The sequence below is a fragment of the Streptomyces sp. NPDC012510 genome (assembly GCF_042955065.1).
GTDB lineage: Bacteria > Actinomycetota > Actinomycetes > Streptomycetales > Streptomycetaceae > Streptomyces.
The window spans coordinates 160,512-391,197 of the sequence record NZ_JBIBEN010000002.1 but is presented as its reverse complement, the minus strand read 5'-3'; the positions used below and the strand labels follow the sequence as shown (position 1 = coordinate 391,197).

189 protein-coding genes, 2 tRNA genes and 8 pseudogenes (1 of these 199 running past the window's edge) are annotated in these 230,686 nt (G+C 70.5%); 91 read left to right on the top strand and 108 right to left on the bottom strand.

Going from position 1 to position 230,686, the window contains the following annotated elements; genetic code table 11:
• The first annotated feature begins 158 nt into the window (after positions 1-158).
• Genes ACFY9I_RS04545 through ACFY9I_RS04525 form a run of 5 tightly spaced genes read left to right on the top strand, consistent with a single transcriptional unit; the run spans position 159 to position 6,782 of the window.
• On the top strand, positions 159-1,466 hold the full coding sequence (locus tag ACFY9I_RS04545; RefSeq protein ID WP_390996562.1) for an extracellular solute-binding protein: 1,308 nt from the start codon (positions 159-161) through the stop codon (positions 1,464-1,466).
• Between the two features lie 56 nt (positions 1,467-1,522).
• On the top strand, positions 1,523-2,515 hold the full coding sequence (locus ACFY9I_RS04540; protein WP_390996559.1) for an ABC transporter permease subunit: 993 nt from the start codon (positions 1,523-1,525) through the stop codon (positions 2,513-2,515).
• Entirely contained in the window at positions 2,512-3,417 is a 906-nt protein-coding gene (locus ACFY9I_RS04535; RefSeq protein ID WP_390996557.1) for an ABC transporter permease subunit, read from the top strand. The genes ACFY9I_RS04540 and ACFY9I_RS04535 overlap by 4 nt, the downstream gene beginning before the upstream one ends.
• Before the next feature lie 27 nt (positions 3,418-3,444).
• The gene (locus ACFY9I_RS04530; RefSeq protein WP_390996555.1) at positions 3,445-4,767 is read left to right on the top strand and encodes an alpha-galactosidase; all 1,323 of its coding nucleotides are present in this window, start codon (positions 3,445-3,447) and stop codon (positions 4,765-4,767) included.
• Complete coding sequence (locus tag ACFY9I_RS04525) at positions 4,764-6,782, top strand: beta-galactosidase (RefSeq protein ID WP_390996553.1); 2,019 nt, start codon at positions 4,764-4,766, stop codon at positions 6,780-6,782. The genes ACFY9I_RS04530 and ACFY9I_RS04525 overlap by 4 nt, the downstream gene beginning before the upstream one ends.
• A 102-nt stretch (positions 6,783-6,884) precedes the next feature.
• Here ACFY9I_RS04525 and ACFY9I_RS04520 read toward each other — a convergent pair whose 3' ends face one another.
• A complete protein-coding gene (locus tag ACFY9I_RS04520) occupies positions 6,885-7,328 on the bottom strand; it encodes an NUDIX domain-containing protein (RefSeq protein WP_390996550.1) in 444 nt (147 codons plus the stop codon).
• A 154-nt stretch (positions 7,329-7,482) separates the two neighbouring features.
• On the opposite strand from ACFY9I_RS04520, the gene ACFY9I_RS04515 reads away from it, so the two are divergent.
• Positions 7,483-7,965 (top strand): GNAT family N-acetyltransferase, encoded by a 483-nt coding sequence (locus tag ACFY9I_RS04515; RefSeq protein ID WP_390996547.1) that lies wholly within the window; start codon positions 7,483-7,485, stop codon positions 7,963-7,965.
• Between the two features lie 530 nt (positions 7,966-8,495).
• Here ACFY9I_RS04515 and ACFY9I_RS04510 read toward each other — a convergent pair.
• The 4 genes from ACFY9I_RS04510 to ACFY9I_RS04495 form a co-directional block, all read right to left on the bottom strand.
• Positions 8,496-9,929, bottom strand: a complete 1,434-nt coding sequence (locus tag ACFY9I_RS04510; RefSeq protein ID WP_390996544.1) for a GH1 family beta-glucosidase — start codon at positions 9,927-9,929, stop codon at positions 8,496-8,498.
• Between the two features lie 157 nt (positions 9,930-10,086).
• Positions 10,087-11,001 carry an ABC transporter permease subunit gene (locus ACFY9I_RS04505; RefSeq protein ID WP_390996542.1) on the bottom strand — a complete coding sequence of 305 codons (915 nt, stop codon included), beginning with the start codon at positions 10,999-11,001 and terminating at the stop codon, positions 10,087-10,089.
• Between the two features lie 10 nt (positions 11,002-11,011).
• Positions 11,012-12,016 carry an ABC transporter permease subunit gene (locus ACFY9I_RS04500; RefSeq protein WP_390996539.1) on the bottom strand — a complete coding sequence of 335 codons (1,005 nt, stop codon included), beginning with the start codon at positions 12,014-12,016 and terminating at the stop codon, positions 11,012-11,014.
• A gap of 5 nt (positions 12,017-12,021) precedes the next feature.
• Positions 12,022-13,386 carry an extracellular solute-binding protein gene (locus ACFY9I_RS04495; protein ID WP_390996536.1) on the bottom strand — a complete coding sequence of 455 codons (1,365 nt, stop codon included), beginning with the start codon at positions 13,384-13,386 and terminating at the stop codon, positions 12,022-12,024.
• 649 nt (positions 13,387-14,035) lie between these two features.
• Here ACFY9I_RS04495 and ACFY9I_RS04490 point away from each other — a divergent pair.
• The 3 genes from ACFY9I_RS04490 to ACFY9I_RS04480 all read left to right on the top strand — a co-directional run bounded on the left by ACFY9I_RS04490 (position 14,036) and on the right by ACFY9I_RS04480 (position 16,339).
• Complete coding sequence (locus ACFY9I_RS04490) at positions 14,036-15,091, top strand: substrate-binding domain-containing protein (RefSeq protein ID WP_390997015.1); 1,056 nt, start codon at positions 14,036-14,038, stop codon at positions 15,089-15,091.
• Between the two features lie 742 nt (positions 15,092-15,833).
• Positions 15,834-16,055 (top strand): hypothetical protein, encoded by a 222-nt coding sequence (locus ACFY9I_RS04485; RefSeq protein WP_390996533.1) that lies wholly within the window; start codon positions 15,834-15,836, stop codon positions 16,053-16,055.
• 11 nt (positions 16,056-16,066) lie between these two features.
• Positions 16,067-16,339, top strand: coding sequence for a hypothetical protein (locus ACFY9I_RS04480; RefSeq protein ID WP_390996530.1), 273 nt, complete (start codon positions 16,067-16,069; stop codon positions 16,337-16,339).
• Between the two features lie 417 nt (positions 16,340-16,756).
• Here ACFY9I_RS04480 and ACFY9I_RS04475 read toward each other — a convergent pair.
• The 4 genes from ACFY9I_RS04475 to ACFY9I_RS04460 form a co-directional block, all read right to left on the bottom strand.
• Positions 16,757-16,829 (bottom strand) — tRNA-His (locus ACFY9I_RS04475).
• Positions 16,830-16,921: 92 nt separating this feature from the next.
• On the bottom strand, positions 16,922-17,524 hold the full coding sequence (orn, locus tag ACFY9I_RS04470) for an oligoribonuclease (protein WP_390996528.1): 603 nt from the start codon (positions 17,522-17,524) through the stop codon (positions 16,922-16,924).
• A 112-nt stretch (positions 17,525-17,636) separates the two neighbouring features.
• Positions 17,637-18,860, bottom strand: a complete 1,224-nt coding sequence (locus ACFY9I_RS04465) for a helix-turn-helix domain-containing protein (RefSeq protein ID WP_390996525.1) — start codon at positions 18,858-18,860, stop codon at positions 17,637-17,639.
• Positions 18,861-19,238: 378 nt separating this feature from the next.
• A complete protein-coding gene (locus ACFY9I_RS04460) occupies positions 19,239-19,565 on the bottom strand; it encodes a hypothetical protein (RefSeq protein WP_390996522.1) in 327 nt (108 codons plus the stop codon).
• Positions 19,566-20,294: 729 nt separating this feature from the next.
• Here ACFY9I_RS04460 and ACFY9I_RS04455 point away from each other — a divergent pair.
• Entirely contained in the window at positions 20,295-20,825 is a 531-nt protein-coding gene (locus ACFY9I_RS04455; protein WP_390996520.1) for a universal stress protein, read from the top strand.
• 180 nt (positions 20,826-21,005) lie between these two features.
• Positions 21,006-21,590: a GPR1/FUN34/YaaH family transporter gene (locus ACFY9I_RS04450; RefSeq protein ID WP_390996517.1), complete on the top strand. Its 585-nt coding sequence runs from the start codon at positions 21,006-21,008 to the stop codon at positions 21,588-21,590.
• A gap of 172 nt (positions 21,591-21,762) precedes the next feature.
• Here ACFY9I_RS04450 and glmS read toward each other — a convergent pair whose 3' ends face one another.
• The 3 genes from glmS to ACFY9I_RS04435 form a co-directional block, all read right to left on the bottom strand.
• Positions 21,763-23,580 (bottom strand): glutamine--fructose-6-phosphate transaminase (isomerizing), encoded by a 1,818-nt coding sequence (gene glmS, locus ACFY9I_RS04445; protein ID WP_390996514.1) that lies wholly within the window; start codon positions 23,578-23,580, stop codon positions 21,763-21,765.
• Between the two features lie 27 nt (positions 23,581-23,607).
• On the bottom strand, positions 23,608-23,865 hold the full coding sequence (locus ACFY9I_RS04440) for a hypothetical protein (protein WP_390996511.1): 258 nt from the start codon (positions 23,863-23,865) through the stop codon (positions 23,608-23,610).
• A gap of 305 nt (positions 23,866-24,170) precedes the next feature.
• Entirely contained in the window at positions 24,171-25,055 is an 885-nt protein-coding gene (locus ACFY9I_RS04435) for a DUF4429 domain-containing protein (protein WP_390996508.1), read from the bottom strand.
• Between the two features lie 103 nt (positions 25,056-25,158).
• Here ACFY9I_RS04435 and ACFY9I_RS04430 point away from each other — a divergent pair, with 103 nt between their 5' ends.
• The gene (locus ACFY9I_RS04430) at positions 25,159-26,805 is read left to right on the top strand and encodes a family 20 glycosylhydrolase (RefSeq protein ID WP_390996505.1); all 1,647 of its coding nucleotides are present in this window, start codon (positions 25,159-25,161) and stop codon (positions 26,803-26,805) included.
• A gap of 252 nt (positions 26,806-27,057) precedes the next feature.
• On the opposite strand, the gene ACFY9I_RS04425 is transcribed toward ACFY9I_RS04430, so the two are convergent.
• From ACFY9I_RS04425 to ACFY9I_RS04400, 6 genes are all read right to left on the bottom strand, one after another.
• Positions 27,058-28,830, bottom strand: coding sequence for an IucA/IucC family protein (locus ACFY9I_RS04425; RefSeq protein WP_390996502.1), 1,773 nt, complete (start codon positions 28,828-28,830; stop codon positions 27,058-27,060).
• Positions 28,827-29,402: a GNAT family N-acetyltransferase gene (locus tag ACFY9I_RS04420; RefSeq protein ID WP_390996499.1), complete on the bottom strand. Its 576-nt coding sequence runs from the start codon at positions 29,400-29,402 to the stop codon at positions 28,827-28,829. The genes ACFY9I_RS04425 and ACFY9I_RS04420 overlap by 4 nt, the downstream gene beginning before the upstream one ends.
• Before the next feature lie 41 nt (positions 29,403-29,443).
• Positions 29,444-30,760 carry a SidA/IucD/PvdA family monooxygenase gene (locus tag ACFY9I_RS04415; RefSeq protein WP_390996496.1) on the bottom strand — a complete coding sequence of 439 codons (1,317 nt, stop codon included), beginning with the start codon at positions 30,758-30,760 and terminating at the stop codon, positions 29,444-29,446.
• Entirely contained in the window at positions 30,714-32,159 is a 1,446-nt protein-coding gene (gene desA / locus ACFY9I_RS04410; protein WP_390996493.1) for a lysine decarboxylase DesA, read from the bottom strand. Before desA ends, ACFY9I_RS04415 begins: the two co-directional genes overlap by 47 nt.
• A gap of 251 nt (positions 32,160-32,410) precedes the next feature.
• Entirely contained in the window at positions 32,411-33,268 is an 858-nt protein-coding gene (locus tag ACFY9I_RS04405; RefSeq protein ID WP_390996491.1) for a siderophore-interacting protein, read from the bottom strand.
• Positions 33,269-33,393: 125 nt separating this feature from the next.
• Positions 33,394-34,443: an ABC transporter substrate-binding protein gene (locus tag ACFY9I_RS04400; protein WP_390996488.1), complete on the bottom strand. Its 1,050-nt coding sequence runs from the start codon at positions 34,441-34,443 to the stop codon at positions 33,394-33,396.
• Between the two features lie 496 nt (positions 34,444-34,939).
• On the opposite strand from ACFY9I_RS04400, the gene ACFY9I_RS04395 reads away from it, so the two are divergent.
• Entirely contained in the window at positions 34,940-36,244 is a 1,305-nt protein-coding gene (locus tag ACFY9I_RS04395; protein ID WP_390996486.1) for a hypothetical protein, read from the top strand.
• A 14-nt stretch (positions 36,245-36,258) separates the two neighbouring features.
• Positions 36,259-36,489: a hypothetical protein gene (locus tag ACFY9I_RS04390; protein WP_390996483.1), complete on the top strand. Its 231-nt coding sequence runs from the start codon at positions 36,259-36,261 to the stop codon at positions 36,487-36,489.
• Between the two features lie 10 nt (positions 36,490-36,499).
• Here ACFY9I_RS04390 and ACFY9I_RS04385 read toward each other — a convergent pair whose 3' ends face one another.
• Genes ACFY9I_RS04385 through ACFY9I_RS04370 form a run of 4 tightly spaced genes read right to left on the bottom strand, consistent with a single transcriptional unit; the run spans position 36,500 to position 42,343 of the window.
• Positions 36,500-37,660 (bottom strand): acyl-CoA dehydrogenase family protein, encoded by a 1,161-nt coding sequence (locus ACFY9I_RS04385; protein WP_390996480.1) that lies wholly within the window; start codon positions 37,658-37,660, stop codon positions 36,500-36,502.
• A gap of 6 nt (positions 37,661-37,666) precedes the next feature.
• Complete coding sequence (locus ACFY9I_RS04380) at positions 37,667-38,644, bottom strand: hydroxymethylglutaryl-CoA lyase (RefSeq protein WP_390996478.1); 978 nt, start codon at positions 38,642-38,644, stop codon at positions 37,667-37,669.
• The gene (locus ACFY9I_RS04375) at positions 38,641-40,707 is read right to left on the bottom strand and encodes an acetyl-CoA carboxylase biotin carboxylase subunit (RefSeq protein ID WP_390997013.1); all 2,067 of its coding nucleotides are present in this window, start codon (positions 40,705-40,707) and stop codon (positions 38,641-38,643) included. Before ACFY9I_RS04375 ends, ACFY9I_RS04380 begins: the two co-directional genes overlap by 4 nt.
• 19 nt (positions 40,708-40,726) lie before the next feature.
• Positions 40,727-42,343 carry a carboxyl transferase domain-containing protein gene (locus ACFY9I_RS04370; protein WP_390996475.1) on the bottom strand — a complete coding sequence of 539 codons (1,617 nt, stop codon included), beginning with the start codon at positions 42,341-42,343 and terminating at the stop codon, positions 40,727-40,729.
• A gap of 96 nt (positions 42,344-42,439) precedes the next feature.
• On the opposite strand from ACFY9I_RS04370, the gene ACFY9I_RS04365 reads away from it, so the two are divergent.
• The 5 genes from ACFY9I_RS04365 (at position 42,440) to ACFY9I_RS04345 (ending at position 50,563) form a co-directional block, all read left to right on the top strand.
• Positions 42,440-43,108 carry a TetR family transcriptional regulator gene (locus ACFY9I_RS04365; protein ID WP_390996472.1) on the top strand — a complete coding sequence of 223 codons (669 nt, stop codon included), beginning with the start codon at positions 42,440-42,442 and terminating at the stop codon, positions 43,106-43,108.
• A gap of 357 nt (positions 43,109-43,465) precedes the next feature.
• Entirely contained in the window at positions 43,466-44,959 is a 1,494-nt protein-coding gene (locus ACFY9I_RS04360) for an N-6 DNA methylase (RefSeq protein ID WP_390996469.1), read from the top strand.
• Positions 44,956-46,461 carry an N-6 DNA methylase gene (locus ACFY9I_RS04355; protein ID WP_390996467.1) on the top strand — a complete coding sequence of 502 codons (1,506 nt, stop codon included), beginning with the start codon at positions 44,956-44,958 and terminating at the stop codon, positions 46,459-46,461. The genes ACFY9I_RS04360 and ACFY9I_RS04355 overlap by 4 nt, the downstream gene beginning before the upstream one ends.
• Positions 46,458-47,627: a restriction endonuclease subunit S gene (locus ACFY9I_RS04350; RefSeq protein WP_390996465.1), complete on the top strand. Its 1,170-nt coding sequence runs from the start codon at positions 46,458-46,460 to the stop codon at positions 47,625-47,627. Before ACFY9I_RS04355 ends, ACFY9I_RS04350 begins: the two co-directional genes overlap by 4 nt.
• Positions 47,624-50,563: an HsdR family type I site-specific deoxyribonuclease gene (locus ACFY9I_RS04345; RefSeq protein ID WP_390996462.1), complete on the top strand. Its 2,940-nt coding sequence runs from the start codon at positions 47,624-47,626 to the stop codon at positions 50,561-50,563. Before ACFY9I_RS04350 ends, ACFY9I_RS04345 begins: the two co-directional genes overlap by 4 nt.
• Positions 50,564-50,683: 120 nt before the next feature.
• On the opposite strand, the gene ACFY9I_RS04340 is transcribed toward ACFY9I_RS04345, so the two are convergent.
• On the bottom strand, positions 50,684-50,878 hold the full coding sequence (locus ACFY9I_RS04340) for a hypothetical protein (protein ID WP_055539604.1): 195 nt from the start codon (positions 50,876-50,878) through the stop codon (positions 50,684-50,686).
• Positions 50,879-50,888: 10 nt separating this feature from the next.
• Positions 50,889-51,740: a Scr1 family TA system antitoxin-like transcriptional regulator gene (locus ACFY9I_RS04335; protein ID WP_390996459.1), complete on the bottom strand. Its 852-nt coding sequence runs from the start codon at positions 51,738-51,740 to the stop codon at positions 50,889-50,891.
• A 313-nt stretch (positions 51,741-52,053) separates the two neighbouring features.
• Between ACFY9I_RS04335 and ACFY9I_RS04330 the strand changes: the two genes are divergently transcribed.
• The 8 genes from ACFY9I_RS04330 (at position 52,054) to ACFY9I_RS04295 (ending at position 60,466) form a co-directional block, all read left to right on the top strand.
• On the top strand, positions 52,054-52,632 hold the full coding sequence (locus ACFY9I_RS04330) for an ATP-binding protein (RefSeq protein WP_390996457.1): 579 nt from the start codon (positions 52,054-52,056) through the stop codon (positions 52,630-52,632).
• Positions 52,633-52,916: 284 nt separating this feature from the next.
• Positions 52,917-53,696, top strand: a complete 780-nt coding sequence (locus ACFY9I_RS04325; protein WP_390996455.1) for a phytanoyl-CoA dioxygenase family protein — start codon at positions 52,917-52,919, stop codon at positions 53,694-53,696.
• The gene (locus ACFY9I_RS04320) at positions 53,693-54,613 is read left to right on the top strand and encodes a succinylglutamate desuccinylase/aspartoacylase family protein (RefSeq protein WP_390996453.1); all 921 of its coding nucleotides are present in this window, start codon (positions 53,693-53,695) and stop codon (positions 54,611-54,613) included. Before ACFY9I_RS04325 ends, ACFY9I_RS04320 begins: the two co-directional genes overlap by 4 nt.
• A 39-nt stretch (positions 54,614-54,652) precedes the next feature.
• Positions 54,653-55,564 carry an NAD(P)-dependent oxidoreductase gene (locus tag ACFY9I_RS04315; protein WP_390996451.1) on the top strand — a complete coding sequence of 304 codons (912 nt, stop codon included), beginning with the start codon at positions 54,653-54,655 and terminating at the stop codon, positions 55,562-55,564.
• Between the two features lie 2 nt (positions 55,565-55,566).
• The gene (locus tag ACFY9I_RS04310; protein WP_390996448.1) at positions 55,567-56,481 is read left to right on the top strand and encodes a hypothetical protein; all 915 of its coding nucleotides are present in this window, start codon (positions 55,567-55,569) and stop codon (positions 56,479-56,481) included.
• 21 nt (positions 56,482-56,502) lie between these two features.
• On the top strand, positions 56,503-58,215 hold the full coding sequence (locus tag ACFY9I_RS04305; protein WP_390996445.1) for a radical SAM protein: 1,713 nt from the start codon (positions 56,503-56,505) through the stop codon (positions 58,213-58,215).
• Between the two features lie 176 nt (positions 58,216-58,391).
• Positions 58,392-59,549 (top strand): acyl-CoA dehydrogenase family protein, encoded by a 1,158-nt coding sequence (locus ACFY9I_RS04300; protein ID WP_390996442.1) that lies wholly within the window; start codon positions 58,392-58,394, stop codon positions 59,547-59,549.
• A gap of 35 nt (positions 59,550-59,584) precedes the next feature.
• Positions 59,585-60,466, top strand: coding sequence for an acyl-CoA thioesterase domain-containing protein (locus ACFY9I_RS04295; RefSeq protein ID WP_390996439.1), 882 nt, complete (start codon positions 59,585-59,587; stop codon positions 60,464-60,466).
• On the opposite strand, the gene ACFY9I_RS04290 is transcribed toward ACFY9I_RS04295, so the two are convergent.
• Both ACFY9I_RS04290 and ACFY9I_RS04285 read right to left on the bottom strand, forming a co-directional pair.
• Positions 60,450-61,247 carry a phosphatase gene (locus tag ACFY9I_RS04290; RefSeq protein WP_390996436.1) on the bottom strand — a complete coding sequence of 266 codons (798 nt, stop codon included), beginning with the start codon at positions 61,245-61,247 and terminating at the stop codon, positions 60,450-60,452. The two genes, ACFY9I_RS04295 and ACFY9I_RS04290, sit on opposite strands and share 17 nt — an antisense overlap.
• 96 nt (positions 61,248-61,343) lie before the next feature.
• Positions 61,344-61,913 (bottom strand): AAA family ATPase, encoded by a 570-nt coding sequence (locus ACFY9I_RS04285; protein ID WP_390996433.1) that lies wholly within the window; start codon positions 61,911-61,913, stop codon positions 61,344-61,346.
• Positions 61,914-62,111: 198 nt separating this feature from the next.
• Between ACFY9I_RS04285 and speB the strand changes: the two genes are divergently transcribed.
• Both speB and ACFY9I_RS04275 read left to right on the top strand, forming a co-directional pair.
• Entirely contained in the window at positions 62,112-63,149 is a 1,038-nt protein-coding gene (speB, locus tag ACFY9I_RS04280; RefSeq protein WP_390996430.1) for an agmatinase, read from the top strand.
• A complete protein-coding gene (locus ACFY9I_RS04275; RefSeq protein WP_390996427.1) occupies positions 63,146-64,840 on the top strand; it encodes a thiamine pyrophosphate-dependent enzyme in 1,695 nt (564 codons plus the stop codon). Before speB ends, ACFY9I_RS04275 begins: the two co-directional genes overlap by 4 nt.
• A 353-nt stretch (positions 64,841-65,193) precedes the next feature.
• Here ACFY9I_RS04275 and ACFY9I_RS04270 read toward each other — a convergent pair whose 3' ends face one another.
• Positions 65,194-65,808, bottom strand: a complete 615-nt coding sequence (locus ACFY9I_RS04270) for a TetR family transcriptional regulator (protein ID WP_390996424.1) — start codon at positions 65,806-65,808, stop codon at positions 65,194-65,196.
• A gap of 105 nt (positions 65,809-65,913) precedes the next feature.
• Here ACFY9I_RS04270 and ACFY9I_RS04265 point away from each other — a divergent pair, with 105 nt between their 5' ends.
• Entirely contained in the window at positions 65,914-66,822 is a 909-nt protein-coding gene (locus ACFY9I_RS04265) for an alpha/beta fold hydrolase (protein WP_390996421.1), read from the top strand.
• Between the two features lie 206 nt (positions 66,823-67,028).
• On the opposite strand, the gene ACFY9I_RS04260 is transcribed toward ACFY9I_RS04265, so the two are convergent.
• Both ACFY9I_RS04260 and ACFY9I_RS04255 read right to left on the bottom strand, forming a co-directional pair.
• Entirely contained in the window at positions 67,029-68,519 is a 1,491-nt protein-coding gene (locus ACFY9I_RS04260; RefSeq protein ID WP_390996418.1) for an FG-GAP-like repeat-containing protein, read from the bottom strand.
• Positions 68,520-68,787: 268 nt separating this feature from the next.
• Complete coding sequence (locus ACFY9I_RS04255; RefSeq protein WP_390996415.1) at positions 68,788-69,591, bottom strand: endonuclease; 804 nt, start codon at positions 69,589-69,591, stop codon at positions 68,788-68,790.
• Positions 69,592-70,083: 492 nt separating this feature from the next.
• Between ACFY9I_RS04255 and ACFY9I_RS04250 the strand changes: the two genes are divergently transcribed.
• On the top strand, positions 70,084-71,385 hold the full coding sequence (locus ACFY9I_RS04250) for a DUF5933 domain-containing protein (protein ID WP_390996413.1): 1,302 nt from the start codon (positions 70,084-70,086) through the stop codon (positions 71,383-71,385).
• Positions 71,386-71,490: 105 nt separating this feature from the next.
• On the opposite strand, the gene ACFY9I_RS04245 is transcribed toward ACFY9I_RS04250, so the two are convergent.
• Positions 71,491-71,856, bottom strand: a complete 366-nt coding sequence (locus tag ACFY9I_RS04245; protein WP_390996411.1) for a DUF4180 domain-containing protein — start codon at positions 71,854-71,856, stop codon at positions 71,491-71,493.
• A 117-nt stretch (positions 71,857-71,973) separates the two neighbouring features.
• Entirely contained in the window at positions 71,974-72,123 is a 150-nt protein-coding gene (locus tag ACFY9I_RS04240; RefSeq protein ID WP_390996408.1) for a hypothetical protein, read from the bottom strand.
• Positions 72,124-72,204: 81 nt separating this feature from the next.
• On the opposite strand from ACFY9I_RS04240, the gene ACFY9I_RS04235 reads away from it, so the two are divergent.
• The 13 genes from ACFY9I_RS04235 to ACFY9I_RS04175 all read left to right on the top strand — a co-directional run bounded on the left by ACFY9I_RS04235 (position 72,205) and on the right by ACFY9I_RS04175 (position 87,923).
• The gene (locus ACFY9I_RS04235; RefSeq protein ID WP_390996405.1) at positions 72,205-73,182 is read left to right on the top strand and encodes a serine hydrolase; all 978 of its coding nucleotides are present in this window, start codon (positions 72,205-72,207) and stop codon (positions 73,180-73,182) included.
• Between the two features lie 60 nt (positions 73,183-73,242).
• On the top strand, positions 73,243-74,292 hold the full coding sequence (locus tag ACFY9I_RS04230; RefSeq protein ID WP_390996403.1) for an esterase-like activity of phytase family protein: 1,050 nt from the start codon (positions 73,243-73,245) through the stop codon (positions 74,290-74,292).
• A gap of 134 nt (positions 74,293-74,426) precedes the next feature.
• Positions 74,427-74,936, top strand: a complete 510-nt coding sequence (locus ACFY9I_RS04225) for a sigma-70 family RNA polymerase sigma factor (RefSeq protein WP_390997011.1) — start codon at positions 74,427-74,429, stop codon at positions 74,934-74,936.
• The gene (locus ACFY9I_RS04220) at positions 74,933-75,814 is read left to right on the top strand and encodes a zf-HC2 domain-containing protein (protein ID WP_390996400.1); all 882 of its coding nucleotides are present in this window, start codon (positions 74,933-74,935) and stop codon (positions 75,812-75,814) included. The genes ACFY9I_RS04225 and ACFY9I_RS04220 overlap by 4 nt, the downstream gene beginning before the upstream one ends.
• Positions 75,811-76,707: an ATP-binding cassette domain-containing protein gene (locus ACFY9I_RS04215; RefSeq protein ID WP_390996397.1), complete on the top strand. Its 897-nt coding sequence runs from the start codon at positions 75,811-75,813 to the stop codon at positions 76,705-76,707. The genes ACFY9I_RS04220 and ACFY9I_RS04215 overlap by 4 nt, the downstream gene beginning before the upstream one ends.
• The gene (locus ACFY9I_RS04210; protein ID WP_390996395.1) at positions 76,704-78,230 is read left to right on the top strand and encodes an ABC transporter permease; all 1,527 of its coding nucleotides are present in this window, start codon (positions 76,704-76,706) and stop codon (positions 78,228-78,230) included. Before ACFY9I_RS04215 ends, ACFY9I_RS04210 begins: the two co-directional genes overlap by 4 nt.
• A gap of 77 nt (positions 78,231-78,307) precedes the next feature.
• Positions 78,308-79,003 (top strand): ABC transporter, encoded by a 696-nt coding sequence (locus tag ACFY9I_RS04205; RefSeq protein WP_390996392.1) that lies wholly within the window; start codon positions 78,308-78,310, stop codon positions 79,001-79,003.
• 68 nt (positions 79,004-79,071) lie between these two features.
• Complete coding sequence (locus tag ACFY9I_RS04200) at positions 79,072-79,410, top strand: inner-membrane translocator (RefSeq protein ID WP_390996390.1); 339 nt, start codon at positions 79,072-79,074, stop codon at positions 79,408-79,410.
• Positions 79,411-79,610: 200 nt separating this feature from the next.
• Positions 79,611-81,251, top strand: coding sequence for a phosphoglucomutase (alpha-D-glucose-1,6-bisphosphate-dependent) (gene pgm, locus ACFY9I_RS04195; RefSeq protein ID WP_390996388.1), 1,641 nt, complete (start codon positions 79,611-79,613; stop codon positions 81,249-81,251).
• Between the two features lie 282 nt (positions 81,252-81,533).
• On the top strand, positions 81,534-81,797 hold the full coding sequence (locus ACFY9I_RS04190) for a hypothetical protein (RefSeq protein ID WP_390996385.1): 264 nt from the start codon (positions 81,534-81,536) through the stop codon (positions 81,795-81,797).
• Between the two features lie 140 nt (positions 81,798-81,937).
• A complete protein-coding gene (locus ACFY9I_RS04185; RefSeq protein ID WP_390996382.1) occupies positions 81,938-85,693 on the top strand; it encodes an ABC transporter transmembrane domain-containing protein in 3,756 nt (1,251 codons plus the stop codon).
• A 284-nt stretch (positions 85,694-85,977) separates the two neighbouring features.
• A complete protein-coding gene (locus ACFY9I_RS04180) occupies positions 85,978-86,370 on the top strand; it encodes a hypothetical protein (protein ID WP_390996379.1) in 393 nt (130 codons plus the stop codon).
• Positions 86,371-86,492: 122 nt separating this feature from the next.
• Positions 86,493-87,923 (top strand): S28 family serine protease, encoded by a 1,431-nt coding sequence (locus ACFY9I_RS04175; RefSeq protein ID WP_390996377.1) that lies wholly within the window; start codon positions 86,493-86,495, stop codon positions 87,921-87,923.
• A gap of 57 nt (positions 87,924-87,980) precedes the next feature.
• Here ACFY9I_RS04175 and ACFY9I_RS04170 read toward each other — a convergent pair whose 3' ends face one another.
• Both ACFY9I_RS04170 and ACFY9I_RS04165 read right to left on the bottom strand, forming a co-directional pair.
• Complete coding sequence (locus ACFY9I_RS04170) at positions 87,981-90,263, bottom strand: PQQ-binding-like beta-propeller repeat protein (protein ID WP_390996375.1); 2,283 nt, start codon at positions 90,261-90,263, stop codon at positions 87,981-87,983.
• Positions 90,264-90,411: 148 nt separating this feature from the next.
• Positions 90,412-91,086 (bottom strand): hypothetical protein, encoded by a 675-nt coding sequence (locus ACFY9I_RS04165; protein ID WP_390996372.1) that lies wholly within the window; start codon positions 91,084-91,086, stop codon positions 90,412-90,414.
• A gap of 689 nt (positions 91,087-91,775) precedes the next feature.
• Here ACFY9I_RS04165 and aroA point away from each other — a divergent pair.
• From aroA to ACFY9I_RS04150, 3 genes and pseudogenes are all read left to right on the top strand, one after another.
• Positions 91,776-93,038 (top strand): 3-phosphoshikimate 1-carboxyvinyltransferase, encoded by a 1,263-nt coding sequence (gene aroA / locus ACFY9I_RS04160; RefSeq protein WP_390996370.1) that lies wholly within the window; start codon positions 91,776-91,778, stop codon positions 93,036-93,038.
• Positions 93,039-93,048: 10 nt separating this feature from the next.
• Positions 93,049-93,789 carry a Type 1 glutamine amidotransferase-like domain-containing protein gene (locus tag ACFY9I_RS04155; RefSeq protein ID WP_390996367.1) on the top strand — a complete coding sequence of 247 codons (741 nt, stop codon included), beginning with the start codon at positions 93,049-93,051 and terminating at the stop codon, positions 93,787-93,789.
• Positions 93,790-94,163: 374 nt separating this feature from the next.
• Positions 94,164-94,262 (top strand): annotated as a pseudogene (locus tag ACFY9I_RS04150) (helix-turn-helix domain-containing protein); the annotation flags it as partial.
• A gap of 56 nt (positions 94,263-94,318) precedes the next feature.
• Here the strand turns inward: ACFY9I_RS04150 and ACFY9I_RS04145 are convergent.
• The 6 genes from ACFY9I_RS04145 to ACFY9I_RS04120 form a co-directional block, all read right to left on the bottom strand.
• The gene (locus ACFY9I_RS04145) at positions 94,319-94,486 is read right to left on the bottom strand and encodes a hypothetical protein (RefSeq protein WP_390997057.1); all 168 of its coding nucleotides are present in this window, start codon (positions 94,484-94,486) and stop codon (positions 94,319-94,321) included.
• A 244-nt stretch (positions 94,487-94,730) separates the two neighbouring features.
• A complete protein-coding gene (locus tag ACFY9I_RS04140; protein ID WP_390996364.1) occupies positions 94,731-95,690 on the bottom strand; it encodes an MHYT domain-containing protein in 960 nt (319 codons plus the stop codon).
• A 223-nt stretch (positions 95,691-95,913) separates the two neighbouring features.
• Complete coding sequence (locus tag ACFY9I_RS04135) at positions 95,914-96,720, bottom strand: TIM barrel protein (RefSeq protein WP_390996362.1); 807 nt, start codon at positions 96,718-96,720, stop codon at positions 95,914-95,916.
• 182 nt (positions 96,721-96,902) lie between these two features.
• Positions 96,903-97,388 carry a hypothetical protein gene (locus ACFY9I_RS04130; protein WP_390996359.1) on the bottom strand — a complete coding sequence of 162 codons (486 nt, stop codon included), beginning with the start codon at positions 97,386-97,388 and terminating at the stop codon, positions 96,903-96,905.
• Positions 97,389-97,407: 19 nt separating this feature from the next.
• On the bottom strand, positions 97,408-97,785 hold the full coding sequence (locus tag ACFY9I_RS04125; protein ID WP_390996357.1) for a hypothetical protein: 378 nt from the start codon (positions 97,783-97,785) through the stop codon (positions 97,408-97,410).
• A gap of 133 nt (positions 97,786-97,918) precedes the next feature.
• Positions 97,919-101,305: an ALF repeat-containing protein gene (locus ACFY9I_RS04120; protein WP_390996354.1), complete on the bottom strand. Its 3,387-nt coding sequence runs from the start codon at positions 101,303-101,305 to the stop codon at positions 97,919-97,921.
• A gap of 702 nt (positions 101,306-102,007) precedes the next feature.
• On the opposite strand from ACFY9I_RS04120, the gene ACFY9I_RS04115 reads away from it, so the two are divergent.
• Together ACFY9I_RS04115 and ACFY9I_RS04110 are read left to right on the top strand one after the other, a co-directional pair.
• Entirely contained in the window at positions 102,008-102,433 is a 426-nt protein-coding gene (locus ACFY9I_RS04115; RefSeq protein ID WP_390996351.1) for a hypothetical protein, read from the top strand.
• Between the two features lie 47 nt (positions 102,434-102,480).
• On the top strand, positions 102,481-104,697 hold the full coding sequence (locus tag ACFY9I_RS04110; RefSeq protein WP_390996348.1) for a trypsin-like serine protease: 2,217 nt from the start codon (positions 102,481-102,483) through the stop codon (positions 104,695-104,697).
• 149 nt (positions 104,698-104,846) lie between these two features.
• Here the strand turns inward: ACFY9I_RS04110 and ACFY9I_RS04105 are convergent, their stop codons facing one another.
• The 6 genes from ACFY9I_RS04105 to ACFY9I_RS04080 all read right to left on the bottom strand — a co-directional run bounded on the left by ACFY9I_RS04105 (position 104,847) and on the right by ACFY9I_RS04080 (position 110,153).
• Positions 104,847-106,370, bottom strand: coding sequence for an FAD-dependent oxidoreductase (locus ACFY9I_RS04105; RefSeq protein ID WP_390996345.1), 1,524 nt, complete (start codon positions 106,368-106,370; stop codon positions 104,847-104,849).
• A 15-nt stretch (positions 106,371-106,385) separates the two neighbouring features.
• A complete protein-coding gene (locus ACFY9I_RS04100) occupies positions 106,386-106,685 on the bottom strand; it encodes a CDGSH iron-sulfur domain-containing protein (RefSeq protein ID WP_390997009.1) in 300 nt (99 codons plus the stop codon).
• Positions 106,666-107,388, bottom strand: coding sequence for a HemK2/MTQ2 family protein methyltransferase (locus tag ACFY9I_RS04095; protein WP_390997007.1), 723 nt, complete (start codon positions 107,386-107,388; stop codon positions 106,666-106,668). Before ACFY9I_RS04095 ends, ACFY9I_RS04100 begins: the two co-directional genes overlap by 20 nt.
• 137 nt (positions 107,389-107,525) lie before the next feature.
• Positions 107,526-108,527, bottom strand: coding sequence for an iron-containing redox enzyme family protein (locus ACFY9I_RS04090; RefSeq protein WP_390997005.1), 1,002 nt, complete (start codon positions 108,525-108,527; stop codon positions 107,526-107,528).
• Positions 108,528-108,646: 119 nt separating this feature from the next.
• Positions 108,647-108,850 (bottom strand): CsbD family protein, encoded by a 204-nt coding sequence (locus ACFY9I_RS04085; protein WP_390996343.1) that lies wholly within the window; start codon positions 108,848-108,850, stop codon positions 108,647-108,649.
• A gap of 259 nt (positions 108,851-109,109) precedes the next feature.
• Positions 109,110-110,153, bottom strand: a complete 1,044-nt coding sequence (locus tag ACFY9I_RS04080) for a substrate-binding domain-containing protein (RefSeq protein ID WP_390996341.1) — start codon at positions 110,151-110,153, stop codon at positions 109,110-109,112.
• A 266-nt stretch (positions 110,154-110,419) separates the two neighbouring features.
• On the opposite strand from ACFY9I_RS04080, the gene ACFY9I_RS04075 reads away from it, so the two are divergent.
• Genes ACFY9I_RS04075 through ACFY9I_RS04065 form a run of 3 tightly spaced genes read left to right on the top strand, consistent with a single transcriptional unit; the run spans position 110,420 to position 113,573 of the window.
• Entirely contained in the window at positions 110,420-111,571 is a 1,152-nt protein-coding gene (locus ACFY9I_RS04075; protein WP_390996338.1) for a Gfo/Idh/MocA family oxidoreductase, read from the top strand.
• Positions 111,568-112,725 (top strand): DUF993 family protein, encoded by a 1,158-nt coding sequence (locus ACFY9I_RS04070; protein WP_390996336.1) that lies wholly within the window; start codon positions 111,568-111,570, stop codon positions 112,723-112,725. The genes ACFY9I_RS04075 and ACFY9I_RS04070 overlap by 4 nt, the downstream gene beginning before the upstream one ends.
• Positions 112,726-112,772: 47 nt before the next feature.
• On the top strand, positions 112,773-113,573 hold the full coding sequence (locus tag ACFY9I_RS04065; protein ID WP_390997003.1) for a TIM barrel protein: 801 nt from the start codon (positions 112,773-112,775) through the stop codon (positions 113,571-113,573).
• Between the two features lie 255 nt (positions 113,574-113,828).
• Here ACFY9I_RS04065 and ACFY9I_RS04060 read toward each other — a convergent pair whose 3' ends face one another.
• The 6 genes and pseudogenes from ACFY9I_RS04060 to ACFY9I_RS04035 form a co-directional block, all read right to left on the bottom strand.
• Positions 113,829-114,452, bottom strand: coding sequence for a TetR family transcriptional regulator (locus tag ACFY9I_RS04060; protein ID WP_390996333.1), 624 nt, complete (start codon positions 114,450-114,452; stop codon positions 113,829-113,831).
• Positions 114,453-114,843: 391 nt separating this feature from the next.
• Positions 114,844-115,998 (bottom strand): XdhC family protein, encoded by a 1,155-nt coding sequence (locus ACFY9I_RS04055; RefSeq protein ID WP_390996330.1) that lies wholly within the window; start codon positions 115,996-115,998, stop codon positions 114,844-114,846.
• Between the two features lie 138 nt (positions 115,999-116,136).
• Entirely contained in the window at positions 116,137-118,350 is a 2,214-nt protein-coding gene (locus tag ACFY9I_RS04050; protein ID WP_390996327.1) for a molybdopterin cofactor-binding domain-containing protein, read from the bottom strand.
• Positions 118,347-119,327 (bottom strand): FAD binding domain-containing protein, encoded by a 981-nt coding sequence (locus tag ACFY9I_RS04045; protein WP_390996325.1) that lies wholly within the window; start codon positions 119,325-119,327, stop codon positions 118,347-118,349. Before ACFY9I_RS04045 ends, ACFY9I_RS04050 begins: the two co-directional genes overlap by 4 nt.
• A 12-nt stretch (positions 119,328-119,339) precedes the next feature.
• Positions 119,340-120,005 carry a 2Fe-2S iron-sulfur cluster-binding protein gene (locus tag ACFY9I_RS04040; protein ID WP_390996323.1) on the bottom strand — a complete coding sequence of 222 codons (666 nt, stop codon included), beginning with the start codon at positions 120,003-120,005 and terminating at the stop codon, positions 119,340-119,342.
• Between the two features lie 57 nt (positions 120,006-120,062).
• Positions 120,063-120,680, bottom strand: a pseudogene (locus ACFY9I_RS04035) (flavodoxin family protein).
• A gap of 1,222 nt (positions 120,681-121,902) precedes the next feature.
• On the opposite strand from ACFY9I_RS04035, the gene ACFY9I_RS04030 reads away from it, so the two are divergent.
• Positions 121,903-123,078, top strand: coding sequence for a spore photoproduct lyase family protein (locus ACFY9I_RS04030; protein ID WP_390996320.1), 1,176 nt, complete (start codon positions 121,903-121,905; stop codon positions 123,076-123,078).
• Between the two features lie 73 nt (positions 123,079-123,151).
• Here the strand turns inward: ACFY9I_RS04030 and ACFY9I_RS04025 are convergent, their stop codons facing one another.
• The 3 genes from ACFY9I_RS04025 to ACFY9I_RS04015 form a co-directional block, all read right to left on the bottom strand.
• A complete protein-coding gene (locus ACFY9I_RS04025) occupies positions 123,152-124,534 on the bottom strand; it encodes a lipase family protein (protein ID WP_390996318.1) in 1,383 nt (460 codons plus the stop codon).
• 494 nt (positions 124,535-125,028) lie between these two features.
• Complete coding sequence (locus ACFY9I_RS04020; RefSeq protein WP_390996316.1) at positions 125,029-125,688, bottom strand: response regulator; 660 nt, start codon at positions 125,686-125,688, stop codon at positions 125,029-125,031.
• The gene (locus tag ACFY9I_RS04015; RefSeq protein ID WP_390996313.1) at positions 125,685-126,881 is read right to left on the bottom strand and encodes a histidine kinase; all 1,197 of its coding nucleotides are present in this window, start codon (positions 126,879-126,881) and stop codon (positions 125,685-125,687) included. The genes ACFY9I_RS04020 and ACFY9I_RS04015 overlap by 4 nt, the downstream gene beginning before the upstream one ends.
• Positions 126,882-127,043: 162 nt before the next feature.
• Here ACFY9I_RS04015 and ACFY9I_RS04010 point away from each other — a divergent pair, with 162 nt between their 5' ends.
• Entirely contained in the window at positions 127,044-127,784 is a 741-nt protein-coding gene (locus ACFY9I_RS04010) for an ATP-binding cassette domain-containing protein (RefSeq protein ID WP_390996310.1), read from the top strand.
• A complete protein-coding gene (locus ACFY9I_RS04005) occupies positions 127,781-129,790 on the top strand; it encodes an FtsX-like permease family protein (RefSeq protein WP_390996308.1) in 2,010 nt (669 codons plus the stop codon). Before ACFY9I_RS04010 ends, ACFY9I_RS04005 begins: the two co-directional genes overlap by 4 nt.
• 265 nt (positions 129,791-130,055) lie before the next feature.
• Here the strand turns inward: ACFY9I_RS04005 and ACFY9I_RS04000 are convergent, their stop codons facing one another.
• Complete coding sequence (locus ACFY9I_RS04000; RefSeq protein WP_390996306.1) at positions 130,056-130,274, bottom strand: hypothetical protein; 219 nt, start codon at positions 130,272-130,274, stop codon at positions 130,056-130,058.
• 136 nt (positions 130,275-130,410) lie between these two features.
• Between ACFY9I_RS04000 and ACFY9I_RS03995 the strand changes: the two genes are divergently transcribed.
• Positions 130,411-130,977 (top strand): DinB family protein, encoded by a 567-nt coding sequence (locus ACFY9I_RS03995; protein WP_390996303.1) that lies wholly within the window; start codon positions 130,411-130,413, stop codon positions 130,975-130,977.
• Positions 130,978-131,002: 25 nt separating this feature from the next.
• Here ACFY9I_RS03995 and ACFY9I_RS03990 read toward each other — a convergent pair whose 3' ends face one another.
• Together ACFY9I_RS03990 and ACFY9I_RS03985 are read right to left on the bottom strand one after the other, a co-directional pair.
• On the bottom strand, positions 131,003-131,242 hold the full coding sequence (locus ACFY9I_RS03990) for a DUF397 domain-containing protein (RefSeq protein WP_390996301.1): 240 nt from the start codon (positions 131,240-131,242) through the stop codon (positions 131,003-131,005).
• Positions 131,239-132,090, bottom strand: coding sequence for a Scr1 family TA system antitoxin-like transcriptional regulator (locus tag ACFY9I_RS03985; RefSeq protein ID WP_390996298.1), 852 nt, complete (start codon positions 132,088-132,090; stop codon positions 131,239-131,241). Before ACFY9I_RS03985 ends, ACFY9I_RS03990 begins: the two co-directional genes overlap by 4 nt.
• 158 nt (positions 132,091-132,248) lie before the next feature.
• Here ACFY9I_RS03985 and ACFY9I_RS03980 point away from each other — a divergent pair, with 158 nt between their 5' ends.
• The 3 genes from ACFY9I_RS03980 to ACFY9I_RS03970 all read left to right on the top strand — a co-directional run bounded on the left by ACFY9I_RS03980 (position 132,249) and on the right by ACFY9I_RS03970 (position 133,464).
• Positions 132,249-132,728, top strand: coding sequence for an ATP-binding protein (locus ACFY9I_RS03980; RefSeq protein WP_390996295.1), 480 nt, complete (start codon positions 132,249-132,251; stop codon positions 132,726-132,728).
• A 65-nt stretch (positions 132,729-132,793) separates the two neighbouring features.
• Complete coding sequence (locus tag ACFY9I_RS03975; protein ID WP_390996292.1) at positions 132,794-133,075, top strand: Arc family DNA-binding protein; 282 nt, start codon at positions 132,794-132,796, stop codon at positions 133,073-133,075.
• Positions 133,072-133,464, top strand: coding sequence for a hypothetical protein (locus ACFY9I_RS03970; protein ID WP_390996289.1), 393 nt, complete (start codon positions 133,072-133,074; stop codon positions 133,462-133,464). The genes ACFY9I_RS03975 and ACFY9I_RS03970 overlap by 4 nt, the downstream gene beginning before the upstream one ends.
• A gap of 100 nt (positions 133,465-133,564) precedes the next feature.
• On the opposite strand, the gene ACFY9I_RS03965 is transcribed toward ACFY9I_RS03970, so the two are convergent.
• From ACFY9I_RS03965 to ACFY9I_RS03890, 16 genes are all read right to left on the bottom strand, one after another.
• The gene (locus ACFY9I_RS03965; RefSeq protein ID WP_390996286.1) at positions 133,565-134,692 is read right to left on the bottom strand and encodes an ATP-binding cassette domain-containing protein; all 1,128 of its coding nucleotides are present in this window, start codon (positions 134,690-134,692) and stop codon (positions 133,565-133,567) included.
• The gene (locus ACFY9I_RS03960; protein WP_390996284.1) at positions 134,685-136,457 is read right to left on the bottom strand and encodes an ABC transporter permease subunit; all 1,773 of its coding nucleotides are present in this window, start codon (positions 136,455-136,457) and stop codon (positions 134,685-134,687) included. The genes ACFY9I_RS03965 and ACFY9I_RS03960 overlap by 8 nt, the downstream gene beginning before the upstream one ends.
• A gap of 46 nt (positions 136,458-136,503) precedes the next feature.
• On the bottom strand, positions 136,504-137,712 hold the full coding sequence (locus tag ACFY9I_RS03955) for an extracellular solute-binding protein (protein ID WP_390996282.1): 1,209 nt from the start codon (positions 137,710-137,712) through the stop codon (positions 136,504-136,506).
• Positions 137,713-137,840: 128 nt separating this feature from the next.
• Positions 137,841-139,262, bottom strand: coding sequence for a DUF6177 family protein (locus tag ACFY9I_RS03950; RefSeq protein ID WP_390996279.1), 1,422 nt, complete (start codon positions 139,260-139,262; stop codon positions 137,841-137,843).
• Positions 139,259-143,284, bottom strand: a complete 4,026-nt coding sequence (gene eccCa / locus ACFY9I_RS03945) for a type VII secretion protein EccCa (RefSeq protein ID WP_390996276.1) — start codon at positions 143,282-143,284, stop codon at positions 139,259-139,261. Before eccCa ends, ACFY9I_RS03950 begins: the two co-directional genes overlap by 4 nt.
• Positions 143,285-143,324: 40 nt before the next feature.
• Positions 143,325-144,248: a type VII secretion protein gene (locus ACFY9I_RS03940; RefSeq protein ID WP_390996274.1), complete on the bottom strand. Its 924-nt coding sequence runs from the start codon at positions 144,246-144,248 to the stop codon at positions 143,325-143,327.
• Between the two features lie 907 nt (positions 144,249-145,155).
• A complete protein-coding gene (gene eccD, locus ACFY9I_RS03935; protein WP_390996271.1) occupies positions 145,156-146,544 on the bottom strand; it encodes a type VII secretion integral membrane protein EccD in 1,389 nt (462 codons plus the stop codon).
• Positions 146,545-146,560: 16 nt separating this feature from the next.
• Positions 146,561-146,854, bottom strand: a complete 294-nt coding sequence (locus ACFY9I_RS03930) for a hypothetical protein (RefSeq protein ID WP_390996269.1) — start codon at positions 146,852-146,854, stop codon at positions 146,561-146,563.
• Positions 146,855-146,926: 72 nt separating this feature from the next.
• Positions 146,927-147,238 carry a pore-forming ESAT-6 family protein gene (locus ACFY9I_RS03925; RefSeq protein ID WP_390996266.1) on the bottom strand — a complete coding sequence of 104 codons (312 nt, stop codon included), beginning with the start codon at positions 147,236-147,238 and terminating at the stop codon, positions 146,927-146,929.
• A gap of 23 nt (positions 147,239-147,261) precedes the next feature.
• Positions 147,262-147,594: a hypothetical protein gene (locus ACFY9I_RS03920; protein ID WP_390996263.1), complete on the bottom strand. Its 333-nt coding sequence runs from the start codon at positions 147,592-147,594 to the stop codon at positions 147,262-147,264.
• 344 nt (positions 147,595-147,938) lie between these two features.
• Positions 147,939-148,328, bottom strand: coding sequence for a D-ribose pyranase (rbsD, locus tag ACFY9I_RS03915; RefSeq protein WP_390996260.1), 390 nt, complete (start codon positions 148,326-148,328; stop codon positions 147,939-147,941).
• The gene (locus ACFY9I_RS03910) at positions 148,325-149,224 is read right to left on the bottom strand and encodes a PfkB family carbohydrate kinase (RefSeq protein ID WP_390996257.1); all 900 of its coding nucleotides are present in this window, start codon (positions 149,222-149,224) and stop codon (positions 148,325-148,327) included. The genes rbsD and ACFY9I_RS03910 overlap by 4 nt, the downstream gene beginning before the upstream one ends.
• 35 nt (positions 149,225-149,259) lie before the next feature.
• The gene (locus tag ACFY9I_RS03905) at positions 149,260-151,221 is read right to left on the bottom strand and encodes a substrate-binding domain-containing protein (protein WP_390996254.1); all 1,962 of its coding nucleotides are present in this window, start codon (positions 151,219-151,221) and stop codon (positions 149,260-149,262) included.
• Positions 151,211-152,746 carry an ATP-binding cassette domain-containing protein gene (locus tag ACFY9I_RS03900; RefSeq protein ID WP_390996252.1) on the bottom strand — a complete coding sequence of 512 codons (1,536 nt, stop codon included), beginning with the start codon at positions 152,744-152,746 and terminating at the stop codon, positions 151,211-151,213. Before ACFY9I_RS03900 ends, ACFY9I_RS03905 begins: the two co-directional genes overlap by 11 nt.
• Positions 152,743-153,831: a substrate-binding domain-containing protein gene (locus tag ACFY9I_RS03895; RefSeq protein ID WP_390996249.1), complete on the bottom strand. Its 1,089-nt coding sequence runs from the start codon at positions 153,829-153,831 to the stop codon at positions 152,743-152,745. Before ACFY9I_RS03895 ends, ACFY9I_RS03900 begins: the two co-directional genes overlap by 4 nt.
• A gap of 273 nt (positions 153,832-154,104) precedes the next feature.
• Positions 154,105-155,199, bottom strand: a complete 1,095-nt coding sequence (locus tag ACFY9I_RS03890; RefSeq protein WP_390996246.1) for a DUF2332 family protein — start codon at positions 155,197-155,199, stop codon at positions 154,105-154,107.
• Between the two features lie 44 nt (positions 155,200-155,243).
• Here ACFY9I_RS03890 and ACFY9I_RS03885 point away from each other — a divergent pair.
• The 3 genes and pseudogenes from ACFY9I_RS03885 to ACFY9I_RS03875 form a co-directional block, all read left to right on the top strand.
• Positions 155,244-155,597 (top strand): annotated as a pseudogene (locus ACFY9I_RS03885) (helix-turn-helix domain-containing protein); the annotation flags it as partial.
• A complete protein-coding gene (locus ACFY9I_RS03880; RefSeq protein ID WP_390997000.1) occupies positions 155,589-155,792 on the top strand; it encodes a DUF397 domain-containing protein in 204 nt (67 codons plus the stop codon). The pseudogene ACFY9I_RS03885 and the gene ACFY9I_RS03880, both read left to right, overlap by 9 nt.
• An 84-nt stretch (positions 155,793-155,876) precedes the next feature.
• Complete coding sequence (locus ACFY9I_RS03875; protein WP_351414584.1) at positions 155,877-156,305, top strand: VOC family protein; 429 nt, start codon at positions 155,877-155,879, stop codon at positions 156,303-156,305.
• A 267-nt stretch (positions 156,306-156,572) separates the two neighbouring features.
• On the opposite strand, the gene ACFY9I_RS03870 is transcribed toward ACFY9I_RS03875, so the two are convergent.
• Entirely contained in the window at positions 156,573-157,211 is a 639-nt protein-coding gene (locus ACFY9I_RS03870; RefSeq protein ID WP_390996243.1) for a hypothetical protein, read from the bottom strand.
• A gap of 220 nt (positions 157,212-157,431) precedes the next feature.
• Between ACFY9I_RS03870 and ACFY9I_RS03865 the strand changes: the two genes are divergently transcribed.
• Together ACFY9I_RS03865 and ACFY9I_RS03860 are read left to right on the top strand one after the other, a co-directional pair.
• The gene (locus tag ACFY9I_RS03865; protein ID WP_390996241.1) at positions 157,432-159,696 is read left to right on the top strand and encodes an ATP-dependent RecD-like DNA helicase; all 2,265 of its coding nucleotides are present in this window, start codon (positions 157,432-157,434) and stop codon (positions 159,694-159,696) included.
• A 258-nt stretch (positions 159,697-159,954) separates the two neighbouring features.
• Complete coding sequence (locus ACFY9I_RS03860; protein ID WP_390996238.1) at positions 159,955-161,244, top strand: citrate synthase; 1,290 nt, start codon at positions 159,955-159,957, stop codon at positions 161,242-161,244.
• 643 nt (positions 161,245-161,887) lie between these two features.
• Here ACFY9I_RS03860 and ACFY9I_RS03855 read toward each other — a convergent pair.
• Together ACFY9I_RS03855 and ACFY9I_RS03850 are read right to left on the bottom strand one after the other, a co-directional pair.
• Positions 161,888-162,305 (bottom strand): annotated as a pseudogene (locus ACFY9I_RS03855) (HAD-IC family P-type ATPase); the annotation flags it as partial.
• Positions 162,306-162,618: 313 nt separating this feature from the next.
• Positions 162,619-162,858 carry a cation transporter gene (locus ACFY9I_RS03850; protein ID WP_390996235.1) on the bottom strand — a complete coding sequence of 80 codons (240 nt, stop codon included), beginning with the start codon at positions 162,856-162,858 and terminating at the stop codon, positions 162,619-162,621.
• A gap of 169 nt (positions 162,859-163,027) precedes the next feature.
• Here ACFY9I_RS03850 and ACFY9I_RS03845 point away from each other — a divergent pair, with 169 nt between their 5' ends.
• Positions 163,028-164,071, top strand: a complete 1,044-nt coding sequence (locus tag ACFY9I_RS03845) for an alcohol dehydrogenase catalytic domain-containing protein (RefSeq protein WP_390996233.1) — start codon at positions 163,028-163,030, stop codon at positions 164,069-164,071.
• Here the strand turns inward: ACFY9I_RS03845 and ACFY9I_RS03840 are convergent.
• The 3 genes from ACFY9I_RS03840 to ACFY9I_RS03830 form a co-directional block, all read right to left on the bottom strand.
• Positions 164,052-164,684 (bottom strand): GNAT family N-acetyltransferase, encoded by a 633-nt coding sequence (locus ACFY9I_RS03840; protein WP_390996230.1) that lies wholly within the window; start codon positions 164,682-164,684, stop codon positions 164,052-164,054. The two genes, ACFY9I_RS03845 and ACFY9I_RS03840, sit on opposite strands and share 20 nt — an antisense overlap.
• A 65-nt stretch (positions 164,685-164,749) precedes the next feature.
• Positions 164,750-164,950: a MerR family transcriptional regulator gene (locus ACFY9I_RS03835; RefSeq protein ID WP_390996228.1), complete on the bottom strand. Its 201-nt coding sequence runs from the start codon at positions 164,948-164,950 to the stop codon at positions 164,750-164,752.
• 316 nt (positions 164,951-165,266) lie between these two features.
• Positions 165,267-166,193: a TIM barrel protein gene (locus ACFY9I_RS03830; protein WP_390996226.1), complete on the bottom strand. Its 927-nt coding sequence runs from the start codon at positions 166,191-166,193 to the stop codon at positions 165,267-165,269.
• A 125-nt stretch (positions 166,194-166,318) separates the two neighbouring features.
• On the opposite strand from ACFY9I_RS03830, the gene iolC reads away from it, so the two are divergent.
• Genes iolC through mmsA form a run of 5 tightly spaced genes read left to right on the top strand, consistent with a single transcriptional unit; the run spans position 166,319 to position 172,465 of the window.
• A complete protein-coding gene (iolC, locus tag ACFY9I_RS03825; RefSeq protein WP_390996223.1) occupies positions 166,319-167,269 on the top strand; it encodes a 5-dehydro-2-deoxygluconokinase in 951 nt (316 codons plus the stop codon).
• Positions 167,270-167,310: 41 nt separating this feature from the next.
• Positions 167,311-168,207 (top strand): deoxyribose-phosphate aldolase, encoded by an 897-nt coding sequence (locus ACFY9I_RS03820; RefSeq protein ID WP_390996997.1) that lies wholly within the window; start codon positions 167,311-167,313, stop codon positions 168,205-168,207.
• Positions 168,208-168,214: 7 nt separating this feature from the next.
• Positions 168,215-169,063, top strand: a complete 849-nt coding sequence (gene iolB / locus ACFY9I_RS03815) for a 5-deoxy-glucuronate isomerase (protein WP_390996220.1) — start codon at positions 168,215-168,217, stop codon at positions 169,061-169,063.
• Positions 169,060-170,946, top strand: coding sequence for a 3D-(3,5/4)-trihydroxycyclohexane-1,2-dione acylhydrolase (decyclizing) (gene iolD, locus ACFY9I_RS03810; RefSeq protein WP_390996218.1), 1,887 nt, complete (start codon positions 169,060-169,062; stop codon positions 170,944-170,946). The genes iolB and iolD overlap by 4 nt, the downstream gene beginning before the upstream one ends.
• 16 nt (positions 170,947-170,962) lie before the next feature.
• Complete coding sequence (mmsA, locus tag ACFY9I_RS03805) at positions 170,963-172,465, top strand: CoA-acylating methylmalonate-semialdehyde dehydrogenase (RefSeq protein ID WP_390996215.1); 1,503 nt, start codon at positions 170,963-170,965, stop codon at positions 172,463-172,465.
• Between the two features lie 70 nt (positions 172,466-172,535).
• On the opposite strand, the gene ACFY9I_RS03800 is transcribed toward mmsA, so the two are convergent.
• A complete protein-coding gene (locus ACFY9I_RS03800) occupies positions 172,536-173,372 on the bottom strand; it encodes a hypothetical protein (protein WP_390996212.1) in 837 nt (278 codons plus the stop codon).
• Between the two features lie 273 nt (positions 173,373-173,645).
• On the opposite strand from ACFY9I_RS03800, the gene ACFY9I_RS03795 reads away from it, so the two are divergent.
• The 3 genes from ACFY9I_RS03795 (at position 173,646) to ACFY9I_RS03785 (ending at position 178,948) form a co-directional block, all read left to right on the top strand.
• Positions 173,646-176,303, top strand: coding sequence for an alpha/beta fold hydrolase (locus ACFY9I_RS03795; protein ID WP_390996209.1), 2,658 nt, complete (start codon positions 173,646-173,648; stop codon positions 176,301-176,303).
• Positions 176,300-177,205: an ABC transporter permease gene (locus ACFY9I_RS03790; RefSeq protein ID WP_390996206.1), complete on the top strand. Its 906-nt coding sequence runs from the start codon at positions 176,300-176,302 to the stop codon at positions 177,203-177,205. Before ACFY9I_RS03795 ends, ACFY9I_RS03790 begins: the two co-directional genes overlap by 4 nt.
• A 159-nt stretch (positions 177,206-177,364) precedes the next feature.
• Entirely contained in the window at positions 177,365-178,948 is a 1,584-nt protein-coding gene (locus ACFY9I_RS03785; RefSeq protein ID WP_390996203.1) for a von Willebrand factor type A domain-containing protein, read from the top strand.
• 55 nt (positions 178,949-179,003) lie between these two features.
• Here ACFY9I_RS03785 and ACFY9I_RS03780 read toward each other — a convergent pair whose 3' ends face one another.
• Positions 179,004-179,654 carry a chorismate mutase gene (locus ACFY9I_RS03780; protein ID WP_390996200.1) on the bottom strand — a complete coding sequence of 217 codons (651 nt, stop codon included), beginning with the start codon at positions 179,652-179,654 and terminating at the stop codon, positions 179,004-179,006.
• A 119-nt stretch (positions 179,655-179,773) separates the two neighbouring features.
• Here ACFY9I_RS03780 and ACFY9I_RS03775 point away from each other — a divergent pair, with 119 nt between their 5' ends.
• From ACFY9I_RS03775 to ACFY9I_RS03765, 3 genes are all read left to right on the top strand, one after another.
• The gene (locus ACFY9I_RS03775; RefSeq protein ID WP_390996198.1) at positions 179,774-181,726 is read left to right on the top strand and encodes an AMP-binding protein; all 1,953 of its coding nucleotides are present in this window, start codon (positions 179,774-179,776) and stop codon (positions 181,724-181,726) included.
• 169 nt (positions 181,727-181,895) lie between these two features.
• Complete coding sequence (locus ACFY9I_RS03770; protein WP_390996195.1) at positions 181,896-182,270, top strand: hypothetical protein; 375 nt, start codon at positions 181,896-181,898, stop codon at positions 182,268-182,270.
• Positions 182,271-182,507: 237 nt separating this feature from the next.
• Entirely contained in the window at positions 182,508-182,765 is a 258-nt protein-coding gene (locus ACFY9I_RS03765) for a hypothetical protein (protein WP_390996192.1), read from the top strand.
• 492 nt (positions 182,766-183,257) lie between these two features.
• Here ACFY9I_RS03765 and ACFY9I_RS03760 read toward each other — a convergent pair.
• Positions 183,258-184,226 (bottom strand): annotated as a pseudogene (locus ACFY9I_RS03760) (ISAzo13 family transposase); the annotation flags it as partial.
• A gap of 285 nt (positions 184,227-184,511) precedes the next feature.
• Here ACFY9I_RS03760 and ACFY9I_RS03755 point away from each other — a divergent pair.
• Positions 184,512-184,784 carry a hypothetical protein gene (locus tag ACFY9I_RS03755; protein ID WP_390996190.1) on the top strand — a complete coding sequence of 91 codons (273 nt, stop codon included), beginning with the start codon at positions 184,512-184,514 and terminating at the stop codon, positions 184,782-184,784.
• A gap of 232 nt (positions 184,785-185,016) precedes the next feature.
• Positions 185,017-185,283 (top strand): hypothetical protein, encoded by a 267-nt coding sequence (locus tag ACFY9I_RS03750; RefSeq protein WP_390996188.1) that lies wholly within the window; start codon positions 185,017-185,019, stop codon positions 185,281-185,283.
• 539 nt (positions 185,284-185,822) lie between these two features.
• Here ACFY9I_RS03750 and ACFY9I_RS03745 read toward each other — a convergent pair.
• A complete protein-coding gene (locus tag ACFY9I_RS03745) occupies positions 185,823-185,990 on the bottom strand; it encodes a hypothetical protein (protein ID WP_390997055.1) in 168 nt (55 codons plus the stop codon).
• On the opposite strand from ACFY9I_RS03745, the gene ACFY9I_RS03740 reads away from it, so the two are divergent.
• On the top strand, positions 185,953-186,570 hold the full coding sequence (locus tag ACFY9I_RS03740) for an LPXTG cell wall anchor domain-containing protein (RefSeq protein ID WP_390996185.1): 618 nt from the start codon (positions 185,953-185,955) through the stop codon (positions 186,568-186,570). The genes ACFY9I_RS03745 and ACFY9I_RS03740 overlap by 38 nt on opposite strands.
• Before the next feature lie 64 nt (positions 186,571-186,634).
• Here the strand turns inward: ACFY9I_RS03740 and ACFY9I_RS03735 are convergent, their stop codons facing one another.
• Positions 186,635-187,888: an NAD(P)-binding domain-containing protein gene (locus ACFY9I_RS03735; RefSeq protein WP_390996182.1), complete on the bottom strand. Its 1,254-nt coding sequence runs from the start codon at positions 187,886-187,888 to the stop codon at positions 186,635-186,637.
• A complete protein-coding gene (locus ACFY9I_RS03730) occupies positions 187,888-189,147 on the bottom strand; it encodes an ATP-grasp domain-containing protein (protein WP_390996179.1) in 1,260 nt (419 codons plus the stop codon). The genes ACFY9I_RS03735 and ACFY9I_RS03730 overlap by 1 nt, the downstream gene beginning before the upstream one ends.
• Positions 189,148-189,344: 197 nt before the next feature.
• Between ACFY9I_RS03730 and ACFY9I_RS03725 the strand changes: the two genes are divergently transcribed.
• The gene (locus ACFY9I_RS03725) at positions 189,345-190,667 is read left to right on the top strand and encodes a glycosyl hydrolase (RefSeq protein WP_390996176.1); all 1,323 of its coding nucleotides are present in this window, start codon (positions 189,345-189,347) and stop codon (positions 190,665-190,667) included.
• A 32-nt stretch (positions 190,668-190,699) separates the two neighbouring features.
• Here ACFY9I_RS03725 and ACFY9I_RS03720 read toward each other — a convergent pair.
• The 9 genes and pseudogenes from ACFY9I_RS03720 to ACFY9I_RS03680 form a co-directional block, all read right to left on the bottom strand.
• A pseudogene (locus ACFY9I_RS03720) lies at positions 190,700-191,797 on the bottom strand (GNAT family N-acetyltransferase); the annotation flags it as partial.
• On the bottom strand, positions 191,794-192,453 hold the full coding sequence (locus tag ACFY9I_RS03715; protein ID WP_390996174.1) for a lipopolysaccharide biosynthesis protein: 660 nt from the start codon (positions 192,451-192,453) through the stop codon (positions 191,794-191,796). The pseudogene ACFY9I_RS03720 and the gene ACFY9I_RS03715, both read right to left, overlap by 4 nt.
• Positions 192,450-193,601, bottom strand: coding sequence for a glycosyltransferase (locus tag ACFY9I_RS03710; RefSeq protein WP_390996171.1), 1,152 nt, complete (start codon positions 193,599-193,601; stop codon positions 192,450-192,452). Before ACFY9I_RS03710 ends, ACFY9I_RS03715 begins: the two co-directional genes overlap by 4 nt.
• Before the next feature lies 1 nt (position 193,602).
• Positions 193,603-194,367 carry a polysaccharide deacetylase family protein gene (locus ACFY9I_RS03705; protein ID WP_390996169.1) on the bottom strand — a complete coding sequence of 255 codons (765 nt, stop codon included), beginning with the start codon at positions 194,365-194,367 and terminating at the stop codon, positions 193,603-193,605.
• Entirely contained in the window at positions 194,351-196,144 is a 1,794-nt protein-coding gene (locus ACFY9I_RS03700) for a lipid II flippase MurJ (protein ID WP_390996167.1), read from the bottom strand. Before ACFY9I_RS03700 ends, ACFY9I_RS03705 begins: the two co-directional genes overlap by 17 nt.
• The gene (locus ACFY9I_RS03695) at positions 196,135-197,496 is read right to left on the bottom strand and encodes an O-antigen ligase family protein (protein WP_390996164.1); all 1,362 of its coding nucleotides are present in this window, start codon (positions 197,494-197,496) and stop codon (positions 196,135-196,137) included. The genes ACFY9I_RS03700 and ACFY9I_RS03695 overlap by 10 nt, the downstream gene beginning before the upstream one ends.
• 4 nt (positions 197,497-197,500) lie before the next feature.
• Positions 197,501-198,925: an exopolysaccharide biosynthesis polyprenyl glycosylphosphotransferase gene (locus ACFY9I_RS03690; protein ID WP_390996161.1), complete on the bottom strand. Its 1,425-nt coding sequence runs from the start codon at positions 198,923-198,925 to the stop codon at positions 197,501-197,503.
• Positions 198,922-200,103, bottom strand: a complete 1,182-nt coding sequence (locus ACFY9I_RS03685; RefSeq protein ID WP_390996158.1) for a glycosyltransferase — start codon at positions 200,101-200,103, stop codon at positions 198,922-198,924. Before ACFY9I_RS03685 ends, ACFY9I_RS03690 begins: the two co-directional genes overlap by 4 nt.
• A 46-nt stretch (positions 200,104-200,149) precedes the next feature.
• Positions 200,150-201,298 (bottom strand): DUF3344 domain-containing protein, encoded by a 1,149-nt coding sequence (locus ACFY9I_RS03680; RefSeq protein ID WP_390996156.1) that lies wholly within the window; start codon positions 201,296-201,298, stop codon positions 200,150-200,152.
• A 536-nt stretch (positions 201,299-201,834) separates the two neighbouring features.
• Between ACFY9I_RS03680 and ACFY9I_RS03675 the strand changes: the two genes are divergently transcribed.
• The 3 genes from ACFY9I_RS03675 to ACFY9I_RS03665 all read left to right on the top strand — a co-directional run bounded on the left by ACFY9I_RS03675 (position 201,835) and on the right by ACFY9I_RS03665 (position 203,724).
• Positions 201,835-202,110: a hypothetical protein gene (locus tag ACFY9I_RS03675; protein WP_390996153.1), complete on the top strand. Its 276-nt coding sequence runs from the start codon at positions 201,835-201,837 to the stop codon at positions 202,108-202,110.
• A gap of 266 nt (positions 202,111-202,376) precedes the next feature.
• Positions 202,377-202,874, top strand: coding sequence for a tyrosinase family oxidase copper chaperone (locus ACFY9I_RS03670; RefSeq protein ID WP_390996151.1), 498 nt, complete (start codon positions 202,377-202,379; stop codon positions 202,872-202,874).
• Positions 202,858-203,724: a tyrosinase family protein gene (locus tag ACFY9I_RS03665; protein WP_390996148.1), complete on the top strand. Its 867-nt coding sequence runs from the start codon at positions 202,858-202,860 to the stop codon at positions 203,722-203,724. The genes ACFY9I_RS03670 and ACFY9I_RS03665 overlap by 17 nt, the downstream gene beginning before the upstream one ends.
• A 39-nt stretch (positions 203,725-203,763) precedes the next feature.
• Here ACFY9I_RS03665 and ACFY9I_RS03660 read toward each other — a convergent pair.
• From ACFY9I_RS03660 to ACFY9I_RS03650, 3 genes and pseudogenes are all read right to left on the bottom strand, one after another.
• Positions 203,764-203,871: pseudogene (locus ACFY9I_RS03660) on the bottom strand (DUF3375 family protein); the annotation flags it as partial.
• Positions 203,872-204,252: 381 nt separating this feature from the next.
• Positions 204,253-204,417 carry a hypothetical protein gene (locus ACFY9I_RS03655; protein ID WP_390996145.1) on the bottom strand — a complete coding sequence of 55 codons (165 nt, stop codon included), beginning with the start codon at positions 204,415-204,417 and terminating at the stop codon, positions 204,253-204,255.
• Positions 204,418-204,851: 434 nt separating this feature from the next.
• Positions 204,852-204,924 (bottom strand) — tRNA-Arg (locus ACFY9I_RS03650).
• A 271-nt stretch (positions 204,925-205,195) separates the two neighbouring features.
• Between ACFY9I_RS03650 and ACFY9I_RS03645 the strand changes: the two genes are divergently transcribed.
• From ACFY9I_RS03645 to ACFY9I_RS03615, 7 genes are all read left to right on the top strand, one after another.
• Positions 205,196-206,866, top strand: a complete 1,671-nt coding sequence (locus tag ACFY9I_RS03645) for a dynamin family protein (protein ID WP_390996142.1) — start codon at positions 205,196-205,198, stop codon at positions 206,864-206,866.
• Between the two features lie 521 nt (positions 206,867-207,387).
• A complete protein-coding gene (locus tag ACFY9I_RS03640; protein WP_390996995.1) occupies positions 207,388-209,187 on the top strand; it encodes a GTPase in 1,800 nt (599 codons plus the stop codon).
• A gap of 213 nt (positions 209,188-209,400) precedes the next feature.
• Positions 209,401-209,874 (top strand): single-stranded DNA-binding protein, encoded by a 474-nt coding sequence (locus ACFY9I_RS03635; protein WP_390996139.1) that lies wholly within the window; start codon positions 209,401-209,403, stop codon positions 209,872-209,874.
• Positions 209,875-210,166: 292 nt separating this feature from the next.
• Complete coding sequence (locus tag ACFY9I_RS03630; RefSeq protein WP_390996136.1) at positions 210,167-211,597, top strand: Cys-Gln thioester bond-forming surface protein; 1,431 nt, start codon at positions 210,167-210,169, stop codon at positions 211,595-211,597.
• 217 nt (positions 211,598-211,814) lie between these two features.
• A complete protein-coding gene (gene ettA / locus ACFY9I_RS03625) occupies positions 211,815-213,479 on the top strand; it encodes an energy-dependent translational throttle protein EttA (RefSeq protein ID WP_390996133.1) in 1,665 nt (554 codons plus the stop codon).
• 2 nt (positions 213,480-213,481) lie between these two features.
• The gene (locus ACFY9I_RS03620) at positions 213,482-213,892 is read left to right on the top strand and encodes a thioesterase family protein (RefSeq protein ID WP_257564437.1); all 411 of its coding nucleotides are present in this window, start codon (positions 213,482-213,484) and stop codon (positions 213,890-213,892) included.
• Entirely contained in the window at positions 213,889-214,581 is a 693-nt protein-coding gene (locus ACFY9I_RS03615) for a hypothetical protein (protein ID WP_390996129.1), read from the top strand. The genes ACFY9I_RS03620 and ACFY9I_RS03615 overlap by 4 nt, the downstream gene beginning before the upstream one ends.
• Before the next feature lie 39 nt (positions 214,582-214,620).
• On the opposite strand, the gene ACFY9I_RS03610 is transcribed toward ACFY9I_RS03615, so the two are convergent.
• Positions 214,621-215,025, bottom strand: coding sequence for a globin (locus ACFY9I_RS03610; RefSeq protein ID WP_390996127.1), 405 nt, complete (start codon positions 215,023-215,025; stop codon positions 214,621-214,623).
• A 137-nt stretch (positions 215,026-215,162) separates the two neighbouring features.
• Here ACFY9I_RS03610 and ACFY9I_RS03605 point away from each other — a divergent pair, with 137 nt between their 5' ends.
• Positions 215,163-216,143, top strand: coding sequence for a methyltransferase domain-containing protein (locus tag ACFY9I_RS03605; RefSeq protein ID WP_390996124.1), 981 nt, complete (start codon positions 215,163-215,165; stop codon positions 216,141-216,143).
• 90 nt (positions 216,144-216,233) lie between these two features.
• On the opposite strand, the gene ACFY9I_RS03600 is transcribed toward ACFY9I_RS03605, so the two are convergent.
• The 10 genes and pseudogenes from ACFY9I_RS03600 to ACFY9I_RS03555 form a co-directional block, all read right to left on the bottom strand.
• The gene (locus tag ACFY9I_RS03600) at positions 216,234-218,000 is read right to left on the bottom strand and encodes an FHA domain-containing protein (protein WP_390996121.1); all 1,767 of its coding nucleotides are present in this window, start codon (positions 217,998-218,000) and stop codon (positions 216,234-216,236) included.
• A 115-nt stretch (positions 218,001-218,115) separates the two neighbouring features.
• Positions 218,116-219,462, bottom strand: a complete 1,347-nt coding sequence (locus ACFY9I_RS03595) for a VWA domain-containing protein (RefSeq protein ID WP_390996118.1) — start codon at positions 219,460-219,462, stop codon at positions 218,116-218,118.
• 141 nt (positions 219,463-219,603) lie between these two features.
• Positions 219,604-220,923, bottom strand: coding sequence for a protein phosphatase 2C domain-containing protein (locus tag ACFY9I_RS03590; RefSeq protein WP_390996115.1), 1,320 nt, complete (start codon positions 220,921-220,923; stop codon positions 219,604-219,606).
• Between the two features lie 3 nt (positions 220,924-220,926).
• Positions 220,927-223,635, bottom strand: coding sequence for a tetratricopeptide repeat protein (locus ACFY9I_RS03585; RefSeq protein WP_390996113.1), 2,709 nt, complete (start codon positions 223,633-223,635; stop codon positions 220,927-220,929).
• A complete protein-coding gene (locus tag ACFY9I_RS03580; protein ID WP_390996110.1) occupies positions 223,632-224,957 on the bottom strand; it encodes a hypothetical protein in 1,326 nt (441 codons plus the stop codon). Before ACFY9I_RS03580 ends, ACFY9I_RS03585 begins: the two co-directional genes overlap by 4 nt.
• A gap of 80 nt (positions 224,958-225,037) precedes the next feature.
• Positions 225,038-226,072 carry a transporter substrate-binding domain-containing protein gene (locus ACFY9I_RS03575; protein ID WP_390996107.1) on the bottom strand — a complete coding sequence of 345 codons (1,035 nt, stop codon included), beginning with the start codon at positions 226,070-226,072 and terminating at the stop codon, positions 225,038-225,040.
• A 35-nt stretch (positions 226,073-226,107) separates the two neighbouring features.
• Positions 226,108-227,589: a hypothetical protein gene (locus tag ACFY9I_RS03570; RefSeq protein WP_390996104.1), complete on the bottom strand. Its 1,482-nt coding sequence runs from the start codon at positions 227,587-227,589 to the stop codon at positions 226,108-226,110.
• Between the two features lie 350 nt (positions 227,590-227,939).
• Positions 227,940-228,965, bottom strand: coding sequence for a BadF/BadG/BcrA/BcrD ATPase family protein (locus ACFY9I_RS03565; protein ID WP_390996101.1), 1,026 nt, complete (start codon positions 228,963-228,965; stop codon positions 227,940-227,942).
• Positions 228,966-229,135: 170 nt separating this feature from the next.
• Positions 229,136-230,401, bottom strand: a complete 1,266-nt coding sequence (locus ACFY9I_RS03560) for a 6-phospho-beta-glucosidase (RefSeq protein WP_390996098.1) — start codon at positions 230,399-230,401, stop codon at positions 229,136-229,138.
• A 157-nt stretch (positions 230,402-230,558) separates the two neighbouring features.
• Positions 230,559-230,686, bottom strand: a pseudogene (locus ACFY9I_RS03555) (carbohydrate ABC transporter permease) (its annotated part continues 126 nt past the right edge of the window); the annotation flags it as partial.

The following is a 230,686-nucleotide window of genomic DNA, read 5'->3' as shown; positions in this document are numbered from 1 at the left end:
CGTTTCAACAAAGGGGGACATGAAGCCTTGACGGGTGACAGCGGGTGCGGCTGTTATTGCGGCCAGCCGTGTTCGGTCGAGTTGGTTTCTGATTGTTTTCGATCAGTGGCCGGCGAGGGCCAGTACGACCGAACCACCTGTCCCCCAGGGAGCCGTACATGCATCACACACCTTCCGGTCTCGCCGTCCCCGGTACGAGCCGTCGCACCCTGCTGCGCGGCGTTGGCGGGGCGGCGGCACTCGGCGCGGGAATCCCCCTGCTCAGCGCCTGCGGCGGCAGCGGTACGGCTGCCGACCCGAAGACCGTCACCGTCGGCTCCAACGCGTCCGACGCGGTGCCGAAGAAGGCGTTCGCCGAGATCTACGCGGCCTTCAAGAAGCAGTCCGGGGTCACGGTCGATGTGAACACCAAGGACCACAACACGTTCCAGGAGCAGATCAACTCCTACCTGCAGGGCACGCCGGACGACGTGTTCCACTGGTTCGCGGGCTACCGCATGCAGTTCTTCGCGGCCAAGGGTCTCGCCACCCCGATCGACGACGTGTGGGGCAAGATCGGCGGGAACTTCCCCGACGCGATGAAGAAGCTCAGCCAGGGCGAGGACGGCAAGTCCTACTTCGTGCCGCTGTACACCTACCCCTGGGCGCTCTTCTACCGCAAGAGCGTCTTCCAGGAGAAGGGCTACGAGGTTCCCACCACGTGGGACCAGCTGATCGCCCTGTGCAAGCAGATGCAGAAGGACAAGCTCGTCCCGATCGCCTTCGGTGACAAGGACGCGTGGCCGGCGATGGGCACCTTCGACCAGCTCAACTTCCGCGCCAACGGCTACGACTTCCACGTCGAGCTGATGGCGGGCAAGGCGTCCTGGACGGACGCCAAGGTCCGCAAGACGTTCGACCTGTGGGCCGAGCTGCTGCCGTACCACCAGGAGGGCGCGGTCGGCCGCACCTGGCAGGACGCGGCGCAGACGCTGGTGTCGAAGAAGGCGGGCATGTACCTGCTGGGCTCGTTCGTGGGCCAGCAGTTCACCAACAAGGCCGACCTGGACGACCTCGACTTCTTCGCCTTCCCGGAGATCGACCCGGCGTACGGCCAGGACACCGTCGAGGCCCCGACCGACGGCTTCATGATGAGCAAGAGCCCGAAGAACAAGGCCGGTGCCGTCAAGCTGATGGAGTTCCTCGGCACCCCGGAGGCCGAGCAGATCTACCTCAAGGCCGACCCGAACGTGGTGGCGGCCTCCACCAAGGCCGACACCTCCTCGTACACGCCGCTGCAGAAGAAGGCGTACGAGATGATCTCCGGTGCCAAGAGCCTCACCCAGTTCATGGACCGTGACAGCCGCCCGGACTTCACCTCCACGGTGATGCAGCCGGCGCTGCAGAAGTTCATCCGTGACCCCAAGGGCGTCGACAGCCTGCTCTCGTCGATCGAACGCCAGAAGAAGACGATCTTCGCGTCCTGACGACCGAACGACCGTCCTGACGATCGACCGTCCTCACGACTGGATGACCTCCTGACATGACGACCACCCCCACCGAGAGCCCGGAGGCGGCCACGCCGCCTCCGGGCTCCGGCCCTGCCGCCAAGTCCGCGCAGACGGACAAGAAGGTGCCCCAGGGGCACCGGCGTCTCCTCACGCGCCGCGACCGGCTCACGCTGGGTCTGATGGCGGGTCTGCCGACGATCCTGCACGTCGCCCTGGTCTGGGTGACGGCTCTCGCGTCGATCGCGCTGGCCTTCACCACCTGGGACGGCATCGGCTTCGACTCCATCAAGTGGGTCGGGCTGCACAACTTCGAGGAACTGTTCACCAACAACCCGCAGTTCTGGCCCGCCGTCGAGCACAACATCGTCTGGTTCGTGGCGCTGATTCTGATCCCCACACCGCTGGGCCTGTTCCTGGCCGTGCAGCTGGACAAGCAGATCCGGTTCTCCCGGGTCTACCAGACGGCGTTCTTCCTGCCCGTCGTGATGTCCCTCGCGGTCATCGGCTTCGTCTGGCAGCTGATCTACAACCCCGACACCGGCCTGATCAACAGCCTGATCGGCGCCAACGAACCGGGCCACTACATCGACTGGATCGGCGACCCCGACCTCAACCTCTGGGCCATCCTCGTTGCCGCGTCCTGGCGCCACACCGGCTACATGATGATCCTCTACCTGGCCGGTCTGAAGGGCGTCGACCCCTCGCTGCGGGAGGCCTCCGCCCTGGACGGGGCGAACGAGTGGCAGACGTTCAAGAACGTCATCTTCCCCACCCTGCGCCCCACCAACACGGTCGTCCTGGTCGTCACCATCATCGAGGCCCTGCGCGCCTTCGACCTCGTCTTCGTCTTCAACAAGGGCGCCGAGGGCACGGAACTGCTCTCCATCCTGGTCACCAACAACATCATCGGGGAGTCCAGCCGGATCGGATACGGCTCCGCGATCGCCGTCGTCCTGCTGGTGATCTCCCTCGCCGTGATCATCCCCTACCTGATCGCGACCTTCCGGAAGGAGCGGCGCGCATGAGCACCACCGTCGACACCACCGCCGCGAGTGCCACCGCCAAGGAGCGCACGCCCGTCCGCCCCGCCCGGATCCTGCTGCACGTCTTCCTCGCCGGCATGGCACTGGCCTGGCTGGCGCCCCTGCTGTGGGCGCTGTACGCGGCCATGCGCCCCTACGGCGAGACATCCGAGAAGGGCTACGTCTCGTGGCCCGACACACTCGGCTTCGACAACTTCACGAACGCGTTCACCCAGTCGGACATGACGCACTACTTCGTGAACACCCTGGTCATCGCCGTCCCGGCGGTGCTGCTGACGCTGTTCCTGTCGTCGATGGTCGCCTTCTACGTCAGCCGCTTCGACTTCCGGATCAACCTCTTCCTGCTGCTGGTCTTCACCGCCGGCAACCTGCTCCCGCAGCAGGTCATCATCACCCCGCTGTACCGCCTGTACCTGCTCATCGACCTGCCCGGCATCACCATGAGCGGCAAGCTGTACGACTCCGCCCTCGGGCTCGTGCTCATCCACGTGGCCTTCCAGGCCGGGTTCTGCGCCTTCGTGCTCAGCAACTACATGCGCTCCCTGCCGCACGAGCTCACCGAGGCCGCGCTCGTGGACGGCGCGTCCGTGTGGCGCCTGTACTGGCAGATCGTGCTGCCGCTGTGCAAGCCGGCGATGGCCGCCCTGGGGACCCTGCTCTCCATCTGGATCTACAACGACTTCTTCTGGGCCCTCGTCCTGATCTCCACCGGCGAGAACATGCCGATCACCTCGGCGCTGAACAACCTCTCCGGCCAGTACTTCACCGACCCCAACCTGGTCGCCGCCGGTGCCCTGCTCACCGCGATCCCCACCCTGATCGTGTACTTCGCGCTCCAGCGGCAGTTCGTCAGCGGCCTCACCCTCGGCGCCAACAAGGGCTGACCGGCCACTTCTGAGAGAGAACCCTTAGTGCACCACCCCTTCACCCACGTGGTCTCCGTGCCCGTGGACATCAGTACGGCGCGGGTCCACGAGGAGGGCTGGCAGTCCTGGAGCCCCAGCGGCTCCTACGCCCTCGACGCGACCCCGCACCGCCCGACCGACGACAACCGGGCGACGGTCTGTTACCGCCCCGGGGTCACGGTCCCCGTCGGCGCCTTCCAGGGAGAGGGCCTACTGGCCCTCGACCCGGGCGACGGCACAGCGGTCCGCCTCTGGGCCGCCCCCGACCCGGTACGCGCGGTCCCGTCCATCCGTCTGGTGGTGCGGGACGGGGCCGCCGACGTCAGCTCCGACGGCCCGGTGAAGGAGTGGACCGGCAAGGACATCCGGTCGGTGCTGGGCGACTGGGCCGCGAGCCTCGGCCTCGCGGCCCCCCGCCCGGCCCCCACCGTCTGGTGCTCCTGGTACGAGTACTTCACCTCCGTCACCGAGGACGACATCCACGAGAACCTCCGCGCGATGGACACCCTCGACCTCCCCGTCGACGTCGTCCAGATCGACGACGGCTACCAGAGCGCCCTCGGCGACTGGCTCACCCTCTCCGGCCGCTTCCGCTCCCGCGCGGGAATCGCCGACGCCATCCGCGCCCGGGGCCGCCGCGCCGGCATCTGGACGGCTCCCTTCCTCGTCGACCCGGCGAGCACGCTCGCCGCCGAGCACCCCGAGTGGCTGGTGCGCGACGAGAACGGCGGCTTCACCCACGCCGGCCACAACTGGGGCCACGACCTGTACGTCCTCGACACCACCCACCCCGAGGCGGCGGCGTACCTCACCGAGGTCTTCACCACCCTGCGCGCCGAGGGCTACGACTACTTCAAGGTCGACTTCCTGTACGCGGGCGCCCTGGACGGCGTACGCCACGCCTCCGTGGACGCCCTCACGGCGTACCGCCAGGGCATCGAGCTGATCCGCTCCGCCATCGGCCCCGACTCCTACCTCCTGGGCTGCGGCGCGCCGATCCTCCCCTCCGTCGGCCTGTTCGACGCGATGCGGGTCAGTCCCGACACGGCCCCGCACCGCCGGCCCGAGGCGGACGACTACAGCCAGCCCGGCCAGGACCCCGCCGAGTTCACCGGCGCCGGCCGCCAGTGGCAGCACGGCCGTCTCTGGGTCAACGACCCCGACTGTCTGATGGCCCGCCCCGCCGTGGAGACACGGGAGCGCTGGGCGGCGCACGTGGAGGCCACGGGCGGCCTGATGGCCTCCAGCGACCGTCTGCTGTCCCTGGACGCCTGGGGCGTGGAGACCACCCGCCGCCTCCTCACCGGAGCCGAAAGGGCTGCCGAATGAAACGCGAACTGAAGTTCCCCGGCATCGCCTACGGCGGCGACTACAACCCCGAGCAGTGGCCCGAGGACGTCTGGGCCGAGGACGTACGCCTCATGCGTGAGGCGGGCGTGAACATGGTGAGCGTCAACATCTTCGCGTGGGCGCTGCTGGAGCCGCGCGAGGGCGAGTACGACTTCACCCGCCTGGACAAGATCCTCGCCCTGCTCCACGAGAACGGCATCGCCGCCGACCTGGCGACCCCGACGGCGGCCCCGCCGGCCTGGTTCTTCGTCGAGCACCCGGAGGCGCTGCCCGTCGACAAGGACGGCCGCACCCTCTCGTACGGCAGCCGGCAGACCTTCTGCCCGTCCAGCCCCGCCTACCGCGAGGCGGCCCTGCGGATCGCCCGCGTGCTGGGCGAGCGGTACGCCGACCACCCGGCCGTCGTCATGTGGCACATCCACAACGAGTACGGCTGCCACAACGCCGAGTGCTACTGCGACACCAGCGCGGCGGCGTTCCGTGTATGGCTGCGGGACAAGTACGGCGACGACCTGGCGGCACTGAACCACGCCTGGGGCACGACGTTCTGGAGCCAGTGGTACTACGACTGGGACGAGATCGTCCCGTCCCGCCCGACCGGCGCGGTCCCCAACCCGACCCACCAGCTCGACTGGCGCCGCTTCTGCAGCGACGCGCTGCTGTCGCTGTGCACGGCGGAACGGGAGGTACTGCTGGCGGCGGCCCCCTCCACCCCCGCCACCACCAACTTCATGGTGATGTACAACTTCGACAAGCTGGACTACTGGCGCTGGGCCCCCGAGCTGGACATCGTCTCCAACGACCACTACCTCCAGTCGACGGACCCCGAGTCGCAGATCGACATCGCGCTCAGCGGTGACCTGGTCCGGTCCCTGGCGGGCGGCAGCCCGTGGCTGCTGATGGAACACTCCACCGGCGCGGTGAACTGGCAGCCCGTCAACCGCGCCAAGACGCCGGGCGAGATGCGCCGCAACGCCCTGGCCCATGTGGCCCGGGGCGCCGACGGCATCGCGTACTTCCAGTGGCGGGCCGCCAGGGCGGGCGCCGAGCAGTGGCACTCGGCGATGCTCCCGCACGCGGGCACGGACAGCCAGATCTGGCGGGACGTGGTCCGGCTGGGCGCGGACCTGCGGTCGTTGGCGGAGGTACGGGGCAGCACGGGCGTCGCCGAGGTGGCGATCGTGTGGGACTGGAACGCCTGGTGGGCGGTGGAACTCCCGTCCCAGCCGAGCGGTGAACTCCGCTTCCAGGAACTGGTCCGTGCCTGGTACGAGCCGTTGTGGCGCTCGGGCGTGGCGGTGGACTTCGTCCGCCCGGACGCCGACCTCTCCGCCTACAGACTGGTGCTGGCCCCCAGCCTGTACCTGGTGGACGACGAGGGCGCGGCGAACCTGACCGGCTTCGCGGCGGCCGGGGGCACCCTCGCGGTCGGCTTCCACAGCGGCGCGGTGGACGACAACTGCCATATCCGGCTGGGCGGTTACCCCGGCGCCTTCCGCGAGGCGCTGGGCGTACGCACGGACGAGCTGTTCCCGCTGCTGCCGGGGGAGACGGTGGGCTTGAGCGACGGCGGTACGGCCTCCCTCTGGTCGGAACGGGTCGCCCTGGCGGGCGCCGAGCCGGTCGCGACGTACACCTCCGGCCCGCTGGCCGGCGTCCCGGCCGTCACCCGCCACACCCACGGCTCGGGCACGACCTGGTACGTGGCCACCCAGCCGGACCCGACGCCCCTCGCGTCACTCCTGGACCGCATGTGCGGGGAGGCCGGCGTCGAGCCCGTACGCACGACCCCCGAGGGCGTGGAGCCGGTCCTGCGCCGGGGCCCGGACGCGGACTACCTCTTCCTGATCAACCACGGGGACTCGGCGGCCGAGGTCGAGGTCGCGGCCGACGCGACCGAACTGCTCACGGGCAAGGACATCGCCACGGGCGAGGGCCCGGCGACCGTGCTGGTGGAGGCCGGGGGCGTAGCGGTCGTACGCGAACCTCGCTGACGGCGGCCGATCCGGCAGGACCGGGCGGCCGCAGACGGACACGGCCGTAGCCCCTTTCCGGGGCTACGGCCGGACAGCCGTCCCGGGACTTGTCCGCGCAGGTCAGTCCCAGCCGTACAGGGACACTCCGGGGCCGTCGGCGAGATACCCGTGCAGCGCGGCGGCGGTGCCCTCCACGAAGTCCTCGGGGAGGGAGTTGGTGTCGGTCCAGCGGACCTGGGCGTGCTTGTGGGGCTCCCGGTTCTCCAGCTCCCCGGTCCACTCGCGAGTGGCGAAGACGACGGTGAGGAAGCCGTCCGGTGCGCCGACGCCCTGGGCGGCGTGGACGAGGTGCACGACCTCCAGGGCCTCGGGTTTCACGGTCAGCCCGGTCTCCTCGTACAGCTCGCGCACGGCGGTCCGGGTGATCGGCTCCCCTGGCTCCCTCTTGCCGACCGGCAGATCCCATCTCCCCCGCGCGAACCTGGCGTTCTCGCCCCGCTGGAGGAGTACGACCCGCCCCGCGTCCCGGTCGTGGACGATGACTGCGGCGACCAGAAAAGTCATGAGACCTGTCCCTTCGTAAGTCGCTAGCATGCCCCTATGGAGTGCTTCGCTTCCTGGCGTACTCGCCACTGAGGAACGGCCCACCGGCGCATCGCGGATGACCGGCGGGCCAGAGGTGTCCTTTTCCTCCCTCAGGTTCCGAGAGGTCCACTCCATGCTCATTCGCGCATGCGTCCAGGATGATCTGGCGCGACTGACCGAACTCACCATCGACACGTTCCGGCCGTTCTTCGAGGACTTCGTCGGACCGGTGCTCGACGGGCTCGTCCTCACCACGCTGCACGCCGACTGGCGTGGCGACTACCGCGAGCTCGTCCCCACCCTGCACGATCCGGACCGGCACAAGTACGTCGCGGTCGCCGAGACCGACGGCCTGATCGCCGGCTACGTCGCCTGGCAGGCCGACCTCGCCCGGCACCACGGCGAGATCACCCTGCTCGCCGTGGACGAGCGTCACCGCGGCGACGGCACCGGCACCGCCCTGTGCGAGCACGCCTTCGCCGACCTGCGCGGCCGCGGCACGGAACTCGTCGAGATCGGCACCGGCGGTGACCCCTTCCACGCTCCCGCCCGCGCCCTGTACGAGAGCCTCGGCTGCGTCCCGTTCCCGACGGTGTACTACTACCGGCAGCTCTGACCACCGCCGTCAGGGCCGCGCTATTCGTGGATGACCGCGCGGTAGGTGAGCGGTGCGTCGCTGGTGAGGACGCGCCGCGGGGCTAGGTGGAACTCGGTGTAGCGATACGCCGGGAAAGGCCCTCGTGCCCCACCGTAATGCACCCCTGACCGCATCCTCGTCCATGACGAGGCCCCGGGCCTGCCCGCCGCCCGCTCGGCCACCCCCGACGACGAGGGCGGCTGGGGGCTTGCGGCTGATCTCGGCCGGCGCCCACGCGTGGGGCGTCGATCCGGACGGCTCAGGTCACGGCAAGGCCACGTGGTTCGAACTGGGCACCACGCGAACCATCTGGGTCTGATCGCGCCGAGCCATCGCCCCGGTCACCGGTCAGCGCACACAGTGGCCGGCGCCACCGGGGGCCTCTGACGCGCCCGCAGGTGCCCGTCAACGCCCGGGGCGCGGCGCTCCCCTATATACGCGCCGCGCCCCGTACCCCCGCTCCCCCGTTTCCCCCTGGGGGCTTCCCCTTGCCCCCGGTCTCGTGGCTGTTACGCCGACGTCGGCACCAGCGGCGGCAGTGCACCCGTCTTCGCCGCCTGGCTGTACCAGTACGCGCTCGACTTCGGCGTACGGGTCAGGGTCGCGTAGTCCACGTACACCGCCCCGAAGCGCTTGCCGTACCCGTACGCCCACTCGAAGTTGTCCATGAGGGACCAGAGGTAGTAGCCGCGGACGTCCGCCCCCTCGGCGATCGCGCGGCGGACCGCGCGCAGGTGGCCGTGGAGGTAGGCGATGCGCTCGGGGTCGTGGACGCGGCCGTCGGAGTCCATCTTGTCGTCGTACGCGGCCCCGTTCTCCGTCACGTACATCGGCAGTCCCGGAGCCTCCCGCGCGTACCGCATGATCAGCTCGTGCAGGCCGGTCGGGTCGATGGTCCAGCCCATCTCCGTACGCTCGCCCGGAGTCTGGTGGAACAGGACGTCGTCCGCGCTCGGCCACGGCGAGTGGTCGCTCGCCCCGTGGCCGTCCGCCCGCGGGCCCTTCAGGTCGGCGTCCGCCGCGCCCACCAGCGTCGGCGTGTAGTAGTTCAACCCCAGCGCGTCCAAAGGCTGGTTGGCCGTGGCCACGTCACCGTCCAGCACGAACGACCAGTCCGTCAGCGACGACGTCGCCGCGAACAGCGACTCCGGGTACGCCCCGTGCAGCATCGGGCCGTGGAAGACGCCGTTCGCCAGGTCGTCGATCTTCTTCGCCGCCGCCACGTCCTCGGGCGAGCCCGTGATCGGCCGTACCACCGACGAGTTCAGGCTCACCGCGATCGAGTTGCGGGCGGGCATCGCCGAGCGGAGCGCCGCGACGCCCAGTCCGTGCGCCACGTTCAGGTGGTGGGCCGCGCGCAGCGACGCCACCGGGTCCGTACGGCCCGGCGCGTGCACCCCGGAGCCGTAGCCCAGGAAGGCCGTGCACCACGGTTCGTTGAGCGTGATCCACTGCTCGACGCGGTCGCCCAGCGCCTCGCCCACGATCCGCGCGTACTCGGCGAAGCGGTGCACGATGTCCCGCTCGGGCCAGCCACCCGCGTCCTCCAACTCCTGGGGCAGGTCCCAGTGGTAGAGGGTCACGGCCGGCTTGATGCCCTTCTCCAGCAGCTCGTCGACCAGCCGCCGGTAGAAGTCCAGGCCGCGCTGGATCGCCGGGCCCCGGCCCGTCGGCTGCACCCGCGACCAGGAGATGGAGAAGCGGTACGAGTTGAGGCCCAGGTCGGCCATCATCGCCACGTCGTCGCGGTAGCGGTGGTAGTGGTCGACAGCGATGTCACCGGTCTCGCCACCGGCGGTCTTTCCCGGGGTGTGGCTGAAGGTGTCCCAGATGGAGGGCGTACGGCCGTCCTCCCGCACCGCCCCCTCGATCTGGTACGCGGAGGTGGCCGCGCCCCAGAGGAAGGCGGGCGGAAAGGTCACCGGCGTGGTGGGCTCAGGCATGGAAGCGCTCCCATTGGTGGTCGTCGCAGACCGACGGAGATGAGTGGGGGGAAGGAGAACAGCGGGGAGAGGAACGGGGAGGAGACAGGAGGAGAAGGGGCCGGGGCGGCGGTGACCCGGCCCCTGGAGAACGTACGTGTACGGGCGGCGCGGGCCCTCAGCCCTTGACGGCGCCCTGCATGATGCCCCCCACGATCTGCTTGCCGAAGATCGCGAAGACCAGGAGCAGGGGCAGCGTGCTCAGCAGCGCGCCCGCCATGATGAGGGCCTGGTCGGGGGTGTAGCCGCGGCCCAGTCCGGCGACCGCGACCTGCACGGTCGGGCTGCCCAGCTGGGTCAGCACGAGGAACGGCCACAGGAAGTCGTTCCAGGTCTGGACGAACATCAGCATGCCCAGGACGGCCATCGCGGGCCGCGCGGCCGGGAACACCACATGCCAGATGACGCGCCAGCTGCTCGCACCGTCCACCCTCGCCGCCTCGATGATCTCGTCGGGGAGGGCCTGGAGCAGGTACTGCCGCATGAAGAACACGCCGAACGCGCTGACCAGCGACGGCAGGATCACCGCCTGGAGCTGGTCGGTCCAGCCGAGCTCGGCGACCATCATGTAGAGCGGGATCACCTGGAGCTGCGGCGGCACCATCATCGTGCCGATCACGATCAGCATCAGCGCGCCCCGGCCCCGGAAACGCAGCTTGGCGAAGGCGAAGCCGGCCAGCGTCGACAGGAAGACGATGGTCAGCGACGAAACACCGGCCACGATCGTAGTGTTGAGGAACGCCTCGCCCAGATTGGCGTCCTCCCAGGCCACTTCGATCTTGTCGAAGAGGTTCGCGCCGAACCAGAACGGTGGCGGGGTCTCCGCCAGCCGCGCGTTGTCCCGGGAGGCGGCGACCGCCGTCCAGAACAGCGGGAACACCGAGACCAGGGTGAACGCGATGAGGATGACGTAGGCGAGGGGGCCCGCGTGGTGCTGCCCGCCCGCGCGCGCCGCCTTCAGCCCGCGCTTGCGTTTGCCGTTCGGCGGCTCCGGAGCCGCGTCGGCCGGGGGTTTGGTGAGTGTCGTCGTCACGGCCGGTCTCCTAACTACTGGCGCGCAGCCGGCGCGAGATGACGTAGTTGATGATTCCGACCACGATGAGGATCAGGAACATCGTCCAGGCGATCGCTGAGGCGCGGCCCAGGTGGTGGAACACCCAGCCCTGCTCGTACAGGTACAGGCCCAGCGTCTGGAACTGGTGCTGAGGACCGCCGGACGCGCCCTTGTTGGCGTCGAACAGCAGCGGCTCGGCGAAGAGCTGCGAGGCACCGATGGTCGACACCACGACGGTGAACAGGATCGTCGGGCGCAGCGACGGCAGCGTCACATGGATGAACTGCTTCCAGCGGCTCGCGCCGTCGAGGGCCGCCGACTCGTACAGGTCCTGCGGGATCGCCTGCATCGCGGCGAGGTAGATCAGCGCGTTGTAGCCGGTCCAGCGCCAGATGACGATGGTCGACACGGCGATCTTCGAGAACCAGGTGTCGTTCTGCCAGTCGACGGCGTCGATCCCGACCAGACCCAGGAACCAGTTGATCATTCCGTAGTCACGGCCGAAGAGCAGGACGAAGACCAGCGTGGCCGCCGCGATCGACGTGGCGTACGGGGCGAGCATCACGACCCGGTAGAAGGTCGAGGCGCGGAGCTTGTAGTTGAGGATGTGCGCGATGCCCAGCGCCATCATCAGCTGCGGAACGGTCGAGATGATCCCGATGATCAGCGTGTTCTTCGCCGCGTTCCAGAAGAATTCGTCGTCGAAGATCCGGGTGTAGTTGCGCAGCCCCACCCAGCTCATGTCGGTGGGGGCGGTCAGCTCCACCGCGTGCAGCGATGCCCAGCCGGTGTAGAGCAGCGGGAACAGGCCGAACGCGAGGAAGAGCAGGAAGAAGGGGGAGACGAACGCGTACGGACTCCAGCGCACGTCCCGCTGCCAGCGGCGGGACAGCCGGGCCCGGCGGCGTTCCTCGGACGGGGAGTCGGCGGGCGGGCGGGCCGGGGCCGCGCCCCCCTTCACGGGGGGCGCGGCGGTGTCGTGCCGTGTGGCCATGCCGGTCACTTGTCCAGTGCGTTGTCGATGGTCTTCACGGCGTTCTTCCACGCTTCCTCGGCCGACTTGCCCTGGGTCACGAGGATCACGCCGTTGTCGGTCAGGCCCTGCTGGATGATCTGGTCCTTCGGACCGATCGTCTGGACCGGGATGTTCTCGGCGGCCTGCGCGAAGATCGGGCCGATCGGCGCGTCACCGGTCATGTCGTTCTTCGCGTCCTTCACCGCCGCCGAGTCGTACGCGGCCGGGGTGCTCGGGAAGCTGCCCTGCACGGCGAAGAGCTTGGCCTGCTGCTCCGGCGCGGTCAACCAGGCGGCCAGCTTCGCGGCCTCCTCGGCGTTCTTGCCGTTCTTGGGCACGGACAGGAAGGAGCCGCCCCAGTTGCCTGACTTCGGCGCCTGGGCGATGTCCCACTTGCCGGCCGCCTCGGGCTTCGACTTGCCCTTGATGTAGCCGAGCATCCACGGCGGGCAGGACATCGCGGCGAACTTGCTGTTGGCGATCGTCGTGTCCCAGGCGGGCTGGAACTGCGTCTGGTTGCCGATCAGCCCGTCCTTCGCGGCCTGCGCCGTGAGGTCGAAGGCGTCCTTGACGGCCGCGTTCGTCTTGTAGATGACCTCGCCGGAGGAGTCGTAGAACCGGTCCTTCTCACTGCTGAGGATCGCCTGCAGCAGACCGCCGGGGGAGTCCAGGAAGGTGGTGCCCTTGGGCGCCTTCGCCTTGAACTTCTTGCCGGTCTCGACGAACTTGTTCCAGTCGCCGGCCCACAGCTTGCCGACTTCCTCGCGGTCGGTCGGCAGACCGGCCGCCTGGAAAAGGTCCTTGCGGTAGCAGATGGCCATCGGGCCGACGTCGGTGCCGACCGCGATCGTCTGGCCGCCGGAGGTGGTGGCCTGCTGCCACTTCCACTCCAGGTAGTCGCTCTTCTTGCCGTACTTCGACAGGTCGAGCAGCTTGTCCGACTGGGTCTCGACGATCTCGGCGATGTTGCCGACCTCGATCATCTGGATGTCCTGCAGACCGCTGCCGGTGGTCAGGTGGTTGAGGAGAGCCGGGTAGTAGTTCTCGTTCCGCTCCGTCACGGTCTGCTGGATGTCGATGTTCGGGTGGAGCTTCTCGTACTCCTTGTACAGGCCGGACTCCTCGAAGCCCGCGGTGCCGAAGAGGCCGAGGGTGATCTTGGTCTTGCCGCCACCGCCGCCGTCCGACGACGTGTCGTCCTCGTCCTTGCCGTCATCGGCACAGCCGGCCAGCAGCCCGGCGCCCAGCGCGGCGACGGCCGCGATGGCCACCGTCCTGCGCGTCCTGCGGGCGATACGGGTGCCCCCGCCCGACCGGAGCCGGGAGTGGGGGAGGGTACGTGCTCGCATTGCGTCCTCCTGATGCCCTGACGTGCCGACCCCCCGGCCAACTGCGTTGTTGGGCCCGTGCTTTCAAGCTGCGGCTCGGGTGGGGAACGTGCGGGATGTGTAAGTGCCAGGTACCGTGGGAGCGCTCCCACGAGTGATGTGTTGAAGAGTCGTCGGTTCGTGCGAGGGTGTCAAGGGAGAGAGCGCGGAGATATGTCTTCGGTTATCGGGCTGTTAACTAACCCCGGGACCGAGAGGCTGTCCTGCCCGAAAATCGACGGGCGGGGCGCGGGTGGTTTCAGAGGTCGGCGGGAAGAGGGCCGGTGCCCGGCCCGTGTGTGGGCGAGCCGGTGGCCGGCCGGCGGTGGGGCCGGTGGCGCAGTCGACCACCGGGCGCACGGTCGGGTCGGCGGCGGTCGGACGGTGACCGAGGAAGCCGCGGGCCGCCGCCGGCCCGGAGAGGCTCACCGAGTTCATGGCCTCGACGGCCTCGACTGCCTCGACGGCCTCGGTGGCTTCGACGGCTTCGGCGGCGGTGAGGTGCGCCCGGTGCCGCCGGGATCGGTTCGCCGATCACCGTCGGAGCCCGAATGACCACTTCCTGGACCTCGTACGGGGATCAGGACTGTTAGATTCCACGCCAGCGCGGTGTGAACGGGAGGCGACCATGGTGGCAGGCCACGGAGCACGGGGCCGGAGCGGTGGGCGGCCGACGTTGGAAGAGGTCGCCGCTCGGGCCGGTGTGGGCCGGGGGACGGTGTCCCGGGTGATCAACGGCTCGCCCCGGGTCAGTGACGCGACCCGTGCGGCGGTCGAGGCGGCCGTCGCGGAGCTCGGCTACGTCCCGAACACGGCGGCCCGCGCCCTGGCGGCGAACCGCACGGACGCCATCGCGATGGTCGTGCCCGAGCCGGAGACCCGCTTCTTCTCCGAGCCGTACTTCTCCGACATCCTCAAGGGTGTGGGCGCCCAGCTGTCCGAAACGGAGATGCAGCTCCTGCTGATCTTCGCGGGCAGTGACCGGGAACGCCGCCGACTGGCCCAGTACCTGGCGGCCCACCGCGTGGACGGCGTGCTTCTGGTTTCTGTACACGCGGACGACCCGCTGCCCGATCTGCTTTCACAACTGGAAATCCCGGCGGTGATCAGCGGCCCCCGCTCGGAACACGAGACGCTGCCCTCCGTCGACTCCGACAACTACGGCGGCGGCCGCTCGGCGGTGGAGCACCTGATCGCACGGGGGTGCGCCCGCATCGCCACCATCACCGGCCGACTCGACGTCTACGGCGCCCAGCGCCGTATCGACGGCTACCGCGACGCTCTGGAGGACGCCGGCCGCGAGGTCGACGAGCGGCTGATCGTCCCCGGCGACTTCACGGAGGACGGCGGCCGCCGGGCCATGGCGGAACTGCTGGCCCGCTGCCCCGACCTGGACGCGGTCTTCGCCGGGTCCGATGTCATGGCCGCCGGTGCCCGCCAGGTCCTCCGCGAGGCCGGCCGCCGCATACCCGAGGACGTGGCGTTGGTCGGCTACGACGACTCGGCGATCGCCCGCCACATGGACCCGCCGCTGACGAGCGTCCGCCAGCCCATCGAGGAGATGGGCCGCGCCATGATCGACCTCCTCCTCGACGAGATCGCGGACCGTCGCCCGGCGGTGTCGCGGGGGTTGGAGCGGCGGCAGGTGGTGCTTCCTACGGATCTGGTGGCGCGGGACTCGTCATGAGGCCGGCCCCGGCCTGAGCGTCCACCGGGCGGGCCCGCGTCGGCCGACCGGCAGCCGTCGGTGCCGTTTTGGTAGACGCCGTTCACCTCGCGGCGTACACCGCACTCGCCGCCGCTCATGCCCTCCTCCGCCACGGGCCGGTGGTGGTCGCGCATCGCTATCGGATCCGACGGTCCGAGGGCGGGCGTCCGTCCGTTCCAAGCCGCGCTCGCGCCTGGTCGGCTGCGCCGCGGTACGCACTCCCGGCAGGCGTACAGAGGGCCTCGCTCTGCTCGCTCATGTCTCTCGCCGAAGCAGGTCACCTGGACCCGCCCTGAAGTCGCCTGCTTCAACCTGTGAATTTTCCGGCTCGCGAATTGCGCGAGAAGGTATTGACGCCGTTCACTGACTCCCTAATGATCCAGTTTGCTCGACACTTCGAGCCTTGTTCGGAATGGCGAACGTCTTGGACTCGCCCCGTTTGACAGTCGACAGGAAGCCTCAGACGAGCCGACAGAACCGCTTGCTCAAGGCCGCGACGGACGCGGACAGAGTGTGGCGGGGGCGTTGAGCCGGTCGGCCCACGCGTTCCGGTATGGCTGCCGCTTCCCCGGCGGCATCGGTTCCCCCGGTCATCGTGGGTGAGGGTCTCGCCGACGCCGAAGACCACAGTGCGCATCATGTGGGCCATGCGGGCAGCGTAGGCAGGGGCGCGGTGGCAAATTCCCATGGCTTTGTCAGCGGCTGCCCTTATGCTTCCCGCATGTCCCCCAACCACCTCTGCAGCCGTGGTTCCGTGCGGTCTGCGGCCGACATCAACAACCGGATACGCACCCTCTTCCACACCGCCGGCGGCTACCTCCGCCCCCACGAACGAGCCGAGTACGAGCAGCTCGTCACCGCCTGGGCCATCGCCGAGGCAGCCGAACGACGCCCCGCGCGGCGGACGGAAGCGATGCGCGAAGAGATGGCCCCGGCTGCATAAGATCCCTGCCCGTGGCACACACCTTCGAAGAACTCGTGGAGATGCAGCGCGCGGCCGACCAGGCACGCAACCGGGTCAACGAGTTGCGCGACACCTTCGGGCCACCCGCCGCTAGCCCCTGGACTCAGGCGCAGACCAGCATCTACGAGACCGCGTGGCGAGCCTGGCGTGACCTCGCTCGGGACGTCCAGGCTGCCGTGACCGTTTACGCCAGGGAGCAGGGCCGGTCGCGGCAGGAAGTCGAAGCGGACGTGAAGAGGATCGTGCGGCACCCCGACGACTGAGGGCAGCCGCATAGCCTCCCGTGGGGAGGAAACCGGGAGGCGCGGCGGGCCCCGTCAACACGCTCAGCGGGCCCAAGGGAGCCACTCCCGGGGGATGGAGCGGCTCCCGTGCGCACCACCATGCATCACATTCCAGCCACAGCGATAGACACCGGACACCCATATTTGCGGAACCGGTCACGCGCTCTCGCCACGGCCGGCACGGGCCTTCGCCACCGACTTCTCCAGCGCCACCGACTTCTCCAGCGCCGCCGACTTCTCCAGTGCCGCCGCAGATCCACCACCTGCCACGCCCCGTCCTGGCGCCATGTCACCGGACAGGTGGCGTCGCCGCTCTTCTGGGGCCGCTCACCGATGCTGATGCCGCGCATGACGAAGGGCTGACCTGTTTTCACAGATCAGCCCTTGATCATTAAGGGTGAGTGACGGGACTCGAACCCGCGACATCCTGGACCACAACCAGGTGCTCTACCAGCTGAGCTACACCCACCACGACCGGCGGTTCATCCGAAGGTTCACCGACCGGCCGAGAAAAAGTGTACAGGGTCTGCAGGGGTGCTCGCGCACGCCTTTGCGGGCGGGCTACCGCGCAGGCAGGACGTGCTTCGCGGCGATCGTGCGGGCCGTGTCCGAGTCGGGGCCGGGGTGCGGGACGAAGATCGCCTCGCGGTAGTAGCGGAGTTCGGCGATGGATTCGCGGATGTCCGCCAGGGCCCGGTGGTTGCCGTTCTTCTCGGGGCTGTTGAAGTACGCCCTCGGGTACCAGCGGCGGGCCAGCTCCTTGATGGAGGAGACGTCCACGATGCGGTAGTGGAGGTAGTCCTCCAGCGTCGGCATGTCACGGAGGAGGAAGCCCCGGTCCGTGCCCACCGAGTTTCCGCACAGGGGGGCCTTGCCCGGTTCCTTCACGTGCTCCCGGACGTACGCCATGACCTGCTCCTCGGCGTCGGCGAGGGTCGTGCCGCCGGGGAGCGCGTCCAGCAGGCCGGACGCGGTGTGCATCTGGCGCACCACCTCCGGCATGGTCTCCAGCGCCGAGTCCGGCGGGCGGATGACGATGTCGACACCTTCGCCGAGCACGTTCAGCTCGGAGTCGGTGACGAGGGCGGCCACCTCGATGAGCGCGTCGTCGGACAGCGAGAGGCCGGTCATCTCGCAGTCGATCCACACCATGCGATCGTTCATGTGTCTCACCTTACGGCCCGTGACGACCGTACGGCCCGGTCCTGCACCAGGGTGATCAGGTGCGGGACCGGGCCGTACGGTCGTCAGTAGCCGGTGCGTGCGTGCCGGACGGCTAGGGCGCGCTGCGCTGGCCCGGCAGCCGTCCCGTCGCGTACAGCTCCGGCTTGGCCCCCTCCGTGGACATGGACGCGGGAGCCAGGGCGCTCGCCGCAGCCGTACGCCGGGCCTGGAGCGGCACCGGGGCGTGCTCCGGCGACATCGGGGAGGGCCCCGGGACGCCGTGCGGGCCGTCGTGGTGGTCGACGGGCTTGTCGCCCTGCGGTCGCCGGGCCCGGTAGGCCGCCCGGTACGCCGCCGGGGACGAGCCCAACTGCCGGCGGAAGTGCCCGCGCAGCGCCACCGGCGAACGGAAGCCGCAGCGCCCCGCGACCTCGTCCACCGAGTAGTCCGATGTCTCCAGCAGCCGCTGTGCCTGCAGCACCCGCTGGGTGATCAGCCACTGCAGGGGAGCGCTCCCGGTGAGCGAGCGGAACCGGCGGTCGAACGTGCGGCGGCTCATGTACGCGCGCGCCGCGAGCGTCTCCACGTCGAACTGCTCGTGGAGGTGCTCCAGCGCCCAGGCGACGACCTCGGCGAGCGGGTCGGCGCCGATCTCCTCCGGTAAAGATCGATCGAGGTAGCGCTCCTGGCCGCCCGATCGACGGGGTGGCACGACGAGCCGCCGGGCCAGGGCCCCTGCCGCCTCGTTGCCGTGGTCGGTCCGCACTATGTGCAGACAGAGATCGATTCCGGCCGCGGTGCCGGCCGAGGTGAGTACGTCCCCGTCGTCCACGAAGAGTTCCCGTGGGTCGACGTGGACGGACGGATAGCGCTTGGCCAGCGTCGGCGCGTACATCCAGTGTGTCGTCGCGGGCCTGCCGTCCAGCAGGCCGGCGGCGGCCAGCACGAAGGCGCCGGTGCACAGCCCGACGATGCGGGCCCCCTCCTCGTGCGCTCGGCGCAGTGCGTCGAGCGCCTCCTCCGGCGGCGGTGAGGTGATCGAACGCCATGCGGGCACGACCACCGTGCCCGCCCGCGAGATCGCCTCAAGGCCGTTCGGTGCGGTGAGTTCCAGGCCCCCTGTGGTCCGCAGTGGGCCTTCCTCGCCCGCGCACACCAGTAGGCGGTAGCGCGGTACGCCGGCGTCCTGGCGGTCGATCCCGAACACCGACAGTGGTATGGAACTCTCGAAGATGGGACCGCCGCTGAACAGCAGCACCGCGACGATCTCCTTGCGGCGTCGCCCGGACAGCTTCCGGGCCGCTGCTTCCGGCGCGGCGGTGGAGTCGTGGCTCATACTGCTAAGCCCCCCTCGGTGGTCGCGGCTCCTCGGTTGTGTCGCTCCTGCACGTTTCCCCTTGGTCCTGCACGAGTCCCCCGCCGTAAGACAGTCATGATCGAATCTACTGTGTCCCGTGGTGCCGGCGTGACCAGATCGCCAACCGGCACATTGTCGACATGGCAACTTGGCGTGAAGCATTCGATCACGAAGCGTTGCACTCGTGGGCCGTGCAGGGAAGTGCGCCTCGCCCCCGTGGCCGGTCCACGTAGGGTGCGCGCGGCCCCTGGACCTCTTTCAGCGCAGGTCGAACGGGGGGTGGAGGGGTGTTCGACCAAGGGACGTGCAGGTGGCCGAAGTTGGCTGAAAAGATACGGTGGTGTGCGCGGAAACCGGTCAGTCGACCGGCGCACTCGGGCCTGAGTTCCGTCCGCCCCTGCGCGCCCCGGAAGCGGAACGTCCGCGTCGGCCGTTCCGGAGGGTGTGATCTTCGGCCATCGAACGGCCGGCCGTCGTCGGGGCCGCCGTCGTCGCAGCGGCCGTCGTCCGGGCGGCGCGGGCCGCGCGGGCCGCGCCGCGTTCGGACTGGCGCAGCAGGACGCGGCAGACGCCGGTGACCGCGGCGAGACCGAGGGCGGCACCCGTCGCGCCGGCGAACGAGGTGCCGTACCAGACGAGGACGACGGGAACGAGAACGCAGCTGAACGCCGCCCAGCGAACCACGTCCGTGGCGGTGTCGGTCGGGTGGGGCGCGGGTGACGGGGTGCTTCGCGGGGTGCTTCGCGGGGTGCTGCGCGGTGCGCTTCGCGGGGTCCTTCGCGCGAACGGGGGGAATTCGTCGGCTTCCGGGGCGTACTGGGGGGCGGGGCGGCGTGCGGACACTGCGGGCTCCCTCCTGGCTCCCTCGGGGGCGGCTTACCGGGGTTCAACGCGTGTTCGAGCCGTCGGTCACTGGTGCTGCACGATCTGGTGCTGCTCGATCGGTTGGCCGTCCGGGCCGTCCGGGCCGTCCGGGCCGTCCGGGGCGTTCGCGCTCGCCGCGCTCGGGGGGCGGTTCCGCCGCGTCCACCCGACCCGCCCGACCACCCGACCCCACCCTCGGCTTCGCTCCGGCGGGGATGCCTCCCGACCCGGCGGCACGACTTGCCGCTTACGGCCGCGGCGTACGGCCCGCGTACGGCCCGCGGCGAGCCGGATCGGCCGCACCCGAGCCGTCGGGCTCACGGATCCCGGAGAAACCGGCTGTACGTGGCAGCAACCATTGCGTTACGGGCCGGGGGTCGTGCATGCTCCCTGGAACCCCGCGCAGCCGGTGCGGGATCTGGGCGGAGGAGGCGTGCGGTCGTACCCTTGGGGGTATGGGGTCGGGAAGCACTCCCGGACACGGCTCCGCCGCACACTGACGTCCCCTACACGTCGTCCCATCACGAGGATCCGAACGCCGAGACACCCATGGCCGGTCACGAATTCTTCGACTCCGCGGACCGCAAGCGGCGGCCCGTCGCCGATCCCACGGCGGCCGACCCCCTGGCGGCGGAAGACGCCCGCTCCTCCTGCGATCCCGCCTTCAAGCACGGCGTCGTCGTCGGCTTCGACGGTTCGACGTCCAGTGAACGAGCCCTCGCGTACGCCATCGGCATGGCTTGTCGTTCCGGCTCGGGCCTGATCATCGTGCATGTCGCCAACCGGCTGCCCACGACCGTGTGGGCGGGCTGCGAGCCGCCGGTCTTCGTCGACGTCCCGGACCACCGGACCGAGGTCCTCGGCCTGGAACTCGCCTGCGCCGACTATCTCGCCGAGGTGCCGTGGATCCTCGTCGAGCGCGGCGGCGACATCTGCCACGAGCTCGAAGAGGTCGGCCGGGAGTACGAGGCCGACGCGATCGTGGTCGGGTCAACCCACGGCCTCGTCGGGCGGCTCTTCGGCTCGGTCGCCGGGCGCCTCGCCAAGCGGGCGCGGCGGCCCGTGATCGTCATTCCCTGAACTCCCGGCATCTCGCTTCGCTCCTGTAACTCCCTTACCAGCAGGTGAGACAGGTCCTCGGGTGTGCTGCGCCGTTTTCCGCGAACACGTGAACCTACTGGCGCGTAGAGGTGTTTGTGCCTTTGTGAAGGGCATAACCGGTTCGCCGTACAACTGCACACGCACGAAGGGAGCCCCGCCGTGGACAATGGCGTCTCTGCGGGCAGCAACACCTCCACTCTCGGCCAACTCGCGCTCGGCCTCACCCTGTTGGCGTTCGGTCTCGGTCACACCCGGGTGATCGACGGTCTGACGGAAGCCGACGCGGTCTCTCTCGCCACGTACGTCGGTGGCCTGGCGCTCTTCGTCGCGGGGCTCCTCGCCCTGCGCGACCGGGACACCCTCACGGGGACGGCGTACGCCGGACTCGGTGCCCTCTGGTTCACCTGGGGCTGGACGGCTGGACACCCGACGGGCGACCCGGCCTCCGCCAACGCGTCCGGGCTGTTCACGCTGTTGTTCGCGCTCGTGGCGCTCAGTCTCGCGCTGGGAACGTCCCAGACGCTCGCGAGGGTGACGTACGGGCTGCTGTCGGCGGCCATGCTGCTGCTCGCCGTCGCCTCGTTCGGCGACAGCTCCGCGCTCGCGAAGGTGGCCGGGTGGTTCGCGGCCGTGGGCGGGCTTGTGGCGTGGTACGCGGCGACTGCGGCGCTCGCGCACTGGCCCACGGCTGTGCCGAGGCGTGCGCGTGCTGCCGACCAGGGTGGTGTGACGGCCACGGGCTGATCGGCAGCGGTCGGGGTGTTGGGCGGCCCCGGCGTTGTGGACGGACCCCCCGTGAATGTGGCTTCACGCGGGGGTCCGTTCGGTTGTTCGGCCGTTGCGGGTTCGGTGGGGGCTGGTCGCGCGGTTCCCCGCGCCCCTGGAAAGCCCCCACCCCCTCATCGGGACAGGTGCCCTACTCCACCGTCACCGACTTCGCCAGGTTGCGCGGCTTGTCGATGTCGCGGCCCAGGGCCAGGGCCGTGTGGTAGGCGAGGAGTTGGAGGGGGATGCCCATGAGGATCGGGTCCAGCTCGTCCTCGTTCTTCGGGACGACGATCGTCTGGTCGGCCTTCTCCTGGTCACGGTGGGCCACGGCGAGGATCTTGCCGCTGCGGGCCTTGATCTCCTCCAGGGCGGCGCGGTTCTTCTCCAGGAGGTCGTCGTCGGGGACGATGGCGACCGTGGGGAGGGCCGGCTCGATGAGGGCCAGGGGGCCGTGCTTGAGCTCGGAGGCGGGGTAGGCCTCGGCGTGGATGTAGGAGACCTCCTTGAGCTTGAGGGAGGCCTCACGGGCGACCGGGTAGCCCCGGACGCGGCCGATGAAGAGCATCGAGCGGGCCTCGGCGTACTCCTGGGCCAGCTTCTTGATCTCGTCCTCCTGCTCCAGCATCTCGGCGATCTGGGCGGGGAGCTTGCGCAGGCCCTCGATGATCCGCTTGCCGTCGCGGACGGAGAGGTCGCGGGTGCGGCCGAGGTGCAACGCCAACAGGGCGAAGGCAACGGTGGTGTTGGTGAAGCACTTGGTCGAGACGACACAGACCTCGGGGCCCGCGTGGACGTAGATGCCGCCGTCCGCCTCGCGGGCGATCGCCGAACCGACCACGTTCACCACGCCGAGGACGCGGGCGCCCTTGCGCTTCAGTTCCTGCACGGCCGCCAGGACGTCGTAGGTCTCGCCGGACTGCGAGACGGCGACGTAGAGGGTGTCGGGGTCGACGACGGCGTTGCGGTAGCGGAACTCCGAGGCAGGCTCGGCGTCGGCGGGGATGCGGGCCAGCTCCTCGATCATCTGGGCGCCGATCATGCCCGCGTGGTACGAGGTGCCGCAGCCGAGGATCTTCACGCGGCGGATCTGCCGCGCCTCGCGGGCGTCCAGGTTGAGGCCGCCGAGGTGCACTGTGGAGAACCGGTCGTCGATGCGGCCGCGCAGCACACGGTCCACGGCGTCGGCCTGCTCGTGGATCTCCTTGTGCATGTAGGTGTCGTGGCCGCCCATGTCGTACGAGGCCGCCTCCCACTCCACGGTGGTGGGCTCCGCCGTGGTGCGGGTGCCCTCCGTGGTGTAGGTGCGGAAGTCGTCGGCCTTGAGGGTGGCCATCTCGCCGTCGTCGAGGGTGACGATCTGGCGGGTGTGGGCGACCAGGGCGGCTATGTCCGAGGCGACGAACATCTCCTTCTCGCCGATGCCGAGGACGACGGGGGAGCCGTTGCGGGCGACGACGATCCGGTCGTTGAAGTCGGCGTGCATGACGGCGATGCCGTAGGTGCCCTCGACGATGCGCAACGCCTGGCGGACCTTCTCCTCCAGGGTCTCCGCCTGGGAGCGGGCGATGAGGTGGGTCAGGACCTCGGTGTCCGTCTCGGAGAGGAACTCGACGCCGTCCGCCTCGAGCTTCTTCCGCAGGTCGGAGGCGTTGTCGACGATGCCGTTGTGGACGACGGCGACCTTGTTGTCGGCCGACATGTGCGGGTGGGCGTTGACGTCGGAGGGGGCGCCGTGGGTGGCCCAGCGGGTGTGGGCGATGCCGGTGGTGCCCTTGAAGCGCGCCGGGACCTTGGCCTCCAGGTCACGGACCCGGCCCTTGGCCTTGACCATCTTCAGTCCGGCCGTCTTGGGCGAGGTGACGACTATGCCCGCCGAGTCGTAGCCCCGGTACTCCAGCCGCTGCAGGCCCTCCAGGAGCAGCGGCGCCACGTCGCGTTTGCCGATGTAGCCGACAATCCCGCACATATATAGGTATCCCGTTTCTTGGTCGGTTCAGCCGTAGACGATGCGGCGCAGCTGCCGGAGCGTGAGCTCCGGCGGTGCGACCGCCCGGTACTTCAGGTCCGCCTCGATCCGTTCGAAGATCGTCGCGTTCACCAGGCCCTGGGCCTGGAGCTCGCGGTGGCGGCGACGGACGTAGTCCTCCGTCGTCTCGTCGAAGAAGGCGAGCACGTCCTGGATCACACGCAGCGCCTCGCCCCGGTTGAGGGGTGAGGAGCGGGTCAGATGATCGACAAGTTCGTCGTGCACTCGGTAGATCCTGGGGGACCGGCGTCGGTTTCGCAAGAATTCTGCCCGATATCGGGCAGCTCCCTGTTGCTGGCCCTTGGGTGAACGTTGAATGTGTGACGAGCGCCTGCTCGCGCGCTGTCCATCCGGTGGCCCGGATCCCGTCGCCTGAGGCGACGACTTTCCTGCGCGTGGACGTGAAGCCGGCACCGAAAGGGCACCACGCCACCCTGGCCGTGCGGGGCATCGCCGAGACGGTGGAGCGGGTCGACCACTTCACGGTGGCGCGCAGGGCGAAGCAGGCCTCCGTCCGTGGCTCAGGGACGTCACATCCGTTTGAGGACCGCCTGTTTGGCCAGGGTGAACTCCTCGTCCGTGAGGACGCCCGACTTGTGGAGTTCCCCCAGTTCGCGCAGCCGTCGCAGCAGGGCGTCGTGATCGTCCTCGCCGGGGGCGGGCGCGAGCTGGGGGACGGGCTCGGCCGGTGCGGGCCGTATCTCCGTCACGGCCGCCGCCGGATGCGGGAGGCGGGCCTGCACGGCTGCCGCGACCAGGGCCATCAGCGGGTCCTTCTTGAAACCCCACAGCTCCACGGAGTTGGGGTCGTACTTGGGCGGCGCCTTGGTCGGCGCGTTGCGCACGGTGAAGCGGAGGGAGCCGTTCTCCAGGCCGACCGACGGCAGCCACTCCACGGCCGCGATGTCCGCGAGCGCCAACTGCCGTGTCCCGGCGGCCACCTTCGACTCCTCCGTCTTCCAGTTCCACTCCAGGCGTACGTGCTCGCCGTCGAAGCTCGCGGTGCCGTCCCCGGCGGAGACGGAGAGCGGAACGGCGGGGCCGGGCAGCAGATAGCTGTCCACCGCGTCGGTCGGCACCTGGTCCAGCAGCAGCGCGTTGCGGATCTCGTCCACGAAGTACTCGGCGACGCCGTACCGGTCCGAGTCCACGCTCAGCTGGTACGGGTCGTTGGAGTCGGTGAGCCGGCCCCCGGTCGTCTGGAGCAGCGGGTCGGAGCCGTCGCGCAGCCTGAGGCGCAGCCGCCCCGACTTCTTGCCCTGCTCGAAGGAGATCCCCGCCAACGCGCCCAGCGGGATTGAGAGTTCACCCAGGGTCTTGCGGAGCAGGCTCACGCTCTTGTCGCGGCCGGGGGTCAGCCGCAGGGTGTCGCCGTCGAAGGTCCACGTGCCGTCCCGCTGGAGGATTTCCGCCATGGGAAGGATTGTTCCATCGGCCGGGGAATGAGATGGTCTAGACCTGCACGTGTGGTCGGGGGATGGTGGTGGGGTCCGTTCGGCCGGTGGAAGGGAGCACTCGGTGGGACCGCGCCACAGATCGACTCGTCTGCTCGGTTCGCTGCTGCTCGTGGCGACCGGGATCCTCGCCGTGGGAGCCGCACCCTTGTCCGAGAACACCGACACCGCCACCGTCCCGCTCGGCCGGGTGATCCCGGCCCCCGCCTCGGTCGACGCGGGCGGATCGCCGTACCGGATGACGAGTGGGGCGCACATCGTCGTGGACGGTGGTCCCGCGGCCCGCCGGGTGGGGGAGTACCTGGCGGGGATCCTGCGGCCGTCCACCGGCTTCCGGCTGCCCGTGGCCGAACGTCGGGCCGCGCCCCGTGCCGAGGGCCGGGCCGAGCCGCGGGACGAGTCCCAGACGGCTGGAATCAGCCTGCGGCTCGCCCCACGGGAGGCGGCTCTCGGCCAGGAGGGGTACCGGCTGCGGAGCGGCCGTTCCGGCGTCGTCCTCACCGCCCGCGCGCCCGCCGGGCTCTTCCACGGCGTCCAGACCCTGCGCCAACTGCTGCCCGCCGCCGTCGAGAAGGACTCGGTGCAGCCCGGACCGTGGCTGGTCGCGGGCGGCACCGTCGAGGACGTCCCGCGCTACGGCTGGCGCGGCGCGATGCTCGACGTCTCCCGGCACTTCTTCACCGTGGACCAGGTCAAGCGGTACGTCGACCAGCTCGCCCTCTACAAGTTCAACAAGCTGCACCTGCACCTCTCCGACGACCAGGGCTGGCGCATCGCCATCGGCTCCTGGCCGCGCCTCGCCACGTACGGCGGCTCCACCCAGGTCGGCGGCGGCCCCGGCGGGTACTACACGAAGGCCGACTACCAGGAGATCGTCCGGTACGCCGCCTCCCGCCATCTGGAGGTCGTCCCCGAGATCGACCTGCCCGGCCACACCAACGCGGCGCTCGCCTCCTACGCCGAGCTGAACTGCGACGGGGCCGCGCCCCCGCTCTACACCGGCACCGAGGTCGGCTTCAGCTCGCTCTGCGTCGACAAGGAGAAGACGTACGACTTCGTGGACGACGTCGTACGGGAGTTGGCCGCGCTCACTCCCGGCCGCTACCTCCACATCGGCGGGGACGAGGCGCACTCCACCGGTCACGAGGACTACGTCACGTTCATGGACCGGGTGCAGCCGGTCGTCGAGCGGTACGGGAAGACCGTGATCGGCTGGCACCAGCTGACCGGGGCCACCCCGGCGCGGGGCGCTCTCGCGCAGTACTGGGGGCTGGACAGCACGGGTGCGGAGGAGAGGGAGCGGGTTGTCGCGGCGGCGCGGAACGGGACGGGGGTCGTCCTCTCGCCCGCCGACCGGATCTACCTCGACATGAAGTACGACAAGGACACACCGCTGGGGCTGGACTGGGCCGGGTACGTGGATGTGCGGCGGTCGTACGAGTGGGACCCGGGCGACTATCTGGAAGGGGTCCCGGCGGCGGCGGTGAGGGGCGTCGAGGCGCCGTTGTGGACGGAGACGATCGCGACGTCGGCGGATGTTGAGTACATGGCGTTTCCCAGGCTGCCGGGGGTGGCGGAGCTGGGGTGGTCGCCGGCGGGCGCGCTCGGCTGGGAGGAGTACCGGGTGCGGCTCGCCGCGCAGGCGGACAGGTGGGAGGCGCTCGGGGTGGGGTACTTCCGGGCGTCTGAGGTGCCCTGGCCCACGCGGTAGCGGGTGGGGGGCGGCTGGTTGGCGGGTGCGGGTCCGGTGGGGCTTCTCGCGCAGTTCCCCGCGCCCCTTGACGGCATGGGGCGCGCGGGGCTGGCAGGGGCGTGGGGACTGCGCGACCAGCCCCCACTCGCCGGCAGTCGAACGCCGACCGGCACCATGCGACGGGCACCTCGGAGGACCGTACTCCGAGGTGCCCGTCAGTCCGTGGGGTCCGTCAGTCCGTCGGGTCCGTCAGTCCGTGGGGTCCGGTGCCTACAGGCCGGCGATGGGGTTCCGCAGGTTGCCGACGAGCTGGAGCGCGCCCGCGGGGTCCGTCAGATCCACCATCTGCTTGTTGTCGCGGAGCTGGAGGCGGTTGAGGCAGGAGAGGGCGAACTCGGGGGCGAACATGTCGTACCGGGCGAACTTGTCGGCGAGTTCGGGCATCCCGTCCTGGTAGTCGCGGACGGTCTCGGCGACCGCGCGCCAGAACCCCTCCTCGTCCAGGACGCCCTCCTCGGCGAGGTTCGCGGCGAGGAAGCGGAAGAAGCAGTCGAAGACGTCCGTGAAGAGGGACAGGAGTTTCTTGTCCTCGGGGACGTCGACGCGGAGGCGTTCGACCGCCGGCGGGAGGACCGCGTCGGGATCCATGACCGCGATCTCCTCGGCGATGTCCTTGTAGATGGCCCGCTCGACGACGCCGTCCTTCAGGACGAGGATGACGTTCTCGCCGTGCGGCATGAAGACGAGGTCGTAGGCGTAGAAGCTGTGGAGGAGGGGAGTGAGGTACGCCCGCAGATAGCGGCGCAGCCACTCCTTCGGGGTCATCCCCGAGCGTGTGATCAGGGCCGCCGCGAAGCCGTGGCCCTCGTGGTCGACGTGGACCAGGGAGGCCATGGTCGCCAGGGACTCGCCCTCCCGGAGGGACGGCACCGGGCTCTCGCGCCACAGCGCCGCCAGCATCTTGCGGTACGGGGAGTACTTGTCGGTGGCGGCCTCGTACTCCAGGTGGCGATAGCCGACGGCGGCGCGCTCGCGGATGATCGACAGGCCCGTCGACTTCAGGACCGGGTCGTTCTCGATGAGCCCGGCCAGCCAGTCGTTGATCGCCGGGGTCGCCTCCATGTACGCCGCCGAGAGGCCGCGCATGAAGCCCATGTTGAGGACGGAGAGCGCCGTCTTGACGTAGTGCTTCTCGGGGGCGGAGCTGTTGAAGAACGTCCGGATCGACTGCTGGGCCAGGTACTCGTCGTGGCCCTCGCCGAGCAGCACCAGGTTCCGCTGGGCGACCTCGGCGGCGAAGGTGACGCTGAGCTTGTTCCACCACTGCCAGGGGTGGACCGGGATGAAGAGGTAGTCGGCGGGGTCCAGCTCCAGGTCGGTGAGGACGGAGTGGAAGCGGGCGACCGTCTCCGCGCCCAGTTCGTCCCGCAGGAAGGCCTCGTACTCGATACCCGCACCCGCCGTGAACGCCGCCCGTGAGCGGTGCGCGGCCAGCCAGAGCAGGTGGACGGGGCTCGCCGTCTCGGGCGCGTACGACAGGTACTCGTGGACGCCGAAGCCGAGGCGGCCGTTGTTGGCGACGAAGCAGGGGTGGCCCTCGGTCATCCCGGTCTCGATGGCTTGGAAACCGGCGTCCACCAGCTCGGCGACCGGCGTCTGCGGCTTGGTGAGCTTGTAGCAGGTGCCGGCCAGGGTGGAGGAGATCTCCTCCAGGTAGACCGGCAGGATCTCGTCGCTCAGGCCCAGGGACCGCTTCAGCTCGACGAAGAAGTCCAGGGCGGCCAGAGGGAGGTCGACGCCGTCCCGTTGGCGGGTGATCGAGTCGGCGTCGACCTGCCAGTGGTCGAGGGCGCGCCGGACGGCGGTGAACCCGTAGCGGGTCGCACCGTCGTCGCCGCGGACCTCGAAGCGGCCGTCGGCGGTGGCCTCCGGCGTGATGAGCCGCTCGTGGGCGAACTCGGCGAGGGCCTTGCGGATGAGCAGGCGGTTGGCCCGTGCCCAGCGGTGGGGGGACAGATGTGCCACGGCATCGGACAGGGTCATACGGTTACTCCTCGGGCAGCCGGGCTCCGGCTGCTCTGGCTCGTGAAGAACTGCTCTCGTGTGCAGAAGCTCAGCAGCGCGCGCTTCTCCGGCTTGTCGATCTCGCGGTCGGGGACGAAACCGACGACTTCGTTGAGGGCGTGGACGGCCTTGTTGGACACGTCCGGCTCGACGACGACCCGGTGGGTGGCCGGGTCCTCGAAGAGGTGCCCCATCACGGCGGTGATCACGGCCCTGGTGAAGCCGTGCACGGGTGTGTCGGTCGGCGGCACCAGGAAGTGCATGCCGACGTCCCCGGGCTCGGGGTCGTACAGGCCGACGAGCTCACGGTGGGCGGGGTCGTACTTCTCCATGAGGAAGGCGGGTTCGCCGTCGCGCAGGCCCAGCAGGGCGTGGTGGTGCGGGTCGGCCGCGATCTCCATGTACGCGCGCTCGACCTCCTCCAGCCTGGCGCCCTGCATCATCCAGTACGCCGCCTTGGGGTGGGTGACCCAGCCGTGGAGCAGCTCGGCGTCCGAGAGCGGATCGAGGGGCCGGATCGTGAAAGTGCCGGCTCGAAGGGCGGCGCTCATCGGGAACTCCTTGTACGGGTGTCAAACGGTCATGATGTCGGTCAGACCGCGAACTCCTGGAAGGCGATCGTCTTCTCCACCGGGTAGTACTCCGTGCCGAGCAGCTCGCGGATGATGTACGAGTTCCGGTAGGCGCCCATGCCCAGGTCGGGTGAGGTGATGCTGTGGGTGTGGGCCCCCGCGTTCTGGAGGAAGACGCCCCGGCCGGTGGTGTCGATGGCGTAGTTGCGGGCCACGTCGAAGCGGCCGTGGCCGTCGAAGACGAGCCGGTCGTTGATCGAGGAGAGGAAGGCCGGTGGCCGGTAGTGGTAGCCGGTGGCCAGGATCAGGCCCTCGGTCTCGATCTCGTAGTCCTTGCCCTGCTCGTCCTGGCGGAGCCCGAGGGTGTACCGGCCGTCCTCGTAACTCGCGGCGTTGAGTGTGGAGTTGGTGCGCAGCCGGGTCGGGACCGGGCGGCCGCCGGCGGTGACGTTCTTCTGGTAGAGCAGGTCGAAGATCGAGTCGATCAGATCCCCGTTGATGCCCTTGAACAGGCCCTTCTGCTGCTTCTCCAGCCGGTAGCGGGTCTCCTCGGGGAGCGCGCGGAAGTAGTCGATGTAGTCCGGGGACGTCATCTCCAGCGTCAGCTTGGTGTATTCGAGGGGGAAGAAGCGCGGGGAGCGCGTGACCCAGTTGAGCTGGTAGCCGTGGACGTCGATCTCGGAGAGGAGTTCGTAGTAGATCTCGGCGGCGCTCTGGCCGCTGCCGACGATCGTGATCGATTTCTTCGACCGCAGCTCCGCCTTGCGGTGGACGTACTGCGCGTTGTGGAAGAAGTCGCCGCCCAGGTCCTGGCAGGCCTCGGGGATGTACGGGACGGTGCCGGTGCCGAGGACGAGGCGACGGGCGCGCAGGACATCGCCGCCGGTCGTCCTCACGACGTACAGGTCGTCCTCGTACGTCACCTCCGCCACCGTCGTGTTGAAGCGGACGTTGCTCAGCCGGTTCGCGGCCCAGCGGCAGTAGTCGTCGTACTCGACCCGCAGGGGATAGAAGTTCTCGCGGATGTAGAACGAGTACAGACGGCCGGAGTCCTTCAGATAGTTGAGGAAGGAGTACGGCGAGGTCGGGTCGGCGAGGGTGACCAGATCCGACATGAAAGGGGTCTGGAGGTGGGCGCCGTCGAGGAACATCCCCGAGTGCCACTCGAAGTTCGGCTTCGAGTCCAGGAAGATCCCGTCGAGTTCGGTGATGGGCTCGGTGAGGCAGGCCAGGCCGAGGTTGAAGGGTCCCAGTCCGATGCCGATGAAGTCGTAGGCCTTCTCGGCGGGTTCAGGAAGCGACGCGGTCAAGGGATTCTCCCAGGTACTGCTCGGCATGGCCGGCGATCAGATCGAGCACGGCGGCGATGTCCTCGGCCGTGGTCTCGGGGTTGAGCAGGGTGAACTTCAGGTAGTGGCGACCGCCGACCTTGGTGCCCGCGACCACGGCGTCTCCGGAGGCGAACAGGGCCTTGCGGGCGTAGAGGTTGGCGCGGTCGATCTCGGCCGGGTCGGTGACGGCCTCGGGGATGTAGCGGTAGACCAGCGTGGAGAGCCGGGGCTCCACGACGACGTCGTAGCGCGGGTCGGCGGCGAGCAGCTTCCAGCCCTCCTCCGCGAGGTCGCAGACCTCGTCGAAGAGCTGGCCGATACCGTCGGCGCCCATCGTGCGCAGCGTCATCCACAGCTTGAGCGCATCGAAGCGGCGGGTGGTCTGCAGTGACTTGTCGACCTGGTTGGGGATGCGCTCGGTGACCATGCGGCGCGGGTTGAGGTACTCCGCGTGGTAGGTGGCGTGGCGCAGGGTGTGCCCGTCGCGGACCAGGACGGCGGACGAACTCACCGGCTGGAAGAATGACTTGTGATAGTCCACCGTGACGGAGTCGGCGCGCTCGATGCCGTTCAGCAGGTCGCGGCGCTTGTGGGAGACGAGCAGGCCGCAGCCGTAGGCGGCGTCGACGTGCATCCAGGTGTCGTACTGGGCGCACAGCTCGGCTGTCTCGGGCAGCGGGTCCATGGAACCGAAGTCGGTGGTGCCGGAGGTGGCGACGACTGCCATGGGGACGAGGCCGTCGTTCCTGCAGCGCTCCAGCTCACGGGCGAGCGCCATGGTCTGCATGCGCTTCTCGCCGTCCACCGGGATGGAGACGACCGAGTCCTGCTCCAGGCCCAGCAGTTTCGCCGACTTCTTCACGCTGAAGTGGCTGACCTCGGAGGCGAAGATCCGCAGTTTGGCGGTGCTGTCGGTCTTGGCCTCCTCACGGGCGAGGAGCAGGGCCTGGAGGTTGGACTGGGAGCCGCCGGAGGTGAAGACGCCGTCGGCGGAGGGACCGAACCCGATGCGCTCGTTGGTCCAGTCGATGAGCTTGCGCTCGATCAGGGTGCCGCCCGCGGACTGGTCCCAGGTGTCCAGGGAGGAGTTGACGGCGGAGAGGACGGCCTCACCGAGTACGGCCGGGATGACGACCGGGCAGTTGAGGTGGGCGAGGTAGCGCGGGTGGTGGAAGTAGATGGCGTCCCGGAGGTACACGTCCTCGAGTTCGTCGAGGACCGCGGCCGTGTCGTGCAGCGGCTCGTCGAGGTCGATCTGCTCGATGGTGGGAGAGAGGGCGTCGACGGTGACACCGGTGAACGGTCGGTCGGTGGTGGCGAGTTTGGCCGCCACGCGCTCCACGCCTTCGGTCACGGTGCGGCGGTACCGCTCCGCGGTCGTGTCATTGAGCAGGTGCGAGCGCATGGGGAGGTCCTCCGAGCGGGGCGGTCCGGGTGGGACGGAGAGGTGAGTGGGGGATGGGCATCACCTCATCCCGTTCAACTAAGGTAAGGCTAACCTAATTAACTTGGGGGAGGCTCTGGCTCTGCCGTGACTGTGATCACTTGTGGTGTCGCGAGCCGCTTAAGGTCGCTGGTGAATCGGGTGACTCGGGTGACTCGAGCGGCTCGGGCCGCTCGGGCGATCTGGTGATTCTGGTGGCAGCTGTCACTCGGCTACTCGCCGCGCTCCCGCAGCTGCTCCTCCGTCAGGCCCTCGCGCCAGTACCCGACGAAGGTGACCCTCCGCTTGTCGATCCCGCGCTCCCGCACGAGATGGCGGCGCAGTTCCTTCACCCGGCCGGACTCACCGGCGATCCAGGCGTACGGCAGCTCACCGGGCGGCAGTTGGGCGGCACGGATGGTGTCGAGCGTGGTCGGCGCACCCTCCGCCCGCACCAGCCAGGTGATCTCGGCGTCGGCCTCGGTGGCCAGGTCCTGGATGACCCCGGCGTGGTGGACCTCCAGCCAGACCCGGGCCCGCGTGCCCGTGGGCAGTGACTCCAGGATCGCGGAGGCGGCGGGCAGCGCCGTCTCGTCACCCCAGATCAGCACCAGATCGGCGTCCGCAGGCGGCCGGAAACGGATCGCCCGGTTGTCGGCGATCGCGGGCCCGAGCAGCACGACCCGGTCGCCCGCCTGCGCGGCCGACGCCCACCGGGACGCGGGCCCGGCGGGCTCGGCGGCGCCCGGCTCCACACCGTGCAGTACGAAGTCGATGTCGATCTCGGCGGTGTCGCCGTCGGCGTCCGACCGCAGCCCCCGCAGGGTGTACGAGCGCATCACCGCCCGTACGTCGTCGGGCAGTTCCCGCCACGCCTGCCACCAGCCGTCCCCCAGCTCGTAGGGCACGGCCGGGGCGTCCTGTCCCGGCTGCGGCAGGAACAGCGACAGCGACTGGTCCCTGCCGTCGGAGTGGAAGAACCGGAGGTCGTCCCCGGCGAACGAGACCCGAACGAGAGACGGCCCCAGCCGCTCCGTCCGTACGACCTGAAGAGAGAAGAAACGGAAGGGTGCGGCTACGGCCGTCGTCATTTCTGGTTACTCCGTGATCAGGGGCGGGGCGGGAGGAGGAGGGAAGGGGGCAGCCCGGGACACCCAAGGGGCGCGGGGAACTGCGCGACCAGCCACCTACGACCCGCCCGCGGACGAATACGGCGTCAGGAGACCTTCTTCGCGTTCTCGATCGCCTCGGCCAACTCCTCGAGCAGCGGCGCGCACTTGTCGTAGGACAGAATCGGCTCGGGGTTACGCCCGATGACCTGCCCGGCTTTCACCGCGGGAAGCTTCTTCCACGTCGCCTCCTCGATCGCGTCCGGCTGGATCGCCGACGTGCGGTTGTCCATGATGATGACGTCCGCGTCGTACTTGTCGACGTTCTCCCAGCTCAGGTTCTCGAACCAGCCCCCGCTGGCCTTCAGCGCGGCGGCGCTCGGCTCGACGAAGTTCACGCCGAGGGCCTTGTAGTACTCCAGGTCGATGGAGAGGTTCGAGCCGGAGACGTAGAAGATGTCCTGGCTGGCGGAACCGGCCAGCACCTTGATGTCGGGCTTGGCCTTGCAGGCCGCGCGCAGCCGGGCGGCGGCGTCCTCGAACCGCTTCTTGGCCGCGGTGATCTTCTCCGACTCCACGTCCGCGCCCAGCGACTTGGCCAGCTCCAGCACGCGTTGCAGGGGCTCGGTCATCTGCCGGTCGTACACGGAGACGCCGACGCTCGGGGCGAGCTTGGCGATCTTGTCCTTGGAGGCCTCGGGGACGTACCACAGGGTGCCGGCGTCGTCGAACATCGTGGTGATGAGGACGTCGGGGGCGAGCGCGGCGTACTTCTCGACGTTGAACTCGTCCCAGACGTTGCCGAGGATGGTGACCTTGCTGACGTCGAGGTCGCCGGCCTGGACGTCGGCCTTGCCGTCCTGCGTCTTGGTCGGGCCGAAGACGCCCTTGACGCCGATGCCGTAGTCGTGGAGCGCTGCGGCGACACCCACGAAGGCGACGATGTTCGTCGGGACCTTGTCGAGCTTCACGGTCGTGCCACGGTCGTCCTTGAACGTCCAGGGGCCCGACTTGGCGGCAGCCGACTCCTTGCCGGAGCCAGTGCCGCTGCTCGCGTCCTCGTCCCCACAGGCGGCGAGCACGGCACCGAGACCGAGTGCGCCACCGGCGGCGAGGATGCCACGGCGGGTGAGGTGAGCGGCTCTGGCGTTGGACATAGGTATGGCTACTTTCGAACGGGGCGGGGGTGCCGCCCGAGGGTGAGTTCGAAGGAAGGTTAGCCTAACCTCACCTCGTGTCCAGCGGGGGGTTCCGGGGAGTGGACCGTGCAGGCCGCCACCGGTCCTGACCTTTGAGTTTCCTGTGAATCGAAGGTTGGTGGGGTGCGTGAGGGGTGGGGTGCCCTTAAATCAGCCGCCCTCCTCGCGAAAGGGAAGGTTCGCCTCAGGTCCCTTCGGTTCGGGCGGGTGGGCTCAACGGCCCGCCGCCGGGGGCTGTTTGGGGCCCCGGCGGCGTTCGGTGCATCGAAGGCCCGTGCTCGCCGCTGGCCGAAAATATTTGCTCTCTTGTGCCCATGCCCGCCCGGGCGGCTGGACCGACGCCAAGCGGTAACCATCAGCCTGGCGCCAAATCTATTTATTCTAGGTCCAGTTAGGTTAACTCGACTTAGTGGCCCTCGCGTTGTGGTCGACCGGATCGGAAATGCGAGTTTGAATGAAGACTTGGCGTTCCTACTGGAAGCATCTCTTTCTCCTGGGAGTTGCAATCGTGGCGGTGGCGCAGCTCAGTCGAGGAATGGGGGAGCCGTACAGCCACTTGGTCCCGACCGTCTTCTCAATAGGCTCGGGGGTCGTGATCGGGAATTTCATCAAATACCGGAGGAATGAAGAGGATCGGAAGGGGCAGGCACGGCGCGGTCCGCAAGAGGGCGACGAACGACGAGCCGTGACCGATGGGGCGTCAGAAGCGGCGGCACCTCGGCAACCGCGGTTGACGGAGGCGAGTGCGACACCGAGGGGCGCGGCTGTCACCGCGCATCCCCGTCGCCGGCCGCTGTTCCGGTGGGTCGCGCTTGCCGCCGCCGTGGTCATGAGTCTGGGGATCGCGGGTTCCGTGGCTGCTGAGCGGGATCCGCAAGTGGACCTGACAGTTGTCGCGGAAGACGCGCAGGGGAGGTGCACCGTGACGTGGAGCGATCCATGGAGCGGTGACACGCGCCGCGGGCCGTTCCGATGTGACCCCGGCCGGGATCCGATCCTGAGCGACTGGGAGACCGGGTTCGTCGTCTCGTACGGGCCGTGGAAGGGCGACCTGTACAACGCCGACCTTGAGGGCACCTCCGCGAACGCCGTCAATGACTGGTTGTTGGTCGTCGGGTTCCTGGTCCTCGTCGGCTCCGGTGTCGCCGGCGGCGTGCGGGTCGCCCGTCGTGCGGCCGAGCGGCGCCTCGCGCGAGACGTGCGCGTGTCCGACAGCCCGCGAGCGCGAGTGAGCGATGTCTCTGCCGAGTGCGAGGGGCCTCCCCGCGAAGTCGGGGAGTCGTTGCTGAACGACCGCGCCGATCCTCACACCGGCCCGCCGGACCACAGCTCAAGGGGGCGGAGGCCGGCGGTTGTCGGCTACGGCCTGATCACCCTGCTGTGCGCAGCAGCAACCTGGTGGGCGGTGACAACAGGACTCGCCCGGCTGGACCTGCTGGAGGATGTGGTGCGGGTGCGGATCACCGAGTGCCACATGGAAGGGGGAGGGCGCGGCGGAAGCCGCATCGTATGCAGTGGCCCGCAGTTGGACACCACTGCCACGCGCACGGTGACGGTTTCGTACGACGGTCGGAAGGGCGAGGTCATTCGAGCCGTGCGGAAACCCTGGGGCGGTTATGAAGCGGTGGACAGAAGTCTTGTCTCGTGGGGCGTCGCTGTGCTCTTTCCCGTTCTGCCGCTCTGCGCGACAGGGGGTGCGGGTGCCTTGACGGTCAGAGAGGTTCGTCGAGTGCGGCGGGAGGTATCTGCGTCAAGCTGACGGCTAGTCACGCGGTGGGGCCGCCGCCTGGGGCTGTCGTACGCATCCGGATGTTCTGCCGGCGGTGGGCCGTCGCCGTCGAGATCGAGCGTCACCCCAGGCCCGCCCGCCGTCTGCACGCCGCCGAGCAGGCCATCGACAGCCCGGATCCCGCCGTGCGGGCGCGCGCGATCCGCGAGGCCGGTGGCATCGTGCGCGCCGCGCATCGGCAGGTCGGCGGCGGACGGGGCGCGCCGCTTCGCTGAGCAGACCGGATCAGCCTGACAACCCCAACTCCCTGGCGATCAGCATCCGCTGCACCTCGCTCGTGCCCTCGCCGATCTCCAGGATCTTGGAGTCGCGCCACATGCGGGCGACCGGGTACTCGTTCATGAAGCCGTAGCCGCCGTGGATCTGGGTGGCGTCGCGGGCGTTGTCGACGGCGATGGTGGAGGAGTAGAGCTTCGCCAGCGCCGCCTCCTTCTTGAAGGGCTCGCCGGCGACGAGGCGGTAGGCCGCGTCGCGCCAGGCGAGGCGGGCCGTGTGGGCCTTCATCTCCATGTCGGCGATCTTGAACTGGATGGCCTGGTTGGCGCCGATCGGGCGGCCGAAGGCGTGCCGCTCCTTCGCGTACTTCACCGACTCGTCCACGCAGCCCTGGGCGAGGCCCGTGGCGAGCGCCGAGATGGCGATGCGGCCCTCGTCGAGGATGCGCAGGAACTGGGCGTAGCCCCGGCCGAGTTCGCCCAGGAGGTTCTTCGCCGGGACCCGTACGTCGGAGAAGGACAGCTCGCGGGTGTCGGAGGCGTTCCAGCCGACCTTGGAGTAGGGGGCGGCCACCGTGAAGCCCGGGGTGCCGGACGGGACGATGATCGAGGAGATCAGCGGCTTGCCGTCCGGGGTGCGGCCGGTGACCGCCGTGACCGTGACCAACCCCGTGATGTCAGTGCCGGAGTTGGTGATGAAGCACTTGCTGCCGTTGATGACCCATTCGTTCGTCGACTCGTCCAGACGGGCCGTCGTCCGGGTCGCCCCCGCGTCCGATCCGCCGTCGGGCTCGGTGAGGCCGAACGCGCCGAGTATCTCGCCGGAGCAGAGCCGCGGCAGCCACTCCTCCTTCTGCGCCTGCGTACCGAAGAGGTGGATCGGCATCGCGCCCAGGGACACCCCCGCTTCGAGGGTGATCGCCACGGACGAGTCCACCCGGGCCAGCTCCTCCAGCGCGATGCCCAGCGCCAGGTAGTCGCCGCCCATGCCGCCGTACTCCTCCGGGAACGGCAGTCCGAACAGCCCCATGCGGCCCATCTCGCGCACGATCTCGTACGGGAACTCGTGCCGCTCGTAGAAGTCGCCGATCTTGGGCGCGACGACCTCGTGCGCGAACTCCTCGACCGTGCGGCGGAGTTCTTCCAGCTCGGGGGAGAGTCGGTGGTTCATGGGACGTCATTGCTCCTTGAGGTCCTCGGGGCCCTCGGCGTCCTCGTGGGACAGGGCTCGTACGGTGCGGGACGGGCTGGGTCGGCCCAGGTGTCCGGCCATCCACGCGCTGGTGGCGACGAGGCGGCCGAGGTCGACGCCCGTGTCGATGCCGAGTCCGCGCAGCATCCACACGAGGTCTTCGGTGGCGAGGTTTCCGGTGGCGGACTTCGCGTACGGGCAGCCGCCGAGGCCGCCGGCCGACGCGTCGACCGTCGTGACGCCGTGCCGTAGCGCCGCGACGGTGTTGGCGAGGGCCTGGCCGTAGGTGTCGTGGAAGTGCACACCGAGGGACGGGGTCGGTACGCCCGTCTCGTTCAGGGCGGTGAGCAGGGCCTGGACATGGCCCGGGGTCGCCACGCCGATCGTGTCGCCGAGGCTGAGTTCGTCGCAGCCCATGCCGAGGAGCGCACGGCAGACCCGTACGACCTGGGGGATCGGGACCGGGCCCTCCCAGGGGTCGCCGAAGCACATGGAGAGATAGCCCCGGACATGGCCTCCCTCGGCCTTGGCCCGGCTCACCACCGGCTCGAACATGGCGAGCGCCTCGTCGACCGTACGGTTGAGGTTGGCCCTGGCGAAGGACTCCGTGGCGCTGGCGAAGACGGCGACCCGGCGCGCGCCCAGCGCGAGGGCGCGGTCGAGTCCGCGTGCGTTGGGGACGAGGACGGGGAGGTCCACCGGGAGGTCCCTGACGAGCGGGAAGAGGGCCTCGGCGTCGGCCAGTTGGGGCACCCACTCGGGACGGACGAAGCTGGTGGCCTCGATGGTGGTGAGGCCGGAGTCGGCCAGGCGGTGGACGAACTCCGCCTTCACCCGCGTCGGGACGGTCGCCTTCTCGTTCTGCAGGCCGTCCCGGGCGCCGACCTCGTGGATACGGACGCGGGTGGGGAGGCCGTCGGCGGGCGGTGCGGCCACGGTCATGGGCAGGCCGGGGGCGGTCATACCGTCGCCTCCCCGTCCATCGGGTCCGCATGCGGCGAGACGACCGCCAGCACCTGGTCCGCATGGGGCGCGACGACCGCCAGCACCTGGTCCATCGCGACGGTCGTGCCGGGCGAGACGTCCAGCTCGGCGACCGTCCCGGCGTGCGGCGCGGAGACGACGTGCTCCATCTTCATCGCCTCCACCACCAGCAGGCTCTGCCCGGCGGTCACCTCGTCCCCGACGGCCACCTTCACCACGGTGACCGTCCCGGGCATGGGGGCGGTGAGCGAATCGGCCCCGGCGTGCGCGGCGCCGGTGAGGGCGGCGGCGACGGGGTCGTGGTCGCGCACGTGCCAGGCGTCGCCGTCGCGGCCCAGCCAGTCGGCGGCGTGGTGGAAGGTGTGGGTGAGACCGTCGAGGTGGAAGGTGAACCGGCCCGCGCCCCCGGCACGCGGGGGCGCGCCCCCGGACCCCCTGAGGGGGGCGGTCGCGTCGGCCGCCAGGACCTCGGCTCCGCCGTCCGGTGCGCGGCGCACGCGCACGGTCGTCGGCTCGTGGCCCGGTAGGCGCAGGTGGTGCGCCGTCCAGGCGGTTTCGCCGCCCAGCCGCCAGCCGACCGCCGTGTCGAACGGGTCGGTCCAGCCGGTGTCGTCGCCGGACGACTGGCCGAGCGCGGCCTGGCGCAGCAGCGCCGCCGCCGCGTAGACCTCGCCCGGCACCTCGTCCGAGACCAGTCCTTCCACCTCGCGCTCCACCAGCCCGGTGTCCAACTCCCCGGCCATCACCGCCGGATGGGCCAGCAGCCTCCGCAGGAACCCGGCGTTCGTCTGCACGCCCAGCGTGACCGTCTCCGCGAGGGCCGCGCGCAGGCGCCGTAGCGCGGTGGGCCGGTCGGGGCCGTAGGCGATGACCTTCGACAGCATCGGGTCGTAGAGCGAGCCGACCTCCGTGCCCTCGCTGAGGCCGGAGTCGGTCCGTACGCCGTCGCCGTGCGGTTCGCGCAGACGCAGGATCGTGCCGCCGGAGGGGAGGAAGCCCCGGGCGGGGTCCTCGGCGCAGATCCGCGCCTCCACCGCGTGGCCCGTCAGCGTCACGTCCTCCTGTGCGAAGGCCAGCCGGTCGCCCGCCGCGACCCGGAGCTGCCACTCCACCAGGTCGACGCCCGTGACCAGTTCGGTCACCGGATGCTCGACCTGGAGGCGGGTGTTCATCTCCATGAAGTAGTACGCGGAAGGGTCGCCGCCGGGGACGATGAACTCGACCGTGCCCGCGCCGGAGTAGCCGCAGGAGCGGGCCGCCTGGACCGCCGCCTCGCCCATCGCGGCGCGGGTGGCCTCGTCGAGCAGGACGCTGGGCGCCTCCTCGATGATCTTCTGGTGGCGGCGCTGGAGGGAGCATTCGCGCTCGCCGAGGTGGACCACGTTCCCGTGACCGTCGGCCAGGACCTGGATCTCGATGTGCCGGGGGCGGTCGATCCACCGCTCCACCAGGAGGGTGTCGTCGCCGAAGGAGGCGCGGGCCTCGCGGCGGGCGGCGGCGATCTCGTCGGCCAGCACGGCCTCGTCCCGCACCAGCCGCATGCCCTTGCCGCCACCGCCCGCGCTGGGCTTCAGCAGCACCGGCATGCCGATCTCCCGTGCGGCGTCGGCGAGTTGGGCGTCGGTGAGCCCACTGCCGCTGGAACCGGGCACCACCGGCACCCCGGCCGCCCGGACCGTCTCCTTCGCGCGGATCTTGTCGCCCATGAGGGAGATGGCCTCGGCGGGAGGTCCGATGAAGACGAGACCCGCGTCAGCGCACGCCCGCGCGAACTCGGCGTTCTCCGCGAGGAAGCCGTATCCCGGGTGCACGGCCTGTGCGCCCGTGCGGGCCGCCGCCTCCAGCAGCCGTCCCACCGAGAGGTAGCTCTCGGCCGCCGGTGCCGGACCGATCCGTACGGCCGTGTCGGCCGCCCGTACGTGCCGGGCGTCGGCGTCCGCGTCGGAGAAGACGGCGACCGAGCGGACGCCCAGCGACCGCAGCGTACGGATGACGCGGACGGCGATCTCTCCTCGGTTGGCCACGAGGACCGTGTCGAACATGGTCACCTGCAGAGCCCCCTCACATCCGGAAGACGCCGAACTGGGGCTCACCCAGGGGCGCGTTGGCACAGGCGGTCAGGGCGAGGCCCAGGACCTGCCGGGTGTCGAGGGGGTCGATGACCCCGTCGTCCCAGAGGCGGGCGGTCGCGTAGTAGGCGTTGCCCTGGCGTTCGTACTGGGCGCGGATCGGGTCCTTGAAGGACTCCTCGTCCTCCGCCGGCCACTGCTCGCCCCGTGCCTCCACCTGGTCCCGCTTCACGGTCGCGAGGACGGACGCGGCCTGCTCGCCGCCCATCACCGAGATCTTGGCGTTGGGCCACATCCACAGGAAGCGCGGTGAATACGCCCGGCCGCACATCGAGTAGTTGCCCGCCCCGTACGAGCCGCCGATCACCACGGTCAGCTTGGGGACGCGGGTGCAGGCCACGGCCGTCACCATCTTGGCGCCGTGCTTGGCGATGCCACCGGCCTCGTAGTCCCGGCCGACCATGAAGCCGGAGATGTTCTGCAGGAAGACCAGCGGGATGCCGCGCTGGTCGCACAGTTCGATGAAGTGGGCGCCCTTCTGGGCGGACTCGGAGAACAGGATCCCGTTGTTGGCGACGATCCCGACCGGGTGGCCGTGGATCCGGGCGAAGCCGGTGACCAGGGTCTGCCCGAACTCCGCCTTGAACTCCGCGAACCGCGAACCGTCGACCACGCGCGCGATGACCTCACGCACGTCGTACGGCGTGCGGGAGTCCACCGGTACGGCGCCGTACAGCGTGAACGGGTCCACCTTGGGCTCGACGGCCGGCTCGACCGACCAGGGGAGCGGGCCCCGGGAGGGGAGCGTGGAGACGATGGTGCGCACGATGCGCAGGGCGTGGGCGTCGCTCTCGGCGAGGTGGTCGGTGACGCCGGAGATCCGGGAGTGGACCTCGCCGCCGCCCAGCTCCTCGGCGGTGACGACCTCGCCGGTGGCGGCCTTCACCAGGGGAGGGCCGCCGAGGAAGATCGTCCCCTGGCCCCGGACGATGACGGCCTCGTCACTCATGGCGGGTACGTACGCGCCGCCGGCCGTGCACGAGCCGAGGACGGCCGCGATCTGGGGGATCCCCGCCCCCGACATCCGCGCCTGGTTGTAGAAGATCCGCCCGAAGTGCTCGCGGTCGGGGAAGACCTCGTCCTGCATGGGGAGGAAGGCGCCGCCGGAGTCGACGAGGTAGAGACAGGGGAGGCGGTTCTCCAGGGCCACCTCCTGGGCCCGCAGGTGCTTCTTCACCGTCATCGGGTAGTACGTGCCGCCCTTGACGGTGGCGTCGTTGGCGACGACCACGCACTCCCGGCCGCCGACCCGCCCGATCCCGGCGATGACGCCTGCCGCGGGGGCCTGCCCGTCGTACATCCCGTCGGCCGCCAGCGGGGCCAGCTCCAGGAAGGGGGAGCCGGGGTCGAGGAGGGTGTCGACCCGGTCGCGCGGCAGCAGCTTGCCGCGTGCGGTGTGCCGTGCGCGCGCCTTCTCGCCGCCGCCGAGCCGGGCCGCGGCCAGCTTGGCCCGCAGCTCCTCGCCCAGTGCGCGGTGCGCGGCCTCGTTGGCACGGAAGGGCTCCGCCGCGGGGTCCGCCGCGGTCGTCAGCACCGGTGCCTGGTCCATCGTGCGGTCCCCTCACCCAGTGATCGCCTGTTAATGAGCGTTAACGCGTTTCCTTCAGGTTAACGACCGCTAACCCCCCTGTCTAGAATTGCCTCCATGGCCACGAGAACCGACGCGCCCACCCGCCGCGAGCAGATCCTCAAGGAAGCCGCCCGCCTCTTCGCCGAACGCGGCTTCCACGGGGTCGGCGTCGACGAGATAGGGGCGGCCGTCGGCATCAGCGGCCCCGGTCTCTACCGCCACTTCGCGGGCAAGGACGCGATGCTCGCGGAGTTGCTGGTGGGGATCAGCGGGCAGCTGCTCACCGGCGCGAAGCGCAGGGTCGCCGAGGCCGACGGAGTGACGGTGCGGGGGAGTGCCGGGGGTGCCGAGGGTGCCGCCGGGCGCGACCCGGAAGCGGTCCTCGACTCCCTCATCGAGGGCCACATCGACTTCGCCCTCGACGACCGGCCACTGATCACCCTGCACGATCGCGAGCTGGACCGCCTCCGGGACAGCGACCGCAAGCTCGTGCGTCAGCTCCAGCGGCAGTACGTCGAGCTGTGGGTGGGGGTGCTGCGCGAGGTCTATCCGGGGCTGGCGGAGCCGGCGGCGCGGTCCGCCGTGCACTCGGTGTTCGGGCTCCTGAACTCGACGCCGCACCTGGGCCGACCGGGTTCCCTGCCCGGGCGGACGGCCACGGCCGGGTTGCTGCACCGGATGGCCCGGGGGGCCTTCGGGGCGGCGGGCGGGGATGCGGGCGGGGATGCGGCGCCGCGCGGCTGACGTGGCTGCCGGTCTTCACTGGGGCAGGCCCACTCACTCATCCCTCGCGGTGCTCCGTTCGGGCACGGACAGTGACCGGTATGCGTCAGGACGTGACCCGCGCCCGTGCGGCGCGGATGGGCCGACTAGCCACCGGGCGCTGGAAGACGCCTGGCGTATCCAGGCGTCGCAGGGCGCTGACCTGCGGCCGAGCTGTAAGCCTTGGCTGTGAGGTCAAGCTTTCGGTACAGCTCTGGCGTATCCCACTAGACTCCGACACGTTCTCGCCGGGACGGCGAGCCGAAGCAAGCCGAGTGTGGAACGGGCAGTGATCGAGTGGGGTCGAGTGCGGTCGGCGCGGGGGAGCAGGAACTTCCGATGCCGTTGACGCTGGGGGAGCTGGAGTCGTACCTGGCGAAGGCGGCTGATCTGCTGCGGGGCAGTATCGATCAGGCGGACTTCAAGGCGTACATCTTCCCCTTGATGTTCTTCAAGCGGATCAGTGATGTGTACGACGAGGAGTACGCCCGTGCGCTCGACGAGTCCGATGGCGACCACACGTATGCGGCGTTCGAGGAGAACCACCGGTTCATCATCCCCGAGGGATGCCACTGGGAAGACGTGCGCGAGCGTACCGAGAACGTCGGTGAGGCGCTCAAGAGCGCCTTCCGCGGGATCGAACAGGCCAACCAGGGCACGCTGTACGGCATCTTCGGCGGCGCGACCTGGACCAACAAGGACAAACTGCCGGACAGTAAGCTGATCGACCTGATCGAGCACTTCTCGACCAAGATTCTTTCGATCTCCCAGGCCGCCCCCGACGTGCTGGGACAGGCGTACGAGTACCTGATCAAGCGGTTCGCCGACCAGTCCAACAAGAAGGCGGGCGAGTACTACACCCCGCGCGAGGTGGTCGAGCTCCTGGTCAATATCCTCGATCCCCAGGAAGGCGAGACGGTCTACGACCCGGCCTGTGGCACCGGTGGCATGCTGATCGAGGTCATCCAGCACATCAAAACCTGCGGCGGCGACCCGAAGACGGTGCTCGGCAAGCTGTACGGCCAGGAGAAGGTGCTCACCACCTCCGCGATCGCCCGGATGAACCTGCTGCTGCACGGCATGGAGGACTTCCACGTCGAGCGCGGCGACACACTGCGCGACCCGGCCTACTTCGACCACGGCCGGTTGGCGCGGTTCGACTGCGTGATCGCCAACCCGCCGTTCTCGTTGAAGAACTGGGGCCACGAGCAGTGGGCCTCCGATCCGTGGGGGCGTAATGAGCTGGGCGGGGTGCCGCCGAAGGGGTACGCCGACTGGGCGTGGGCCCAGCACATGCTCACCTCCGCCGCGCCCACGGGAGGAAGGGTCGCGGTCGTCCTCCCGCAGGGCGCCCTTTTCCGTCAGGGCGCCGAGGGCCGTGTCCGCGAGCACATCCTCAAAGCTGGCTTCGTGGAGGCCGTCATCGGCCTGGCGCCCAACCTGTTCTACGGCACCGGCCTGGCCGCCTGCGTGCTGATCCTGCGCCGTCAGCGCCCCTCCGAGCAGCAGGACAAAGTGCTCTTCGTCAACGGGGAGTCGCTTTTCAGGCGCGGCCGTAACCAGAACACCCTCGAACCCGACCACGCCGAGACCCTTCTGAAGGCATATCAGGAGTACGCCGACCAGCTCGGCCTGGCCGCGGTCGCGACCTTGGACGACATCAAGGCCAACGGCTGGAACCTGAACATCCCGCTGTACGTCGAGCCCGCCGACACCGGCGAGCAGATCACCCTGGAGCAGGCCTTGGCCGAGCTGGAGACCGCCCACGCGAAGGCCCGCGAGACCCGCGCAGAGCTGGAGGCCGAGCTGGCGAAGTGGGGGCTGGGCGCATGACCACGACAAGCCCGAAGCGGATCACCCAGCGGGAGCTGGAGTCCTACCTGTGGGGTGCCGCGGTGCTGCTGCGGGGGCTGATCGACGCCGGCGACTACAAGCAGTACATCTTCCCGCTGGTCTTCCTCAAGCGCATCTCCGATGTCTACGACGAGGAGCACGCCGCCGCCCTGGAGGTGTATGGCGACGAGGAACTTGCCGACCTCCGGGAGAACCACCGATTCGCCATCCCTAACGGTGCCCACTGGGCTGACCTGCGCAAGGTCACCAGCAACGTCGGCACCGCACTCAAGGCCGCGATGCGGTCCATCGAGTCCGCCAACCCCGACACCCTCACCGGCGTCTTCGGCGACGGCGAGTGGACCAACAAAGACCTGCTCCCCGACTCGACCCTCTCGGACCTGATCGAGCACTTCTCGACCAAGACGCTGTCGGTGGCGGCCCTTCCAGAGGATGAGCTCGGGCAGGGCTATGAGTACTTGATCAAGAAGTTCGCCGACGACTCCGGCCACACGGCCCAGGAGTTCTACACCAACCGCACCCTGGTGCACCTGATGACGATGATGCTCCAGCCCGAGCCGGGGGAGTCGGTCTACGACCCGACCTGCGGCACGGGCGGCATGCTCATCTCCACCGTCGCCGAGCTCAAGCGTCAGGGCAAGGAGTGGCGAAACCTGCGCCTGTATGGCCAGGAGCTCAACTACGGCACCTCGGCGATCGCGAAGATGAACCTCTTCCTCCACGGCATCACCGATGGCCACATCGCCCACGGTGACACCCTCGCCAAGCCGGTATTCCTCGACACTCATGGCCGGCTGCAGACCTTCGACGTCGTCCTGGCCAACCCGCCCTACTCCATCAAGAACTGGAACCGTGCTGCCTTCACAAAGGACCCCCACGGCCGCAATATGTGGGGCGTGCCTCCCCAGGGACGCGCCGATTACGCCTTCTTTCAGCACATCGCCAAGAGCCTCGACCCCAAGACCGGCCGCGCCGCGATCCTCTTCCCCCACGGCGTGCTCTTCCGCCGCGAAGAAGTAGCGCTGCGTGAGGCCTTGGTAAAGTCCGACCTGCTCGAAGCCGTCATCGGCCTTGGCCCGGGGCTCTTCTACAACTCCCCGATGGAAGCCGTCGTCATCATCCTGCGCGCCACCAAGCCCGCCGAGCGACGCGGCAAGGTGCTCTTCATCAACGCCGTGGGCGAGGTCGCCCGCGAACAGGCCCAGTCCTTCCTCCGCGACACACACCAGACCAAGATCCTCGGCGCTTACCAGTCCTTCACCGGCGACGACGGCTTTGCCGCCGTCGCCACTGTCGACCAGATCGGCGAGAAGGGCCACAGCCTCGCGATCCCTCTGTACGTCGGCAGCGCTGCTGCCGCCTTGGGCGCGACCATTGAGCCGGTCGATGTCGTGTTGGCCAACTGGCGCGAGGCAGCAACCACAGCGGACTCGGCCATCGGCGGCGTGCTTGCCATGCTTCGAGCGGAGGTGGCTCGATGAGCCTCGATCTAGACAAGTCCACCTGGAAGCGAGTCGCCTTCGGCGACGTCGTCCGCAACCTGAACGTGACTGTCAAGGACCCGAGTGCGGAAGGTATCGATCAGGTCATCGCCATGGAGCACCTCGACCCAGGCGAACTCAAGATCAGCCGCTGGGGGAGCATCGAGGACGGCACCACCTTCACCCGCCGCGTGAAGCCCGGACAGACCCTCTTCGGCAAGCGCCGCGCCTACCAGCGCAAGGCCGCCTACGCTGAGTTTGACGCCATCACGTCCGGCGACATCCTCGTCTTCGAAGCAGACCCGACCCAGCTCCTACCCGAGTTCCTACCATTCCTCGTGCAGAGCGATGGCTTCTACGACCACGCCCTTGGCACCTCGGCAGGCTCGCTCTCACCGCGCACCAACTGGCGCGACCTCTCCAACTATGAGTTCGACCTTCCACCCCTCGACCAACAGCAGCACCTCGCCGACCTCCTCTGGGCCCTTGAGCGGCATCGGCTGGCCACTACGCAACGCAGCGACGCCGCTTCGTCGTTGCGTTCAACTCTCGTTCGGGAACGACTTGCTGACGGAACTAAGGCAGAGGTTCCGCTGAGAACCTTGATTCGACCTGGCACCAGCATCACCTACGGCATCGTCCAGGCTGGTCCAGAGGTCGAAGACGGAGTGCCGTACATCCGAGTGTCCGACATGACCGACGGTGTCCTGTCGGTACGCGGCATGAAACGTACCTCGCCCGAGATCGCCGAGCGATTCGAACGCTCGCGCGTCGAAAGCGGGGACTTGGTGGTGGCGCTTCGCGGGCGGACTGGGCTTACCCTCCGAGTGCCAAGCGAACTGGACGGCGCGAACCTGACGCAGGGAACCGCGCGGGTCGCAGTTGACGACGCGCAGGTGGACCCGGATTACGTGCTTACGATCATGAACTCCGACTGGATGAGTCGCAAGATCGGCAAGCAAGCGAAGGGATCCACGTTCACGGAGTTGACGTTGGCCGCACTTAGAGGTCTACCGATTCCGCGCTTGGGACGAACAGGGGAGGCCGCGCTCCTTGCTGAGTTGACTGCGTTGGACGGCGCAACGTGTGCGTCATCGGAAGACCTTGACTCGCTCGGTGAACTCCGGCGCTCTCTGCTGAACAACGTCTTCGGGGGTGCTGAATGACCTTCAACGAAGCGAACACGGTCCGCGACTACGTGCGGGACTTGATGCAGACCGACGATGTGCGGTTCGTGCCAGGGAGTCATCTGCCGCGGCGTACGGACGAGGTCATACTGGAGCAGCAGGTGCGCGAGGCGCTGATCAGCCTCAACCCGGTGATCGAGGCTGATCCGAGGCTGGCAGATGAGGTGATCTACCAGCTGCGGGCGATCCTGATCTCCGCGCGCAGCACGCCGAATCCGGTCGTGGCGAACGAGCAGTTCGCGGCATGGCTCACAGGGCAGAAAACCATGCCGTTCGGGCCTGATGGCGAGCATGTGACCGTCAGACTGATCGATTTCGACCAGCCCGGCGAGCACAGCGCGAACAACTGGATCGTGTCGACCGAGGTGACCTACGGGGTCGGGCGGCTGGAGCGACGCTTCGACCTGGTGATCTGGTGCAACGGCTTCCCCCTCGTTGTGGGGGAAGCGAAGTCGCCGGTGCGGCCGGCGTACTCCTGGATCGACGCGGCCGCGCAGGTCAAGGAAGACTACGAGGTCAACGTCCCGGCGTTCTTCGTGCCGAATGTGCTCAACTTCGCCACCGAGGGCAAGGACCTCCGCTACGGGTCGGTCGGGATGCCGGTGGAGCTGTGGGGGCCGTGGCGGGCGGATGAGTCCGGTGACGACCACACGCCGGTGAAGACAGGCCTCGCGACGGTCAAGGACGCGGTCGAGGGCGTCCTGGATCCGGATGCGATCTTGGACTTCCTGCGGTTCTTCACGCTGTTCGCGACCGACAAGAAGCACCGCAAGATCAAGGTGATCGCGCGCTTCCAGCAGTTCCAGGCGACGAACCTGATCGTGGAGCGAGTGCTGCACGGGCGGATCAAGCAGGGGCTGATCTGGCACTTCCAAGGGTCGGGGAAGTCGCTTTTGATGGTGTTCACCGCGCAGAAGCTGCGTGCGATGGCAGGGCTGACCTCTCCGACGGTGATCATCGTGGTCGACCGGATCGACCTGGACACCCAGATCACAGCGACGTTCAACGCCTCCGACGTACCGAACCTGGTTTCGACGGAGTCCCGCAAGGAACTGCAGGCGCTCCTGACTGCGGGGGCGCGGAAGGTCATCATCACCACGATCCACAAGTTCGGCGAAGCACCCGGTGTGCTGGACGCGCGCGACAACATCATCGTGATGGTCGACGAGGCCCATCGCTCCCAGGAGGGCGACTACGGCCGGAAGATGCGCGAGGCGCTGCCCAACGCGTTCCTGTTCGGGCTGACCGGCACGCCGATCAACAAGCGCGACCGCAATACGTTCATGTGGTTCGGCTCCGAGGCCGACGAGCACGGGTATCTCTCGCGCTACTCCTTCTCCGACTCCATCCGCGACGGCGCCACACTGCCGCTGCACTTCGAGCCACGCCTCTCGGAGATCCACCTGGACGAGGAGTCGATCAAAACGGCCTTCAACGAGCTCGCCGACCGCCACGGGCTCACCGAGGAGGACCGCACCGCACTGTCGAAGAAGGCCGCCTCCCTGGAGACGCTGATCAAGGCCCCCGACCGGGTCCGCAAGATCGCCGTCGACATCGCCGAGCACTTCACCACGAAGGTCGAACCGCAGGGCTTCAAGGCGCAGGTCGTGGTCTACGACAAGGCCACCTGCATGGCGTACAAGAAAGAGCTTGACGGCCTGCTCGGCTCAGACGTGTCCACGATCGTGATGTCCGCCGGCCGCGGGGACAAGGCGGCCTGGAAACAGTGGACGCCCGGCCGGGAGGAGCTGGAGCGGATCACCGCCCGCTTCAACGACCCGGCCGACCCATTGAAGATCATCATTGTGACCGCGAAGCTCCTCACCGGCTTCGACGCCCCGATCCTCTACGCCCAGTACATTGACAAGCCCCTGCGCGAGCACACCCTGCTCCAGGCGATCTGCCGCACGAATCGGGTCTATCCGCCTGCGAAGACCCACGGCCTGATAGTGGACTACCTCGGCATCTTCGACGACGTCGCCCAGGCCTTCGAGTTCGACGACAAGTCCGTCCAGCAGGTGATCTCCAACATTGCCGTACTCCGCGCGCAGCTCGGCCCCGCGATCGAGGCTGCTCTGGCGTTCTTCCCGGGTGTCAACCGCACCGTCGGCGGCTATGAGGGCCTGATCCAGGCGCAGACCGCGATCGACTCCGACGAGTCCCGCGACGCTTTCGGAGCCGCGTACAGCTTTGTCGCTCAGCTGTGGGAGACCCTCTCCCCGGACCCGATCCTGTCCGAGTACGAGTCGGACTACCGCTGGCTGACCGACGTCTACCAGTCCGTGCAGCCCACCGACGTCACCGGCCGACTGGTCTGGCACACGCTGGGCGCCAAGACTCTTGAGCTCATAAACGAGCACGTCACCGTGGAGGTCCCCCGCACCGACCTGGAGACCATCGTCCTCGATGCGCAGGTCATCGAGGACCTGATGACCGGCAAGCGCAAGGACGTCGACCCCGTCGAGGTCGAGAAGTGGATCACCGCACGCATTGCCAAGCACGTCGGCAACCCGGCTTTCATCGAGCTTGGGCAGCGGTTGAATGCTCTGAAGGAGAAGTACGCCCACTCTCAGCAGGCATCGCTGGAGTTCCTCAAGGAGCTCTTCGCGCTGGCGCGAGACACGGTCGCAGCGGAGAAGGCCGCCGCTGAAGTGCCCCGCGAGGAGCGTGGCAAGGCCGCCTTGACCGAGCTCTTCGAGTCACTCAAGGGCGAGGAGACCCCGATCATCGCCGAGAAGGTCGTCGACGAGGTCGACTCCGTCGTCCGTACCGTCCGCTTTGACGGCTGGCAGGGCACCACCGAAGGCGATCGCCTCGTGCAGCAGGCGCTCCGCAAGGCGCTCTACATCAAGTTCAAGATCCGTGACCAGGATGTTTTCGGGAAGGCACTGGGATACATCCGGGAGTACTACTAACTGCTCCATAGCCCAGGCCAGGCGGCGAGAGCACCGTCGGGCAGGGGGCTGCTGGGTTGTCACGTAGCCAGGGCCGCCGGACAGTCGTACCGCGTTCCGGTGGCCCCGGACGCTTTCGGCCTACAACAGGTGGTCCGCCTTGCCCGCCTTGATGTCCAGAATGAGGGTGCGGAGGGCTTCGCGGGTGTCGGTGAGGGGGGTGTCCTCCTGGCCGGCGACGGCGATGTAGGCGTTGCCATGGGGGTCGGTGCCTATCCGGAAGCAGTTGTTGCCTTCGGCGCAGAAGGGCTCTTCCCAGGTGATATCGGTTCTCACGGGCCGTTCCTCAGAGTTGGCGGGCGATGTCGTGCATGAAGTCGCGTGAGGCTTGCTGGTCCAGCGATTTGGCGTGCCACCAGTCCATGTGGGCACGGTACTTGGCGAGTTGCGCATCGGCGTGAGTGAACTCTCCGCCATGCGCGGAGTCCAGCTGGACGGTGTCCAGTTGGGGGACAACACCGTGGGCGTACAGGACCGCGTGTCCCGCGCCCGGGAAGGCGCCGACGTCGGTTGTGAGGACGCGGATATCGACATTCTCCCTCTCGGACATCTCGCACAGATGCTGAAGTTGCTCGCGGGTTGTGCGTCGTCCTCCGAACTGCATGCGGAGGGCCCATTCGTGGACGTACGCGATGTAGTGGAGGGCGTTGTCACGCTCCAGGACCTGCTGCCGCTGCATGCGTTGGGCGACTCGTAGTTCGACTTCGGACTTGGGGAGCGGAGGCAAGGCCGCGTCGAAGATGGCGCGGGCGTATCCGCTCAACTGGAGCAATCCGGGGACATGCACCGTCTGGAGGGTGCGCAGTCGGGTGGCGAACCACTCCAACTCGGCAACATCCAGCAGGGGTTGTGGGAGGGTTCCCCGATACTGCTCCCACCATCCGCGTTTGCCTGAGTCGGCCATGGCAACGAGGGCCTCGACGTAGGCGTGGTCGGCGCAGTCGTAGTTGCTGGCGAGGATGCGGATGCGTTCGGCCGAGGTGGCGCGGACGCCGGTCTCCATGTTGGACACCTTTGTTCGGTCCAGGCCCAGCAACCCGGCGGCGTACTCAGTGGTTCGGCCTGCCGCGAGCCGCATGCTCCGCAACTCGGCTCCCAGGCGCCGCTGGCGCTCACTTGGTGTGGGACGTGTCGGCATTGGCACCTTCCTGCTTACTCGGTCGAACTCAGTCTGCCCTCAGTGGGGCGCACGGGTCCAACTTGGGGAGGCAATGTTGAAGTTCATGTGGCACGTGTGTCAAATATTCCTCTACCGTCGGTAATGGATCGATCGCAGATCCGTTACGGCCCCCGGCAGTGCATAGGGCGTGTCCGCCCGCGTTCTCCTCTCCTGGGAGGGGTGGGCTCGCGTCAGGGAGACAGGCCACCGGTACGGGTCTAGCGGGCGATGGAGCCGTCCAGGAGAAGACCTTCGTGCTTGCTCAATCCCCCTAATCGATAAAGGAGTTGCTGTGCAGTTCGAAGCCGCATCCAGTCCTTCCCTCACCTCGCGGCCGAGTTTCGACCCGTCGCCCGCGCCCTCAGGAGTCTGCCTGTTCCCGACCCTCGCTCCCGCCGAACTCCCCTTCATCGAGCCCCTCCCTGAGTCGCTGTCCTGCAGCTTCACCCTCCCGGCCGCCTCGCACAGTCCCGGCATTGTCCGTGCCGCCACGCGAGCGATCCTCCGGGTGCACGGGCTGGCGGAGGTGGCGGACGTGGTGGTGCAGGTGGCGAGTGAACTGACCGCATGTGCCTGCCGGTTCTCACCGTCCGCTCAGGTGTACGTGTCGCTGCGCTACCGGGAGGGAGCGATGCGCGTCACCCTCTACGACGACCACCCGCGGCATGCCAACACGCGTCTGGAGGCGGCCTGTCAGTCGTCCCGAGGGGTGACGCTGCGGGTGTTGGACCAGGTGGTGCGGGCCTGCGACGGGGAGTGGGGGATCGGCGGTGGCCTGGAGCAGGACATGGGCACCCGGATGTGGGCGGTGCTGCCGTGCGAGGGCGCTCGCGCCTACGGGTGCGCGCCAGGACCAGGTGACTGCCAGTGACTGGCAGCCGGTGACTCCGCCACTCGGCACCGACTCGGACGAGGCGTTGTGAGTCATGTGCGTGTCGAGCTCGGACACAGCGTAATCACGCCAAGCCCCCGACTTCGCATATGCCCGCTTCCGACCCCGGTCCAGCGTCGGTAAACTGCGCGCACGAGCGGTCAGGGCGGCGTGGCCCCATGTGGCCCTGTTAATCAGAGGGGGCCAACATGCGTTCCGACCGGCACCCCTTACGTACCCCCTGCCGGCACGTCCGCCGTGATCGGCGAAACGGGGGGACGCGTATGAGTGCACTCGGTCACCGCATCAGACACGAGCGGCAGATCCGCTCCTTACGCCGTGAGTACGCACGGCTTCGTTCCTCCGCGACGGCCATGGATGAACCCGCCAATGTCCTGCTCCGGGACGGGCTGGCCGTGCTCCCCGAGTTCTTCGACACGGCCCAGGTCGACGTGATGAGAGCGGCTGCCCCTTCCGTAGAGGAATGCAGGCTGTCGCCCGAGGGCACACTGACCCGGTTCTATTCCGACGCGGCGAGCATCCCGGAACTGAGCCCGTTCTTCGCCTGCGACCTCGTCACCGACACCATGCGAACGGTCCTCGGCCACACAGCGGTCATGCACCGATCGACCGTGCAGTACCGCACAGTCGAAGGCCACACCGGAGCCTTCGAGCACTTCTTCCACATCGACTCCTGGCGCCCCCGCTACAAGGCGTTCCTTTACCTCGTCGACGTGACAGAGGACAACGGTCCCTTCACCTACATTCCGCGAACACATTTCGGGGCCTGGCGCAGGCGCTTCGACCGCGACATCGCACGCGTTTTCCAAGCCGGGGTGGACGGATACATCCATGACGAAGCCTCTGCCTACGTCGGCTGCCTCTGGCCCCATGAACAGGCGGACCTCTGCGCCCGGTTGCGCACCGAACCGCGCACCGTCACCGGAAAGGCCGGAACGCTGATTCTCTTCGACGCCAGGGGCCTGCACCGGATCCGTCCTCTGGTGCACGCCCCCCGGATCATTCTCTCCAGCTACTGGGTCCGTGAAGGGCAGCACACATGACCGAACCCTTGGCAGACGGACTCGTCCTGGCTGGTGAACTGGACATCCCCGTACACGATTTCACGCCGTCCGGCCCGGCACGTGGTCGCTCCGTCTACCTTCAGGGGCAGCTGCACGCCAACGAGAGCGCCGCCATGCTGGTCCTGCACGACCTGGTCCGCAGGCTGCGGTCGAGACTCCCCGCCAACCAGGTGCGCGTGGTACCCAATGCCAATCCCGTCGGCTGGACCCGTTACCTGACGTCCGGCGCCACCGGCCAGGGGCGTATCTCCGCCAACGGCACGAACTGGAACCGCATGTTCACCGACCCGCGTCGGCAAGGTGGCAGCACCGTCGACGCCTTCCTCGCGACGACTCTGTGGCGGCTTTCCGACACCTACGACGTCATCATCGACGTCCATACGCCTGAGTTCGGCTGGCCACACCTCTACGCCACCTCGGTGGACCGTCGCCTCGCCACGCTGGACGACATTCCGCACGTCCTGTACGGGGACCCGGCATCAGGGCCCTTCGACGAGTGCCATGTGCGCTTGCGCGCTGACGGAGCCGGGGCCGTACGGGTAGCGGTCACAGTGGAGATCCCCAGCCATGAACTGCCGACCGAGGCACTGGTGTCCCACTGGTCGGACCGGCTACTTCGTGAAATCGACGCACAGTCGGAATGCGAAGAGGCCACGGGCGCGCCGGAATTCTCGGGCACCATGACCGATCTGACGCCCAGCATCTCAGGAGCCGTCGTCCTTCACTGCCGACCGGGCGAACCACTGGCGGCCGGCTTGCCCGTGCTGACGGTTCGCGGGAGGAAGGGCGAGGAAGAAACCTTGCTCGCTCCCTCGGACTGCGTCCCCGTGTGCTTTCGCAGGGCGACCGTTGTGGAGGCTGGATACTGGGCCTGCAGAGCGATTTCCCTCCACTGAAAACCATCGAAAAAACCAGCGAACAACAGGAAGTAACACATGCGTGCAGCGGTGGCGATCGAAAGCCTGAAGGACAATCCGTATTTCGCCGAGAAAGTCAAGGGGATCGCGCACGAGGTGAACTATCTGCCCACGCGGCCCGACCACGACCAGCTGCAACTGCTCCTCGGTGAGTACGACCTGCTGATCATCGGCGCCCGTGAGCGGATCACCGGGGACATGGTGAGGCAGGGCCCGGTACGAGCCAGTGTCGTCGGGACCCTCTCCGTCGGCACGGACCACCTTGACCTGCCCGCCCTCGCCGAGTCGGGCATCCACGTGGAACGCTGCCCGACCGCCAATGTCCAGTCCGTGGCCGAACACGCACTCACTCTGCTCCTCGCCTTGTCCAAGCATCTGAAGTGGGGCGACCGGCTCGCCGCCGACGGCAGACCGCGCACCGAGTTGCCGTCGCTTCCCTTCGAGGTGAGCGGCAAGACCCTCGGGCTGATCGGCTACGGGAACATCGGAAGCACTCTGGGAACTCTGGCGTCCGCCGTCGGAATGCAGGTTGTCGCCACCAGTCGCAGCAGGCAGTCCGGAGCCGACGGGAACGTGCGGTTCGGAACCCTGCGGGACGTGCTTGAGGAGAGCCACCTGTTGTCGGTCAGTGTGCCGCTGACCGACGAGACCCGTGCGTTCCTCAACGCCGACACTCTTGCCGATGTGCGGCCGGGTGCGGTGCTCGTCAACACGTCACGGGCCGAGGTCGTGGACGAACAGGCCGTCCGTGACGCCCTCGACAGCGGGCGTCTCGCGGCGTACGGCGGAGACTACGAGCACGCTGCACCTGACCTGGTGGAACGGCCCAACGTGATCGTCACTCCCCATGTGGCGGGCCTGACGGTCGAGTCCAACGACCGTCTCGACAACGAACTGATCGACAGACTCGTGGCACACCTGAAGGGGTAAGCATGCTCACCGCGCTTCCGGTCAGCGACACCGCCAACGACTGGATCGGGCTCATCGCGAATCTGATCGGTATCGGCGGCGTCGTCGTCTCCGTCATCATCCTGCTGCGCGTCCAGCGCATCAGTACGGCCAGAAAGGACGAACGGGAACTCGTCTCCAAAGCGCTGCGACTGCGCGACCTGAACTCGTCGCTCACCGCCGATGCCGAGACACTGGACGGAAGCGCCACACCCCGGCAACAGGAACTCGTCAAATCCGACCTGCTGAAACTGAGCGCGGAACTCGAGGCCGCCACCCGCATACTCGTCCCCGGGACCACTGACGGCCCCGGCCTCACGGGAACCCAGCTCTACCGCGACGGCTACTGGACCGATGCCTTCGCGAGCGACGCCGTCAAACGCGTGAGCAGGCGCCTGTGCATCGTCACCTGGCGCAATTCACGCGTCCTCAATGTCGGCTTGCTGGAGGACATCTTCCGTCAGCTCAAAAAGCACCCGCGCCTGGTGGTCGAGGTCTTCGCCGTCGCCTGCGACGCCAACGACGAGACATACCTGAGCATGTCCAAGATGCTCACCCTGGGCAGCCCGGATGTCATGCGGCGCGAGCAGCAGCACTACCGCGACGTGCTGACCGACATCTGCCGTGACCGGGTCACCGAGGGATCTCTGCAGCCGGACGTCGTGGACCGGTTCCGGTACTTCGAGACCCGCGTCGGCCCGGTCATGCACTGCATCGTCGCCGACGATGACGCCTACTGGGGAATCAACTTCTTCATGAACCCGGGTTCTGGAGCCACTGAGCTTCTCAACCGGGCCTATATCACCTCAAGTTGTCGCAGCGAATTCGGAAGGAAGGTGCTTGAGCAGGTCGACATCATGCGCGACATGGAGTCGACGAGCAGGTACGCCCTCAACTGAACGCCTCCGGGAGCACACGCCATGCACATCGACCTGGTCTTCCCTCCCGCTCACGACCCCGCGATGCCGCACTCCGCGCTGCCCTTGCTCAAGGCGTACGTGGAACGCAACTCGGGACATACGGTCACCTGCCACGACGCCAATCAGCGCTTCTTCACCGACCTCATGCGGAACGGGACAGACGGTGACCTGGAAACCCACCGCGAGGACTACTCCCGCATGGACCAGGTCGTACCTGCCGTGCTGTCCGCGCTGCGCTTCGACTCCTGGATGAAGGATGCCTTCGCGCAGTGGGGCGCCCAGCACGAGGGGTACGGCATCTCCCTGCGAGGCCTGCGGACACCGTACGACCGCAGAGAACCGGAGTCCGTACGAGGGTTCGCCACTGCTGACCGGACTCCCTTCGACACGCTCTACTCCGAACTGCTGCGGCGGGTCGGTCCGGTCGTGGGCATCAATCTGAGTGTGGAGGACCAGATCCTTCCCGCTTTCCGGCTCGCCTGGTGGATCAGACGCGCCCACGGGACCGCCTCCCGCATCATCTGGGGCGGTTCCCTACTGGCGCGGATCCACCCGGTGGTCGCCGCCGAGCTGGAGGAGTTCTGGGACCACCTGGTCATCCGGGAAGGTGAGATACCACTGCTGTCCCTGCTGCAGTCACTGGAGAGCGGAGAGTCCCCGTCGGCAGACGAGGATCGAGTTGTCTCCAGGACGACGACTCGGCGGGGCCGTCGCGGCATCCTCCAGCCGTTCACCAGCCGCAACGTCACGCCGATCGCACAGACGGGCTCAGCGGACTTCACCGACTATCCGGTGAGGAGCTACCTCAACCTCACTCCGATGCTGCCAGTCCTGGCGAGCCGGAAGTGCTACTGGGGGAAGTGCAACTTCTGCACGATCCATGAATCCTGGGACCCGCTTGCCCGGCAGCGCTCCGCTCAGAGCGTTGCCGAGGACATTGCCGCGCTGTCCGCCGCACATGGAATCAGGCACGTCCGGTTCGTGGACGAGGCCATGCCCCCGGACCTGCTCGACGAACTCCTTCCACTCATCGACCCGCACCGGATCGCCTTCGAGATCTACGCCATCGCGGAACGCCGCTTCCGGGACGCCGACTTTGTGAGCCGCCTCGGGCGGGCCCGCTGTCGGCAGGCCTACTTCGGCCTTGAGTCAGTGGACGAAGCTGCGCTCGTCGCGCTCGGCAAGAAGATCAACCAGCACCGCCACTACGGGGACATCTTCGGGAGCTGCGCCGCGGCAGGCATCCACGTCTACACGTACACGCTCTTCGGTTTCCCCGGATCGTCCGACCTCGCGGAGCAGCGAACGGTGGATTACCTCATTCGCGAGCCCTCCATTCAGTCCGCGACCATCTCCAGTTTCATCCCGGTCACGGGCTCCCCGTTCGCCCTCGACAATGAGGGCTACCTGGACCACAACCTGCGCATGACAGAGGATTTCGAGGACGTGACCATCGGCCTTACCAGGGAGGATCTGACGCAGAAGGCCAACAGCATCGCGGCGGCCGCCGTTGACGCGGTCTATGCTGCTCGACCCGATCTGGCGCTCACGGCCCTGCTCAACGACGAGATCCGGTTCAGTCTCTCGGACCGTTTCGGGTCGGATTTCGCCGCTGCCGCAGTCTCCTCGGGACGCCTGGACCTCGATTCCCTGATTCGAGCGGGCGACGAAGCGATGAAGCAGGAACGGATCTCCAGAGCTCTCGAAGCGTGACAGGGCCGTTCTTCGAGCGGCCACGCTGCCCGCCTGCTCTCCACGTGACGAGCGTTACGCCCTCGCCTCTCTGGACGAGCGTTCGTACTCGCCGGTACGGTTCTGTCTGAGCAAGCGCTTAGCCATGTGTGGCGGGGTGCTTGGGCACATCCGAAGGTACTCAGGAGGTGGCGGCGGTGCGCCGTACGGTTTTCAACGAGGATCACGAGGCGTTCCGGGAGACCCTGCGTGCCTTCATCGAGGCCGAGGTCGTGCCCGTGTACGACGAGTGGTTCGCCGCCGGTCAGGTGCCGCGCGAGTTCTACTACAAACTGGCCGAGCTGGGTCTGTTCGGTATCAACGTGCCGGAGGAGTTCGGCGGCGCCGGCATCGACTCGTACAAGTTCGAGGCCGTGATGTACGAGGAGACGTCCCGCGCGGGCGTCCACTTCGGCGGCTCCGGTGTGCACGTGCTGCTCGGTCTGCCGTACATCAAGATGCTGGCCACGGACGAGCAGAAGAAGCGGTTCCTGCCCAAGTTCGTCTCCGGCGAGGAGATGTGGGCGCTGGCCATGACCGAGCCGGGCACCGGGTCCGACCTCGCGGGCATGAAGACCACCGCCAAGCTGAGCGAGGACGGCACGCACTACGTCCTCAACGGCTCCAAGACCTTCATCACCGGTGGTGTGCACGCCGACCGTGTCATCGTCTGCGCCCGCACCGACGCCCCCAGCGCCGAGGACCGCCGCCACGGCATCTCCCTCTTCGCCGTCGACACCAGGTCCGAGGGCTACTCGATAGGCCGCAAGCTCGACAAGCTGGGCCTGCGCACCTCCGACACCGCCGAGCTGGCCTTCATCGACGTCAAGGTCCCCGTCGAGGACCTGCTCGGCGAGGAGAACAAGGGCTTCTCCTACCTCGGCCACAACCTGGCGTCCGAGCGCTGGGGCATCGCCTTCGGCGCGTACGCGCAGGCCAAGGCCGCCGTCCGGTTCGCCAAGCAGTACGTCCAGGACCGCACCGTCTTCGGCAAGCCCGTCGCGTCCTTCCAGAACACCAAGTTCGAACTGGCCGCCTGCCAGGCCGAGGTGGACGCGGCCGAGGCCGTCGCCGACCGCGCACTGGAGGCCCTCGACGCCGGTGAGCTGACGCCCGCCGAGGCCGCCAGCGCCAAGCTGTTCTGCACCGAGGTCGCCCACCGCGTCATCGACCGCTGCCTGCAACTGCACGGCGGCTACGGCTTCATGAACGAGTACCCGATCGCCCGTCTGTACGCGGACAACCGCGTCAACCGCATCTACGGCGGCACCAGCGAGATCATGAAGTCGATCATCGCCAAGAACATGGGTCTGTAAGGTTCCGGAAACCACCGACCGGTAGAACCGGCCCCATGAGTCAGGCACCCCTGCGGTCCCTCCTCGATCTGCTCGACCTGGAGCAGATCGAGGAGGACATCTTCCGCGGCCAGTCCCGCCCGTCCATCGTCCCGAGGGTCTTCGGCGGGCAGGTCGCGGCCCAGGCGCTCGTCGCCGCCGGGCGGACGGTCCCCGAGGACCGGCTGCCCCACTCCCTCCACGCGTACTTCCTGCGCATCGGGGACGCCGGCGCGCCCATCGTCTACACCGTCGAGCGAATGAACGACGGCCGCTCCTTCACCGCGCGGCGCGTCGTCGCCGTCCAGCACGGCAAGCCGATCTTCGCCCTGTCCGCGTCGTTCCAGCGGTACGAGGAAGGCCTCGACCACCAAACCCCGATGCCCGCCGCACCGGACCCCGAGACCCTTCCCACCGCCGAGGAACGCCTCCCGGCGTACGGCCTCGACCGGGCCGTCGTGGAGAAGATGCTGGAGGCACGGGCCGCCGTCGACCTGCGCCACGTCGACGACCCGCCATTCGGCCGCTACGGCGAACCCCGCGAACCGCGCTCGCAGGTCTGGTTCCGCGCCAACGGCAAACTCGACGACGACCCGCTCCTGCACGTCGTCCTCGCCACCTACGTCTCCGACATGACGCTCCTCGACTCCGTGCTGCTCGCGCACGGGCGCGGCGGCTGGGCCGTCGGTGACGTCGTCGGCGCCTCGCTCGACCACGCCATGTGGTTCCACCGGCCCTTCCGCGCCGACGAATGGCTCCTGTACGACCAGGAGTCACCGTCGGCGGCGGCCGGCCGTGGCCTCGGCCAGGGCCGGATCTACACCCAGGACGGCCGCCTGGCGATCTCCGTGATCCAGGAGGGCGTCGTCCGCGTACCCCGGCCTACGACGCCTCGCTGAGGCCCGCCTGCTCCAGCAGGTACGCCGACATCGGGTCGTAGTAGCGCGGGCTGACCACATGGTCGTCCAGCGGGACCACGACCTGGAGGGTGCCCTCGGACTCGCCCAGGAAGAGTGCCGGGTCGTTGGAGTCCGCGTAGCCGACGGAGTCGATGCCGAGCTGGCCCGCGCAGCCCGCCCAGCCGTGGTCGGCGACGACCAGGTCGGGCAGCGGGCGGCCGGCGCCCTCCAGGCCCCGGAGGATGGCGCGCATCGGCTCGGGCGAGTGCGTGTGCCAGAGGGTGGCGCCGTGTTCGAGGACGGCCACGTCCGCGAACTGCATCACGTACCCCTCCTCCGTCTGCAGACCGTCCGGGATGACGACGATCTCGCAGCCGGCCGCGCGCAGCGCCCGCGCGGTCTCGTTGTGCACCTGCAGCAGCCCACCGGGGTGGCCGGTGGCCAGCAGCACGCGCTGCCCGCCCTCCGCCGCCTTGCGCAGCCGGGCCGCCATGCGCTCCAACGCGTCGACCGTCAGATCCGGGTCGATCGTGTCCTGGCCGTAGCGGTGTCCCGGGTCGTCGTTCACGCCGACGCGCTCCGCCATCACGGCCAGCACGTCCTGCTCGTCGCTCCAGCGGTCCCCGAGCTCCAGGCCGAGCCAGTAGTGGCGGTTGCCGTTGGCCAGTTCGCGGTAGTGGGAGAGGTTGTTCTCGCGCGGCGTGGCGACGTCGCCCGCGATACGCGTTCTGACGAGGTGCTCGACGAGCTCGGCTCGGCTGGGGGTCCCGGGTATCGGCATGGGTCCATTGTGAGGCAGACAACTGTGTCAGTCGCGGGCGTCCTGCCTGCTGCGACCTGCGTCACTCCGAACGTCACTCCGAACGGCGCGCCGACGTCACGCGGAACGGCGCGCCAAGACGAACGCGTCGATCGCGGCCACCCGTCGCGCGAGGTCACCGGCGGGGACATCGACGAGTTCGTAGCCGAACGCGCGGTACGTCTCCTCGTGGATGCGCTCGAACTCAAGCGACTGCCGGAAACTGATGCGGCGTGCGGACGTGGGCTCGCAGAACCCCAGGTTGCGGACGAAGAACACCTGCCGCGCGTAGACGTCCCGTGTGGTGATCCGCTCGATCTCGGCGGTCAGCGCGGGGGACGGCGGACGCCCCTGGTAGGCGGCGAGGGCGTAGGTGCACAGCGGAGAACGGTCGAACAGCAGGGCGGAACTCGTGGCGCCGGCCGCGGGCGGAGTCCGCCGGGCCGCCAACTGCCGGTGCCGCTGCAGCTCGACGACCTCGTCGATGAACGACTCCCGGTTCCACGGCTCGTCCTCGCCACGCGCCTGTGCCCGGGCGATGACGTCGGTGGCGGCCTCCTCGACGACCTCGTGACCGAGTTCGGCCAGAGCCCGCAGAATCGTCGTCTTGCCTGCCCCGGGAGTGCCGGTGAGTACGTATCCGCGCATGCCGCCAAGGCTATGGCGCGCGGCCGTTGGGCGGCATGAGAGCGCAGTCGTCGGGCGGCTTCGGGGCGCGGCCGTCGGGCGGCTTCGAAAGCGTGTCCGGACCTGTCTCGGCTCGCCAGTAGGATCATCTCCGGTAGTGCATATCGGAGCATATCTATGCAGGCGCGACGAAGCGTATGCAGGAAGAAGGCAGTACCCATGAGCAGCAACGAGACGTCCCGCGGCCCCGTGGACACCCCCCGCGGCCCGGTCGACTCCTCCCGTGTCCCGCGCTACGCCGGTCCCGCCACCTACGCCCGGCTGCCCCGCCTCGACGAGGTGGGCCGTGCGGATGTCGCGGTCGTGGGCGTGCCCTTCGACTCGGGTGTCTCGTACCGGCCGGGCGCCCGCTTCGGCGGCAACGCGATTCGTGAGGCGTCCCGGCTGCTGCGCCCCTACAACCCGGCCCAGGACGCCTCCCCCTTCGCCCTCGCCCAGGTCGCGGACGCCGGTGACATCGTGGCCAACCCGTTCGACATCAACGAGGCGGTGGAGGCGGTCGAGGCGGCGGCGGACGAGCTGCTGGGCACGGGGGCGCGGCTGATGACCCTCGGCGGCGACCACACCATCGCGCTCCCGCTGCTGCGGTCCGTGGCCAAGAAGCACGGCCCGGTGGCCCTGCTCCACTTCGACGCGCACCTCGACACCTGGGACACCTACTTCGGCGCCGAGTACACGCACGGCACCCCGTTCCGGCGGGCGGTGGAGGAGGGGATCCTGGACACCTCGGCCCTCTCCCATGTGGGCACGCGCGGCCCGCTGTACGGCAAGCAGGACCTCACCGACGACGAGAAGATGGGCTTCGGGATCGTCACCTCCGCCGACATCTACCGCCGGGGCGCGGACGAGGTGGCCGACCAGCTCCGGCAGCGCATCGGCGACCGGCCGCTCTACATCTCCATCGACATCGACTGCCTCGACCCGGCCCACGCGCCGGGCACGGGCACACCGGAGGCGGGCGGCATGACCTCCCGCGAGCTGCTGGAGATCCTGCGCGGTCTGGCCTCCTGCAACCTGGTCTCCGCCGACGTCGTCGAGGTGGCGCCCGCGTACGATCACGCCGAGATCACCGCGGTGGCCGCGTCGCACACGGCGTACGAACTCACCACGATCATGTCCCGTCAGATCGCGCGGGAGAAGCAGCAGAAACAGCAGAAGCAGCTGAAGCAGGAGAAGCAGGAGGAGGCGGCGAAGTGACCCACGACCATGACCTGGTACTCCGCCCGACGGCCGCCCAGACGGAGGCCGCGCTGAACCCTCCGCCCGGCCGCAACGGCGGGGACCTGGTCGTGGAGACGCTGGCCGGGCTCGGCGCGACCACGGTGTTCGGGCTGCCCGGCCAGCACGCTCTCGGCGTGTTCGACGCGCTACGCCGCTCGGACCTGCGGTACATCGGCCTGCGGGTGGAGAACAACGCGGGCTTCGCGGCGGACGCGTACGGCCGGATCACGGGTGAGGCGGCCCCGCTGTTCCTGTCCACGGGCCCCGGCGCGCTGACCTCCCTGGCCGCGCTCCAGGAAGCGGCGGCCGCCTCGGCACCCGTGCTGGCGATCTGCGGTCAGATCCCGACGGCCGGCCTGGGCGGCGGACGCCACGGCCATCTGCACGAACTCCCCGACCAGGCGGCATCCTTCCGGGGTGTGGTCAAGTGTGTACACACCGTCCGTACGCAGTCCCAGATCCCCTCCGCGATCGCCGCCGCCTGGCAGTCCGCGCTGACCGCCCCGCACGGACCGGTGTGGGTGGAGATCCCGCAGGACGTGCTGCTGGCGGAGACGTCCCTGCCGGTGGTGACCGGAGGTGACGCGTTCCCGGAGGAACTGCCGCCGCGCCCCGAACTGACGGCCGTGGCGGCCGACCTGCTGTCCCGCGCCGAACGCCCGGCGATCATCGCGGGCGGCGGGGTCGTACGGGCGGACGCGTCCGGCAAGCTGCGGCAGTTGGCGGAGCGGTTGTCCGCGCCGGTCGTCACGACGCCCGGCGGCAAGGGCGCGTTCCCGTGGACGCACCCGCTGTCGCTGCGGTCCTGGCTGGAGGACCGGCACACGACCGACTTCCTGGAGGACGCGGACGTCCTGCTCGTGGTGGGCTCGGGGCTCGGCGAACTCTCCTCGAACTACCACACGTTCAAGCCCCGGGGCCGGATGATCCAGATCGAGGCGGACCTGGGGAAGCTGGAGTCGAACCATCCGGCGCTGGGCATCCACGCGGACGCGCGCCTCGCGCTCCAGGCGCTGCTGGAGACGATCGAGAAGCCGAGGGAGGACGTGTCGGCGCCGGTCCGTGTCCGCGAGGTGCTGGACCGGGTGCGTGAGCGCATCGATGCCCAGGAACTCACCCTGGAGCAAGATGTGTTGGCGTCGATACGGAGTGCCCTGCCGCCCCGGGCGCCCTCCTTCTGGGACATGACGATCCTGGCGTACTGGGCCTGGTCGGCCTTCGACGCCCGGCACCCCAACACCATGCATTCCGCCCAGGGCGCGGGCGGCCTCGGCTACGCCTTCCCGGCCGCCCTCGGCGCCGCCGTGGCCGACCCGACGCAGCCGGTGCTCGCCGTCTCCGGTGACGGCGGGGCGCTGTACTCGATCGCGGAGCTGGCCACGGCCCGGCAGCACGACCTGAACGTCACCTGGCTGATCGTCGACGACGGCGGCTACGGCATCCTGCGCGAGTACATGACGGACGCGTTCGGCGAGACCACCGGCACGGAGCTGACCCGACCGGACTTCGTGGCCCTGGCCGAGTCGTTCGGGGTGCCGGGGGTGCGGACCGCCCCGCAGAGCCTGGAGCGGGACCTGGCCGAGGCGCTCGCCGCGCCAGGCCCGCGCGTGGTCGTCCTCCCGGCAGTGCTCCGGATGTTCGCGCCGACCCACCTGGGCTCGGACTGATACCCCGATCGGCTGGGCGCGACGACCTTCAATGGATATGTTCCGTGAGGCCACAGGCATCCCGGCCGGACCGCTGTCAGATGCGGCCATTACTCCGAGCCCGGAGAGGAGGACAGTTTGCTGCTACGGTTCCGCGTCGCGAACGTACGGTCCCTGCGAGACGAGCAGGAGCTGTCCTTCGTTGCGCCCGGCGACGAACACAGCGGGTCGGCGAATCCGGTGGATCTTGCGGACGGTGGATCCATCTCCGTACCGTTCGCGTGCCGATCGCTCCGGACGGGGACTGGGGCGATGACCGCCGGGCCCGTCTTCGGTGCTTCGGCGAGTCCTTGTGACGGCGGTTCGGGTGTGTGTCAGGGGCGGAGGCGGGAGGCCAGGCCCTCGAAGTAGCCGCGGTGTACGGCCGTGAGGTCCACCTCGTCTGGGTCCAGGAGCCAGAGGAGGTGGGCGCCTTCCAGGAAGGCGGTGACCTCGGTGGCCAGGAGCGCCGGGTCCAGGTCGGGGCGGGCCGAGCCGTCGGCCGCAGCGCGGGTGAAGAGGGCCGTCAGGTGGGCGCGGAGGGCGCGGCCCCGGTCGCGGAACCAGGTGTGCAGGGCGGTGCCGGGGGTCAGGTTCTCGGCCGTCAACGTGGTGTGGAGGGCGGTCAGTTCGCGTTCGGTGGCTGCCGTGTGCTCGGCGTCCCGTACGAACCAGTCGAAGGCCTCGTCGAGGGTGGGCTCCGAGGCCGGGGTGGCCGACAGGCGGGCCAGGGCGCGGCGGTCGGCCTCCTCCAGGACCGCCTGGACCAGGCCGTCCTTGCTGCCGAAGTGGTGGATGAGGGCGGAGGGGGTGACGCCGGCCTGCTCGGCGATCGCGGCGACGCCGGTGCCGCGCACCCCCTGTTGGGAGAAGAGCGTGATCGCGGCGTCCACCATCGCGCGACGGCGTTCCACGCCCCGCTTCTGCACCTGTCCCTTGACCCCGGCCATGGGGATCAGGGTGCCGGGTGGGGTGGCGAGGCGTCCACTGCGAAAAACCCGTGCGTGATCTGCGTCGAATCATTATCTTGAACGACCATGCAGGAAAATAGAGTCATGAACGAAGAGCTGGTGGGCCGCGAGCGGATCGTCCACGTGGACGGCATCGAGCTGTGGGCCGAGGAGTTCGGCGGTCCCGAGCATCCGGTCGTGCTGCTGGTGATGGGTGCGCAGGCGCAGGGTGTCCAGTGGAACGACGGGATCGTGCGGCGGCTCGTGGAAGGGGGTCGGCGGGTCATCCGTTACGACCACCGCGACACCGGGCGGTCCTCCGTCGTCGACTTCGCCGTCCGGCCGTACACCGTCGCCGACATGGCCTCGGACGTGCTCGCCGTGCTGGACGCGTTCGGGGTGGCGCGGGCGCATCTCGTGGGGGCCTCGCTGGGCGGGATCATCGCGCAGCGGATCGCCGTCACCGATGCGGAGCGGGTGCTGACCCTGACGAGCCTGTCGTCCCAGCCGCTGGGTACGGACATGGCGGCGGTGGTGGGCCGGGCCATGGCGGGGGAGCCCCCGGCGCCCGGTGAACTTCCGCCGCCCAGTGCCGAGTTGCTCGCCGCGCTCGCCACCACACTCCCCGATCCGGAAGCCGGCCTGGAGGGCCACCTCGCCCTCCGGCTGCCGCTGTGGCGGGTGCTGCACGGCTCGGTGCTGCCGTTCCACGAGGAGGAGTACCGGGCCATGGAGCGGCGGGTGTACGAGCGGGCGCGCGATCTGACCGCCGGGTTCAACCACACGCTCGCGGGGGCGGCCGGTGGGGACGACACCGCTGCCCTCGCCTCCGTCAAGGCGCCGACGCTCGTGCTGCACGGCAGCGAGGACCCGATGTTCCCGCCGGCGCACGCGGAGGCCACCGCAGCCGCCGTTCCGGGCGCGAGGTTGGTCATGATCGACGGGCTGGGGCACACACTGCCCACGGCGCTGGATGCCCGCCTGGCCGAGGAGATCCTGCGGCATACGGCCTGACGGCGGCACACGGCCTGACGGCGGCACACGGCCTGTTCGGCCGGACACAGCCTGTTCGGCCGGACACGGCCTGGCGGCCACCGCCGCATCACCGGTTCGGCGTGACCACGCGGCGGCGGTCACGCCGAACCGGAACCGGAACCGGAACCGGAACCGGAACCGGAACCGGAGCCGGAGCCGGAACCGGAGCCGGAACCGGAGTTCGCTCAGCGTAGATTCGCGCCGAACATCGCGTCCGTCGCCGGGCCCGCCACGTCCCCGGGGCCGAACGCCAGGGCCGACGTGGTGGTCAGCCCGGTCGCGGTGCCGCTCAGGATCCAGACGGCTCCGTTGTCGCTGTTCTCGTGGGGGGCACCGACGGCGAGGTCGGGGTGGCCGTTGCCGTTGAAGTCCAGCAGGGCCGTGGCGGAGCCGAACTTGTCGTCCTTCTCGGCGACTCCGGGCACCCCGGCGGTGTTCTGGTGGAAGACCTGGGTGCCGGCGCCCGTGATGCCGGAGGCGCCGCCGCGGACCAGGGCGACCGATCCGGTGTTGACGATGTCGTCGACGTCCTCGTACGCGATGCCGAGGGCGAGGTCGGCGTAGCCGTCGCCGGTGACGTCGGCGACGGAGACCGCCGAGCCGACCAGATCGCCGTCCTCCTGCACGCCGGGGAAGCCTGGCAGGTCCTGGTCGAAGGTCAGGGTGTTCGCCTCGGAGGGGCCGGTGGGGGAGCCGTAGGCCACGCGAACCTGGTCGGACCAGCCCTCCGCGCCGACGACCACGTCGTCGTAGCCGTCGCCGTTCACATCGCCGATGCCCGTGCCCGCCGGGTCGCGGCTCACGTCGTCCCCGGGCACCCAGCCCCGGGTGAAGCCCGAACTCCCGCCCAGGAGCAGGCGGTTGCCCCACGTACCGTCGCCCGTGTAGTGCCACTGGACGATGTCGTCGCGGCCGTCGCTGTTGACGTCCCCGACCTGGCCGGAGACGACCGGGCCGGTGATGGAGGACGGCCCGTTCTCACAGCCGCCGCCGGTCGCACAGGACGCGTCGTCCTCGTCCCAGCCCCACCACAGGGACTTGTCGAGGAGGTCGAGTACGGCGGTGGGCCGGCCGGTGCGGGAGACCGGGCCCTTCCACAGGGCCGCCGGGGCGCCCTCGGGGTCGTCGCCGCCGACGGACTGGGCGGAGAAGAGCGCCAGGTCGGTCTTGCCGTCACCGTCGAAGTCGCCCGCCTGTGGGGCCGCCCCGTAACCGGCGATACTCGTCCCGCCGGTCAGCCCGGAGGCCGACCCCCAGACGATCACGGAGCCCGCCGTGCCGCCCGCGATCACCAGGTCGCCGTAACCGTCCCGGTCCAGGTCACCCTTGGTGAACGTCGAGCCGAAGCGCTGGTTCGCGGTGGCGGAGCCGGGGACACCGCTCGTCGAACGGCTGACGAGCTTCTTCTTCGTGGGGGAGAGCCCGCTCGGCGAGCCGTACATGACGGCCACGTAGCCCGCCTTGGCGGCCCCGGACACCGTGGCGTTCGGGGCGGCTATGACCAGGTCGGCGTACCCGTCGCTGTTGAAGTCGTCCGCCACGCCCACGGAGGCGGTGGCCGCCGAGGCGGGGCCGAGCGACCAGGCGGTCAGGCCTCCGGCCAGCAGTACCACCGCGGCCAGGGGTGCGCTCACTCGTGCCGCGCGGGTGGTGCGTCGTGCTCCTGCTCGAGACATGCACGTGCCTTTCGAGTCGGCGGGTCCGGCTGGGGATGGGCAGACGGACGGACGGATGAACGTACGGGCGGACGGCTGGAAGCGCCGTGTCCGTGTAGTCCGACTCGAAGAGGGCTTCACCGGTTGTATGTGCGAATGTCATGGGTGCGTAACTGACGAAGAGCCCCTGGACGCGAGGTGTCCAGGGGCTCCGTGGGAGTGCAGCGAGCCCCCGGCCGCCGGACCGGGAGCTCGTCTGTCACGCCACGCCGTGGGCCCGGCCCGGCGTCTACCAGATCGCCTCGACCCACTCCGGGTGGTCGATGAACGGGTTCCGGTTGCCCTGGTAGTCGTCGTAGATGATCTCGTTGCGGCGCTCCTCGAAGGAGTCCGGCGGGTCCTCGTCGTTCCAGGCCTTCAGTACGGAGAGACGGCCGTGGAAGCGGGTGCCGCCGTTGGTGACGAGGTCGTTGGGCTCCAGGTTGGGCCGGCCGTCGTCGCCCTCGTATCGGACGGCCATGTAGAGGATCATGCGGGCCACATCGCCCTTGACCGCATCGCGGGGCTCGAAGGAGTTGGAGTCGACGAGGCTGCCACCGCTGTTGGTGAAGGTGCTGCCGCCGTTGTCGAAGTCCAGGTTGCCGCGGCGGGCGTTGACCTGGACGTCCTCGGCGCGCAGGTGGTGCAGGTCGGTGCCCGGGCCGGCGGAGGTGCCGAAGTCGCCGTGGGACTGTGCCCACACGTGCTCACGGTTCCAGTTGCCGGTGTTGCCGCCGTTCAGGGACTTGCTGCGGGAGATGCCGCTGTACAACAGCTTCACGTTGGCGCTGTTGTTGGGGTCCTGGTCGGTGACCTTCAGCGCGTTCCAGACCGCCGAGTACGAGATGGTCGTGTGACCGTCGATGATCGAGTGCAGCGAGGACTTCAGGGCCGTACCGGTCTTGCCGATCGCGTTCGCGTAGTACGTGTCGTCGTACGCGGTCGTCGTCGCCGAGGCGGGGGCGGCGGTGGCCGTCGGCAGGACGAGACCGACGAGCACGGCCGACGTCGCGAGTGCGACCGTCTTCCAACTGCGTATCCGCGCAGCGGGCATGTGGGGTGTCCCTTCCCAGAGGGCCGCGTGGACCGAGGAGTTGCCGGGGGAGCTCGGTCTACGCGGGTTGACTGTGTGGGTAACCGAGAGATTGGCATGGACGGGTCAGTCCATGTGTTACGGGAGGGAGGCGATTCGATGACGAAACGGCCAACACGGGAACATGCGTGCCGCCACTCGCCTCCGCATGCACCGACTCGAGGGGAGCCCCTCATTGACGTGCGGAGCAAGGCGTGCTGGGCGGGGTGAATCTGCCGTAAGTCAAGGGCCGTTGGTGGCAACCCTGTTGATTGGCTGTCAGTCTTTCCTGTGTGGTCATCCTCGCGTTGACTCCCGCTACCGCCCGAGAACGGAAAAGCATGCTGTCCACCGTGAAGAGACCCACTCGACTGAAGAGTAAATCGGTCAACTGACTTGATATCTATAACATCGCGGATACTTTCGCGCATTAAGGATGAGAGCGCGCTCGCCGTATGGCGTCGACCACAGGTGATGCTGTGGACCGCGGCGGGTGTGGTGGCCCTGGGGTTCCTGGTCGCGCTGGAGATCGCCGCACGCCAATACGGTCAGCCCGGGCCCCTCACCAACCAGGCGCGCGAGGTGGTGCTCGCCCCCAAGTCGGGCCCGCTGCTGTACGCCAGCATGGCGTTGACGATGGTGGTGCTCACCTGGCGCCAGCGGTTCGTCGCGGCCGCCGTGGCGATCGGGATCGATGTCGTCTTCTTCCTGGTGCGGTGGACGCTCGACGCCGACATGATGTTCGGCAACGGCGCGTTGTGGGTGGTCCTCGGCTGCGCGGTCATCGCCGTCACCCGCCGCACCGGCCGGGAACGCCTCCTGCTGCTGAAGGGCGTCGGGCTGGGTCTGTTGCTGGTGGCCGGCCGCAAGACCGGCGACGCCTGGCTGCTCATCACTTCGAAGACGCGTCCGATGGTGCTCGACCAGTACCTGGCGACCGCCGATCACGCACTGGGCAACCCGTCGTGGCTGGTGGGCCGGATGGTCGAGGCCACCGGCCCGGTCGGCTCCACCCTTCTCGACTGGGTCTACGTCCAACTCGCGGTGGCCGCGGTCGTCGTGGCGCTCTACCAACTGCGTCATGTGGCCGCCGAGCGCCGTTTCCCCCGCCACCACCTCGTGCGCACCTTCCTGACGATCGGTCTTTTCGGGCCGGCCGTCTACATGATCTTCCCGGTGGTCGGACCGGTCTTCGTTTACGGCGACGGCGCGTTCGGCACCGGCGGCGGGCCCTGGGCGCTGGCCGACCTGTGGCCCCACACGCCACCGCCGCTCGGCGCTCCGCACGCGATGCCGTACGACGAGATCACCCCACGCAACTGCATGCCCAGCCTGCACACGGCCTGGGCCACCGCGATCTTCATCCACTCCCGCAGGGCGCCACGAGCCCTGCGCTACGCAGGAACGTTTTGGTTGGCCGCCACGCTCTGCGCGACGCTGGGCTTCGGCTACCACTACGGCGTGGACCTCATCGCCGGTGTGGTGTTCACGCTCACCGTGGAGGCGGCTGTGCGCACCTACGACCGTGGCTGGGACCGGTCGGGGGCCGGGCTGGTCGCCTACGGGGCGACGGTCTTCGCCGCGCTCCTGGTCTCGTACCGCTATCTGCCGGTGGAGATGGCGCGGCACCCGTGGGTGTTCGGCCCGCTTCTTCTGCTGGTGATGGCCTCGGTGATCCACGGCTACGTACGCGTCGACAGACGGTGGGTGCGGGAGGCCGTACCGTCGGCACGGCGACCTGAGCAGCGGTCAGAATCGCAGCCCGAACTGGTCTGAGGGGCCCGGGGATCCGGGACGCGGCCGGGCGTGCAGGGGAGGGGAGCCAGGGAGGAAGGCCGAGGCGCGCCGGGAGTGGCGCGCCTCGGCCTTCGGCGGCGCGCCTCAGCCTTTCAGTCGCTCCCGCAGTGCGTCGATGTCGGGCAGGAACCACGTCTGCCGGTTGCGGTTGCACTCGCGGACGAAGTCGCTCAGGGCCGAACTGGCCGCCGTGTGGCGGGAGATGTCCCCGATGACGGCGAGGCCCACGCGGTACTGGACGAACTTCTGGATGATGTCTCCGGCGAGGCGGGTGCGGAGTTGGAAGAACGCCTCGTCGAACCGCTCGGCGGGGATGGCGACCCACTCGGCGCCCTGGTACCCGGCGTCTCCGATGAGGTCCAGCGCGTCGCTCTCGCGGGCGATCGCCTCGCCCTCGGGGGCGCACAGGAGAACGGGCACATCGTGGATCGTCTGCAGGGTGGTGGTCATGGAGGGCGAGACTACGTCGGCGCCGGCCGGGCGTACGGCCCGGGGGAGACCGCCTCGTCCCGTCCGAGGGTCGTGACGCGGGAGGTCCCGCCGAAGGGCGAGGGCTCGCGCCGGCCGTCAGGCCCCTGACTCCGGGGCCGGCTTCCCGATCCCGTTGAACAGGGCCAGCTCCAGCAGGTCGGGGCTCGACTCGGGCCGGCCGACGCCGGAGGGGGCGAGGCGCTCGGTGGCGGCTGTCGAAAACTCTTTCTGCGAACGTACGTACAACTTTCGGTCATCCTCGCGAGTCGAGTGAGGTGAACCCGCCTGTAGTGGGTTCTTGTCGCTCTAAGGGATGGGAAGCGTTTCATGACTCACCGGATATCGGGGGTATCCCGGGTGTCGCGGACGTCCGGACGGACGCGGGTAGTGGCTGTGGGGATCGGTGCGGGGATGGTCCTGTCGTCGGCGGTCGGCGCGTTCGCGCCGGCGGCCGTCGCGGCGCCGCCGACGGTCAGTTGTACGTCCGGGCAGGCCGGACTGGCCGAGAAGCTGAAGAAGGACATCACGGCGGCGCTCGCCAAGCGCAAGGGGACCGTGGCGGTCGGGCTGTACGACCGGGTGACGAAAACGACCTGCACGCTGCGCGGCGACATGGCCTACGACTCGGCCAGCGTCGTGAAGGTGACCGTGCTCGCGGCCCTGCTCTGGGACGCCAAGAAGACCAACCGGTACCTCACCGACCGCGAGACCAAGCTCGCCACCGCCATGATCACCAAGTCGGACAACGCCTCCACCAGCACGCTGTGGAAGCAGCTCGGCATGAAGAAGATCAAGGGCTTCCTCACCGCGGCGAAGATGACCCAGACCAAGCCCGGTGCCAACAACTACTGGGGCCTCACCCAGATCACCGTCCGGGACGAGCAGCGGCTGCTCGCGCTGCTCACCGCGAAGAACACCGTCCTGAGCGACAACTCCCGCGCGTACGTCCTCAAGCTGATGAACCAGGTCGTCTCCTCGCAGCGCTGGGGCACCCCGGCCGGGGCGCCCTCGACCGTGAAGGTGCACGTCAAGAACGGGTGGCTGTCCCGCGCCACGCACGGCTGGCGGGTGCACAGCGTCGGCACGTTCAAGGGCGGCGGCCGGGACTACACGATCACCGTCCTCACCCACGGAAACGCCGACATGAAGTACGGCGTGAACACCATCCAGGGCGTCGCCAAGGCCATCCACAAGGACCTCGTGCCCGTCACGACGTCCGCGAGCACGCAGCGGTACGTGCCCACCGACCAGCCGCGGGAAGCGACCGTGCCGGTGCCGGAGGCGGCCGGCACCACCGGCGGCTGATATCCGGACGTTCACGGCGAGGCCATCTCCGCATCACCGGCATCGTCCTACCGTGACGCCATGCCTCTGAGAACGCTCCTCGCCACCCTCACCGCCGGCCTGGCGGCGGCCACGACCACCCTCGCCGCCGCCGGGCCGGTGCACGCCGACTCGCCGCAGGACAACGCCTGTTCGTCGTCCGTGTCCATCCAGCGGTACTCCGACGCCCTCGACAAGACGACGTACGAGGGCACCTTCGTCGGCAACTTCTCCGGCCTCGCCGTCGACCGCGACGGTTCGCTCCTCGCCGTCTCCGACCGGTCCTCCCTCTTCTCCCTGGACCCCCGCACCCTCCAGCCGAGGGGCGTCGTCCCCCTCGCCACGGAGACCGGCGCCGCGCTCGACTCCGAGGGACTGGCCGTCGACCGGGACGGCAGCCGCCTCGTCACCTCGGAGACCGAGCCGTCCGTACGCCGGTACGACCGGGAGGGCCGCGTCCTGGGCAGCCTCCCCGTGCCGGACGCGCTGAAGGTCGCCCCGGCCGGGCGGGCCACCGCCAACCAGACCTTCGAGGGGCTCACCCTCCTGCCCGGCGGGCGCACCCTGCTCGCCTCGATGGAGGGCGCGCTCTCCGGTGACAGCCCCGGGGTCGTCCGCTTCCAGACCTGGCGGCGGCACGGCGGCGGCAAGGACTTCCGGCTCTCCACCCAGTACGGCTACCGCGCCGACACCGGGCTCGGCGTCGTCGAGGTCGCGGGCCTGCCGGGCGGGCGGCTGCTCGTGCTGGAGCGCGGGTTCACCGCCGGTGTCGGCAACACCGTGCGGCTGTACGCCGCCGACACGCGCCGTGCCACGGACACCTCCGGTGTCGACGTCCTCACCGGGCAGGACGGCGACCGTATACGGCTCCTCCGCAAGACACTCCTCGCCGACCTCGTGAACTGCCCGACCCTCGGCGCCACCGCCAAGCAGCCGCAGCCGAACCCGCTGCTCGACAACATCGAGGGCATGGTCGTCACCGGGCAGCGGCAGCGGCACGGGGGCCGGCTGAACGTGCTGCTGGTCAGCGACGACAACCAGAACGCCGTCCAGACCACCCGGTGCTACGCGCTTCGGGTCCGGGTGGCCTGACAGGCCCGGCACTGTCGCGAAAGGCCGGTGCTCGCGCGGACGAGGGAGCCGCCCGCGTGAACCGCTGGGGGCCTCTCGTCCGATGAGGGGGTGTGAGCCAAACGAACCGGGGGAGTCCGGGCGACGCCGAGCTGATGCGGGCCGTCGCGGACGGGGACCGTCGCGCCTTCGAGGAGCTGTACCGGCAGTACGCGCCGTGGCTCGTGCTGCGGCTGCGCGGGCGGTGCGCCGATCCGGTGCTCGTCGACGACGTCGTCCAGGAGACGTTCCTCGACGTGTGGCGCGGAGCCGCCCGCTACCGCCGCGAAGGCGATGTGGCCGGCTGGCTGTGGCGGATCGGGTCGCGACGCCTGGTGGACGCGTTGCGGGGCGACGGGGCCCGGGGGCGGATGCGCCAGGCGCTGGCCCGGCTGCGCCATCGCGACGAGGCGTCCGCCGAGGAACAGGTGCTGGCCCGGGTCCGGTACGGCGACCTGGCCGGCTCGCTCGCCGGGCTCTCGCCGGAGCTGCGCGCGGTGTTGCAGGCCACGGTGATCGACGGCCTGACGACGCGTGAGGCGGCCGTACTGCTGGGCATTCCGCCGGGCACGGTCAAGACCCGGGCCATGCGCGCCCGGAGGCAACTGCGGGAGGGCCTGACATGAGCTGGCACGCCGACGACGGGGACCTGCGGGACTACGCGCGAGGGGTGCTGGCGGCCCCCCGCCTGTGGTCCGTCGAGACCCATCTCGCCGCCTGCGCCGACTGCCGGGCCGCGCTCTCGGCCCATATCCCGACCGCCGAGATCAACGCGGGCTGGGCCCGGCTGGACGCCGAACTGGACGCCCCCAGGCCCGGACCGGTCGAGTCGCTGCTGATCCGGGTGGGCGTCGCCGACCACACCGCGCGGCTGCTCGCGGCGACCCCGGCGCTGCGCCGCTCCTGGCTCGGCGCGGTGGCGCTGACCCTGCTGCTCGCGGTCGGTGTGGGGCTGGCCGCGTCGCCGCTGATGCTGCTGGCCACGGCGCCGCTGCTGCCGCTGGTGGGGGTGGCGGTGTCGTTCGGGCCGGGGCTGGACCCGACGTACGAGATGTCCGTGGTCGCCCCGATGCACACCTTCCGGCTGCTGATGGTCAGGACGGTCGCCGTGCTGTCGACGACGACGGCACTCAGCGGGCTGGCGAGCCTGGCGCTGCCGTCGTACGGGCTGGCCGCGCTCGGCTGGCTGCTGCCGGCGCTCGCGCTGACCTCGGCCGGTGTCGCGTTGACGGCCCGGCTCGGGCCGGTGCTCGCGCCGGTGCTGGTCGGTGCCGGCTGGACCGCCCTGGTGGTGCTGAGCGTCCTGCCGGCCTCCGGTACGCCGCTGCCCTTCACCGCCGCGGGGCAGTGCGCGGCGGCGGCGGTCGCGACGGTGGCGACGGTGCTGCTGGTGGCGGCGCGGGACCGCTTCGACAGCGGTCGCCCGCTCGGTCCCTCGTTCCGGGCGCCCCGATCGCTTCGATTTCTTCGCTCTCTTCGCTTCGCAGCCAGGAGGCTGTCATGACACGACCCCCGGTCAACCGGCCCACGGTCACCCCGCCCACGGTCTCGGCCGCCGGGCTGACCCTGAGCTATCGCGGTACGAGGGCGGTGGACGATGTGACGCTGCGGCTCACCGAGGGCGTCACGGGCCTGCTCGGACCGAACGGCGCGGGCAAGACGACGCTGTTGCGGATCCTGGCGACGGCGACCCCGCCGGACAACGGGGCGTTCACCGTCCTCGGCCACGATCCCAGCACGGTCCGAGGACGCCAGGACGCCCGCAGAGCACTGGGCTATCTGCCGCAGAACCCCGGATTCCACCCGGACTTCACCGCCTTCGAGTTCATCGACTACGTGGCGATCCTCAAGGAGTTGACGGACCGGAGTACCCGGCATGCCGAGGCCCGGCGGGTCCTCGACGCGGTCGGTCTCGCGGAGGTGCGCGGCAAGCGGATCCGGAAACTCTCCGGCGGTATGCGGCAGCGGGTGGCGCTGGCGGCGGCCCTGGTCGGCGATCCGGGGTTCCTGGTCCTCGACGAACCCACGGTCGGGCTGGATCCGGAGCAGCGGATGCGGTTCCGGGAGCTGATCGCGGAGGCCGGTGAGGGCCGGACGGTGCTGCTGTCCACCCATCAGACGGAGGACGTTGCGATGCTGTGCCACCGGGTGGTCGTCATGGACAAGGGCCGGGTGCGGTTCGACGGTACGGCCGCCGCGCTGACGGCGGTCGCCGACGGCCGGGTGTGGAGCAGCGCCGAGCGGCAGCCGGGCGCCAGAGCCGGATGGCGCACCGGGACGGGCGAGTTCCGCAACGTCGGCGATCCACCGGCGGGCGCCCGGCTGGTGGAGCCGACGCTGGAGGACGGTTATCTGCTGGCACTCGGCGGCGACACTCCGGCGGAGGTGCCGGCATGACGGCCGTGACCGAGGCCCCGGCCGTGACACCGGCCCCGGCGCCGACCGGGGACGCGCGGCGGGCGGTGCTCGCGCTGGCCCGGGTGGAGGCCCGGCGTCTGCTGCTGCACCCCCTGTTGCTGGCCGCCCTGGCGGCATACCTGACCGTGCTGCTGTGGCCGGGCGGCGAGCCGGAGGACGCCTATCCGGTTCTGCAGGACCTCGACCGCGAGACCCAGCTGGGACAGCTGCTCCTGGGCCCGGTGGTGATGATCGCCGCCAACCTGGCAGTGCTGCGCTCACACCGGCACGGCACCGACGGGCACTTCGCCGTGCTGGTACTGCGGCCGTGGCAGCGCACCTGTGCGCATCTGCTGTCCGTGCTCCCGACGGTGCCGGTGACGGCGTTGCTCGTGGCCGTGCAGTTCACGGCCGGGGCGTCGCAGCCCGGGGCGGTGGGGCACGGGTCGGTGTTCGAGCTGCTGACCGGGCCGCTGCTGGTCCTGGTCTCCGCGGTCCTCGGGGTGCTGCTCGGACGGGTGGCCGGGTCGGCGTTCGTGGCTCCCCTGGCCGCGGTCGCCCTCCTGGCGGGCATCTTCATCTTCGCGGCCTCCCCGGAACCGGGGTCCTGGCTGCGCAGCGTGTTCCCGGTCGTGGTCGACGAGGGCAGGCGGCCACTGCCGTCGGACCTGCTGGGACGGCCCGCCGGATGGCACGCGCTGTACCTGCTGGCGCTTTCGGTACTGGCGGCGGCGGGGGCGGTCCTGGTGAGCGGTGGCCGGACGCGGGCCGTGCGGGTCACCGTCGTGGCGTCGCTCTGCGTGGTCGTGGCCGCTGTGGTGTTCCAGGGCATGGCACCCTCGGACGCGGTGCGGGAGGCACGGGAGGTGGCGACCCGTGACCCGGCGGCGGTGCAGGACTGCGAGCGGAGCGGGGCGACGACGTACTGCGCCTTCCCCGAGTTCACCCCCTGGGTTGACGAATGGGCCCGGGTGACGGACAAGGCCCGGTCACTGGCCGGCGGTCCGGAGGCGACGCGGGCCCTGACCGTACGGCAGAAGGTCGCCGCCCTCGACGGACCGTCGGGCATCTCGGAGCTCTCGCCCGCCGCCCCCGGCGAGTTGACGGCGAGCACGGCGTGGGGCGGCCAACGGGAGCTGGAGTTCGCCGCGAGTGTCGCCCGGGGACTGGTGGTCGGGCACGAACGGTACGGCGGAGCGCACTGTGACGCGCGGGGCGTTCTGATGGTCTGGCTGGCGATCCGGGCGACCCGGGACGGCGAGACCATGTTCGAAAGGACCGGGGACGACTACAACAGCCCCGGTGTGATCCAGGCGCCGGTCTCCGCGATCTCCCTGCGGGACCGCGAGTACGCCGTGGTCCAGCGGCTGCTCGCCGAGCCCCGGTCGGAGGTGGACCGCAAGGTGAAGGCGTCCTGGGCGGAGCTCTCCGCGCCCGGTACGACCACCGACCGCGCGGCCGCCCTGCTCGGCGTCACCGCCCCGGCGGAGACGGCCGACGACCGCGCATGGATGTGCGCGTGAGGCGGCGGCGGGGGTCGGTGACGGCGGTTCGGGCACGGCGGGGGTCGGTGACGGCAGTTCGGGCACGGCGGGGGTCGGTGACGAGGGCTCTGGTACGGCGGGCGTCGGTGGCGGCGGCTCTGCTGCGTCCCACGCTGCGGTCCCTGCCCTGGCCCCTGTTCGCGGCGGGCTGGGGGCTTGGGCTGGCCATCGCGGCCGTACCGGTGCTGTTCTCGACGGAACTCCCGGCGCCGTTGCTGGTCAACGTGGTGCGGGCGGCCGCGCTGTGCGGCGCGGTGGGGATGGCGTTCGTCCTGGACGATCCCGCCCGGCACACCACCGGCGTCCCTCCTGTGCCGCGTCCGCTGCGGCAGGCGTTGCGAGTGGTCGTGGTGTGGCTGATGGGTGCGGTGTGGTGGACGGCGGTGCTGGGTGTGGTCCGGGCGGGCGCCGACACCGCGTCATGGGCCGGGCTGCCGGTGGGGCCGGTGACGGTCGAGGCAGGCGCGCTGTCCGGGCTGGCGCTCGCGCTCGCCGGGGCGGTGGTGCGGTTCAGCGGGACGCGGGCGCCGGGACCGGCCGTGGCGGGCGCCGCGCTCGCGCTGCCGGTCGGTGCCGCCGCGCTCCTCCCGCCCCGATTCGCCCTCTTCGTGTCCCCGAGCGACCCGGGCTGGGCGGACGCCCACGTGCTGTGGGCCGGAATCCTGATCACCGCGCTCGGCACCTGGGCGCTGTGCGGACCGGAGCCGCGCCGCCGACTCGGTGGCCGCTTCCGGCGCGGTGGCGGTGGGTGACGGTTCTGCCGGGTTGCGAGTCGGCGACGGACCGTTCGGAACGGTGGATTCCGGGCGATCGTCGAGCCATGCCCGAACTTACCGACAAGCAGCCCTCCGGCGCAGAGGGTGCCCTCACCGCAGGGTGCCTCCTCCTTCTCGTACTGGTGGCGGACGCGGCAGCCGGGCTGCTGGTCGTCATCCTGCTCGCCGGCCGAAGACTGGGCCGGCCGGACGCCGGCTCCGGACAGACGGCGACCGGCGTGCCGCCCCTGGACTGGGCGCCCGTGCTGGGCTTCGGCGCTCTGGCCCTGGCGGTCGGCGTAACCGCCGTCGTGCTGCTGCGGATCGGTCACCACGTCATCGGGGCGGTGCAGTTGACGCTCTGTGCCTTCCTGGCAGTCCACGCGCTGGGGTACTGGCCCTGATCCCGGATGCGGACGGAGGGGCTGTGTGACGGGACGCGCGCCCCATCGGGGTCTCGTCACACGCCCCATCGGGGTCTCGTCACACCCCCCATCGGGGTCCCGTCACACGCCCCATCGGGGTCCCGGCACGCGTCCCGACGGTCCGGGCAGGGAACAATGAGGGCTGTACCCAACGGTCGACCCTTGCGGAGGAGCGGGAAATGCAGGACGCGCGAGCGGGGCAGGTCGCCGGACCCGACGACCTCGTCGATGTGGCCCGGCTGGTCACGGCGTACTACGCGCTGCACCCCGACCCGGCCGAACCGGGGCAGCGGGTGGCGTTCGGTACCTCGGGGCACCGCGGCTCGTCCCTGGCGGCGGCGTTCAACGAGGACCACATCGCGGCCACCAGCCAGGCCATCTGTGAGTACCGCGCCGCCCAGGGCACCGACGGCCCCCTCTTCCTCGGCGCCGACACCCACGCCCTCTCGGAGCCCGCCCGCATCACGGCGCTGGAGGTCTTCGCGGCCAACGACGTGACCGTCCTCATCGACCAGGCCGACGGCTACACCCCCACCCCGGCCGTCTCGCACGCCATCCTCACCCACAACCGGAACCGCACCTCGGCGCTCGCCGACGGAGTCGTCGTCACCCCCTCGCACAACCCGCCCGCCGACGGCGGCTTCAAGTACAACCCGCCGCACGGCGGCCCCGCCGGCTCCGAGGCGACCTCCTGGATCCAGGACCGCGCCAACGAGATCATCACCGGCGGGATGAAGGACGTACGGCGCATCCCCTACACCCGAGCCCTGACCGCCCCCGGCACCGGCCGCCACGACTTCCTCGGCGCCTATGTGGCCGACCTGCCGAACGTCCTGGACCTGGAGGCGATCCGGTCAGCGGGCGTGCGCATCGGCGCCGATCCGCTGGGCGGCGCCTCGGTGGCGTACTGGGGCCGTATCGCCGAGCAGCACCGCCTCGACCTCACGGTGGTGAACCCGCTCACCGACCCCACCTGGCGCTTCATGACGCTCGACTGGGACGGCAAGATCCGTATGGACTGCTCCTCGCCGTACGCCATGGCCTCGCTCATCGAGGGACGCGACCGCTTCGACATCGCCACCGGCAACGACGCCGACGCCGACCGGCACGGCATCGTCACGCCCGACGGGGGCCTGATGAACCCCAACCACTATCTGGCCGTGGCGATCTCGTACCTGTTCTCCCACCGCCAGCAGTGGCCCGCCGGCGCCGGCGTCGGCAAGACCCTGGTGTCGTCCGGCATGATCGACCGGGTCGCGGCGGACGTCGGCCGCCCGCTGGTCGAGGTCCCCGTCGGCTTCAAGTGGTTCGTGGACGGCCTGTCCGACGGCACGCTCGGCTTCGGCGGTGAGGAGTCGGCGGGCGCGTCCTTCCTGCGCCGGGACGGCTCGGTGTGGACCACCGACAAGGACGGCATCATCCTGGCCCTGCTCGCCTCCGAGATCACGGCCGTCACCGGCAAAACCCCCTCGCAGCACTACGCGCGGCTCACCGACCGCTTCGGCGCCCCCGCCTACGCCCGCGTCGACGCCCCGGCCACCCGCGAGGAGAAGGCCCTGCTCGCCAGGTTGTCCCCGCGCCAGGTCACCGCCGACACCCTCGCCGGCGAGCCCGTCACCTCGGTCCTCACCGAGGCCCCCGGCAACGGCGCCGCCCTCGGCGGTATCAAGGTCGCCACCGACAACGCCTGGTTCGCGGCCCGCCCCTCCGGCACCGAGGACGTCTACAAGATCTACGGCGAGTCCTTCCTCGGCCCGGACCACCTCCACCAGGTCCAGGATGAGGCCAGGTCCGTGGTCCTGGCGGCGCTGGGCGCCTGACGCGGAAAGAGGGCAGGGCAGGGGTCTTCACCCTCGCCGCCGCCAAGCGCCAGGCCGCGGCCGCCTGGGGCGGCGCTGAGTCGGGCGCATCGGGAGCCACCGGCCGAGTTCTGGACAGGCGCCTCCTGGGCCAGAACGCCCGATGACCTCTGCTCCCCGGGACGGGCCGCCGAACAGCGGACCTCCCCGGGACGGGCCGCCGAACAGCGGACCTCCCCGGGACGGGCCGCCGAACAGCAGCGTCGTCGCCACGGCTGCGCGGCAGCGTCGTACGAGAACGCCGTGAGCAAGTGCCACAGCCGGGCCCGAGCCGCCAGGCCCGCGCTGAGGGAGACCACCCACGGCCGGGACGTCGCCGAGAAGACGGCCGCGACGGACCCCGTCGCCTGGGCGGCTCTCGCGAAGGCGAGGGAGCACGGCGGCGACAGGACCGCCGCCTACGACGCGTACCGGCAGGCGGCCCGGGCAAGCGGCCCGGCCAGGCGACGCTTGGGCCTGGCCGGCCATGGCCCGGGGGCGGGAAAGCGAGCGGCCCACACCCGGTAGGGGCCATGGGGCCCGGCCCCGTGAGGGCCCCACGGCCGGCCCCCGTGGGCCGCGGGACGGAACCGTTGCGGCGGGATGAAATCCGCTGCTCCCGACGTTGGTGTCTTCCGGACGATCCGGACGACGAGGAGGGCACCGGCGTGGCAGTGCGACAGGGGGGCGACCGAGGGTGGGCGCGCAGACTGGCCGGATACGCCTGGCGGTACCCCAAGGACGTGATCCTCGCCCTCGGCTCCTCCCTCGCGGGTATGGCCGTGATGGCCCTGGTCCCCCTGATCACCAAGGTGATCATCGATGACGTGATCGGGGACAACACCCGGGACATGGCCCCCTGGGCGACCGCTTTGATCGGCGCGGCCCTCCTCGTCTACGTCTTCACCTACATCCGCCGCTACTACGGCGGCCGCCTCGCCCTCGACGTCCAGCACGACCTCCGCACGGAGATGTACGGCACGATCACCCGCCTCGACGGCCGCCGCCAGGACGAGCTGTCCACCGGCCAGGTCGTCGGGCGCGCCACCAGCGACCTCCAGCTGATCCAGGGCCTGCTCTTCATGCTGCCGATGACCATCGGCAACATCCTGCTGTTCCTGATCTCGCTCGTGATCATGGCGTGGCTCTCCCTGCCGCTCACGCTCGTCGCCCTCGCCGTCGCCCCCGCCCTGTGGTGGATCGCCGAGCGCAGCCGTACCAAGCTGCACCCCGCCACCTGGTACGCCCAGGCCCAGGCCGCCGCCGTCGCGGGCGTCGTCGACGGCGCCGTCAGCGGCGTACGCGTGGTGAAGGGGTTCGGGCAGGAGGAGCAGGAGACCGGCAAGCTCAGGGAGGTCGGGCGGCGGCTCTTCGCGGGGCGGCTGCGCACCATCCGGTTCAATTCCCGCTACACCCCCGCCCTCCAGTCCGTCCCCGCCCTCGGCCAGGTCGCCATGCTGGCGCTCGGCGGCTGGCTCGCGGTGGGCGGGCACATCACCCTCGGCACCTTCGTCGCCTTCTCCACGTACCTCGCCCAGCTCGTCGGCCCGGTCCGCATGCTCGCCCTGGTGCTCACCGTCGGCCAGCAGGCGCGGGCCGGTACGGAACGCGTCCTGGAGCTGATCGACACCGAGCCGACGCTCGCCGACGGCACGAAGACCCTCCCGGCCGACGCGCCCGCGACCGTCGAGTTCGACGACGTGTCCTTCGGATACGAGAGCGGCTCCGGCACGACCAGCCCCGTCCTCGACGGGCTCAGCTTCGAGATCCGGGCCGGCGAGACCCTCGCGGTCGTCGGGTCCTCCGGCTCCGGCAAGTCCACGGTCTCCCTCCTCCTCCCGCGTTTCTACGACGTGACGCGCGGCGCCGTCCTCATCGGCGGGCACGACGTCCGCGAGCTGACCTTCGAGTCGCTGCGCGCCGCGATCGGCCTGGTTCCGGAGGACTCCTTCCTCTTCTCCGACACCGTCCGCGCCAACATCGCGTACGGCCGCCCGGACGCGACCGACGAGCAGATCGAGGCCGCCGCCCGCGCCGCCCAGGCGGACCGTTTCATCGCCGAGCTGCCCGAGGGCTACGCCACCAAGGTCGGCGAACACGGTCTCACCCTCTCCGGCGGCCAGCGCCAGCGTGTCGCCCTCGCCCGCGCGATCCTGACCGACCCGCGCCTCCTCGTCCTCGACGACGCGACCTCGGCGGTGGACGCCCGCGTGGAGCACGAGATCCACGAGGCGCTCAGGCAGGTCATGCGGGGCCGCACCACTCTTCTCATCGCCCACCGCCGCTCCACCCTCGGCCTCGCCGACCGCATCGCCGTCCTCGACGAGGGCCGTCTCGCCGACATCGGCACCCATGAGGAACTGGAGCGCCGCTCGGCCCTGTACCGCCGCCTGCTCACCGACCCCGACGAACTGGGCGGCGTCTCTCCCGGCCACATCCCCCGGGCCGCCCACTCCCTGACCAAAGAGGACGCCTCCGTACGCGACTCGATAAGGGACGAGCTGGACGCGGAGTTCGACGCCGAGCGGGGCATCACGCCCCGGCTGTGGACCGGCGACCGGGAGCCCCGCGACACCGCGTTCGCCGGCACCCCCGCCACCCCCGAACTCCTCGCCCAGGTCGAGGCGTTGCCCCCGGCGACCGACACGCCGGACATCGACGAGGGCCGCGCGGTGGCGCCGGAGGAGTCGTACGGTCTGCGGCGGCTGCTGCGCGGCTTCGGGCTGCCCCTGCTGTTCAGCCTGGCGCTGGTCGCCGTCGACGCGGGCATGGGGCTGCTGCTGCCCGTGCTGATCCGGCACGGCATCGACGAAGGGGTCTCGCAGGCGGCCCTCGGCGCGGTCTGGGCGGCGTCCCTGCTGGGGCTGCTCGCGGTCCTCGCCCAGTGGGCGGCCCAGATCGGCGAGATGCGCATGACCGGGCGTACCGGCGAACGCGTCCTCTACTCCCTGCGCCTGAAGATCTTCGCCCAGCTCCAGCGGCTCGGACTCGACTACTACGAGCGGGAGTTGACGGGCCGGATCATGACCCGGATGACGACCGACGTCGACGCCCTCTCGACGTTCCTGCAGACCGGTCTGGTCACGGCCTTCGTCTCCGTCGTCACCTTCTTCGGCATCATGGGCGCCCTGGTCGTCATCGACGTACAGCTCGCCCTCGTCGTCTTCGCCACGCTCCCGCCGCTGATCGTCGGCACCGTCTTCTTCCGCCGGGCGAGCGTGAAGGCGTACGAGCTGGCCCGTGAGCGGGTGTCCGTCGTCAACGCGGACCTTCAGGAGTCGGTGGCCGGGCTGCGGATCGTGCAGGCGTTCCGGCGCGAGCGGGACGGAGGCGAGCGGTTCGCGGCCGGCAGCGACAGCTACCGCAGGGCCCGTGTCCACGGCCAGTGGCTGATCTCGGTGTACTTCCCGTTCGTGCAGTTCCTGTCCTCGGCGGCAGCGGCGGCCGTCCTGATCGTGGGCGCCCACCGGGTCGACGCCGGCACCCTGACCACCGGCGCGCTGGTCGCGTACCTCCTCTACATCGACCTCTTCTTCGCCCCCGTCCAGCAGCTCTCCCAGGTCTTCGACGGCTACCAGCAGGCCACCGTCTCCCTGGGCCGCATCAAGGAACTCCTCCAGGAGCCCGCGTCGACGAAATCCGCCGACGAGCCGCTGGAGGTGCTGTCGCTGCGGGGTGACATCACCTTCGAGGACGTGGACTTCGCTTACGGCGCCGCCGTCGAGGGGGAAGCGGCCCTGAGCGGGGTCGGGCTCACGATCCCCGCCGGGCAGACCGTCGCCTTCGTCGGTGAGACCGGCGCCGGCAAGTCGACGCTCGTCAAGCTGGTCGCCCGCTTCTACGACCCCACCGGCGGCCGGGTCACGGTCGACGGCACGGATCTGCGCGACCTGGACCTCACCTCATACCGGCACCGGCTCGGTGTCGTCCCGCAGGAGGCGTACCTCTTCCAGGGCACGGTCCGGGACGCCATCGCCTACGGTCGCCCCGACGCCACCGACGCCGAGGTGGAGGCCGCCGCGCGTGCCGTCGGCGCCCACGACATGATCGCCACCCTCGACGGCGGCTACCTCCACGAGGTCGCCGAACGCGGGCGCAACCTCTCCGCCGGACAGCGCCAACTGATCGCCCTGGCCCGCGCGGAACTGGTCGACCCCGACATCCTGCTCCTCGACGAGGCGACGGCCGCGCTGGACCTGGCCACGGAGGCCCAGGTCAACCAGGCCACCGACCGCCTCGCCGGCCGTCGGACCACGCTCGTCGTCGCGCACCGCCTCACCACCGCGGCCCGCGCCGACCGTGTCGTCGTCATGGACCACGGCCGGGTCGCCGAGGACGGCACCCACGACGAACTGCTGGCGCTCGACGGACGGTACGCGGAGCTGTGGCGGACGTTCGTGGGCGAGCCGGCGGTGAGAGCGTAGAGCTCAGCCCCGCGTCCATTCCTGTGGGAGGCGGTCGACCTCACGCTGTTCCGGTTCGGCAGCGCCGGGCTCGCCCGTGCCTGCCAGTTCGTTGCGGACGCGTTTCAGTTCGGCGGCCAGGTGGGGAGCGACGACGGACAGCTCATCTCTTCGCGAAGTCCGTGGGCACTCTGCGATGCCGTCCGGTTGCTGTGCCAAGGCGATGTGTCGCCCCGATGGGGCAACCATTCGACCCACCCCAAGCGTCCGTACATCAGTACGGTCATGCGGCGGGAGGGGCAACAGTGGGCAGCGGTGGGATGCGTCGGTCGGCGGCGCTCGTGCTGGCCGCGCTGACGACGGCCGGTCTGCTGACGCTGGCCGGACCCACGGGGAGCGCGGAGGCCGCCGTCCCCTCCTGCACGGGACGCAAGGTGCGGACGCTGACGTTCGACGGCGGGACCGTGCGGGTCTACCGCAAGGGCAGGCGGTACGTGTGCGCCGTGCTCGTGCCCCACAAGGCCGGGAAGGGCAAGGCCCGCCGGGCGTTCGTCAGGATGCGCCCGAGGGGCGGGGAGTGGGCGAAGAACAAGACACACCCCACTGGCCCTGTGACCGTGCACGCGGGCAAACGCGGTGTGTGGATCCACGCCCGGGTCGGCTCGCGGATGTACGACTCCGGCTGGATCCTGCGCTGAGGGTTTTCCCTAGCTTTTCCATCTCCGCCCGAGACCAGTCCAGTTGGCCCCTTTCCTCCCTGGTGCCCCGGCGGTCGCTCCGATAGCTTCCGGCGCACAGCTGTTGCATAGGGGAGAGACGCATGCGCAAAGCACTCCGATGGGTGCTGTCGCTCGTGGTGCTCATAGGCACGTTGAGCACGGCGGGGGCGGCCACCGCTGCCGAGCCGGACACCGGTGACATCAAGGACCGACTGCTCGCGGTACCGGGCATGAGCCTGATCGAGGAGAAGCCGTACCCGGGTTACCGCTTCTTCGTCCTCAACTACACCCAGCCGGTGGACCACCGGCGCCCGTCCAAGGGCACGTTCCAGCAGCGGATCACCGTGCTGCACAAGGACACCAACCGTCCGACGGTCTTCTTCACCAGCGGCTACGGCGTCAACACGGCCCCCCGCCGCAGTGAGCCGACCCAGATCGTGGACGGCAACCAGGTCTCCATGGAGTACCGCTTCTTCACCCCGTCCCGCCCCGACCCGGCCGACTGGTCCAAGCTCGACATCTGGCAGGCCGCCAGCGACCAGCACCGCATCTTCAAGGCGCTGAAGAAGGTCTACGGCAAGAAGTGGATCTCGACGGGTGGGTCCAAGGGCGGTATGACCGCCACCTACTACGAGCGCTTCTACCCGAAGGACATGGACGGCGTCGTCGCCTACGTCGCCCCCAACGACGTCGTCAACAAGGAGGACTCGGCGTACGACCGGTTCTTCGCGAAGGTCGGCACCAAGGAGTGCCGCGACCGGCTGAACGCCGTGCAGCGCGAGGCGCTGGTGCGCCGTGAGCCGCTGAAGAAGAAGTACGCGGAGCTCGCCGCCGCCGAGGGCTTCACCTTCAACACGGTCGGCAGCCTGGACAAGGCGTACGAGGCCGTCGTCCTCGACTACGTGTGGGGCTTCTGGCAGTACAGCCTGCTCGCCGACTGCGACGGCGACATCATCCCGAAGGACGCCAAGAAGGCCACGGACGACGAGATCTGGACGTCCATCGACACGATCGGCGGCTTCTCCTCGTACACCGACCAGGGTCTGACGCCGTACACGCCGTACTACTACCAGGCCGGTACGCAGCTGGGCGCGCCCACGATCAAGTTCCCGCACATCGAGAAGAAGTACATCCGCTACGGCTACCAGCCGCCCCGGAACTTCGTCCCGCGTGACATCGACATGCGGTTCCAGCCGTACGCGATGCGGGACGTCGACACCTGGGTCCGGAACAACGCCAAGCAGATGCTCTTCGTCTACGGGCAGAACGACCCGTGGGGCGCCGAGCCCTTCCACCTGGGCAAGAAGGCCCGCGACTCGTACGTCTTCACGGCCCCCGGCGCCAACCACGGCGCCAATGTCGCCGGTCTCGTCGAGTCGCAGAAGGACCTGGCCACGGCACGGATCCTCAAGTGGGCGGGCGTCGTCCCGGCCGCCGTCCAGGAGGACCCGGGCAAGGCGAAGCCGCTGGCGAAGTTCGACTCCAAGCTCGACAAGCGTGACATCGAGCGGGAGCCGGCGCTCAGGCCGTAAGCCGCCTGTGCCGTGAGTGAGTCGAGCCCCGGTTCCGCCGCAGAGCGGGACCGGGGCTCACTTCTCCTCGGTGTCCAGAGCCATCCATCCCACCCGGGTCGACGGGACGTAGACGATGCCGCCCGCCACCATCGGCTCGGTGTCCAGGCCCGACTCCACGCCGCTGGCGTCCTCGATGCTCGGCAGACTGTGCTGGTAGAGCAGCTCGCCGGTGCGGGACTCGAAGACGGCGACGTCACGGGTGTTGGCGACGTAGACGCGGTCGCCGGCCTGGACGGGCGGTGCGTCGGCCGGGCCCAGACCGGGCATGCGTCTGCGCCACAGCTCGGTCCGCCGGGCCGTGTCCACGGCGACCAGTTCGCCGCCCGTCTGGGTGGGGGACACGAACAGCACCCGGCCCGGGGTCACCGACAGCTCGGCCGCCCCGCTCTGCCCGCCGCCCAGGGTCGCGTCGACCTCGATGCGCACCCCCTCGGCGCCGGCCGCGAGGTCCTGGCTCAGCAGGGTGCTCTCCGCGCTCCCGTCGTTCAGCGCGACGCAGTACAGCCGGGTCACGCCGTCCTCTTCGAGCAGTGCCTCGGTGCCGGGTTCGCACGGCGCGGACAGCTCGAACGCGTCGACCTGCTTGCCGCTGCCGGTGTCGACGACCGTGACGAAGCCCTCGCCGGGGTCGGAGTCGTCGACGCGGGTGAAGACATGGAGCCGGTCGCCGACGACCCGCAGCGCCGGCGGCTGCCCGCCGCCGCCCGCAGGGCTCCGCGCCGAGAGCGTCCAGCTCTCCCGGCCCGTGCGCGCGTCCACGGCCAGGACCAGGGCGTCGTGGTCGACCGCGTACACCCGTTCGCCGTCGCCGATGAGCCGCTGCGTCAGCAACGCCATCGCATAGCGCCACTTCACCGTGCCGTCGGCGAGCGAGAGACCGATGAGGCGGTCGCCGATGTTGACCACCGCGATGTCGCCGACGACCACCGGGGTGTTCTGGCCGTACGACGAGGCCTCGTCCGTGCGCCACAGCTCCTCGCCGGTCGCGGCGTCGATCCGGACCGTCCGGTCGCCGACGCACACCAGGGACGACTGCGCGTACACGCAGTCGCTGTTCTGGAGGTTGTACTGCCACCGCCGCCAGCCGTCCGGGCGGCGCTCGGGGCTGTCGCGGTACGTGAACGTGAAGCCGCCCGAGCCCGACTGCGTGCTCGCATACGGCGCGGACCCCTCCGGCTGGGTGATGGTCCGCGCGCTCCGGCCGGGCTTCCCGCCCGGACTCCCGGCGGCACCCGAGCCGCTCCCGCCGCCGTTGCCACCACCACCACCACCGTCGCCGCCGCGCAGCCCGTACAGCAGCCCGCCCGACAGCGTGGCGACCGCCACCACCGCGGCCGCCACGGTGAGGACGAGCCGCCGGCGCCGCCGGGGCGGTGGCGTGGTGGCGGACCCCGCGCCCGCGCTCACGGCCGGGGCCGACGAGCCGGGGCCCGGTGAACGCAGCACGAAGGTGTCGGGAGAGTCGAGCCCGGCCGCGTAGGACGTGTTCCCCAGCAGGGCCAGCAACCCGTCCGCGTCCGGGCGCTCGCCCGGCTCCTTGGCCAGACAGCTCTCGACCACCGGCAACAGCCAGTCGGGCACACCCTCCAGATCGGGGGGTTCGTGCACCAGTTGGTACGCCACCGTGTACACGTCCGTGGCGTCGAACGGCACATGGCCGCTCGCCGCGTACGTCAGCACCGAGCCCAGCGCGAAGATGTCGCTGCGCGGCCCGACGTCCTTCTGGGCGCGGATCTGCTCCGGCGACATGAACGGCGGGGTGCCCACCGTGACCCCCGTACCCGTGGGGACGTCGGTGTCGGCGGCGCGCACGATGCCGAAGTCGATGACCCGGGGGCCGTCGGCGGCGAGCAGGACGTTGGCGGGCTTGAGGTCGCGGTGCACTATTCCGGCGCGATGGATGTCGCGCAGCGCCTCGGCCAGGCCGGTGGCGAGCCGGTACAACTCCTCTGCGCCGAGGACGGGCCCCAGCTTGATGCGCTGGTCCAACGGCTGCCCCGGTACGTACAGCGTCGCCATCCACGGCGGGTCGGCGTCCGGGTCGGCGTCCACGACCGGCGCGGTGAAGGCGCCGCTGACCTGCCGGGCGGCGGTCACCTCACGCCGGAAACGGCGCCGGAAGTCGGGCTGGTGGGCGAGGTTGCCGCGGATGACCTTCACGGCGACCTGGCGGCCCGAGGGCGACGTACCGAGATAGACGCGGCCCATCCCGCCGGAGCCGAGCACCGAGTCGATGCGGTAACCGGGAATCTCCGGCAACTCCTCCGTAGCGGGAGCGCCTTGAGGATCCTGGGCCATGGTCCCCCCATGTTCACCGTCGTCGTACGGTCGGTAAGCGGATGATATCGATCCGAGATCACGGCGTACGGGGGGAAGGGCTCAACGGGGCGAGGGACACCCGGGATTCGGTGGGATTCAGCGGAATTCAGCGTGGATTCACCGGTGTTCAGACGGGCACCGCGCACCCGACCGGCCGGGTGCCGCCCAGCCGCACATAGAGATCGGTGGCGGCGGGGCACTGCGCCTCGCTGCCTACGGCCGTCGTCACCTCGTACTCCGGGGCGTGCCTGCCCTCGCCGTCGCAGGCCGTCTCACGGACCTCTCCCCGCCCGGCGCCGTACACGCAGTCGCCGACGATGGTGCGGGGGCCGCCCCCGCTGCCGGGGTCGCCCGGGTGCGGCGGCTGGAGCCTGCGCATACAGGCGTAGCCCTGCGGGACCGAACCGTCGCCGTCCTCGTCCTCGATGGACCCGCCGGACCCGCCGGACATGCCGTAGGAGGGCCGGGACTCGCTGATGTGCAGGACGAAGTCGGTGGTCGGTGGACAGAGCGGGCCCTGACCGACGCGGCCTTCATGCCGTGCCACGACCCGGGCGGCGGCACGCTCGCCCGCGCAGGGCACCTCGGTGAAACTGGTCGTCCCGAACGAACTGCACTCGTCGACCCCCAGGAACACCGTCCCGTACCCGGACGGCCGGGTCGGCGCGGTCGTGGTCGACCCGGCCCCGGGCTCCTCACCCACCCCACCCGACCAGGCCTGACACCCCGAGAGCAGCGCCACGGCCACCACCACGGCCACCACCACGGCCGACAACGACAGCCCTGTACGCACCTTGCGCATGAAATCACCCCCCGAGGTGCCCCCGCCCAGCGTGGCCCTCCCCGGAGGGGCCACGCCAGGCGAACCGTGAGCTTTGCGCACGTCGGCGGGGGTGCGCCGGGGGTGCGGCGTAGGTCTGGTACGTCAGCCCGTGTCCCATCGGGTACAGCACCTGCGTCGCGTCGTCCACCCGCCGCACCGGGACCGGCAGCCTCCCGCGCGGCGCCACCCGTCCGGCCGGCACCCGCGCCGTCGGCCGCACTCCGACGTCCGTCCAGGAGTACGCGGTCAACAAGCGCCGGGACCCGAGGGGCCGTCACCGGCGCAGTCGGAGGGGGCGCGCCGGTGACGGCGTGCTGCCGGCCGCAGGCGGCGGAGAGGGATGGTCAGCGATCGCAGCCAGCAGCGAGGCCGACGTCCGCACTGCGGAGACTCGTCCGACAGCATGCGGGTTGGACGGGGTGGGGTGGGTTCGGGTTCCCAGGAGGTGGGCGAATTCCGGAAGTCGGTGCGGGTGGGGGTGTGGGGGCGCGTGATGGCTCGGGGGTGTCGCCCTCAGGGGCGCGGGGAACTGCGGCGCGACCAGCCCCCACCCACCCGCACCCGCCGACGTACGGGCACCCCCGCCCCCTCCGGCGGGCCCGCGCCGACCCGGGTCCACTTCGCGGACACGTCGGCACGCACACCGCCCCACGGTTCAGCATGGCAGCATGCCCTCCGTCGAGATCCCCGGTTCCAAGTCCCTCACCGCCCGCGCCCTCTTCCTCGCGGCGGCGGCCGACGGCGTCACCACCCTCGTACGCCCCCTGAGGTCCGATGACACGGAGGGCTTCGCGGAGGGCCTGGTCCGTCTCGGTTACCGCGTCGGCCGCACCCCGGACACCTGGCAGGTCGACGGCCGCCCGCAGGGCCCGGCGGTCACGGAGGCGGACGTCTACTGCCGGGACGGCGCCACCACCGCCCGCTTCCTGCCCACCCTGGCCGCCGCCGGCCACGGCACCTACCGCTTCGACGCCTCCGCCCAGATGCGCCGCCGCCCCCTCGCCCCGCTGACCCGCGCCCTGCGCGACCTGGGCGTGGACCTGCGGCACGAGGAGGCGGAGGGCCACCACCCCCTCACGGTCACCGCCGACGGCGTCGAGGGCGGCGAGGTGGTGCTGGACGCCGGCCAGTCCTCCCAGTACCTGACCGCCCTCCTCCTGCTCGGCCCGCTCACCCGCACCGGCCTGCGCGTCACCGTCACCGATCTGGTCTCGGTGCCGTACGTGGAGATCACGATCGCGATGATGCGGGCGTTCGGGGCCGAGGTCGGCCGGGAGGGGAACACCTATGTCGTCCCGCCCGGCGGCTACCGTGCGACCACCTACCCGATCGAACCCGACGCCTCCACCTCCAGCTACTTCTTCGCGGCCGCCGCGCTCACCGGCGGCGAGGTCACCGTGCCGGGCCTCGGCGCGGGGGCGCTCCAGGGCGACCTGGGCTTCGTGGAGGTGCTGCGGCGGATGGGCGCGCGGGTGGAGGTACGCGAGGACCGCACGACCGTGACCGGCACCGGCGAACTCCACGGACTCACCGTCAACATGCGCGACATCTCCGACACCATGCCGACCCTGGCCGCCATCGCGCCCTTCGCCTCGGGGCCGGTGCGTATCGAGGACGTGGCGAACACCCGGGTGAAGGAGTGCGACCGCCTCGAGGCCTGCGCGGAGAACCTCCGCCGGCTGGGCGTGGACGTGGCGACGGGCGAGGACTGGATCGAAATCCGCCCCGGCACACCCCGGGGCGCGGAGATCAGGACGTACGGCGACCACCGCGTCGTCATGTCCTTCGCCGTGACGGGCCTGCGGACACCCGGCATCACCTTCGACGACCCCGGCTGCGTACGGAAGACGTTCCCCGGCTTCCACGAGGCGTTCGCGGAGCTGCGGCGGGCGATCCCGGGTGCGGCGGGCGGGATCGCGGCGCCTTGCTAGCCTCCCCGCCATGACCGCCTCTGAGCCCACCATCGTCGCCACCTCGGGCGGCCACCGCCTCGGTGACCGCACCCGGGTGACCTTCCACTCGCTCGTGCACCACGCCGTGCAGCTGTCCGGAGTCGACGGCCGCCGCCCGAAGGTCATGTACGTCGGCACGGCGGTCGGCGACTCCGAGCACATGACCGCGCGCATGAGTGAGGCGGCGAGGGTCGCGGGCTTCGACCTGACCCCGCTCGCGCTCTTCCCGATGCCCAACATCGAGGACATCGAGTCGGCCGTCCTCGAACAGGACGTCGTCTGGGTCATGGGCGGCTCGGTCGCCAACCTCCTCGCCGTCTGGCGCGTCCACGGCCTCGACCGGATCCTCCGCCGCGCCTGGGAGTCCGGTGTCGTCCTCAGCGGCGTGAGCGCGGGCTCCCTCTGCTGGTTCCGGGGCGGCACGACCGACTCCTTCGGCCCCGAACTCCGCCCGGTGACCGACGCGTTGGCCTATCTCCCCTACGGCAACGGCGTCCACTACGACAGCGACGCGGGCCGCCGCCCCCTGGTGCACCGCCTCGTCGCCGACGGCACGCTTCCGGAGACCCACTGCACGGACGACGGCGTCGGCCTCGTCTACCGAGGCACCCACCTGACCGAGGTCGTCTCCGAACTGCCGGGCAAGGGCGCGTACATCGTGCGGCGGGAGGGGGACGCGGCGATCGAGGAGCGCGTGGAGCCCCGTCTCCTGCCGGAGCCACGCGGCTAGGGACCGCGCGCCCCTTGCCGTCAAGGTGCTCGGGAACCGCACCCCTTGACCAGCCCCCCGCCCGCAGACGACGAACTCATGCCATCCCGTGGTTCACCACCTTGCTTGCCGGGCAGGGTGCCCGGTCCTTCAGGGCCGGGTGAATGCCCGTTCCCGCGTAGCGGGGCAGAGGAAAGCCGAATCGCTGTCAGGGCGATTCGGCGTCTTGGAAGAGACGGTGGTGAGGTCGGCCTGGAGCCGTTGGTGGTGCCGGCAGGTTGAGGGCCCTGTGGTCGGGGGGCGTTCTGGAAGGCGAAAGCGTTGCCGGTCACTCTCACGGGTGATGTCGGTCGAAGGTGTGCGCAGGCGGGGAACGGGGTGTCTAGGTTCGTGGCATGTCACGTTTCCGGATGTATCCGTCGCGCGCGCAGGCCGAGCAGATGCTCACGCACTGCGCACACGCGCGGTACGTGTGGAATCTCGCTGTGGAGCAGCACGCGCACTGGCGCCGGTGGCGCACGTCGGCGCCGGGTTTCGCGGAGCAGTGCCATCAGCTCACCGAGGCCCGGCGGGACAACGAGTGGCTGGGCTCGGGGAACGCGGACGTGCAGCAGCAGGCCTTGAAGGACTTCGCCCAGGCCAGGAACGCCCGCTTCACGTCCGGGTTCGGTGAGCCGACCTGGCGCAGGAAGCACGTGCACGAGGGTTTCCGGGGCATCGGCACCGGCCGTGTACCGGAATTCCACGCGGACGGGTCGCCGAAGCTGAACGCGAAGACTGCGGCTTCACCTGCAACGCCGACACCAACGCCAGGATCAACATCGCGGCAGGACAGGGCGGGATCCCCCGCCCCCGGCGAACAGCCGGTGCCGGAGGGACGACACCGCCCAACCAGCGGTCGAGCGTCCGTGAACCTCAGCCCGAATGGGTTGGAATCCCCCTCTTTTAAGAGGGGGAGGATGTCAATGCTGGATACGCCGCCCCGTCCCCTGCTGCCGCCGCTCCCGGCGGACCGTGGGGTCGAAGAGGGAGACGGAGTCGTCGTCGGGGTGTTCCAGTGGCACGTCGGCGCGGTCGGCGCGGTCGGGGCGGTCGGGGCGGTCGGCTCGCCACGGCTGTCGCGGGGCCTCTCGGTCCCGACCGCGCACGGCCGCCCTGTTCCTGTTCCTGTTCCTGTCCCCGTCGCCCTCGCCGAGCACCAGCATCGGGTCGAACATCACCACGACCCCGGCCAGCAGCAGGAAGATGACCGGCCCGATCAGCATCGGCATGAGGATCGACGTGGGTGACTCCCCGGTGATCGTGCCGCCGGTCGTGCCGTGCAGGTGCACCCCCACCGCGGCCATTCCGGTGTAGTGCATGCCGGAGACGGCGACCCCCATGACCAGGCTGGCGCCCAGGCTGGTCAGGAAGCCCCGGATCGAGACGGCCGCCCAGAGCGCGGCGGTGGCGGCGACGATGGCGATACCCACGGACAGGGCGACGACGGCGAGGTCGTACTGGATGTAGCCGTGCAACTGGATGGCGGCCATGCCGAGATAGTGCATGGCCGCCACCCCGAGCCCGGTGACACAGCCCGCCGAGCAGAGGGTGGCCGTGCTGACCCCGCGGTAGCCCACGGCGAAGACCCCGACGCCGACGACGGAGATGGCCACGGCCAGGCTGAGTACCGTCAGACCGACGTCGTAGTGGATCGGGCTCTCCTTCACCCGGAAGCCGATCATCGCGATGAAGTGCATCGTCCAGATGCCGCAGCCTATGGAGGCCGCGCCTAACGCCAGCCAGCCGGGCTTCCAGGACCGCTCGTTGTAGACCGACCTGACGACACACCGCAGGCCGAGCGCCGCACCCAGGCAGGCCATGACGTAGGCGGCCACCGGAGTGACCGCGCCGTAGCTGAAACCGTCGACCGTTCCTTGCATATGCCAATTCCCCCCGTGGTGCGGCGAGTCGAGCGTGGTGTTTCGCGGGAGGTAAGTCTGGTGTGAAGAAAGGGGGGAGCGCTCCGTTTTTCGAGAGTTACTGTCGGTATCTGTTCAACGGTCGATCGGCTTTGGGGGATTCGGTGCCGATTCGCGTTCAAATCCGAGGCAGGCGTTAACCTGAGCTTGAAGTATCAAGAAATATCAAGCTCAGGCCACAGCATTACGCGGCGTCGTTGAGGAGGCGCCCGAGGTGCTCCCGTCCCGCCGCGAGCAGGTCCGGCAGGGGCGCGGCCTTCTCGTACCACCGCTTCTCGTACTCCCAGCAGAGCCAGCCGTCCCACTCTTTGCGGGCGAGAAGGTCGACGCACTCGCCGAGCGGCAGGACACCCTCGCCGAGGGGGAGGGGCGTGGTGTCGTCGGGGGAGGCGATGTCCTTGACCTGGACGTAGCCGAGGAAGGGGGAGAGGGCGGCGTAGGAGTCGGCGGGCTGTTCACCGCCGAGCCAGGTGTGCATCACGTCCCACAGGGAGCCGACGCTGCCGTGGCCGACGGGGCCGAGCACACGGATCGCGTCGGCGCCGGTGCGGTGGGAGTCATGGGTCTCCAGCAGGATGCGTACGCCCCGGTCGGCGGCGTCCTCCGCGGCCGTCCCGAGCCGCCGGGCGGCCACGGCGTCGGCCTCGTCCGCGCTCTGCCCGCCGGCCAGGTCGGCCCCGGGGAAGACACGGACGAAGGGGGCGCCCAAGTCCCTGGCGAGGTCGAGCAGTCGGCGGATCTCGTCGAGTACGGGGGCGTCGTCGCCGGGCGCCGCGACCCGCGCGTATCCGGCGACGCCCAGGATCTCCACGCCCGCCGCCTCGAACTCGGCGGCCACGGCGGCCCGTTCCTCCGGCCCGATGCCCGGATGCACCGGCTCCTCGGGGTGGGCGCGCAACTCGACGCCGTGGAAGCCGTGCGCGGTCGCGAGTCGTACGACGTCGGGGACGGGGAGGGCGGGGACACCGAGGGTGGAGAACGCGAGTTTCATGCCTTCGGACCGTACACGTCGGCCGGGGATGTGTGTCACCCCGTGGCGGCTGGGCGAGCGGGATTCCGGGCACGGTGGCGGGCTGCCGAGGTGTGGGCCGGCCCTCGCTTCGTGTTCGGGACCTGCGGCCACCTGACGTGCGCCTCTTCTGACGTGCGCCTCTTCGTCGTCGTGCGATCGTCTCACAGCGTGTCGAAGGCCCACCGGGCCGCTGCCGTCCCCATCACCGGGAGTACCAGCAGTGCCATACCCAGCAGGGGCGGGAACGGGCCCCGCGCACGCACCACCTGACGCACCGCGAAGGCCTTCTCCATCGCCGCGTCCGTCCGCTTCGTCGACAGCGGAGTCAGCGCCGCCGGCGCGATCAGGACCACTTCGCGCCAGCGCAGCCGGGCCTCGCCGTGGACCGGGAGGGTCCAGGAGGAGACCCAGCCCCGGAAGGGGAGCAGGGCCAGGACGATGCCCCAGAGGAAGCCGGCGCCGGCGGCGAGCGCGGCCTGCCACGGCATGTCGGAGGCGAAGCGCAGGGTGACGGCGAGGGTGGCGACGACCGGGACGGGGACGGCGCAGATCCAACGTTCGTGTTGCGCGGGGAGCCAGCGCAGCAGAACACAGGCGATGAGGGCTTCGGGGATCGTCACCACCACGATCCACGCGGAGATGGGCATAAAAGGGCTCCGGCTGGGCTTACAGGGTGACGGCGATGGCCATGACTATGGCCATGAGGACGAGGACGAAGACCGTGATCTGCTTGCCCGTCGGCTCTGGTACCGGCTGTCCGGAACGGGCTCGCTCGATCTGACGTCCGATGTAACCCGCGAAGACGACTCGCGTCAGCGCCAGGCTGAGCATCGCAAGCGTGTACAGCGCCAGCGGGGTGGTTCCCTCGTGGTTCCGTACCGCCGAGTCGAGAGCGATGCCAAGTCCGGCGCCCAAGGGGAGGACGATCACCTTCCACTTGTTCTTCTTCTCAAGGATCAGGGACTGGAACGCCGCCGCCGCCGCGGTGCCCGCCACGAAGGCGGCGATCCACCAGTCGACGCGGGAGAAGTGGGAGGTCAGCACAGCGGGTCTCCGTCCGGGCGGGCTTACAGGATGACGGCGACGGCCTCGGCGGCGGTGGGCGGGGTGATGCGTACGCACCTCGTGATGCGTACGCACCTCGTGATGCGTACGCATCACCCACTCCGGGCGGGGTTTACCAGGTGAGCCAGCCGACCACCGTGGTCACCCCGTCACTGACGGCGCCCGAGACCTTGGCCCCGACGTCCTGGGCCAGGTTCTTGCCCGCCACGTTGAAGTTGCGGAAGATGGCGCTCTTGCCCTGGAAGATGCCGCCGATGATGAAGATGCCGAGCGCCTGCTGGAACTCGGGAGACTTCCAGCCGCCGTCATATCCCAGGGACAGAATGGCGCTCACCCCCTGCATACCCCAGGAGACGAGCCCGACTCCGAGGGCGACGGCCCCCACGGCGGGAGCGAAGGGCCCGGTGAACGGGGCGAGGAGGGCGAGACCGAGCGACACTCCGCCGAGCACCGTGCTCCAGTGCCCGGTGGCCGCCGCCCAGTCCTTGACGTCGCCCGTGTCCTCCGGCCACATGCCCCAGTACTTGGTGTCGCCGGTGTTGTCGTCGTCGTACTCGGGCTTGTCGGAGGGGTTGGTGCCGGACTGCTGGGCCTTCTTGGCCGCTTCGGCCGCCCGGCGGGCGGCTGCGGCGGCTTCTGCGCGCCGCTTCTGGACCTCGATGGCGCGAGCCTCGCTGGCGGCGACAGCGGCGGCCTTCGCGTCCTTGCCGGCCTGGATGGCGGAGGCCCGGGCAGCGGAAGCGGAGGACTGGGCCGAGAGGGAGGACGACACCGCCTGCTTGGCGGACGACACCGCCCGGGTCATCGAATAGTTCGCGGAGCGGGCGGCGCCGCGGGCGGTGGCCGCCGCCGACTGCGCGGACTTGGCGGACCGGGCGGCCGCGGCGGCCGAACGGTCGGCGTCGTCCGCATTGGCCTTGGCCTCCTCCGCCGATTTCGCGGCGTCGGCGGCGTAGCCCTGCGCCTTCGCCGCCCAGTCGGACGCCTCAGAGGCGGCCTTGCGTGCCTCGGCGGCGGCCTTGGACGCCAGCGCGGCGTCCTCCAGGGCCTTCGCGGCGATCTTCGCGGCGTGCGCGATGGCGGCGCGGATCGCCGCGACGTGAGTGGCGTGGTCAGCGTCGACGCGGGCGACGTTGAACTTGTCCTTGACGACGAAAGCGCGCCGCATGCGGGCGGAGCCCTCCAGCACGATCTTCGCCGCCGACTTCATGTAGGGGCCGCCCGTGTTGAGCAGGCGGAAGATCTCTACGTTGTCGTCCTCCTTGGTGGCCTCCGCCAGGTCGACGGTGAGGAAGCGGTGCATGGCGATGGCGCTGCCGTCGCTCAGCGCCGCCTCGGCCCCCGCCTTGACGGCGGAGCCGGGCTGCGAGTTCAGCAGCGCGAAGATCGCGACACGGTTGTCCTCGGCCGCCGCTTCGATGGCGCCGTTGTGGAGGAAGTCGCGGATCGCGTTCGGGGCGGTGTCGGCCAGCGCCGCGGAGGCGGCCTCGGCGACGGCGGGCGTGCCGAGCTCGGCGAGGGTGAGGACGCTCTCCCGGTCGTCCTGGCCCTGGGCGAGCAGGCGGTCCGCGCTGAGCCAGTTGACGATGTCGTCGTCGGAGCCGGAGAGCGCGTACTCGGCGGCCTCCCGGGTCCAGCTGCCGGTCGAGTCGAGGAGCTTGACGGCGGCCTTGCGACCGTTGGTGACCGCTGTGGCGGTGTCACCGGATTTCAGCGCCGCCTCGGCGGCGGCGACGAGGTCCTTGATCTCGGAGGAGGTCGCATCCGCCTGGGTGCGCTGACCGTCGGCCCGCTTGGTGTCGTCGATCTCGGCCTTGGCCCTCAGCCGTGCCTCGACGACACCGAGTTCGGTGTCCTCGGCGATGCGCGCGGTCTCGGCCTCGCGGGCCGCCTTCTCCACCTCCTGGGCCTCCTTGACGGCGTCGGCGGCGACGTTGGCCGCCGTCACCGCCGCGTTGGCGTACTCGGTGGAGCGCTTGGCGTACTCGATCGCCTTGCCCGCGTTGTCCGCCGCTTCCTCCGCCGCGGCGGCGGCCTTCAGGGCGTGCGCGGCGGCGCTGTTCGCGGCGTCGCGTGCCACGCCGGCGGCCGCGAAGGCCCTGTTCGCCAGCGTCTGGGCGATGCCTGCCGCCCGGGTGGCGCGCGCGGCGGCGGCGTTGGCCTCGGCGGCGGCGGCCCGGGCCCGGGCGGCCTGGGACTGGGCGACCCCGGCGCTGGTGGCGGCGTTGGCGGCGGCGTTGGCGGCGGCGGCGGCGTTCTGGGCGGCGCTCTTGGCGGCGTTGCCGGCGGCGACCGCGGACCGGGTGGCGGCGACGGCCTGGTCAGCGGCGGCGGCGGCGGTCTTCGCGCGCGCCGCGGCGTCCCGGGCGCCCTGGGCGGCCTGCCGGGCGGCCGACGCCTTGGAGGCGTCCTTGGAGGCGGCGATGGCGGCGTTGTACGCCCGGGAGGCGGCCCCGCCGGCGGCAGCGGCGGCGGCAGCGGCGGCCTGCGCGGCCTGGGCGGCACGGCTGGAGGCGGCCTGGGCCGCACGGGACGCGGAGATCGCCGTGCTGGCGGCGTCGGCGGCACCGCGCGCCGCGCCGGCCGCCTTGTTGGCGGCGGAGGCCGCCTTGCGGACGTCGTTCTGGGCGGCCTGGGCCTCCTCGGCGGCCTTCAGCGCGGCCTCCTTGGCCTTGGCGGCGGCCTCCTTCGCCTGGTCGGAGGCGGCGACGGCCTGCTCCGTCTTGAGCTGTGCCCGCTTGCCCTCACGCTCGACGATCTTGACCAACTGGTCGATCGTGGCGGCCTCTTCGTCGCGGGCGCGGGCGATGTACTGCCCGGAGGTGAGGAACTGGCTGATGGCCTCGGGTGTGCCCTCGGACAGGGCACGCTCCGCGTACACCTTCACCTGCGGGGAGGCGGTCGAGAGGATGGTGAACACCTCGACGTGCTCGTCCTCGGCGCGTGCCGTGTACTGGGTCGTCTCCAGGAACGTGCGCAGCGCCGCCGAAGTGCCGGCGCTCAGCGCCTTGTTGGCCTCGCGCTTCACGGCGGCGCCGCCGTTGTTGAGGACAGTGAAGACCGCCACCCGCATGTCCGTCTCGAGGGGCTGGGCGTAGCCGGTCTCCAGGAAGGCCGCGACCGCGTCGTCCCCCGCGGACAACGCCGTCTCGGCCGACTCACGGGTGGACACGCCTGCGTAGGAGAGCGAGGTCAGTACGGTGAAACGGTTGTCCTCGGCGTTCACCGAGGGCAGTTGGCTGGTGAGGAAGGTCGATACGGTCGCCGACGAGCCTGCGAGTGCGAGGGCGGCGGCCTCGCGGGTCGCCCGTCCGCCCGTCTTGTACGCCCACACGGCCCTGCCCCGGTCGGTGTCCGGAAGGCCGGTGTCCGTGGCATTCGCCTCGGCGGCGTGGGCGGGTGCGGCGGTCAGGGTGAGGATCGAGGGCAGGGCGGGGACGGCGGCCGCCCCGGCGATGCTCGTGAGTACCCGACGTCTGCTCCACAATGACGCTGACAAAGTATGCATCCTTCCCGTACTGGGATACGTGGCGCGGATACGAATACGGCGCCCGACACCCTCGATTCGGAGAAGTTTGGGCGGCATATCGAATCCTGCAATACGGGTCGGTACATTACCCGGCCAATGGCGTTCCGCCATCTGTTTCCGGAAGGGCAACTCCCCTGCCGGTGCGCGGAGTTGAGGTCAAAAGGGCGATGAAAAGCGGAACGTTATCGACCGTTCATTCGTCGTTCACAGATCATCCACAAAGCTTCGCGCAACCATTCCGCATAGTGACGCAGGCCACGAACGGCCTGTCAGTATATGTTCCGCTTTGCGATGCATTTAATCTGTAGACAAACGCCTGAGCGGCGGCTTTACATACCGGAGGCTGCGGGAGTGAGCTTCGCGTTGCGACCCTCAAAACGACCGATTGAGGGGTGCTCTCCCGTCGACAACGGGGCACCGGGGGGTGATTTCTTGAGCATGCGTATTTCCTTTCATGTGTGCTTTCCGAGCAAAGTGGCGGACTTGACGCCGCAGCCTTCACGCCCGTTTTGAACCTGTTCCGGACTTCGATCCGAACTGACGACTAGGACAGCAATGAAGGCACGTAGCACCACTGCGTCAAGAACCCGGCGCGTCGTTGGGCGCGCTCTGGGTGCCTCCGTCGCCGCGGGCGCCCTGACGTGGGTCGCGATGACGGGCGGCACGGCGGGAATGCCCGTCGAGAAAAACACGACCTCCGCCCAGGCCGTTGCTGACGAGGCCCCGGGCTACGCGGTCGAGGACTTCAACTACCCACGGGCAGACAAGATCCTCGAAGAGCAGGGCATCGTGCTCAAGCGCGGCGACGGCCGCATCACCCTTGCCACCTGCGCCGCGGGGACCGGCCAGCTGGAGATCTACTCCCGCTCGAATGCCAAGGTCTGTTTCCGCGTCACGGGTGACAGCGGCTGGCTGACGCTGGAGATCCCCTCGGTCTACGGCGTCCAGACCAACGGATACGACACCGAGTTCGACATGACCGTCGGCACCGAGGAGACGTCCGTCGACGTCCCCGCGAACTCCTGGCAGGCCGTGGGCCAGAGCGCCGACCCGCAGGGTCGCCCGCACATGCTCGTGGAGATCAGGACCGCCAAGTAGCGCCCGACCGCGTCCCGTTGCCCGCCCCGCACCAAGGAACTGAATTCATGCGACACACCAGACCCGTGCGCCTCGCCGCACTGGCCGCCTCCCTGATCACGGGTTCGGTCGTGCTGACCGCCGTACCCGCCGCCGCCGTGACCGGCCCCGCGGCCACCTCCGGGGACACCACCCACGCCTACACCGCGCAGGTCATCGTCGGTAACCATGACCGCGGCTGCTCCGGTGTCCTGGTCGACACCGAATGGCTGCTCACCGCGGTCAGTTGCTTCGCCGACAACCCGGCCCAGAGCCTCGCCGTACCCGCGGGCAAACCGAAGCTGAAGACGACCGCGACCATCGGCCGCTCCGACCTCACCAGCACCGCGGGCTCCGTCCGCGAGGTCGTCGAGCTCGTCCCGCGCACCGACCGCGACGTGGTCCTGGCCCGACTGAACCGGCCGGTGACCAACGTCACCCCCATCTCCCTGGCAACCGCCGCGCCCACCACGGGCGAAGAGCTGAAGCTTGCCGGATACGGTCGCAACAAGACCGAGTGGGCGCCGCTGAATCTGCACACCGGCGCGTTCTCGGTGGACTCGTCCACCGCCACGACGGCCACCGTCACCGGCAAGGACGGCGTGTCCGCGTGCATGGGCGACACCGGCGGCCCACTGGTCCGTGTGGCGGGAGGCACACATCGGCTTGCCGCCCTGATCAGCCAGTCGTACCAGGGCGGTTGCTACGCCATCGACCCCGCCGTGACCAACACCGGCGGTGTCGCCGCCCGTGTCGACGACCTGGCCTCCTGGGTGAGTTCCAAGGTCGGCGAGACCCGCATCACCGACTTCAACTGCGACGGTGTCGAGGACATCGCCATCGCCGACCCCGAGGCGGCCGTCGGCGGCGACGCCAACGCGGGTCTCGTGCGCGTCGTGTACGGCGGCGGCAAGGGTACCGCCGAGATCAACCAGGACCTCGCCTGGGTGCCGGACGCCTCCGAGGCGGGCGACCGGTTCGGCGAGGCCCTCGCCACCGTCGACTACGACGAGGACGGCTGCACCGACCTGGCCGTCGGCACCCCCGCCGAGGACATCGGCAGTGCCGCCGACACCGGCATGGCCGACATCCTGCACGGCGCGCCGAGCGGCCTCGGCGGGGGCACGAAGAAGGACACCAACTTCCAGCAGGGTGTCGGTTCCGGTTCTCTGGGCGCATCCGGCAACGAGAGCGGCGACCGCCTCGGCCACGCCCTCGCCGCCGGAATCACCACCGCGGGCGAGCCCTTCCTGGTGATCGGCCAGCCCGGCGAGGCCCTCGGCTCCGTCGCCAAGGCAGGGCAGGCCTTCTACGTCCACGGCACCACCAACGTCTCCATCCACCAGGACAGCACGGACGTGCCGGGTGCCGTGGAAGCGAACGACGGCTTCGGGGGCGCTGTCGCGGCCGACGCCAACCACATCGCCATCGGCGCCCCGGGCGAGGCCATCGGCGCCGACGCCAACGCCGGCAACCTGGCGGTCTTCGACCCCAACAAGCTGAACGCCGAGGGCAGGCCCACCCCGCGGTTCGGCCTCGACCAGGACCTGGACACGGTGTCCGGCGGTGCCGAGGCAGGCGATCAGTTCGGCATCTCCTTGGCCCTGGTGCCGTACCGCCCCTCGGGCGCGGCGACCGCCAACGAGTCCATCCTCGCCGTCGGTTCACCCGGTGAGGACCTTCCCGTCGACGGCGTCGACAAGGCTGACACGGGAAGTGTCCACACCTTCCGCGTCACCGCCGCGGGCGCGTACAGCGAGCTCCACGGCTTCTCGACGGGCACTGCCACCGACGACGTCACCGGCACCGCCGAGGCAGGTGACCGCTTCGGCGCGAGCCTCTCCGGCGTGAACACCACACCGCGCGCGGTGAGCACCACGGCCACGATGAAGCTGGCCGTCGGTATGCCCGGCGAGGCCGTCGGTACGGCGACGAAGTCGGGTGCGATCCTCACCGTCTCGCTCCTGGGCACGCCGGGCGCCAACGACAGGTGGCTCGAGGTGGGCGACGGTGACGGCATCCCCGGAACGCCGGGCGCCAACCAGCGCCTTGGCGAGAGCATCCACTTCACCAGCACCAAGCTGTACGTCGGCTTGCCCTACGGCCCGAGCGTGTACGGCACTCTGTACGCCCTGCCGATGTCCAACGTGACCGCCGGTGGCGCGGTCGCCCCGGCCACCACGTACCAGCCGGGCCAGGGCGGCCTCCCGGCATCCGGCGCCGGCTTCGGCCACGCGGCACGTTAGCGAGGAGCCTCTGGAGCGGGTGCACCACGTTCGACAGGGGTGGGCACGGCTGCACTGATGTGCCGGAGCCCTCGAAGGACCGACGGGTCGTTCGGGGGCTCCACTCCTGCCAGGGGCCAGCGGTTTCCAGGGGGTGTCCGGAGCTTCGCTCAGATCTTGCGGCGCTCCAACGGCTTCGTCGCCGGGCCCTGGACGATCTCGCCGTCCGGGGTGAAGCGGGAACCGTGGCAGGGGCACTCCCAGGTGCGTTCGGCGCGGTTGAAGCCGACCAGGCAGCCCATGTGGGTGCAGCGGGCGGACACGGCGTGGATCGAACCGTCGTCGTCCCGGTGGACGGCGCAGTGGTGGCCGCCGACCCGGACGACCGCGCCGTCCCCCGGGGCGATCGCGTCGACGGAGGCGGCCGAGGGAGGGGAGAGCCGGTCGCCGACGAAGTGACGGGCGACCTGTGCCTGGTGCTTGAGGAAACTCGGCGCCTCCCGCACCGCGCTGAGCACCCGGCGCGGGTCGTACAGGTCGCTCCACGGCGCCTTGTGCCCGGTGATCTGCTCTGCGAGCAGCCGCCCGGCCATGATGCCGCCGCTCATCCCCCAACCGCCGAACCCGGTCGCCACCCAGGTGTGCCGGCTGCCCGCGTGGAACGGGCCGACGAGCGGCACGGAGTCGGTGGAGTCGTTGTCCTGGGTGGCCCAGCGGTGGGTGAGGTCCAGCGGCCCGAAGCGGTCGACGGCCCAGTCCGCGAGGAGCCCGAACCGCTCCTCGACGTCGGCGGTCCCCGGTGTGAAGTGCTCACCGGTCAGGATCAGCAGCCGTCGCCCCTCCCCGTACGGGGCGGTACGCACCGAGCGGGTGCGCTGCTCCTGTGTGATGTACATGCCGTGCGGATCGGCCTCGGCCGGGATCGGCGCCGTGAGCACCAGTTCGCGACGCGGGGAGAGCCGGGTGAACAGCAGCGCCCGGTCGAAGACGGGGTAGTGCGTGGCGACCACGACGTCCTTGGCGGTCACCGTGAACCCCGCCTCGGTCGTCAGCCGGCACGGCGAACCCTCCTTGAGCCGCACCACCCGGGTCCGCTCATGGACCGACGCGCCCTGCCGCACCAGATCCTCGACCAGCGCCAGCAGGTACCTGCGGGGGTGGAACTGCGCCTGTTCCTCCACCCGCACCGCCCCGGCGACCGGGAACGGCAGCCCCGTCTCGGTCACGAACTCGGCGGGCAGCCCGGCCTCCCGCGCAGCCTCCGCCTCGGCCCGGAGCTCCGCCACACCGCCGTCGTCCTCGACGTAGGTGTACGACGCCGCGGACTCCCAGTCGCACGCGATCCCCAGCTCCTCCACCAGCGCGGCGGCATGCCGGATCGCCTCCGACTGCGACCGCGCGTACAGCGCCGCGGCCTCGGCGCCCCGGGACCGCCGCAACCGGTCGTAGATCAGCGTGTGCAACGCCGACACCTTGGCCGTCGTGTGCCCCGTGACCCCCGATGCCACCCGGTCCGCCTCCAGCAGCGCCACGCGCCGACCCCGCCGCGCCAGCTCCCACGCGGTGCTTATCCCCGCGATCCCCGCCCCCACCACCGCCACATCGACGACCAGCTCCCCGTCCAGCGCGGGGTACGCACCCTCCTGCGGCGCGCTCTCGATCCAGTACGACTGCTGCTTCGGCTGCTGCTGCATGGTTGCGGGGTCCCTTCAGTCGGGCGGCTGGGCGCGGCGGCGAGCGCCGTCGACATCGGTGCGCGGGCGGGAGTCGGAAGACGAATCGGAACCGGGATCGGCGTGCGGGCGGGAGTCGGCGGCGGCGCGGCGGCGGTGGCTGGTGTCGCACCAGGGATAGATCCGGCTGCGGCGGCAGGTGCACAGGGCCACGCAGAACCGGTCCGAGGACACGGTCGTACCGTCCTCAAGCGTCACCTCGACCGGTCCCTCGACAAGCATCGGGCCAGGGCGTTGGACCCTGATACGGCGGCGGTCAGCGGGGGCGTTCGGTATGGGGGCGTTCGGCACGGATGATCACCAACTCCTCTTTCTCGTCGCCGTCCGGGCCGCTCTCGGCTCCCAGCAGTCCGCGGTCGCGCAGCCAGTCGCTCCGCGACCGCAGAACGGGCCCGAAGGCGACTTTGCGGTGGTCGGCGACCTCGGCCCGCAAACCCTCCGCCCGCAACTGCGTCAGCGTCCGCTCCGCGTCGCTCAGGGCCGACTGCACCAGCAGCAGCACCCCGCCGGGACGCAACAGGGACGGGGAGTCCCGGCAGATCCGGTCCAGTACGAGCCGGCCGTCCCGCCCGCCCTCCCAGGCCCGCGCGCTGCCCCGCCTCGGCCTCGGTCCCGGCCCCGGCCCCGGCTCCGTCTCCGGCCCCGGTACGTACGGCGGATTGGACAGGATGAGGTCGAAGGACCGCCCGGACACCGGCGCCAGCAGATTCCCCTGGACGACCGTCATCGACAGCCCCGCGAGCACGGCGTTGACCTTGGCGTTGAGCACGGCCCGCCACGAGATGTCGACGGCCGTGACCCGCGCCCCACGCCGTGCCGCGACCAGCGCGACGGCTCCCGTCCCCGTACCGACGTCGAGCACCCGGGCCTGCGGGGCGAGGGGTTCGCGCCGCAGGGCGTCCACCAGGAGATCGGTGTCGTCCTGCGGGGCGTAGACGCCCGGCAGCGACACGGGCAGCGAGAGCGGGATCACGAGGATGGGCCTCCAGAGCGACGAGCCGTCCGGTCACGGGCTTCGTGCGGTCACGGGCTTCGTGCGGTCACAGTTCGTGGCGGGTCTGTTCGTATGTTCGTGTGTTCGAACGGGTAACCCCGGTTCCCGGGTCCGGCGGGACGTCAGACCGGCGTGCGGAGCGACGACCGGCCTTCCCGCCACGCTCCGAGAAGCCGGTCGGCGAGGACGTCCTCCAGATGGGTGGTGGCGTCGACGCCGAAGGCCACGTCGGCGTCCAGTTGCGGCTCCTCCTCCAGCAGACCGGCGACGACCTCCCGCCGTACGACCTGCTCGTGTACGGCGTCGGCCTCGACGTGTTCGTCGTAGAAGTGCTCGGCGGCCGGCCCGGCCCCGGTCCGCCGCATCGCCCGGGCGAGCCGTCGGGAGCCGGGGGAGGAAGTGATCTCGACCGTCGCGAAGTGCCCCACGAGGGCGCCGCGCAGAGCCCGGTGCAGACCGAAGAGGGACATGAGGTTCACGATGGCGAGGGCCTCGGCACCGGCCGCGTCCACATAGCGGCCGTAGGCCGGGTCGAGCCCCAGGTCGGTCATGAGGTCGGCGAAGAGGCGCGCGTGCACCCGGTCGGCCCGGCCCCCGCCGAACTCGTCGAACTCCACCGCGGCCATCCCCGCCTTCGCCCGCCCCCACAACCGGGGCAGCACCCAGGCGTGCGGGTCGGCCTCCTTCAGGTGGTACAGCGACCGCTGCGCCGCGTACTCACGCAGCTGCCACAGCTCCCCCTTGTCCCGCAGGAAGCCACTGACACCGCTCCCGTCCCCGTCCCCGTCGGCCGGTTCCACGAGCAGCTCGTCCAGTGCCTCCTGGGCGCTCACATGCCGTGTCGCCCGGTCGCGCAGAGTTTCGAGGAACGGCCATTCAAGGGCCGCCCGGCACCGCAGCAGCTCCGGGTCCCATTCGAGGGCGGCATCGACGTCGGCGAAGCCCCGGTAGTGCAGTTCGTAGCAGAGGTAGAGGGCGAGCTGGAGGTCGCCGCCGAAGGGGTCCGCCCCGGCGATCGCCCGGCTATCCGGCGGTGGCCCCGCCCGGCGAAGACACGCCAGAACCGCGGCCGACACCGGCCCCCTGCTCTCCGGCAGCGCCGGTCCCGCCGTCCGGATCATCATGCGCGCCGAGTACCCGTGATGCACGAGTACTCACCTGGGCGCAGGCGATCCCCACGCCCACGGCGAAGGGGGCTCCCGGTCACGGAAGCCCCCATCCACCGGCCGTCGGCCACGCGCACTCAGGTACGGTCGCGCTTCGCCGAACGCTGGACCTTCTCCACCCGCTCCTGCGCCTTGCCCTGCGTCTTCTTTGCCGCGCCGCGCGTCTGCTGCACCTTGCCCTCGGCCTGCCGGTCGCGGTCGCCGGTGACCTTCCCGGCCATCTCCTTGGCCTTACCGGTGATCTTGTCCATGTTGCCCTTGCTCTTGGCCTTGGCAGCCATGGTTCCTCCTAGATGATGGGGGTGAGGTGGCTTGCCAGCCCAACGTACGACCACCCGGTCACGCCCGCGCGTCGAAGCGTCACGTTCCGTGACCCGGCCGACGTCACGCCCCGGCACACCGGCTCGGGAAGGTTCGTGGCCCCCACGCCACGGGGGACACCGTCCCCCGACCCTCGCGTCCGCACGGAGTGCAAGCCGACCACGTCGACCCGGCGGCGATCGGACCCCGGCCTCCCGAACCCCCGAACCCCCGAACCTTCTAAGCCTCCCGAGGCCCCCCCGTGGACCCCCGCACCATCAGCTCCCCCCGAACCGTGGCGATCCCGCCCGGCGGCGGCTCCTCGCGCCCCATCGCGATCCGCCCCGCACGGGCCCCCGCCTCCGACAACGGCAACCGCACGGTCGTCAGCGCGGGCACCGCGTCGATGCTGAACGGCAGATCGTCGAAACCGGCCACGGAGACATCGTCCGGAATCCGCAGCCCGGAATCGCGAAGCGCCGCACACGCGCCCAGCGCCACCGTGTCGTTGGCCGCGACCACCGCCGTCAGCGACGGATCCCGCCGCAGCAGCTCCAGCGTCGCCTCGTACCCGGAAAGCCGGTCGTACCGCCCGTACACGGTCCGAACGGGATCGTCCTCGATGCCGGCCGCCTCCAGCGCCGCCCGGTGCCCCTCCAGCCGGTGCCGCGTCGTGGTCCGCTCCTGCGGCCCGGCGATGTACCCGAGCCGCCGGTGCCCGAGCCCGATCAGATGCTCGGTGAGCTGCTGACCGCCGCCCCGGTTGTCGAAGGTGATCGCGATGGCCTCCGGCGTGGGCGGCCGTCCGCACAGCACCACCCGTGTCCCGGCCTCCCTGAGCTTGCTCAGCTTGTTGCCGACGGCGGCCAGATGGACCGGGTCCTCGATGGCCCCACCGGTGAGTACGACGGCGGCGGCGCGCTGGCGCTGCAACAGCGTGAGGTAGGTCAGCTCGCGCTCCGGGGAGCCGCCCGTGTTGCACACCACGCCCAGCCGCTCCCCGCCCGCGCGCCCGCCCGGTCCCTCGATCTCGGACTGGATGGCGGCGGCCATGATCCCGAAGAAGGGGTCGGCGATGTCGTTCACGAGGATGCCGACCAGATCGGAGGTGGCGGCGGCGAGCGCGCTCGCGGGGCCGTTGAGGACGTAGTCCAGCTCGTCCACGGCCTTCAGTACCCGCTCGCGCGTGGACGCGGCCACCGGATAGTTCCCGTTGAGCACACGGGAGACGGTCGCGGGAGACACCTGCGCGCGGGCAGCCACGTCCGCCAGGGTCACAGTCATCGTTTTCCTCGTCCTCCGGGTGCGCGTCTCGATCGGGTCGTCGGGGAGCGAGGGGAACCATACGACCGCGATCGCCGTTCGCTCCCTCGAACAACTCGACCCCCTCGCGGTCTTGTCCAGACCGCTGCTCAGAGGCTAGCTTCTCATCAGATAGAAAGCGCTTGCTGTCACGCTCACCTCTCCACGGGTTCTCCGGGCGTACGCGGCGCGGACGCGTACGCCCCCAACGCACGCCTCGAACGAACAGATGAATGAAGGGATCGGCCGTGACACGCAGGACCGTACGGATCGCCATGAACGGCGTGACCGGGCGCATGGGCTACCGCCAGCACCTCGTCCGCTCCATCCTCGCCCTCCGCGACCAGGGAGGACTCGACCTCGGTGACGGCACAGTGCTGTGGCCCGAGCCGATCCTCGTGGGCCGCCGCGAGTACGCGCTCAAGGCGCTCGCCGAACAGCACGGCCTGGAGCACTGGGCGACGGACGTGGACGAGGTCCTCGCCGACGAGTCCGTCGAGATCTACTTCGACGCCCAGGTGACCTCGGCCCGCGAGGAGGCGCTCAAGAAGGCGATCGCGGCGGGCAAGCACATCTACACGGAGAAGCCGACCGCCACCGGCCTCGACGGTGCCCTGGAGCTGGCCCGCCTGGCCAACGCCGCCGGCATCAAGCACGGCGTCGTCCAGGACAAGCTCTTCCTCCCCGGCCTCCTCAAGCTGAAGCGTCTGATCGACGGCGGCTTCTTCGGCCGCATCCTCTCCGTCCGGGGCGAGTTCGGCTACTGGGTCTTCGAGGGCGACTGGCAGGAGGCCCAGCGCCCCTCCTGGAACTACCGCGCCGAGGACGGCGGCGGCATCGTCGTCGACATGTTCCCGCACTGGGAGTACGTCCTCCACGAGCTGTTCGGCCGCGTGAAGTCCGTCCAGGCCCTCACCGCCACCCACATCCCGCAGCGCTGGGACGAGAAGGACAAGCCGTACGACGCCACCGCCGACGACGCCGCGTACGGCATCTTCGAGCTGGACGGCGGCGCGATCGCCCAGATCAACTCCTCCTGGGCCGTCCGCGTCAACCGCGACGAGCTGGTGGAGTTCCAGGTCGACGGCACTGAGGGCTCGGCCGTGGCGGGCCTGCGCAACTGCCGCGTCCAGCACCGCTCCGCCACCCCCAAGCCGGTCTGGAACCCCGACATCCCCGCCACCTACTCCTTCCGCGACCAGTGGCAGGAGGTGCCGGACAACGCCGAGTTCGACAACGGCTTCAAGGCCCAGTGGGAGCTGTTCCTCAAGCACGTCTACGCCGACGCGCCCTACCACTGGGACCTGCTGGCCGGCGCCCGTGGCGTCCAGCTCGCCGAACTGGGCCTGAAGTCCTCCGCCGAGGGCGTCCGTCTCGAGGTACCGGAGATCCAGCTGTGACGATCCGACTGCCGGGCGCGGATGGGGCGTTGAAGGTCTACACCCCCCGTACCGAACCGCTGGCGCTGACGACCGGCGCCCCCTTCACCTCCCGTACGGTCTTCTCGGCGGCCCATGTCGTCGCCGACCCCTTCGCGGACGTGTCCCCGGACTCGCCCGCCGCCGTCGACTGGGACGCCACCCTCGCCTTCCGCCGCCACCTGTGGTCGCACGGCCTCGGGGTCGCGGAGGCGATGGACACCGCCCAGCGCGGCATGGGCCTCGACTGGGCGGGCGCGGCGGAGCTGATCCGCCGTAGCGCGGCGGAGGCGAGGTCGGTCGGCGGCCGGATCGCCTGCGGCGTGGGAACCGACCAGCTCACCGGCCCGGCGGCCTCGCTGTCGGACATCCGCAAGGCGTACGAGGAGCAGCTGGCCGTCGTCGAGGAGTCGGGCGCCCAGGCGATCCTGATGGCCTCGCGCGCGCTGGCGGCGGCCGCGCAGGGCCCCGAGGACTACCTGGAGATCTACGGCCACCTGCTCCGTCAGGCCGCCGAGCCGGTGGTCCTGCACTGGCTCGGCCCGATGTTCGACCCGGCCCTGGACGGTTACTGGGGCTCGTCGGACCTGGACGCGGCCACGGACACCTTCCTGGCCGTCATCGCCGCCCACCCCGACAAGGTCGACGGCATCAAGGTCTCCCTGCTGGACGCCCAGCGCGAGATCGACATCCGCCGCAGGCTCCCCGACGGGGTCCGCTGCTACACGGGCGACGACTTCAACTACCCCGAGCTGATCGCGGGCGACGAGAAGGGCTTCAGCCACGCGCTGCTCGGCATCTTCGACCCGCTCGGGCCGCTGGCGGCGGAGGCGGTGAGGGTGCTGGACACGGGAGACGTCGAGGGCTTCCGGAACCTCCTCGACCCGACCGTCGAGCTCTCCCGCCACCTCTTCCAGACCCCGACCCGCTTCTACAAGACGGGCGTGGTGTTCCTGGCGTGGCTGGCCGGTCACCAGTCGCACTTCACGATGGTCGGCGGCCTGCAGTCGTCCCGCTCCCTCCCGCACTTCGCGCGGGCGTACGAACTGGCCGACGGCCTCGGCCTGTTCCCGGACCCGGCGCTGGCAGAGGCCAGGATGAAGAACCTGCTCGGGATGTACGGAGTGGCCCAGTGAGCAAGGAAACAACGACCGGAGACCTCTCCCGCTTCTCCATCAACCAGATGACGGTCAAGCAGCTGTCGCTGCCCGAACTCGTCGCCGGTTGCGTCGAGTTGGGCGTCCCAGGTGTGGGCCTGTGGCGCGAGCCGGTGGCCGAGTACGGCCTGGAGGCCACCGCCAAGCTGGTCCGCGACGCGGGCCTCGCGGTCACCACCCTCTGCCGGGGCGGTTTCTTCACGGCGATCGACGCGACCGAGCGGGCGGCGGCCCTGGCCGACAACCGCAAGGCGATCGACGAGGCGGCGACCCTGGGCACGGACACCCTCGTCCTGGTCTCGGGCGGCCTCCCCGAGGGTTCGAAGGATCTGCACGGGGCACGGGAGCGCATCGCGGACGCCCTGTCGGAACTGGGCCCGTACGCCGCCTCCCACGGCGTCCGCCTGGCCATCGAACCTCTCCACCCCATGTTCGCCTCGGACCGCTGTGTGGTGTCCACCCTGGCCCAGGCCCTGGACATCGCGGAGCGCTTCCCGGCCGAGCAGGTGGGAGTGACGGTCGACACGTACCACATCTGGTGGGACGACACGGCCCCGGCGGCGATCGCCCGCGCGGGCGCGTCCGGACGTATCCACACCTTCCAACTCGCCGACTGGATCACCCCGTTGCCCCAGGGTGTCCTGACCGGCCGGGGCCAGATCGGCGACGGCGCGATCGACATGCGCGAGTGGAAGGGGTACGTGGAGGCCGCCGGCTACACCGGCCCCATCGAGGTCGAACTCTTCAACGACGAGCTGTGGGCGGGCGACGGGCGCGAGCTGCTGACCCTGACGGCACGGCGATTCGTGGAGCACGCGAGCGGATGACGAGAGAAGGGGCCCTGTCGCCGTCCCCGGCCCCCGGGCAGACGGACGGCGACAGGGCCCCGTCGTGATCCTCGTGATCCTCGTGATCCGTTGTGACCCGTTGTGACCCGTTGTTCCGTCGCGATCCGTCGTGTCCCGTCCTCGGCGGACGGGTGCGGACGGGTGCGGTCGCGGGCGGGTACGGGGCGCCGTCGCGGCGGTCGGACACCGTCCGGCGGGCTCCGGCCCCAGGGCACGGAGGCCACCGGCTCCCGGTCACTCCCGCAACGCGCCCATCGCCCGGTCGAGCAACTCGGCCAACGGGAACGTGCCCTCACGGTCCACCCAGGCCGTGGCGGCCACGTCCAGGCAGGCGAGCGCGGAGGCGGCCAGTGCGCTCGCCCTGGTGTCCTCGGGACTGTCGGGGTCGGCCGCGAGCCGCCGGGTGATCTCCGGCACCAGCAGCTCCTGCCAGCCCATCTGCTTCTCGTGGTGCCGGGCCCGCAGTGACGGGGTCTCCTGGAGCATGCGCAGATAGCCGAGTGTCTGCTGGGGCGCTGCCTCGTTCATCCGCGTCAGGACGTCGAACGCCCGGCGCAGCGCCTCCCAGGGCGACTCCTCGTCGGGGCGGGCGGCGAGCGCCTCCGCGATCCGGCGGCCGGTCTCCTCCAGGCCGCCCAGGACGATGTCCTCCTTGGTGCCGAAGTACCGGAACAGGCTGGCGCGCGACAGGCCGACCTCGGCGGCGATCTGGTCGACGGTCGTCCGGTCGAACCCCTGCTCGGTGAAGAGCCGGTTCGCCACCTCCACCACTTCCTCGCGCACCGTCGCACGCATGCGCTCGCGCAGGCTGGGCGGCTTGCGTCCGGGCTGGTCGGTGGTGTGCGAGGAGTCAGGCATACGAGAAGGCTACAGCAGGCTCAATGTGATACCGAGTATCACATTGACCTCGGCGGCGGATCCGCAGGCGCCGTACGACGGGCGGTCACGCGGCGCTTCCCTGGCCCTGGGTGGCGACGTCGGCCCACTCCTCCCAGGTCTTGATCCGCTCCGCGTAGACCTGCGGGACGAAGTGGAGCGGGAGGTCGCCGAAGAAGACCCGCAGCGGCGGGTTCCCGGGCGAGGGTGACCTTGATCCCGAAGCCGGCCACCTCCTGCGCGAGGGAGTCGGTGAGCCCTTCCAGCGCCCACTTGGAGTGTGCAGCAGGTGCGGCGCAGCTCGCGGCGGTCGGTCAGTGAGACCCTCAGGTCGGTGGCCACGCGGCCGTGGGTGTCGGTGCGTACGTGGGCCTCATACGGCCAGGAGCTCGGCCGGGGACGACACCTTGCCCACGCGGACGGAACCGTGGATGGGGCCGGGGACGCGGGACAGGGGCAGGCCGGTGCCGTTGTTGGTGTGGGCGATGATCTCGGCGGTGATGGAGATCGCCGTCTCCTCGGGGGTGTGGGCGCCGAGGTCGAGGCCGATGGGTGAGTGCAGGCGCGCGAGGTGCTCCTTGCTCACGCCGGCTTCTCGCAGACGTTCCAGGCGGTGTTCGTGGGTGCGGCGGGAGCCCATCGCGCCGATGTAGCCGACCGGGAGGCCGAGGGCCGCGCGGAGCAGGGGGATGTCGAACTTGGCGTCGTGGGTGAGGACGCAGATCACGGTGCGGGCGTCGACCTCGGTGGCCGCCAGGTAGCGGTGGGGCCAGTCGACGACGACCTCGTCGGCGTGCGGGAAGCGGGCGTGGGTGGCGAACACGGGACGGGCATCGCAGACCGTGACGTGGTAGCCGAGGAAGCGTCCGGCCTGGCTGAGGGCTGCGGCGAAGTCGACGGCACCGAAGATCAGCATGCGGGGCGGCGCCGCGTGGGTGTGGACCAGGAGTGTCAGCTTCTCCGGGCAGGTGTCGGCGTCCCCGCCGACCTCGACACGGGCGGTCCGGCCCGCCCGGAGCAGCGCGCGGGCCTGGTTGGCCGTCGCCCGGTCCGCGCGCTGACTGCCCAGAGTCCCGTCGTACGCGCTGCCGTCCCCGAGGAGGGAGAGGGTGCGGCCGACAAGGCGCTGCGGCCCGTCGATCACCTGTGCCACGGCGACGGGCACACCGGCCAGCACCTGTTCCAGCGCGGTGGTGAGATGGGGCTGGTCGGCGGGGTCGACCCGCTGCACCAGGACCTCCAGTTCGCCGCCGCAGGTCAGGCCCACGGCGAAGGCGTCGTCGTCGGAGTAGCCGAACCGGGCCTGTACCGGGGGTTCGCCCGACTCCAGCACCTGTTGGCACAGCTCGTAGACGGCACCCTCCACGCATCCTCCGGAGATGCTGCCGACCGCCTCGCCGCCGGTGTCCACGGCCAGTGCGGTGCCGGGTGGCAGGGGTGCGCTGCCGCTGACCCGGGTGACGGTGGCAAGAGCGAAGGGGCGGGCCTCGCGGCACCAGCGGTACAGAGTGTCCGCGATGTTCAGCATGGGAGGTGTCCTTCGGGGGGTGGGTGGGGAAGCCCGCCGTCGCGCCGGACGGGGGATGAGAGGCGCGGCGGCGGGCCGACCGGGTCGGCTCCGGGGCTCCCCCCCCGGGGGAGGGAGAGAGGCCCGGCCGCCCGGGGTTCAGAGCAGGGCTTCGGCGGTGATGGGCAGGTCGCGGACGCGGCGGCCGGTGGCGTTGAAGACCGCGTTCGCGATGGCCGGCGCGACCCCGACCTTCACGATCTCGCCGAGGCCCTTGACGCCGATGGGGTCGGCGTGGAGGTCCTCCCCGTCCAGATAGATCGCCTTGAGGTCGGGGATGTCGGCGTTGACGGGGACCAGGTAGTCGGCCAGGTTGGCGTTGACGATCCGGCCGTCGCGGTGGTCGGTGACCGTGTGCTCCAGCAGGGCCTGCCCGACGCCGCCCACCATGGCGCCGAGGGCCTGGCTGTCGGCGAGCTTGGGGCTGATGATCCGCCCGACGTCGTAGACGCCCAGCATGCGCCGCATCCGCACCAGGCCCAGCCGCCGGTCGACGGCCACTTCGGCGAACGTCACGCTGTAGGCGTTCATGGAGTACCGGTCGTCGCCGCTCGGGGTGAAGATCCCGCGCGTCTCCAGGTGCGTACGGCTGTTACGGGCCAGCAGTTGCCGGTAGGTCTCCCCGCGCGCCGGGTTGCTCTTGACGTGCAGCCGGCCGCCGCGGACCACGATGTCGTCGGCGTCGACGCCGTGCAGCGGTGACCGCTCGTCCTCGACGGCGAGTTTGATCGCCTCCTGTCGCAGCTTGTCGCAGCCGTCCTGGACGGCGGAGCCGACGCCGGCCATGGTCTGCGAGCCGCCGTGCGGCGGGGCCGCCGGGAAGGTGGAGTCGCCGAGTTCGAAGCGGACCGTGCGCATGGTCAGGCCGAGGGCGTCGGCGGCGAGCTGGGTCATGGAGGTGTAGGTGCCGGGGCCCATGTCGCTGGTCGACGCCTGGACCAGGGCCGTGCCGTCGGCGTCCAGCCTGACCCGTGCCTCGGACCGCATGCGCAGGGTGTCGTAGATACCGCTGGCCATGCCCATGCCGATCAGCCAGTCGCCGTCCTGCCGGGAGCGGGGCTTGGGGTTGCGCCGGTGCCAGCCGAACGCGCGGGCTCCGGTCCGCAGGCACTCGCTCAGGCGCCGGGTGGACCAGGGCAGCCCGTTGACAGGGTCCTCCTGCGGCTCGTTGCGCAACCGCAGCTCGATCGGGTCGATGCCGGTCTCGTGGGCGAGTTCGTCCATGGTCGACTCGATGGCGAAGGCGGCGCTGGACCAGCCGGGGCCCCGCATGAACGTCGGCGTGTTCACGTCCAGCGGCACCGTCCGCAGCGTCTGGCGGACGTGGGGCGTGGCGTAGAGCATCTGCCCCGGGTTCATCACGCCCTCGACGTAGTGCTCGTACGAGGACGTCTCGGCCCGTATCCGGTGGATCGCCGCGGTCACGCGTCCGCCTCGGGTGCTGCCCAGCCGCAGCCCGTACTCGTAGGCGGGCCGGTAGCCCACCCCGTAGTACAGCTGCTCGCGGGTCAGGACCAGCTTGACCGGGCGGCGGAGCTCACGGGCGGCGAGGGCCGCGATGGTGGTGTGCGGCCAGGTACGCAGCGCGTTGCCGAACGCGCCGCCGACGAACGGCGAGATGACGCGCACGTTCTCCGCCGACATGCCGAACACGGCGGCGAGTTCGTCCCGCGCGCCCACCGTCCACTGGGTCTTGTCCCACACGGTGAGCTTCTCGCCGTCCCAGCGGGCGATGGTGGCGTGCGGCTCCAGCGCGTTGTGGTGGTTACGGGTGAGCCGGTAGGTGCCCTCCAGTGTGACCTCCGCCGACGCCAGCGCGTCTTCGGGGTTGCCGCGCACGTAGTTCTGCGGCGGCAGGGGGTCGTTCTCCCGGACTCCGGGTGCCGACATGTCGGTCGACGGCTTCTCGGCGTCGTAGGAGACCTTCACCAGGTCCGCGGCGTGCTGGGCGCCCTCCAGGGTGCGGGCGAGGACCACGGCGACGGGCTGCCCCAGGAAGCGGACCTTGTCGTCCTGGAAGACGTGCAGCCGTTCGCCGTCGCGGGGGTCCAACCAGGCGCCCGGGTTGTCGCGGTAGGTCAGTGCGGGTTTGTCGAGGTGGCTGATGACGCCCAGGACGCCGGGCTGGGCGTCGGCGGCGCGGGTGTCGATGCCGGTGATCCGTCCGCGCGCGACACTGCTGTCGACGATGACGGCGTGCACGACGCCGTCGATGTCGTGGTCGGCGGTGTACTTGGCCTGGCCGGTCACCTTCAGCCGTCCGTCCACCCGGGACAGCGGGGCGCCGACGGCTGCCTGCGGCTGCGGGCTCACTTGCCACCTCCTACGACGCGCAGTTGGCGCTCGACGGTCCGTTTGAGCAACTCGACCTTGAATCGGTTGTGCGGAAGGGGCCGGGCCCCTTCGGCCGCCCGCTCGGCGGCCCTGGCCCACAGGCCGTTCGACGGCCGCTGCCCGATGAGCTGCCGCTCGACGGCGGGTAGTTTCCAGGGCACGGTGCCGACGCCTCCGGCGGCCACCTTCGCCACGCGGATCACTCCGCCTCGGATGTGCAGGGCGACGGCCGCCGAGGTGAGCGCGAACTCGTAGGACTGCCGGTCGCGCACCTTCAGATAGCCGGACTTCAGGGGGCGCGGAAGGGGCGGAAGCTCGACTGCGGTTATCAACTCACCCTTGCGCAAGGCCTGTTCGCGGTTGGGTGTGCTGCCCGGCCTGAGGTGGAAGTCGGCGAAGGGCACAGTGCGCTCGCCGTCCGGCCCCAGCAGGTGCACACTCGCCTCCAGTGCCGCGAAGGCCACGGCGACGTCGGAGGGGTGGGTGGCCACGCAGTCGTCGGAGGTGCCGAGGATCGCGTGGGTGCGGTTGACGCCGTGCAGGGCCGCGCAACCCGAACCCGGCTCACGCTTGTTGCAGGCGGCGGTCAGGTCGCGGAAGTAGGCGCAGCGGGTGCGCTGCATGATGTTGCCGCCGATGGTCGCCATGTTCCGCAGCTGTGCCGACGCGCTCAGCTCCAGCGCCTGCGAGACCATCGGGTACAGGGCGCGTACACCCCGGTGGGCAGCGGCCTCGGACATCCGCACGAGCGCGCCGATGCGCAGTCCGCCGCGCCGGGTGACCATGATCTCGTCCAGCGGCAGGGCGCTGATGTCGACCAGGGCTTCGGGGCGTTCGACGGTCTCGCGCATCAGGTCGACGAGGGTGGTGCCGCCGGCGATGTAACGGCCGCCGTCACGGCCCGCGGCGAGGGCCTGCCGGGTGTCGGTCACCCGGGTGTAGGAGAAGGGATGCATGGGGGCCGTGCCTCATTTCCCGTGCGCGGTCTGCTCGACCGCCCGCACGATCTTCACGTAGCAGCCGCAGCGGCAGAGGTTTCCGCTCATGAACTCCCGGATCTCCTCCGGCGAGTCGGTGTGGCCTTCCTTGATGCAGCCGACGCCGGACATGATCTGACCGGAGGTGCAGAACCCGCACTGGAAGGCGTCCTGGTCGATGAACGCCTGCTGGAGCGGGTGCAGCCGGTCGCCCTTGGCCAGGCCCTCGATGGTGGTGACCTCGGCGCCCTCCAGCCGGATCGCCAGTGTCAGGCAGGAGTTGACCCGGCGGCCGTCGACCAGGACGGTGCAGGCGCCGCAGGCACCGGCGTTGCAGCCCTTCTTCGAACCGGTCAGCCCCAGGTGTTCGCGCAGCAGGTCCAGCAGCGAGGTCCGGTTGTCGACCGTGACGGTGCGGCGCTCGCCGTTGACCGTCAGGGAGACACGGCTCCTGGGCGCTGCCTCGGCGGCGTTCGCGGTCTCGGCGCCGAACACGTTCGGCCCCGAGATGAGGCCGCCCGCGACGACCGCTCCGCCGACGACGGTGGTGGTCGCGATGAACGTACGCCGGGACGGGTCGGACGAAGGCGCCGAGGGCGATCCCTCGGGAGATCCTTCGGGCGGAGCGACTGTTGACGCGGGGGGTTCGATGGACATGTCCACTCTCTCGGTCGGCGGAGGACGGGTGACGGCACCGCGTGGTGCCGCGAGCGGTTATGCGGCGGATTCCGTGTCGGAGTCGGGCCGTGTGTAGCCGCCCGGGAAGCGGGCGGGCGGCGCGTCCTGGGCGAAGAACGTCTTCGCCGACGCCAGCGCGTCGGCGTCGTTGAGCACGTCACCCGGTGCGGTGCCGTTGCCGCGCAGGACGCCACCGAAGTTCATCCGCATGTACGCGGCCCAGTTGTTGACGTTGCTCACCAGCGGTTCGGCGAGCCAGGGCAGGTCGCCCGCGGAGGTGGTGACGCCCCACATGGTCCGTCCGGCCATGGCTGCCCCGAAGTCGAGATCGGGGGTGTACAGCCAGGACGTCCAGGTGTCCAGGTAGCGCTTGGCATGGGAGGACAGGGAGTCCAGAAGACGGGGGAGGCGATCACGATGTCCGGTCGCCGCGAGAGTGGCGTCGAGGAGCAGGGCGAGGTTGCCCTCCCAGGGCCGCGCGGTGTGCCGTGAGCCGTGCCGCAGGTCGTCGAAGTCGGGAAGCGGATGCTCGGCGAGCGAGATCCACTCCTGCTCGACGTCGGCGGGCAGCTGCGCGGCGGCCCGGCGCGCGAGTAACTCGGTGTTCCCGTTGCTGCGGTGGCTGCCGAGGAGGAAGAGGAAGCGGCGGGACATGAGGGATCTCCTTGGTGGGGGGAGGCAAGGGCGACCGCTGGTGTGGCTGTCGCGCCGGGCGCGTCATGGCTGCCGGGTCCCCGGCGGTGCCGGTGGTGGCCGGCGTCCCGGGACACGGTCCGCACCGCGGAGGGCAAGTCCGCCCACCGGCCTGGGAGGAGCACGGCGGCCGGTGAGAGCACGATCGGCCGCCGCTCACCGGGCCGTCGGTGGGGTACGGCATCCACTCTGCGGCACGCGGCGCGATCCAACGAGCAGACGGTTTTGGGACGACTCGGGTATGTACCACTGCCGTTGGTACGTCTGGCAGTAGTAGCCAGAGCGGCCCGGCAGGCCGGCCGCCGGGCCGCCGGGCCGCCGGGCAGGCGGGCAGGCGGGCAGGCGGGCAGGCGGGCAGGCGGGCAGGCGGGCAGGCGGCCCGGCGGCCGGACCGCGGCGGCCCGGCAGCCGTGGTCCGTGACCGAGTGGCGAGACGGAGCGGCGCCACGCCACGATCCGGTCGCCGCGGCGATCATGGAGGCCGAGGGCCTTGCGCGGCCCGCACCGTCCGCCGGTTCAGGGGCCCCACGCCCCGGCGCGGACCCTGACCGAGGCGAACGCGCACCGTGAGCAGGGCTGCTGACTCTGCTGCTGCTCTCCGGGTTCGTCCGCGACGACGGGTAGAGCCTGGCCCGGCCCCGTCCCGCTCCGGGTCCCGGTCCCGGTCCCGGTCCCGCTCCCCGGTCCCGTCCCCGTCCCCGGTCCCGGTCCCGGCCCCCGGTCTCCGTCCCCGGTCCCCGTCCCGTCCCCGTCCCGGCTCTGCTGGGTACCGCGCCGGTAGACTGTGGAGGAGGTCGGCCCGGCACGGGTGGCAACCCTCACCCGGGAGACCGAGGTGGCCACGGAGATGATCGCGGCGAGCGCCTCGCGGTCACCGGCCCTGACGTCGGCCCCGCGCCGCGGGAACCCGGCGGCATCGGCGGCACCCGCCGCCGGGTTCAGCGGCGTCGGCGGTACCCGTCGGGGCGAACCCATAACGCATCCGGCACCGGCCTCTCAGCGACAAGGCCCGGTGGTCGGCCCTCATCCTCCACGAGCCCGATGCGCCGATCCGCCCAGACTCGCACCGATCCACCTATATCTGCACCATCCGCACTGATCCGCAGCGATCCGCGTCGATCACACTGATCTGCGTCGATCGCACTGATCCGCACCATCCGCATCGATCCGTACGGGAGCACTCATGCACCACCCGTCCGGCAGCCCGGACGACGCCTCCGACGCACTGTTCGGGCTCGACGCCCTCGTCCCTCCAGCCGCCGCTGCCGACGCGGACTCCTCCTTCCGTACCTCCGCCGTGGCCCGTCGGCTGCTGCCCGTGCGGGAGATCTACGCCGAACCCGCGGCTGCCGCGTCGCCGCGCGGGCAGCAGATCCGCGCCCGGTTCCCCGACGCGCGGGTGACCATGGTGGAGTCCCACTGGCGCATCCCCGGACTGCACGGCAACGAGGGCAACATCGAGCGCTGGGTGCGGATCAAGGGGGAGACGCTGGTCCTGGGGGAGAAGAAGACCCTCACCGCACGCCCCAACGGCCGGTCCGCGGACTGGATCGCTCCCGGTACCTCCAACGGCTGCGCCATGTCCTGCGTCTACTGCTACGTGCCCCGGCGCAAGGGTTACGCCAACCCCATCACCGTCTTCACCAACATCGACCGGGTCATCGCGTACCTCTCCCGGCATGTGGCGCGACAGGGGCCCAAGACCGAGCCCAACCAGTGCGACCCCGAGGCGTGGGTGTACGACATCGGTGAGAACGGCGACTGCTCGGTGGACGCACTGATCTGCGACAACACCGCGGATGTCGTGCGCGCCTTCCGGCAGTGGCCCACCGCCAAGGCGTCCTTCGCCACCAAGTTCGTCAACCCCGACCTGCTGGGTCTCGACCCGCGTGGTCGCACCCGCGTCCGGTTCTCTCTGATGCCGCCGGACGACGCCCGGCTGCTCGATGTGCGTACGTCGCCCGTCGCCGAGCGGATCGGCGCCGCGGCGGACTTCCTGGACGCCGGGTACGAGGTGCACTTCAACCTCTCGCCCGTGGTCGTCCGCCCCGGCTGGCAGGACGCCTGGGCCGAGTTGCTCCTGCATCTCGACGACGTCCTGCCACGGCGGGTGAGACAGCAGGCCGCCGCAGAGGTGATCATGCTGACCCACAACCAGGAGCTGCACCAGGTCAACCTCGGCTGGCATCCCCGTGCCGAGGATGCCCTGTGGCGGCCGGACCTCCAGCAGGCCAAGCGCTCCGAGAACGGCGCCCTGAACATCCGCTACCGCAACAAGGTCAAGGGTGACGCGGTGCGCACCCTGCGCACCCTGATCGACCGCCACGCACCATGGCTGCGCGTGCGCTACGCCTTCTGAGCGCCGGAAGAGCGGTAGGAGGAGCGCCGGAAGAGGGCCGGAAGAGCGCCGGTGGGGGCGTGCGATGGCTTCCTCAGCGCTGGAACGGCATCGTCCAGCAGTTGGAGGTGGCCGGCTTGCCCTCCAGACGGTCGGTGAGCCAGGAGATCGCTTCCCCTTGGTCGGTGATGAGGGGGGCGAGGTGGTTGGTGAGAATCCTGTTGCCGAGGTTGGGCAGATTGACCGCCTCGTAGGTGACGTTGCCGTTCTTGCGGCACCAGTCCACGGCCAGTTGGCGGGCCTGCGCGTGCGGCACGATGTCGTCGTGGACGCCGGTGGCCACACGGACGGGACCGGCGGGCTTGAGCGTCCCGATGCGCTGCGCGTCGAGGACGGCCTGGGCGCGGGGTTCGGCGGCGATGACGTCGGCGATGGGTTTGCCGCTGGTCGTCCACGCCGTACTCCGGCTGAAGCCGTAGTTGATGATCGCCTCACCGACGCACATGGTCGACGTGTCGGCGAGCGCCTTGCGCCCGGCGTCGTTCAGGTTCGCGTCGAGGAGGGCGCGCACCTCGGGGTAGGCCTGGACGAAGCCGTTGGTCGACCAGCCCAGGGCGCTGACCAGAGCGCTCCCGTCGATCCCCTTCATGGTGGCGGTCAGGTCGGCGGGCGGCGCGCCCGCGTAGGTGCCTGCCAGTGGGACGTCGGGCGCGTAGGCGGGCTGGAGTTCGGCCGCCGACGCGGTGGCACCGCCGCCCTCGCTGTAGCCGTACAGGCCGACGCGGGAGCCGGAGGTGAGGGACGTGCCGGGAAGAGCGCGCGCCGCACGGACGGCGTCCAGCACCGCACGCCCCGCGTCCAGGCGGTTGACGTAGGTGTGCAGACGGTCGGTGGCGCCCAGGCCGACGTAGTCCGTGACGACGACGGCCGCTCCGGTGGCGAGGAGGCGGTAGACGGCCAGGTTGTCGTAGCCGACGGAGAGTGTCTCCCCGCTGACGGTGAGCGGGTGCTGCAGGGCGAAGGAGGGCGCGCACTGGTCGCCCTGGCCCATGGTTCCCGAGGCCACGGCCACCAGGGGTCGGGGTCCGTCGCCCTCCCATTTCGCCGACGGCTCGATGTAGGCGCCGGTCACCGCGACCGGGCTGCCGCTCGAGTCGGTGGATTTGTACATCAGACGGGTGGCCGTGCCGGGCAGGGGGCGGCCGTCGAGGCCCGGCAGCGAAATCCCCAGAGGAAGGGGCTCATGCCTGATGAGGCTGCCGTTTGCGGTGGGCAGTTGGGCAGGCGGGGTGTAGAAGGCCGGGATGGTGACTCCCCGGGACACGACCGGGCCGGTGGCGGCCTCGGTCGCGGCCTCGGTGGCGGCATCGGTGGCGTCGGCCGTGGACGCGCTGACGCAGACGCAGACCGCCGTGGTGATCACGGCGGCGGTCAGACGGGGGAACGGGGAACGCGGACGGGTTCTGGAACGGCTCACAGGTCACTCCTCGCGCTGCTTCGTTGCAGGGTGGGCGAAAAACTAGCACCGTTAGTTAAAGTCCACAGCGGATGCGTAAGTTACGTTCGGGTAACTGTTTGCCCAAGTGAAGCTCTCGCGGTCAGTGACCACCTGACAGGTTCTCGGCACCACCGACGTGCCGGGCGCCGCATCGCCGACCACGGGCAAGACGTCCGGCGGACGCCTCCACGTGGTCGACGCCAACTCGGCGAGAACTTCACGACGTCGGCAACCCGACGTCGGCAACCCGACGTCGGGAACCCGACCGCGGCAACCTCATTGCGGACCTGGTCATGGCGGCGGCCGCCCAGCGGCACGGCTGCCATGTCATCGACAGCACCCTGACCACGAACACCGCACCGACGATCCACACCGTCCGCGCACGCCTCACCTGGCTGGTGATCGACCGAGCCCACGGCCGAAGGCCTCCGGTGAGGGTTACCGTGCCGAGGCGTTCGCGTGCGCGGCCATTCCTACCGCTCCCGCACCACGCCGCGCTCCCACGCCCAGGCGGCGATCTCGACCCGGTTGCGGGCGTCGATCTTCTGCTGGATGTTGGCCAGGTGCGTCTTGACGGTGGACAGTGACACCACGAGCTGGTCGCAGATCTCCTGGTTGGTGCGGCCCACCGCGACGAGCCGGGCCACGTCCAGTTCGCGTTCGGTCAGCGGGGAGTCGGTGTCCGGATCGGGCCGCGTGGCGGACAGGTCCTTCAGCAGCCGGACGGTGACGGCGGGGGAGACCAGCGCGTCCCCGCGGTCGGCGGCCCGCACCGCCTCGATCAGCAGCCCGGGTGGGGCGTCCTTGAGCAGGAAGCCGCACGCCCCGTTGCGCAGTGCGGTGTGCACGTAGTCGTCCTGGTCGAACGTGGTGATCACCACGATCCGCATCGGGTTGTGGACGCCGGGGCCCGCCAGGGCCCGGGTGACGTCCAAGCCGTCCAGTTTCGGCATCCGGATGTCGACCAGGCACACGTCCGGGCGCAGTCGGCGGGCCAGTTCCACGCAGGCGGCGCCGTCGCCGGCCTCACCGACCACCTTGATATCGGGCTGGGCGCCGAGAATCAGCCGGAAGCCCATGCGGACCAGCTCCTGGTCGTCCGCGATCAGCACCCGGATCGCCGTGTCGCTCACGCCGGTGATCCTGCCACAGGGGCCAGCGCCGGGAAGACGGCGGTCACCCGCCAGCCGCCGTCGCCGGTGGGAACGGCGGTCAGCGTGCCCTCCACCGCTTCGACGCGTTCCCGCAGGCCGACCAGCCCGAAACCGCCGCGCCCGCCGACCGGGCCGGGGTGGGGCGCGGCCGGTGCCGTGTTGCGCACCTCGACCCGCAGCCGGTGCCCGTCCACGTCGACCCGTACGGCCACCGAGGCGCCGGGCGCGTGCCGCCGCACGTTGGTCAACGCCTCCTGCACCACCCGGTGGACAGAGGTCTCCACCTCGGGAGCGAGACGCGTCTCGCGGGCCGCCGCGGCCACGTACAGCTGGACGTCCGTCTCGTCTTCCGAGAACACGGAGACGAGCCGGGCGAGCTCCCCCCACACCTCGCCGGGCCGGACGCCCCCGTGGTCGTCCTCGCGCAGGACCCGCACCAGACGGCGCATCGAGTCCAGCGTCTCCGATCCGGACCGGCTGATGTTCTCCAGCAGCGGTCCGACCTGTTCCGGTGCGGTGTGCTGGAGGGTCAGCGCGGCATTGGCCTGGACGATGATGCCGGTGACGTGGTGGGCGACGAAGTCGTGCAGGTCATGGGCGAGTTCCAGGCGCTGGTGCTGGCGGACGGCGGCGATGTCACGGGCCCGCTGCTCCTCCGTCAGCCGTGCGCGCAGACCCCAGGCGAGAGCCAGCCCGACGCAGAGCGTCAGCACCAGGGACCCGGTGATGGCGCTCTCGTCGTCGTAGTACCTGTCCGGCGGCAGGAGGCGCTGCGGGATCGCGATGATCGCCACAGCCAGTGCGGCCGCCGCGACCGCCCCCATCCTCGGGCGCGGCACCACCCCCACCACGCGGGAGAGCAGCACCAGGGAAGCGACACTCTCCAGCACCCCGAACGTCACCACGCTGTCCGGGCCTGCCCACGTGGCCATCACGGCCGTGAGGACCAGAGAGCCACCCGCGACGAGGACGGCGCGTACCTGCACGCTCGGCCGCCGAGCGGGCGACAGCAGCGCCATGCAGACAAGCGGGCCGGACACCGTCGGCAGCAAGCTCGTCCAGCGGGCGTCGGGCACCCCGTTGGCGAACAAGTCGAGCAGCCCCAGCAGGCCGAGGAGGATCCAGCCGGCGGCGAGCAGCGCCCGGCGGCGCATCGGAGTTTCGGAGTTCACGCCCGGCAGGATACGGAAGCGGCGATTCCAAGCGGGCTCGGCCGAATGGCCGATGTCCGGCAGCCACAACCGGCCGTCCGGCCGAGACCGCCGGTCGCCGAGCGCCCCGAAAGTGGACGGCATGTACCCGCTGATCACCGCTTCCCTCGGGGAGAGCACCCGATGAACACCTCCTCCGCCGTCCTGACCGGCACCGGTCTGTTCAAGTCCTACGGCATGGCCCGCGCCCTGGCCGGCGTCGACGTCGGCGTCACGGCCGGTGAGTCGATGGCGGTCATGGGCCCGTCCGGCTCCGGCAAGTCCACCCTGCTGCACTGCCTGGCCGGGATCGAACGGCCCGACTCCGGTGAGGTCCTGCTGGACGGCGCGCGGATCGACCAGCTCGACGAACCGGCCCGCAGCGAGCTGCGCCGCACCGCGTTCGGCTTCGTCTTCCAGGCCGGGCAGCTGCTGCCGGAGCTGCCCGCCGACGAGAACGTGGCCCTGCCGCTGATGCTCGGCGGCACGGCCCGCCGGGCGGCCGTCGCGCAGGCCCGGCAGTGGTTCGGGCCGCTGGGTCTGCAAGGTCTTGAGGGCCGCCGTCCCGGCCAGCTGTCCGGAGGGCAGGCGCAGCGGGTGGCGATCGCCCGGGCCCTGGTCGGCCGCCCGAAGGTGATCTTCGCGGACGAGCCGACCGGCGCGCTGGACCAGGCCACCGGCATGGAGGTGATCCAGCTGCTGACGGAGGTCAGCCGCTGCCAGGGCGCCGCCCTGGTAGTCGTCACCCACGACGCGAACGTGGCCCGCTGGTGCGACCGCACGGTGCACGTCCGCGACGGCCGGCTGGCCGAGGCGCACACCGGCACGGAGACGGGAACCGGCACGGAGACCGGCGCCGGGTCGAAGGCCGGGTACCGGCGATGAGGGCACTGGACCGCACCACCTGGGCGCTGACCTGGCGGCTCACCCGGGCCGGCGGACGCACCGGCCTGCTCGCCACCGGACTCGCGGTCGCCGCGGCGGCCGTGTCCACCACCCTGCTCCTGCTGAGCGTCGCGATGAACCTGGGCTTCCAGCACCGCTCGGACCGCACCGACTGGCGCAATCCGGTGGAGTCCTCCCGCCCGGTGGCCGTCCAGGCGGTCGCGACGACGTTCACGCAGGGCGTGCCCGTCACGGTCGTGGACGTCGCCCGGCTGCCGGGACACACCGCTCCCGCCCCGCCCGGCCTCGACAGCTTCCCCGCCCCCGGCGAACTGTGGGTCTCCCCGGCACTCGGCGCCCTGCTCGACAAACTGCCCGCCGACCGCCACCCGGTCCCCGGCACACCCACCGGCACCCTGGGCCGCGCGGCACTGGCGTATCCCGGTGAACTCGTCGCCGTGATCGGACACCGCCCCGGCGACCCGGCGGTCACCGCCGAGCGTGCCACCGACCCGCGCCGGGTCGGCGACATCGCCTCCCCCACCAACATCGCGTCCTTCACCGGGGCGCCGCTGACAGACGGCATTGGCAAGGCGTACGAGTCCGTGACCCGGGTCGCCACGATCCTCGTCATCGTTCCGCTGCTGGTGCTGGCGGCCTCCGCCGCGCGGCTGTCGGTCTCCCGACGCGACGAGCGGCTCGCCGCGCTGCGCCTGATCGGCGCCACGCCGGGCCGGATCGCCGGGCTGACGGCCGCCGAGGCGCTGCTGACCGGAACGGCCGGGGCGCTGCTCGGCGCCCTGGGATACGCCGTGCTGCTGCCGGCGGCGGCGAGCCTGCCGCTCGCGGGCGGCGCCTGGTACCCGGCAGACCTGTGGATCGGCGCGGGACCGCTGCTGGCGGTGACCGCCGGGGTGATCGCGCTGGTCGTCGTCAGCGCGCTCGCCGGGCTCCGCCAGGTGGTCGTCGGCCCGCTGGGCGTGGCCCGCCGCTCCCGCAGCCGCGGGGCGAGCGCCGTACGAGCGGTGGTCTTCGTGGCCGTCGTCGCCGCATACGGCCTGATCAGCAAGAGGTACGGCAGCGACGACTCCCTCGCGCTGTACGCGTTCGCCGTGCTCTTCCTGGCGTTCGCAGTGATCGGCCCCTGGGTGGTCCGGCTGCTCGGCAGGATCGTCACCGCGCTGGCCAGGCGGCCGGCGACACTGCTGGCGGGGCGCCGGCTGCTGGACGACCCGAAGGCCGCCTGGCGGATCGTCTCCGGGCTCACCCTGGCCGGTTTCGTCGCCGGGTTCTTCGCCCTGCTCACCCTGGACTCCGCTTCCCCGTGGGGAGGACGGCCCGACCAGCTCGCCATCTCCGCCCCGGTCAAGAAGGTGAGCCAGATGCGGAAGCAGGCCGAACAGCGCCTGCACGCCGCCGGAGTGAGCGCCGTGGTCGGCGTCGACGACGGCTTCGTGGCCACGAGCCCGTACGACAGCCGCCAGATCACCGCCACCGTCTCCGGCGGCGGGGCCGACCTGGACCGCGCCCGCACCGCGCTGACCGGCCTGACGCCGGACCAGTACCCGCTCACCACCGTCGACGTGAGCTGGTCCGAAGCGCGGTTCACCCGGGACTTCACCACCATCACCCGGGTGGTGCTCGTGATCACCTTCACCATCGCCATCACCTCGGCCGGGATCACCGCGGCCGCCGCCGTCCTGGACCGCCGCCGCACCTACGGCCTGCTGCACCTGGCCGGGACCCCGCTGAGGGTCCTGGACGCCGCCCGCAGCCGGGAGACGCTGATCCCGCTCACGGTGCTGGCGGGCGGTTCTCTCGCGGCGGGGCTGCTGTGCGGGGGATCGATGGTGCTGGCGGGCGGCGACTCGTCGTTCGACGCGCGCGGCCTGCTCGTCCTCGCGGTGTGCTGCGCCGCCGGGGTCGGCGGAATCCTGGCGGCCGGAGCCCTGAGCCGTCCCCTGCTGCGGGCGGTCACCCGGCAGGCGGGGGCACGGGCGGAGTGAGTGCCGGGGGCCGAGCCCGACGGCCGGGCACGGCCCCCATGGCACGTGGACAGGTCGCCGACTCCTCGGAGTCGGCGCAGGACAGCCCGCTTCGGGGCGCCTCCGCCGGGATCAGACCTGTCTCACCTCGACCTGCTTGCCGCAGAGCGGCCTCAGATCGTCGAGTCGGACGTCAGGACGGTCACCGGTGGCTGTGCCGCGCGGGCGGTGGCGGCCACGATCGCGTCCCGCGCGTACTTGTGCCCGCCGGTCCTGCCACTGTCCTTCAGACGCGCGACAGCCTCTTGGCGACGCCGGAGGCGGGGGCTCGGGCGGTGACGTCGGCGGTGTCCTTGGTGACCGGCTCCACGACGAGTCGGGAGAGGGCCCAGGCGAGACGGGCGGTGTGTGTGCCCTGTGGGTCGACTTCGACGATCGTGGCCGCGCTGGTGATCACGCGGACGTCCCGTTCACGGGCGGCGCCGAGAACCCAGGTGCCACTCACGCGACCGCCCGGTCGCCCCGGCCGTCGCCGAACATCGCAGAACTTTTATTAGAAGGTTCCGGCGGCTGCGCGGGCGGTCGCCGCGCTGCCGAATACTCGATTCTCAACGGCGTCGACGGTGTGCGAGGGTCGGCCGGTGACTGTCTCTCGCAACGAACCCGTCTCGCGGAACGCGCTCGATCTGCTGCGCTGGCAGTTCGACCTGACCTGGTCGCTGTTCGAGTACCACCTGGAGAGAATCGAACCCGACGACTTCCTGTGGGAGCCCGCCGACCTCTGCTGGACGATGCGCCGGGCCGACGACGGGACCTGGGTACCGGACTGGGCGGAGACCGAACCCGACCCCGTTCCCGTGCCGACCGTCGGCTGGCTGAGCTGGCACATTGGCTGGTGGTGGAGCGTGGCCTGCGACCACGCCCACGGCAGAACGCCCCGCGACCGGAGCGACATCACCTGGCCGGGCGCGGGCGCGCCGGCCGTTGAGTGGCTGCGCGCGATCCGCGCGGACTGGCTGGAGGCGGTGGACCGGCTCACCGACGCCGACCTGGAGTCGACCACCTCGCTGCCCTGGCAGAACGACGCCCGGCACACCGTGGCGCACTTGGTCGCCTGGGTGAACGCGGAACTGATGAAGAACGCCGCGGAAATTGGCCAACTCCGCCTCCAGCGCGCTGCCGGCCGTCCATCGGCCACCACGGGCTGACGGCCCCTCCTGCAGCGGCCGAGGCTCAGTCCCGAACGGCGTACGCGACGAAGTCCGCCCAGGCCGTGGGGGAGAGGGCGAGCTGAGGGCCGGCCGCGTTCTTGGAATCGCGGACGTGGATGGTGGAGGGGCAGGCGGCAACTTCTACGCAGTCGCCGGAGCCGCTGCTGCTGTAGCTGGACTTGTGCCAGGAGAGGGCGACCTCGACGCAGTCGTCGCCGCCGCTGTAGCTGCTCTTGAACCAGGACAGTTCGGACGTGCTCATAGGTCCCCTCGCATCCGCCGCAACAGGCTCACAGAGTCTGGGATGGTAAGAGCCTGTGAGCGCATCCTGGCATATCGCCCCTGCAGCACACTGACCACTTTCCGGTCGGCGATCAGCTGGCCGCTCTCGGGGGCCTCTGTATAAGCGAACCACTTGTTCTCCGAGGTCTCCAGCAGCTGCATGGCACCGTGCAGTCCGGCATGGGATTCACGGACCAGCGGCATGATCTGGATCTCGACGTTCCGAAGTTCGGAGATGTCCAGCAGGTGATCGATGAGTTCTCGTGTGGTGGTTGTCCCGCCTGTGTGCCGAAGCAGCAGTTGCTCTTCGATGATGAAGCTGAACGCGGTGTTCGGGCGGTCTCGCAGCAATCGCTGGCGCTCAGCCCGCGCCGTCCACTGGGCCTCGATCTGCTCGTCCTTGAGCGGCGGCAACTCGTCGTCGAACAGTTGCCGCGCGTACGCCTCCGTCTGCAACAGCCCAGGAATCAACCGGCACTCGTACGTGTAGAGCGTGATCGCCGCAGCCTCCAACCTGGCCCACTTCCTGAACCAAGCCGCCAACCCCGGCTGCCGCCCCAGATGCCGAGCCGCCGCGACCAGCGCCCCCGTTCCCCCCAGCGCCCGGTCCACCCCCTCCACGAACGCCGCGTCCGGCAGCCGGCGTCCCTGCTCCACCGACGCCACCGTGTGCTTGGAGTAACCGATGGCGTCGGCCAACTCCTCCCGGCCCAGCCCCGCGTGTTCGCGCAACGCCTGGACCATCGCCCCGAACGTCCGCAGACTGTCGGAGGCCTCCGGCTCGCCGCCCCCGCCCATCCCCGCCACGCCGCCGTTGTCGGCCCCCATCGGCCACCTCCCGCGCACCCGCCCTGCTGGACCACACCCGTCAACGCCCATGATTACGGCACGTGACGGGTACGGTCCAGAAAGTGACCGCGTACGCGCGTGCGGCGTACGCGGCGAGGAGCTGGCGAAGTGGGCCTCGCGGCGGCCACATTGGCCGCATGACCGCACCACCCGCCCGACAACTCCCCGTCACCGCACACGCGTTCGCTCAGCGCTTCAGTTCGACCCCGCTGGGCGCCCGCCTGGCGAGACAGCTCACCCTCACCCAGCTGCACACCTGGGGCATCCCGCACGGCTCGGCCGCCTCCGAGAAGGCGGCGGCGGTGGTGGCCGAACTCGCGGCCAACGCGGTGACCCACGGCCGCGTCCCCGGCCGGGACTTCGAACTCCGCCTCTCCCTCCCCGCCGGCTCCCTCCGCATCGAGGTCACCGACACCCGGGCCGAACGCCTGCCGCCCGGCCCCGATGCCGTACACCCGGCCGATCCCCTCGGCGACTCGGGGCGCGGCCTGGTCCTCGTCGACGCCCTCGCCGACCGCTGGGAGGTCCAGGAGCGGACTCCGCCCGGCAAGACCGTACTGGCCGAGATCGACCTGCCGCGCTGGCTGTCCCTGGTCAGACGTCTGCCGCAACCATGAACACCATTGAGCGCCGCGGCGAGACGACGACCCCACAAGGCGTATACGCAGCGTATACTCGCCCCATGGCCGACGTCATGATCCGCGTGCCCGCCGAAGTCCGTGACCAGCTTGCAGCCGTGGCCGAGGCCCGGGGGACCAGTCTTCGTGCCCTCATGCAGGACATAGCCGCCCAGACGCTGACACCCGAGCAGATCAGGGAGCGTGCCGACCGGACCCGCTTCCTGCTTGCCGAGCGCTTCGGACACGACGTCTCCGACGAGGAGTCCGCCGAGATGCGACGGAAGATGCGGGAGGCCACAGCCGCTCATCGGGCGGCCCTCGCCGAAGCGGAGTCGTCCCGTTGAGCCAGACCGAGCACTACGTCCTGGACACGCCGACCCTCCTGGCGCTGGGAGGCGACAAGCAGGTGTCCGGCCTCGTCCATGCCGCGGCGGCGAGCGATGACGTGCGCCTCTGGGTGCCTGTCCTGTGTCTCCTGGAAGCCGAGCGCCGCCGTGCGGGCATGGTCGACCACGTCGGTGTGCTGGTGGACGTACTTCATGTCCTGGACGACGACTACGCGATGGCCGTGACCATCGCCGAGCTGGGGCGGGCGGGTATCGCACAGAGCACTTCGGCCGCTGTCCATGCCGCGAGGCCGAACCAGATGCTTCCGATGGGCGGGCTGATCGCCACGGTGGAGCCAGGCCCCTACGCAGGGCTCGGGGTCGGCTTCATGGACATGAACCGCTGACGGCCCGGACAGCGAAGGGAAGCGGGCGGCGAACGCGCCGCCCGCTTCCTCTCTCAGGCGTGGAGTCACGCTCCGGTCAACTCCGGTCAGGCGGCGTCCGTCACGACGTGACCGTCAGCAGGTCCCGCTGGTCCTCCGGCAGTTCCACCTTGTCGGCATAGAGCAGCGCGTGACCCGGGTCGAAGACCAGCGCCACCTCGCCCGCCAGCCCTCCGTTGCCGCTCAGCACCTGCACCACCTGGTCGCCGAGACGGACGTCGTACTCGTAGCGGGAGCCGACGTAGGAGCTGGTGATGACCTGGGTGTCGAGGCGGTTCATGCCCGACGGGGTATCGGCCGAGGCCACGACCTCCAGGCGCTCGGGGCGGACCGCGACCGTGACCGAGTCGCCCGTCGGGACGCGCTGGTCGCTGTCGACCCGTACAACCTCCCCGCTGGCGTCGAGGAGCACGGTGTGCCGGGTGCCGTCCACGCTCACCACCTTGCCGGTGAGGAAGTTGCAGCGGCCGACGAACGCGGCGACGGCGGGCGCGGCGGGCTTCTCGTAGATCTCGTGCGGCGTGCCGATCTGGATCATGTTGCCGCCGTCCATGACCGCGATGCGGTCGCTGAGCGCCAGCGCCTCGTCCTGGTCGTGGGTGACGTAGACGGTGGTGATGCCCAGCTCCTCCTGGAGCCGCTTGAGCCAGGCACGGGCCTGCTCGCGGAGCTTGGCGTCGAGGTTCGACAACGGCTCGTCGAGGAGCAGGACCGTCGGCGAGTACACCAAGGCCCGTGCCAGGGCGACGCGTTGCTGCTGGCCGCCGGAGAGCTGGTGCGGGTAACGTCCGCTGAGCGCGGCCAGACCCACCTTGTCGAGCGCGTCGTGGATCAGCGTCTTCTGCTTCTCCTTCGGCACCTTGCGGATGTTGAGCGGCAGCGCGAGGTTCTTCGCGATGGTCATGTGCGGCCAGAGCGCGTACGACTGGAAGACCATGCCGAGGTTGCGCTCCTCGGGGGGCAGGAAGACACCCGCCCCGGCGTCCACGAACGGTCTCCCGCCCACCGAGATCGAGCCCTCCGTCGGCTGCTCCAACCCGGCTATGCAGTTCAGCGTCGTCGACTTGCCGCAGCCGCTCGCGCCCAGCAGCGTGAAGAACTCGCCGTCCTTGATGGTGAAGGTGACATCGCGCAGGACGGAGTTGTCGCCGAACGTCTTGGCGAGGTTCTTGACGGTCACCTCAGGCATGGTGCTTTCCCTTCATGAGCAGTCCAGCGAGTGCGACGAAGACCGCGGTGATGCCGATCTGGAGGGTGGCCAGCGCGGCGACGGATCCGGCCCTGCCCTGCGTCCAGAGACTGAGCATGGTGGTGCCGAGGATGTTGTTGTCGGCCGAGGAGAGGAAGACGGCCGGGGAGTACTCCTTGAGCATGATCACGAAGGTGAGGATGAGCGCCCCGGCGAACGCCGGCGTGATCAGGGCCCGCAGGACGCGGAAGAAGGTCATCAGCCAGTCGGCGCCGGAGACCCGGGCCGCGTTGTCCAGCTCACCGCCGATCTGCATGATCGCCGGGGCGACCGAGCCGAACGCGCTGGGCAGGGCCCGCATGCCGAAGGCGATGATGACGGCGTAGATCGTGCCCTGCAGGACGGAACCCATCCCGAACGGGGCGAGCGCGAAGGCCCAGAAGAAGCCGATACCGATGATGATGCCGGGGAGGGACTGGGGGATGAGGGCCAGGTACTCCACCGCCCTGCCCCACCTGAAGGTCGACCGCCGGGCCACCATCACCGCGAACACCGCGAGGGCGCTGACCGTCACCGAGCCGACACCGGCCACGATGAGGCTGTTCCACAGCGACTGCACGTAGTTGTCGGAGTCGAAGACCAGCTCGTAGTTCTTCGTGGTGACCGTCTTGAACGGCGACTGCAGCGGGGTGAAGACGAGGGTGAAGGACCGCATCACCAGGCCCGCGATCGGGATCAGCGCCCCGAGGATGACGTACAGCCAGATGAACGCGACGCTCACCCACTTCAGCCAGCCCAGGTCCAGCTTGCGCGGCCGGGTCACCTTGCCGCGCACGGACACGAACCGGGCGGCGTCCTTCAACAGCTTCGCCTGTACGGCGACCAGGCTGAGCGTGACCACGAGAATCACCGTGGAGGCGGCGCCGAGCATCGTGTAGTCGGGGTCCACCGACTGAAGTCCGTTGTGGTAGAGGAAAGTCGAGAACACGTCGATGCTGACGGGCTGGCCGTACAGCAGCGGCACGCTCAGCGTCTCGATGGAGACGGAGAAGACGAGGATCGCCGAGTAGACGATCGGGGGCCGCAGCAGCGGCACGATGACCTGGGCCAGAATCCTGAACGGCCCCGCGCCGCAGACCTGGGCGGCCGACTCCAGCGAGGCGTCCGACTGGCGGAGCGCGTTGGCGCAGAAGACGTACGCGATCGGGGCGAGCGCCACGGCCTCCGTGAGCGCCATGCCGGGGATCGAGTACAGGTTCCACGGCACCGCGCCGAAGATCTGCTGCACCTTGACGCTGACGAACCCGGCCGGGCCGTACATGATGATCCAGCCGAAGCCCAGGATCAGCGACGAGATGAAGAACGGCCACTGCATCGCCAGCGCGACCAGCCGTCCGCCCGGCAGCTTCGTACGGACCACCACGATCGCCATGGGGATGGCGATGGCCAGGCTCAGGATGGTGGTGAGGGAGGCGAACAGCAGGGTGTTCAGGGCGACTTCACCGAAGCCGGCCTCGGTGAACAGGTTGCTGTAGCCGCTGAGGGTGAAGGCGCCGCCCGCCTCGTAGAGCGGGCGGTTGCGGATGCTCTGGTAGAGGGTCGGGACGATCGGCGCCAGCACCAGGACGGCGAGGAACGCCAGGACCGCGTACTGGACGACCGTGTCCCGTCCGATGCCGCGGAAGCGGCGGTAGCGTGGCGGTTCGAACGACTCCGCGGGTGTCTCGTCCGCCGGTGTGCGGGGTGGCTGGGTGAGGGTTGACATCTGCTCTGACTCCGATCGTCCCGGAAGGCTGCCTGACTACGGACGACTACTTGCGGAGTCCGTCGAAGCGCTCCTGCCAGGCGGCGGCGTCGTCCTTCGAAACCGGCTCGTACTTGACGTGGATGATGTTCTCCTCGCCGACCGCGTCCACGACCTCCTGGTAGGTGTGCAGACCCTCGCCCTTGACGCCCTCGCGGTACGAGGCCAGACCACCCTCGGCGACCGCGCGCTGCCCCTCCTCGGAGAGGGCGAAGTCCATGAAGAGCTTCGAGGTCGCCGGGTGCGGCGCCTCGGCGGCGATGCCCATCCCGCGCGGCAGGACGACCGTGCCGTCCTTCGGGAAGACGATCTTCACCAGGCCCGCGCTGTCCTCGACCACCGGGTAGGCGGGCGAGGCGCTGATCAGGAAGCCGGCCGTGTACTCACCGGCGACGATCTTCTCCAGCTGGGTGCCGGAGGAGGTCTCCGGACGGGTCAGCGGAAGGATCTTCTCCAGGTCCTTCCACGCCTCCGGGTTGCCCTCGGTGAGCGCCCGCGTGACGGTGAAGCCGAACGAGCCCTCCGGGTCGCGGACCGTCACCTTGTTCTTGTACTTGCCCTCGTCCGACGTCACGATCTTCGCGAAGTCCGTCAGCGTGGTCGGCGGGGTCTCCATCAGCGACGTGTTGTACGCGATCGTCATCGGGTCCTGCGACACCGAGTACACGCTCGGCAGCAGCTCCGCGCTCTCGCCCAGCTCCTCCAGCTCCGGCGACTTGTACTCCAGGACCGTGTTCTTCCGGGCCGAGAAGTCCGCCCACGCGGTCGCCGCGCTGGAGATCAGCACGTCCGCAGGGGAGGAACCGGCCGCGTTCTCGGAGAGCGTCTTCTGGAAGAGCTCGTCGCTGTCCAGCTCGTTGACGGAGACGGTCTTGATGAAGTCGTACTTCTTCTTGAAGTCCCGGACGATCGGCGCCATGTTCTCGTCGCCCAGGTTGGAGTAGACGGTGAGCTTGCCGCCCTCCTTCTTCGCGGCCTCGATCAGGTCCGCGTAGTCCGCCGGGTAGTAGTCCGGCACCTGGCCCGCCGAGATCTTGTTCTCCGCCACCTTCGGCGCGTCGTCGCCGCCACCGCCGCAGGCGGCCAGCGTGCCGAGCGCGAGGGTCGCGGCGACCGCCGCCGCGAGGGGGCGACGGACGGGACGCCGGTACGCGGGAGCCGGTCCGTCGAAGGGGCCGACGGTGTACCCGGTGCCGATGTGGCTGGATCTGGCCATGGTTCTCCTCCTGGCGCGTGCCTTCTGGCAGCTGTTGCCGGGAGGTTATGGACCCAGGTCAGGCCGGTAAATGCTTCACCCGTCAGAGCTCTTACTGCTCGTATTGGTCGTTGAGTTAGTGACGCGAGTCACCCCTGTCGAGCAGGTGTGGATGGCTGGGAACGATCGCCCTTGAGATGGGCCGTGAGCTGCTGGAGCCGACCCCACGCCGCCGCGTCCTCCCCGTCGCCGAGGGGGTAGTGCAGCGCCGGGCGGGTGGTCGGGCCCAATCCCACCGGCTGGACTTCGACCGGTGGCCGGCGGGCGTGGTCGAGGCCGATGGTGTGCACGTCGTCCGGGCCGAGTGTGAAGGTCGCGGGCAGCGGCGGGCCCTCCAGCCGGGGCGGGGTCGTGAGGTCGGCACGGCCCACGCGCACCGAGGCCAGCATGGTGCGCAGCCCGTGCTCCCTGACCAGGGTCTCGGCCAGTTCTTGGAGGCGGTCCAGCGGAAGGCCCTCACCGGCCGCGTACCCGACCGTGAGGACGGCGTCCTCCTCCACACCCTTCGTCGTCCGGGTCACCCGGAGCGTCGCCATGGCCGGCCGGTCCGGGGTGCCCACCACGATCAGTTGCGACGGCTCGGGTGCCCGCTCCCGGGCCAGATCGGTCAACTGCCGGGGCGACCAGGGCAGGTTGACCGGTTCGGCCGGGCCCCAGCCCGCCGGGGCGGTACCCGTCAGCGTCTTCCAGGCCGCCTCCAGCGCGCCGCCCAGCAGCAGCCGCTCGTCCGCCCTGTGCCCGGTACGGAGGGCGACGATCAGCTGCCGGCCCGCGGCTTCCCGCACCGGGCGGGTGAAGGCGGCGGCCACGGTTCCCGTCCCGTCCTCCGACAGCACGGGCGAGAACGCCTCGTCCCGCCAGCGCAGCACCGCCCCCGACAGCCCGTCGTAGTACCCGCACTCCGGGTCCTGGACGACCCAGCGGTTGGGGACACGGGCGAGCGTCGTACGGGCCGCCGGCGTCAGACGCACCCCGGCCGGGGTGACGATCTGCAGGGAGCGCCGGGACGCCACGGCCGTGCGCATGATCTCCGCGAGCCAGCTGGTCAGGGCGACCACCGGCCGGTCGATGAGGACAACGGCCGCGTGGTCGGTCACCACGTCCACGGCGGGCTGTCCCGACCCCGCCGACGGCACGGCGGACACGTCAACGATCTCCGTGCCCGCCGCCTCCGGAGGCCAGGTCGTACCGCCCAGCAGCGCGTTGAGCCGCCCGCACACCACCCCCGCCAGCTTCTCCGCCTCCGGCACCGCCGTGGACGCCCGTGCCTCCGTCCACCAGAACGGGGCCTCCACCCGCTGCCCGAGCAGCCGCTCCGCCTCGCCAGGCACCTGCACCAGCACCGGCGACTCCACGGACACCAAAGGGCGCCCGCCCGGACCGTGCAGCTGGACGACCGCGCCGTCGGCCGCCGCCGACAGGTCCAGGTCCGCGCCACCGGCGTACAGACTCGCCATCAGGGCCCAGACGTTGGGCATCTTCGGGGTGAGGGCGATGACGTCCTTGGTCACGGGCGGTGGCCCTCCTCGCTGTCGAGTGCCGTGTCAAGTGCCGTCTGGATCAGTTGATGGGCGCGGCCCCGGCGGACCAGCGTGCCCCGGCCGGCCGGCTGGGCCGAGGCGTACAGGCCGGGGAAGAGCTGGCCCTCGCTGCGCTCGCCGGTCATCAGCAGCGCGGCCGTACCCGTCTCGCGGAGGGTCTGCAGCAGCGGTTCGTACATCGCCCGGGACGCGCCCGCCACCCGGCGGGTGATCACGAAGTGCAGCCCGATGTCCTGCGCCGACGAGACGTACGGCAGGAAGGGCGACAGCGGCTGCTGGCCGGCGGTGGTGAGGATGTCGTAGTCGTCGACCAGGATGACGATCCGCGGGCCCTTGAACGCGGGCTCGTCGCTCAGCGCGTCCGGGTCCGCCGTCTCCGGCATCCGCTTCTCCAGCTCGCTCGCGATGCCCGCCGACAGGCCCGCCGCGAGCTTCGCGTTGTGCGCGTACCCACCCCGGTACGGCTCCGGGATCACGCCCCGCAGCCCGCGCCGGGGGTCGAAGACGCCGAAGACCAGCTCCTCGTCCGAGTACCGCTCCACGAGCTGCGCGGCGATCAGCTTCAACAGGTTCGTCTTGCCACACTCGTTGTCGCCCAGGATCAGCAGATGCTGGTCCGAGCCGAACAGGTCGAGGAGGGCGGGCGCCAGGGCGTCCTGGTCCACGCCGATCGGGACCCGGTGCGGCTCGGCGACGAGCGACGGCAGTTGCGTGACGGGCAGCCGGGTGGGCAACACCCGTACGGGCGGCGCCAGTTCGCCGTGCCAGGTGGAGCGGATCGAGCGGGCCGCGTCCTCCAGCGCCGGACCGAGGTCACCCGTCGACGGCCGCCCGTCCAGACGGGGGAGGGCGGCCTGCGCGAACAGCTTGCCGTCGGTCAGGACGCGCCCCGGAGTGTCCGGCGACAGGGTCTCGGAGAGCTTGCGGTCCACGCTGGAGTCGCTGGGGTCGTTGAGCCGCAGCTCCACCCGCGTCCCGAACATCGACTGCGTCGCGATCCGTACGTCGTTCCAGCGGAGCATGCCGCCGACGACATGGATGCCGTAGCCGCCCCCGCGCTTGAGCAGGTCCACGACCGTGTCGTCCAGCTCGGCGAACTCGTCGCGCAGCGCGCCGAACCCGTCGATGAGCAGCACGATGTCCGTCGACCCCAGCTCCCGCAGCTCGCCCCGCCCGCGCAGACGCCGCAGCTGGTCGACGGAGTCGATCCCGTGCTCGCGGAACAGCTCCTCCCGCTCGACGAGCATCGTCCGCACCTCGGCGACCGTCCGCGCGGCCCGCTCCCGGTCGGCCCGGCCCGCGATTCCGCCGACGTGCGGCAGCCCGGAGAGGGCCGAGAGACCACCACCGACCAGGTCGAGGCCGTAGACGGCGACTTCGGCGGGCGTGTGGGTGGTCGCCAGCGACAGCGCCAGGGTCCGCAGCAGCGTCGTCTTGCCGGACTGCGGGCCGCCGATCACCGCGGCGTGCCCGCCCGCGACCGTCAGATCGAGCACCCAGTGGCCCTGCCACTGCTTCGCCGGATCGTCCAGCACGCCCAGCGGCACCCGCAACGGGCCCTCGGACGCCGTCAGTCGAAGACCCCGCTCGTCCACCTGCACGGGTCCGGCCGCCGCGTCCAGCGTGATCGCGTCCGGCAGCGGTGGCAGCCAGATCCGGCGCACCGGCCGTGCGGCGGAGGCGAGTTGGTCCACCATCACCGACATCACCGTCGGCCCCGTCTCCCGCTTGGTCGCCTTGGGCTCCTCGACGGCCTCCCCCGAAGGGGCCGCGCTACCGAGCGTGTTGTACGTCGGATACGGCCGGACCAGCGGGGTGTCGTCCTCCTGCGCCACGAGCGCCGGGCCCCGGTACGCGCCCGACACGTACCCCGCCTTGAACCGTTCGTACGTCGAGGTGTCCACCTTCAGATAGCCGAAGCCAGGCAGCGGCGGGAGGTGGAAGGCGTCGGTGGTGTCGAGGACGGTCCGCGACTCGTCGGCGGAGAAGGTGCGCAGCCCCAGCCGGTACGAGAGATAGGTGTCCAGCCCCTTGAGCTTGCCGCCCTCGATGCGCTGGCTGGACAGCAGCAGATGGACGCCGATGGAGCGGCCGATGCGGCCGACGGACAGGAACAGGTCGATGAAGTCCGGCTTCGCGGTGAGGAGTTCACCGAACTCGTCGATCACCACGAAGAGGTGGGGGAGCGGTTCGAGATCGGGGCGACGGGTCGCGCGCAGGGCCGCGTAGTGCCCGATGTCGGCCACGTTCCCCGCGTCCTTCAGCACCTGCTGACGGCGCTTGACCTCGCCGGCGAGGCTGGAGTGCACGCGCTCGACGAGCCCGGCCTGGTTCTCCAGGTTGGTGATCACACCGGCCACGTGCGGCAGCTCGGTGAAGGGCGCGAAGGTCGCACCGCCCTTGTAGTCGACCAGGACGAGCGCCAGGTCCTCGGGGGAGTGGGTGGCGGCGAGCGCCAGCACGAGCGTGCGCAGCAGCTCGCTCTTGCCGGAACCGGTCGCGCCGACGCACAGCCCGTGCGGTCCCATCCCCAGCTCGGAGGACTCCTTCAGGTCGAGCAGTACGGGCTCGTGCCGGTCCGTGACACCGATGGGCACGCGTAGGAACTCACGCTCACCGCGCGGCGCCCAGAGATCGGCCAGATTCAGCAGCGCCGGGTCGTCGATGCCGAGGAGACCGGGGAAGTCGACGGGGCCGGTGACCGGGGTGCCCTCGGCCGCCGACTCGGCGGACAGCCGTAGCGGCGCGAGCAGCCGGGCCAGGCCCTCGGCGCCGGCGGCGGTCACCTCGTCGGAGGTGCCGTGGGCGACCCCACCCGTGGTGCTCCCCTCGGCCGCCTGCGGCTCCCGGAGGTCCTCCACGGCGACCTGGTCGCCCCGCACGGTGATCCGCACCGACACCTGGTCGGGCTCGTGCACCTGCTCCTCCAGCAGATGCAGCACGGTGACCCCCATGTCCGGCAGGCCCACCGCCGTGTCGGGACGCGGCAGTTCGGCGGCCGTGTCCCCGTACTCGTCGCTCACCACGAGCATCCGGGACGCCAGCCTGAGCGCCTTGCGGTCGGCGAGGCCCCGGCGCACCTCCGCCGCGTACGAGGCACGCCGGCCCAGCTCGTGCCGGAAGTGCCGGGCCAGCTGCGGCAGGCTCGGCGCGATCCGGCGGGCCGCCACCGGGCCGTCGTGCTCCTGCCCGTCCAGCATGTGCGGCAGCCACTTGGCCCACTCCCAGTCGGCCAGCCGCTCACCCGGCACCCCGAGCGCCACGGCCACGTCGTCCGGCGCGTGCGAGACGGCGACCTGCACGAGGAGCGCGCGGGCCACCCGCAGGACGCCCTCCCGGTCACCGACCACGCTGACGTTGCCCGCCCGGTCCAACGGCACGGTTATCGGGCAGTCGTTGGCGACGGAATAGCGGGCGAGCAGTGCCCGCGCCTCGTTCAGCATGAACGGGTCCGGCGGCGTCAGCACCCCGCCCTGGTTCTGCCCGATGGCCAGATCCGCCACGGGCACGTCACCGGTGCCGACCCGCACCCGCAGGAAGTCCGCGTCCTGCCGCCGCCGCTCCCAGAGCCGGGCGGGGTCGCGCACCAGGTCGTACAGCGCCTCCGGAGGCGGATTCAACACCCGTGCGAGCCGCCGCCGCTCCCGCTCCTGTGTCCCGAACTCCTCGCGCAGCTCCTCCAGATACTCCAGATACCGCTCCCGCTGCGTACGGCGGGTGCGCTGGGCCTTGCCACGCTGGGAGAGGAAGAGGGCGACCGCACCGAGCAGGGCGAACACCAGTACGATCGCGCCGAGCGCCGCGAACTGGCTGTTGCGGATCACGGTCATCATCACGACCGAGCCCATGACACCGGCCATCGGCAGCAGCGCCGTCGCCGCCGTCCCCGCCTTGCCCTCCGGTAGGTTCGGCGGCGGCTCGATCGTCCGGGCCCCGGCGGCCCCGAGCGGACGGGTGCTCCGCGCGGGCCGGTGGATCAACTGCTGGGTCACGGACGGACCCCTTCTCGTCTCGCTCGCGTGGCTGCCGTGGTCATCGCATCCTCACCGCGCGGGTCATCGCCTCCGCCGCCAGCGTGATCGCCGCGTCACGGGTCTCCTGGCCCAGCAGGGCGGTCCGGATGGGGCCGCCCTGGGCGAGGTGGCGGTCGTAGGGGACGGTGACGACATGGACGCCGGACTCCTTGAGGTGCGCGACGGCCGTCTTGCGGTCCAGCGTCATGTCGGGGGAGTTGGCGGTCAGCGCGACGACGGTCGAGGCGAGCGCGGAGTGCGGCAACTGGCCGAGCCAGTCCAGGACCTGGCGGGTGCCGTTGACGCCCTCGGCGGTCATCGGCGCGACGACCACGCGCGCGTGCGCCGTGTCCATCGCCGTACGGGCCACCTCGCCCGGCAGCGTCTCGCAGTCCACCACGGTCACCGCGAAGTAGCGCCGCAGCGCTAGGGTCACGGTGCGGTACGTACGGATGTCCAGCGGGGCCCCGACGCGGCCCTGACTGGCGGGCAGCAGCCAGCCGCCGTCCGACACGGGCACCAGGTAGCCGGTGACATCGGTGAGCTGCATGGCGGGGTTCAGGATCTCCGCCAGGTCGGCCGCCGCCCAGCGCACCGAGTCGGCGCCCATCCGCACCGGCAGCGTGCCGAGCGCCGCGTCCGCCTCCAGGGTGAGCACCGGGTCGTGCCGGTAGTGGTTGAACGTCCGCCCCAGCAGCGCGGCCATCGTCGACTTGCCGACCCCGCCCCGGATCGACGTCACGGCGATCACCCGCCCCGTCGTCACCGGCTGCTGCAACTCCCGGGCGATCCGCGTCTCCTCCGCGACGTCCTGCGCGGCCGACGAGGTCAGCTTCCGGATCGACCGCCCCGTCCGCCGAGCCACCGAGTCCCCGTGCTGCGGCCGTCCGAGCGCATGCGCGAGCCGAGGATCGATCGTCGGCACCGAGTCGGGCGCCCGCATGGGGGTCCCGGGTGCACGGGAGCCACGACGGGCGGGCGCGGCGGGGTTCACGCCGGGCGCGGGGGAGGCGCCGGGTGCCGGGGAGGCGCCCGGAGAAGAGGAGGCGCCGGTGGCCGGGCGGGCACCATCGCCGGGTCGGCCGGGGCGCGCCGGATCCCCGGGCGCGCCCGGAGACTGCGCGGCGGCCTGCGGGTGACCCGTACGGGGGTCGGGGGCGGACCCTACGGGGCCGGGCGCGACGGGGCCGTGTGTGACGGGGCTGGGCTGGGCCGGTGGTGGTTCGACGGAGTGCGACGGGTGCGGTGCGGCGGGCTGCGCCGGAAGCCGACCGTCGGCCATCGGCCGCATCGGCAGCGGTTGGACGGGGTCTGGCCGCACGGGGCCCGGCTGTGCCGGCGCCGGCCGCGAGGTCTCCGGCTGAACCGGCGGCGGCTGAACCGGCACCGGCTGCACGGGCACCGGACGTACGGGCCGCTCGCTCCCGCCCTCCTCCGAAGGCCTCACCGGTCCCACCGGTCCCGAAGGCCTCACCGGTTCCGAGGGCCTTGCCGGTCCCGGAGCCTCCGTCGGCTCGGACGGCAAGGACCGCACCAGCCTGAGCGTCGGCTCCGCTCGACGGGCCGGCGCCTCGGGCCTCCCGGCCCCACCGGGGCCCCTGTCCGCCCCCGCACCGAATGCCCCCGCACCGGACGCCCCCGGATCCGAAGCAGCGACTCCACGCGCACCGAAACCGCTGCCCTTGCCCACACCGGCCCCGCCGCCTTCACCCGCACCGGACGCGCGGCCCTCCTCGGTGCCCTCGCCGGAGGCCCCGACCCCGGCCCCGGCCCCGGCTCCCTCCCGCCCCAGTTCGCGCAGCACATCCCGCTGCCAGTCCCCTGCCTGCGCCATGTGTGGCCCCCAGCTCCTAAGCGAAGGTGTCGAGCAGTCGTCCGTACACCCCGAACACCCCGATGAGCAGTGGGAACAGGGTGATGACGCCGATGGACTCGAACGTGTCGCCGAGACGCCGCAGCCGTACACGTACGTGCTCGGCGGGCTGGACGGCGAGCACCAGCAGCGGCAGTGCGGCCAGCAGGGCGAGGACGGCGAGCGGGCCGGCGGTGTCGCCGGAGTGGTCCCGCCAGACCGCGACCAGCCGGACGGCGAGCACGGCGGCCGCCCCGAGCAGCACCACGACCTCGGCGACCAGCGGGAACGCCCGTGCGCGCAGGGCGAGTACGACCATGGTGAGGACCGCTAGCAGGACGGTCCACTTGCTGGGCGCGCGCAGGACGAACACCCCGGCCACGACCGCCGAGACGGCCATGGTGACCGTGGCCAGGACCAGCCCCCGGTGCGTGGCGGAGAGGGCCGCGGCCACCTGGTAGCGACTCACAGAGGCCCCGGCGGAGCGCCGGTCGTCGAGGCCGGAGAGGCCCGAGGCCATCAGCGCCAGCCGGGGCAGCAGTCCGAGCACGACCACGGAAACCACCGCGAGGACCGCCCCCGCCTCGGCCTGCTCCGTGACCGAGGCCGCCCCCGTGCCCGACACGAGCGCGGCGACCCCCAGCCAGCACACCACGGCCCCGGCCAGTGCCCCCGCCCCGACCAGCCCACCCCGCCCGAGGGGAGTGAACAGCCCGAGGAGCACGAGCGTGACGACCCCGGCACCGGCCATGGCCGCCACCTGCGGGGCCGCGGTCCAGTCCTGGGCCTCCGCCAGCGTCGAGGCGCCGAGCAGGCCCAGCGCACCGGCCGTCGCGATCAGGGTCGCCGCCAGTCCCCGCTTCCCGGCCCGCCCCAGCAGCGCACCCGCGAGCGCGGCCACCAGCGCGACGACGAGCAACGCCCCGGCGACGGCTCCGGGTTCGTACGCGGTCCGGGCGAACACCCCGGCGGCCAGGGCCCAGCCGACCGTGGCCGCCCCGGCCGTGACCCGGCGCGTGGCCGGCCGCCAGCGCCAGCCACGGGCGTCGAGATCCTCGGCCGCCTCGTCCGTGACGTCGTGCACGACGGGCGCCGACGGAGCGTCCTCGGCCCGCACGAGCCGCAGTACGGCGCCGTCCGCGACCCCGGCCGACTCCAGCGTGCTGTCGTGGGCCAGTGCGGAGCCGTCCGCGGTGACGAGGTGCCGCAACTCGGGCCGCTCGCCGACCCGGTCGTCGAGCAGCCGCATCACCTCCGGCAGCAGCAGCCCGACCGGCTCCCGGGAGGGCAGCACGAGATCCACGCGCCGCCGCTCGCCCACCAGCGTGACGCGGCTGAGCGCCGTACGACCGCCGTCCGTGCTCTGCCCCAAGGTCCCCGTAGACATCACGCGTTCGAACCTATCATCGGGTAGAAGTGCTGGTCGGGGCTGTGGAAACGGTCGGGGAGGGCGTGACGGAGGGCTGCACGGAACCCCCGTACGGGCTCTTGCCGATGATGCGGTTCGACACGAAAGACCACCCCACACATCCCGCGCACAGCACCGCCGCGATGACGATCCCGGCGAAGACCTTCCCGATCCGTTCGTCCACCGAGCGCCGCTGCCGCTGCGCCCCGAACAACAGGGCGTCCCGCAGCCGTCGACGGCGCACCGACACCGACTCCAGCAACTGGCTGTCGTAATCCTGCGCCGCCACGGCTACGGGACCTCGTTTCCTTCTCCGTCAGTCGATCCGGTCGACCTCCGTCGCCGGAGCGGTAGACCTCCGTCAGCCGATCTGGTCGACCGCCGCGCGGGCCTTGGCCAGCGTGGACTGCGCGGTGCCGTCGTTCTGTTCCAGCGTGGTGCGCACCAGCCGGATGATCTCGCGGACCTCGCCCGCGGCCTTCTTCCAGCGCTCTTCCTTGCCGTGGTAGTCGTCGGAGACACCGTCGGCCTGGAAGTCGGTCATCGCGGCCTTCACGGCGGCGTCGCGGTCGCTGAGCACCCGTTCCAACTGCCCCACGATCGTGCCGAGCGCGGTCTGCACCTCGCCCGAGGCACCGGTGTCGTACGAACGGCGGTCCTGGTTCTGAGCCATGGTGACTTCCCCCTCGTTCCTGCTTATCGTGCGCCGAAGCGGGCCGCGTCGAAGTTGGCCAGGCCCATGTTCTGGTTGGCGTTGTCCTGGGACTCCACGTCACCGGTGCCGAACGCGTTGTCCATGCCCGACTGACCGCCCAGGATCGCGGCGAGCGAGCCGTTCAGATCGGCGGTGATCTCGTCCGCGCGGTTCTTGAACGAGTCGAACGCGGCCTTGCCCGCGCCGTTGAACTTGCCCTCCAGCGGTTCGGCCGCGCTGATCAGCAACTGGATCAGCGTCCCGAGGTCGTCACTCGAACCGACCGTGCTCTTGCCGAGCTCCGCCAGGGTCGTCGACCCCATGTCGAACTTCACGTCGTGTCCACCCCCGTGTGTCTGGGTCACCTACGTCTCGAACATGCTCTCCCACAACGCGTTGCACCCGCAACGCGCTTGCCCGCAAGGTGACATCATCGGGACATAATTCGAACACCCCTGTGGCGAGGCCGCCTTACAGCCCGTTGGCCTACCAAAAAAATCCCACGTGCCCGTGCAACCCTCCCCGCACCCCGCGGGTCGTACGTGGCATCAGGACTTCTCGGAGGGGGATCCGGGGGGATCGCGGGGGGTTCTGGTACGGAGGGGAAAAGCCGAGGGGCCCGGTCCACTGAACCGGGCCCCTCGAAACATCTCACCAGCTCGGGAAGGAACGAGCCGGCTCAGAAGAACACCCCGCACCGCAACAGCACGTTCGCGTACGGCCGCGCCTCCCCGGTCCGTACGACCAGCCGCGCCCCCGCCGACCGTTCCTTCAGCTCCTCGTGGGGGACCAGTTCCAGCTCGGGGAAGCGGTCCTCCAGCAGTGCCGTCGCCGCCGGATTCGCCGCACGCACCTCGTGCGCGGCGGTCGCGCCCTCGATCACGAGCTCGTCGAGCAGCCCGTTCAGGACCTCCTCGAACGACGGCACCCCGGCCCGGAACGCCAGGTCCACCACCCGCGGTCCGTCCGGCACCGGCATCCCCGCGTCACACACCAGCACCCCGTGCCCGTGACCCAACTCGGCGACGGCGCCCGCGAGACGCCGGTTGAGTATCCCGGCCCGCTTCACAGCGCCGCGACCTCCTCCGCGGTCGGGAAGGACACCTGCGCCCCAGCCCTGGTGACGGCGGCGGCCCCGACCCGGGCCGCGTACCCGGCGGCCTCGGCCAACCCGGCCCCCGCGCCCACCTTCCACGCCAGCGCGGCCGTGAACGCGTCCCCGGCCCCCGTGGTGTCCACGGCGTCCACCTTCACCGCCGCCACCCGGGCACTGCCCTCGGCGGTCGCGACCAGCGCCCCCGCCGCCCCCAGCGTGACGACCACGGAACGCGGCCCGAGCGCCAGCAGCGCCCCCGCCCAGTCCTCCGGCGAGCCTTCGAGTTCCCCGCCGACGATGACCTTCGCCTCGTGCTCGTTGACGATCAGCGGATCACACGCCGCCAGCACCTCCTGGGTCAACTCCCTCGGCGGCGACGGGTTCAGCACGAACCGGGTGCCCTCCGGCAACCGCCGTACGACCTCCACCACCGTCTCCCACGGGATCTCGAGCTGTGCCGAGACCACCCGCGAGGCCCGCAGCAGCGCGTCCGCCGCCCGCACGTCCCCGGGGGTCAGTTTCCCGTTGGCGCCGGGCGAGACCACGATGCTGTTGTCGCCGGACGGGTCCACCGTGATCAGAGCGACCCCGGTGGGCGCCCCGCCGACCAGCACCCCCGAGGTGTCCACCCCGGCCGCGCGCTGCGAGTCGAGGAGCAGCTGCCCGTTGCCGTCGTCACCGACCCGCGCCAGCAGCGCCGTACGCGCCCCGAGCCGGGCCGCGGCCACCGCCTGGTTGGCACCCTTGCCGCCCGGATGCACGGCCAGGTCGGAGCCGAGCACGGTCTCCCCGGCCCCCGGTCGCCGCTCGACACCGATCACCAGGTCGGCGTTGGCCGATCCCACGACCAGGAGGTCGTAGTCGTACATGAATGGTCTCCTTCGTTAGCCGCTGAACCGGACTGTCAGCCGCTGAACTCGGCCACGTTCTCGGACGTGACCACCTTCACCGGCACCATCACCGACTTCTGGACCTTCTCGCCGTCGGCGGCCTTCACCGCGTTGCGCACCGCGATCCTGCCGAGTTCGGCGGGCTGCTGCGCGACCGACGCGTACAGGGTGCCGTTCTCCACGGCCTTCAGACCGTCGGCCGTGCCGTCGAAACCGATGACCTGGACGGACTTCCCGGCCTTGGCGCCGAGCGCCTTGATCGCGCCGAGCGCCATCTCGTCGTTCTCGGCGAAGACACCGTCGACGTCGGGGTTGGCCTGGAGGAGGTTCGTCATCACGTCGAGGCTCTTGGTGCGGTCCCAGTCGGCCGGCTGCCTGGCGAGGACCTTGATGCCCGGGTAGGCCTTCAGCCCCTCGGCGAAGCCGGCGCCGCGCTCCCGGCTGGCGGAGGTGCCCGCCTGGCCCTGGAGGATGACGATCTCACCCTTGCCGCCGAGCTTCTCGGCGAGCGACTTGGCGGCGAGCTTGCCGCCGCTGACGTTGTCGGAGGCGACGAGCGCGGCCGTGTTCGCGCCGTTGACCGCGCGGTCGACGGCCACCAGCGGGATGTCCGCCTTGTTGACGGCCTTCGCCGCCGGGGTGACCGCGTCGGAGTCCACCGGGTTGACGATGATCGTGCCGAGACCCTCGCTCGTGAAGTTCTGCAGCTGGTTGGCCTGCTGCGAGGCGTCGTTCTGGGCGTCGGTGACCGACAGGTCCACGCCCAGCTTCTTCGCCTCGTCCTGGGCGCCCGCCCGGATCTGCACGAAGAAGGGGTTGTTGAGCGTCGACAGCGACAGCCCGATCTTCTCGCTCTTCGCCGCCGACGACCCGCTGTGCAGGAAGGAGGTGGCGCCCACGACGGCCGCCGCGACCACCGCCGCCAGCACATACGTCACCGCCTGCTTCCTCCGGTCCGCGGAGCCACCGGTACCGGCCGCGGCCGGAGTTGCTCCCGCCTTCCGGCGCACGGTGTCGAGCAGCACCGCCAGCGCGATCACGACACCGATGACGACCTGCTGCCAGAAAGCGGACACGGACAGGAGGTTGAGGCCGTTCCTGAGCACCGCCAGGATCAGCGCGCCGATCAGCGTCCCCGACGCCTTGCCCGTGCCACCGGCCAGCGAGGCGCCGCCGATGACGACCGCCGCGATAGCGTCCAGCTCGTAGCCCTGCGCGGCCTGCGGCTGCGCGGAGGAGAGCCGGGAGGCGAGCACGATGCCCGCGGCGGCGGCGAACAGCCCGGACAGCGCGTAGATGACGAGCTTCTGCCGCTTCACCCGCAGCCCGGACAGCCGGGCCGCCTCCTCGTTGCCACCGATCGCGTACATGGCACGCCCGATGTACGTACGCCCGAGGATCACGGCCGTGACGATGCCCAGCACGACCATCACCAGGACCGGCACCGGCAGCCAGCCGCCCAGGTTGTCCCCGAGGTGCGAGACGGACTCCGGGAACGCGATCGGGCTGCCCTGCGAGATCACCAGCGACAGACCGCGCCCCACCGACAGCATGGCGAGCGTCGCGATGAACGGCGGCAGCTTCCCGTACGAGATGAGGAAGCCGTTGACGAGACCGCACGCGATGCCGGTGACGACGGCGAGGAGCACGGCTATCGGGACCGGTACGCCCTCCGACGTGGCGCTCCATGCCAGCACGGTCGCCGACAGGGCGGCCACCGAACCGACCGACAGGTCGATGCCCGCCGAGACGATCACGAAGGTCACACCGAACGCGAGGATCGCGGTGACGGCGGCCTGGACACCGATGTTGAGCAGGTTGTCGGCCGTCAGGAAGTCGCCGGAAAGCACCGACATGGCGACGACGAGGACGATGAGCGCGGTCAGTGCGCCGTTGTCGAGCAGGAGCCGGCGAAGCCCCGTCGCTGTCGAGGCGCCGCTCGCGCCCGTCGTGCTCTTGAGCGTGTCAGCGGCCATCGGGGGCCTCCGTTTCCGTCACGAGGGTGGTGGGGTGGGAGACGGCGAGCGCCATCACCGCGTCCTGGGTGGCCTCGGCGGCGGGCAGTTCACCCGCGATCCGCCCCTGGGCCATGACCAGCACCCGGTCGCTCATACCGAGCACCTCGGGCAGGTCACTGGAGATCATCAGGACGGCGGCACCGGCGGCCGTCAGCTCGTTGATCAGTTCGTAGATCTCGACCTTGGCGCCGACGTCGATGCCGCGCGTCGGCTCGTCGAGGATCAGCACCTTGGTGTCCGCCAGCAGCCACTTGCCGATGACCACCTTCTGCTGGTTGCCGCCGGAGAGGGTGCGCACGTGCTGGTGCAGCCCGGCCATCCGGACCCCGAGCTGCTCGGCGACGCGGGCGGCGTTCACCCGCTGCCCCTTGAGGTTGACGAACCCGCCCCTGGTGGCGCCCCGCAGGGTCACCAGACCAAGGTTCTCCTCGACGGACGCGTCCAGCAGTAGCCCCTGCCCCTTGCGGTCCTCGGGCACGAGCCCGATCCCGGCGGTCATGGCGGCGTTGACGTCGTCCTTGGGCACGGCGGAGCCCCTGACCCGCACGGCCCCCTTGTCGTACGGATCTGCGCCGAACACGGCCCGCACGACCTCCGTACGCCCGGCCCCGACGAGCCCCGCGATACCGACGACCTCACCGGCCCGCACCTCGAAGCTCACGTCATGGAACACGCCGTCGCGCGTGAGCCCCTCGACGACGAGCAACGCCTCCCCGGCGCCGGAGTCGCCCTGCTGCCGCGGGTACTGCTGCTCGATGGAGCGCCCGACCATGAGCCGTACGAGCTCGTCCTGGGGCGTGGAGGCGGGGACCTGCCCCACGCTCCTGCCGTCCCGGATGACGGTCACCCGGTCACCCAGGGCGGCGATCTCCTCCAGATGGTGGGTGATGAACACGACGCCCACCCCGTCCGCCCGCAACCGGCGCACGATCGAGAAGAGCTTCTCGACCTCCTCGGTGGTCAGCACGGCGGTCGGCTCGTCCATGATCAGCACGCGCGCGTCGAGACTGAGCGCCTTGGCGATCTCGACCATCTGCAGCCGTGCGATACCGAGTTCACGCACCCGAGCGCGGGGCGACACCTTCACCCCGACCCGCTCCAGCAGGGCAGCGGCGTCGGCCTCCATCCGCTTCCGGTCGATCATCCCGAAGCGGCGTGGCTGCCGCCCGAGGAAGATGTTCTCGGCGACGGTCAGATCGGGCACCAGGTTGAACTCCTGGTAGATGGTGGCGATCCCGAGCCGCTCGGAGTCCTGCGCCCCATGGATGCGCACCTCCTCGCCCTGGGCCAGGATCCGTCCCGCGTCGGGTGTGTAGGCGCCGGAGAGCATCTTGATGAGCGTGCTCTTGCCCGCGCCGTTCTCACCGAGCAGCACGTGCACCTCGCCCCGGCGCAGATCGAAGTCGACGCCGTCCAGCGCGACCACACCGGGAAAGGTTTTCCGTATGCCTTCGATGCGCAGCAACTCGTCCGGGTCGCTCACGACGTGCTCCTGTTCGTCACGGGGGACTCGACGGGGGAGTCGAGGGGAGAGCCGATGGGGGAGTCCATGGGGGAGTCGACAGAGGCCTGGGCGGAGGACTCACCGCAGGAGAGGCGTGCGACGAGACGGGCCGGGAGGGTGACGGACTGCGGGGGCCGCCCCTCGATCCGGTCGACCAGCGCGCGTACGGCGGCCCGCCCCAGCTCGCCCGTCGGCTGGGCGACGGCCGTGATCGGCGGATCGGTGTGCACGAACCACGGGATGTCGTCGAAGGCGGCCAGCCCGACATCCTCAGGAACCCGCATCCCCCGCGCGCGGATGGCGTCCAGCGCGCCGAGCGCCATCAGGTTGTCGGCGGCGAAGACGACCTCGGGCGGCTCGGCCAGATCGAGGAATCCCTCGGTCACGCGCCGCCCGCTCTCGGCCTGGAAGTCGCCCTGCCCCGTGTAGTCGTCGGGCAGCGGCAGTCCGTGCTCGGCGAGCGCCTCCCGAAAGGCCTCGACACGTTCCCGACCGGTCGTGGTGGCGGCGGGCCCGGCGATGATCGCGAGCCGCCGATGCCCGAGCCCGTACAGATGAGCGACGAGATCCCGCACGGCACCGCGCCCGTCCGAGCGCACGACGGGCACATCCACCCCCGGAATCCACCGGTCCACGAACACCATCGGCGTGCCGGCCCGCACGGCGTCCAGCATCAGCGGCGATCCACCGTCGGTCGGCGACACGAGCAGCCCGTCGATCCGCCGGTCGAGCAGATTCCGTACGTGGTGATCCTGCAACTCGGGCCGCTCATCGGCGTTCCCGATGATCACGCTGTACCCGAGCACCCGCGCTTCCTCCTCCACGGACCGCGCCAGCTCCGTGAAGTAAGGGTTCATCACATCGCTGATCACCAGCCCGAGGGTGTGGGTCTGGTCGGTGCGCAGGGAGCGGGCGACGGCGTTCGGGCGGTAGCCCAGCGCCTTGACGGCGGCCAGCACACGCGTACGCGCGTCCGCGCTGACCGACGGATGGTCGTTCAGCACCCGCGACACCGTGGCGACGGACACCCCCGCCTCGGCCGCGACATCCTTGATGCCGGCCATCGCCGCTCCACCTCCTCGTGGAATCGATTACACGACCGATTGGAATCGATTCCATAGGCCTGAAGCAAGGGTGAAAAGGTGGCTGAAATCCAATCGTGACCGAGGGGTGGGAGGGGGCGTGGGGGCTTGAAAGGGTGCCGAGGGGCTGAGGGGGCGTGACGGTACGAAGCCGGCCGCTGGAAGCGGTAAGAGATCCGGCCCGGCCGTCCATCTCCCCGCCGCCGACCCCACCCATGGGCCGACGGCGCCTGGCCCGACAGTCGAAACGAGGACCTACGCGTCCGCCAGCCACGTCAACATGCGGCCCCGGGACCAGCAGCGGCCCACGGCCTCGGCCCGCAGGGCGGCCCCGTCGAACACCGCCAACCCGATGATGCTGTGGCCGGAGGCGCGGCGATCGCCGAGCGTGGGGATCGCCGGTGCGACTCCGACCCCCTCCGCCGACACCCACGCCACCGCCCGCCCGGCCGCCGCTTCGTCGAGGCGGTGCAGGAAGCGCAGGCGGCTCTCCAACGGAAGGCGCGACAACGCCCACGTCGTGGTGACGACCGGCAGGGCGTCCGCGGGGACCTGGGCGAAGGCGTCGGGCAGCACGTCGACGGCGTCACCCCGCAACAGCAGCGGAGGTGCCGTCGCCACCAACACGATCTCCGCTTCGAGCGTCGCGACCCGCTCCGGCTGACCCGGCTGGCCCGGCTGATCGGGCCACAGACAGGCACGCAGCCATCGGGCGTCGTCCGGGTCGGTCACGTCGACCGGATCCGGGTCGATGCCGACCCGGGCGACGACCTCGGGCATCGCCCGCGCCGGGACGGGCCGGTCTCCCACGACCGAACACGACACCCGCACGGGAGACGACGGGTCGCCCAGCGAAAGCCCGTCGCCGTACGTGATGCCGACACGGTCGACTTGGAGATTGAGCCCGGTCGAACACCCCACGTCGATCAGCCCGACCGTGTGCGCGCCCACCCGGCGCGCGGCCTCGGCGATGGCCGGGTACAGCACGGCGCAGCGCCCGTTCTCGTTCTCGCTCCCGTTGGTTGGCGTCCGCCGACGCGCGGCGATGGCCACGACCGAGTCGGTCATCCGCGACAGCGTGTCGATCGCCGCGTCGGCGGCGGCGTCGCCGTCCGCGGTCGCATAGGCCGCGGCCAGCGCCGGGGCGCGTCCGGCGAGGGCGAGATCGTGCAGGGCGGCCAGGATCAGCGTGGGATGCCGCTTGCGCGCCGGCGCCGCCTCGATGGCGCGCAGCGCCTCGTCGGACTCACTGAGGGCGACGGCGACGCGCTCGTACAGCGACGATGTCCCGGCGGCGTCGACCTCACCGAACTGCCGATACACCTCAGCGAGTGTGCGGGCCTTACCCACGGTCGCGGCGCCTCCTGCGGTAGCCCTGAGATCCCGACGACCCTATCCGCGGATCACGCAACTCCACCATCGAACTCCGCAGGCTCCGCGAGGCCGCCGGCCTTACAGCCGTCCAGTCGGCGGCGCTTTTCGGGGCGAACAGGGTCCAGATGAGCCACATGGAGCTGGGGCTCATCGGGGTCAGCGAAGAGCGGCTGCGTCGACTCGCGTCCCACTACGCCTGCACCGACACGGAGTTCATCGACGCGCTGGTCGCCATGGCCGCGGACCGGACGCGGGGTTGGTGGGAGGAGTACCGGGGCCTGTTGCCCACGTCGTTCCTGGATCTCGCCGAGTTGGAACACCATGCTGAGTTCCTGAGGGAAGTGGCGATCCTGTACGTCCCGGGCATGCTGAGGCGCCTCATGCACACCTGGCGGAAGTCGTCCCACTCGGGCCCGGACGACGGCAACAACTGCGTCGAGATAGCCACCACCCCCACCCACACAGCCGTCCGGGACTCCAAGACCCCGACCCGCGCCACCCTCACCTTCTCCACCTCCTCCTTCACCGCCTTCATCGGCGCTCTCAAGAGGTCGAGAAGGAGCGTGTAGGCCTCTCCGGGCAGGGGCGGCGCCGCAGCCTGGCCGGGGGCGGGCCTTGGAGGCGACGAAGGGCGCCGTCTCTATGATGGGCCGATGGCATCGATCAAGCAGTTCCAAGTCACCTTCGACTGCGCGGAACCCGAGCGCCTTGCTCGTTTCTGGTGCGAGGTGCTGGGGTACGTCGTGCCGCCACCACCGAAGGGGTTCGCCACTTGGGACGATTACCAGCGCTCGCTGCCGGCCGAGGAGCGGGACGCATGGTTCGCCTGCGTTGACCCCTCAGGCGTGGGCCCGCGCCTGTACTTCCAGCGCGTACCCGAAGGGAAGGCCGCCAAGAACCGGCTGCATCTCGACGTGCGGGTCGGCACCGGACTCGTGGGTGAGGAGCGCCTCGCCGCACTTGAGGCCGAGTGCGCACGACTGGTCCCGCTCGGCGCGGTACACGTACGAACCCTGTACGACGGCCAGGACGCGTGCATCCCGATGCGGGACATCGAGGGCAACGAGTTCTGTATCGACTGAGTACTGAGCCATCGACGACGAGACCACCGGCCGAGCGTAATCCGGACAACCACCGGTCATCCCCCGCTGCCGACCGCACCGCAAGCCCCCAAACGCGACGGGCCGCCGGCCGGAGCCGACGGCCCATCACGACGTTACGGCCCATCACGAAGTGCACCGCCCGGAGGTACCCGCAGGGGACCGGGACCGGGACCGGAGACCAGAGACCGGAGACCGGAGACCGGAGACCGGAGACCAGAGACCGGAGACCAGAGACCAGAGACCAGGTCAGGACTCGCAGCCGATCTCCTGGTCCCCGGAGTCCGACGTGCAGGTGTCCCTGCCGTCCCCTCCCTGCGCGGAGTCGCCCGGAGCCTGATCGACGTTGTCCAGGACGTCGTCGCCCACCCCGCCGCTCAAAGTGTCGACGCCCGGCCCTCCGACGAGGACGTCGTCGCCGCTGCCGCTCAGCAGGGTGTCGCGTCCCTCTCCGCCCGCGAGGGACTGACGGGCGGTGGCGTCCTGGGCGAACACCGTGTCGTTGCCCGGTCCGGCGTTGATCGAGGCGCGCAGGCCGGTTCTCTGGGCGATGGTGTCCTGTTGGTCGCCGGCGACGACCATGATCGTCCGGTTGCCGGCCGGGCAGGAGACGGAACCGTCACTGTTGAGCGTGCACCCCACGCCCGCCGAAGTGGACGCCCCGTTGTCGATGACGGTGACGGTGCTACCGGTCGGGTTGATGAAGATCCTGTTCCGCTCCCCGTCCGCCGCGTTGACGAAGATGAACGCCGAGTTGGCCTGCACCACCGTCGCGCCTGCCTGCGCCGCCCCCGTCGCGGCGGACGCCGTGCCGGTGGGTACGAGCAGCGCCGCCCCCGCCGCCGCCGTCGCTGCCGCCTGTAATCCCCTGCGGGTTGACATAGCCATGCTGCTCCTGTCGTCGAACACGCTCATGTCGCACTCGTGCCGACCGCTGGTTGAAGCGGCGGCGCACGGCTTCAGCGTCCACGCCGGCCCGTGCGGAGACATGGGGGGACAGCCCCCAATTACCGCTACCGCGTCACTCGCGGCGCACGGCGGGCCGTACAGGGCTCACCGATCCCCTGGTCCCCCACCCCCTGTCACACCCTGGCGGTACGGTCGGATCATGCCCGATCAGAAGACGGCCCAGCAGGGGACCGGGGAGCGGCGACTCGCCGTACTCGAAGGCGTACTGGAACGCATCACCTACGCCAACGAGGACAACGGCTACACCGTCGCGCGCGTGGACACCGGCCGGGGCGGCGGCGATCTCCTCACCGTCGTGGGCGCGCTCCTCGGTGCCCAGGTCGGCGAATCCCTCCGTATGGAGGGCCGTTGGGGCTCGCACCCGCAGTACGGCAAGCAGTTCACCGTGGAGAACTACACCACCGTCCTCCCGGCCACCGTCCAGGGCATCCGCCGCTACCTCGGCTCCGGCCTGGTCAAGGGCATCGGTCCGATCTTCGCCGACCGCATCACCCAGCACTTCGGCCTGGACACCCTCCAGATCATCGAGGAGGAGCCCAAGCGGCTCATCGAGGTGCCGGGCCTCGGCCCCAAGCGCACCAAGAAGATCGCCGACGCCTGGGAGGAGCAGAAGGCGATCAAGGAGGTGATGCTCTTCCTCCAGACGGTGGAGGTGTCCACGTCCATCGCCGTGCGCATCTACAAGAAGTACGGCGACGCCTCGATCGGGGTCGTGAAGAACCAGCCGTACCGGCTCGCCGCCGACGTCTGGGGCATCGGCTTCCTCACCGCCGACAAGATCGCCCAGTCCGTCGGCATCCCGCACGACAGCCCGGAGCGCGTGAAGGCGGGCCTGCAGTACGCCCTGTCGCAGGCCACCGACCAGGGCAACTGCTACCTCCCGGAGGAGCGCCTGATCGCCGACGCGGTCAAACTCCTCCAGGTCGACACGGGCCTGGTCATCGAGTGCCTGGCCGAACTCGCCCTGCCCGACGAGGACTCCGGCGAACCCGGCGTCGTACGGGAGAAGGTGCCGGGCCCCGACGGCGGCGACCCGGTCACCGCGATCTACCTCGTCCCCTTCCACCGCGCCGAACTCTCCCTCTCCGCCCAGCTGTTGCGCCTCCTGCGCACGGATGAGGACCGTATGCCCGGCTTCCACGACGTGGCCTGGGACAAGGCGCTGGCCTGGCTGAGGGGGCGTACGGGCGCGGAGTTGGCCCCCGAACAGGAGGCGGCCGTACGCCTCGCTCTGACCGAGAAGGTGGCCGTGCTCACCGGCGGCCCCGGCTGCGGCAAGTCCTTCACGGTCCGCTCGATCGTGGAGCTGGCCAGCGCGAAGAAGGCGAAGGTCGTGCTCGCCGCCCCCACCGGCCGGGCGGCCAAGAGGCTCGCCGAGCTGACCGGAGCCGACGCCTCCACCGTCCACCGACTGCTGGAGCTGAAGCCCGGCGGCGACGCGGCCTACGACAAGGACCGCCCGCTGGACGCCGACCTGGTGGTCGTCGACGAGGCCTCCATGCTGGACCTGCTCCTCGCCAACAAGCTGGTGAAGGCGGTGCCGCCGGGCGCCCACCTCCTCTTCGTCGGCGACGTCGACCAGCTCCCCAGCGTCGGCGCCGGCGAGGTCCTCCGTGACCTGCTGGCCGACGGCAGCCCGATCCCGGCGGTCCGGCTCACCAAGGTGTTCCGGCAGGCCCAGCAGTCCGGGGTGGTGACCAACGCGCACCGGATCAACTCCGGGCAGCATCCGCTGACCGACGGCATGAAGGACTTCTTCCTCTTCGTCGAGGACGACACGGAGGAGGCCGGACGGCTCACGGTCGACGTCGCGGCCCGCCGTATTCCGGCCAGGTTCGGGCTCGACCCCCGCCGGGACGTCCAGGTGTTGGCGCCCATGCACCGGGGCCCGGCCGGCGCGGGCAACCTCAACGGGCTGCTCCAACAGGCCATCACCCCAGCCCGCCCCGACCTGCCCGAGAAGCGGTTCGGCGGCCGGGTCTTCCGCGTCGGCGACAAGGTCACCCAGATTCGCAACAACTACGACAAGGGCGAGAACGGCGTCTTCAACGGCACCGTCGGCGTGGTCACCGCCCTCGACCCGGTCGACCAGCGCCTGACGGTCCTGACGGACGAGGACGAGGAGGTGGCCTACGAGTTCGACGAACTGGACGAGCTGGCGCACGCCTACGCGGTGACGATCCACCGCTCCCAGGGCAGTGAGTACCCGGCCGTGGTGATCCCGGTGACGACGGGCGCGTGGATGATGCTCCAGCGCAACCTCCTCTACACGGCGGTGACCAGGGCGAAGAAGCTGGTCGTCCTCGTCGGTTCCCGCAAGGCGATCGGTCAGGCGGTCCGCACGGTCTCCGCCGGTCGGCGGTGCACGGCCCTCGACTTCCGGCTCGCGCCACGGGTTTTGTAGCCCTGGGCCCTCTTCGGGGGAACCTCTCGTGCCGCTCCGGCAGCTCGTGAGTGAAATTTGATCGATCAAACGAGTCGTAAAACTCACACAGCCCTTCCAGATGTCGGACGGAAGGGGCAGGATGAGCAAGTTGGCGGCACTCAGTGCCGCCAATGGGCCCGATGGTCGACCCCGAGTGCACTCTCCAGAGCCAATTGGGGGATGGTAGAGACAGTCAGGGCACCTCGAAGAAGAGGCACTACGTCGGTGAGGGATGACGTGAGCGACAACTCTGTAGTACTGCGGTACGGCGACGGCGAGTACACCTACCCGGTGATCGACAGCACCGTCGGCGACAAGGGCTTCGACATCGGCAAGCTCCGGGCCCAGACCGGTCTGGTCACCCTGGACAGCGGCTACGGGAACACCGCTGCCTATAAATCCGCCATCACCTATCTCGACGGTGAGCAGGGCATCCTTCGGTACCGCGGCTACCCGATCGAGCAGCTCGCCGAGCGCTCCACCTTCCTTGAGGTGGCGTACCTGCTGATCAACGGTGAGCTTCCTACCGTCGACGAGCTCTCCACCTTCAAGAACGAGATCACACAGCACACCCTGCTGCATGAGGACGTCAAGAACTTCTACCGGGGCTTCCCCCGGGACGCCCACCCGATGGCGATGCTGTCCTCCGTGGTCAGCGCCCTGTCGACGTTCTACCAGGACAGCCACAACCCGTTCGACGAGCGGCAGCGCAACCTCTCCACCATCCGCCTGCTCGCCAAGCTCCCGACCATCGCGGCGTACGCGTACAAGAAGTCGATCGGTCACCCGTTCGTCTACCCGCGCAACGACCTCGGCTACGTCGAGAACTTCCTGCGCATGACCTTCTCGGTCCCGGCCCAGGAGTACGACCTGGACCCGGTCGTGGTCTCCGCGCTCGACAAGCTGCTCATCCTGCACGCGGACCACGAGCAGAACTGTTCCACCTCCACGGTCCGCCTGGTCGGCTCCTCGCAGGCGAACATGTTCGCCTCGATCTCCGCCGGTATCTCCGCCCTGTGGGGCCCGCTGCACGGCGGTGCCAACCAGTCCGTCCTGGAGATGCTGGAGGGCATCCGCGACGCGGGTGGCGACGTCGACTCCTTCATCCGCAAGGTGAAGAACAAGGAGGACGGCGTCCGTCTGATGGGCTTCGGCCACCGGGTCTACAAGAACTTCGACCCGCGCGCCAAGATCATCAAGGCCGCCGCGCACGACGTCCTCTCGGCCCTCGGCAAGTCCGACGAGCTGCTGGACATCGCGCTGAAGCTGGAGGAGCACGCGCTCTCCGACGACTACTTCGTCTCGCGCAGCCTCTACCCGAACGTGGACTTCTACACGGGTCTGATCTACCGCGCCATGGGCTTCCCGACCGAGATGTTCACGGTGCTGTTCGCACTCGGCCGTCTTCCGGGCTGGATCGCCCAGTGGCACGAGATGATCAAGGAGCCGGGCTCCCGGATCGGTCGGCCGCGTCAGATCTACACGGGCGTGGTCGAGCGGGACTTCGTCCCCGTCGAGGCCCGATAGCTCCGCCGGTAGGGCCGTTTCGTCCGTGGGCGTGTGGGAGCTGGTCACACAGTTCCCCGCGCCCCTTTCGAGCCTTCGGCCCTTCGGCCCTCGTGGGGCGCCCCTCGGGGTGCCCCGCACTCGTTTCGCACAGGCATAGAAGAAGCACAGGCATAGAAGAAGGCGCCCTGCGCCGCTGGTCCCCCCACGGGCCGGCGAGCAGGGCGCCTTCCCATGTCCCGGTGCGGATTCCCCCCACGGGATCCGGCCGGGCGTCTGGTGGGCCAGCGCCTGAATCGCTGAACTGAACGAGCGGAACTCGTCCTACTGGTGTGCGGTCTGCCGGGACCCGTACGTACGGGAGGGCCGCTCAAAGCTCCCCGGTGTACGTGCCCCGGCAACGCAATTCCGGGAACGTCCCCCAAGACATCCCCAGATGTCAGTCACGCCCCCCAAGACGCTTCTGACATCGCCAACTTAGACTCACGAACCCCTTCGATGGTTACGTTCACATCACTGTGATCTGCGTCTCTTGCCCCATGTCCTGAAGATGCGCAAGAGGCCCGATTCGCCGATCGAGACCCAGCGTAAGGAAGATGCGCGAGCCTTGTGAAGAGCTTATGTGAGGCTGCTTCCGGACTCTAGAGGGACTTTTGCCCCACGGTCACGAAAATGTCCTGAGTCGCAAGCTGTTCGTTACCACGAAAACGGACGAAAAGGCCATCGCGGCCCCCGCGATCATCGGATTGAGCAGTCCGGCGGCGGCCGGCGGCAGCGCGGCCACGTCGTCCCCCGTCCCCGACCATCGCGACCGTACGGCCCTCGCCCTGGAGCCGGCGCACGACGTCGACCTTGTCCTCGGGCAGCACCTCGGCGAGCACGTGCCCGGGGGAGATGCCGACCGCCGCGGCCACGGACCGGGCCACCCGCTCGTTGTCCCCGGTCAGCAGCATCGGGGTGAGCCCGAGCGCCCGCAGCCGCCGTACGGCCTCGGCGCTGGTCTCCTTGATCGCGTCGGTGGCCGTGACGACACCGAGTGCCACGCCGTCGCGGGCGACCACGACCGCGGTGTGCCCCTCGCTACCTCAAGGACGCCGAGGTCCTGGAGTCCACCCACCGCGTCGACACCGTCGCCTCCGAGCATCCGGTGGGCCGGGCGATCACCGCGGGCGCCGAGGACCGTGTCGGCCCCCTGCCGCCCGTCGAGCGCTTCGAGAACCTGCCCGGCAACGGCGTACGCGGCCTCATGGAGGGCTACGACGTCCGGGTGGGCCGGATCCTCGACCGCCCCCTCCCCGAGCCCCTGAGGAGGGCGGAGGGGGCTGCCGAGAGGATGCCGAGCTGGGCGCCGCGGCCGGTGCCCACCAGCAGGGCCGTCCCTGTCCGGCTCGTCCCTCAGGCCCGGCCGACGAGTTCGAAGCCGGCCTCGTCGACGGCGGCGCGCACGGCCTCCTCGTCGAGCGGGGCGGCCGAGACCACGGTGACCTCGCCGCTGGAGGCGACGGCCTTCACGGAGGAGACGCCGGCGACCTGCGCGATCTCGCCGGATACGGCGCCTTCGCAGTGCCCGCAGCTCATTCCGCTCACCTTGTAGACGGTGGTGACGGAACCCTGAGTGTCGGTCTCGGCGGTCATGTCGTTGCTCCTCGTCGGGGTGGGGTGGGGTTCGAGTAACCCTTCAGGGCTCCCACTTTATACCCCCTAGGGGTATAAATCCAAGTGAGGTGAACCGACGATGCGATGCTGACGGGGCCAGGGGGCACCCAGCGGCCCCTGGCATCCCTCAACGCGAAAGGCGGCACACATGCGCGCGGTGGTGTTCGACCGATTCGGAGCCCCGGCCCGAGTGACGACCGTGGCGGACCCCACCCCCTCACCTTCCGGCGTGATCGTCCGGGTCGAGTCCACCGGCCTCTGCCGCAGCGACTGGCACGCCTGGAAGGGCCATGACCCCGACATCACCCTCCCCCACGTCCCCGGACACGAACTCGCCGGAGTGGTCGAGGCGACCGGCGCGGGCGTGACCCGCTGGCGACCCGGCGACCGGGTCACCGTGCCCTTCGTCTGCGCCTGTGGAAGCTGCCCGTCCTGCGCGGTCGGAGACCACCAGGTGTGCGAGCGCCAGACCCAGCCGGGCTTCACCCACTGGGGCTCGTTCGCCCAGTACGTGGCCCTCGACCACGCCGACGTCAACCTGGTGGCACTGCCGGACGAACTCTCCTACGCCACGGCGGCCTCCCTCGGCTGCCGCTTCGCCACGGCGTTCCGCGCGGTCGTGACGCAGGGCCGTGTAGCGGCGGGCGAGTGGGTGGCCGTCCACGGCTGCGGCGGCGTGGGCCTCTCGGCCGTGATGATCGCGGCGGCCTCCGGAGCCCGGGTGATCGCCGTGGACGTATCCCCCCGGGCCCTGGACCTGGCCCGTGGGTTCGGCGCGGCGCAATGCGTGGACGCGTCAGCCGGAGCGGACACGGCCGCGGCGATACACGACCTCACGGGCGGTGGCGCCCACCTCTCCCTGGACGCCCTCGGCTCGCCCGCCACCTGCGCGGCCTCCGTCAACAGCCTCCGCCGCCGAGGCCGCCACATCCAGGTGGGCCTGCTCCCCTCCGAGGCCGGCACCACCCCCGTCCCCATGGCCCGCGCGATCGCCCTGGAACTGGAACTCCTGGGCAGCCACGGCATGGCGGCCCACGCCTACCCCCGGATGCTGGAGCTGGTCCGGGCGGGCGTCCTGCGCCCCGACCTCCTGGTGACCTCGACGATCCCCCTGGACGCTGCCCCCGAGGCGCTGGCGGCGATGGACACGGCACCGGGCAGCGGCGTCACGGTCATCGAACCGTGGAGCTGACCCGATCGCCGTCGGGTCCTCCGTGATCACTGTCGGGCCGCCGGGGATCCCCCTCGGGCCGCCCCCGATGGGCGGCCCACTCCGGCGCGAGGATCGACATCCGCACGGCGTCGATCCACTCCCCGTCCTGCCACAGCGTCTGCCGCTCGACCCCCTCGGCCACGAACCCGACCTTCTCGTAGGCGCGCAGGGCCCGGGGGTTGTGGGTGAAGACATAGAGCGAGACACGGTGCAGTCCCACGCGCTCGAAGGCGTGACCGACCGTCAGCCGCACGGCCTCCGTACCCAGCCCCCGGTCCCGCCCACCGGGACCGATCAGGATCCGGAAACAGCAACTGCGGTTGGCCTCGTCCCACTCGTTGAGCACGGCCTCACCCACGAGCTCCCCGCTCGCCCGGTCCACGATGCCGAGATCGAGGCGGTCGGTCTGCTCGCTGCGGCTGCCGTACCAGGACCGCAGCCGCTCGGAACCGATGGCCTCGGTGGGGCTGCCGGTGAGCCGCACGACCTGCGGATCGTCCAGGATGCGCGCCATCACCGGCGCGTCGTCCCCGGTGAACGGCCGCAGCACGGCCCTCTCGCCGGTGAGCACGGGCTTCTCGGAGAAGTTCATCCCCGGATCCTGGACAGCGGACGGGCCCGGGGACAAACGAATAAGCACGGCGCGGACGGAATGGATCAGTCCACCTTGCGCCCCCGGTTGCCGGGTCTGGAGGCGACCCAGGCACGGACCGTGTCCGGGTACCAGTAGGGCTTCCCGCCCTCCACATGGTCGGGCGGGGGCAGCAGCCCGTGTTTGCGGTAAGAGCGAACGGTGTCGGGCTGCACACGGATGTGCGCCGCGATGTCCTTGTACGACCAGAACTCCGGGTCGGTCATCAGTGGCACCTCCCTGCGCGCACCACGGCGGCGGCCGGAAAGCCGTCGGGGGAGCCGGGCACTGCGCTGGCGATCACAAGCCTGTGCCGGGTCAACGACCCCCGCTGATCACCGGCAAGGGCCCGTGGAACACATGTGACGGAAGGCCCGCATACACGTGACATACGTGACAGAAAGAGGTTATTTGTGGCAAGAGTGATGCATCAGCGTCCCGAAAGGGGCGCGGGGAACCGCGCGACCAGCCACGAACCGCACGCAGCCTGCCGATGACCCGCAGTTCCCGGCGCTTCTCGGTGTCCGGTTCCCGGCGGAGCGCTCACGCCCCGCAGGACCGCAGGAACGCCCTGGTCCGCTGGGCGATCGGCAGCGGAGCATCCGGCTCGCACGGATACATGTCCTGCTCGACGATCGCGAAGAGATCGACGTCGAGCTTCGCGGCGGCGGCCAGCACCGGCTCCAGCGCGGGTACGCCCGCGGGCGGCTCACACATCACACCCTTGGCCACGGCCGGCCCGAACGGAATCTCGTTCGCCCGCACCTCGGCCAGGATCTCGGGGTCGACCTGCTTGAGGTGCAGATACCCGATGCGCTCCCCGTACGTCTCGATCAGCTTGACGCTGTCGCCGCCGCAGTAGGCGTAGTGCCCGGTGTCCAGGCAGAGCGAGACGACCGAGGAGTCCGTGCCGTCAAGGAAGCGGACGACGTTCTCCTCGCTGTCGATGTGGGTGTCGGCGTGCGGGTGGACGACGATCTGGAGGCCGTACCTCTCCCGCACCTCCCGCCCGAGCCGCTCGGTGAGCTGGGTGAGGTGTCGCCACTGCTCGACCGTCAGTTCGCTGGGCTCCAGCACCTTGCCCGTCTTGTCGTCCCGCCAGAAGGACGGGATGACGACGAGGTGCTTCGCGCCCATGGCCTGCGCGAGGAGCGCGTTGTCGGCCACGTGCGCCCAGGTCTTCTCCCAGACGTCCGGGCCGTGGTGCAACCCGGTGAAGACGGTGCCCGCCGACACTTTCAGGCCACGTTTCGCCGTCTCCTCGGCGAGGACCGCGGGATCGGTCGGCAGATAGCCGTACGGGCCGAGCTCGATCCACTCGTAGCCCGAGGCGGCGACCTCGTCGAGGAAGCGCTGCCAGGGGACCTGCTGGGGATCGTCGGGGAACCACACGCCCCAGGAGTCGGGCGCAGAGCCGACACGGATGCGAGAGAGGCCGGAAACTTGGGACTGAGGTGACAACGACGTCATGGGAGTCAGCTTCAGCCTCCCGGCGGAGGGTGTCAATAGGTCGTCCGAATGTCTGGACAAAGTATTGACAGGGTCGCTCCGGCGGGACTAGACCTTGACGCAACCGGCAGCGTGAAGGGAACTCGATGGCGTACGACCTGATCACCATGGGGCGGATCGGTGTGGACCTCTACCCGTTGCAGACGGGCGTCCCGTTGCCCCAGGTGACGTCCTTCGGGAAGTTCCTCGGCGGATCGGCTACCAATGTCGCGGTGGCGGCGTCGCGTCTGGGCCGCTCCACCGCCGTCATCACCCGCACGGGGGAGGACCCCTTCGGCGAGTACCTCCACCAGGCACTGCGCGACTTCGGGGTGGACGACCGCTGGGTCACCCCGGTCCCGGACCTCGCGACCCCGATCACCTTCTGCGAGGTCTTTCCGCCGGACGACTTCCCGTTGTACTTCTACCGCAGGCCCAAGGCGCCCGACCTCGAGATCGACGCCCACGAGCTGGACCTCGACTCGATTGCCGAGGCCCGGATCTTCTGGGTCACCGGTACGGGCCTGAGCGAGGAGCCCAGCCGCACGGCGACGCTCGCGGCGCTCGCCCACCGGGCCAAGGCCGGCACGACGGTCTTCGACCTCGACTGGCGCCCCATGTTCTGGGCCGACCCGGCCGAGGCCCGCCCGTTCTACGAGGAGGCCCTGCGGCACACGACCGTCGCCGTCGGCAACCTCGACGAGGTCGAGGTCGCCACCGGGGTCCGCGAGCCGCGGGCCGCCGCCCGCGCGCTCCTCGACGCCGGGGTCGAACTCGCCGTCGTCAAGCAGGGCCCCAAGGGTGTCCTGGCGGTCAACAGCAAGGGCGAGTCCGCCGAAGTGCCGCCCCTCCCCGTCGACGTCCTCAACGGCCTCGGCGCCGGTGACGCCTTCGGCGGCTCCCTCTGCCACGGCCTGCTCGAAGGCTGGGACCTGGAGAAGACCATGCGCCACGCCAACGCCGCCGGCGCCATCGTCGCCTCCCGCCTGGAGTGCTCCTCGGCGATGCCGACCGTGGACGAGATCGAGGCGGCCGTCGCGGCGGGGGCGGTCCTGTGACCACCGCCCACCCCGCCGTCCCCACCGGCCCCGCGCGACCCGTGAGCCCGCTCGGCCCCGTCGACGTCTCCGCCCTCGTCCGCACCCGTGTCCACCACCCCGAGGCCATCGCCGAGGCCGCTGCCCGCCGCACCCGGCGCCCCCTGATCGGGGACAGCGGCCGGCTGATGATCGTGGCCGCCGACCACCCGGCGCGCGGCGCCCTGTCCGTCGGTGACCGCAAGCTCGCCATGGCGAACCGCGCCGACCTCCTCGAACGACTGTGCCTGGCGCTGTCCCGCCCCGGTGTGGACGGCGTCCTCGCGACCGCCGACATCCTCGACGACCTGCTCCTCCTCGGCGCGCTCGACGGCAAGGTCGTCATGGGCTCGATGAACCGGGGCGGGCTGGCCGGCGCCTCGTTCGAACTCGACGACCGCTTCACCGGCCACCGCCCCGAGGACATCGCGCGCCTCGGCTTCGACGCCGGCAAGCTCCTGCTGCGCGTCGACTACGACGACCCGGGCTCCCTCACCACCCTGGAGTCCACCGCCCGAGCCGTGGACGCCATGGCAGAGCGTGGACTCCCCGTGTTCGTCGAACCGTTCATCAGCCGCCGCGACCCGGCCACCGGCAAGGTCAGGAACGATCTGAGCGCCGACGCCGTCACCAGGTCGATCGCCATAGCCGCCGGGCTAGGCGGCAGTTCGGCGTACACCTGGCTGAAGGTGCCCGTCACCGAGAACCCCGACGACATGGCCCGGGTGATGGAGACCTCGACGCTGCCCGCCGTCCTGCTCGGCGGCGATGTCGGCGAGGACCAGGAGGGCGCGTACGAGAAGTGGCGGGGCGCGCTGCAACTGCCCACCGTGCAGGGCCTGGTGGTCGGCCGCTCGTTGCTCTACCCGGCGGACGACGACGTGACCGCCGCCGTGGACACCGCCGTAGGACTGCTGTGAGGGCCGCATGAAACAGAAGACCGAGCTGTACGTACCCAAGGGCGCCACCGCCGGCGACCGGTACGTCGTCGACATCGACCCCGAGCGGGCCGGATGGACCCACAGCAGCCTGCGGATCGTGGAGTTGGGGCCGGACGGCACGCACACGTTCACGACCGGGGACAGCGAGTGGATCGTGCTGTCCCTCAATGGCGGTTGTACGGTGCGGGTATCGGGCGAATCCGGTGAATCGGGCCGGGAAGAGGACGAAGAGTTCCAGATCCTGGGCAGGGAGAGCGTGTTCGCCGGAGTCTCCGACTTCGTGTACGCGCCCCGCGACGCCCGGGTACAGATCGCCTCCGGTGCGGGAGGCCGCTTCGCTTTGGCAGGAGCGAAGTGCGAGCGACGACTCCCCGCACGCTACGGCCCCGCGCCGGAGGTTCCCGTCGAGGACCGGGGCAGCGGTACCTGCGCCCGCCAGGTGCGCAACTTCGCCTCCGCCGACGCCTTCGAATGCGACAAGCTGATCACCGTCGAGGTCATCACCCCCGGCGGCAACTGGTCCTCCTACCCCCCGCACAAGCACGACGAGAACCGGCCGGGGGAGGAGACCGAGCTGGAGGAGATCTACTACTTCGAGATCGACGGCCCGAACGGCTTCGGCTACCAGCGGGTCTCGCCGTCCCGCGAGGGCGGCGCCGAGGTGCTCGCCGAGGTCCGTTCCGGTGACGCGGTGCTCGTACCCGACGGCTGGCACGGCCCGTCCATCGCGCAGCCCGGCCACAGCATGTACTACCTGAACGTGATGGCGGGCCCCGGCCCCGAGCGGAAGTGGCAGATCTGCTTCCACCCCGACCACACGGAGGGGTACCGATGACCAGGAAGACCCCCCGGCTCACGGTCGCCCAGGCCCTCGTACGCTTCCTCGCCGCCCAGTACACGGAGCGCGACGGCGAGCGGCGGCGGCTGATCGGCGCCACCTGGGGCATCTTCGGCCACGGCAACGTCGCGGGCCTCGGCCAGGCGCTGGTCGAGTACGCCGACGACATGCCCTACCTCCAGGGCCGCAACGAGCAGTCGATGGTGCACGCCGCCGTCGGCTACGCCCGGCAGTCGAACCGCCTCTCCACGCACGCCGTGACGACGTCCATCGGCCCCGGCGCCACCAACCTCGTCACCGGCGCCGCCCTCGCCACCATCAACCACCTCCCGGTGCTGCTGCTCCCCGGCGACATCTTCGCCACCCGTCCGGCCGATCCGGTCCTCCAGCAGCTCGAAGTCCCGTACGCGGGCGACATCAGCGTCAACGACACGCTGCGCCCGGTGTCGAAGTACTTCGACCGGATCACCCGCCCCGAGGCCCTGATCCCGGCCGCGCTCCAGGCCATGCGGGTCCTCACCGACCCGGTGGAGACGGGCGCGGTCACCCTTGCCCTCCCGCAGGACGTGCAGGCGGAGGCGTATGACTGGCCGGAGGAGTTCTTCGCCGAGCGGACCTGGAACGTCCGCCGCCCGGCGGCCGACGCTACCGAACTGGCCGCCGCCGTACGGGCCGTCCGCGAGGCCCGCCGCCCGCTGATCGTCGCAGGCGGCGGTGTCCACCACGCCCGCGCGGAGGAGGCGCTCGCCGAACTCGCCGACGCCACCGGCATCCCCGTGGCGTCCACCCAGGCCGGGAAGGGTTCCCTGCGCCACGACCACCCCCAGGACGTGGGCGGCATCGGCCACACCGGCACCGCGACCGCGAACGAACTCGCCCGCACCGCCGACCTGGTGATCGGCGTCGGCACCCGGTACACGGACTTCACCACCGCCTCCGGCACCCTCTTCGCCGCCGACGGCGTCCGCTTCCTCAACCTCAACATCGCGCCCCACGACGGTCACAAGCTCTCCGGGCTGCCGCTGATCGCGGACGCGCGAGCGGGACTGGAGGAGCTGACGCAGGCGCTCGAACTGCACGGGCACCGGGTCGCGGACGCGTACGTCGTCGAGTACACGGAGGACAAGCAGCGCTGGGAGCACCGCGTCGACGCCTGCTACGAGGCCGACGAGCCGGACACCCGGCCCACCCAGGCCCAGGTCCTCGGCCTCCTCGACGAGATCGTCGACGAGAGCGACATCCTCGTCAACGCGGCCGGCTCCCTCCCCGGTGACCTGCACAAGATGTGGCGGGCGCGGTCGCGGGACCAGTACCACCTGGAGTACGGCTACTCCTGCATGGGGTACGAAATCCCGGCCGCGATCGGCGTCCGGCTGGCCGCCCCCGACCGCCCGGTGTGGGCGCTGGTCGGCGACGGCACGTATCTGATGATGCCGACCGAGATCGTCACGGCCGTGCAGGAGAACGTGCCGATCAAGGTGCTGCTCATCCAGAACCACGGGTACGCGTCCATCGGCGGACTCTCCCAGCAGACCGGCGCGGAGCGGTTCGGCACCGCCTACCGCTTCCGTTCCGGCGACGGCGCGTTCACGGGAGCCCCGCTGCCCGTGGACCTCGCCGCCAACGCGGCCAGTCTCGGCATGCGCGTGCTGCGCGCCAAGACGGTCCGTGACCTGCGCGCCGCCCTCGCCGAGGCACGGGCGGCCGACACTCCCACATGTGTCTACGTGGAGACCGAAACGGCAGACACAGTGTCGGGCCCGCCTCCCGCGCAGGCCTGGTGGGATGTACCTGTGGCCGAGACCGCGACCCGCTCGTCGGCGGTCAGGGCACGCGAGGAGTACGACCGGCACGTCTCTACCCGACGCCGCCATCTGTGAGAAGGAGTCTCTCGGCATGACGAAGATCGTCAACCACTGGATCGGCGGCAAGGCCGTCGAAGGCGCGTCGGGTACGTTCGGGCCGGTCACGGACCCGGCGACCGGCGCGGTCACCACCAAGGTCGCCTTCGCGACCGTGGACGAGGTCGACGCGGCGGTACGCACCGCCAAGGAGGCCTTCGCCACCTGGGGCCAGTCCTCGCTGGCCCAGCGCACCTCCATCCTGTTCAAGTTCCGCGCGCTGCTCGACGCCAACCGCGACGCGATCGCCGAGCTGATCACCGCCGAGCACGGCAAGGTGCACTCCGACGCGCTCGGCGAGGTCGCGCGCGGCCTGGAGATCGTCGAACTGGCCTGCGGCATCAACGTGCAGCTGAAGGGCGAGCTGTCCACGCAGGTCGCCAGCCGGGTGGACGTCTCCTCGATCCGCCAGCCCCTCGGTGTCGTCGCGGGCATCACGCCGTTCAACTTCCCGGCGATGGTCCCGATGTGGATGTTCCCGATCGCCATCGCGACCGGCAACACGTTCGTCCTGAAGCCGTCCGAGAAGGACCCCTCGGCCTCCGTCAAGATCGCCGAACTCCTCTCGGAGGCCGGTCTCCCGGACGGCGTCTTCAACGTCGTCCACGGCGACAAGGTGGCCGTCGACCGCCTCCTGGAGCACCCGGACGTCAAGGCCGTCTCCTTCGTCGGCTCGACCCCGATCGCCCGCTACATCCACACCACGGCCTCGGCGAACGGCAAGCGCGTCCAGGCCCTGGGCGGCGCCAAGAACCACATGCTGGTCCTGCCCGACGCGGACCTCGACGCGGCGGCCGACGCCGCTGTCTCCGCCGCGTACGGCTCGGCGGGCGAGCGCTGCATGGCGATCTCGGCGGTCGTGGCGGTGGGCGCGATCGGCGACGAACTCGTGGAGAAGATCCGCGAGCGCGCCGAGAAGATCAAGATCGGCCCCGGCAACGACCCGACCTCCGAGATGGGCCCGCTGATCACGGCGGTCCACCGTGACAAGGTGGCGTCGTACGTCGAGGGCGCGGCGGCCGAGGGCTGCGAGGTCGTCCTGGACGGCACCGGCTTCACGGTCGACGGTCACGAGAACGGCCACTGGATCGGCATCTCGCTGCTGGACAAGGTCCCGACCACGGCGAAGGCGTACCAGGACGAGATCTTCGGCCCGGTGCTGACAGTGCTGCGGGTCGACACCTACGACGAGGGCATCGCCCTCATCAACGCCTCGCCGTTCGGTAACGGCACCGCGATCTTCACCCGCGACGGCGGCGCCGCCCGCCGCTTCCAGCTGGAGGTCGAGGCCGGCATGGTCGGCGTCAACGTCCCGATCCCGGTCCCCGTCGGCTACCACAGCTTCGGCGGCTGGAAGGACTCCCTCTTCGGCGACCACCACATCTACGGCAACGACGGCACCCACTTCTACACCCGGGGCAAGGTCGTCACCACCCGCTGGCCCGACCCGGCCGACGCCCCCACGGGCGTGGACCTGGGCTTCCCGCGCAACCACTGAGGCCGTGCCGTACGGCACCCCGCCCCTTCCCGGGAGGGAAGGGGCGGGGTGCCGTCTGTCCGGGCCCAGGTCAGCCCCGCTGCCCCAGGTTCTCCCGGAGCGCCTCGGTGACGTCGGCGATCTCCCCGGCGGGCGGGGCCTTCACCTCGGTCGTGGCGCCGAACTTCTCGAAGTCCATGGTGACGGTCATGGCGCCCATCTTCTGCCGCAGCCGGACCGGCAGGTCGTCGGCGCCGACCCACACGTCCATCGTGACCTTGTCGACGCCCCCGGTCACCGAGTCCACGACGGTGCCCTCACCGGAGTAGGCGTCCTGGAACCTGCCCAACTGCTCCTTGCCGAGCTGGGCCCGGTAGTGGGTGGCGGTCCGCCCGTCCACGCTCTCCCGGCCGAGGTCCTCGAAGCCCTTCGCGTACTTCAGACTCCGCATGGAGGCCGCCGGGCTGGCCCCGCTGCCGCCGCTGAAGGCCCGGGAGCCCTTCTCGCCGAACACCACCGACCCGTCGACCTTCAACCACTCCTTGCCCTTGTAGGGACCGGAGGTCAGCGGGTCGACGTCGTAGTAGTACGCGCCGTCCACGAAGAGCGCGTGGATGGTCGGGTCGTCCGTCAGGTCCTGCATCCCGGCGGCCCCGGCGTCCATCTCGACGTCGTAGGCGTAGCCGTCGCCCCAGGAGTACGTGCCCTCCATGGTGACCGGGCCGTCGCCCGTGTCGGCCGTCACCTCGACCTCGGCGGAGCCCAGCTTCTCGGTCCGGTCCGTGGCCCGCGCCAGCGCCGCCATGATCGCGTCGGACTTGTCGACCGTCTCGGCGGCCCGCCTGACGGTCTCCGCGCCGCACGCCGTCGTCGCCACGAGCGCCGCCGCCGTGACCCCCACCCGGGCCGCGGTCTGCCGCAGCTTCATATGCCCCACCCCGAAGATCCATGCCTGTCACGGACATGTGTGCCAACTGTGAGCGGCGACTCTATCCGGGCCCACCGACACTCCCGCCACCGGATTTGCGGGCGGACGGGGTCCGCCCGAGGCCCGACTTATCAGGTTGCTGTCAGGCCCGTCCCACGCCCCCGTGTACCGCGACCGCTGTATGCCGAAATCCGCCCGTACGACTGTGGGATGGCCCACTGTTCCGACCGGAGGCTGCCCCGGGGTGCCGACGGGGGCCCGTACCGTTGACGCATGGATCTTCGACTCCCCGGACCGCGACTGCGTGGGGCGCTGCGGCGGAGGCCGCGCCGCACCCTCGCCGCCGCGGCAGCCGTCGTCGTGCTCGCCGGCGCGGGCACCTGGACGGCCACCGCCTCGGACGAAGCGGCGCCGGTGAAGCGCACCGACCAGGCCCTGAACACGGCCGAGGGCGTACGCATCGACACCTCGTACTTCACCTCCGGCTCCGGCGGCCGCCGCCCCGCCGTCCTGCTCGGGCACGGCTTCGGCGGCAGCAAGAACGACGTCCGCGGGCAGGCGGAGGACCTCGCCCGCGACGGCTACGCGGTGCTGACCTGGTCCGCGCGCGGCTTCGGCGAGTCGACCGGCAAGATCGGGCTGAACGACCCCAAGGGCGAGGTCGCCGACGTCTCGAAGCTGATCGACTGGCTCGCCGAGCGGCCCGAGGTCCGACTGGACAAGGACGGCGACCCGCGCGTCGGCGCCGCCGGCGCCTCGTACGGCGGGGCGATCGCGCTGCTGGCCGCCGGCTACGACGACCGGGTCGACGCCCTCGCGCCCTCGATCACGTACTGGAACCTGGCGGACGCCCTCTTCCCCAACGGCGTATTCAAGAAGCTGTGGGCCGGCCTCTTCGTCAACACCGGCGGCGGCTGCGAGAAGTTCGAGCCGCGGCTGTGCGAGATGTACCAGCGGGTCGCCGAGAGGGGGCAGCCGGACGCGGAGGCCGTGAAGCTGCTGGACGAGCGCAGCCCCGAAGCCGTCGGCGACCGCATCAAGGTGCCGACACTGCTGATGCAGGGCCAGACCGACTCCCTCTTCCCCCTCGGCCAGGCCGACGCCGCCGCCGAGGCGATCAAGGCGAACGGCGCCCCCGTGGACGTCGACTGGATCTCCGGCGGCCACGACGGCGGCGACATGGAGACGAGCCGGGTCCAGGCCCGGACGCACGCCTGGTTCGACCGCTATCTCAAGGGCGACAAGGGGGCCGACACCGGCTCCGCGTTCCGCGTCACCCGCACCCTCGGCGCCGGCTCCGGCGACGGTGAGCCCCGCCTCGCCGGTACGACCGACGACACCTACCCGGGCCTGGAGGGCGACCCCACGAAGATCGCCCTCACGGGACGCGAGCAGAGCTTCGAGAACCCGGCCGGCGCCAATCCGCCCGGCATCTCGGCCCTGCCCGGCCTCGGCGCCGTCGGCGGCCTCTCCCAGCTGTCCTCGCTCGGCGTCAGCATCTCCCTCGACTTCCCCGGCCAGTTCGCCGCGTTCGAGTCGAAGCCCGTCGCCGACGACCTCCAGATCACCGGCTCGCCCACGGCGACGGTCCACGTCAGGTCGACCAGCGAGGACGCCGTCCTGTTCGCCAAGGTGTACGACGTCGGCCCGGACGGCAGGTCACAGGTCCTCCCGTCCCAGCTCGTCGAGCCCGTCCGCGTCGAGGGCGCCAAGTCCGGCAAGGACGTGAAGCTCACCCTTCCGGCCATCGACCACGAACTCGACGACGGCCACAGTCTCCGCCTGGTCCTCGCCTCCACCGACCTCGGCTACGCCTCCCCGGCGACCCCCGCGACGTACACCGTCTCCCTCAAGGGCGACCTGGAGGTGCCGACCCCGCTCGGCCGGGCCGACCGCACGGACGTGCTGCCCGCCTGGGTCTGGTACATGCCGATCGGTGGCGCCGTGGTCGCGGCCGTCCTCCTCGTCACCGGCCGCCGCCGGATCGTCCCCCCGGCCCCGGACCCCGCGCTGGCCGAGGTCCCCCTGCAGATCACCGACCTGAGCAAGAAGTACAAGAACGGCGACCGCTACAGCGTCCGCGACCTCTCCTTCCGTGTCGAGAAGGGCCAGGTCCTCGGCCTCCTCGGGCCGAACGGCGCGGGCAAGACGACGACCCTGCGCATGCTCATGGGCCTGATCCAGCCGGACGGCGGCCAGATCCGGGTCTTCGGCCACGCGATCGTGCCGGGCGCCCCGGTGCTCTCCCGGGTCGGCGCCTTCGTCGAAGGCGCGGGCTTCCTCCCCCACCTGTCCGGCCGCGAGAACCTGGAGCTCTACTGGCGGGCCACCGGCCGCCCGGCCGAGGACGCCCACCTCGACGAGGCCCTGGAGATCGCCGGCCTCGGCGACGCCCTGGCCCGCGCCGTCCGCACCTACTCGCAGGGCATGCGCCAGCGCCTGGCCATCGCCCAGGCCATGCTGGGCCTGCCCGACCTGCTGATCCTCGACGAGCCGACGAACGGACTCGACCCGCCACAGATCCGCGAGATGCGCGAGGTCATGATCCGGTACGCGGCGGCCGGCCGTACCGTCATCGTCTCCAGCCACCTGCTGGCCGAGGTCGAGCAGACCTGTACGCACCTGGTCGTCATGGACCACGGGCAGCTCGTCCAGGCGGGCCCCGTGAGCGAGATCGTCGGCTCCGGCGACACCCTGCTGGTCGGCACGTCCGAGCCCGTGGACGAGCCGCTCGTCGAGAAGATCGCCACGCTGCCCGGCGTCGACTCGGCCGTCCGCACCGACGACGGTCTGGTCGTCCGCCTCGGCGCCGACGGCAGTGCCCAGCGCCTGGTCGCCGAACTCGTACGGCTGGAGGTCCCCGTGGAGTCGGTCGGCCCCCACCGCCGCCTCGAAGACGCCTTCCTCACCCTGATCGGAGAGTCCGCATGAGCACGCTGGCCGAGCGTGCCGAGCACGCAGAACCCGGACACCCCGGGCACAAGAACCCCGTCGAGGTCGCCGACGGCTACCGCGCGGGCCGCACCCTGCCCTTCGGGGTCGAGCTGGTCCGCCAGCTGAAGCGGCGCCGCACGATGGTCATGGGCGGCATCCTGTTCGCCCTGCCGCTGGTGCTGCTGATCGCCTTCCAGGTCGGAGGCACGCCCGGCGAGGGCAACAACCGGGTCAACCTGATGGACACGGCGACGGCGTCCGGCGCGAACTTCGCCGCGGTGAACCTCTTCGCCGCGGCGGGCTTCCTCCTCGTCATCCCCGTCGCGCTGTTCTGCGGCGACACGGTCGCCTCGGAGGCCAGCTGGTCCTCCCTGCGCTACCTCCTCGCCGCGCCCGTGCCCCGCGCCCGGCTGCTGTGGTCCAAGCTCGCGGTCGGCCTCACCCTCAGCCTGGCGGCGCTGGTGCTGCTGCCGGTCGTCGCGCTCGTCGTCGGCACGGCCGCGTACGGCTGGGGCCCCCTGGAGCTGCCCACCGGCGGTGAACTCGCCGCGGGCGCCGCCGCCCAGGCACTGGTGATCACCGTGGCGTACATCTTCGTGTCCCAACTGGTCACCGCCGCCATGGCGTTCTGGCTCTCCACGCGGACCGACGCCCCGCTCGGCGCCGTCGGCGGCGCCGTGGGCCTCACCATCGTCGGCAGCGTCCTCGACGAGGTGACCGCCCTCGGCGACTGGCGCCACTTCCTGCCCGCCCACTGGCAGTACGCCTGGATGGACGTCGTCCGTCCGCAGCCCGAGTACACCGACATGATCCAGGGCGTCTCGATTTCCATAACGTACGCCCTGGTGCTGTTCGCCCTGGCCTTCCGGGGTTTCGGCCGCAAGGACGTCGTCTCCTAGGTCAACGGAGGATCACCCACCGGTCTCGACGGGCCCCCGCCGTGGCCCGTTCGAGACGCATCCGCAACTCCCCATAGCGCACATCCGTGCCCCCCGCGCCGTCACAGTCACAACAGCCGCCCACACCAAGGCGGCGGGTGACGCGACCAGGAGGCCCGGATGCACACGTACCGCAGGACGACGACGAGGCCGACGACCCGACGGCGGCTGGGCACCGCACTCCTCGCCCTGGGCACGGCCGGCACGCTGCTCCTCACCGGCTGCGGTGCGAGCGGGGACGGCGGCTCCTCCTCGAAGGGCCGCCAAGCCGACAGCCGCCCCGACGACGGCTTCCCGGCCCCGGCACCCGACGGCACCGGCCCCGGCGAACAACGCGGCGATGAGCCGGACGACGGGTCCCCCGACATCGCCCCGTCCCCCGACCACCTCTCCACCTTCGCCCTCGACGTCGACACCGCCTCCTACGGCTACGCCCGCCGCACTCTGGAGGACGGCGGCCTGCCCGACCCGTCGACGGTCCGCCCCGAGGAATTCGTCAACAGCTTCCGCCAGGACTACGAACGCCCCGACGGCGACGGCTTCTCGGTCACCGTCGACGGCGCCCACACGACCGGCATGGAGTGGTCCCTCGTCCGCGTCGGCCTCGCCACCCGCGCCGCCGAAGGGGACGGCGACCGGCCGCCCGCCGCCCTCACCTTCGTCATCGACGTCTCCGGCTCCATGTCCGAACCGGGACGCCTCGACCTCGCCCAGGAGGCCCTGCGCACGATGACGCTGCGGCTGCGCGACGACGACTCGGTGGCGATCGTGGCCTTCAGCGACGAGGCCGAGACCGTCCTGCCCATGACCCGCGTCGAGGGCAACGTGTCCAAGATCCGCGAGGCCGTCAACAGCCTGGAGCCTACCGAGTCCACCAACCTCGCGGCGGGCGTCGAGACCGGTTACGAGACCGCCGTCGAAGGCCTGCGCAAGGGCGCCACCAACCGCGTCGTGCTTCTCTCCGACGCGCTCGCGAACACCGGCGACACCGACGCCGACACCATCCTCGAACGCATCGCGAGCGAACGCCGCGAACACGGCATCACCCTCTTCGGCGTCGGGGTCGGCAGCGACTACGGCGACGCCCTCATGGAGCAGCTCGCCGACCGGGGCGACGGCCACACCACCTACGTCGCCACCGAGGAGGAGGCCGAGCGGGTCTTCTGCGAGGAACTCCCGCGGAACATCGACCTCACCGCCCGCGACGCCAAGGCCCAGGTCTCCTTCGACCCGGCGACGGTCGAGGAGTTCCGCCTGATCGGCTACGACAACCGTCAGGTCGCCGACGACGACTTCCGTGACGATCGCGTCGACGGCGGCGAGGTCGGCCCCGGCCACACCGTCACCGCCCTCTACGCCGTCCGCGTCAAGAAGGGCACGGAAGGCGGCCACCTCGCCACCGCCACCGTCCGCTGGCTCGACCCCCACAGCCGCACCCCGCACGAGGAGTCGGCCGGCATCGAGGCCTCGGACCTGCACGGCAACCTGTGGGCCGGCTCCCCGTACGGCCTGAGGGTCGCCGCCGTGGCCGCCTACTTCGCCGACTGCCTGCGCCAGGGCGACACGCGCTGGTCCGACCTCCCGGGCCGTCCCTCCCTCGGTGAACTGGGCTCCCGGGCCCAGACCTTGGCGAGGGCCCGCGAGGACAGGGACGTGTACGACCTGGCCGAGGCGATAGAAACGGCGGACGCGCTGCTGGGCTAGGGCAGGGCTAGGGCAGGGCTAGGGCCCTTCTGCCGGAACTCCGTGGGGGAAGGGCCTAGTGTCTGATGCCGGACGAGTGCCTGTCGCTCCGGGCCCCGTCCCCGCACACCGAGGGCAACGCCCGCGCCAGTCCCTCCCCGTGCAGCCGGTCCAGCCGGTGTTCGTACGCCGACCGCAGGGCCGACACCCGCAGCCGGGGCTCGCAGGACACCCCGTCCCGCGCCCCTTCCGTCGCCTGCAGCGCGTTCAGCAACCGAGTGGTGATCCGGTCCAGCACCGGCCGCACCTCCGTCACCAGATCGGGCCGCTCCACGGGCCGCTCCTCCGGATGGGCGTCCCACCGGGCGTAAAGCCCCCGCTGCACCAGCTTGTTCGCCTCGATCTGGTCCCGGAACACGGCGGTCACCTCGTCCGGATCGAGCCCCAGCCCCACCGCCCGCGCCGCCACATCGTCCAGGATCGCCTTCTCCCGCACGGGATCGTCGATCGGCGCGGTCGTGCCGTACTTGGCCGCCGCGACCTTGTCCGCCACGAGCAGCCGCTCGGCGAACAGATTTGTCAGCCCGGTGAGCGACCGGGCGCCCACAACCGTACGAGAGGGAGCGGAGGAGGACTCGGCGGCCGCGGCCGGTACGACACCGGTCAGCACCACGGCGGACGAGACACAGACGGAGACCAGGACGGGCCTGAGGCGAGGGAGGCGCATGATCCACGCCTATCACGCGCCCCCACCCGAGCCCCGGTGTCGGCCGAAACCCTTGAAAATTTCTTACCTACCGGTAAGTTGACTCGCCAGTAATGAAGGAGTCGGCCTCGGGAGCCGTGATGGGCGTACGCAAGGACCTGAACCAGGCGAAGCAGCGCGGCGACCTGATCGACCGGGTCGAGGTCGAGGTCGTCAAAGACGCGCGGGGAGTAGTCCGCGAGGCACGCACACCCGCCCTCGCCCCCCGCCCCACGAGCGGCAGCACCGCCGACCTCCCCTTCGTCAACGCGACGGAGGCCCCGGACGCCGTCGTCCTGCGTCGAGAGGACCGCCACGGCACCTGGCACCCGGTCACCGCCACCGCGTTCGCCCGCGAAGTCACCGCCACCGCCAAGGGGTTGATCGCCGCCGGACTCGAACCGGGCGGCCGTGTCGCGGTGATGTCCCGCACCCGATACGAGTGGACGGTCGTCGACTTCGCCGTCTGGGCGGCCGGCGGCCAGTCCGTGCCGATCTACGCCACGTCCTCGCCGGACCAGATCGAGTGGATCATCCGAGACTCCGGCTCCCGTTTCGTGGTCGTGGAGACCCCCGAGAACGCGGCCGCCGTGGCCACCGCCACCGCCCGCCACTCCCAGCCCCCGCGTGTCTGGCAGCTCACGCCGGCACCAGCCGCCGCCGAGGCGGGCGGCTCGGGCGCCCTCGCCCAACTCGCCGACCTGGGCCGGGGCGTCCCTGACGACGAGGTCACCAAGCGCCGCGCCGGCCTCACCCCCGACACGGCCGCGACCATCTGCTACACCTCCGGCACCACCGGCCGCCCCAAGGGCTGCGTCCTCACCCACGCCAACCTCCACGCCGAGGCCGCCAACACGGTGGAACTGCTCCACCCGGTCTTCATGGCGGTCAGCGGTCAGACCGCCTCCACCCTGCTCTTCCTGCCGCTCGCCCACATCCTCGGCCGTACGATCCAGATCGCCTGCCTGATGGCCCGCATCGAGATCGGCCACTGCCCGAGCATCAAGCCCGACGAACTGCGGCCCGCGCTGAAGAGCTTCCGCCCCACCTTCCTCGTCGGCGTCCCCTACCTCTTCGAGCGGATCCACGCCACCGGCCGTGCCACCGCCGAACGCATCGGCCGCGGCGCCTCCTTCGACCGTGCCCACCGCCTCGGCGTCCGCTTCGCCCGCGCCTGCCTCGACAAGTTCCTGGACCGGGGCCCCGGCCCGACCCCCGGCCTGTACGCCGCCTGGGCCCTGTACGACCTGCTGGTCTACCGCCGGATACGGGGCGAACTCGGCGGCCGGGTGCGCTACGCCATCAGCGGCGGCTCCCCGCTCGACCGCGACCTCAACCTGTTCTTCTACGCCGCCGGGATCATCGTCTACGAGGGCTACGGCCTGACCGAGACCACGGCCGCCGCCACCGTCGTCCCGCCCCTCAAGCCCCGCCCCGGCACCGTCGGCCAGCCCGTTCCCGGCACCGCGATCCGTATCGCCGACGACGGCGAGGTGCTCATCAAGGGGGGCATCGTCTTCGGCACCTACTGGAACAACCCGGTCGCCACCGACGCCGCCCTCACCGACGACTGGTTCGCCACCGGCGACCTCGGCGCGCTCGACGAGGACGGCTACCTCACCATCACCGGCCGCAAGAAGGACATCATCGTCACCTCCGGCGGCAAGAACGTCTCCCCGGCCGTCCTGGAGGACCGGCTGCGCAGCCGCCCCCCGGTCGGGCAGTGCGTGGTGGTCGGCGACAACCGCCCTTACGTCGCCGCTCTGATCACCCTGGACCCTGAGGACGTGTCCCACTGGCTGCACGTGCGCGGCATGTCCCCGAATACCCCGCTCTCCGAGCTCGTACGCGACCCCCGGATGCGCGCCGACGTGCAGAAAGCGGTGGACTACGCCAACCAGGCGGTCTCCCGGGCCGAGTCGATCCGCGAATTCCGTCTGGTGCAAGCCGAGTTCAACGAGGACAACGGCCTGCTCACACCGTCGATGAAAATCAAGCGTCACGCGGTGACGGCGGCGTACGCGGAGGAGATCGAGGCGCTGTACCGCAGCTGACACCCTGCGGACCGGCCGACTGGATCTTCGAGCCGGACGGCGCACCCGCTTTGCGCAGCTGGTGATCTTATGTTCGCATCATCCAGGAAAGGCACTTAAAGGTCATTTGAGTGTCACGATCGAGGGCTGGTCGCTTGTTTGGCGGCTGCCCCAGTTCCTGGGAGGACCTTTGTCTCACCGCTTGCTCCGCTCGGCGGCCACCCTGCTGCTGGCATCCGCACCGCTCTTGGCCGCCGCGCCGGCACAGGCCGCCGCACGGCAGCCGGAACTGCCTTGCGAGTTCGGTGTCGAGAAGATCGACGGCACGGCGACCAGCACGGTCACCCTCAGTATCGACTGTCGGGAGAAGCAGATCGTCGGTATGAGGATCACCGCGAACGGTGTCGAACTGGCCAGTTTGGGACAGGCCGTTGAGGCCGACGTGCAGCAGACGGTTTCCGTCACGGTGCCCAGGGTCCCGCAGGTCTGCATCACGCTGTCGGCCATCGGCCAGAGCACCACCGTCTGCACCCCTGCCGCGGTCACCCTGCCGGCACCCGCCTGAGCGAACAGGCCGCCGCTCGTCCCGCGATCCAACAGGATCCGAGCGGGCGGCGACCGCCTCTCCTTTCCTTCTCGGTATCCCGTGAACTCGGTTGCGCTAAAAGGGGCATAACTCGATTTGTCTCACTCAGTCGGGTGTACCGGAAATCATGCGTTAAGAGAGGCATGTGTTAGCGTCAGTGACGAGTCGGACACGGTCCGTAAGGAGGCCCGTGTGCGTGAAGAAATCGGAGACCTGATGAACAAGCTCAAGAAGGCTGCGGCCGTAGCGGTCATGGTTGGCGGTCTCGGCCTTGCCGGCGGCGGGGTGGCCAGCGCCAACGGCGGCCACGAGTACGACGACCCGTTCCCGTTCGCCGTTGACAACCTGCAGGTCGTCGAGTGCGAGCAGTCGTTCGACGGCGGCCTTGCCTTCGGCGCCGTTCCCACGACCACCGGCGGCGACGTGGAGCAGAACATCGGCAACTTCTGCTCGGCTGTCAACGTCGAGGACTGATGTCAGGCGCTCCTGTGCCTGGGGGCGGCGTCGCCGCCTGATGAAGACCGGTGCCCCGGAGGGTCGACAACCTTCCGGGGCGCGAACGTGAGGTGCCTCCGGTGGGGGGTGAGCAAGGAACACGCCCTTGCTCACCCCCCACCGGAGGCACCTCACGTTATGCCTTGGGACTTGCCGGGAATCAACACACGTTGGTCTGATCTTGATTTTGTCGGCGTCGAAGATCTGGCGACGTCTTCCCGTGTGTCGAAACGGGCGGTTGAGGCTGGGAGATGGAAACCATGGGCTTCCAGGAGTGGGCGGACGTCTTTCACTGCGCGGCTGATGGTCATGGCCGTGGTGGCCACCAGGCGCTCGTGGCCTCGACGTGCGCGGAGCACTTGCTCGCGATGAACCTCCATCGCTGGCGTCAACGAGTCGATGAGCTCGCTGAGCTGTCGGTGGGTCACCCCGGTCAGTTCCGGGTCCTCGGGCGAACGCCGCGTGAGGGAAGTCGGTTTGTCCCTGGACGGTGAGGCCGGTGCGGCTGGTGATCACGGCGAGCGATGGTGGGGAGCATGACTTCATGGATGGTCAGGTGTCTGCCGCGCCAGTGCATTGTGATGTGGAAGAACAGCCGGTGCTCGATCTTGTTCCACTTCGAGGTGCCGGGCGGAAGGTGACACACTGTGATCGCAAGGTCGGTCTCGGCAGCGAGGCCGGCGAGCCGGGTCTTCCAGCCGCGGGCCTGCCACCAGCGCCGGATCGAGGTGACCGTGAACGCCGCGGTGTCGTGATCGGTGCCGACGCCGACCCAGCCGGGTCTCGGTCTGGCCGGGGAAGTCGTGCGTCCTGCCCCTCGCAAGCTGCCCTGCGGGCCGCCATTCGTGCCCGGCGTTCTTGTGGTCGCCGATCAGCTCCTTCTTCTTGCTGTCCACGCTGATCACCGGGTCACCGGCGTCCCTATGGTCTCGTCTCTGCTCATCGAGGTAGCGGAACTGGGCGTTGCTGTCGGGGTATTGAGCGCCCTCGACGGTTTTGGCGTTGGCCCGCAGACTGAAGCCTTCTTCCCGCAGCAGGCCGGCAACCGTGTCGACGGAGACCCGGTGGCCCTGCCAGGTCAGCTCCGCTGCTGGCCTCCGGTTCGACTTCGTCGTCCACCGCAGCGGCGACATCGGATCGCCCCGCTCGTCGGGCTCGACCAACGCAAGCAGGGTCGGCCGCAGCCCCGGATCAAGGCCACAGCCTTTTTCCGGCCCCCACCAGGACGACGGACCGGCCCAACACAGCCTGAGCAGACTCCAGAGCAGCACCGCGCGAGACCCTCCCGAACCCCGGCCGCGGCAGCGACGATCCTGCGCCAAGCCCCAGCGGCAGTGCTTCCGCCCCTATAACCAGCCGACGCTGACGCTCGTCCGGATGCGGCAACAACACCTGGAACTTCGCAGCCAGGACGGCCTCGATCCCCTCCGGTCGCCCCATACCAGAGCGACGCGTCCCGTAGCTGGAAGCCGCGACCTGTTTCCCAGGAAAGTCAACCGTGTCGCCGGTTTCTCGGGTTCGTCTTCAAGGCGAGCCAGGATGGCAACACACCGGAGATGTTGATTTCCACGGCGGCTAAATTTACGACTCGGCTACTCCGCTTGCCGTAAAAACTGTGCATAGCTTAATTGGCCTCACTTCATCCGGCGTGCCTGAAATGGTGCAACAAGAGAAGCTCGTGATACCTTCTGTGACGAGTCGGACACGGTCCGTAAGGAGGTCCGTGTGCGTGAAGAAACCGGAGACGTGATGATCAAGCTCAAGAAGACTGCAGCCGTAGTTGCCATGGTCGGCGGTCTCGGCCTCACCGGCAGCGGCGTTGCCAGCGCCAACGAATACGACGGCCCGTTCGCCGTCGACAACCTGCAGGTCGTGAAGTGCGAGCAGGCGTTCGACGCCGGAACTGCTTTCGTTGCCAGCCCCGTGCTCCCCGTCGGCGGCGGGGATGTCGAGCAGAACATCGGAAACTTCTGCTCGGCGGTCAACATCGAGGACTGAACCGACGTGCGGCGGGGAAGCGGGTCTCGCGCCTTCGGTGCGAAATTCGTCGCTCCCATGCTTGTCACGTGGGACGCCCTGAGCGATCCGGCTGTTCCGGATCGAAGGGGGCGGCGGCAGTAATTCGCGGAACAGGAGATGTCGAGACGTAGGAAGCACTCGACATCTCCTTTGCCGTTATGTAGGGAGCCACGACGTTCTAGTGGCCGTGAACCAACCCATGGAGTTGCGCGTGCACGGGTTCAAGAAGATCATGCTGGTGACCACCGCCATCAGCAGTATCGGCCTGGCGGGGAGCGGGGTCGCTCAGGCTCACGATGCCGGCGACGACCAGCCCGCCGATGCCGCCATCGAAAACGCACAGTTTTTGAACTGTGAACAACGGTTCACTTCCAACGCCCTGATCGAGGTAAATGCGCCGGTCAGCGTCTTCGGCGACAGCATTACAAACATCGGTAACTTCTGCACGCAGGTCGCTCAAGGTGCCGGCAACGGCTGATCCTTGAGGGCTTGAGGCGGATCGAGGACTGATTGCTTCGGGTCTCTCCGCGCTGTGCAGGCATAGATCCGATACGTCAGCGGCCATCCTGTCGATGGCCGCTGACATTTTCATAATATCAAGGCTTTCGTCTTTCAGGCCCGGAGAAGTGGCGCGTTCACTGCATACTATCCGAACGGTGAAATTCACATCAGTGAGGGGCTATTCGGGTGAAGCTTGATGGCTACTCATCCGTAAGGCGGATGCTTGCTTGCTTCGAGGTTTACTTTTGAGGCGGCATCGATTCCATTCTTCTGCCGAAGGGTAATTCGAGCCGAACCGTGCCTCGGAGGGGACATGACTGATGTAATTATTCTGCCGCGTTGTCCGGAGACAGGGAAGGCGTCGTTCCGTACTGAATCCGAGGCGAGAACCTGGCTGGTCAGGCAGCCGCTTCTGGAAAGGATTCCGGATCGTATCTACCGGTGCTATGAATGCCGGTACTGGCACTTCACCGGATCTCATCACTGGACCAGTCGAAAAATTGGATGGCGGCGAAACTACGGCAGGCGTGAAATCGCTTCCCGGCGTAATGGTGGGAAGAGGAAAAAGACTTGACCGCTGCGTCGGCCGGATCTTCCCACATCGATCAGAAAGACGAAAAGATTGCGAAAGAACCTGAGCAGGGGAATGATCGTGACCGCCGCTGCGACGAGTGTGCTGTCCATGTACGCCGTCCCGGCCTTCGCGGACTCGGCCTCCGAGGACCTTCCCGGGGGCTCTCCGCGTCTGTCCGACACGCCTGCTGCCCTGCCCGGCGAGAGTATCCGCGAAGCCCTGGAAAAGGTTCCAGGCCATAACAGAGGGCACGGCGAAGGCAGCGGGTACGGCGACGGCTATGGCTCCGGCTATGGCGACGACACCGGTTACGGCGAGGACTACGGCGGTTACGGCGAGGACTACGGCTACGGCGGCTACGGCGACACACCGCCTGTGAAGCCCCCCACTACGCCGCCGGCGTCGCCGCCCACCACGCCCCCGGTGACGTCACCGCCTGCACCGGGACCCCCGGTGACGTCACCGCCTGCACCGGGACCCCCGGTGACGTCACCGCCCGCATCGGCGCCCCCAGCCTCCCCACCCAGCACCCCGTCGTGGACACCACCGGCCTCACCCCCGAAGCAACCGCCCTCCCTACCCGAGACCGGTGCCAACGAGCAGGTGCTGGCAGCGTCGGGCATCGCCGCGCTGCTGTTGACGAGCGGTGCCATCTTGTACCGGCGAGGACGAGTCGCGTCCGGTCGTTAGCGCTCCGCCAGGTGCCGGAGGAAGCGCCTCCGGCGCCTGGCCTTCCTGGTCGACGGTGTGTCCTTCAGGGTGCGACGGCGTGCCCCCGACCCACCGGTGCGGGGATCACTCGGGCGGGCGGGGCGGCGGTGCGCAGTCGGTGGCGTACTCCTTGTACGAGCGTTGTCGCCGTAAAGGTCGCTCCGTGGACGAAGCGCATGGCGGGGCCGAAGCTGGAGGCCGTCAACAGACCTGCCAGGAACAGACCGCGGCACGAGGACTCGAAGTCCCGTCCGACAGCGGGGGAGCCGTCGGCTGTCGTCGTCAGGCTCGCGCGCAATTCGGCGGAGAGCAGATCGAGCCGGTCCAGGGTCGCGCGGAACCCCGTGGCCGCGATCACGTGCTCGCTATCCACGGAGCTCAGCTCCCCAGCCCGGCTCACCGTCTCCAGCCGTACGCCGCCCGGCACCGCACGGGCCGCGACGACCTCGCGGCCGAGCATCGTCTCCACCACCCGCTCGACCCGGTCCCGCACCCACCAGGCACCCGCCGGCCCCAGTGCCGTTGCCACGATACGGGTGCGGGTCGCCTCGGGGCGGCGATGGAAGAGGTCCGGACGCTCGGCGTAGAACCAGTTGCGCCAGCCGCAGCCGAGGCCGCTGTGCGGGCTGCGGGCCGACTGCCACCACGGGCGCTGCAGCGGCGGCGGCACGTCGTTCCAACGCAGCCGTTGCGCCCGCGCCAGCAGCCGTACACGAGTGCCCTGTTCGGCGAGGAGGGCCGCTGTCTCCAGCGCTGCTTGGCCGCCGCCGATCACCGTGACGTCCATGCCGCGGAAGCGGCCGAGGTCACGGTGGTGGCTGCTGTGCGTGACGAGTCCTGGGTGCAGGCCGCGCAGAGGGGAAGGCATCTGCGTGAAGGGCATGACGCCGACGGCCAGTGCCACCGTCCGAGCGCGCAGCACCTCTCCGTCCTCGGTGACCGCTTCGAAACCGACCGGCCCGGCCGCCACCCGGCTCACCATGCGCTCGTCCACCGGGGGCACGGCGTTGCGCGCGAACCACAGGCCGTACTCGGCGAATGTCTCCACCGGGATCGGCTCCGCGTGCAGCGCGGTGAGCCCCGAGTCCGCGCAGTACGCGTCCAGGCGCCAACGACCGTCAGGGGCGGCGAGGTTGGAGGCCCAAGGCTCGGACTTCAGGTACATGCCGCGCGCCATGTGGTCCCGCCAGGACGCCATGGGACGCCCGAGGACGCGCAGGTCGAGCCCGGCGGCCGCGGCGTGCGATGCGATGGACAGGCCATATGGGCCGGCGCCCACCACCAGCAAGTCGTACATCAGCAACTGCTCGCTTTCTCGTCGTCGGTGAGGGGTGGTGCGGCCGCCTGGTGGACCACGCGTGCCGGTGCGGGTGCAGGCGGGGCCGCGCGCAGCCGCTCCCGAAGTCGGCGGGATACATGGCGGCACCACAGGGACCGCATCGCCCGGCCTGGAGCAGGGTCGTCCGGGGTGTGCCAGGCCAGTTCGCGTCCGCGCGGCGCGGGCCGCAGCGCAGCGAACGGTGCGTAGTTCTCCACCACGAAGGACCGCCCCAGGAGCGGTGCGGCCTCCCGCAGGGGACGGTGCGTCAGGTCGAGATGCAGGGCGCGTACGACGTCCAGTCCGGCGGAGTCGGAGAAGAGCCGGAACTGGGCGCCGGGGCGCGGGTTGAAGTCGAGCAGGTGATAGAGGCCCGTCGTGCCGCAGAGGCGGAAGTCGAGGTCGAAGATGCCGCGGTAGCCGAGATCGCGGGTGAGCCGCTCGGCGAGCGCCTGCACCTGTGGGTTGGCCGTCCAGCGGCCGACGGTGGTCAGGCCCGCCCTGCGTGGCCACGCACGCTGCTTGCGGCCCGGTCCGCCCGCCCGCACAACACCGGAACAGTCGGCGTATCCGTGGAAGAACCAGTCGCGGTTCGGACCCGGCGGCAGATACGCCTGCAGCAGCAGCGGGCTGCCGGCCTCCTCGGTGCGCAGATACAGCTCCCGGGCCTGCTGAGCGGAGTTCACCAGGACCGTGCTGTGCAGCCCGCTGCCGGGGGGCACCAGCCAGGGGCGGCTCCACTTCGCCACCAGCGGAAGTCCCAGCCGCCAGGTGGCGTGAGCGGCCTGCGCCGGGCTGTCCGGGACCAGGGTCACCGGGTGCGCGATGTCCAAGGAGGCGCACACGGAAACCAGAGCGGCCTTGTCGGCGACGCGTTCGGGCAGTGCGCCATGTCCGGCGGGCAGCAGATAGGACGGCGAAAGTTCCTCTCGCATGCGGCTCACGGCCACCGCGCTCGCGTCGTCCATCGGGACCAGGACGGCGGGGCGCGCGATCCGGGTGGCCACCCGGCGCAGCGCGGCGGCGACCTCGCGGGGCGATGACCCGGGTGGCGGTGGGGGATGCATTTCCCGTAGGAAACGCGATCTGGCTACGGGACTTCCCGCGGATTCGGCGACCACATGCACCTCCACTCCCGCTCTGCCGAGCGAACGCACGGCGCCCAGCGTTCCATGGTGAAAGGGATTCCGGTCGATCCGCAGCAGAACGGCGGGGACGCGGGTGTCGAGCAGTTGCACGGTCTTCACTCCTTCGGATCGGTTCACTCGTGCGGGCGAGCGAGGCACTCGAAAGCCGTAGCGGTAGTGGCGTTGTGTCATTTCATGTGAATGACTTCAATGACTGAGTGTCAGGAACAGAAGGCGATACGGAAGTAAAACAGCGACAGCGGAAACGCCAGGTAGAAGACAGCAGGAGAGCGGAGAAAGGAGCAGGCATGGTTCTACAGCGGTGTCGAGCCCGGACCAGACGGCTGGCGGTCGTCGCGGCCGTGGTCGCCGTTTCGGCCGCGGTGGTCTCCGGTACCGGCTTCGCAGCGGGGATGGGGCCCTTCGCCGGCCCTCCCGCTCCGTCGGCGGCCACCACGACGCCATCGGTTTCAACGTTGCCCGCGGTGGCCCCATCGGTGGTGCCGCAGGCATCCGCGATCACCCCGGACCTCACCGACCCGCCCGTCACGGAGCCGTCGAAACCGGCCCCGACGAATCCTTCCGTAGCGCCGTCGACCTCGGCGCCCGGCGGTGAGCGCCCCGCCTTCGGCGCCTTCCTCGACTCCGGGGTCCGGGGCGTGTACGCCATGACGAAACTCAGCAGGTGGCTGGGTGGCGCGGAGTTGCGCGTCGGGCACACCTATCTGCCGGGAGACCGTTGGAGCAACATCGAGGGCACCCGCGGCTTCCTCGAGGGGTGGGCGCGCTGGCGCACGGCGAAGGACGACCGGATCTTCGTCCTCAACGTGCCCATGCAGGAGCGCAACGAGGAGGGTGTCTCCGACGCCGAGGTCAGGTTGCTGCTGCGGCAGGGCGCGGCCGGGCACTTCGATCACCACTTCCGCGCACTCGCCGAGCAGCTGGTCGCGTTGAAGGTGCCGGACACGGTACTGGTGCTCGGCTGGGAGATGAACGGCACGACCTACACCCATCGCTGTGGCCCCGACCCGCAGGCGTGGAAGACGTACTGGAACAGGATCGTCACCACCATGCGTTCGGTGCCGGGCCAGGAATTCCGGTTCGACTTCACACCGAGCCGGGGACGCGACGCCGTGCCCTGGACGCAGTGCTACCCGGGGGACGACACGGTCGACATCATCGGCATGGACTCGTACGACCAGCCGCGAGGAGTTTCCTTCGACGAACAGGTGAAAGAGCCGTACGGACTTCAAGCACAAGTGGACTTCGCGAAATCCCATAACAAGCCCATTTCCTATCCTGAATGGGGGCTCTTCCGTAACGGCGACAACGCCGAATACATGCGGCGGATGCTCGACTGGATCGATGTGCACAAGCCGCTGTACAACACGCTGACCGACTACTGTCCGCACGGGGTCTGGCAGTGCATGGCCAATCCCAAATCGTCGCTGATCTACCGGTCCGCACTCTTCGGCCGCGTCGACGAACCGACGACTTCGCCCACGCCGTCCGTGCCCACCGCACCGTTGCTCCCTACGGGCTGCTCGCCGCTGAATCTCGGAGACTGGGCCGAGCGCTGGCTCGGCGGGAGGCTCTGCCTGCGTCTCGACTGGTGGTCGCGGGCCCGATAACGGCCACCGGCGGCGGGGCCATCGCGGGTCCTGCCGCCACTGGCCCGCTCACGGAAGCGACGCAGCAACGCCTTGCCCCGCCGCCGCGCGGCGACGTCGCCGGCCACCGCGGCCATCAGTGGGGCCGTGTGCCGCTGGGCCAGTAGCAGCCGCCGGTTGATGACGGGTTCGGGGCGCCAGTGGTGTTTGTAGGGCTCGTCGCCGCGCAGCAGGCTCAGCGTGCGCAGTCCGCTGTTCCCCGCGTGCTGAGTGCAGGCGTCGAGGAGCATCACCGCCACGTCCGCCTTGCGTTCCCGCAAGCGTGGGTGGGCGCCGTACAGGTAGCCGCCCGCGAGCCGCCGCGACAGCAGTGTCAGGTCCACGGCCACCACGTCGCCGTCGAGCCGGAACTCGGTGACCACCGCGTCGCCGGAACTCACCATCGGCCCCACGGAGCGCACCAGGTGTTCGCAGAAGCGTGTCTGCAGGTGCTCCGGCGTCACGCTCCGGCCCTGCCACTGCAGCCGGTGAAGTTCGAGCAGCCGCTGAAGCGCCGCGCCCACCCCCTCCGGTGGTACGACGTGCCGCTCCACGCCGAGCGACCTCAGCTTGCGCAGCTTGGCGCGGATCCTCTGGGCCTTGCCGGACGCCAGCCGGGACACCAGTTCGTCCATGGGCACGGCGGGCAGCTCCAGGCACAGCGAGTCCTGGAGCCGCAGGCGCGGCCCGCTCCAGCGCTCGTAGACGTGCTCGACCGCTCCGCCAGGCCGCACCTCGCGGAAGTCGATGAGCGCGGTGCGGGCGGCGGCCGACAGAGCCTCGGCGAGCATGGCGGCCGGCCGGTCCGCGCGCTCGTCGTCGATGAGGACGTCTCCGTAGTCGGAGATCGCTCCGCCGAGCGGTACGAGCCTGGGCACCGGGCCGCGTCGGAGCATCAGGGGCGCGGCGGCCACGAGTTCCCCACCCTCGCGCACGAGCACGAGCCGCAGCCGGCCGGGCGTGCCGTACGAGAGCCACCATGAGTGCAGCCAGGCGTGGTTCTGGAACGGGGTCGCCGTGCCGCACCGCTCGTACAGTCGCCCCCACTCCGGGGCCACTTCGGCGAAGGCACGGGCGTCGGTGACGAGTTCCGTCGTGTACGCCGCCGTCACAGCTGTCCATGTACGTCGGCAGCGGTGGCCGGGCCGGGCACCGCCGCAGGGCGGGCGGTGTCGTCGCTTTCCGTTCGCTTCGGCCGCACGAGCAGCGCCAGGCCGCCCAGCAGGCCGCCCGCGCTCGTGCCGACCAGACCGGTCACCATCGGTGACGGGGACGTCGGCTCGGCCGGCCGCACCGCCGGTGAGAACTGGACGAGTTCGACGTGGGTGCTGCCCTTGGTCTTGTTCGCGTGGCGGGTCAGCGCGCGGGTGACGGCGTTGGCCATGCCGGAGGCGAGGCCGGGGCGTGGGGAAGTGGCCGAGACGGCGATCATCGGCGCGTCCGGCGAGGTGGCGGCCCGCACGTTCCGCCGCAGCGTGCGTGCCGACACGCCCGCCGACGACTGCGCGTCCCCGAGCACCGCGAGCTGCGTGGCGGCACGGCCGTATGCCTGTGCGAAGCCGAGAGCGGAGGCCGGGTCGGAATTCTTGGTGGGTACGGCGACGACATAGCTGGTCGCCGTGTATGTCGGGGCCTTGAGCGTGCCGTAGGCACCGCCGAGCAGGCCGCCTACGAGCGTGCCGGTCGCGAGCAGCAACCAGGGCAGCATGAGGCCGGTGCGGCCCGGTTGGCCGGACCGCCGGCGGAATCGAGTGGGCTTGTCGGTCATGACGAACTGGCTTCCTGGGGTGAGGGGGGCATTGAGTTGCACACCGCTGCCGTGTACACGTCCATGAGCCGTGCAGCGCTGTGGGCGATGCTGTAGTGGTGCGCGGCCTCCGCGGCCGTACGGGACTGAGGGCCGGCCGCGCGCACCGCGGTGATGGCATGGGCGTAGGCCTCGGGGCCGCCACGCACGCGTAGGGCACCGGTGGCGGCCTCCGATGGGAGGTCCTCGATCGCCGGGCAGGATGTGTAGAGCACCGGCAGGCCGGACGCCAGGGCCTCCACGACCGACAGCCCGAAGGCCTCCTCGGAGGACGGTGAGGCGAGCAGGTCCATGGCGAACATGAGCGAGGGCACGTCGGGGCCGGGGGAGGCGTCGGGAACGTCGGGGCGCTCGCCGGTGAACAGGACGCGGTCGGCCACGCCTGCCTCGTGGGCCGTACGGCGCAGGATGCTCTCCTCTGGGCCGCCACCGACCAGCACCAGCCAGTGGTCGTCCGGAAGGCGGGCCATCGCCCGGATGAGGACGTCGAAGCGCTTGCCCGCGGTGAGGCGGCCGATCCCGCCGACGACGTAGGCGTCCTCCGGCAGTCCGAGGCGTCGGCGGGTGCGGTGACGCCGGGACGCGTCGAAGTGGAAACGGGCCAGGTCGATCCCGTTGGGAACGACCTCGATGCGAGGGGAGGGCACGCCCCAGCGTTCGAGACGGTCGGCGACCGCGGGGGAGACGGCGACCGTGGCGGAGCCGAGGCGCTCACTGGCCAGGTAGAGCGCGCGGACGCCCGCCGTCAGTTTCCGGCCTTCCATCTGGGAGTCACCGAGGGAATGTTCGGTGGCGACCACGGCCCTGACGCCGGCGAGTCGGGCGGCCAACCGGCCGTAGACACAGGCGCGATAGAGGTGGGTGTGGACCAGGTCGTAGCCACCGGTGCGGATCAGGCGGGTCAGGCGGGGGAGCGCGGAGAGGTCGTGGTTGGCGCCCATACCGAGGTGGTGCACGCGGACTCCGTCGGCAGCGAGCCCGTCGGCGACGGCGCCCGGGTTGGTGAGGGCGACCACCTCGCAGTGGACGGTGAGGTGCCGCAGCAGCAGGCGGAGCTGCAGTTCGGCGCCGCCGACGCCGAGACCGGTGATGATGTGCAGCGCTTTCATGTCACATACCCTCCACGCGGCGCCGGCGCAGCCGGTGCAGCCGGTGCTTGAGGTGCAGCCGCCAGGCTGTGTCGTTCTGACCGATGTGCAGACGGGGGAGGGCGTGCGGGCCGGTCAGCGGGCCCGGGTCAATGGCGCAGGCGTAGGTGTATCCGGCTTCGCGTACGGCGGCGACGGCACGGCGGTCGATCGTGCCGTACGGGTAGCAGAAGCCGTCGACCGGAGCACCGATCAGCTCCGTCAGCAGTGCCCTGCTGCCAGCGACCTCGGCCGTCAAGGTGGCGTCGTCGGCCCTGGTGAGATCGACGTGCGTCAGCCCGTGCGAACCGATCTCCACGCCCGCGTCGGCAGCCTGCCGGACGCCGTCCGCGGAGATCAGCGGCTTGCGGGGGCCGAGCGGGTCCCAGGCGTTGACGCCCCCGAGCCGGGCGGGCAGGACGAAGAGGGTGGCACCGCAGTTCCAGTGGCGCAACGCCGGCAGAGCGTTGGCCAGGAAGTCGGCGTATCCGTCGTCGAAGGTGAGACCGACCAGGCGCCGCCCTTTGCCCCGGGCGCGGGCGGCGACCAGTTCGCGCAGGGACACGCCGCGCAGCCGGTGCCGGCACAGCCAGGCCAGCTGCTGCTCCAGCCGCTCGGGCGTGACCGTGATGCGGTACGGGTCGTCGGAGCAGTCGCCCACGGAGTGGTACATCGCCACCCAGGGGACGGGACGGGGGCGCCCGGCGGGGCGTCTGCCCGTGCCGACGGATTCAACTGGAACGGCCATGCCTCAGCCTCCGCGTGACGGCACCTACGGAATGGAGCGCGGATGTGCGGCCCTGGGCGTCCAGGGCCAGTCCGAGCAGGAGGAAAACGGCGGTCACGGTCACGCAGCCGACCGTGAAACCCAGCACCGGGGACCCCGGCGCGCTGGAGGTGAACGCCCCCGCCGCCGTGGCGAGCGCCGCCGCCCGCAGCGGCTTGCCCAGATCGGACAGCACATCTCGGGTGCGGATGGGGACCCCGCGTTGCCCGCCGTGTTGCGCGGCACGACGTCGGGCCGCGGTCCAGGTCGAGGAAACCAACGAGCTCGGTCCCGCGGATTTTCCCGCTCGCGGTGCGCTGTCGTCACGCGCGCGCCCGTCACGCCTCCGCGCGAGGCCGGCGAACAGCAGTGCGGCCGTGACGGTGATGCCGGCGGCGTTGGCGGCGGCGATCGCCAACACGCCCCAGGTGTCCACGGTTGCCACCCCGATCCAGGTGGTTGCGACGACACCCGTGGTCATGGCACCGATCGGGTACCAGGTGGGCCGCCCGGCAGAGAAGTAGGTGCGGATCAGTACCCCCACCAGGGTCTGGCCGAGGAGCCCGAGGGCGTACACGCGCAGGACCCCCGCCGTCACCACCGTGTCCTGCCCGGTGAAGGCTCCCCGCTGGAACAGGATCTCGATGATCTGCGGCGCGCAGGCGACCACCGTGGCCGCGCCGAAGAGCACCAGTCGGCAAGCCAGGGCCAGGTCCCGCTCCACGCGGGCGCGAGCCCGGTCGGTGTCGCCGTCGGCGAGCGCCTGCGCGATCACCGGGAAGGTGACGGTGCACAGCATCAGCGACAGCGTCATCGGGATCTGGGCCACCTTCTGCGCGTAGTTGAGGTGGGAGATGGCCCCGGCGGGGAGGGTGGAGGCGAGGAAGCGTTCGATCAGGACCTGGGACTGGCGGCACATGGCGAAGATGAGAACGCTGCTGATCAGGGCGAGGTTCAGCGGGCGTACATCGACGCCGCTGCCGGAAGCGGCTGAGCGTCGAGTCCTCAGCAGACGCAGCAGGGAGGGCATCTGGGCCGCGACCATGAGGCAGCCGCCCATCGCCACACCGGCCGCCGCCGATCGCACGCCCCAGCTCTCGCCGAGCAGGAACATCGCGGTGATGATGCCGGTGTTGTACGCCACGTAGATCGTGGCGGGAGCCAGGAAGCGACGGTGCGCCCGCAGAGCCGCGCTGCAGTACCCGGCGAGCCCGAAGCTCAGAACGCAGGTCGCCGTCAGCCGGGTGCAGTCGGCGGCGAGGTCGGGGTCGGGGAGGCCGGGCGCCAGAGCCTCGACCAGATAGGGGGCTCCTACGATGATCAGCGCGGATACGGCGACGAAGCCGAGGGACAGGCGGGGCAGGGTGCCGGTGACGAGGGAGCGGACCGGGTCGCCGGAGACGCCCTGGGCGCGCCGGGCCAGGGCCAGGCTGAAGGCCGGGATCATCGCGAAGGCCAGACCGTCCTCGATGAGGAGCGTGGCGGCGAACTCCGGTACGGTCCACGCGACCAGAAAGGCGTCCGTCTCGATGCCCGCCCCGAAGAGCTGGGCCAGTGCCTGGTCCCGCACCAGACCGAGCAGCGCCCCGGCGACCGACAGCGACGCCGTGATCAGAGTGGCCCTCGCGATGAACGTCCCGGTGGCCGCAGAGGAGTCGGTACCGGCCACGTCCTGCGTGGCCGCCCGTGCCGCGGGCACGGCCGCCGCGTCGGTCCCGCAACCGGGCGCACGCGGAGTCTGCGGCGGTGTCATGGACATCGTGTCACGCTCTCTGGCGCGTTCGCGAGTACCGGAACCGCCGGGGCGACCTGCGCCTTGTCGTTCCCGGCCAGCGCCCACCACGCCACCATCCCGAGGGCCACGGCGGCCAGCACGGTGGAGGGGCCGCCGATGTCGGCGTACGCGAAGTCGGTGAGCTGCCAGACCAGCAGTCCGCAGGCGACCAGCCCGCAGTCGAGGCCATGCGGCCCCGACGCGCGTGCCCGCACGGTCGCCCGCAGCGCACACACCAGCAGCGCCAGCCAGCTCCCGGCGAACGCCATCAGCCCGAGCAGGCCCTGTTCGCTCAGCACCAGCAGGTACATGCTGTGCGGTGACAGCAGCGGTTGCTTCCGGTACGCGGCCCCCGCGCCGTCGGTGTCGCTGCTCGACGACAGCGTCAGCGAGGCGTACGCGTCCCGGTACTCGGGGAACCCTTTCAACCCGACGCCGGTCAGGGAGTGTTCGCGCCACATGTCGGTCGCGGCCGCCCACATCGTGTACCGGTCGGCGACGGACTGGTCGGGGGCGTCGGCGACCTGTGTGATGCTGTCGATCCGCTCCTCCAGCAGCGCCGTGCCGACACCGAGACCGCCCACCAGGACCACACCGGCCGCGACTACGGCCGCGGCCACCGTGAGCGCGCGCCGCAACCCGGCCAGGACCAGCTGCACCGTGCAGGTCACAGCCGTCGCGATCCACGCGCCCCGGCTGAAGGACAGCGCGAGCGGCAGCAGCAGGGCCAGCGCGCACGCGAGGGCGACTGCCCGTTCCCGTACGGACGGCCGCCCGAGCGCGAGGGCGAACGCGCACACGAGGCCGACGCCGACCACCGTTGCCATCCCCATCACGTCCTGTGGCCCGAACGTGCCGACGGCCCGGACTGGCTCACCCTGGAAGGAGGCGCCGGTCCGGGTGACGTACTGGTGCACTCCGACGGCCCCCTGCCAGCCCGCGAGCCCCACGAACGACCAGGCCAGTAGCCGGAAGTCGCCCTGGTCGCGGATCAACAGCAGGACCGCCGCCGGGACGAGCACGAAGATCTGCAGATACCGGCCCATGCCGGTGATCCCGGCCTCGGACGAGTATGCCCCCAGGGCAGAGACGACCAGCCCGAGCACTGGCATGCCCAGCACCACGGCGGCCGTAAGTGGCAAGGGGCGTCGCCGGTGGCGCACGAGGCGGACCACGCAGAAGAGCACCAGGAATCCGGACATCGCGTCGGCCGGACCCGGGCCGGCCTCGCTACTCGGGTCGAGCGGCAGCGCCAGCAGGGCGAGCACGGCCACCACGGGAAGGATCGGCGTCAGGACGGTGCCCCGGCGCACGAGCGGCGTCACTGCGAGGCTCATGCGCTCAGCTTCCGGTCGGACGCGTGAGCGTGCCCACGGTGCGCAACAGAATGCACACGTCCTGCCACAGCGACCAGTTGTCGATGTAGACGTTGTCGAACCGGAAGCGGTCCTCGATGGACGTGTCGCCGCGCAGTCCATGGATCTGGGCGAGGCCGGTGATGCCGGTTCGCATCCGGTGGCGAGCCCTGTAGCCGGGATGGGACTCGCTGAACTGTGCGACGAAGTAGGGGCGCTCGGGCCGAGGTCCGACCAGACTCATGTCGCCCCGCAGCACGTTCCACAGCTGGAGGAGCTCATCGAGCGAGGTGCGCCGCAGCATGCGGCAGAACCCGCGCATCTCGTGTTCGTTCGCCACGCTCCACCGGGTCGCGGCCTCGTGCTCGTCGAGGGGACGGTGGGTGCGGAACTTCAGCAGCGTGAACGGCTTTCCGTCCTTGCCGATGCGCTCCTGCCGGAACACCACCCCCGGTCCGTCGCTGATCCGCAGCGCCACCGCGCACACCAGCAGCAGAGGGCTGACCAGCAGCAGCAGCGTCGCCGACACGAGGACGTCGAGCGCCCGCTTCCCCGCGCTGGCGAGTGGCGTCGCGGACCTCTCCAGAAGCCGACAGGAGAACCCGGCCAGTCGGTCCTTCGTCGCGTACGACGGAGAGTTCGCGTCCACCTCCCACACCACGCAGCCCCACTCGGCCATCGCGCTCAGCAGCGGTCCGTGCTGGGCCCGTACGGAGGGGTCGACGGCCAGCACCACCCGAACGCCGTTCTGGACGACCGCCCTCGTGACCTCGTCACCGGTGGTCAGAACCGGCAGGCCCCCGCCGTCCTGCCGTTCGGCCACAATCCCCACCGGCCGTACCCCGCACCGTGGGTGGCGCAGCACGGCGGCGGCCACGCGCTGCGCGGTCGCCGCCGGGCCGATGACGAGCGCGGTGCTGGGGTTGCGCAGCAGCGTGGCGCGGCACCATGCGTGCACGGTGCCGCGTAGCGCGCAGCTCGCCGCCGCCTGCACGGCGAAGCCCACCAGCAGGGTGCGGGCGGACAGTGCGTGGTCCGGCCGGTACGCCGCCACCAGCGCGGCGAGTGTCAGCCAGGCCACCGCTGTCCGGCCGCAGATGGCGGGCAGTTCGTCGAGGACGCCCGGTACTTGCGGGCGGGTGCGATGCGGGCGCAGCAGCAGAAACGCGGCCAGCAGGGCCAAGGGAAGCGGGCGGAGCTGAGTCCCGGCCAGTGTCAGGGCACCCAGCAGGGCGGCCGTGCCGTCCGCGACGAGCAGGGGTACCGGCGACGCCGATCCCACGGGCCGCCGCCTGCCGGCGGGGGGCGGAGCACTCGGGACGGCACCGCGCGACGGCATGACCGAGACGGGCGAGAATCCGTGTTCCCGGGGCTGTGTGGCAGGGGAGGAGATGGTGCTGTCCGCGGTCACGAGTGGGTGGACTCCCTATGCTGCGGGGGTGCGACGCGGGGATCGGGTCGCACGCCGATCAGATGGCGGTAGACGTCCGAAACCGCCTCGGCGGTGTGCCGCACGTCGTGCGAGGACAGGACGTACTGGAGCCCCTGGCGGCCGAGCGATGCGCGCAGCGGCGCGTCGAGCAGAAGGTCGGCAACGGCCCCGGCCAGCGCCGCCGGGTTCTCGGGCGGGACCAGGCAGTGGGGTGCGAGGGAGGGAGGCAGGCTCTCGCGGGCACCGTCGACTTCTGTGGCCACCACCGGCCGGCCGCAGGCCATCGCCTCCAGCGGGGCCAGCGCCATGCCCTCCCAACGGGACGGCAGGACGACGAGATCCGCGGCCTGGTACCACGGGACGACGTCGGCGACGGCGCCCGTGAAAAGCACGGATTTCGGCGCGCGCGCCCGCAGCCGGTCGCGGTCCGGCCCGTCGCCGACCAGGACGAGACGCGCGCCCGGCACCCTGCGGGCGACGGTACTCCACGCCCTCAGCAGAACGGCCTGGCCCTTCTGCCGGCACAACCGCCCCACACAGACCACGAGCGGCGCGGCGGGATCGACCTCGCGCAATGGCCTCAGCCCGGCTCGTACGGTATCGACGGGCGCGGGGTGGAAGCGTTGCAGGTCGACGCCGTTGGGGATGACGCTCCACCGTCCGCTGATCCCGGCGTGCAGGCCGGTCAAGCGCTCCGCCTCGCTCACGCACACCACCTGGGAGGCCCAACGCACCCCCCACCGTTCCCAGGCCCGCGCGAGCGCCGAGGCCGCCCCGCCGGTGGCCTCGAACGACCAGGCGTGCGGCTGGAACACGGTGGGAATCCTCCCTCGGACGGCGAGCCGCCCGGCGAGCCCGGCTTTCGCGCTGTGCGTGTGCACCAGATGGGGGCGCACTTCATCGATCACACGTGCGAGATGGCGCACCTCCCGGACGAGCGACGGACCCGGTGACCGTGTCGCGTGCCAGTGCCGTACGTCCGCCCCCAGTTGCCGGAGCGCTGTGGTGAGCGCCCCGTCGGGGCAAGCCACCGTGACGGCCAGGCCGGCGGTGAGCTGCGCCCGCACCAGGTCCGTCACGACGCGGGCCACCCCGCCGTCCACGGGCTGGGTGAGGTGAAGGACCCGCGACCGGGGGTCAGTTGATGACGTGTGCATGCGCGATGTCCTCGCTCAGTGACGCTCGGGACGGGAGGAGGGCGCCTTACCGCTGGGCGTCGACGGCGGCGAACAGCACGCCGGCCCAGATCACGTCGCGCTGGGAAACAACGCGGAAGGTCAGTTGGTCGCCGCCGTGTCGCAGGCCCGTTCCGAGATCGAACACGTCGGAGTCGTAGCCGAGGGTGTGGGCGTACGTCGGCACCCGCTTCGGCTCGGACGCTCCCGGCTCGCTGATCGTGGAGTTCAGCACGTCGTCGCGGGGATTGGCCGAGTTGGTGAGGGCGGTGACCTCGGTGCGGTGGGGCAGTCGGCCGGAGGACGTGCGGGTGGTCGTGAGGGTGAGCGCATCGCCGGTCGCGCCGTGGTCGCCGTCGTACGTCACCAGGCCCGCTCGGCCGCCCGCGCCCGCCGGGAAACGCATCCCGCGCAGCCGGATCTCCTGCCCCGCACCGGACTTCAGCGCGTCGAAGCCGTCCCAGACGGCGAGGTGCCGCAACGGCTGCTCCGGGTTCTCGTACGCCACCACCAGTGTCCAGCCACCCCACGCACCGGCCGTCGACCTTCCCATCGCCACATTGACCTGTGCCACGGTGTACAGACCGGGCCCGCTCTCCCGCACGAGTCTGGTGACGTCCGCCGAGGCCTGGAACGCGTCCGCACCGTGGGCCACCCGGTGGCCGACGACCGTGTCCGCGAGGACCTCCTTGTACTCCCCGCCTGGTTCGGCGACCAGCACCCGTCCATTGTCCTTGGGTGGCTTCTGCTCGCCGACGCGCAGGTTGCCGCCCCAGTACAGGCGTGCGTAACTGACCCGTGAGCCCTCGGGTACAAGGACCTCCGCGCGGGAGGAGTTGTAGGTGTTCGGGTCCTTGTCGACGTCGACGTACGTCATGTCGAAGTCGCCGTTCACCCCGGTCGCGCCCTCCCGGGCGGCTGGGCAGGAACGCGCCGTGGACGGCAGGAACCGGTGGTTCGCCCGTGGTGCACGGCAGGTGATGGAGACGTTGGCCGCACGGACGATCCCGCCGTGCTGGAGGGCCCGGTACCGCTGGGCGAAGGGGAGACTGCCGGCCTCCTGCGCGGAGGCTGTGACAGGCGCGTCCGCCAGGGCACCGGTGGGAGCCCACATCCCGGCGAGGGCGAGGGCGCCCACCGTCGTACGGCGCAGCAGAAGGGCTAGGGAGTTGCGCATGACCGGCGTTGCCCTTTCGGGAAGGCGGAGGTGTCAGGGGGAGTCAGAAGCGATGTGCTGCTGTAGGGACGCGTCAAGGCGTGCGCAAACTCTAGCCGCTATTGGGCGCAAACCAGTCAAACGGTGCAAGTGTGTCGGATAGGTGAACTGTGTGATGTTCCTGGTTCATTCCACCAGCGGTATCCATGGAGGCGCTGTGTCTGACGTGACGTCGGCAACCCGCTGCAGCGCCCGTGCCGCTTGAAGTCAGGCCCCATGGGTGGCCTGCCCCTACGGTGTATCGCTCCCGCCTGACTCGGCAGGTCGGCAGGCTCGGTGGCGCGAGTTGGGGATCCCCTGGCCGAAGCGCCTCGGCGCAGCGCTGTTCCTTTCCGCTCTTTCGGTGAGCCGTCCCGACTTCAGAGGCAAATCCTTCAGAGATTTCATATGAGTACTCGGCAATCTTCCGCACGCGGGTTTCCAGACCGGTCGGTGCTCGTTGTGCTCGATGTCAGAATCCGCCCCGGCTACCCACTTTGCCGAAGAAAGGAACGCACATGAAGTCTCTGAAGGGTGCTGCTGTCGTCACCGGGTCCCTGATCCTCGCCGGTGCCGCCACGCCCGCGTTCGCCCAGAGTGCCACCGAGGTGGTGCACAAGAGCCTCAACAACGCGGTGAAGACGCTCAACAGCGGCCCCGTCCAGGTGCAGCCGCTGAAGGGGGACGTGCTCGACGCCAAGGAGAAGAAGGAGGCGCTGCTGGCCACGGTCGATCGCACGTCCACCGCCCTGGGCAACGGCACCCTGCTGGGCGGTCTGTCCCAGCAGAAGTGAGAACGTCCCCGGCCGCGATGCCCGCCGCGCCCTGACCTGGCGTTCTGGCTTTTCCCGGTGGTTGCTCCGAAGAGGCCGATTCCGCGTGTGCGGTGTCGGCCTCTGCGTTGCCGGTGGGCCTGCAATTGCGATGCTGATATCCCTTGTTCAGGTGATGTGTGAGGAATTCGGGGGAGCGTTGGATGTGGTGGAAAATTCCTTATGCTGGCTTGCGAGTCGAGTATGAAGTCCATGCTGAGGATCTCGGATCGAGTGCCGGAAAAGCAGTGACCGGATCAGTGAACACCGCGGTCGGTTGCTCCCCGCTCGCCGTCGACTCCAGGGAGTTCTCCGGGCGGAGGCGGATGCTGCGGGGGTTGTCCGCGTCAGTGGCCGGGATGGCGCTCGCCCCGTTCTTGGTGGCATCGGGGACGACCGGGACGGAGGGAGCGTGTTTCCGCGAGACGTACCGCGGACGGCGCATCGTCGCCATCGTGGACGACGCCGGACGGTTGGACTACGACGACTCAGGAGTGTGGCACGTCACTGTGGACGGGCGGCCGCTGCACCTCATGCGTCGCGTCGACGGCAGTTGGATGACCATGGTCGATCACTACCAGTCGTATCCGACGCCACTCGCCGCGGCGCGCGCAGCCGTGGACGAACTCGGCCCCACCGCGCGCTTGGGCGCGTCAAGTAGAACCGGCAGCCGCCCGGACGACGGCGGTACGCCGAACGGCGGTCACGGAATCGAAGGGGATCACCGAAATGGTGTACACGCGTAGGGATGTCAGAACCCTCACCCTTGCCGAGCGGCGCCGGTTCGTCACCGCGCTGATCGAGGTCAAACGCCGCGGTGAGTACGACGAGTTCGTCCGTATGCACATCCAGTACTTCGTTCCCGACGGCGAGAACGGTCCGCGCACGGCCCACATGGCGCCTTCCTTCCTGCCCTGGCACCGCAGGTTCGTGCTGGAACTGGAGCGGGCGCTGCACCGCGTGGACGAGTCGGTGACCGTGCCGTACTGGGACTGGACGCGCGACCGCGCCTCCACGGCCGTGCCATGGACCGAGGACCTGCTCGGCGGCACCGGTCGGCGTTCCGACCGGCAGGTAGTGACCGGCCCCTTCGCCTACCGCCACGGACAGTGGAACATCAAGGAGGGGATCACCGACGTCGAGTACCTCATGCGGGACCTGGGCCGCTCCCGGGACCCGATGGCTCTGCCCACGGCCGAAGACGTTGAGGACGCCCTCGCGGACCCGGTTTACGACACGGCCCCCTGGAACTCCACCTCAGCCAAAGGGTTCCGCAACAAGCTGGAGGGTTGGGGGCCGGGGCGCGGCGCCATGTCCTGGCGCAATCACAACCGGGTCCACCGGTGGGTCGGCGGCCACATGGTGAGCGGCGCCTCCGTCAACGACCCCGTCTTCTGGATGCACCACGCCTTCGTCGACCTGGTGTGGTCCCGCTGGCAGCGGCGGCACCGGGACGCCCGCTATCTCCCCTCGAAGCCGCCCGGTCCGAAGGACGTCCAGCACGGCCGGATCGTCGCGAGGCACGAGAAGATGCCGCCATGGGATGTGACTCCGGAGGAACTGGAAGACCACAGCGCGGTCTACCGGTACGTGTAGCGGACCCAACCATTCGCGGGTGGGCCGCCCGAGGGCCTGACCAAAGACCCTGTTGAAGAAGCTGAGGATGAGTGCCGCGTTCTCCGCCCGCAGCAGCCGCCACGCCGGGTGGTGCTTGCGTAGCCGGACCACACCGTCGCACTCCATGCCATGTGCCCCGCCCTCAGATGTCCGTCGGGTGCCCGGGTTGTTCAGTACCCACGAATGCACGGTAGAAGGCGCCACTGACAATGCGGCTGCAAACTCCGCTGACCAGCAGGTTCACCGATGGGCGGCAGGGAGGGGCGCAGCAGGTCAGCGCTGGCGCCGGTACGGATCCGTGTATGGCTCCATGGACTGGCGGACCTCTTCCCGGACCGGGTCCATGAGGGGTTCAACTGCGTTCACTCTGTCCTCCGGTCTCATGTGAGGTGGGCGCGGCGGGGACGGTCATGTGTAGGTGAAGGCGCCCCGCCGTGGTGATGGGTGCCAGACAGGGCCTGGTCCGTCGCCTTGGATCGCGTAGGGCCTTGTGCGGGTGCTGCTCCGTCACGAGTCCCGGATCCGGCGGCCGTGGTCCGTGGCCGGGCCGAGGAGCGCGTGGGACACCCGGCCGCCGGAGTCCTTGGCACCACCGCCGAAGCTGAGGGTGCCGGATGCATTGGCGCTGGCGGTGACCCCGTCCCAGTAGCGCGCCTCCCGTTCGAAGCGCACCGGCTGCCCGAACTGGCCTGCCCGAACTGGCCCCCATGGACAGTCCAGGCTCTGCCCATGGCTCCCCGTGCCTCGCGTAGCCCAACGGCCGCATCCGCATCGTGCGGTTCGCCGGGGTCCTGCATGTACTTCCGCACCGCCGCGTGCGGACTCCCGCGGGATGGCGGGTCCAGCCAGCCCGAAGATGAGGGCAGGTGCCGTTTTGGCGCCTGCCCTCTTGTTACCTAATAGTCCAGCAGCATGCCTCTGACCAGCGGTTACTCTCAGGCCAGTGGCAACGGGGCGCAGGTTGTTGCCCCAACGGGGGGCGCATGTGGGACGCAGTATCCAATCGAGGGTGCATGATCTGACAAAACGCCCTCGCGGGCTACGAGAAGCCCTCCGTGAGTGATCTCGCGAAGGGCTTAAAGCAGGCTCTGGCCTGCGTATACGTGCGCCCCCGGCAGGACTCGAACCTGCGGCCAAGCGCTTAGAAGGCGCCTGCTCTATCCACTGAGCTACGGGGGCCGGGTGTGGTGGCCTCTGTCGTGGTGCCCGGGTGTGGGCTGATCCGTGACGTCGCCGGGGACAAGGATAGGGCTCCCGGGTCCTTGTCCCTGTTGCTTCGCCTCCGTGGCTCAATGTGGAGGTTCAGTGAAGCGGTCCTGATAATCGCAGGCAGGTACGAATCGTGCACCTCTTTTGGCGCCTCGGGACCCGGGTGTTGTGCACTCGTTATGCCTGCGCCCCTCTCGCCCCCTCCGTCCAGTGCGTCCTGTCGGCGCGCAGACGAACTTATATGCTTCAGAAAGTCCACAAAATTGGGCATTCTTCGCATGTGGTGACCTTGGACGTACGGCCTCAGCTGCTCGACGCGCTTTCCACCCTGCGCGACCGTGTCGCCGCCGCGCGCTTCCCGCTGCCCCTGGCAGGGGCCCCGCGCGCGCGTGCCGACCGCGATGAACTGCTCGCGCAACTGGACGATTACTTGGTGCCCCGGTTGCGGCAACCCGAAGCACCCTTGCTCGCCGTCGTCGGGGGTTCGACGGGAGCCGGCAAGTCAACTCTCGTCAACTCCCTGGTGGGGCGGAGGGTCAGCGAGGCCGGGGTGCTCCGGCCGACGACCCGTACGCCCGTGCTGGTCTGCCATCCCGAGGACCACCATTGGTTCAGCGGCATGCGCGTCCTGCCCAACCTCACACGCGCGTGGATGCCGCCCCAGGAGCCCGGCCGTGATCCGGGCGATGACCCCTTTCCGCCGGGCGGGGACGACGGCAAGGACGGCGAGCGCGTGCTGCGCATCGAGACCGCCGACAGCTTTCCGCCCGGTCTGGCCCTCCTCGACGCGCCCGACATCGACTCCCTGATCGCCGACAACCGTGTCCTCGCCGCCGAGCTCATCTGCGCCGCGGACATCTGGGTCATGGTCACCACGGCCGCCCGCTACGCCGACGCCGTGCCGTGGCATCTGCTGCGGAGCGCCAAGGAACACCGGGCGACCCTGGTCACCGTGCTCGACCGGGTGCCCCACCAGGTGGTGTCCGAGGTCTCCCGGCAGTACGGGGCACTGCTGACCAAGGCCGGGCTCGGCGACGTACCCCGTTTCACCGTGCCCGAACTGCCCGAGTCCGCCTGGGGCGGCGGCCTGCTGCCGGCCACCGCCGTCGCACCGCTGCGCACCTGGCTCGTCGAGCAGACGACCGATCCGGCTGCCCGTCACCAGGCGGTGGCCCGCACCGCGCACGGGGCCCTCGACTCGCTGAGGTCCCGGCTGCCCGAACTGGCCGGCGCGGCCGCCCGGCAGTACTCCGCCGCCCTCCGGCTCACCGCGGCCGTCGACACCGCGTACGAAAGCGAGCACGCGCGCGTGAAGGGGCGTCTGCAGTCGGGGGCCGTGCTCGCGGGCGACGCCCTCAAGCGATGGCGCAGCTATCCGCTCGACTGCACCGCCGGCGAACTGCTGGACGCCCTCGTCGAGAGCCTCGGCGCGCTGCTGCTCTGCGCCGTCACCGCCGCCGACGAGCGGATCACCGAGGCCTGGAGCCGCGAGCCGGCCGCCGTGGAGGCCGGGCTGACGGAGCGCGACACGAGGCGGGACAGTGTCGAGCACCGGATCGGGATGACCGTACGGCGCTGGCGACGCGTCCTGGAAGAGTACGCCGAGGAAGAGGTGCGTGACCTCGACCGGAGCTTCGCCCCGGACGCCGAAGTGGTGGCCGCCCTGGTCGCCACCGCCCTGCTGGGCGGCCGACGCGCCAGGTCCGCGGGGGAGGGCCTGGGCGAACGCATCGGGGCGCACGGCGCGCTGCGGCTGCGTGACCGCGGTGGGCGGCTGCTCACCGACTACCTGGAGCGTGCTCTCGAAACCGAGCGTGACCGCCGCCTCGCGCCCCTCGACGCGCTGGACGTCCGTCCCGAACCACAGGCCGAACTCATCGCCGCCCTGTCCGTACTGCAGAAGGAGAGGTGACCGCCGTGACTGCCGTCACTGACCACAGGGATCAGACCGGAGACGGCGTCCCCGAGAAGGGTGACGAGACGAAGGTCGACAGAACGGGTGACAAGAGAGTCGACCGAACGGCTGACAGGATGGGTGACAAGGCGGGCCAGAGGACGGGCGACGGGACCGGGGACGGGCGGTGGGAGCGACGCGGCCTCGTGGAGGGTGCCTCCGCCGGAGGACGCCCCAAGGGACCGCAGCAGGACCCTTCGGGGGACGTCGTCGAGAGCGGGCCTCGTAGGGAGAACAGGCGACGTCCCGCCGAGGAGCCCGAAGGGCGGGAAAGGGGCGAGAGCCGCCCGGGTTTCGAGAGCCGCCCCAGCTTCGAGAGCCGCCCGAGCTTCGAGAGCCACGCCTCGAGCTTCGACAGCCTGGAGCGGCGTTGGATGCGAGAGAGCGACGTCCACACGCGCGTGCCCAGCGGTCCCGGCCGTGACACGCCCGGCGTGGGCGGCGAGTTCGGCGCAGGGGACGCGTCCGGCGAGAAGGGCATGGTCGGTGAGAAGGGCGCGCCCGGTGCGAAGGGTCGATCCGGCGCCTCGTCCGGTTCCCGTACGGGACCCCGCGACCCCTCCGCCCGTACGGAATCCGGTGACCCCTGGGACGACGGGCTCATCGCCCGGCGGGCCGGCGAGGCGGGCGGGGGTGAGCGGGGGCCGGTCGGGGAGTCCAGGGCTCCGGCCGCGCAGACGGTGCCTCCTCTCGCGTACGACGGGCCCCTGAGGACACGGCTGGACGCGTTGCGGGAGCTGGTGGGGTTGTCGCGCGCACGGCTGGACAGCGGCACCCTGGCGGAGGCCGGGCGGGTCCTGGACGAGGCGGCGGCACGGCGCAGGCTCTCGGGGCAGCACACGGTCGTCGCCATCGCGGGCGCCACCGGTAGCGGCAAGTCGACGCTGTTCAACGCGCTGGCGGGCGTGGCGATCTCGGAGACGGGCGTACGCCGGCCCACGACGGCCGCGCCCATCGCCTGTAGCTGGAGCGACGGCGCGGCGAGCCTCATCGACCGACTGGGCATTCCGGGACGGCTGCGGCGCAGGCCGCTGCAGAGCCCGGAGGCGGAGGCGCAGTTGCGCGGCCTGGTGCTCGTGGACCTGCCCGACCACGATTCGGCGGCGGTGCAGCACCGGGAGCAGGTCGACCGGATCCTGGCCCTCGTGGACGCGGTCATCTGGGTCGTCGACCCGGAGAAGTACGCCGACGCCATCCTCCACGAGCGCTATCTACGGCCTCTGGCGGGCCATGCGGAGGTCATGTTCGTCGTCCTCAACCAGGTGGACCGGCTGCCGGGGGAGGCCTCCCACCAGGTGCTCGACGATCTGCGACGGTTGCTCGACGAGGACGGGGTCGCGCTGCGGGAGTACGGCGAACCGGGCGCCACCGTGCTCTCGCTGTCCGCCCTCACGGGGGACGGCGTCGGGGAACTGCGTGAGGCCTTGGAGCAGTTCGTGGCCGAGCGGGGCGCGCCGGCCCGCCGGGTCCGCGCGGATCTGGACGCCGCCGCCGCGCGGTTGTGGCCGATGTACGCCGATCAGCGACGGGCGGGGCTCAGCGAGCGGACCCGGGACGAGTTCGCCGCGCGGCTCGCGGACGCCGTCGGCGCCACCGCGGCGGGTGAGGCCGCCGAGCGCGCCTGGCTGCGCAACGCCAACCGCGCGTGCGGTACGCCCTGGCTACGGCTGTGGCGCTGGTACCAGGACCGGAGCGAACCTCCGACCGGGCGGCTCGCCCTGCAGGCGCCGGTGGACGAGGAGGCCACCGCCCGGCAACGCGTCGAACACGCGGTACGCGTTCTGTCCGAGAGCGCCGCGACGGGGCTGCCCGCGCCCTGGGCCCAGGCGGTGCGCGAGGCGGCCGTGCGCGGGGCGCAGGGGTTGCCCGAGGCGCTGGACGAGCTGGCGATGCGGGCCGGGGCGCCCACGGGGAGGCCGCCGCGACCGGGCTGGTGGCCCGCGGCGGTGCTCGCGCAGGCGGCCATGACCCTCCTCCAGGTCCTCGGCGGACTGTGGCTCCTGGGCCAGATCATCGGCTTCATGTCGCCGAACCTCGGGGTTCCGGTAGTGCTGATGGTGATCGGCATCGTCGGCGGTCCGGCCGTCGAGTGGGGCTGCCGGCTGGCGGCACGGGGCCCCGCGAGACGTTACGGCGACGAGGCGGAACGGCGGCTGCGGGAGGCGGCCGCCGGGTGCGGCCGCGCGCGGGTGCTGGATCCGGTGGCGGCGGAGCTGCTGCGCTACCGGGAGGTGCGGGAGCAGTACGGGCGCGTGCTGGGGACGGCGCCGGTGGTGTGAGGGGTGGCTCTCGGAGGAGCAGTTCACCCCGTCGGGTGACGGAGTTTTCCACAACCGGCGGGTAGCACACAGGGCTCAGCGGACCCGGCCCGATGGCGGCAGTCTGAACTCGCGGCGATCACAGCGACAGCCGCAGCGGCCGTACGGGACGGGCCCGTACGTGTGTCCGGCCGGCACCGGCGTCGGTGCCGGCGCGAAGGAGGGGTTCGCGCGATGAACGAGACGATGGTGTGCGTGGTGGGGAACGTGGCGACGCAGCCGGTCTGCCGTGAGTCGTCCACGGGCTCGTCGGCCCGCTTCCGGCTGGCGGTGACCTCGCGGTACTGGGACCGCGAGAAGAGCGAGTGGGCCGACGGCCACACCAACTTCTTCACGGTCTGGTCGAGGCGCGCCCTCGCCGCGAACGTGGCCTCGTCGGTGACGCTGGGCGATCCGGTCGTGGTGCAGGGGCGGTTGAAGGTGCGCACCGAGCAGCGGGAGGGACAGAGTTGGGTCTCCGCGGACGTGGACGCGATCGCGATCGGCCACGATCTGTCGCGGGGCACGTCCGCGTTCCGTCGCACACCTCGCGGGGAGACAGGGGTGCCGGCCCCGTCCCGGCCGGAGCCCTCCTGGGAGACACCGCCGCCCGGAGGGCCGCTCGATCCCGTGCCCGAACTCCGGGCGGAGGCAGTAGGGGTGACGTGACATCAGGTGGTCGGACGCGCCCGCCCGGCATTCCTCGCCATGGCTGAACCGCGGCTTATCGGCGAATGCGTTGTGATCGGTCCTCGTGCGAGTCGCATCGACTTGTCGATAAGCACTGTTCGCGAGCTGTGTAGGCGATAACGATTCCGATTCGGATCGGTTGTCCGACGATACGACTGGGAAGTGCGGTGCGTCGCGTACCTAGGATGCCGGGCATGGCCCACGGGGCTTCTGATTCTGCTGGTGGGACCACACCCCCCACGTCAACGGGTCCTGCTCGAAGGGAAATTCAGTGGTTTCTTCGTTCTCGGCGTCGTTCGCCGCGTGGTCGGAGCGCACGGCGCGCAGGCGAGGGGCGGCCCGCCTCGCCGCCGTGTCACTCGCGTCCGGACTCGTCGTCGCGGGTGCGATCGTCACCGCGGCCCCGGCAGCCGCCGACGAGACGGTGCAGAGCTCGGGCGGAGCGACCGCGACCATGGGCGGCCTGAAGACGTACGGGACAGCCGTCCTCCGCACCGACGGCGAGGAACATCAGGTGCCCGCCGGCCTGTTCGAGATGTTCGTCGACGGCGGCGGCACGCTGCAGACCTACTGCGTCGACGTCCAGAACCCGACACAGAAGGACGCCAAGTACCAGGAAACCCCCTGGAGCGGCACCTCGCTGGGCGCCAACAAGAACGCCGGCAAGATCCGTTGGATTCTGCAGAACTCCTACCCGCAGGTGAACGACCTCGCCGCACTCGCCGGCAAGGCCGGCGCCAAGGGCCTCACCGAACAGGACGCGGCGACGGGTACACAGGTGGCGATCTGGCGGTACTCGGACGGGTCCGACGTGACCGCCCAGGACCCGCAGGCCGAGAAGCTCGCGGACTACCTGGAGAAGAGCGCGCGGAACCTCGCTGAGCCCACGGCCTCGCTGACCCTCGACCCGCCGGCGGTCTCGGGCCGAGCGGGTGAGCGGCTCGGCCCGGTCACGCTGCGCACCAACGCGGACGGCGCGACCGTGACCCCGCCCTCGGACGTGACCGCGGACGGCGTGCAGGTCGTCGACGCGAACGGCGAGCCCGTGACCTCGGCCGGTGACGGCGCCGAGCTGTACTTCGAGGTGCCCGAGGACATGGCGGACGGCTCGGCCGAACTGACCGTGCAGGCCTCGACCACCGTGCCGGTCGGCCGGGCCTTCGCCTCCGAGACCCGCAGCCAGACCCAGATCCTCGCGGGCTCCAGCGAGTCCACGGTCTCCGCGACGGCGACCGCGCACTGGGCCGAGAAGGGCGCGATACCCGCACTGTCCGCCGAGAAGAACTGCGCCGAGGGCGGCCTGGACATCACCGCGGCCAACCAGGGCGACAAGGCCTTCACCTTCGAGCTGATGGGGATCACCTACAGCATCGAGGCGGGTGAGACCCGCACGGTTACCATCCCGCTGCAGGAGGACCAGGCGTACGACTTCACGATCAAGGGACCGAACGGCTTCACCAAGCAGTTCAAGGGTGTGCTCGACTGCCGGACGGAGACCGAGGCGAGTGCGGGCGGCGACTCGGTCCAGACCTTGAGCGAGCCCAGCCCGGCGACGGTGGGCGGCAACGCGGCCGCCGACTCCGGCACCGATCTCGCCGAGACCGGCAGCTCCGGCGCGACCCCGGTGATCGGGGGCATCGCCATCGGCCTGGTCGTGATCGGCGGTGCGGTGATGATCCTCCTCCGCAAGCGGAACCCGTGAGTCTCGCGGATCGGAGCAGGAGCTCCTTGGCAACTCAACAGTGAGTGACCACGCGGTGACATGTGCGTGTGACGCGGCCCCGGCACGCCCCCTCGGGCACCGGGGCCGCGTCACGCGTCCGGGGGGCTCCGCAATCCGGTTTCCGTCGAGGGCTGGCCGTGCGGCAAGATGGGTGGTACTGCCCACTGCCAGATCTCGATATGCCGGACGGTTTCTCTTGGCTGAGTACATCTACACGATGCGCAAGACGCGCAAGGCGCACGGCGACAAGGTCATCCTTGACGACGTCACGCTGAGCTTCCTGCCCGGCGCGAAGATCGGTGTGGTCGGTCCGAACGGTGCCGGCAAGTCCACCGTCCTCAAGATCATGGCCGGTCTCGAGCAGCCGTCCAACGGCGACGCCTTCCTCTCGCCCGGCTACACCGTCGGCATGCTCCTGCAGGAGCCGCCCCTGGACGAGTCCAAGACGGTCCTGCAGAACGTGCAGGACGGCGCCGCTGAGATCATGGGCAAGCTCAAGCGCTTCAACGAGGTCGCGGAGCTCATGGCGACCGACTACTCGGACGCCCTTCTGGACGAGATGGGCAAGCTCCAGGAAGACCTGGACCACGCGAACGCATGGGACCTGGACACCCAGCTCGAGCAGGCCATGGACGCCCTGGGTTGCCCTCCCGGCGACTGGCCCGTCACCAACCTCTCCGGTGGTGAGCGCCGCCGCGTCGCCCTGTGCAAGCTGCTGCTCGAAGCCCCCGACCTGCTGCTGCTCGACGAGCCCACCAACCACCTGGACGCCGAGTCCGTGCAGTGGCTGGAGCAGCACCTCGCGAAGTACCCCGGCACCGTCGTCGCCGTCACCCACGACCGGTACTTCCTGGACAACGTCGCGGGCTGGATCCTCGAGCTCGACCGCGGCCGCGCGATCGGCTACGAGGGCAACTACTCCACGTACCTGGAGACCAAGCAGACCCGTCTCAAGGTCGAGGGCCAGAAGGACGCCAAGCGCGCCAAGCGGCTCAAGGAAGAGCTGGAGTGGGTCCGCTCCAACGCCAAGGGCCGCCAGGCCAAGTCCAAGGCGCGTCTGGCCCGCTACGAGGAGATGGCGGCCGAGGCCGACAAGATGCGGAAGCTGGACTTCGAGGAGATCCAGATCCCGCCGGGCCCCCGACTGGGCAACGTGGTCGTCGAGGTCAACAACCTCAGCAAGGCCTTCGGCGAGAAGGTCCTCATCGACGACCTCTCCTTCACGCTGCCGCGCAACGGCATCGTGGGCGTCATCGGCCCGAACGGCGCCGGCAAGACGACCCTCTTCAAGATGATCCAGGGGCTGGAGGAGCCCGACTCCGGTTCGATCAAGGTCGGCGACACCGTCAAGATCTCCTACGTCGACCAGAGCCGCGAGAACATCGACCCCAAGAAGACGCTGTGGGCCGTCGTCTCCGACGAACTGGACTACATCAACGTCGGCCAGGTCGAGATGCCCTCCCGCGCCTATGTCTCCGCGTTCGGTTTCAAGGGCCCGGACCAGCAGAAGCCGGCCGGGGTGCTCTCCGGCGGTGAGCGCAACCGGCTGAACCTGGCGCTCACCCTCAAGCTGGGCGGCAACCTGCTGCTCCTCGACGAGCCGACCAACGACCTTGACGTCGAGACCCTTTCCTCTCTGGAGAACGCGCTCCTGGAGTTCCCCGGCTGCGCCGTGGTCGTCTCCCACGACCGCTGGTTCCTGGACCGGGTGGCCACGCACATCCTCGCCTACGAGGGCGAGTCCAAGTGGTTCTGGTTCGAGGGCAACTTCGAGTCGTACGAGAAGAACAAGATCGAGCGGCTCGGTGCGGACGCCGCCCGTCCGCACCGAGCCACCTACAAGAAGCTGACCCGGGGCTGATCTTGCGGCACATCTACCGCTGCCCACTGCGCTGGGCGGACATGGACGCGTACGGCCACGTCAACAACGTGGTCTTCCTCCGCTACCTGGAGGAAGCCCGTATCGACTTCCTGTTCCGCCCGGAGAAGGACTTCAAGCAGGGGTCCGTGGTGGCGCGCCATGAGATCGACTACAAGCGGCAGTTGGTCCACCGGCACCAGCCGGTGGACATCGAGCTGTGGGTCACGGAGATAAGAGCGGCGTCGTTCACGATCACCTACGAGGTCAAGGACCCGGACCAGGTCTACGTCCGGGCCTCGACGGTGATAGTGCCGTTCGACTTCGCCACGCAGCGGCCCCGCCGGATCACCTCCGAGGAACGTGAGTTCCTGGAGGAGTACAGGGACGACGAGGAGGAGGCCGTCGCCGCATGACGGTGCTCCACCTCGCCGACGAGGGGGAGGCGGCGGATCTCGCGGCCTTCCTCTCCCGGCTGCTCCACTACGACCGTGGGGCCGCGGTGCGCCTCCAGGCGGCCGGTACCGCGCTCGCCGTCTTCGGCCGGCCACCGTCCTTCGAAGTGCTGGCCATCCGGGCCGTACGCCTCGCCAAGCCGTACGAGAACGGCCTGGACGTCACGCTCGACGAGACCGTGTCGGCCGGTGAACTCCTGGAGGCCGTCGACGAGCAGGCGGGGACGGCCGTCGTCCCCGGCGCGGTGACCGGGCCGCCGTGGGCCGGAGTGCTTCCCCCGCGCGGCGGCTGGCGCCCGGAGGCGGGCCTGCCCGCGCCGGACGCGTTGCGGACGATGGTCTCGGCGGCGCGCAGTGAATTCAGGTCCCGCATGGAGGAGTTGGCGCCCGAGCGGCGCACACGGGCCGAGCTCGACCGGATCGGGCGGGAGATCTGGTCCCGGGCGGTCGGAGACACGCGGCTGCCGGTGCGGGCCGTCCACGCGGCCCAGTCGCTCGGCTTCCTGCGCCCCGCGCGGACGGCCGGCGCACCCGACGAGGCGTCGCCGCGTCTGTTCTCGTCGGGCGCGTGGCTCAGGCTGCGCACGCCGTACGGATCGATCGCCGTGCGTAGGGCGGGACTCGGGACGTTGGACGTCAGCGTGCGCTGACGTCCCCGCTGCGTTCCGCTGCCGCTCGGAGCCGCTCGCTCAGCCCGGCGCGTTCACCATCGAGGCCGCCGCGTACGTGAGGTAGTTCCACAGCGTGTGCTCGTGTTCCTCGGAGAGGCCGAGCTCGTCCACGGCGTCGCGCATGTGCTTGAGCCAGGCGTCGTGGGCGGCGCGGTCGACGGTGAACGGGGCGTGGCGCATACGGAGGCGCGGGTGGCCCCGGTTCTCGCTGTAGGTGGTCGGTCCGCCCCAATACTGGATCAGGAACAGCACAAGGCGCTCCTCGGCCGGGCCGAGGTCCTCCTCGGGGTACATGGGCCGCAGGATCGGGTCCTCGGCGACACCCTCGTAGAAACGGCGCACCAGGCGCCGGAAGGTCTCCTCGCCGCCGACCTGCTCGTAGAAGGTCTGCTCCTGAAGCGTGCCTCGCCGAATCTCTTTCACGTCCCCATGGTCTCAGACGCGAGGACGGAGGACTCAAGGCTTAGGACCCTCGGGGAACCGGAGCGCTGGACCGGTCCGTTCCGGACCCGTCGGCCGTGGTGCTCGCCTCTGGCGGCATGGGGCCGCACAGTGGAGGTATGGGCACGCACGCTGTGGACCACGACCTGGAACGCCTCGCCGCCGAGGCCCGGTCGGCGCTGGTGCGCGAGATCGGGGCGAGCGGAGCCTGGGACGCCGACCCGGAATGGCGCAAGGCCTTCGAGAGCGTTCCCCGGCACCTCTTCGTCCCGTACTACTACGTCGGCGCCGTGGGCGGCTTCGAACGGCTGTGGGGAGAGGAACGCGACCCCCGACGGCGTGAGCGCTGGGTGCGGGGCGCCTACGCGGACGTGCCGCTCGCCACGCGGGTGCGCGACGGCGAGCTGATCTCGTCCAGCAGCCAGCCCTCCCTGATGGCGAAGATGCTGGCCGAGCTGGAGGTGGAGGACGGCAACAGGGTGCTGGAGATCGGCGCCGGGACCGGCTACAACGCCGCCCTGCTCGCGCACCGGCTGGGCGACGACCTCGTCACGACCGTCGACCTGGACGCCGACATCACGGAGGCGGCGCGCAGGCATCTGGACGCCGCCGGGTACCACCCGACCGTCGTCACCGGGGACGGGGCCCGCGGGGTGCCCGAGCGGGCGCCGTACGACCGGATCATCGCGACCTGCACCCTGCACTCGATCCCCCGCCCCTGGCTCGCCCAGTGCACACCCGGCGCACGCATCCTGACGCCGCTGGCCACGGGGCTGGTACGGCTGTACGTCGACGACGCCGAGCACGCCGAGGGGCGCTTCCTGCACACCTCCGCGTACTTCGTGCCGTTGCGCGGGGGCAGCGAGCCGGAGGCGGTCCATCCGCACCTGGGCGGGCTGCCGCGCCGGGCCAGGGACCACGAGCTCTTCCGGTTCCTGCTGGCTCTCACGGCGGGCAGGCTCGACCCGCACGAGGCGCTCGCGCTGTGGCAGCGCGAGGACATGCCCTCCCGAGAGCGTTACGGCATCACGGTCCACGGCGATCACGCCTGGGCCTGGCTCGACGACCCGGAGGGACCGTACGCCTGGCCGCTGCCGTGAGCCCTCGGCGGTCCGCGTCACCCGGCTACGGCTCAGGGCCGACCGAAGGTTGTTCGGCCGACCCTGATCGTTTCGGTGTCGCGGGGCCGGTCAGCCCCGTCGGATCGTGATCGTCGTCCACGCGCCCACGTGAACCCGGTCCCCGTCCTGGAGGGGGACCGGGACGAAGGGTTGGATGGGGTCCTCGGAGCCGTTGACCGTGGTTCCGTTGGTGGAGTTCTGGTCGACGACCGCCCAGCCGCCGTCGGGCTGCTGCACCAGCACCGCGTGCTGGTGGGAGACGCCCGGGTCCTCCGGCGGCACCGAGAGATCGATGTCCGGGGTGTCGCCGGTGGAGTGGCGGCGACGGCCGATGGTGATCTGGCCGCCGGTGAGGGTGCGCTGCTGCTCGGGGGAGTACGCGGGCAGGTTCAGCCCCGCGGCCTCGGGGCCGGAGCGCTGCATCATCGCCATGAAGTAGTCGCGGTCCGGACCGATGGTCGCGCTCCAGGTCGTCGGCGCCTGCGGGTACGCGGGGCCGGGCGGGGCCTGGGTGGCGCCGGGCTGCGGGTAGCCGTAGCCACCGGGGCGAGCACCCGCACCGCCGGGGCCGCCCGGACCGGCAGGTCCACCGGGACCACCGGGACCGCCGGGGCCCGTCGAGGGTGGGGAGATCACCCAGTCGTCGTCGCCACCGAAGGAGGGCCCACCGCCGGGGCCGCCGGGGCCGCCCGGTCCACCCGGGCCGCCGGGCTGCGGGCGTCGCGTCTCCTGGGGGAAGGCGGGCGGAGCCGACGGCCCCGACTGCTGGAACGCCTGCGGTGCCCCGCCGGCTCCCGGCCCGACACCGGGACCCTGGCCGCGATCACCGTGACCACCGGGGCCGGGACCGCCGGGCCCACCGGGTCCGCCCGGGAAGCCGGGACCGCCCGGTCCACCGGGGCTTCCGCCCGGCCCGCCCGGTCCACCGGGCCCACCGGGCGTAGGCCCGGGAGGTGGCGGAACCGGTCGCGAGGGGTCGCCGCCGAAGCCGGATGGCCCGGGGCGTGCGGGGTCGCCGCCGAAGCCCGAGGGGCCGGGACGTGAGGGATCGCCGCCGAAGCGTGAGGGGTCGCCGCCGAACGCCGGCTGGCCGGGGTGGCCGCCCTGCCCCGGCCCGGGCTGTCCGGGCGGACCCGCCGGTCCGCCACCGAACCCGGAAGAACCCCCGGGCCCCGACGGACCGCCGGGACCGCCAGGTCCACCCGGGCGACCGGGACCCCCGGGCGCTCCGTGACCACCGGGGCCGCCAGGCCCGCCGGGCCCGCCGTTTCCGCCCGGCCCTCCCGGCCCGCCCGGGCCCGACGGCTCCCCGCCGAAGGGCGGTCCCGGCGGGATCGGCTCGGCGGGACGGTTCACCTGCGAGGGGCGCGAGGTCTGGTAGTCGTACCCGTCACCGCCCCCGTAGGACGGCGGAGGGGGCTGCTGGAAACGCAGCGCCGGGTTCCCACCGGGACCGGGGCCGGGGCCGGGGCCGCCGCCGGGCCCCGCACCGGGTCCGGGCGCCGAAGGCCGCGGCGCGGCCGGTGTGTAGGTGGTCGCCGTGTTGGTCAGGAAGTTCCACCGGCACTCCTCGCAGAAGGGCGCGCCGCCCTCGCGGGGCGTGCGGCACTGCGGGCAGAGTTCCGGCTCGGCGGCGAACTGCGGTCGGCCTCCGGGGCCTCCGGGACCCCCCGCGCCGGGAGGCGGGGGAGGCGAGCCGGGCGGCGGGTATCCGTAACCGGCGCCCGGGGGCGGCGGCGGTGGAGGCGGCGGGGGTACGGCACCGGCCATACGGTGACCGCAGACCTCGCACCAGTCGTCGGAACCCGACTGGTGTCCGTTCGGGCAGGTCGGCATGTCGGCGCTTCCCCCTCTCCTTTCCGGCCTCTCGGCCGGGTCCCGCTGTCCGGACCCCCGGTGGGGGAGCCAGGTTCGCCGGCTTCGGTATGTCGTGGTGGTGGTGCTGTGTCTCTTACTTCTTTACACGAACAGTCTTTGTCGACCGTGTCTCGAGAGTCATCTCGTCGGCCTCCGTGACCTTCGCCTTCAGTCGCACAGTACCTGTCGCCGCGTCGACCACGTCCACCACCTTCGCAAGCAGTTTCGCAGTATCCGCGTTCCCTGAGGCACTCGCGAGCTGAACGGCCCGCCCCAGCTTGGCTGTCGCCCCGTCGAAATCGCCGGATTTGCGAGCGTCCAGACCCTGTTGGATGACTTGTGCCAGTTCGGCCTGACCGGTGTAGTGCGCGACCTGGGGATTGATCGAGGTGGAGGCGACCATGTCGTCGGTCCACACGGCCTTCACCAGACCCTGGGCGCCGAGGTTCTGCGCGGTGCCGTCGGACTGCGGGATGACGAGGGAGACCCGTGCGGCCAGCATCTCCTGACCGAGGGCCGCGGACGGGACCTCGACGCACACGTGGTAGTCACGGGACTCGTCCCCCCACGAGCCGGTGGGATAGTCCCCGGCGCGCGGCCCGGCCTCGGTGCGGCGGTCGGTCAACTCCTCCACCGTGGGCGCCACCTGCTTGACGAACTTGATCCGCGTGCCGACCGGGGTCCACAGCCTGAGGGCGACGTCCGCGACCTCCTTGCCCATGGCCGTCTCCATCATCTGTGTGAAGTCGGCGGACAGGGCGGCCGGGTCGGCGACGATGTCGGCGGTGCCGAGCAGCGCGGAGGCGATCTGGGTGACCTCCTTCACCTCCCAGTCGGTCCCCACACCACGCGCGTCACAGGTGAACCGTCCGGCACAGGCGTCCAGGGCGGCCCTCAAATCCTCCGGGGACTCGTGCTCGTTGCGGCCGTCGGTGAGCAGGATGCCGTGGCGTATGGCGACGTCGGCCGAGGCGAGCAGCCGGTCGGCGAGCTTCAGCCAGGTGCCGATCGCCGTGCCGCCGCCCGCGCTGAGCCTGCGCAGCGCCTGCTTGGCCTGGTCCCGGGTGGCGGAGTCGGCGACCGCGAGCCGGCCGCCGCCGGGGTAGACCTCCCGGGCCACATGGGTGCCGTCGATCACCGCGAAGTGCACACCGTCCCGCAGGGTGTCGATCGCGGCCGCCGTGGCGTCCCGGGCGTTGCGCATCTTGGTCGGCGGGTAGTCCATCGACCCCGAGCAGTCGACCATGAGGGCCACGGCGGCGGACGGGCCCTGGCCGGGCGAGTAGAGGTGCGGCGCGGCGACCGCGCTGCCGATGGTGCCGCCGCCGGTCGCGCTGACCGTCACGATGGCGTTGACCTCGCGGCCGTCCTCGGGCAGGTACTCGTTCTGGTACACATCGACCGAGAACTGCGGCACGTTCGACTTCGAGAAATTGGCCATGCCTACTCAGATCCCCCTAGAGGCCCCACGGCACGTGGGGTGATGACTGTGCGTGCCCGTGTCCCGGACCGGTCCCCTCCGGTCCGTCGGCCGTCCCGTCCGGCCTACGAGACGCCCGCGGACACTCCGCCCGCGAGCCCCTCAGGCCGATCCTGCCCCCTGAGGAGGGGCCGGGAACGGCAGGACCGCCACTGTTACGTTGTCGTGGCCACCTCCGTCGAGAGCGTGGCCGACCAGGACCTGCGCGCAGTGCAGCGGTCGCTCGGCCGCGTCCAGGGGCACGGCCCCGGCCATCTCCTCCGCGGCCTCCGCGTAGTTCCACAGTCCGTCGGTGCACACCACCACCACACCCGGCCGGTCCGGCTTGAAGGAAGCGGTGTGCGGCTCCAGTTCGTACGCGTCCGCGCCGAGCCAGCCGGTGATCGCGTGGGCGCGCTCGTCGGCATACGCCTCGGCCTCGTTCATCAGTCCCGCTGCCACCATCTGAGCCGCCCACGAGTCGTCCTCGGTGAGCCGGGCCGGGGGGGCGCTCCGGTCCACCGGGACCCAGTAGGCACGGCTGTCGCCGACCCAGCCGACGACGAGGAGGCTGGGGGTGACGACGGAGCCGACGATGGTGCACGCCGGCGCGTTCTGGTGCGGGGCGTGCTCCTGCGCCGTCTCCGGCTCCTCGGCCAGGGCGTTGACGGCGCCCGAGGCGGCGACGATCGCGTCGTGCATCGCCTGCTGCGGGTGGGTGCCGCGCGGCAGGGAGTCGAGGAGCGTCTCGTTCGCGGCGCGGGCGGCGGCGAGCGAGGCGTCGTCGGGGCGGGTCGCGGAGGACACGCCGTCGCAGACGATCGCGACGACCGCCGGGGAGCCGTCGGGCAGCGCGGTCGAGGAGACGGCGAACGCGTCCTCGTTGCGGTGGTGGCGCAGGCCTCGGTCGCTGACCGCGGCGACCGCGCCCAACTCCAGTTCCATGTGGTCGCGTTCGCGCGGCTGGGCGTGCCCGCAGTTCTCGCAGTAGCCGTCCCGGTCGACATGGCCCGAGCGGCACGCCACGCACACCTTCGTGCCGGCCGGGGGCGCCGCCAGGTCGGCGGTGCGCGGGTCCGGCGGCAGCGGGGCGGCCAGCGGGTACTCGTCGGGTTCACGGGGCCGGTCGAACCGTACGCCCCCCTGACCCGGGCCGGGCAGTTCGCCGCCGCCCGAGTCGGTGCCCTGGATGTCGGTGGGACGGACCACCGGCGGGGGTGTGTCGGAGCTGGGCTCGGAGGCGACGGGCCAGTCCACGGACGCGGCCTCGGTGGGAGGCTCGCCCGCCGTCCCGTTCATGGTGATGGTCGGCCGGTCCTCCGGCGGCGCGGGCACCGCCGAGAGGTCATGGCCGCACGCACCGCAGAAGCGGTCGTCCGAAGCGAGGGGCCACTCGCAGATCGGGCACTTCGTCAGCGCGGTCGGCTGGGGCATCTGCGACATGAACTACACCCACGTCCGGGGGCGGTAACGGTTGGCACGTTCCACCAGGTCGATCCTCTCCTCGCCGCCTTGAGCGAGCCGGGCCAGTGTGCGGTACGACTGCTCCAGTCCGAAGCGGAGGGCACGCTCGTCCAGCGCGCGGCCGAGCAGACTCCGCTCACCGGTCGGGGGTGCGGCACCCCGGCTTCCGGAGAGTACCCAGTCCAGGGCGCAGCCAAGGACCTCTGTGGACAACTGCTCGCGGCGCACCGCGTCCAGATGCCGGGGGTCGAGCGCCTCCACCTGCCCGGCGGCGGCCGTCAGGTCGTCCAGGAACGTCGTGTCCGGGACGGCCCCGGACGACGCGGCCGGGGGCCCGAGCGTCGCTTCCGTACGGTGTCTCAACCGTGCCCGCACGGCGGCGACACGGGCGGCGGTGTAGTGGATGTTCGCCGCGGGCACGGACTCCAGCACGCGTACGGCGTTCTGCCGGTCCCCGGCGGTCAGTCGCACCCGGGCGAGCCCGAACGCGGCGCTGACGAAGCCGGGGTCGGTCGTCCACACCAGACGGTAGTACTCGGCGGCGTTGTCCAACTGCCCGAGCACCTCGGCGCACAGGCCGAGGGCCAGCTTGGGGGCCGGCTCGCCCGGGAAGGCGTCGTAGATCGCGTCGAAGGACAGGGCAGCGTTCTCGTGGTCACCGGTGGCGAGCGCGGCCACGCCCCTGTACCAGACCACCCGCCAGTCGTCCGGGTGGTCCCGCTCCAGGGCGTCCAGGGTGGCCAGCGCGACGGTGAACTCGCGCATCTCCAGGCGGGCCCGCAGCTCCCGCAGCCGTAGCTCCAGCGAGCCGCTGGGCGCCGAGTGCAGGGCCGTGATCAGCTCGGTGGGGGCGGAGGCGATGAGGCCGGCCAGGAACCCGGCGTTGGGGTCTCCCGGGTCCACACGCGGAACGGGCAGCGCGAGGGCCGCGGCGGCGGTGTCCAGGGGCTTGGTGAGCCGTGTGGGGGAGGACTGGCCGCCGCCGGTCAGCAGGGCTGCCGTACCGGAAAGCGAACCTCCGTTATCCAAGGCCGACGCGGAAGCCGAACCACCGTTCTCCGCGAGCGGGCCGGAAGCCGAACCGCCGTTCCGCACGCCCGAACCGGAAGCCGAACCACCGTTCCCCGTGCCCGTTCTGCTTCGCCACGGCCCCTTCCCCGCCGGCACCACACGCGTTCCCAGCCGGGACACATCGCCGTCCAGCTTCGCGAACAACTCCGTGTCGGTGACCTTCACCTCGGGACCGAAGATGGTCGAGAGAGCGGGCCGTGCCCGGCCCGTCTGCAGGGAGACGACCTCCCGCAGCACACCCGTGAGCTGCTCCGACATCTCCTGCGCGGAGGCGAACCGGCGGGCCGGGTCGGGGTCGGTGGCCCGGACCAGCAGACGGTAGAAGGACTCGTACTGGCGGAAGACCTCAATGTTGTCGGGGTCGGGCAGGGAGTCCACGAAGACGTTCGTGTAGCCCTGGAAGTCGAAGGTGAGGACCGCGAGCGTACGGGCGACCGTGTACAGGTCGGACGCCACCGAGGGGCCGACGTCGGCGACCTCGGGGGCCTGGTAGCCGACCGTGCCGTAGATGGCCGACTCGTCGTCGTCCATCCTGCGCACCGCGCCCATGTCGATCAGCTTGAGCTGGTCCTCGGTCTGGATGGCGTTGTCGACCTTGAAGTCGCAGTACAGCAGGTTGCGGCTGTGGAGGTGCCCGAGCGCCTCCAGGGCCTCGATGCCGTAGGCGCACGCCTGCTCGACCGGCAGCGGATCGCGGCGCCCGTCGGCCGTGCGGCGGCCGTTGGCGATCTCCTTGAGGGACTTGCCGCCGACGTACTCCATGACGATGTACCCGTCCAGCGAGCCGGTGCGCTGGTCGAGGTGCTCGACGAAGTTGTAGATGCGGACGATGTTGCTGTGCTCGATCTCGGCGAGGAAGCGGCGCTCGGAGATCGCGGCGGCCATCGCGTCCTGGTCGCCGGTGTCGAGGAGGCCCTTCAGTACGACCCAGCGGTCCGACACCGCCCGGTCTATCGCCAGGTAGACCCAGCCCAGACCGCCGTGCGCGAGACAGCCCACGACCTCGTACTGGCCGTGCACGACGTCGCCCGAGTTCAGCTTGGGCACGAAGGAGTAAGGGTGGCCGCATTTCGTGCAGAAGCCCTCCGTGCGCCCCGGCCGGTCACCGCGCGCCCGCCCCACCGGTGCCCCGCAGTCGGAACGCGAGCAGAACCGCTTCCGCTCGGGCACCTCGGCGGTCTCCAGGACCATCGAGCGCGGGTCCGGGCGCGGTACGTCCGGGACCTGGACCAGGCCCACACCGAGCCGGGCCCGCCCCGAGGAGGTGGCGGTCTTGCCGGAGCTGCGCACCGACACCGAGCGGCCCGTCGACTTGCCCGACAGGGCGCGCGAGAGGCGGCCGGAGACCGAGCGACGGGACTGCGCGGAGCGCGCGGAGGTACGCGCGGAGCGCGAACTGCTGGAACCGGAGCCACGCGAGCCCTTACCGCCCCCGGTGATGCCGGTGGGCGGGGAGACGACCATGCCGCCGGCCGAGACGACCGGCGCCAGACCGCAGGTGTCGCAGTACAACTCGCCGCCGCCCACGTCCTCGTACGATCCAGAGCAACCGGGCCGCTGACACGACTGCTGACCCTCTTCTCCGGGCTCACCGGTCCGGGTCTCCTCCGTCTGACTCACGATTCCTCCTCCCTCCGGTCCTGGGGCACACGCGGGACGGGCACCGAGGTGCCCAGCAGTTCGGCCGCCGCCTGCTGGTAGCGCAGGACCGCCTGCTCGGCGACGCGCAGGTCGCAGGGCGCGCTCCACAGCATGCGGCGCGCCGCGTCGTACCGCTCGACCAGCAGCGAGTCCTCCGCGAATCCGTGCCGGGCGACCTTCGCCTTGTAAGCGTCGAGCCGGCCGCGCAGCTCCGCGCGGACCGCCAGCGGCGCCGTGACGGCCGTCAACGACTCGCGGGCGCGCAGCAGTTCGTCGTCCGCCTTCTGCTCCAGGGACTCCAGGAGCGGGGACAGCCGGTGCCACTGCGCGTGTCTGCGGTACTCGGCCGCCATCGCCAACTGCTCCTGCAGCACCGTCGGCGGGCCGCTCACCACGGGCACCTCGGTCGCGGCGATCTTCGCCAGCACCTCGCCCCGCGCGTTGCGGGCCTCGGCGAGCGTGCGGTCCGCGCGGCTGAGCACGTCCCGCAGCTTCATCAGCCGCGCCTCCGCGTCCTGGCGGACCGTCAGCACGGCGTCGATCTCCCGCCGTACGTCCTCCAGGGCGCGCGCCTCACGGTCGTACGTCGAGGTGTCCGGGCGGCCGCCGCCGGGCGCCGAACTGCCCGGCGCGGGGACCCAGAAGGCCAGCGGGTCGGAGACGACCTGCTCGCGCAGCCTGGTCAGGGTGCGGGTGATCCGCTCCAGGTCGTCGCCGGCCGGGTGCTCGCCGGGGCGTACGCCCACGGAGTGCGCGAGTCGGCGGGTGCGCTGGAGCTCGGCGGCCAGGAGGTCGATCCGGGCGGGCAGCGCGGACCACACCGCGTCGGCGGCCACGACCATGTCCAGCGAGGACGCGTACAGGTCGTTCATCCGGTCCACCAGGGTGACCAGCGAGAACTGTTCGCTCAGCCGGCCCGCGCCCTGCAGTGTCGGCGCGTTCGCCATGGCCGTGGCGCTGCCGGCGACCGTGACGGCCTCGCCGCGCAGCAGTTCGGTCAGCTCCACCAGGTCCTCACGGCTGGACCAGCGGCGCCGCGAACGGATCTCCCGGGCGAAGCGCAGCGCGTCCGTATACGCGTCGAAGTACGCCCACAGCAGCGTGATCGACGCCTCGGCGGTGGTCCAGCGCTCCTTGGTGACGCCGGTCAGCTCGGCGCCTTCGAGCAGCCTGCGGCCCGCGTGGTCCTGCAGGGCGAGCAGCGAGGTCTCGATGGCCTCGTGCTCCGCGCCGAGCCGCGCGAGCGCACGGTCCACCTCGTCCCGGTCCATCACCGGCCCGGTGGATCCCGCCACGCCCATCGATCACCTCTCGCTGCTGTCGGTGTCCGTCAGTTGAATGCGGTTTTGTGAATGCGGCCTCTGAACGCGGTCCTCGTACGTCAGTCGCTGTACTGCTGGGGGGAAGGCGGCCGGGACCGCGCCGAGTTGTCGCCGAGTGTCCCGGACAGCCAGGTGCTGTACGAGTCCTGCCAGCCGTCCTTGAGGTAGTCCACCAGTACCTGATTGACCCGGCGTACCAGATCGTCCGCCTCCCGGTTCATCGCCACGCCGTAGTACTCGGTGGTGAACGGCTCCCCCTTCAGATCGACCGTCGGATCCTGCGCCGCCTGGCTCGCGGCGAGGGCGCCGTCGGTGACCACGGCGTCGACCTCACCGAGCTGCAGTCTCACCAGGCAGTCGAGTTGGTTGGGGACCGTCAGGGATATGTCGGCGGAGTCGACCAGCTTGCCCGACTCCTTGCCGGCCTGGAGAGTGGACAGGGCGGTGGAAGTGGCCGCCGTACAGATTTTCTTGCCGGCCAGCGTCTTGTCATAGCCCTTGATCGTCGAGGACTTGGGGGCCAGGATCTGCTGCCCGGTCCTGAAGTACGGCTGGGAGAAGGCGACGTCCCGCATGCGCTCGCAACTGATCGTCATGGTGCGGACCACCATGTCGACCTCCTTGTCCTGGAGCGCGCGGATGCGCTGGCTGGTCGGAATCGCCCTGAAGCGCACCTTGTTCGGGTCGCCGAGTATCTCCTCGGCGATGCGGTGCACGATGTCGATGTCGAAGCCCTCCAGCACGGCTTCGTCCTTGGTGCTGTTCGGGTCGCGGTAGCCCCAGCGGTAGCTGTTCTGGTCGACGCCGACCGTGATGACGCCGTTGTTCCTGATGCGCTTGATCGTCGGGCCGGAGTTGTCGGAGGAGGGGCTGAGGCTCTGGTTCTCCGGATCCTTCATCGTGGCGCACTCGTCCGCCCGCGTCTGTGTACCCCGGGCCACACCCTGACCCCCGGTGCCCGTGCTGCCGTCGCCGCGCGTCCCGCTCACCGGCAGCACCAGGGCGAAGACCAGGGTCAGGGCGCAGAGGACCGCCATCGCACCTACGCCGCCCCAGCCCCTGAGACCGGCCCGCAGGCGTCGTACCGCATCCATCGCTCCCTCCTCCACCGTGTCTCCTCCCGCCGTCGTCACCGGTACTCCGAAAGCCTGCGTCCGATGCCCAGCACCGCGCCCGCCGCGCCCAGCACGGCCAGTACGGCGGCGCCCACCGGCAGCCCGACCATCGCGCCACGGCCCCTCTCGGCCGCCGTCGTGAACTCGTGCTTCTCGTACCTGCTGGCGATGCCCAGGTTCTTGTCGACCTCGTCGAAGCACTCCCTGGTCGACTTGCCGCCGTCCGGGCAGTCGGCGGTGGGCCTGCCCCCGATGACCTGGTCGAGAGCGCACTGGTAGTCGCCCTTGTCGTCGGCGGCGCGGGCCTTGCCGTGCCGCTCGCGCCACTCCTCCATGCCGAGGCCGGCGGCCTTCACGGGCTTGGCACCGCTGTCGTCGTCGGCCAGCCGCTCGGCGGCGGCCAACCGGCGTTCGAGGTTGCGCATCTCGATCCCGAAGTTGTGGTCGAACTCGTCCACGCTCTTCTTCTCGCCGTCGACCACGATCTGGATCGACTGCGCCCCCCGGCTGATGAGCGTCAGGTTCTCGTTGCCGCGGGCGGTGAGGGACGCGATGCGGGCGTCGTTGAGGACGGTCAGGGACCGCACACCGTGTTCGTAGGAGTCGTTCAGCCCCGCGCGGGCGAGGGTGTGACCGCCGGCCAGCCACAACAGGACCACGGTGGAGGCGGCCGTCGCCGCGACCAGGCCGTGGTTCAGCACCCGGTTGGTGCGCCGGTAGTTGCGGCGCTGGGCCCAGACGAGGCCTCCGATGGCGAGGACTCCGAGGCCGAGCGCGGCCCACGGATACGACGTGGCGTCCTCGTAGTCGTCGCGGAGCCGTTCGTTCTCGTTGTCGTAGATGCTCTGGGCCTCTTCGAGCATCTTCTGCGACTTGTCGTTCGCGTAGCGCAGGTAGGCGCCGCCCAGTGGGTAGCCCAACCGGTTGTTGGCGCGGGCCCGTTCGATCAGGCCCTTGTACTCGGGCAGCAGGGTGTTCAGTCTGGCGATGCGTTTCTCGGAGTCGGAGCCGGACTCCGACGCGGTCGCCGCGACAGCCAGTTGTCGGGCCGCCTCCTGCATCTCCCGCTCGTAGTCCTCGCGCGACTGCTCGGTCTCCTGCCCGCCCGCGAGGAATCCGCTGGAGGCCGCAGTGTTGGCGGCGGCCAGGGAACTGTAGATCTCCGCCGCCGCGGAGCTGAGCGGCTGACTGCCGTGCAGTACGTCGTCGGCGGCGGCCGAGCGGTCGTTCATCTGCCAGGCGGTGACGGAGCCGAACGCGACGACCAGGAGGGCGAGGACGGCGCCGATGATGCGGAGCCGGCCGGGTTCGGTCGTCGCGGCGGCGCGCACCTGGTCGAGGCCCTCCGCGAACGCGGTCCGGCGGGGCGGGCCGCCGTCCGGGGCCGGGGGCGGCAGGGGGGGCCTCGGCGCGTGCGCGGTCTGCGGCGGCACGGCCGGTCCCGGGCCCACGGGTGGTGCCGACGGCGCCGCGCTGCCCTCCGGCGTGTATGTCACCTGACCTCCCCCTGGTCATCCGTCCATCACTTCCGCCCGCTCGCACGGACAGAGGTGCACGGGCGCAAGTATCGCCGCCGGGACTGACATCGGACAGGCCTTGACTCGATCTTGTTCCCCGATCGTGTCCGTAGGTGCCGCACGCGTCCGATTCCGGCGCAGCACAAGGCTTCCCGCAGCACCCCCTGCCCATGAATACGCGCATCGATCGGGTTCGGTTCCCTAGGGTTCGAACGCGTTCGAGGTGGAGGTCCGGGGAGGGAACGGGCGGACGGTGACGCGTGGATCGGCGACGCGTGGAAACGGCGACGCGTGGAAACGGCGCGGGCGGACTCGGCGGGGGCGCGCCCTCATCTCAGGGAGGGGCACCCTCTTTCGTAATGCGCCCGCACGCGCGCGTGCGCGACCTTCGGGGCGCCCACCCGGTCGAGTCCGAGCAACGCCGCGCCGAGCACCGGGGCGGCCGTGACCACCCGGGGCACGGCCTTGGGCGCGGCGGCCGCCAACGCCGCACGGACCCGGCCGTCGAGGAGGGAGTGCCGGGCGGCGAGGACGCCGCCGCCGAGGAGGACGGGGGTCTCCTCTCCGAGGAGGTCCAGGCGGGTCAGGGCCACCGTCGCCATGGCCACCACCTCCTCGGCCATGCGGTCCACCAGCGCGCGGGCCACCGGGTCACCGGCATCCGCCGTGGCGAACAGGACCGGGGTGAGCTCGTGGCGGCGGGCGGCCGGGATGTCCTCCAGGTGCAGGGCCTGGATCAGGGCGTACATGCAGTCCAGGCCGAAGTGCGCGGGCAGTGTGTCGGTGAGTGCCGTGGGGCCGCCCCGGCCGTCCTCCGCGCGGGCCGCGTGCCACATCGCCTCCTCGGCCAGGCCCCAACCGCCTCCCCAGTCACCGGAGATGCGCCCGAGTGCCGGAAACCGGGCGGTGCGGCCGTCGGGGCGCATACCGACGCAGTTGACGCCCGCCCCGCACACCACGGCCACGCCCCGGGGTTCGGCCACTCCCGCCCGCAGGATCGCGAAGGTGTCGTTGCGGACCTCGACGGTCGTGCCCCACGCGCGCGTGCGCAACTCCGCCGCCAGCCGCTCCTCCTCCACGGGGAAGTCGGCGTTGGCCAGACACGCCGAGACATGGTCGACCGAGCCGACCCCGGCTTCGACCCCGGCTTCGACCCCGACCCCGGCCCCGGCCCCGACCCTGGCCCCGGCCTCGGCGAAGGCCTGCCGTACGACCTCCGCGAGGCCGTCGACGGCTGCCGCCACACCCACGGTCGGCGGCTGGAACCCGCCGCCGCGCGCCGCGCCCAGCACCTCCCCGTCCGGCGCGATCACGGCCACGTCGGTCTTGCTGTTGCCCGCGTCGACGGCGAGCACGCTCCCACGCCCGCCGTCAGGCCCACGCCGCCCCCTCTCCGGGCCTGTGGGCCCGCCCGTCTCTGGGCCCGTGCGCCGGCCTGCCTCTGTGCCCATGGGCTGGCCTGCCTCTGTGCCCGTGCGCCGGCCTGCCTCCGGGCCCGTGCGCGCCCCCGCACGTTCGCCGTCGCTCACGCCCACGCGAGGTGCTCCCGGTTGTGTGCGATCAGTCGGTCGGTGAGGGTCTCGGCGTACTCGTACTGGCCGATCAGGGGGTGGGCGAGCAGCGCCCTGAACACCCGGTCCCGGCCGCCTCGCAGCGCCGCGTCGAGGGCCAGGTCTTCGTACGCCGTCACGTTGGCCATCAGGCCGGCGTAGAGAGGGGCGACGGTCGGCACCGGGAGCGGCGTCGCGCCCCGCCCGCTCACGGCGGCCTGCACCTCGATCACCGCGTCGTCGGGCAGGAAGGGCAGCGTGCCGCGGTTGAGGGTGTTCACCACCTGGTAGGTGCTGCCCCCGTCGCGCAGCAGCGACGCCGCGAGGTCGACGGCCGCCTCCGAGTAGAAGGCCCCGCCCCGCCCGGCGAGCAGCGCGGGCTTCTCGTCGAGCGCCGGGTCGGCGTACAGCTCCAGCAACTCCTGCTCTAAAGCGGCCACTTCGGCGGCACGTGACGGCTTGGTCCCCAGCTCCCGCACGACCTCGTCGTGGGCGTAGTAGTAGCGCAGGTAGTAGGAGGGGACCACGCCGAGGCGGTCCAGGACCGGGCGGGGCAGGCGCAGGTCGGACGCGATGGACTCGCCGTGCTCGGCCAGCAGCTTCGGCAGGACGTCCTCGCCGGAGGGGCCGCCCAGGCGGACACCGGTCTCCCAGGTGAGGTGGTTGAGGCCCACGTGGTCCAGATGGACCTCGGCCGGGGGCACACCGAGACGCGCGGCGAACTTCCGTTGCAGACCGATCGCCACGTTGCACAGGCCGACCGCCCTGTGGCCCGCCCGGAGCAGGGCGCGGGTCACGATCCCCACCGGGTTGGTGAAGTCGATGATCCAGGCGTCCGGGCTCGTACGGCGGACCCGTTCGGCGATGTCCAGGACGACCGGGACCGTGCGCAGTGCCTTGGCCAGGCCGCCGGCGCCCGTCGTCTCCTGTCCGACGCAGCCGCACTCCAGGGGCCAGGTCTCGTCCCGCTCCCGGGCGGCCTGGCCGCCGACGCGGAGCTGGAGGAGGACGGCGTCGGCGCCCTCGACGCCCCGGTCCAGGTCGCCGGTGGTGACGACCCGCCCGGGGTGCCCCTGGCGGGCGAGGATACGGCGGGCCAGGCCGCCGACCAGTTCCAACCGGTCGGCGGCCGGATCGACGAGCACCAGCTCCTCGATCGGCAGCGTGTCCCTGAGCCGGGCGAACCCGTCGACGAGTTCGGGTGTGTAGGTCGAGCCTCCGCCGACCACGGTGAGTTTCATAGCTGTATCAACCCCTCACTCCGGCCAGGGTGACGCCCCGACCAACGCCTTCTGGGCGAAGAGGAGCACGAGGAGCACGGGGGCCATGACCAGCACGGTGTCGCGGCCGTGGTCAGAGATTCCGGTCGGTGCGGTGCGCGCTTCGAAGGACTCCGGGGGAACCGGACAGGTCCAGCTGCTTGGCCCTGAACAGGTACATCGGGCTCACGGCGACCAGAGGCGGCAGCGCGGCGTCATCATCGAGATGGCCGGCATCGGCGCCGCATTGCGGCCCCGGAAGCGGAA

What these genes read in the sequence shown, in the direction of transcription:
- ACFY9I_RS04545 (WP_390996562.1), top strand. Translation starts at nt 159, where the DNA reads ATGCATCACACACCTTCCGGTCTCGCCGTCCCCGGTACGAGCCGTCGC.
- ACFY9I_RS04540 (WP_390996559.1), top strand. Translation starts at nt 1,523, where the DNA reads ATGACGACCACCCCCACCGAGAGCCCGGAGGCGGCCACGCCGCCTCCG.
- ACFY9I_RS04535 (WP_390996557.1), top strand. Translation starts at nt 2,512, where the DNA reads ATGAGCACCACCGTCGACACCACCGCCGCGAGTGCCACCGCCAAGGAG.
- ACFY9I_RS04525 (WP_390996553.1), top strand. Translation starts at nt 4,764, where the DNA reads ATGAAACGCGAACTGAAGTTCCCCGGCATCGCCTACGGCGGCGACTAC.
- ACFY9I_RS04520 (WP_390996550.1), bottom strand. Translation starts at nt 7,328, where the DNA reads ATGACTTTTCTGGTCGCCGCAGTCATCGTCCACGACCGGGACGCGGGG.
- ACFY9I_RS04515 (WP_390996547.1), top strand. Translation starts at nt 7,483, where the DNA reads ATGCTCATTCGCGCATGCGTCCAGGATGATCTGGCGCGACTGACCGAA.
- ACFY9I_RS04510 (WP_390996544.1), bottom strand. Translation starts at nt 9,929, where the DNA reads ATGCCTGAGCCCACCACGCCGGTGACCTTTCCGCCCGCCTTCCTCTGG.
- ACFY9I_RS04500 (WP_390996539.1), bottom strand. Translation starts at nt 12,016, where the DNA reads ATGGCCACACGGCACGACACCGCCGCGCCCCCCGTGAAGGGGGGCGCG.
- ACFY9I_RS04495 (WP_390996536.1), bottom strand. Translation starts at nt 13,386, where the DNA reads ATGCGAGCACGTACCCTCCCCCACTCCCGGCTCCGGTCGGGCGGGGGC.
- ACFY9I_RS04485 (WP_390996533.1), top strand. Translation starts at nt 15,834, where the DNA reads ATGTCCCCCAACCACCTCTGCAGCCGTGGTTCCGTGCGGTCTGCGGCC.
- orn (WP_390996528.1), bottom strand. Translation starts at nt 17,524, where the DNA reads ATGAACGATCGCATGGTGTGGATCGACTGCGAGATGACCGGCCTCTCG.
- ACFY9I_RS04465 (WP_390996525.1), bottom strand. Translation starts at nt 18,860, where the DNA reads ATGAGCCACGACTCCACCGCCGCGCCGGAAGCAGCGGCCCGGAAGCTG.
- ACFY9I_RS04455 (WP_390996520.1), top strand. Translation starts at nt 20,295, where the DNA reads ATGGCCGGTCACGAATTCTTCGACTCCGCGGACCGCAAGCGGCGGCCC.
- glmS (WP_390996514.1), bottom strand. Translation starts at nt 23,580, where the DNA reads ATGTGCGGGATTGTCGGCTACATCGGCAAACGCGACGTGGCGCCGCTG.
- ACFY9I_RS04435 (WP_390996508.1), bottom strand. Translation starts at nt 25,055, where the DNA reads ATGGCGGAAATCCTCCAGCGGGACGGCACGTGGACCTTCGACGGCGAC.
- ACFY9I_RS04425 (WP_390996502.1), bottom strand. Translation starts at nt 28,830, where the DNA reads ATGACCCTGTCCGATGCCGTGGCACATCTGTCCCCCCACCGCTGGGCA.
- ACFY9I_RS04420 (WP_390996499.1), bottom strand. Translation starts at nt 29,402, where the DNA reads ATGAGCGCCGCCCTTCGAGCCGGCACTTTCACGATCCGGCCCCTCGAT.
- ACFY9I_RS04415 (WP_390996496.1), bottom strand. Translation starts at nt 30,760, where the DNA reads ATGCCGAGCAGTACCTGGGAGAATCCCTTGACCGCGTCGCTTCCTGAA.
- desA (WP_390996493.1), bottom strand. Translation starts at nt 32,159, where the DNA reads ATGCGCTCGCACCTGCTCAATGACACGACCGCGGAGCGGTACCGCCGC.
- ACFY9I_RS04405 (WP_390996491.1), bottom strand. Translation starts at nt 33,268, where the DNA reads ATGACGACGGCCGTAGCCGCACCCTTCCGTTTCTTCTCTCTTCAGGTC.
- ACFY9I_RS04400 (WP_390996488.1), bottom strand. Translation starts at nt 34,443, where the DNA reads ATGTCCAACGCCAGAGCCGCTCACCTCACCCGCCGTGGCATCCTCGCC.
- ACFY9I_RS04395 (WP_390996486.1), top strand. Translation starts at nt 34,940, where the DNA reads ATGAAGACTTGGCGTTCCTACTGGAAGCATCTCTTTCTCCTGGGAGTT.
- ACFY9I_RS04385 (WP_390996480.1), bottom strand. Translation starts at nt 37,660, where the DNA reads ATGAACCACCGACTCTCCCCCGAGCTGGAAGAACTCCGCCGCACGGTC.
- ACFY9I_RS04380 (WP_390996478.1), bottom strand. Translation starts at nt 38,644, where the DNA reads ATGACCGCCCCCGGCCTGCCCATGACCGTGGCCGCACCGCCCGCCGAC.
- ACFY9I_RS04375 (WP_390997013.1), bottom strand. Translation starts at nt 40,707, where the DNA reads ATGTTCGACACGGTCCTCGTGGCCAACCGAGGAGAGATCGCCGTCCGC.
- ACFY9I_RS04370 (WP_390996475.1), bottom strand. Translation starts at nt 42,343, where the DNA reads ATGGACCAGGCACCGGTGCTGACGACCGCGGCGGACCCCGCGGCGGAG.
- ACFY9I_RS04365 (WP_390996472.1), top strand. Translation starts at nt 42,440, where the DNA reads ATGGCCACGAGAACCGACGCGCCCACCCGCCGCGAGCAGATCCTCAAG.
- ACFY9I_RS04360 (WP_390996469.1), top strand. Translation starts at nt 43,466, where the DNA reads ATGCCGTTGACGCTGGGGGAGCTGGAGTCGTACCTGGCGAAGGCGGCT.
- ACFY9I_RS04355 (WP_390996467.1), top strand. Translation starts at nt 44,956, where the DNA reads ATGACCACGACAAGCCCGAAGCGGATCACCCAGCGGGAGCTGGAGTCC.
- ACFY9I_RS04350 (WP_390996465.1), top strand. Translation starts at nt 46,458, where the DNA reads ATGAGCCTCGATCTAGACAAGTCCACCTGGAAGCGAGTCGCCTTCGGC.
- ACFY9I_RS04345 (WP_390996462.1), top strand. Translation starts at nt 47,624, where the DNA reads ATGACCTTCAACGAAGCGAACACGGTCCGCGACTACGTGCGGGACTTG.
- ACFY9I_RS04335 (WP_390996459.1), bottom strand. Translation starts at nt 51,740, where the DNA reads ATGCCGACACGTCCCACACCAAGTGAGCGCCAGCGGCGCCTGGGAGCC.
- ACFY9I_RS04325 (WP_390996455.1), top strand. Translation starts at nt 52,917, where the DNA reads ATGAGTGCACTCGGTCACCGCATCAGACACGAGCGGCAGATCCGCTCC.
- ACFY9I_RS04320 (WP_390996453.1), top strand. Translation starts at nt 53,693, where the DNA reads ATGACCGAACCCTTGGCAGACGGACTCGTCCTGGCTGGTGAACTGGAC.
- ACFY9I_RS04315 (WP_390996451.1), top strand. Translation starts at nt 54,653, where the DNA reads ATGCGTGCAGCGGTGGCGATCGAAAGCCTGAAGGACAATCCGTATTTC.
- ACFY9I_RS04310 (WP_390996448.1), top strand. Translation starts at nt 55,567, where the DNA reads ATGCTCACCGCGCTTCCGGTCAGCGACACCGCCAACGACTGGATCGGG.
- ACFY9I_RS04305 (WP_390996445.1), top strand. Translation starts at nt 56,503, where the DNA reads ATGCACATCGACCTGGTCTTCCCTCCCGCTCACGACCCCGCGATGCCG.
- ACFY9I_RS04295 (WP_390996439.1), top strand. Translation starts at nt 59,585, where the DNA reads ATGAGTCAGGCACCCCTGCGGTCCCTCCTCGATCTGCTCGACCTGGAG.
- ACFY9I_RS04290 (WP_390996436.1), bottom strand. Translation starts at nt 61,247, where the DNA reads ATGCCGATACCCGGGACCCCCAGCCGAGCCGAGCTCGTCGAGCACCTC.
- ACFY9I_RS04285 (WP_390996433.1), bottom strand. Translation starts at nt 61,913, where the DNA reads ATGCGCGGATACGTACTCACCGGCACTCCCGGGGCAGGCAAGACGACG.
- speB (WP_390996430.1), top strand. Translation starts at nt 62,112, where the DNA reads ATGAGCAGCAACGAGACGTCCCGCGGCCCCGTGGACACCCCCCGCGGC.
- ACFY9I_RS04270 (WP_390996424.1), bottom strand. Translation starts at nt 65,808, where the DNA reads ATGGCCGGGGTCAAGGGACAGGTGCAGAAGCGGGGCGTGGAACGCCGT.
- ACFY9I_RS04265 (WP_390996421.1), top strand. Translation starts at nt 65,914, where the DNA reads ATGAACGAAGAGCTGGTGGGCCGCGAGCGGATCGTCCACGTGGACGGC.
- ACFY9I_RS04260 (WP_390996418.1), bottom strand. Translation starts at nt 68,519, where the DNA reads ATGTCTCGAGCAGGAGCACGACGCACCACCCGCGCGGCACGAGTGAGC.
- ACFY9I_RS04255 (WP_390996415.1), bottom strand. Translation starts at nt 69,591, where the DNA reads ATGCCCGCTGCGCGGATACGCAGTTGGAAGACGGTCGCACTCGCGACG.
- ACFY9I_RS04250 (WP_390996413.1), top strand. Translation starts at nt 70,084, where the DNA reads ATGCTGTGGACCGCGGCGGGTGTGGTGGCCCTGGGGTTCCTGGTCGCG.
- ACFY9I_RS04245 (WP_390996411.1), bottom strand. Translation starts at nt 71,856, where the DNA reads ATGACCACCACCCTGCAGACGATCCACGATGTGCCCGTTCTCCTGTGC.
- ACFY9I_RS04235 (WP_390996405.1), top strand. Translation starts at nt 72,205, where the DNA reads ATGACTCACCGGATATCGGGGGTATCCCGGGTGTCGCGGACGTCCGGA.
- ACFY9I_RS04230 (WP_390996403.1), top strand. Translation starts at nt 73,243, where the DNA reads ATGCCTCTGAGAACGCTCCTCGCCACCCTCACCGCCGGCCTGGCGGCG.
- ACFY9I_RS04225 (WP_390997011.1), top strand. Translation starts at nt 74,427, where the DNA reads ATGCGGGCCGTCGCGGACGGGGACCGTCGCGCCTTCGAGGAGCTGTAC.
- ACFY9I_RS04220 (WP_390996400.1), top strand. Translation starts at nt 74,933, where the DNA reads ATGAGCTGGCACGCCGACGACGGGGACCTGCGGGACTACGCGCGAGGG.
- ACFY9I_RS04215 (WP_390996397.1), top strand. Translation starts at nt 75,811, where the DNA reads ATGACACGACCCCCGGTCAACCGGCCCACGGTCACCCCGCCCACGGTC.
- ACFY9I_RS04210 (WP_390996395.1), top strand. Translation starts at nt 76,704, where the DNA reads ATGACGGCCGTGACCGAGGCCCCGGCCGTGACACCGGCCCCGGCGCCG.
- ACFY9I_RS04200 (WP_390996390.1), top strand. Translation starts at nt 79,072, where the DNA reads ATGCCCGAACTTACCGACAAGCAGCCCTCCGGCGCAGAGGGTGCCCTC.
- pgm (WP_390996388.1), top strand. Translation starts at nt 79,611, where the DNA reads ATGCAGGACGCGCGAGCGGGGCAGGTCGCCGGACCCGACGACCTCGTC.
- ACFY9I_RS04175 (WP_390996377.1), top strand. Translation starts at nt 86,493, where the DNA reads ATGCGCAAAGCACTCCGATGGGTGCTGTCGCTCGTGGTGCTCATAGGC.
- ACFY9I_RS04170 (WP_390996375.1), bottom strand. Translation starts at nt 90,263, where the DNA reads ATGGCCCAGGATCCTCAAGGCGCTCCCGCTACGGAGGAGTTGCCGGAG.
- ACFY9I_RS04165 (WP_390996372.1), bottom strand. Translation starts at nt 91,086, where the DNA reads ATGCGCAAGGTGCGTACAGGGCTGTCGTTGTCGGCCGTGGTGGTGGCC.
- aroA (WP_390996370.1), top strand. Translation starts at nt 91,776, where the DNA reads ATGCCCTCCGTCGAGATCCCCGGTTCCAAGTCCCTCACCGCCCGCGCC.
- ACFY9I_RS04155 (WP_390996367.1), top strand. Translation starts at nt 93,049, where the DNA reads ATGACCGCCTCTGAGCCCACCATCGTCGCCACCTCGGGCGGCCACCGC.
- ACFY9I_RS04145 (WP_390997057.1), bottom strand. Translation starts at nt 94,486, where the DNA reads ATGCCCCGGAAACCCTCGTGCACGTGCTTCCTGCGCCAGGTCGGCTCA.
- ACFY9I_RS04140 (WP_390996364.1), bottom strand. Translation starts at nt 95,690, where the DNA reads ATGCAAGGAACGGTCGACGGTTTCAGCTACGGCGCGGTCACTCCGGTG.
- ACFY9I_RS04135 (WP_390996362.1), bottom strand. Translation starts at nt 96,720, where the DNA reads ATGAAACTCGCGTTCTCCACCCTCGGTGTCCCCGCCCTCCCCGTCCCC.
- ACFY9I_RS04130 (WP_390996359.1), bottom strand. Translation starts at nt 97,388, where the DNA reads ATGCCCATCTCCGCGTGGATCGTGGTGGTGACGATCCCCGAAGCCCTC.
- ACFY9I_RS04115 (WP_390996351.1), top strand. Translation starts at nt 102,008, where the DNA reads ATGCCCGTCGAGAAAAACACGACCTCCGCCCAGGCCGTTGCTGACGAG.
- ACFY9I_RS04110 (WP_390996348.1), top strand. Translation starts at nt 102,481, where the DNA reads ATGCGACACACCAGACCCGTGCGCCTCGCCGCACTGGCCGCCTCCCTG.
- ACFY9I_RS04105 (WP_390996345.1), bottom strand. Translation starts at nt 106,370, where the DNA reads ATGCAGCAGCAGCCGAAGCAGCAGTCGTACTGGATCGAGAGCGCGCCG.
- ACFY9I_RS04090 (WP_390997005.1), bottom strand. Translation starts at nt 108,527, where the DNA reads ATGATGATCCGGACGGCGGGACCGGCGCTGCCGGAGAGCAGGGGGCCG.
- ACFY9I_RS04085 (WP_390996343.1), bottom strand. Translation starts at nt 108,850, where the DNA reads ATGGCTGCCAAGGCCAAGAGCAAGGGCAACATGGACAAGATCACCGGT.
- ACFY9I_RS04080 (WP_390996341.1), bottom strand. Translation starts at nt 110,153, where the DNA reads ATGACTGTGACCCTGGCGGACGTGGCTGCCCGCGCGCAGGTGTCTCCC.
- ACFY9I_RS04065 (WP_390997003.1), top strand. Translation starts at nt 112,773, where the DNA reads ATGACGGTCAAGCAGCTGTCGCTGCCCGAACTCGTCGCCGGTTGCGTC.
- ACFY9I_RS04060 (WP_390996333.1), bottom strand. Translation starts at nt 114,452, where the DNA reads ATGCCTGACTCCTCGCACACCACCGACCAGCCCGGACGCAAGCCGCCC.
- ACFY9I_RS04055 (WP_390996330.1), bottom strand. Translation starts at nt 115,998, where the DNA reads ATGCTGAACATCGCGGACACTCTGTACCGCTGGTGCCGCGAGGCCCGC.
- ACFY9I_RS04045 (WP_390996325.1), bottom strand. Translation starts at nt 119,327, where the DNA reads ATGCATCCCTTCTCCTACACCCGGGTGACCGACACCCGGCAGGCCCTC.
- ACFY9I_RS04040 (WP_390996323.1), bottom strand. Translation starts at nt 120,005, where the DNA reads ATGTCCATCGAACCCCCCGCGTCAACAGTCGCTCCGCCCGAAGGATCT.
- ACFY9I_RS04030 (WP_390996320.1), top strand. Translation starts at nt 121,903, where the DNA reads ATGCACCACCCGTCCGGCAGCCCGGACGACGCCTCCGACGCACTGTTC.
- ACFY9I_RS04010 (WP_390996310.1), top strand. Translation starts at nt 127,044, where the DNA reads ATGAACACCTCCTCCGCCGTCCTGACCGGCACCGGTCTGTTCAAGTCC.
- ACFY9I_RS04005 (WP_390996308.1), top strand. Translation starts at nt 127,781, where the DNA reads ATGAGGGCACTGGACCGCACCACCTGGGCGCTGACCTGGCGGCTCACC.
- ACFY9I_RS03990 (WP_390996301.1), bottom strand. Translation starts at nt 131,242, where the DNA reads ATGAGCACGTCCGAACTGTCCTGGTTCAAGAGCAGCTACAGCGGCGGC.
- ACFY9I_RS03985 (WP_390996298.1), bottom strand. Translation starts at nt 132,090, where the DNA reads ATGGGGGCCGACAACGGCGGCGTGGCGGGGATGGGCGGGGGCGGCGAG.
- ACFY9I_RS03980 (WP_390996295.1), top strand. Translation starts at nt 132,249, where the DNA reads ATGACCGCACCACCCGCCCGACAACTCCCCGTCACCGCACACGCGTTC.
- ACFY9I_RS03975 (WP_390996292.1), top strand. Translation starts at nt 132,794, where the DNA reads ATGGCCGACGTCATGATCCGCGTGCCCGCCGAAGTCCGTGACCAGCTT.
- ACFY9I_RS03965 (WP_390996286.1), bottom strand. Translation starts at nt 134,692, where the DNA reads ATGCCTGAGGTGACCGTCAAGAACCTCGCCAAGACGTTCGGCGACAAC.
- ACFY9I_RS03960 (WP_390996284.1), bottom strand. Translation starts at nt 136,457, where the DNA reads ATGTCAACCCTCACCCAGCCACCCCGCACACCGGCGGACGAGACACCC.
- ACFY9I_RS03955 (WP_390996282.1), bottom strand. Translation starts at nt 137,712, where the DNA reads ATGGCCAGATCCAGCCACATCGGCACCGGGTACACCGTCGGCCCCTTC.
- ACFY9I_RS03940 (WP_390996274.1), bottom strand. Translation starts at nt 144,248, where the DNA reads ATGCGGGCGCCCGACTCGGTGCCGACGATCGATCCTCGGCTCGCGCAT.
- eccD (WP_390996271.1), bottom strand. Translation starts at nt 146,544, where the DNA reads ATGTCTACGGGGACCTTGGGGCAGAGCACGGACGGCGGTCGTACGGCG.
- ACFY9I_RS03925 (WP_390996266.1), bottom strand. Translation starts at nt 147,238, where the DNA reads ATGGCTCAGAACCAGGACCGCCGTTCGTACGACACCGGTGCCTCGGGC.
- ACFY9I_RS03910 (WP_390996257.1), bottom strand. Translation starts at nt 149,224, where the DNA reads ATGTACGACTACGACCTCCTGGTCGTGGGATCGGCCAACGCCGACCTG.
- ACFY9I_RS03905 (WP_390996254.1), bottom strand. Translation starts at nt 151,221, where the DNA reads ATGGCCGCTGACACGCTCAAGAGCACGACGGGCGCGAGCGGCGCCTCG.
- ACFY9I_RS03895 (WP_390996249.1), bottom strand. Translation starts at nt 153,831, where the DNA reads ATGGCCGGCATCAAGGATGTCGCGGCCGAGGCGGGGGTGTCCGTCGCC.
- ACFY9I_RS03880 (WP_390997000.1), top strand. Translation starts at nt 155,589, where the DNA reads ATGCTGAGGCGCCTCATGCACACCTGGCGGAAGTCGTCCCACTCGGGC.
- ACFY9I_RS03875 (WP_351414584.1), top strand. Translation starts at nt 155,877, where the DNA reads ATGGCATCGATCAAGCAGTTCCAAGTCACCTTCGACTGCGCGGAACCC.
- ACFY9I_RS03870 (WP_390996243.1), bottom strand. Translation starts at nt 157,211, where the DNA reads ATGGCTATGTCAACCCGCAGGGGATTACAGGCGGCAGCGACGGCGGCG.
- ACFY9I_RS03865 (WP_390996241.1), top strand. Translation starts at nt 157,432, where the DNA reads ATGCCCGATCAGAAGACGGCCCAGCAGGGGACCGGGGAGCGGCGACTC.
- ACFY9I_RS03850 (WP_390996235.1), bottom strand. Translation starts at nt 162,858, where the DNA reads ATGACCGCCGAGACCGACACTCAGGGTTCCGTCACCACCGTCTACAAG.
- ACFY9I_RS03845 (WP_390996233.1), top strand. Translation starts at nt 163,028, where the DNA reads ATGCGCGCGGTGGTGTTCGACCGATTCGGAGCCCCGGCCCGAGTGACG.
- ACFY9I_RS03840 (WP_390996230.1), bottom strand. Translation starts at nt 164,684, where the DNA reads ATGAACTTCTCCGAGAAGCCCGTGCTCACCGGCGAGAGGGCCGTGCTG.
- ACFY9I_RS03835 (WP_390996228.1), bottom strand. Translation starts at nt 164,950, where the DNA reads ATGACCGACCCGGAGTTCTGGTCGTACAAGGACATCGCGGCGCACATC.
- ACFY9I_RS03830 (WP_390996226.1), bottom strand. Translation starts at nt 166,193, where the DNA reads ATGACGTCGTTGTCACCTCAGTCCCAAGTTTCCGGCCTCTCTCGCATC.
- iolC (WP_390996223.1), top strand. Translation starts at nt 166,319, where the DNA reads ATGGCGTACGACCTGATCACCATGGGGCGGATCGGTGTGGACCTCTAC.
- iolB (WP_390996220.1), top strand. Translation starts at nt 168,215, where the DNA reads ATGAAACAGAAGACCGAGCTGTACGTACCCAAGGGCGCCACCGCCGGC.
- iolD (WP_390996218.1), top strand. Translation starts at nt 169,060, where the DNA reads ATGACCAGGAAGACCCCCCGGCTCACGGTCGCCCAGGCCCTCGTACGC.
- mmsA (WP_390996215.1), top strand. Translation starts at nt 170,963, where the DNA reads ATGACGAAGATCGTCAACCACTGGATCGGCGGCAAGGCCGTCGAAGGC.
- ACFY9I_RS03800 (WP_390996212.1), bottom strand. Translation starts at nt 173,372, where the DNA reads ATGAAGCTGCGGCAGACCGCGGCCCGGGTGGGGGTCACGGCGGCGGCG.
- ACFY9I_RS03795 (WP_390996209.1), top strand. Translation starts at nt 173,646, where the DNA reads ATGGATCTTCGACTCCCCGGACCGCGACTGCGTGGGGCGCTGCGGCGG.
- ACFY9I_RS03790 (WP_390996206.1), top strand. Translation starts at nt 176,300, where the DNA reads ATGAGCACGCTGGCCGAGCGTGCCGAGCACGCAGAACCCGGACACCCC.
- ACFY9I_RS03785 (WP_390996203.1), top strand. Translation starts at nt 177,365, where the DNA reads ATGCACACGTACCGCAGGACGACGACGAGGCCGACGACCCGACGGCGG.
- ACFY9I_RS03780 (WP_390996200.1), bottom strand. Translation starts at nt 179,654, where the DNA reads ATGCGCCTCCCTCGCCTCAGGCCCGTCCTGGTCTCCGTCTGTGTCTCG.
- ACFY9I_RS03775 (WP_390996198.1), top strand. Translation starts at nt 179,774, where the DNA reads ATGGGCGTACGCAAGGACCTGAACCAGGCGAAGCAGCGCGGCGACCTG.
- ACFY9I_RS03765 (WP_390996192.1), top strand. Translation starts at nt 182,508, where the DNA reads ATGAACAAGCTCAAGAAGGCTGCGGCCGTAGCGGTCATGGTTGGCGGT.
- ACFY9I_RS03740 (WP_390996185.1), top strand. Translation starts at nt 185,953, where the DNA reads ATGATCGTGACCGCCGCTGCGACGAGTGTGCTGTCCATGTACGCCGTC.
- ACFY9I_RS03745 (WP_390997055.1), bottom strand. Translation starts at nt 185,990, where the DNA reads ATGGACAGCACACTCGTCGCAGCGGCGGTCACGATCATTCCCCTGCTC.
- ACFY9I_RS03735 (WP_390996182.1), bottom strand. Translation starts at nt 187,888, where the DNA reads ATGTACGACTTGCTGGTGGTGGGCGCCGGCCCATATGGCCTGTCCATC.
- ACFY9I_RS03725 (WP_390996176.1), top strand. Translation starts at nt 189,345, where the DNA reads ATGGTTCTACAGCGGTGTCGAGCCCGGACCAGACGGCTGGCGGTCGTC.
- ACFY9I_RS03715 (WP_390996174.1), bottom strand. Translation starts at nt 192,453, where the DNA reads ATGACCGACAAGCCCACTCGATTCCGCCGGCGGTCCGGCCAACCGGGC.
- ACFY9I_RS03710 (WP_390996171.1), bottom strand. Translation starts at nt 193,601, where the DNA reads ATGAAAGCGCTGCACATCATCACCGGTCTCGGCGTCGGCGGCGCCGAA.
- ACFY9I_RS03705 (WP_390996169.1), bottom strand. Translation starts at nt 194,367, where the DNA reads ATGGCCGTTCCAGTTGAATCCGTCGGCACGGGCAGACGCCCCGCCGGG.
- ACFY9I_RS03700 (WP_390996167.1), bottom strand. Translation starts at nt 196,144, where the DNA reads ATGTCCATGACACCGCCGCAGACTCCGCGTGCGCCCGGTTGCGGGACC.
- ACFY9I_RS03695 (WP_390996164.1), bottom strand. Translation starts at nt 197,496, where the DNA reads ATGAGCCTCGCAGTGACGCCGCTCGTGCGCCGGGGCACCGTCCTGACG.
- ACFY9I_RS03685 (WP_390996158.1), bottom strand. Translation starts at nt 200,103, where the DNA reads ATGCACACGTCATCAACTGACCCCCGGTCGCGGGTCCTTCACCTCACC.
- ACFY9I_RS03680 (WP_390996156.1), bottom strand. Translation starts at nt 201,298, where the DNA reads ATGCGCAACTCCCTAGCCCTTCTGCTGCGCCGTACGACGGTGGGCGCC.
- ACFY9I_RS03675 (WP_390996153.1), top strand. Translation starts at nt 201,835, where the DNA reads ATGAAGTCTCTGAAGGGTGCTGCTGTCGTCACCGGGTCCCTGATCCTC.
- ACFY9I_RS03665 (WP_390996148.1), top strand. Translation starts at nt 202,858, where the DNA reads ATGGTGTACACGCGTAGGGATGTCAGAACCCTCACCCTTGCCGAGCGG.
- ACFY9I_RS03645 (WP_390996142.1), top strand. Translation starts at nt 205,196, where the DNA reads ATGCTTCAGAAAGTCCACAAAATTGGGCATTCTTCGCATGTGGTGACC.
- ACFY9I_RS03640 (WP_390996995.1), top strand. Translation starts at nt 207,388, where the DNA reads ATGGTCGGTGAGAAGGGCGCGCCCGGTGCGAAGGGTCGATCCGGCGCC.
- ACFY9I_RS03635 (WP_390996139.1), top strand. Translation starts at nt 209,401, where the DNA reads ATGAACGAGACGATGGTGTGCGTGGTGGGGAACGTGGCGACGCAGCCG.
- ACFY9I_RS03615 (WP_390996129.1), top strand. Translation starts at nt 213,889, where the DNA reads ATGACGGTGCTCCACCTCGCCGACGAGGGGGAGGCGGCGGATCTCGCG.
- ACFY9I_RS03605 (WP_390996124.1), top strand. Translation starts at nt 215,163, where the DNA reads ATGGGCACGCACGCTGTGGACCACGACCTGGAACGCCTCGCCGCCGAG.
- ACFY9I_RS03600 (WP_390996121.1), bottom strand. Translation starts at nt 218,000, where the DNA reads ATGCCGACCTGCCCGAACGGACACCAGTCGGGTTCCGACGACTGGTGC.
- ACFY9I_RS03595 (WP_390996118.1), bottom strand. Translation starts at nt 219,462, where the DNA reads ATGGCCAATTTCTCGAAGTCGAACGTGCCGCAGTTCTCGGTCGATGTG.
- ACFY9I_RS03590 (WP_390996115.1), bottom strand. Translation starts at nt 220,923, where the DNA reads ATGTCGCAGATGCCCCAGCCGACCGCGCTGACGAAGTGCCCGATCTGC.
- ACFY9I_RS03580 (WP_390996110.1), bottom strand. Translation starts at nt 224,957, where the DNA reads ATGGGCGTGGCGGGATCCACCGGGCCGGTGATGGACCGGGACGAGGTG.
- ACFY9I_RS03575 (WP_390996107.1), bottom strand. Translation starts at nt 226,072, where the DNA reads ATGGATGCGGTACGACGCCTGCGGGCCGGTCTCAGGGGCTGGGGCGGC.
- ACFY9I_RS03560 (WP_390996098.1), bottom strand. Translation starts at nt 230,401, where the DNA reads ATGAAACTCACCGTGGTCGGCGGAGGCTCGACCTACACACCCGAACTC.